The following is a 212,375-nucleotide window of genomic DNA, read 5'->3' on the forward strand; positions in this document are numbered from 1 at the left end:
GCTCAAGGCCGACACCGGGCTCGGCCGCAGCGGCTGCCAGCCCGGCGAGGACTGGGCCGAGCTGGTCGGCGCGGCCCTGGCGGCCGAGGCCGAGGGGCTGGTCCGGATCACCGGGCTCTGGTCGCACTTCGCCTGTGCCGACGAACCCGGGCATCCCTCCATCGCCGCGCAGCTCGGCCTCTTCCGGGAGATGCTGGCGTACGCGGAGGCACGAGGGGTCCGCCCCGAGGTGCGGCACATCGCCAACTCGCCCGCCACGCTGACCCTGCCCGAGAGCCACTTCGACCTCGTGCGGACCGGGATCGCCGTGTACGGCATCTCGCCGAGCCCCGAACTCGGCACCCCCGCCGACCTCGGGCTGCGCCCGGTGATGACGCTGTCGGCGTCCCTCGCGCTGGTGAAGCGGGTCCCGGCCGGTCACGGGGTGAGCTACGGCCATCACTACGTCACCCCCGGTGAGACCACCCTCGGCCTGGTGCCCGTCGGCTACGCGGACGGCATTCCGCGGCACGCCTCCGGCAGCGGACCGGTCCTCGTCGACGGCAAGTGGCGCACGGCCGCCGGCCGGATCGCGATGGACCAGTTCGTCGTCGACCTCGGCGGCGACGAGCCCGAGCCGGGCTCCCGCGCGGTCCTCTTCGGCTCCGGCGACCGGGGCGAGCCCACCGCGGAGGACTGGGCCCAGGCCGCGGGCACCATCGCGTACGAAATCGTCACGCGCATCGGAACGCGCGTTCCTCGCGTCTACGTGAACGAGGAACCGGGGACAAGTACGACGACCACCACGGCCACGGCCGACCCGGCCGGTGCGGCGACGGCGGCCGGTCCGGCCGTCACGGCCGACACGGGGAAGAGGAGCGGTACGTGAGCGAGAGCAGTGCGGAGGCCGTCGCGAGCGCCACAGCGGCCGTCGCCTCCGCCGCGGCGGCGTCCGGCGGCTGGCGCAGGACGACCGGTCTCGCCGGTGCCGCGATAGGCGTGCTGGCCGCGGGCGCGGCCGCCGGCGTCGCCATCGAGCGGATGACCGTCGGACGCGGGATGCGCAGGCGGGCCCGGCTCGCACTGGACTCCACCGGCCCCTACGGCGCGCTGCGGGGCACCCCCGGCAAGGCGTACGCCGACGACGGCACCGAGCTCTACTACGAGGTCGACGACGTCGAGCCCGAGGGCGGCCCGGCACCCCGCAGGCGCCGGCTCTTCGGCCGCAAGGCCCCCCTCCCCGTCACCGTCGTCTTCAGCCACGGCTACTGCCTCAACCAGGACTCCTGGCACTTCCAGCGGGCGGCGCTGCGCGGTGTCGTACGGACCGTGCACTGGGACCAGCGCAGCCACGGCCGGTCCGGGCGCGGGGCGGCGCAGAACGGCGGCGGTGCGCCGGTCACCATCGACCAGCTGGGCCGGGACCTGAAGGCCGTCATCGACGCCGCCGCGCCGGACGGACCGATCGTGCTGGTCGGCCACTCCATGGGCGGGATGACGGTGATGGCGCTGGCGGCCCTGTACCCGGAGCTGATCCGCGACCGGGTGGTCGCCACAGCCCTGGTCGGTACGTCGTCGGGGCGGCTCGGCGAGGTCAACTTCGGGCTGCCCGTCGCCGGCGTCAACGCGGTGCGCCGGGTGCTCCCCGGTGTGCTGAAGGCGCTGGGGCAGCAGGCCGAGCTGGTGGAGAAGGGGCGCAGGGCGACGGCGGAGCTGTTCGCCGGGATCATCAAGCGGTACTCGTTCGCGTCCCGGGACGTCGACCCCGCGGTCGAGCGATTCGCCGAACGGATGATCGAGAGCACGCCGATCGACGTGGTCGCCGAGTTCTATCCGGCGTTCACCGACCACGACAAGACCGAGGCGCTCGGGCTGTTCAAGGACATGCCGGTCCTGGTGCTCGCCGGGGTCCGGGACCTGGTGACGCCCAGCGAGCACAGCGAGGCCATCGCCGGTCTGCTGCCGGACGCCGAACTCGTGCTCGTGCCGGACGCCGGGCACCTGGTGATGCTGGAACACCCGGAGGCGGTGACCGACCGCCTCGCCGACCTGCTCACCCGCGCCGGTGCCGTGCCCGCAGGGGCTACCGTGGGTGGCTATGGAAGCACCAGCAGCACCGCACAGCCCGGCTGACCTCGAACTGACCGTCACCTCGCCCGACCAGATGCGCGAACTGGGCCGCCGTCTGGCCAAGCTGCTGCGCCCGGGCGACCTGGTGATGCTCAGCGGCGAGCTCGGCGCGGGCAAGACCACGCTCACCCGCGGGCTCGGCGAGGGCCTCGGCGTGCGCGGCGCCGTCACGTCGCCGACCTTCGTCATCGCCCGGGTGCACCCCTCGCTCGGCGACGGCCCTCCGCTTGCGCACGTCGATGCCTACCGGCTGGGCGGCGGACTGGACGAGATGGAGGACCTCGACCTCGATGTCTCCCTTCCCGAGTCCGTGATCGTCGTGGAGTGGGGCGAGGGCAAGGTCGAGGAGCTGACCGACGAGCGGCTCCAGGTCCGTATCCACCGGGCCGTGGGCGACACGACCGACGAGGTGCGGCACGTGACCGTGACCGGCCTCGGGGAGCGCTGGAGCACGGTCGACCTGAGCGTTCTTTCGGCCTGAGGCCGTCCGGGACGGGTCCCGCGCCGGCTGGGACGTTCGCATGAACGTTCCGACAATCCGTCGGCAAGATGTTGCGCCGGGTGCTCCGGGCGTGGTCACATGGTATCCAGTTCGTAGTTAGGTCTACCTAACCACGTCCGCCCCCGGCCCCCAGGAGGCGTCCATGCCGGCCACGGAACCCCAGGCGCAGCCCGCGCAGCGCGGGTCGGCCCTGCGCGGCCTGTCCCAGCGCGGACCGTCGACGAGCAGACCGTCGATGCGTGAGCTGCTGGCCTCGTGCGCGGCCGCGGACGCGATCTCCACCCCGCCCCGCGCGCCCGACGAACTGACGGAGGGCCGCCGAGAGGCCGCCTGACCGGCGAACGGGCGGTGGGTCGCCGAGAGGCCGCCTGGCCGGCGAACGGGCGGTGGGCCGCCGAGAGGCCGCGTGGCCGGCGGAGAACCGCCGTTCAGCGGATCACGACGACCTTCTGGCCGATCGTCGCGAACACCCACATCGCGTCGCCGTCCTTGCGGGACTCGCGGATGCCGCCCGTCTTCACGCTCGTGTCGGAGGGGTCCTCCGGGGGTTCCACGGCCGCGCTGAAGCCGATGACCACGTCGCCCGCGTCGGCGAAGCGCACGACGTGCTCGATGGGGGTGCCGTCCGTGCCGGTGACCGCCTTCGAGCGGGAGGTGACGAAGTAGGAACCCGGCTGCGGGTCGACGCTGCCCGGCGTGACCGCGAAGGTGCGCTCGACCCGGCCGCTCCCGCCGACCAGCCACACCCGGTCGTCGTCCACCGAGTACACGACCCGTTCACCCGTACCGGAGTTCTTCGGCAGCGCGGTGGGGTTCCTCTTGTCCCGGGGAGCCTTCGCGGCCGCCTTGGAGGCCGCGCCGGCCGCGGCGCCGACGTCGAAACCGGCCGGGACGGTCGACGAGGCCTGGTAGGCGAGGAAGGCGACCGTCGCCACGGCCGTCGCGGTCAGCCCGGCCACGAATCCCGCGCTGCTGCTTGCCACCGCTGCCACCTCTGCATCCGTACCGAGAGCCGTACGCCGTGCCTCCCGGCGACGTTAGCAGCCGGGTCCCGCCCGGCCCGGGCGTGCGAGCGCGCGGCCGGGTCCCGTGTCGGACCCTCGCGGGCTTCCCGCCGCACCCCGGCCCGGGCATCCCCGTACCCCGGCCCGGGCATCCCCGCACCCGGGCCGCGGTCTTTTCCGTACCCCGGGCCGGGCAACAGCGCGTCCGGCACGGGCCGCGGAGCCGTAGGCTGTTTGCGTGCTCTTGCTCGCTCTGGATACCGCCACCCCCGCCGTCACCGTCGCGCTGCACGACGGCACGGACGTCATCGCCTCGTCGAGCCAGGTCGACGCCCGCCGGCACGGCGAGCTGCTGCTGCCGGCCGTCGACCGTGTGCTCGCCGACGCCGGGCTGAAGCTCGACGCCGTCACCGCGGTCGTCGTCGGCACCGGACCCGGCCCCTACACCGGGCTGCGCGTCGGTCTGATGACCGCCGACACCTTCGGGCTCGCGCTCGGCGTCCCGGTGCACGGCCTGTGCACGCTGGACGGCCTCGCGTACGCCGCCGACATCGAGAAGGGCCCCTTCGTCGTGGCGACCGACGCCCGCCGCAAGGAGGTCTACTGGGCGACGTACGCCGACTCCCGCACCCGGCTGACCGGCCCCGCCGTCGACCGGCCCGCCGACATCGCCGACCAGGTGGCCGGGCTCCCGGCCGTGGGCGCGGGCGCGCTGCTCTACCCCGACACCTTCCCGGTCGCCCGCGAGCCCGAGCACGTCTCCGCTGCGGCCCTCGCCTCGCTGGCCGCCGAGAGGCTGGCCGCGGGCGAGGAACTGCCCGAACCCCGGCCGCTGTACCTGCGCCGGCCCGACGCGCAGGTGCCCAAGAACTACAAGGTGGTCACCCCCAAGTGACCGAGCCCGTGACTCCGCGTCTGCGCGAGATGCGCTGGTGGGACATCGACCCCGTGCTGGAGCTGGAGAAGGGACTCTTCCCCGAGGACGCCTGGTCGCGGGGGATGTTCTGGTCCGAACTGGCCCATGCGCGCGGCCCCGGGGCGACCCGGCGGTACGTCCTGGCCGAGCACGAGGGCCGGGTCGTGGGCTACGCGGGCCTGGCCGCCTCCGGAGACCTGGCGGACGTGCAGACCATCGCCGTCGCCCGTGACCATCAGGGCACCGGCCTCGGCTCCCGGCTGCTGACCGAACTGCTGAGGGCCGCGACCACCTTCGAGTGCGCCGAGGTCATGCTCGAATGCCGGGTCGACAACGTCAGCGCCCAGCGGCTCTACGAGCGTTTCGGCTTCGAGCCCATCGGCTTCCGCCGCGGCTACTACCAGCCGGGCAACGTCGACGCCCTGGTGATGCGCCTGACCATGAAATCCGGCAGCGGCTCCGCCGAGGGCTCCACCCCCGAACAAGGAACAGAGATCAATGGCTGACGAACCCCTGGTCCTGGGGATCGAGACCTCCTGCGACGAGACCGGCGTCGGCGTCGTCCGCGGTACCACCCTGCTGGCCGACGCCATCGCGTCCAGCGTCGACGAGCACGCGCGCTTCGGCGGGGTCGTGCCGGAGGTGGCGTCCCGCGCGCACCTGGAGGCGATGGTGCCGACCATCGACCGCGCGCTGAAGGAGGCCGGGGTCTCCGCGCGCGACCTGGACGGCATCGCGGTCACCGCGGGACCCGGTCTGGCGGGTGCCCTGCTGGTCGGCGTCTCGGCGGCGAAGGCGTACGCCTACGCGCTCGGCAAGCCGCTGTACGGCGTCAACCACCTCGCCTCCCACATCTGCGTCGACCAGCTGGAGCACGGCGCGCTGCCGGAGCCGACGATGGCCCTGCTGGTCTCCGGCGGCCACTCGTCGCTGCTGCTGTCCACGGACATCACCTCCGACGTCCGCCCCATGGGCGCGACCATCGACGACGCGGCGGGCGAGGCCTTCGACAAGATCGCCCGGGTGCTGAACCTCGGCTTCCCCGGCGGCCCGGTCATCGACCGGTACGCCAAGGAGGGCGACCCGAGCGCCATCGCCTTCCCGCGCGGACTGACCGGGCCGCGCGACCCGGCGTACGACTTCTCCTTCTCGGGACTGAAGACGGCCGTGGCCCGCTGGATCGAGGCCAAGCGGGCGGCGGGGGAGGAGGTGCCGGTGCGTGACGTGGCGGCGTCCTTCCAGGAGGCGGTCGTGGACGTGCTGACCCGCAAGGCCGTACGGGCCTGCAAGGACGAGGGCGTCGACCATCTGATGATCGGCGGCGGTGTCGCCGCCAACTCCCGGCTGCGGATCCTCGCCCAGGAGCGCTGCGAGGCGGCCGGGATCCGGCTGCGCGTGCCGCGCCCCAAGCTGTGCACCGACAACGGCGCGATGGTGGCCGCGCTCGGTGCGGAGATGGTCGCCCGGGGCCGGTCCGCGTCCGACTGGGACCTCTCGGCCGACTCCTCGCTGCCGGTGACGGACCCTCATGTACCGGGCCGCGGGCAGGAACACGGCCACGGCGACAGCCACGGTCACAGTCACAGTCACGATCATGTGCACGAGGTCAGCAAGGACAACCTCTACTCATGACCGTCGCGCTGATGTGGGAGGCGCGGGCGGCGAGCGGGCGCGGCGCCGAACTGCTCGCCTGGGCACGGGAACAGGAACTGCCCGGACCGCAGCCGCTGCGCCGGGAGACCTTCCGCGCCCCCCAGGACCGCGTTCTCGTCATCACCTGGTGGGACGCGCCCCACGACGCCGACCTGCCCGAACTCCCCGAACCTGAGCCGGGGTTGGTCACCCGGGCGGTGCACCGCTGGCGGTTCGAGCAGGTGGCGGAGGCACCGGCGCCACCGGAGCCGTCCTGGTACGGCGTGCGGTGCGTCTTCAGACACAGCGACCTCGGGGTCTACGAGGAACGGGTGACCCTGTGGGCCGCCGGGTCACCGCAGGAGGCGATCGAGCGGGCCGAGGCCGAGGCCGTCGAGTACTGCGAGGACCTGGACGACGCCGCGTATGTGGGGTTCGCCGAGGCGTACACGAACGACGGGCCGCCCGAGGAGGGCGCGGAGGTGTTCTCCCTCATGCGGGACAGCGAGCTGCCGCCGGAGGAGTACGTACGGCGGTACTTCGCCACGGGGGCCGAGCGGACCGGGTGAGTGTGCCGGTGTCCCGCGGGACACCGGCACGACCGGCTCAGGGCTGGGGTGCGGACAGCGCCCAGACCGAGGTGAGCAGGGTCGGTACGAACAGGGTGAAGCCCACCACCGCGACCAGTGTGCCGCCGCCCATCAGGAAGCCCCCGAGGACGCCGAGCACGGTGCCCAGCGCGGCGATGCCCGCGCCCGGCCACCACCACGCGCGCGCGGGGCGCAGTTCGGCGTCGGCCGGGCGGACGAAGGCGTCCCGCAGGTCGAGCCGGCCGACCTCGTGGTCGTCGAGAAACACCTTCGTCGGCGGCTTCCGGCGCAGCCGCCCCAGCGGCACCAGACGGGTGCCGTCGGCCAGCCGCACCACGGCGGGCCGGCTGCCGCGGGCGTGCACGGTCACCGGTGCCTGGCCGTCCGTCAGCTCGTCGAGGGCCGGGTGCCACATGACCCGCTGCCAGCGCTCGGTCGGCTTCACCACCTCCGACGGCTCCGGCCGGTCGGCCGGCTCGGGCAGGTCGGCCTCCGACAGCAGCAGCCACGTGCTGTTGGAGTTCTGGAACGTGTTCTGCAGGTTCAGCCGCTCCCCGCGGCGCACCGCGGCCGTCATGGGGCGGCCCGGCCGCCGGGCCGCCAGCCGGAACCGCAGTCCGCGCCAGAGCCAGATCGCGCCCAGCGGGACGAGGACGGCCCCGCCGAGCACGGCGGGCACCCAGCGGTCGTCCTCGGCCGCGGTCTCGTCGGGGTCCACCGGGAAGCCCTGCGGGTCCGCCTCGGCGGGATCGTAGGAGACCTTGAAGTGCTTGCCCTCGGTGTAGCGGTCGGTGTCGTAGACGCCGAAGCGCTGGACGTGCGGGTGGCCGTCCGCGTCGGTCCAGCGCACCCGGATGTCCTCGTCGTCGCCGATGCCGTCCTCGACGATCAGCCCGTCGGTCTTCGCCGTGGCCCGGTCGCGGGCGTGCTCGTAGGCGAAGGCGTGTCCGACGAGCCAGCCGGCGAACAGGGCGTAGCCGACGACCGTGACGGTGAATCCGAGGAGCGCGACGCGCAGGGCGGGTCCCGGGCGCCTCATGCGGCCGTCTCCTCACGGGGCGTGGCCGCGGCCGCCAGCAGGGCTCGTACGGGCTCGGGGTCCCCGTTCTCCAGGGCGGCGTCGATCGGCTCGTACAGGTCCACGACGGTCGTGCCGTCGGGCGCGACCAGGACGCTGTTGATCCAGCGGTTGGCGTGGGTCCAGCCGGCCGCGTGCAGCACGGACTCCAGCCCCTGGACCACCGCGGTGCTCACCACCTGCGGGGCGGCCACCGACCGCACCGTGGCAGGCATCCAGCGCAGCTGCGGTTCGAGACGGCGGGCCAGCCGCGGCCAGCTGCCGTCGGCGACGGTGTCCAGGGCGGCGGCCACCGCCTCCTCGGGCGCCTCGTGACCGGTGGCGTGCTTCAGCAGCGTGAGGCCCGTGCGGTCGCTCAGGGCGTGCAGCCGGTCGTCGGGCAGGTCGAGCAGACGGATGGGGCGCCGGTCGTCCGCCGGTGTGTCCTCCAGCTCGGCCAGCAGGCGCACGCACCAGCGCTCGACGGACTCCGCGGTCCGCAGGGCGAGGGGCGCGCCGGTGTACGACGTGGCCGCCTCGACGTCGGCGGGCAGCGCGGCGATCCGGTGGCCGAGCGGCGGATGGTCCTCGACGGCGTACGGGGAGGCGGCGGCCATTTCTTCCTCCGACGTGACGGAGAGGACGCTGCGGTCGGCCACGAGCGGTTCGGCGAGGGCGCTCTCCAGGGCCTCGTACAGGTCCTCGGGGTAGGTGTCCTCCTCGGCCGCCGAGAACACCCAGTCGGCGCCCAGGCCCTCGAACGCCGCGTGGATGATCCCGGTCCGGCGCAGCGCCTCGGCGGTGGCCGCGGTGCCGGCGACCCGGACGGCGTCGGCGTCGGCGGCCGTCTCCGCCTGCCACATCTGCGGCTGGCTGGCTCGCAGCAGCGGTGCGGCCAGCGGGCCGAGCGGGCGGAAGCGACCGTCCATCCGGTCCGCGAGACAGGCGCGGGCGAACCGCAGCGCGTTCGTGCGCCGGTCGCGCGCGTGGTGGAGGTGCGCCAGCTCATGGGCGACGACCGAGGCCAGCTGGACGTCGGTCAGCATGCGCAGCAGGGGCAGACCGAGCAGCAGGACGTAGGTGCGTACACCGTCGACCTTCGCCGGTCCCATGGACGCGTCCACATCGGGGACGATCCGTACCAGCAGCGGCTCCCGGAAGCCGACCCGCTCGGCCACGTCCTGCACCAGCGCGACCAGTTCCGGTTCGTCCTCGGGCCGCACGGCCCGGCCGGGCAGCCGGTCCCGGCCCATGAAGCCGCGCGTGGCCCCCGTCACGAACATCCCCACCAGCCACACCAGCGCCCACGGGGTGTGGAACACCAGGCTCGCGATGATCAGCGCGATGCCGACGACGACGTGTGGCAGCCAGGCCACGGCCAGCATCGTGCCGATGAGCAGCCACTCGCGGAGCGGCTGCGGTCGTATGTCCATGGGGGTGCGTTCCTGTCACGTGCGTGCGCCTGGGGTGTCGGCGGATTCTGGCACACGCTGTGAACACATCTGTACGAATATCGGCTACGGACGGATCACGTTGTCCGGCCGCTCACGCGCCTTCGCTCACGCGCCTTCGCTCACCTCGCAGCGCAGTCGGCGGTCCGGCCCCAGGACCCGTACCGTGCCCGTGAGGGTCAGCCGGGCCGTGTGCCGGATCTCCGCGCTGGAGACGCCCAGCCGCAGTTCCAGCGCGCCCGGTTCGACGATCCGGCGTCCCGCGCGGTCGGTGAAGGCGGACAGGTCCGGGTGGAAGTGGAACGTCACGCGCCGCGCCTCGCCCGGCGCCAGTTCCAGCCGCCGGTAGCCGATCAGACGGACGTCGGGGCGGGTCACGGACGCCACCGGGTCGTGCAGGTACAGCTGCACCACCTCCGCGCCCGCCCGGCCGCCCGTGTTGCGGACGGTCACCGACACGTCGTACGTGCCGTCCGGGCCCTCCCCGCCCGTGCCGTCGGTGCCGAGCACCGCCTCGGGGCCCTCGAAGTCCTCCCAGGCGAACTCGGTGTAGGAGCGCCCGTGCCCGAAGGCGTACAGCGGGGTCGGGTCCAGGTTGCTGACCTCGCCCGCCAGGCCCAGCGGCGGCTGGAGGTACGTCCACGGCTGGCCGCCCGGCAGCCGCGGCACGCTCACCGGCAGCCGCCCGGAGGGGTTGACGCGGCCCGACAGCACCCCCGTCACCGCCGGGCCGCCCTCCTCCCCGGGGAAGAACGCCTGCACCACCGCGCCCAGCCTGCCCTCCCAGCGGCCGAGCGCGTACGGGCGGCCGGTCAGCAGGACCAGGACCACCGGGACGCCGGTCGCCACCAGCCGGTCCAGCAGCTCGCCCTGGCGGCCCGGCAGGTCCAGGTCCGCCACATCGCAGCCCTCCCCGGACGTGCCGCGGCCGAACAGACCGGCCCGGTCGCCCAGGACGGCCACGCACACATCCGCCTCCGAGGCCCGCGCCACCGCCTCCTCGAAGCCCGAGTCGTCCGGGTCCGAGACTCCGCAGCCCTCGGCGAAGGTGACCTTCGCGTCGGGGAGCTCGGCGCGCAGCGCCTGAAGCACCGTGGGGATGTCGATCCCCATCGGCACCTGCGGGTGGTGCGTCAGCACGTGCGAGGGGAACGAGTAGCAGCCCAGCATCGCGAGCGGGTCCGCCGCCCGCGGGCCGACGACCGCCACACGCGCGTCGGGGGCCAGCGGGAGGATGCCGTCGGGGTTGTCCAGCAGGACCACCGACTCCTCGGCGAGGCGCCGGGCCAGCGCGCGGTTCGCCGCCGAGTCCAGGTCGACGGAGGCCGTCGGCTCCGGGGACCAGTCCTCGTCCAGCAGACCCAGTTCGCACTTCTGGAGCAGGACGCGGCGGGCCGCCCGGTCCACCAGGTCGGCCGGGACCGTGCCCTCCCGCACGGCCGCGACCAGGTCCCGCCCGTAGCACTTCAACGTCGGCAGCTCCACGTCGATGCCGGCCGTGAGCGCCAGCCGGGCGGCCTCGGCGGGCGAACCGGCGACCCGGTGCAGGGTCTGGAGGAAACCGATGCCGAAGTAGTCGGCGACCACCGTGCCCGTGAAACCCCACTCCTCGCGCAGGAGTCCGGTCAGCAGCCAGGGGTCGGCCGAGGCCGGCACGCCGTCCGTCTCGTTGTACGCCGCCATCACGCTGCGCGCCCCGCCCTCGCGCAGCGCCATCTCGAAGGGCGGCAGCGTGATGTCGGCGAGTTCGCGCAGGCCCGCGCGGACCGGCGCCAGGTTGCGGGCGCCCACCGAGGACGCGTACCCGGCGAAGTGCTTGAGCGTGGCGACGATCCCGGCCGACTCCAGGCCGCGCACATAGGCGCTGCCGACCGTGCCGACCAGGTACGGGTCCTCGCCGATCGTCTCCTCGACCCGCCCCCAGCGGGGGTCGCGGACCACGTCCAGGACCGGGGCCAGGCCCTGGTGCACGCCCACCGAGCGCAGGTCGCGGCCGATGTGCCGGGCCATCTCCTCGACCAGCGCCGGGTCGAAGGTCGCTCCCCAGGCCAGCGGTACGGGGTACGCGGTGGCCCGCCAGGCGGTGAAACCGGCCAGGCACTCCTCGTGGGTGACGGCCGGGATGCCGAAGCGGCCCGCCGCGGCGATACGGCGCTGGGCGCGGGCCAGGGCCAGGGCGCCGAGGTCCGGGTCGACGGGGGCGGTGCCGAAGGGGCGGGTGAGCTGGCCCAGGCCGAGGGTGATCAGCTCGGCGAAGTCCTGGTCGGTGAAGCCGTCGGTCATCTCGTGCTGGTGCGGGGCGACCCCGTCGCCGTCCGTGTCGGCTCCCACCCACACTCCGTACAGCTGGGCGGTCTTCTCCTCCAGGGTCATCCGGGCCAGGAGGTCGTCGACGCGGGCGGCGGCGGACCGAGCGGGGTCACGCCAGGGGGAGGTGGTCATGAAGCTCCACTCGGTAGGAGGTGTTCGGGGTGCTGATGACGCCAGTGCCGAGGGTGCAGTTCGAATGTTTCGATATGTAATTCGAATGTTCCGGGAACCTATGGTGCGACAGGGGGTTCGTCAAGAGGTCGCGCAGGGATACGATCGCCGCCATGACAGCCCCGGAGCCTGCCGAAGCCCAGATGACAGGGCGGTCCAGCCGGACCGCGACGCTCGCCGAGATCGCCCGAGAGGCCGGCGTGTCGGCGCCGACTGTTTCGAAGGTCCTCAATGGCCGTGCCGATGTCGCCCCGGCCACCCGCAACCGGGTGGAAGAGCTGCTGCGCGTCCACGGCTACCGGCGCCGCCGGGCCGAGGCCAGCCGCTCGCCGCTGATCGACCTGGTCTTCCACGAGCTGGAGAGCGCCTGGGCGATGGAGGTCATCCGAGGCGTGGAGAACGTGGCCCGGGATGCCGGGCTGAGCGTCGTGCTGAGCGAGAGCGCGGGTCGGCTCACCCCGGGGCGGACCTGGGCCGACCAGGTCGCCGCCCGTCGCCCGTACGGCGTCGTCCTCGTCCTGTCAGGGCTCGACGAGTCCCAGCGTGCCCTGCTGACCAGCAGGTCCATCCCGTTCGTGGTGATGGACCCGGCCGGCGACCCGGGCGCCGACGTGCCGTCCATCGGCGCCACCAACTGGCAGGGCGGCCTCGCCGCCACCCGGCATCTGATCGACCTCGGGCACACCCGCATCGGCGCGATCAGCGGACCGGCCACCATGATGTGCAGCCGTGCCCGGGTGGACGGCTACCGGGCCGCCCTGGAGACGGCCGGTCTGCCCGTCGATCCGGGGCTGATCAGGGCGGGCGACTTCCACCACGACGCCGGTTACCGGCTGGGCCGCGAACTGCTGAGCCGGCCGGACCGGCCCACCGCCGTCTTCGCCGGCAACGACCTCCAGGCGCTCGGGCTCTACGAGGCCGCCCGCGAGCTGGGGCTGCGCATCCCGGACGACCTCAGCGTGGTCGGGTTCGACGATCTGCCGGTGGCGCGCTGGGTGGGGCCGCCGCTGACGACCGTACGGCAGCCGCTGACCGAGATGGCGGAGGCGGCGGCCCGGCTGGTGCTGGAGCTGGCGCGCGGCGAGGGGTCGCCGACGGCGACCCGGGTGGAGCTGGCCACCAGTCTGGTGGTGCGGTCCAGCACCGCGGCTCCCGCGGCTCCCAAGGCTTCTGCGGATGCCGCGGATTCCGCGGCCGCTGCGGCTCCCAAGGCTTCTGCGACCTCTGAGGCTCCTGCGGATCCGGCGGCACCCGCGGGTCCTGTGGCCGGAAGTTGACGTATTGACGGGTGGGGCCGGTGCCTCCACACTCCACCGAAGTCAATCGGCTGGACGACCGAAACTTTCGGAGGCACCCGCAATGAGAACCTCCAGATCGTCATCCTTACGCATCCGGCTCGCCGCCCTGCTCACCGGCGTCACCGCCGTCGGCGCCCTGCTCGCCGCCGGCATGACGTCCGCCCAGGCCGCCGACACCCCCCTGCGCGACCTCGCGGCCGCCAAGGGCAAGGTCGTCGGCACGGCGGTCACCGGCTCCAAGCTCACCGGGAGCTACGGCGACATCGCCGGGGCCCAGTTCGGTTCGCTCACCCCGGGCAACGCCATGAAGTGGGGGTCGGTCGAGCCGACCCAGGGCACCTTCAACTGGGCCGAGGCCGACCAGATCGTCGCCTTCGCGCAGGCGCACGACCAGCAGGTGCGCGGCCACACCCTGGTCTGGCACAGCCAGAACCCGAGCTGGCTGACCAACGGCAGCTGGACAGCCGCCCAGCTGAGCAGTCTGCTCCAGAACCACATCAGCACCGAGGTGGGCCGCTACAAGGGCAGGATCACCGCCTGGGACGTGGTCAACGAGCCCTTCAACGAGGACGGCACCTACCGTTCGACCCTCTGGTACAACGGCCTCGGCGCCGACTACATCGCCAGCGCTCTGACCTGGGCGCGAGCCGCCGACCCGGCCGCCAAGCTGTACATCAACGACTACAACGTCGAGGGCGTCAACGCCAAGAGCACCGCCCTGTACAACCTGGTCAAGTCCCTGAAGGAGCGCGGCGTCCCGATCGACGGCGTGGGCCTCCAGGCCCATCTGATCCTCGGCCAGGTGCCCGCCACGCTCCAGCAGAACATCCAGCGCTTCGCCGACCTCGGCGTCGACGTGGCGATCACCGAGCTGGACATCCGGATGGCGTTGCCGGCCGACAGCACGGAACTGGCCCAGCAGGCCGCCGACTACAAGGCGGTCACCTCCGCCTGCGTGGCCGTGACGCGCTGTGTCAACCTGACCGTCTGGGGCTTCACCGACTCCGACTCCTGGGTCGACAGCACCTTCCCGGGGTACGGGGCGGCGACGTTGTACGACGCGAACTACGCGCCGAAGCCCGCGTACTACGGCGTGGTCGAGGCGCTCGGCGGTACGACGACCACGCCGCCGCCCTCCACCGGCGCCTGCACGGCGACGTACAGCGTGGTCAACCAGTGGAACACCGGCTTCACCGGCCAGGTGAGGATCGCCTGCTCCGGCGCCTCGCTCTCCTCGTGGAAGGCGGTCTGGACGTACGGCGCGGGCCAGCAGATCAGCCAGGCCTGGAACGCGACCTGCACCCAGTCGGGCGCGGCCGTCTCGTGCGTGAACGCCTCCTACAACGGGTCGGTCCCGGACGGCGGTTCGGTGACGTTCGGGTTCAACGCGTCCTGGAGCGGGAGCAATCCGCTGCCCACGGTGACACTGGGTTGAGATCGCACTGAGCTCACCCTGAGAAAAGTGAGATTTTCTGAAGAAAACTGTCCTAGACAAGCCCGTTGTAATAATTCGGACTTACGTTCCTCTGCGTGACCGGACACGACGAGAAACAGGACTGGGACACGGGCGGACGCGGAGGCCGGCGGTCGATCGTCCTGAGGGCCGCCGGCCTCACCCTCGCGGGCGCTCTGGTGCTCGGCGTCGCGGCGACGGGATGGGTCTACTGGCATCTGAACAACAACATCAAGAGCGTCGACATCAACAGCGCGCTCGGCGACGACCGCCCGGCCAGGGCGGTGGCCGCGCCCACGTCCGGCGGGTCGGCGTCCCCCTCGGCCGCCGCCTCCGCGCCGCCGACCGGGGCGCTGAACATCCTGGTGCTGGGCTCGGACTCGCGCAGCGGCGCCGAGAACCGGGAACTGGGCGGCGGCAGCAGTTCCGGCGCCCGCTCCGACACGGCGATGGTCGTGCACCTCGACGCGGGCCGCACCACGGCCACCGTGGTCAGCATCCCGCGTGACACCCTCGTCACCCGTCCGTCCTGCCCGCTGTCGTCGGGGCGCTCGACGGCGGTGGCCTACGGCGCGATGTTCAACAGCGCGTACGCGGTGGGCGGTCCGGTCTGCGCGGTGAAGACCGTCGAGTCGATCACCGGCGTACGGATGGACCACTACATCGAGATCGACTTCTCCGGCTTCGCGAAACTGGTGAACGCGCTCGGCGGGGTCACCGTCACCACCGACGAGGACATCGACGACGACGACAGTCATCTGCACCTCGCGGCGGGCACCCATCACCTGGACGGCAAGCAGGCCCTCGCCCTGGCCCGCACCCGGCACGGCATAGGCGACGGCAGCGACCTCGGCCGCATCGGCCTCCAGCAGAAGCTGGTGAAGGCGCTGCTGACGCAGATCGCCTCGATCGACCTGCTGACCGATCCCACCGAGCTCTACGGGGTCGCCGACGCCGTCACCGGCAGCCTGACCACCGACACCGGACTCGACTCGCTGGGCGAACTCACCAGCCTGGGCGAGAGCCTGAAGGGCCTGGCGGCCGACCGGGTCGAGACGGTGATGATGCCGGTGGTGACCGCCCCGTCGGATCCCAACCGGGTGGTGGCCCGGGAACCGGCGGCGAGCGAGCTGTGGGAGTCCCTGCGGTAGGGCACCTCGTTCAGATCATGCCGATGACCTGCGGAAACACACCCCGGAGAAAATTCTTCGAAGAATTTCGGCGACCGTGTCGATCCGGCCCTCCCTTGTTCGACGCACAGGTGAGAGGCGGGGAAGGACCCCGCCCGGGAGACTCGGCACCGTACGGGTCGCCCATCGCCGTGAGGAGTCACCATGCCCCGCTTCCTTTCGCTCGTGCAGATCGACGAGTCCACCGCGCCCGCCGAGGGACCCAGCCCCGAGCTGATGCAGCGGATGGGTGAACTGATCGAGGAGATCACCAAGGCCGGTGTCATGCTCCAGACGGAGGGCCTGACGCCCAGTGCGCAGGGCAAGCGCGTCCACTACGCGGGCGGGGAGCTGTCCGTGACCGACGGGCCCTTCACCGAGGCCAAGGAGGTCGTCGGCGGCTACGCCATCATGCAGTGCAAGGACATGGCCGAGGCCGTGGAGTGGACCAAGCGCTTCCTGAAGGTGCACGAGGACTTCTGGACGGTGACCTGCGAGGTGCGCCAGATCGCCGAGGGCTGAGCGGTTCCGCACTGGGTGTTGTCAGTGCGGGGGTGTTCGATGGGGGGTTGTGAGCTCGCAACCCCCCGCCGACCCGCGCGGCGTCATCGAGACCGTCTTCCGCCTGGAGTCCCCCCGCGTCATCGCCGCCGCCACCCGGATCGTGCGTGACATCGGCATCGCGGAGGAACTGGCCCAGGACGCCCTGGTCGCGGCCCTGGAGCAGTGGCCGCGGGACGGGGTGCCCGACAACCCGGGCGCCTGGCTCGTCACCACCGCCCGCCGCCGCGCCGTCGACCTGGTCCGCCGCCGGGAGAACTACGCCCGCAAGCTCGCGGAGATCGGCCGCGACCTGGAGACCACGGTGCCGGCGCAGGAGCCCGCCGACCCGGACGACATCGACGACGACCTGCTCCGGCTGGTCTTCACCACCTGCCACCCGGTGCTGTCCGCCGAGGCCCGCACCGCCCTGACCCTGCGCCTGCTCGGCGGCCTGAGCACGTCCGAGATCGCCCGCGCCTTCCTCACCCCGGAGCCGACGCTCGCCCAGCGCATCGTCCGCGCGAAACGGACCCTCGCCACCCGGAACGTCGCCTTCGAGGTGCCCGGCGGCCCCGACCGCGAGGCCCGCCTCGGCTCGGTCCTCGACGTCATCTACCTGATCTTCAACGAGGGGTACGCGGCCACCGCCGGGGACGACTGGCTGCGCCCGGCGCTGTGCGAGGACGCCCTGCGGCTCGCCCGGCAGCTCGCGGCGCTGATGCCCAAGGAGCCCGAGGTGCACGGGCTCGCCTCCCTGCTGGAGTTCCAGGCCTCCCGCACCGCCTCCCGCACCGGCCCCGACGGCGAGCCGATCCTGCTCAAGGACCAGAACCGCCGCCGCTGGAACCGCATGCTCGTCGCCCGTGGCGTCGACGCCCTCGCCCGTGCCGACGCCACTGTCACCGGCGTCCCCGGCCCGTACGTACTCCAGGCCACGATCGCCGCCTGCCACGCCCACGCCCACACCTACGAGGACACCGACTGGCGGGCCATCGCGACCCTGTACGGTCTCCTCGCCGTCCGCGCCCCCTCCCCGGTCGTCGAACTCAACCGCGCGGTGGCCGTGTCGATGGCGGACGGTCCGGCCCCGGCCCTGGAGATCGTCGACGCGCTGGCCGCCGAACCCGCCCTGCGGGACTACCACCTGCTGCCGAGCGTCCGGGGGGACCTGCTGGCACGGCTGGGCCGCACGGCGGAGGCACGGACGGAGTTCGCACGAGCGGCCGCCCTGGCCCGCAACGAACGGGAAAGACGGCTGCTGCGACGACGAGCGGACGAACCCACACCCTGAACAGCGCCAAAAGGGGCGCGGGGAACTGCGCGACCGGCCACGGCGGACCCGCACCCGGCCACAGGCCCGCGCCGCCGGAAGCGCCCCTGGGGCAGGCCCTAGGCCGGACGGCCGATCAGCATCGTCGGCGCCCCCGCCACCCGGGTGAGGAACACCGTCGCCGCGTGCGGCCCCTGCGGCTTGACCTTGCGCCGCAGCTCCTCCGGTTCCACCGCCGACCCGCGCTTCTTGACGGTCAGCACCCCGACCTCCCGCTCCCGCAGCAGCGCCTTCAGCCGCTTGACGCTGAAGTGGAGCTGGTCGGTGATCTCGTACGCCGAGGCGTACACGGTCGGGCGCAGTTCGTCCGACGTCACGTACGCGATCGTCTCGTCGAGGAGGCCGCCGCCGACCTCCTCGGCCACCTCCGCCACCAGATGGGCACGGATGACGGCGCCGTCGGGCTCGTACAAGTAGCGTCCGACGGAACGGACCCCGGGGTCGGGCAGGCCGCGGGAGAGCAGGGTGCGCGGGCCGGGCAGCAGGGTGGAGCGCACCGCCCCCGGGCTCGTCCCGAACCACAGCACCGCCTCCTTCACGTCCCCACCGTCCGAGATCCACTCGGCCTCCGCCTCGGCGGGCACCGCCTCGTGCGGAATGCCGGGCGCGACCTTCAGCGCGGCACGCGGGGCCGCCAGGGCCGTCCGCACCGCCCAGGACAGCGGCGGCGAGTACGCCTCCGGATCGAAGATGCGGCCCCGCCCGCCCCGGCGCGCCGGGTCCACGAAGACGGCGTCGTACGACGACACGTCCACCTCCGTGACGTCCGCCTCCCGCACCTCGATCAGGTCGGCGAGCCCCAGCGCCTCGGCGTTCGCGCGCGCCACGGCCGCCGTCGTCGGGTCGCGGTCCACGGCCAGGACCCGGATGCCGGCGCGGGCCAGCGCGATCGCGTCGCCGCCGATGCCGCAGCACAGGTCCGCGACCGAGGTCACGCCGAGCTCCTCGAACCGCCGCGCGCGGTAGGCGGCCACCGTCGCCCGGGTGGACTGTTCCACCCCGTTGGGCGTGAAGAACATCCGCTCCGCGTCCTCGGCCGCGAACTTCGCCGCCGCCCGCTGCCGCAGCCGGGCCTGGCCGAGCGCCGCCGACACCAGGTCGGCAGGGTGCTCGCGGCGCAGCCGGGTGGCGACGGCGAGTTCGTCGGCCGGGGCGGTGTCGCGGACCTCGTGGAGGAGGGCGCGGCCTTCGGGCGTGAGGAGGGCGTCCAGGTCGTTCACCGGCTCATTGTGGGCCAGTCGGTGGACGGCGCGCCTCCGGTGGCGGTGTCGGGCCCGGCCGGCGGCCCTGGGCTGGGAGGATCCGGCAACATGCGAGTAGTCGTACAAGCTGAAAAAAATGCTTTTGTTGGGACTTTGAGAAGCTCCCGGATCTCCAGGGTTTCCCGCGTCTGCCGGGGCTCCCGGATCCGCGGCGGTATCGCCACGCTCGCCGTCGCCGCCTCGGGCTGTGCGCAGGGCGGCGGGGCCGCCCAGGTGCGCCCGGCCCCCGGACAGCAGGGGCTCCAGGCACCCCCGGCCCGCGCCCTCGACGCCTACGCGGGCCGGCTGCGCGCCGAGTACGCGGCACGGGTGGCCGCGTCCCGGCGCTGGGGCCTGGCCCGGGTCCCGCTGACACCCCCGGCGCCGCCGGCGAGGAAGCCGCGGATCACCGCTCGCGACGGCTTCGAGGTCGACGGCCGGCGGGAGCGGAACCTGCCCCCGGTCTTCACCACGATCCCCACCAAGAAGAGGATCGTCTTCCTCACCATCGACGACGGCGCCGAGAAGGACCCGGCGTTCCTGCGCATGATGAGCGAGCTGAAGATCCCGTACACCGCCTCCCTCAGCGACTACCTGATCAACGACGACTACGGCTACTTCAAGAAGATGCAGCGCAGCGGGGTGGTCCTGAACAACCACACCCTGCACCACCCCTACCTCCCCGGACTGTCCTACGAGGAACAGAAGCGCGAGATCTGCGGCATGCAGGACGTGATCGAGCGTCAGTACGGCAGGCGCCCGACCGTCTTCCGCCCGCCCTACGGCAACTGCAACCGGGACACCCTGGTCGCCGCGAAGGCCTGCGGCATCAAGTACGCCCCGATCTGGGACGAGGAGGTCTTCGTCGACCACTGGGAGTACCGCGAGTGGGACCAGGACCTGCACCCCGGCGACATCGTCCTGACCCACTTCCGGGGCCGATCCGACTGGCGGGGCACCATGCCCGACATGATCCGCCGGTTCCTCCGGAAGGTGACCGACAAGGGCTACGCGGTGGCCCGCCTGGAGGACTACCTGTGAGGCTGCGGGCGCTGACCGCGGGAGTGCTGGCGTCGGCCGTACTGCTGCTCACCGGCTGCGCCCAGTCCGTCGACCCGATCGAACGGCTGGGCAGGAAGGCGGCCCAGGGGGTGCGACCGCACGGCCCTGGCGCCCGACAGGCGTACCGCCACTGGGGTCTGTCGGCCCCGCTGGCCCAGGCCCCCCGGCGGGCGGCCCGGCCGCTCACCGCCACCGCACCGGGCCTGCCGACGGTGGTCGACCGGGTCAGGACCCACGACCGGGTCGTCTTCCTCACCTACGACGACGGCGCCGAACGCGACCCCCGGTTCGTCGACATGGTCCGCGAACTGCGGCTCCCGGTCAGCATGTTCCTCACCGACAGCGTCGCCGGACCGGGGTACGGCCACTTCGCCCGGCTGCGCTCGGTCGGCGCGAGCCTGCAGAACCACACCCTCGACCACCCGTCCCTGCGCGGACTGCCGTACGTCGGCCAGCGCGCGGAGATCTGCGGGCAGCAGGAGAAGCTCAGGACCCGCTTCGGCCTGCGCCCGCGGCTGCTCCGGCCGCCCTACGGGACGTACGACCACGCCACCCTGCGGGCCGCCGCCCGGTGCGGTATCTCGACGCTGGTGCTGTGGCGGGTGTCGATGGGCGCGGCCGGCCTGACGTACACCAGGGGTTCGCACCGGCTGCTCCCCGGCGACATCGTGGCCGTCGGCCCGGACGAGACCCCGGCCCCGACCCTCAGGAAGCGCACCACCCACCTGCTGCGCCGGATCCAGGAACAGGGACTGACGGTGGCTCGGCTGGAGGACTACGTGTAGCGCGGCCGCGCGCGAACCGTCTCGCGCGCGAACCGTCTCGAGTGCGGCGGACGGCATCACCCGCCGAGCCCCGCGCCGCCGCCGGCCGGGCGCGAAAAACCGCGCCGCGCCGTCCGCAATTGGCACTCCGCTTGACCGAGTGCTAATCGCGGTCATAGTCTCGGCTCTGGCACTCCCCCCTGGAGAGTGCCAACACGCGACGGGCAGGTCCGGCACCCGCGACGACGGATCCACCTGGTCGCCACCTCAGACAGTTAACCCCGTGAGATCTCCGAAGGGGGAGGTCGGATCGTGACGACCACCAGCTCCAAGGTTGCCATCAAGCCGCTCGAGGACCGCATTGTGGTCCAGCCGCTGGACGCCGAGCAGACCACGGCCTCTGGCCTGGTCATCCCGGACACCGCCAAGGAGAAGCCCCAGGAGGGCGTCGTCCTGGCCGTGGGCCCGGGCCGCTTCGAGAACGGCGAGCGTCTTCCGCTCGACGTCAAGACCGGCGACATCGTGCTGTACAGCAAGTACGGCGGCACCGAGGTGAAGTACAACGGCGAGGAGTACCTCGTCCTCTCGGCTCGCGACGTCCTCGCGATCATCGAGAAGTAGTCACCTCGCTTCCTCGCGAAGCACTTTGTTTTGAACTGCGCCCCTGGCCCCCGCGACCATTAATCAGCCGGGCGTCGGGGGCGCAGTCGTTCACCCTGATTCACCTCGAGATTTCCGAGAGGGCAAACGCTCCCATGGCGAAGATCCTGAAGTTCGACGAGGACGCCCGTCGCGCCCTCGAGCGCGGCGTCAACAAGCTTGCCGACACGGTCAAGGTGACGATCGGCCCCAAGGGCCGCAACGTCGTCATCGACAAGAAGTTCGGCGCCCCGACCATCACCAACGACGGCGTGACCATCGCCCGTGAGGTGGAGATCGAGGACCCGTACGAGAACCTCGGCGCCCAGCTGGTGAAGGAGGTCGCCACCAAGACGAACGACGTCGCGGGTGACGGCACCACCACCGCCACGGTGCTCGCCCAGGCGCTCGTGCGCGAGGGCCTCAAGAACGTCGCCGCCGGTGCCTCCCCGGCCGCCCTGAAGAAGGGCATCGACGCCGCGGTCAAGGCCGTCTCCGACGAACTGCTCGCCTCGGCCCGCCCGATCGACGAGAAGTCCGACATCGCCGCCGTGGCCGCGCTGTCCGCCCAGGACCAGCAGGTCGGCGAGCTCATCGCCGAGGCCATGGACAAGGTCGGCAAGGACGGTGTCATCACCGTCGAGGAGTCCAACACCTTCGGTCTGGAGCTGGACTTCACCGAGGGCATGGCCTTCGACAAGGGCTACCTGTCGCCGTACTTCGTGACGGACCAGGAGCGCATGGAGGCCGTCCTGGAGGACCCCTACATCCTCATCAACCAGGGCAAGATCGCCTCCATCCAGGACCTGCTGCCGCTGCTGGAGAAGGTCATCCAGACCAACTCCTCCAAGCCGCTGCTGATCATCGCCGAGGACGTCGAGGGCGAGGCCCTGTCGACCCTGGTCGTCAACAAGATCCGCGGCACGTTCAACGCCGTCGCCATCAAGGCCCCCGGCTTCGGCGACCGCCGCAAGGCGATGCTGCAGGACATGGCGATCCTCACCGGCGCCACGGTCATCTCCGAGGAGGTCGGCCTCAAGCTCGACCAGGTCGGCATCGACGTGCTGGGCTCGGCCCGCCGCGTGACCGTCACCAAGGACGACACCACGATCGTGGACGGTGGCGGCGAGACCGCCGACGTGCACGGCCGCGTCGCCCAGATCAAGGCCGAGATCGAGAACACGGACTCCGACTGGGACCGCGAGAAGCTCCAGGAGCGCCTCGCGAAGCTGGCCGGCGGCGTGTGCGTGATCAAGGTCGGCGCCGCCACCGAGGTGGAGCTGAAGGAGAAGAAGCACCGTCTGGAGGACGCCATCTCCGCGACCCGCGCCGCGGTCGAGGAGGGCATCGTCTCCGGTGGTGGCTCCGCGCTGGTCCACGCCGCCAAGGTCCTGGAGGGCAACCTCGACAAGACCGGCGACGAGGCCACCGGTGTCGCCGTGGTCCGCCGCGCGGTCGTCGAGCCGCTGCGCTGGATCGCCGAGAACGCCGGCCTGGAGGGCTACGTCATCACCTCCAAGGTCGCCGACCTCGACAAGGGCCAGGGCTTCAACGCCGCCACCGGCGAGTACGGCGACCTGGTCAAGGCCGGCGTCATCGACCCGGTGAAGGTCACCCGCTCCGCCCTGGAGAACGCCGCGTCCATCGCCTCCCTCCTCCTGACGACCGAGACCCTGGTCGTCGAGAAGAAGGAAGAGGAGGAGCCGGCCGCCGCCGGTCACGGTCACGGCCACTCCCACTGACGCACCCCGTTGACCCCGGCGGGTCCTGACCCGGCACCGGCGGCCCCCGACAGGGACACCGCCGACTGCCCCAGGCCCGCCCACTCCGCCCCGCCCCGCCGCAACTCGCCGCGGCGGGGCGGAGTGCTGTCCGGCGGAACTCGCGACCTCGGCGGCACCCGACCCGTACCGCCACCGAGCAGCGCGGCGCGGCGGAAGCCCCCGTTCCCTGTGACAGGGAACGGGGGCTTCGCCCCTCGCGGGTCCGTACGGAAACCGACGGCTCAGTTCTCCAGTGCGTCCAGCACTCCCAGCTGCGCCATCAGCCCGAGTCTGTCGTACTGCCACCAGCCCTCGACGAGCTTGCCGTCCTCGCCGCACCGGAAGACGGTCGTGCCCGTCATCGACACCCGCCGGCCGGTGGCCGGGATGCCCAGGAAGTCGCCGCGGTGCGTGCCGTGCCAGGTCCAGCGGGTGCACACCCGGTCGTCCTGGCAGATCTGCTCGTCCATGGTGAACGCGAAGTCGAAGGCGCCCCGCCACATCTCGAACTCGCGCCGCATGTTGTCCAGCCCGAGCGTGTCCTGCTCGTTGGCGGGGTCGTGGTCGTGGTACTGCTCCGCCATCACACTGTTCAACGGAGGCAGTTCACCGGCGGTGGCGATCAGCTCGAAGAGCCTGCGCGCGTTGGCCGCGTACAACTGCTCGTCGCGCACCACCTCGAGATCGGTGAAGGTCGGCATCCCGTCGCAGAGGGCGGCCATCTCCTGGAAGATCCGGTCGGTCTCGGGGAGATGCGAGTTGCGCATCGCGTCCTCGTACGAGGGGAACTCCACGATCTGTACGAAGTGCGCGTCGTCCGACCGGTCCTGGCCGATCAGATCGTGTGTCGCGCTCCGTCTGCCCCTGGTCTCCTCGACCCAGGTGTCCAGCAGCCGGTTCATCTCGTCGAACCGGCTCGTCCTGCACTCGATGAGCTGTACGAACGTCATGACGCCGCCTCCGGCCCCCCTCGGTCCGGTTCCCTCCGGCCATTCTCGCACCGGAGCGGCGACGTCACCTGTCCGGCGCCGGCCGGGCCGCGCCGGCGCTCACTGGGGCCCGTACTTGCGCCCCGTCCGCGAGGTGACACCGCCCAGCAGCCCCCGCGGGGTCACCTTCACCAGGCCCATCAGCACCTTGTAGCGCGGATCGGGGACGGACAGGGTCTTCCCGCGCGCCAGATCGCCGAGCGCCGCCGCGACCAGCTTGTCGGCGTCCAGCCACATCCAGTCCGGGATGTTGTCCGTGCCCATCCCGGCCCGCTGGTGGAACTCGGTCCGCACGAATCCCGGGCACAGCGCCATCAGCCGTACGCCGCTGCCCGCCAGGTCCCGCGCGGCTCCCTGCGTGAACTGCACGACCCACGCCTTGGACGCCCCGTACGTGCCCCGGGGCACGAAGGCCGCGACCGAGGCGACGTTGACGACTCCGCCGCGACCGCGCTCGCGCATCCCGCCGGTCGCCGCGGCCGTCAGCCGCAGCACCGCCTCGCAGTGCACCTTGAGCATCTTCAGCTCGTCGGCCATCGACACGTCGAGGAAACGGCCCTTGTTGCCGAAGCCCGCGTTGTTGACCAGCAGGTCGACGGGGTTCCTGCGGTCGGCGAGCCGGTCCGCCACCAGGTCGATGCCGTCGTCCGACGCGAGGTCCGCCGTGAGCACCTCCGCCTCGATGCCGTGCCGGTCGTGCAGTTCGGTCGCCTGCTCCCGAAGCCGCTTGGTGTCGCGTGCCACCAGCACGAGGTTGTGCCCGTCCGCGGCCAGCCGCCGCGCGAACGCGGCACCGATGCCCGCCGTCGATCCCGTAATCAGAGCCGTTGTCATGGCCCAAGGGTAGTTACCCGGACGCTGTTGGTCCGCTCGGTGCGGCGGACATCGGGACGGCCGGGTCCGCCCGGCCTGCGAGGCTCCCGGACGGTCCGGGTCCGCCCGGCCCACGGGGCTTCCGGACGGTCCGGGTCCGCCCGGCCCACGCGGCCTCCCGGGGTGTACGAGGCTTGTCCGGGGGCGCGTGACGACGGTTCAGGACCGCTGTTGTTCCACGTACTTCCGGGCCGCGGCCAGCGACTCCGGGTGCAGTGCCTCGCCGGCCGGGAGCAGTCGCGGCAGCAGTTCCCGTTCCGTCGTGGACGCCCGGAACTGGAGGGCCACGGTCACGTCGTGGTCCGGCCGGTGCACGATCTCGACCGGATCTCCCGCCCTGATCTCACCGGGCTCGATCACCCGGAGATAGGCGCCCGGGGCACCCTTATGCGTGAACCGTTTCACCCACCTCGACTCACCCAGGTGGCCCTGGAAGGTGCGGCACGGGATCCGCCCGCAGGTCACCTCCAGCACCACCCCGCGCCCGACGCGCCAGCGCTCGCCGATCCGCGCGCCGGACACGTCGACCCCGAGGGTCGTGAGGTTCTCGCCGAACATGCCGTTGGCGAGCGTCCGGCCCAGTTCGCGTTCCCAGTCGTCGAGGTCCTCGCGCGCGACCGCGTACACGGCCTGGTCGTCGCCGCCGTGGTGCCGTCTGTCGCACACCGCGTCCCCGGCCAGCCCGCTCCCGCCGGTCCCCTTCGGCCCGGGGGCGGCCACCCGCACGGGTCCGTCGGCCGGCCGCTTGTCGATGCCGGTCAGGCCCTCCGCCTGATCCGTGTAGGGCACGGCCCGCGGGCGGCCGAGGTTCACCGAGAGAAGCTTCATGGATGCACGCTAATGGGCCCAGCCCCAAAGCGTCGACGCATTATTGGGCGCCGCATCCAAGAACCGCTTATGCTCGAAGGGTGATCGAGGCCCGTCATCTCCGCGTTCTGCGCGCCGTCGCCACCACCGGCTCCTTCTCCGCGGCGGGGCGCGAGCTGGGCTGCACCCAGCCCGCCGTCAGTCAGCAGATGAAGGCCCTGGAGGCGTCGGTCGGCACCCCGCTGCTCATCCGCAGCGGCCGTGAGATGCGCCTGACCCAGGCCGGCGAGGCCCTCGTCCGGCACGCGGCCGGCATCCTCGCCGGACTCACCGCCGCCGAGGAGGAGGTCGCCGCCATCGCCGGTCTGCGCGCGGGCCGGGTCCGGCTGGTCTCCTTCCCCAGCGGCAGCTCCGCCCTCGTGCCCGCGGCCCTCGCCGCGCTGCGCGCCGCGCACCCCGGCACCCGCGTCTCCCTGGAGGAGGCCGAGCCGCCCGAGTCGGTCGAGAAGCTCCGCGACGGCGACTGCGACGTGGCGCTCGCCTTCCGCTACGAGAGCGCGGCGGGCGCGGAGGAATGGGACGACCTCGTCGTACGCCCCCTGCTGACCGACCGCCTGGTGGGCCTGGTGCCCGAGAACCACCGGCTGGCCCGCGCGCAGTCCGTGGACATCGGCGAACTCGCCCGGGAGCCGTGGATCGCGGGCTGTCCGCGCTGTCGCGGGCAACTGGTCGAGGCGTGCGAGAGCGCGGGCTTCACCCCGCGCATCGACTTCGCCACCGACGACTACCCCGCGGTGGTCGGCCTGGTGGGTGCCGGTCTCGGCGTCGCCGTGCTGCCCCAGCTCGCGGTCGAGTCCGTACGTCCCAGAGGGGTGCGCACCGTGACGGTGGAGCCGGCGGTGCGGCGGAGGATCGTCGCGCTCACGCTGCCCGATCTGGCTCAGGTGCCGGCGGTGGCGGCGACGCTGGCGGAGCTGGAGCGCGCGGCCGTCCGCTGAGACGCCGGGAGTGTCGGGGGGCGTCCGCTGAGACGTCGGGACTATCGGGGGGCGTCTGCTGAGACGCCGGGAGCGCCGGGGGCCGTTCGCTGAGACGTCGGAAGCGCCGGGGGTGTCCGCTGAGACACCGGAAGCGTCGGGCGTCCGCTGAATTACCGGAAGCGTCGGCCGTTCGCCGGGGCTCCGGAAGTGTCGGGCGTCCCGGGTTGCCGGGGCACCGCTCAACACGTACGCCGGGGGCGCGCACACAGCTCCCCGGTGGTGGCCGCACTGCTGCCAGGCCATGCCCGCATGTCCATGGCGTTCCGGCTATGGCGTCATGACGTCCGTGCGCCGGTCCGTACGTCAGTCCGTACGTCAGTCCGTACGTCAGTTCGTGTGTCAGTCCGTGCGTCGGTTCGTGCGTTACGTCCAGACGTTTGTGAAGAAACGTTCCTTCAGGTGTTCGAGCCGCCGTCCATGCCGGTGGCCGACGCCGATACGAGCCGGTTGCGTGCCCGGCCCATGAGCTCTTCGCGCTCGTCCTCGGTCAATCCGCCCCACACGCCGTACGGCTCGCGCACCGCCAGTGCGTGCGCCGCGCACTGCGCGCGGACCGGACACCTCATGCAGACCTCCTTGGCCGAGTTCTCACGAGCGCTCCGGGCCGCTCCGCGCTCGCCCTCCGGGTGGAAGAACAGCGAGCTGTCCACCCCGCGGCAGGCGGCGAGGAGCTGCCAGTCCCACAGGTCCGCGTTCGGTCCGGGAAGGCGGGAGAAATCTGCCATTGCGTGACCCCTTGCAGCCGTTCTGAGCGGATACGGTGCTCACGACCGTACATCTACGATCTAAGGAGATGAAAATATGACTCATTGCGAATCTAGCCTCGGACACCAACAGATGGGAAGAAATGGGTCTAAATGGGGCATGGCTTGTGATGAAAGACGGTAGGACAGCCGCGCGCGACTGCCCCGTGTCCGTCCCCTCACGTAGAGTGCCGAAGATGGCACAGAGCCCCGTAACTCTTTCGAGTGACCGTCGTTGAGAGTGCGGATGCGGTTGAGAACGCAAACGCTCGGGCAGGCGTCCGAGACGGTCGACCGCACAGGTGACGATTTCGTACCAGCCTGGAGGCACAAGGTGACGCGCATCAGCTGCGGAGGGCGGCCATGACATCCGTCCTCGTCTGCGACGACTCCCCGCTTGCCCGAGAGGCGCTCCGCCGCGCGGTCGCGACCGTGCCCGGCGTCGAGCGCGTGACGACGGCAGCCAACGGCGAGGAAGTCCTCCGCCGCTGGGGGGCCGACCGCTCGGACCTGATTCTGATGGACGTACGCATGCCCGGCCTGGGCGGCGTCGAGACCGTACGGCGGCTGCTGTCCGCCGACCCCGGTGCGCGCATCATCATGCTCACCGTCGCCGAGGACCTGGACGGAGTCGCCCTCGCGGTGGCCGCCGGCGCCCGCGGCTATCTGCACAAGGACGCCTCGCGTGCCGAACTGCGCGCCACCGTCACGCAGGCCCTCGCCGACCCGACCTGGCGGCTCGCCCCGCGCCGGCTGCGCTCGGCCGAGATGGGCGCCGCGCCCACGCTCACCGCGCGTGAGATCCAGGTCCTGGAGGGCATGAGCCACGGCCGCTCCAACGCCGAGATCGGCCGGGAGCTGTTCCTCTCCGAGGACACCGTCAAGACGCACGCCCGACGCCTCTTCAAGAAGCTCGGCGCCTCGGACCGTGCGCACGCGGTGGCGCTCGGGTTCCGCTGGGGCCTGGTGCGCTAGGCGTGCCGGATGGACCGGGTGCGTCGTCGCGGGGGCAGCACAACCCGTAGGAAGTCCCAGGTGGTCCCCGCCTACCTCAAGGTGGGCGGGGATGGCAACCGGGCACGCCGGGTGCCCGCTGCCTGTTTCGCCGCGGATGCCGCATCCTTGAGGTGTGGAGTTCCTCGGGGACGAGTCGGTCGAACGGAAGAGGAGGGCGCAGGAGATGAGTTCCGGCGCACCTGCTCATAACGCTTCGGTGCACAACGATGGACGCGGTGCCGCGGACCAATCGGCCGCAGGGCACCATGGTCCGATGCGTGAGGACGACGTGGCCACTGCCCCGGGGGCGATCGGTGCACTGGTCCACCGTGCCGTCGACGGGGACGATCAAGCCACGCACGACCTGCTCGCCCACGTCCATCCCCTGGCGATCCGGTACTGCCGCACCCGGCTGTCCCGGCTGCCGGGCGACGCGCGCCACTTCGTGGAGGACCTGGCGCAGGAGGTCTGCGTCGCCGTCCTGCTCGCCCTGCCCCGCTACCGGGACACCGGCCGCCCCTTCGAGGCGTTCGTCTTCGCCATCGCCGCGCACAAGGTGGCCGATCTCCAGCGTGCCGCGATGCGCCACCCCGGTTCGACGGCCGTCCCGTCCGACGAGATGCCGGAACGCCCCGACGACTCGCTGGGTCCCGAGGAGCGGGCGCTGCTCAGCAGCGACGCGGAGTGGGCGAAGAAACTGCTGGCCAACCTTCCCGAGAACCAGCGCGAGCTGCTGTTGCTGCGGATCGCGGTGGGGCTGACGGCGGAGGAAACGGGCCAGATGTTGGGAATGTCACCCGGTGCGGTCCGGGTGGCTCAGCACCGGGCGCTCAGCCGACTGCGGGCGCTCGCCGAGCAGTGAGCGGGCCATGTCACCGGGCCGGATCGTCGGCAGGCGGCAGGGGGCCGGTCCGGCCGCCGGAGCCCTCGGTCACGCGCCGGACCTGGCCGTCCGGGCTCTCGGCCGCGTGCCGGACCTGAACGGGCGATCCCTTGTTCCCGTACGCGTTCCCGTACGAACATACGAAGTCCGGAGTCGCTCCGGACAGTGGAAACCGTGGAATGAGCGACCCCTGCTTCCCGTTAGCATGGACATCCGCACCGATCAAGGCCATTTGGGGAAGGTGTCATGACTGCCAACGTCGACGGAGTGCCCGGAAAATTCGCGACACTCGGGCTGACCTACGACGACGTGCTGCTGCTGCCGGGTGCATCGGAAGTGCTCCCCAACGCGGTCGACACCTCGTCCCGCATCTCGCGCAACGTGCGCGTCAACATTCCGCTGCTCTCGGCCGCCATGGACAAGGTGACCGAGTCCCGCATGGCCATCGCGATGGCCCGCCTGGGCGGTGTCGGCGTGCTGCACCGCAACCTCTCCGTCGAGGACCAGGTGAACCAGGTCGACCTGGTCAAGCGGTCCGAGTCCGGCATGGTCACCGACCCCATCACGGTCAGCCCGGAGGCGACGCTCGCCGACGCGGACGCGCTCTGCGCGAAGTTCCGCATCAGCGGCGTGCCCGTGACCGACCCGGCCGGCAAGCTCCTCGGCATCGTCACCAACCGTGACATGGCCTTCGAGTCCGACCGCAGCCGCCAGGTGCGCGAGGTCATGACGCCGATGCCGCTGGTCACCGGCAAGGTCGGCACCACCGGTGTCGAGGCCATGGAGCTGCTGCGCAAGCACAAGATCGAGAAGCTTCCGCTGGTCGACGACGACGGCGTCCTCAAGGGCCTCATCACGGTCAAGGACTTCGTCAAGGCCGAGAAGTACCCCAACGCCGCCAAGGACGCCGAGGGGCGCCTGCTCGTCGGTGCCGCGGTCGGCGCCAGCCCCGAGGCGCTGGAGCGCGCCCAGGCCCTCGCCGAGGCCGGCGTGGACTTCCTGGTCGTCGACACCTCGCACGGCCACAACAGCAACGCCCTCAGCTGGATGTCCAAGATCAAGTCGAGCGTCCCGGTCGACGTGATCGGCGGCAACGTCGCCACCCGCGACGGCGCGCAGGCGCTGATCGACGCCGGTGTCGACGGCATCAAGGTGGGCGTGGGCCCCGGTTCCATCTGCACCACCCGCGTGGTCGCCGGCATCGGCGTCCCGCAGGTCACCGCCATCTACGAGGCGTCCCTCGCCGCCCGCGCGGCCGGCGTCCCGCTGATCGGTGACGGCGGCCTGCAGTACTCCGGCGACATCGGCAAGGCGCTCGCCGCCGGTGCCGACACGGTGATGCTGGGCAGCCTGCTGGCCGGCTGCGAGGAGTCGCCGGGCGAGCTGCTCTTCATCAACGGCAAGCAGTTCAAGTCGTACCGCGGCATGGGCTCGCTCGGTGCCATGCAGTCCCGCGGCCAGGGCCGTTCCTACTCCAAGGACCGCTACTTCCAGGCCGAGGTCGCCTCCGACGACAAGCTCGTGCCCGAGGGCGTCGAGGGCCAGGTGCCCTACCGCGGCCCGCTCGCGAACGTGCTGCACCAGCTCGTCGGCGGCCTGCGCCAGACCATGGGCTACGTGGGCGCCGCCACCATCGAGGAGATGGAGTCCAAGGGCCGCTTCGTGCGGATCACCTCCGCGGGTCTCAAGGAGAGCCACCCGCACGACATCCAGATGACGGTCGAGGCACCCAACTACAGCCGCAGCAAGTGACCCGCACGCGCGCGTGATCCCGTACCGGGGCACGCGCGCGTGAGGTCGTACGAGAACACGCACCAGGTCAGGTACGGCGTTCGTACCTGACGGCACGTCCGAGGCGCGGACGAGGGCGGCTCCGGAGCTCCGGGGCCGCCCTCGGCGTGTCCGTCGGCGATACTGGTAGACGCTGAAACGCAGAGGGAAAGGCCACAGACGTGACTGAGATCGAGATCGGGCGCGGCAAGCGCGGCCGCCGGGCGTACGCCTTCGACGACATCGCCGTCGTCCCCAGCCGCCGTACGCGGGACCCGAAGGAGGTCTCGATCGCCTGGCAGATCGACGCCTACCGCTTCGAGCTGCCCTTCCTGGCCGCCCCCATGGACTCGGTCGTCTCCCCGGCCACCGCGATCCGTATCGGTGAGCTGGGCGGCCTGGGCGTGCTGAACCTCGAGGGCCTGTGGACGCGGTACGAGGACCCGCAGCCGCTGCTCGACGAGATCGTCGGGCTGGACGACGACACCGCCACCCGGCGCCTCCAGGAGATCTACGCGGCTCCCATCAAGGAGGAGCTGATCGGGCAGCGCATCAAGGAGGTGCGCGACTCCGGCGTGGTCACGGCGGCGGCGCTCTCCCCGCAGCGCACGGCCCAGTTCTCCAAGGCGGTCGTCGACGCGGGCGTGGACATCTTCGTCATCCGCGGTACGACCGTGTCGGCGGAGCACGTCTCCGGCTCGCACGAGCCGCTGAACCTGAAGCAGTTCATCTACGAGCTCGACGTCCCGGTGATCGTCGGCGGCTGCGCCACGTACACCGCGGCCCTGCACCTGATGCGCACCGGCGCGGCCGGCGTGCTGGTCGGCTTCGGCGGCGGCGCCGCGCACACCACGCGCAACGTGCTGGGCATCCAGGTCCCGATGGCCACGGCCGTCGCCGACGTGGCGGCCGCCCGCCGCGACTACATGGACGAGTCCGGCGGCCGGTACGTGCACGTGATCGCGGACGGCGGGGTCGGCTGGTCCGGCGACCTGCCCAAGGCGATCGCCTGCGGCGCCGACTCGGTGATGATGGGCTCCCCGCTCGCCCGTGCCACGGACGCGCCCGGCAAGGGCCACCACTGGGGCATGGAGGCCGTCAACGAGGAGCTGCCGCGCGGCAAGAAGGTCGACCTCGGCACGGTCGGCACGCTGGAGGAGGTCCTCACCGGCCCCTCGCACACCCCGGACGGCTCGATGAACCTCTTCGGCGCCCTGCGCCGGGCCATGGCCACCACCGGCTACAGCGAGCTCAAGGAGTTCCAGCGGGTCGAGGTGACGGTGGCGGACTCGCAGCACAAGCGGTAGTCCCCACGGCCGCAGCGGCCGTACGCCCGTACGGGAGAAGGGCCCGCCCCACCACTCGGTGGGGCGGGCCCTTCTCCCGTACAGCGGTCGTCTCTTCCGGACAGCGGTCGCCGTCAGCCAGCCGTCAGCAGCTCGGCGACGCCCCCGAGGAGCAGGGCGACGCCGACCAGGCCGACGAACGCGTGGAACATCCGGAAGCCGAGAACGGTGTCCACCTGGCCGGGGGTGTGAAGTCACCCGTCGCGGCGGCGCGCAGCTCGTGGCTGCGCTGCTGGGAGGCCACCATCGCGGTGGCGGCGCCTCGCACGTCGAAGGCGATCCGGCCCCCGGCCACCGCGGCCGGGAGGCCGAGCAGGAACAGGAACAGCCAGACAGGAATCACCGGACCCCGTTCCTCCGGGTGCTCTGGAACGCCACGTACGCGGCGATCGCGAAGAAGACGAAGGTCAGCGGGTCGGCCGTCTCCTGCCAGGCATCCTGCACCACGCCGAAGTGGTCGAAGAAGACCTCGCTGAAGCCGACACCGATCTCCTTCGCGCCGAGCATGGCCGTGCCGATCAACTGGCCGAGGTAGATCGCGGCCACCGAGACGATCACGGCGGCGACCGGCAGGGACTGGCTGCGACCGCCGGCGCGGCCCGCGGCGATGCCGACCAGGAAGCCGACACCGACGGCGGCGTAGCCGATCTCGTGCTCGGTGAGGCCGACGACGATGCCGTACAGGATCGCGGAGACCAGGCCCGCGCCGACGGCGGCGGCGAGACCGAGCACGAAGTTGTCGCGCACCTGAGCGGCGGGGGCGGCGGGGGCGGTGGGTGCGACCGGGGAGCCCGGCTGCGGCGTGCCCTGCGGGTCACCGGTCTGTTCGAGCCCCCGAGCCGGGTCGGGCCGGGCCGACTGGTCGGACTGCCCCGCGTACGGGTTGTCGGCCGGCGGAACGGGCGGCGGCGTGGTCTGGCTCATGTGGATCCCCCCAGGGATGCGGGCGCACCCGTGGTGTGCGCGAGACGTCGGCGCACACCTGGGGGCGCCCGCGTCGCGGGCGCACTGGTGTGCGAGAGCTTGCGCACGTTAGCAGGGGGGAGTGACAACCCGTCACGGAATTTGCCCCGTCACAACCGGTGCGCGGCCCCCGTCGGAGTCGCGCCCCGGGTGTCGAGCAGGAGCTGGGCCTTCACCGACAGGCCCTGCATGTCGTACGTGCGGTGCTGCTGGAGCAGGATCGTGAGGTCGGCGTGGGCCGCCGCCTCGTAGAGGGAGTCCGCGCGGGGCACCGGGCGGTCCAGGACGCTCCAGGACGGCACGTGCGGGTCGTGGTAGCTGACCGAGGCGCCGAGCTCCATGAGCCGGGTCGCGATCTCGTGCGCGGGGGTGGCCTGCTGGTCGGCCAGGTCGGCCTTGTAGGTGACGCCTAGCAGCAGCACGCGCGCGCCGCGCGCCGACTTCCCGTGCTCGTTGAGGAGGGCCGCGGCGCGCTGCACGACGTACCGGGGCATCCGGCTGTTGACCTGCTGGGCGAGCTCGACCATCCGCAGGGTGCGGCCCGCCTGGCCGGTCAGGTCCTGCGGGACGGCGTGGCCGCCGACGCCGGGGCCGGGGCGGAAGGCCTGGAAGCCGAACGGCTTGGTCTCCGCGCAGCGGATGACGTCCCACAGGTCGACGCCCAGGTCGTGGCAGAGGACGGCCATCTCGTTGACGAGGGCGATGTTGACGTGCCGGTAGTTGGTCTCCAGGAGGTGCACGGTCTCGGCCTCGCGGGGGCCACGCGCGCGTACCACCTTGTCGGTGAGCCGGCCGTAGAAGGCGGCGGCGGACTCGGTGCACGCGGGCGTGAGGCCGCCGATGACCTTGGGGGTGTTGGCCGGGGTGAAGTCGCGGTTGCCGGGGTCCACCCGGCCCGGCGCGTAGGCGAGGTGGAAGTCGCGGCCGGCCCGCAGTCCCGAGACCTCCTCCAGCAGTGGGCGCACGAATTCCTCGGTGGTCCCGGGGTACACGGGGGACTCCAGGATCACGGTGGTGTGCGGCCGCAGACGCTCGGCCAGGGTGCGGGCGGCCGTCTCGACCTGGCTCAGGTCGAATCCGCCGTCGGGGCCGCGCGGGGTCGGCGCGCAGATGACCGCGGTGCGGACCCGGCCCAGCTCGGCCGGCCCGGCGGCGGTCCGGAAGCCCCCCGAGAGCATCCGGCGCAGTTCGGCGGGGCTGAGCGAGCCGGATTCCGGCCCGGTCCGGTAGCCGAGTGTGGCGATACCGGCGGCGACGGCTGCCTGGGCCAGGGGCAGGCCGAGAGGGCCGAGTCCGATGACGGCGAGATCTGCGGGCATGGCGTGGGCCGTCCTTCCCAATAACCGAAGCGGGACAGGTGCGCAAGCCGTGAGGACAAGACGGGCGAAGCGCAATGTAACACTAGGAGTAAATATGACCGTGATGCGGTATTGGTCGGCTGTGTTTCCCGACAGTCCCGCGAAAGTTGTCCACAGGCTGGGGGCGACTGGTGGCTGAAGTCGGGCATCCCGGTCAGGATTGGGGCATGGGGGATGCGGGCCCGGTCCTGCCCCACGGGGTGTGCCCGGCGCGACCGACGAGCGGGAGGCAGCGGTGAGGACAGCGACACTGGGGCCGGCGCAGCGCGCCGAGTCACTGGCATCCATGGCCGAGCGTGAGCTGGACGTGCTCGTCGTCGGCGGTGGTGTCGTCGGCGCGGGTACCGCACTCGACGCCGTGACGCGCGGCCTGTCCACGGGACTGGTCGAGGCGCGTGACTGGGCGTCGGGTACGTCGAGCAGATCGAGCAAGCTGATCCACGGCGGCCTGCGTTATCTGGAGATGCTGGACTTCGCGCTGGTCAGGGAGGCGCTGAAGGAGCGCGGCCTGCTGCTGGAGCGCCTCGCGCCGCATCTGGTGAAGCCGGTGCCGTTCCTGTATCCGCTGCAGCACAAGGGCTGGGAGCGGCTGTACGCCGGTTCGGGCGTGGCGCTCTACGACGCCATGTCGATGGCCCGCGGCCACGGCCGGGGCCTGCCCACGCACCGGCATCTGACCCGGCGTCACGCCCTGCGGGTCGCCCCGTGTCTGAGGAAGGACGCGCTCGTCGGCGCCCTTCAGTACTACGACGCCCAGATGGACGACGCCCGTTACGTGGCCACGCTGGTGCGCACCGCCGCCTGGTACGGCGCGCATGCCGCCAACCGGGCGCGGGTGACCGGCTTTCTGCGCGAGGGCGAGCGCGTGGTCGGCGCCAGGGTCGAGGACGTCGAGGGCGGCGGGGAGTACGAGGTCCGCGCGAAACAGATCGTCAACGCGACCGGGGTGTGGACCGACGACACGCAGGCGATGGTGGGCGAGCGCGGGCAGTTCCACGTCCGTGCCTCCAAGGGCATCCACCTGGTCGTGCCCAAGGACCGGGTCCACTCCTCCACCGGACTGATCCTGCGCACCGAGAAGTCCGTCCTGTTCGTCATCCCCTGGGGCCGGCACTGGATCATCGGGACCACCGACACCGGCTGGAACCTCGACAAGGCCCACCCGGCCGCCTCCAGCGCCGACATCGACTATCTGCTGGAGCACGTGAACTCGGTGCTCTCGGTGCCGCTGACCCGCGACGACGTCGAGGGTGTGTACGCCGGGCTGCGCCCGCTGCTGGCCGGCGAGTCGGACGCCACCAGCAAGCTGTCCCGCGAGCACACCGTGGCCCATCCCGTGCCGGGGCTGGTGGTCGTGGCGGGCGGCAAGTACACCACCTACCGGGTGATGGCCAAGGACGCGGTGGACGAGGCGGTGCACGGGCTCGACATGCGGGTCGCCGACTGCGTCACCGAGAACATCCCGCTGCTGGGCGCGGAGGGCTACCCGGCGCTGTGGAACGCGCGGGCGCGGATCGCGGCGAAGACCGGGCTGCACGTGGCGCGCGTGGAGCATCTGCTGAACCGCTTCGGTTCGGCGACGCAGGAGCTGCTCGACCTGATCGCCGGGGACCCGTCGCTGGGGGAGCCCCTGCGGGCGGCCGACGACTACCTGCGCGCCGAGATCGTCTACGCGGCCTCGCACGAGGGCGCCCGGCACCTGGACGACGTGCTGACCCGGCGCACCCGCATCTCCATCGAGACCTTCGACCGGGGCACGCTGAGCGCCCGTGAGGCCGCGGAGCTGATGGCGCCGGTGCTGGGCTGGGACAAGAGCCAGATCGAGCGGGAGATCGAGCACTACGACAAGCGGGTGGAGGCGGAGCGGGAGTCGCAGCTCCAGCCCGACGACCTGACGGCCGACGCGGCCCGGCTCGGGGCGCCGGACATCGTGCCGCTGTAGGGCGGCCGGCTTGCGGCACTCTGCACCCGAACGAGTGACGGAAGCCGGGATCCCGGGGCGAACGCGGATCGTTCTACGAGATGCCGGGGCAGAACTCGGCGGTGAGGAGGGCCGGTTCCAGGCCGGGGTCCGCGATCTCCGTCGTGTTCACCCGGAAGGTAAGGACATGACGACCGTCCGAGGTGGCCGCGGTGCGCACGTAGCTGCCGGTGATGCGTCCGTTGTGCCCCCACACCGCGGTCCCGCAGGGCAGCTTCACGGGGAACAGCCCCATGCCGTACGAGCCGTGTGCGGCACGGGTGTCGAGCATCTCGCGCAGCTCGCGCGGGGGCAACAACTCCCCACCCAGCAGCGCCGCGTAGAAGCGGTCCAGATCGGCGAGCGTGGTCACCAGCTCGCCCGCGGCCCCGGCCACCCGTGGGTCGAGCGCGGTGACGTCGGACCCGTCGGCGGCGTGGGCGCGGCCGTGCGGAGAGGGGAGGGACGTGCGGGAGCCGGGAAAGGAGGTGCCGGTCAGACCCAGCGGAGCGATGACACGGCGCGTGGTCTCGGTGGCGTACGAGTGGCCGGTGATCTGCTCGACGATCAGGCCGAGCAGGACGTAGTTGGTGTTGGAGTAGGCGAATCGGCCACGGTCGGCCGGAGGGTGGGTGAGCGCGAGCCGCACGGACAGGGTGGCGGTGACGGGGACGGTGCCCCCGGTGTCCCGGGTGAAGTCGTACAGGCCGCTGGTGTGGGTGAGCAGGGAACGCAGGGTCAGCGCGCGCCCGTCGTTGCCTGCCCCGCGCACCAGACCGGGCAGGTGGCTCTCCACGGTGTCGGACAGCGACAGCCGGTGTTCGGCGGCCAGTTGCAGGACGACCGTCGCGATGAAGGTCTTCGTGATGCTGCCTGCGCGGAAGTGGTCGAGGCGGGAGATTCCAGGACCGGCCTGGGCGTACCGGGTGGTTTTCCCGTCCCGGGCCAGCAGGGCTGCCGCAGGCGCCTTGCCCTGCGTCGTCAGCTGCGCGAGGACCCTGTCCACGGGCGGGCCGGAGTGTGCCTGTGAGCCGGCCGGGGCCAGGCCGAGAAGCAGCAGGGAGACGGGTACGGCGAGCAGCCTCCGCAGTGATGGCATCCCGTTTCCCCCCTTGTCACGGCCCATCATGCCGGGTGCCGGGACACCGCTTTCACCGGGTCCGCGGGTATCCGGGACTCGGCCGGACCGGGGTGGGAACCCTGGCCGGGACCGGGCCGGAACCCGCTCGGACCCCTGGCCGGAACCCGCTTGGACGGCCTGGCTGGAACCCGCTCGGACCCTTGGCCGGGACCCCCTCGAACCCTTGGCCGGAAATCGCCGGGAGTCCTGGCCGGGTTCGGCCGACGGGATTGGCGGGCGCGTTCCGGGGGACCCGCGGTCCGGGTTCCGGGCCCCGTCGCGCGGCGATGGGCACCCTGGGCGTCGAGCACTTGTCGGGTGGGGGACAATGGAGGCTCTGTCAGGGCGGGTTGCATGAGGGGACGCATGTCGGAGGCGGAGCGGGCGGGGACATCCCGTCAGGGGAAGAGCGCACGTCTCCTCGCCGGGCGGTACCGGCTGGGAGATGTGCTCGGCCGCGGCGGCATGGGTACGGTGTGGCGCGCCGAGGACGAGACCCTCGGCCGCACGGTCGCCGTCAAGGAGCTGCGGTTCCCGACGAACATCGACGACGAGGAGAAGCGCCGGCTGATCACGCGGACGCTGCGCGAGGCGAAGGCCATCGCCAGGATCCGCAACAACAGCGCGGTGACGGTCTTCGACGTGGTCGACGAGGACGACCGGCCGTGGATCGTGATGGAGCTCGTCGAGGGCAAGTCGCTCGCCGAGGCCATCCGTGAGGACGGGGTGCTGGAGCCCAGGCGTGCGGCGGAAGTCGGCCTGGCCATCCTCGACGTGCTGCGTTCGGCGCACCGCGAGGGCATCCTGCACCGTGACGTGAAGCCGTCGAACGTGCTGATCGCCGAGGACGGCCGGGTCGTGCTCACCGACTTCGGCATCGCCCAGGTCGAGGGCGACCCGTCCATCACCTCCACCGGCATGCTCGTCGGCGCCCCCTCCTACATCTCCCCGGAGCGCGCCCGCGGCCACAAGCCCGGCCCCGCCGCCGACCTGTGGTCGCTCGGCGGACTGCTCTACGCGGCGGTCGAGGGATCCCCGCCGTACGACAAGGGCTCCGCGATAGCGACGCTCACGGCGGTGATGACCGAGCCGCTGGAGGAGCCGAAGAACGCGGGCCCGCTGCGGGACGTCATCTACGGACTGCTCACCAAGGACCCGGCGCTGCGTCTCGACGACGCGGGCGCGCGGGCCATGCTGAAGAAGGTGATCGAGGCTTCCGCGTCCAGGACCGCCGAGCGGGAGCCGGCGGACGCGACGAAGGTCGTGCCGCTGCCCGCGCTGCCGGACTCGCCCGAGGATCGCGGGAGCGCGGCGGGAGCCGGGAACAAGCGCGGCGAGGAGGCGGCGGAGAAGCTGCGCGGGGCCCTGCGCTCCGTGCGCAAGGCCGCCGTGGTGGCCGGTGCGACGACCTCGGCCGCCGCGAACCGCACCAAGTCCGCCGGTGCCGCGGCGGGTACGCCGGCCGCTGCGTCCCCGTCGGCGTCCGCCGGCGCGCCGGTGTCCGCGGGCACGGCGGCCGACTCCGCCGGTGCCGGTGCCGCTTCCGGCCCCGGCGCGGGTGAGCGGGGCGCCCAGGGAAGCGGCAACGCGACCCCGGCCGGGCGCGGTTCGGGCTGGCCCGTGATGACGCCGCCGGACCTGCCGGATCTGCCGCCGAGGTCCGTGCCCAAGGCGCCGCTCACCGACGTGGTGCCGAAGCGGACCCTGCTGATCATCGCCGCGGTGGTGGCGCTGGCGGTGATCGGCACCGTGCTGGCCCTCACCTTCGGCGGGGGCGACGACGGCGGCGACGGGAACGGCGGCGGTGCCAAGACCGGGGCCGGCCAGAGCGCGAGCGTCGGCACCAAGGAGGACACGAGCGGCGGGTCCGGCAAGGACGACGACGCCTCGAAGTCCGGTTCCCAGAACACGAAGCCGGGCTCCACGAAGGGGTCCACGGACGGCTCGGCGTCGCAGGCGTCGTCGGGCGGCTCGTCCGGCTCGGGCGGCGGCACCAGCACCTCCGACGACACCGACGCCGCGGTGGCGTCCACGCACAACGGCGGGCAGGGGTACTCGATCGGACTGCCCGCGGGGTGGAAGTACCAGTCCTCGGACTCCGCGGGGGACCGTTTCACCGGGCCCGACGGACAGAAGCTGCTGGTCGCCTGGACCACCACGCCGAAGGGCGATCCGAAGGCGGACTGGGAGAACCAGGAGCGCTACATGACGCGCTCGCAGTACAAGAAGATCCGGATACAGGCGGTCCAGTACCGCGGCTGGAACACCGCCGACTGGGAGTTCACCTACGTCGACGGCGGCACGCAGTTCCGGACCGTCGACCGCGGGTTCGTCGTCGGCGACCACCTCGGGTACGCCCTGATGTACACGGCGAAGGCGTCGGACTGGGACGGCGAACAGCGCAAGAGCACCTGGCAGACGCTGACGGAGACCTTCCAGCCGAAGAAGTGAGCGAGCCGGTCCCTGGGAGCCGTGGGCCCGAGATCGGTCAACCTCTCTTTGCGGGTTGCCTCCGGCACGTATCGTGAGTGCTTGCGGACCGTACGCATCCCGCTATGCGGTCGGAACGGGACGCGGGACGAACGGAATTGACCGACCGGGCGGCCGGGGGAGGCACAGTGGACGACTACGCGGGCCGGGTGCTCGCCGACCGCTACCGCCTGCCATTGCCGCCCTCCGACGAGTACGAACTCACCGAGAGCCGCGCCTTCGACACCTACAGCGGACAGGAAGTCCTCGTCAGGCAGGTGCCGTTGCCGGAGGTCGTCGAGGCCGAGGTGCTCGACGCGGACGGGCTGCCCGAGGGGTTCACGGCGCGTGACCGCCCGGCCCGGCGGCCGACGGCACGTCCGCGCACCGACGCGAGCACCCGGCGGCCGGCCGATCCCGTGGTGCGGCGGGCGGTCGAGGCCGCCCAGGCAGCCGCGCGGATCCCCGACCATCCGCGGCTCGACCAGGTCTTCGACGTGTTCGCCGAGGGCGGTTCGCTCTGGGTCGTCAGCGAGCTGGTGGCCGCGCGGCCGCTGGCGGCGCTGCTCGCCGAGAAACCGCTGTCGCCGTACCGGGCGGCCGAGGTCGCCTCCGATGTGCTCATGGCGCTGCGGGTGCTGCACGCGCACGGCTGGGTCCACCGCAACATCACCGCGCGCACGGTGCTCGTCTGCGAGGACGGCCGGGTCATGCTGACCGGGCTCGCGGTCGGCACGGCCCAGGAGGCGCTCTGCGGGTACGACCCGGTGCCGCCCGAGGACGGGGCCGAGGACGGCACGGCAGCCGGCCCCGGGCCCGTCGGCGCGCCCGGAGACTCCACGGGCCCCCGAGGCACCCTCGGCGGCCCCGGCGGGGCCGGTGGGGGCAGCGGCGCCGGCGCCGTCGACCCCGAGGCCGCCCGGCGGGCCGCCATCGAGGCACGGGCCGCCGGAGGGCTGCCGCAGACCGGCACCGACCCGGCCGCGGGCCCGGGCGGCGCATCGGCAGCCGTGGCCCGCAGGGCGGCGCTGGAGAGCGGCGGGGACGTCCGGGCCGCACGGGCCGGCGCGATCGCCGCGTACCGCGCGGGAGCCAGGGCGGCGGCCCGGGTCCAGGACCTTCAGCAGAACGGCCGGCCGGCCCTGCCCGGAGCCCGTCCGGCTCCCGACGCCGAGGGCCCCGGCGGCAGGCCGCAGCCGCCGTACGCCCCCGGGACCGGTGGGCAGCCCACGGCCGGCACGGTGCAGACCCCGACGGGCAGCGTGCCGCCGGGACAGATAGCGGACCCCTACGGTGTGCGCGGAGCGCCCTGGCAGGGGACGGAGCCGCGCGCCGTGGCTCCCGTGCCCGGGCCCCGGGGCGCCCTCCTGCCGGCCGATCCGGCCCAGCCCCCGGCCCGCTGGGGCGACGCCGCCCCCGGTGCCCCCGCCCGGCGCGGTCCGGCGACGGCACTGGCCGCCGAGCGGGCCCGGCAGGCGCGGATGGCGCTCGTGGGCCCGGTGACCGAGCGCTGGGCGCCGGAGCAGGCCGGGCCCGTGCACGAGAACTGGCAGCTCGCCGCGCCCATCGGGCCCGCGACCGACCTGTGGGCGCTGGGCGCGCTGCTCTTCAGGGCCGTACAGGGGCATGCCCCGTACCCGGAGGAGTCGACGGCCGAGCTGGTCCAGCTGGTGTGCGCGGAGCCGCCCGCGTTCGCCGAGGAGTGCGGACCGCTGCGCCCGGTGGTGGAGTCGCTGCTGCGTCAGGACCCCACCGAGCGGATCGACTTCGAGGAACTGGGCGGCTGGCTGCGCTCGCTGGTGCGCTCGGCGCCGGAGCCGGACGCCGGGGTTCATGTCGTGGCGGCGCCGCCCGTCGACCCGAGCCGGCTGCCCATCGTGCGGCGGCGCGGCGAACTGGTGCGCAGACGGCGCGCCGGGCTGCCCGCCACCACGGCGCACGGCCGGCACAAGCGGGCCAGGCAGGAGCCGTCCGGCTCGCCGCGCCGCCTGGGCCGCACCCTGCTCCTGCTGATTCTGCTCGTGCTGGCCGGGACGATCGCGTACGCCGTGCTGTTCATGCCGAAGGCCCCGGACACCGGCGCGGCCGGGACCGCCGGTGCGGCGCGCACGACGCCCGCGCAGGGGGACACCGCCCCCGAGGCGAGCAGCGAGCCCCGCCCCGACCAGACCTCGCCCGCGGCCGGCGACGGCCCCTCCGCGTCCGCCGGTCCCACCGGGACGCAGACCGGCGGCCCCGACGTCGCCGACGGCTTCGCCGTGCGCAAGGACGCCGAGGGCTTCCAGGTCGCGGTGGCGAACGGCTGGGACCGCACCCCGAAGAACGGGCTCGGCCAAGTGCTCTACACCCACGGGGACTTCGAGCTGATCGTGGTGCCCGGCCGGGACCGCGCGTCGACGTACGGCAGCGATCCGATGGTCTACCAGCGCGAGAAGGAGTACGAACTGGGGCCCTACCGCTCGTCCAGCTGGGCCACCTCCGGCGGGCTGCGGACGATCGAGGTGGGCGGACGGACCATGGCCGAGGGTCAGTTCACCTGGAGTGATGCCGACGGTCACCAGTTGTTCGTGCGCAACCTGGCGATCCTGATCGACGGGCGCTACCACGTGGTGCAGGTGCGCGGCCCCGAGGCCGAGCGCGACGAGGTGACGAAGCTGTACGAACAGGCCTCTTCCACCTACCAGTTCACCGGCTGATCCGGAAAGCGGCGCACCGCCCGCCGCGCCGCTTCGCGGACCGTGCGGCCGCGGTTCCCGTCGCGGACCAGAAGCGACAACCGTCACAGTGCGGTGTCCTTGCCGCCCCGCGTGTTCCCTGGACGCGGGCCGGTCCTTAGTCTGAGCCTGTCAAGAGCATTGCGGGGCAACGTGAATCAGATGCAGGGCCTGCTCCTCGCGGGTCGCTACCGGCTTGCCGACCCGATCGGCAGCGGCGGCATGGGCCGCGTATGGCGAGCGCACGACGAGTTGCTGCACCGAACCGTCGCGATCAAGGAATTGACCGCGGCGCTGTACGTCTCCGAGGGAGACCGGGGCGTGCTGCTCGCGCGCACCCGGGCGGAGGCGCGGGCCGCCGCGCGGATCAACCACTCGGCAGTCGTCACCGTGCACGACGTCCTCGAGCACGACGGCCGGCCGTGGATCGTGATGGAGCTGGTCGAGGGCCGTTCGCTGGCCGACGAGGTCAAGGAGCAGGGGCGCGTCGAGGCCACCGAGGCCGCGCGGATCGGTCTGTGGGTGCTGCGCGCCCTGACCGCCGCGCACACCGCGGGCGTCCTGCACCGGGACGTCAAGCCCGGCAACGTGCTGCTCGGCAACGACGGCCGCGTCCTCCTCACCGACTTCGGCATCGCCCAGATCGAGGGCGACAGCACCATCACCCGCACCGGCGAGGTCGTGGGCTCCGTCGACTACCTGGCGCCCGAGCGCGTCCGCGGCCACGACCCCGGTCCCTCCTCCGACCTGTGGGCGCTCGGCGCGACGCTGTACACGGCTGTGGAGGGCCGTTCGCCGTTCCGCCGCACCTCGCCGCTGACCACCATGCAGGCGGTCGTAGAGGAAGAGGTCGCCGGGCCGCAGTACGCCGGTCCGCTGGAGCCCGTGATCAGCGCCCTGCTGCGCAAGGACCCCGCCGCCCGTCCGGACGCGGCGCTTGCCGAGCAGATGCTCGCCGAGGCGGCCGAGGGGCGGCGGCCCAGCGCGGCACAGGCGTTCGTGCCCACGCAGCACGGCGGGTCCCTCGCTCCCGGACTGCGGGAGACGGGGACCCCCGCGACGTCGTACGGGCCCGCGTACGCTCCGCCGGTCGCGCAGCACGGCGCCGGGACCGGGGCGACGGTCGTGGGGCCGACGCCGCTGGGGCCGCCGGGCACCGGTGCGGTCCCGGCCGGGACCGGCCCGTCGGCGCGCTCCGGCCGGCGCCGGCTGCGCTCGATCGCCCTGGTGGTCGTGCTCGCCGCCCTGGTCGGCGGAGCCACGGCGGTGGGTCTGCACCAGTGGGACAAGACCCGTCGGAAGCAGGACGGCGCCTCCTCCACCGGGTCGCCGGACCCGACGGCGAGCGCGTCCGGCACGTCGGGTTCCGACCCGGAGGCGGCCCCCGACGACTGGGAGACCGTGCCCGACCCGCTGGGCTTCAGCATCGCCCTGCCCAAGGGCTGGAAGCGGTCGGTCTTCAGCGACGAGGGCGACCTCAAGCAGATCGACTACTCGCCCGACGGCGGCGAGCACTTCGTGCGGATCGCCCTCGACACGTCCCCGGACTTCGCCGATCCCTACCAGCACCAGCTCGACCTCGACCAGCAGCTCACCCGCCTGGTCGACTACAAGAAGCTCCAGCTGGGGGCGAACACCTACCGCGACCGCCGGGCCTCGCTGTGGGAGTACACGTGGACGGCGCAGGCCAAGGACACCAAGTTCCCCGGGCCGCGGCACGCGATCGACGAGGTGTACATCGCCCGCAACGGCGTGGAGTACGCGCTGTACATGTCCTCGCCCGCCGCGGACTGGCCCACCACGCAGGAGCAGTTCAAGAAGCTGCTCCAGAGCTGGCAGCCCGAGGCGTGACGCCCTGACCGGCCGGTCGTTCCGGTTCGCCGTCCCGGTCGGTCGTTCCACCCGGCCGTTCCGGCCGGTCCTTCCTGCCGGGTCTGAACGGCCGTTCGTGACTGGCTCGTTGTGACGGATCGGACCGGTCGTGAATCGGCCCCGAGTGGGTGGATTTGGCCGGTGGGCGGCCCGGAGCGGGGGCGTCCGGTGCGGCATGATGGGACTCATGGGGACCGAGGGGGACGACTCCCGCGTGATCGCGGACCGGTACCGGCTGGAGGCCCGGCTGGGGCGCGGCGGCATGGGCGTCGTCTGGCGTGCCACCGATCAGCTGCTGGGCCGGCAGGTGGCGGTCAAGGAGGTCGCCTTCGACGAGACGCTCTCCCCGGAGGAGACCCGCAGGCAGCACGACCGTACGCTGCGCGAGGCGCGAGCGGTCGCCCAGCTGCGCCACCCGCATGTCATCGTCGTGCACGACGTCGTCGAGCAGGACGAACGCCCGTACATCGTGATGGAGTTGATCGACGGCGGCTCGCTGGCCGACCGGATCGCCCGGGGCGGCCCGGTCGACGTCGGCGAGGCCGCGCGGATCGGCATCGCCCTGCTGAGCGCGCTGCGCGCGGCGCACGCCGCGGGTGTCCTGCACCGCGACATCAAGCCGGCGAACGTCCTGGTCGCCGAGGACGGCCGGGTCGTGCTCACCGACTTCGGCATCGCCCAGGTCGCGGGCGCCACCACGATCACCGACACCGGTGCCTTCGTCGGCTCGCCCGAGTACACCGCGCCCGAGCGGATGTCCGGCGCCGGTACCGGACCGGCCTCCGACCTGTGGTCGCTGGGGGCGTTGCTGTGCACGGCGCTCAGCGGCGCGTCGCCCTTCCGGCGCGACTCCCTGGGCGGCATCCTGCACGCCGTGGTGTCCGACGACATCCGTACGCCCGAACAGGCCGCGCCACTGCTTCCGGTCGTGCGGGGCCTGCTCGAACGCGATCCGGAACGGCGGCTGGAGGCGTCGGAGGCGGAGCGGATGCTGCGGGCCTTCCTGGAGACCGGCCGCACGCCGAAACCGGCGTCCTCCGGCCACACGCCGACACGGCCCGAGCATCAGCGTCGGCCCGAGCAGCAACGTCGGCCCGAGCCGCAGAGCCGGCCGACGCCCGTCCCGGCCGATCCGCCCCCCTCCACGCGCGGGGTGCTGGTGGCCGCGCTGCTGGTCGCCGCGATGGCGGGGGCGGGCGTGTCCGCGGCGGCACTGCTGCTGCACGGCGGCGGCGACGGGGGCGGCACACCGGCGTCCTCCGCCTCGCACGGCTCCGTCAGCTCGCGGCCGGTCTCGCCGTCGCACGGCGCCACGGGCGCCACGGGCGCCACGGGTTCCACCGGCTCCCCGGCCTCCGCCCCCGCCTCCGGTACGGACACCGCGGCCGTCACGCACTCGCCGGCCCCCGCGTCCGAGAACCGCCCCACCGCCCCTTCCGGCTACCGGATCGCCGACGACCCGGCCGGCTTCTCGCTCGCGGTGCCGGACGACTTCACCCGCAAGGCCCAGGGCGAGCGGATCTTCTACATGTCGCCGGGGGAGGTCTTCCGGCTCGGCATCAAGGTGACCGGCACCGAACCGGGCGGCCCGCTCGCGGTGATGCGGCGTGCCGCCGCCGAAGGCCCGGACACCAACCCCGGCTACCACGACGGCCGGGTCGTCGAGAGCGCCCACAACGGACGGCCCGCCGCCCTCTGGGAGTTCAGCTGGCAGGGCTTCAGCACGGCCGAGGGCGCCCGGCACACCTTCGACCTGTGCTGGGAGGAGAACGGGCGGATGTACGACGTGTGGGTGTCCGCGCCGGTGGGGAAGGTGCGGGAGGCCCGGGAGTACTTCGACGTCGCCGTCGACACGTTCGTACAGGCCTGACATCCGGCGTCCGCCGGTATTGCGGCCGGACGCTCAGGGGTGCCGCTCGGGCGGTCGGAGGCGCGGCTCGGACGGTCAGGGGTGCCGCTCGGGGGCCGGGAGCCGGTACTTCCCGGGCGTGACGCCGAACTCCCGGCTGAACGCGTGCGAGAGGGCGTAGGGGCTGCTGTATCCGGTCCGGCGGGCCACCGAGGCCAGCGGCGCGTCCGAGCTCCGCAGCAGCGTCGCCGCCAGGGTCAGCCGCCACCAGGTGAGATACGCCATCGGCGGCCGGCCCACGAGCCCGGTGAACCGGCGGGCCAGGGTGGCGCGGGAGACGCCCGCCTCGGCGGCCAGGCGTTCGTTGCTCCAGGGGGCGGCCGGGTCGGAGTGCAGGGCGCGCAGGGCGGCCGTGGTCACGGGATCGCTCAGCACCGCCGGCCATGCGCCCGCCTCCGCGTCCGCCGTCCAGGCGCGGACCATGTAGACGAGCAGGAGGTCGAGCAGGCTCGGCACGGCGAGACAGGAACCGGGGCGCCGGTCGTCCAGCTCGCGGGCGAGCAGGTCCACGGCGGTGCGGAGTTCGGGGTGGCCGCCGACCCGGTTGGGCAGATGCACCACCTCCGGCAGCTCGGCCATCAAGGGGTGCGCCCGGCTGCGGTCCAGGCGGTACTTCCCGCACAGCAGCTCGGTCGCCCGCCCGGCGCCGCCGGGGCTGCCGATGCCGGGTCCGATGCCGATGCCGATGCCGGGTCCGGTTCCGGTTCCGGTTCCGGTTCCGTGCACCTCCTCGAACGGCACCGCCCGGCCCGCCTCCGCCGAGTCCACCGGTCCGTCGGCCAGCACATGACCCGTCCCGTGCGGCAGCAGCACCGCGTCGCCCGGACCCAGCGCGACCGGTTCGCCTCCGCCGTCCGGCAGCAGCCAGCAGCCGCCCGCCAGCACCACGTGGAAGCCGGCTCCCTCGTACGGGGCGAGCCGGGTGCACCAGCGTCCGCCCACCCGCAGCCGCTGGGAGGAGGGGCGCCCGATGCGCATGGCGGAGATCGCGTCGCTGACCACGTCCATGGGGTCAGCCTAGGCATCCGATGGGTCGATGGTGAGACGTTCACGTATTCACGGGAGCCGATCAGGCATCGTGAGGCTCACCCGGCCCTTCCTAGGCTTGCCGCCATGACCGATGAACACGTGCAGAGTCTCACCCTCGGCGACGTCGAGATCCTCCGTATCGTCGAGTGGCAGGCCCCCTACGCGCCGACCCGCGCCCTCGTCCCGGACTGCGGTCCCGAGGTCTGGGAGGAGCACCGGGAACTGCTGGCCCCCGACCACTGGGAGCCGGACGGCGACCTGGCCGTGGTCGCGCTCCAGACCTGGGTGGTGCGCTCCGGCGGACGGACCGTACTGGTGGACACCGGTGTGGGCAACGACCGTGAACGGCCCGGGAATCCCCTGTTCCACCGGCGCCGAGGGGATTTCCTGGGGCGGCTGGCCCGGGCCGGTGTCCGTCCCGAGGACGTCGACGTCGTCGTCAACACCCACCTGCACGGCGACCACGTCGGCTGGAACACCCGGGACGAGGCGGGGGAGTGGGTGCCCACCTTCCCCCGGGCCCGCTATCTGATCCCGGCCGCCGACGACGCCCACTTCGGCCCCACGGGCGGCTACGGGGGCGGCGTACGGGTGGACGACCGGCTGACCTACGAGGACAGCGTCGCGCCCGTGCACCGCGCCGGGCAGGCCCGGCTCTGGGAGGGCGTCCACCGTGTCGACGCGCACCTCACCCTGGAGTCCGTCCCCGGTCACACCCCCGGCTCCGCCGTCCTGCGGGTCGCCTCCCGGGGTGAGCGGGCGGTGTTCGTCGGCGACGTGCTGCACAGCCCGGTGCAGATCGTGCACCCCGAGTGCAGCAGCTGCTTCTGCCTCGATCCGCGCCGGGCCGCGGCCGGCCGCCGCCGTGTTCTCGAACGGGCCGCGGAACTGGGCGAGCTGGTCATCCCTGCGCACTTCGGCGGAACGGGAGTGATGGAGGTACGGCGCCGGGGCGGCGCGTTCACGCCCGTGCCCTGGGCCGGACAGCCCCGGGCGGGCAGGTCGGCCCCGGGCGGGGCGGATCCTGGGCGGCTCCGGAAGCGGTGATGTTCGCGGACGCCCGTGAACGGCTGGAGATCGAGGGGAACACGCCCTGATCAGCGCCTTTGTTGCCAGTGACCACTGGCGACATGTGTGTACTCGGTGAATCCCGATTACCGACGGGTACCCAAAGCCTCCGCACCGGAATACCCTGCGGCTCATGACGGACTCGCAGGCCCCGGAGAAGACCGGTACGGGCACTCCCGGACAGACCGGCACCAACCCACTCGCCCCCGCTCCCGCGGGCGCCCGTACCGCTGCCGACGTGGTCACCCCCGAGCTGGTCGCCCAGCTGACCAAGGGCGTGGTCGGCTCGGGCCGGACCGCCAACCACACGCCGTTCACCGGCGAGAAGCTGGCCGATCTGCCCGAGTCCACGCCCGAGGACGTCCGCCGGGCCTTCGAGGCGGCGCGTGCCGCCCAGGCCGTCTGGGAGAAGACCCCCGTACGGCAGCGGGCCGCCGTCCTGCTCCGCTTCCACGACCTCGTCCTCGCCCGCCAGGCCGAGGTGCTGGACCTGATCCAGCTGGAGACCGGCAAGGCCCGGCTGCACGCCCACGAGGAGGTGCAGGCCGTCGCCGTCGCCGCCCGCCACTACGGCCGCAAGGCGCCGGCCTATCTGCGGCCCAAGCGGCACGCGGGCGCCATGCCCACCCTCACCAGGGTCACCGAGCTGCGCCACCCGCGTGGTGTCGTCGGCCAGATCGCGCCCTGGAACTACCCGCTCGAACTGTCCGTCGGCGACGCGCTGCCGGCCTTCGTCGCGGGCAACGCCGTCGTGATGAAGCCGGACACCGAGACCTGCCTGACCGCCCTGTGGGCCCGTGACCTGCTCATCGAGGCCGGGCTGCCCGCCGACGTCTTCCAGGTCGTCCTCGGCGACGGACCGGTGGTCGGCCCCGAGGTCGTCAAGCACGCCGACTACGTCTCCTTCACCGGCTCCACCCGCACCGGCCGCGAGGTCGCCCAGGGCGCCGCCGCCCGGCTGGTGGGCGTCTCCCTGGAACTCGGCGGCAAGAACGCCATGCTGGTGCTGGAGGACGCCGACATCGAGAAGGCGGCCGCGGGCGCCGTCCGCGCCTGCTTCTCCTCCGCCGGCCAGCTCTGCATCTCCATCGAGCGGCTGTACGTCCACGAGTCGATCGCGGACGCCTTCCTGGAGCGCTTCGCCGCCCGCACCCGGGCCATGCGCCTGGGCACCTCCCTCGCCTACGGCGCCGACATGGGCTCGCTGGTCGGCGAGCGCCAGCTGGAGACCGTGAAGCGGCATGTGGAGGAGGCCGTCGCCAAGGGCGCCAAGGTCGTCGCGGGCGGGGTCGCCCGCCCGGACATCGGCCCCTTCTTCTTCGAGCCGACCATCCTCGACGGCGTCGAGGCCCCGATGTCGGTGTGCACGGAGGAGACCTTCGGCCCGGTCGTCTCGATCTACCGCTACACGTCCGACGACGAGGCGGTCGAGCACGCCAACTCCACGCCGTACGGCCTGAACTCGTCGGTCTGGACGAAGGACGGCCGGCGCGGCCGGGCGGTCGCCGCGCGCCTGCGCACCGGCACGGTCAACGTCAACGAGGGGTACGCCCCCGCCTACGGCAGCGTCCAGTCGCCCATGGGCGGCATGAAGGACTCCGGCCTCGGCCGCCGCCACGGCTCCGAGGGCATCCTCAAGTACACCGAGGCCCAGACGGTCGCCCAGCAGCGACTGCTGCCGATGGCGCCCGCGCTGGGGATGAGCGACGAGAAGTACGCGGAGTTCATGAGCCGAAGCCTGAAGGTCATGAAGGCGTTCCGCTTCCGCTAGCCCCGCCGCCCGCCGCCCGCCGCCCGCAGCCGGACGTCCGCGCCCGCCGCACACCGGCCGTTCTCAACGAGGAGAGCACGTGTCACAGGAGAGCTCTGTCCCCACCCAGGACGACGACGACTCCGGCCACGACTACGACGTCATCGTCGTCGGCTCCGGCTTCGGCGGCTCCGTCACCGCCCTGCGCCTGACCGAGAAGGGCTACCGCGTCGGCGTCCTGGAGGCCGGCCGCCGCTTCACCCGTGAGTCCCTGCCCAGGAACTCCTGGGACCTGAAGAACTACCTGTGGGCCCCCAGGCTCGGCATGTACGGCATCCAGCGCATCCATCTGCTCGGCAATGTGATGGTGCTGGCGGGCGCGGGGGTCGGCGGCGGCTCCCTCAACTACGCCAACACCCTCTACGTCCCGCCGAAGCCCTTCTTCGACGATCCGCAGTGGCGTGACATCACCGACTGGCAGCAGGAGCTGGAGCCGTACTACGACCAGGCCCGGCGCATGCTCGGCGTACGGCTGAACCCGACGATGACCCCCTCCGACGTGCACCTCAAGGCGGCGGCGCAGCGGATGGGCGTGGGCGACACCTTCCACATGGCGCCGGTCGGGGTGTTCTTCGGGGACGGCCAGGACGCCGACGGCGAGGCCAAGGCCGAGCCCGGCACGCAGGTGGCGGACCCCTACTTCGGCGGCGCGGGCCCGGCGCGCCGCGCCTGCACCGAGTGCGGCGAGTGCATGACGGGCTGCCGGCACGGCGCGAAGAACACCCTCAACGAGAACTACCTGTACCTCGCCGAGAAGGCGGGCGCGGACGTACACCCGATGACCACCGTCATGTCGGTGACGGACGACTCGCGGGGCGGCTACGCGGTCGCCACGCTCCCCACGGGCCGGAGGAAGAAGGGCGAGGGCCGCGTCTTCACGGCCCGCCGGGTCGTCCTCGCCGCCGGTACCTACGGCACCCAGACACTGCTGCACCGGATGAAGGCGGGCCGGCAGCTGCCGTACCTCTCGGACCGGCTCGGCGATCTGACCCGCACCAACTCCGAGGCGTTGGTGGGCGCCCAGACCGACAATCGGCGCTACCGCCGGGTGACCGGCGAGCCGAAGGTCGACTTCACCCGCGGGGTCGCCATCACGTCCTCGGTCCACCCCGACGAGAACACCCACATCGAGCCGGTCCGCTACGGCAAGGGCTCCAACTCGATGGGCAGCCTGTCGATCCTCCAGGTCCCCTACGCGGAGGGCTCCTCCCGGCTGGCGGCCTGGCTGGCGAACGCCGCCCGGCACCCCGTGCTGGTGCTGCGCTCCCTGTCCAACCGGCACTGGTCGGAGCGGACCATCATCGGCCTGGTGATGCAGTCCCTGGACAACTCCCTGACGACGTATCTGAAGCCGGACGGCGTCGGCAAGGGGCTGCTCACCGCACGGCAGGGCCACGGAGCCCCCAATCCCAAGCAGATCAGGGCCGCGTCCGAGGCCGCGTCGGCCGTCGCCGCCGAGATCAACGGCTTCCCGGGCTCGAACGTGGGCGAGCTGATGGGTACCCCGCTCACCGCCCACTTCCTCGGCGGCTGCCCGATCGGCGCCACCCGCGAGACCGGCGTCATCGACCCCTACCACCGCCTCTACGGCCACCCCGGCATCTCGGTCGTCGACGGCGCCGCGGTCTCGGCGAACCTGGGGGTGAACCCGTCCCTGACGATCACCGCGCAGGCCGAGCGGGCGATGTCGTACTGGCCCAACAAGGGCGAGGCTGATCCGCGTCCCGCGCAGGGAGCGGCGTACGAACGTCTGCGTCCGGTCGAGCCGAAGTCGCCGGTGGTCCCGGCGGAGGCGTTCGGCGCGCTGCGGCTGCCGTTCCTGGGGATGCCCTCGATGCCCCCGAAGCCGGCGGAGCGGTCGACGACGGAGAAGTGACCGGCAGCGGCGAGTGACCGGCAGCGGCGAGTGACCGGCAGCGGCGAAGGGCCGGCAGCGGCGAAGGGCCGGAAGCGGCGAAGGGCCGGAAACGGCGAAGGGCCGGAAACGGAGAGGGGCCGGAAACGGAGAGGGACCCGAGCCCCCCTCCGAGCCCAGGTCCCTCTCCGCTGCCGGCAGCCCGCGGTCACGCCCGAGGCGTCACCCGGTCCCGCCGTACGTCTCTTTCGGCGTGTCTCACGCCTGCGCGTCGGCCTTGCGGCGGCGCACCATGAACAGCGCACCCGCACCGGCCACCACGGCGACTCCGCCGACCAGGCCGATCGCCGGCAGGGCGGAGCTGGAGCCGGTCGAGGCGAGCGTGCCCGTGGCCGGGATCTCGGCGGCACCGCCCTGCGGCTGCTTGCCGCCGGCCGGCGGCTTCGTGTCCTTGCCCGGCTTGGCGTCGCCCGGGTTCTCGTTGCTGCTGCCGGGCTTGAGCACGGTGAACTCGTAGACCGAGAAGGCGTTGTGCACACAGTTCTTCTCGGAGTCGAGGTATCCGCCGAAGCCCACGGTGAAGCCGTCACCGGCCGGTGCCTTGGCCGTGATGTTCACGCGCAGCTTGATGTCGACGGTCTGCTTGGGGCCGAGCTCCGTCTCGCCGAAGTAGGCGCCGTCGCCGATCTCGTCGGCGACCGACTCCCAGACCTTCGTCTGCGGGTTGTAGTACTCGATCTTGGCGTAGTCGCTCAGCCAGTCGCCCTCGTCGTCGCTCATCGCGTCGTTGTCGATGTACGTGAACCACTGCACCGTGCCGAGGGACTTGTCGCTGTGGTTGGCGGCGACGAGCTTGAAGTTGTGCCAGCCGCTGCCCGCGACGATCTTGCCGGGCAGGCCGGACACGTCCAGGCTGAGCTGGGAGTCGGCGTCGACGCCGTCCTCGTCGACCGGGCAGGACTCCGGCTCGTCGGTGGGCTCGGACGACTCGGTCGAGCCGCCGCTCGGGGTGGAGCCCTTGCCGTCGGTGGTGTCGCCGGAGTCGGGCGCCTCGTCGGTTCCGGTGCCGGTCCCCGCCTCGGTGCCGGTTCCCGCCTCGCTTCCGGTGCCTGCCTCGGAGCCCGTGCCCGCGCCGTTCTCCGTGCCCGTGCCGTCTTCTGCGCCGGTGCCGCTCGTCTCCGTGGCCGTCGACGTGGCCGTGGAGGTGTCGGCCCCGGCGTCGGGCTGCTGGCCGTCCGCCGGGCTGCTCGCGGAGGTCGGGGGCGTGGCGGGGGTGTTGTCGTCGGCGAACGCCATGGGAGCCGAGAGCAGCGCGAGCGGTGCTATGACCGCGGTCGCTGCCGCGGTGGCCAGAGCCCGGCGAATCTTCATGAAGACCTCGGTAAGTCCGGTGAGCTGCGACATCGTGGCCGCGGGACACGGTGGTGGGAGGCCTCCGCGTAGGGGGAGCGGGTGGCCCGTGAGTCGCATGGTTTGATCACCGGCACCGGTGAATGGTTGTACGTCATTCACAGACTTTTTACAGTTGCGATCTGACCGCTCTGTTTCGGACATGGCGAAGGGGCGCGCGGGACATGGTGAAGGGGTGTCCCGGAGTACGGCGAAGGGTCCCGGAGTACGGCGAAGGGTCCCGGAGTACGGCGAAGGGCCCCGGAGTACGGCGAAGGGCCCCGCGGGACGGAGCCGCGGGGCCCTTCTTCCGTCAGCACCGACGTCAGGGCAGCGCCGGTGCCTGGGAGCGGCGCCGGGGGGTTGCGCCGCTTGTCCTGCGCTGCCCTTGAGTCGCCCCGGGTCGGCGCCTCGGCGCGCGGAGGGCGCGGGGGAGGCGTACGGGTGGTCTCGACCTTTGGCGGTCGGACAGCGCAATGCAATGCGGTTGTGTACGGCGGGATGTGGGGCTTTCTACGAATCGTGCTGGATGGATGCGGCCTCCGCAACCGTTTGACCCAGCATTGTGCATTTTTGCAGTTTCCCGCCGGTCGGCCCCGAGCGTCCCCGGAGCCGACCGTTCCCTTGGGTGACCGGGCTGCTGTCCCCTGCCGTCCGGCCACTTCCCCGGAGCGAGGTCCCACGACGCACGGCACGATCCGCACGCCTCATCGCTCCGGCAAGCCACGCGTGGTCTTTCGGGCCCGCCCCTGGCTGACACGGACATCCTGACCAACGAAGCGGCGCTCGCGCCGGTCACGCGCCGTACGGGTGAGAGCGGGCCCGAACTCAGATGCGACCCCGGCACAGCTCCAGGAGCAGCATCGCGACGGACGTACCGGGCTTGCCCAGTGCCTCCCGGTAGTGGCTGAGCACCTCCATCTCGCGGGCGAGGTTCACGCGGCGGCCGCCGGACGCGATCCGGGCCTCCTGGATGACGGCCGAGACGGCCATCCGTTCCTGGACGAGACCGATGATCCGGTCGTCGAGGGTGTCGATGCGCTCACGGGCGCCGGTGATCACGTCGGCTGCCTCGTCGGTGCGGGCGCCGGTCCTGTCGAGTACGTCGGCCATGGTGGGGCTCCTCATCGGGTCGGTTGCGGCGAGGTGCCCCGGAGCGGCAGGACCCGGAAAAGCGCAGACGCCCCGGGCCTTGTCGGCCCGGGGCGCCTGGGAAGTCGCTTGTCAGTTGCTCAAGCAGCACGACCATGGCAGCCGGTGGGCCGGTTGCCATAGGTAAACAGGTAGGTCGTCTGCGTAAGCATGCGGCCAGTATGCACGTGGCGACGGCGCGCGTCCATGTCGGGTCCGTCACCGCCACGGCCCGCGCCCACGCTGGGTCGGTCACCGCCAGGAGCCCGCATCCACGCCGGGTCCGTCACCGGCACGGGCGGCCGTCCGCGCCCACCCCGGTAGAATCGGTACCACAGACCCCTTGCCCAGCCCGCCGGAAGGCAACCCGTGTCATCAGCGAGTCCCGCCGCCGCCGCTCCCGACACCGTTCTGGTCGTCGACTTCGGCGCGCAGTATGCCCAGCTCATCGCCCGTCGAGTCCGCGAGGCGCGGGTCTACAGCGAGATCGTGCCGAGCACCATGCCGGTCGCGGAGATGCTCGCGAAGAACCCGGCGGCGATCATCCTCTCCGGCGGCCCCTCGTCCGTGTACGAGGAGGGCGCCCCCCGCCTCGACCGCGAGCTGTTCGAGGCCGGCGTCCCCGTCTTCGGCATGTGCTACGGCTTCCAGCTGATGGCCGAGGTCCTCGGCGGCACCGTCGACAACACCGGCGCCCGCGAGTACGGCCGTACCGATCTGCACGTCTCCAAGTCGGGCTCGACCCTCTTCGAGGGCACCCCGGACGAGCAGCACGTATGGATGTCGCACGGCGACGCCTGCTCCGCCGCCCCCGAGGGCTTCACCGTCACGGCGTCCACCGACGTCGTCCCGGTCGCCGCCTTCGAGAACGACGAGAAGAAGCTCTACGGCGTCCAGTACCACCCCGAGGTCATGCACTCCACGCACGGCCAGCTGGTGCTGGAACACTTCCTCTACCGCGGCGCGGGCCTCACCCCCTCCTGGACCACGGGCAACGTGATCGAGGAGCAGGTCGCCCTCATCCGCGAGCAGGTCGGCGACAAGCGCGCCATCTGCGGCCTGTCCGGCGGTGTGGACTCCGCGGTCGCCGCGGCGCTCGTCGCGCGCGCCATCGGTGACCAGCTGACCTGCGTGTACGTCGACCATGGTCTGATGCGCAAGGGCGAGACCGAGCAGGTCGAGAAGGACTTCGTCGCCGCGACCGGCGTCAAGCTGGTCGTCGTCGACGCCGAGGAACGCTTCCTCACCGCGCTGAAGGGCGTCTCCGACCCGGAGGAGAAGCGGAAGATCATCGGCCGCGAGTTCATCCGCGTCTTCGAGCAGGCGCAGGCCGAGATCATCGCGGACGCGGGCCCGGCCGTGGAGTTCCTCGTCCAGGGCACGCTCTACCCGGACGTCGTCGAGTCCGGCGGCGGCACCGGCACGGCGAACATCAAGTCCCACCACAACGTCGGCGGCCTCCCCGAGGACCTGGAGTTCCAGCTCGTCGAGCCGCTGCGCAAGCTCTTCAAGGACGAGGTCCGGATGGTCGGCCAGGAGCTCGGGCTCCCGGAGGAGATCGTCCAGCGCCAGCCGTTCCCCGGCCCCGGCCTCGGTATCCGGATCGTCGGCGAGGTCACCAAGGACCGTCTCGACCTGCTCCGCGAGGCCGACGCCATCGCCCGCGAGGAACTGACGGCGGCCGGCCTCGACCGCGAGATCTGGCAGTGCCCGGTGGTCCTGCTCGCGGACGTCCGCAGCGTCGGCGTCCAGGGCGACGGTCGCACCTACGGTCACCCGATCGTGCTGCGCCCGGTGTCCTCCGAGGACGCGATGACCGCCGACTGGTCGCGCCTGCCGTACGAGGTCCTCGCCAAGATCTCCACCCGTATCACCAACGAGGTCCGCGACGTCAACCGCGTCGTCCTCGACGTGACCTCGAAGCCCCCGGGCACCATCGAGTGGGAGTAGTCCTCCCGTAGGTGAACGTCAGGTCCGCTTGAGCGTCCGCACCGGCGCTCCGGGCCGCCAGACCTGGACGACCAGATACGTGTCGTCCTCGACGTGGGTCCGTACGACCTCCGTCAGCTCGGTGCGGAAGAGGTGGAACGGCTGCGGCGGTTCCACCTCTTTCACGTACGCGCCCTTCGTCACCGGGTCGTCCACCTCGACCGCCCGTCCGCTGATCCGCACGTCGCCGCCGCCCATCCCGGTGCCGTCCCCGGGGTTCGCCTGGAGCGTGAAACGCGGGTCGCGGCGCAGGTCGAGCGCCTTGAGGGAGCCCGGCATCATGCCGAACCACAGTTCGCCGGCCAGGAAGCGCACCTCCAGGCCGCTGGTGCGCGGGGAGCCGTCCCGGCGCAGCGTCGCGAGGACGTGATGGGTGAAGGCGCCGAACCGTTCCTCGACGGTTCTGGCGAGCTCGGGTTCGGTCGTGGAGAAGTCTGCCCAGGTCATACGGACCAGTCTTGCGCCTATACCGGACATCTGCTGTCGGGTATAGGGGGAGTCGGCGGCCGGGGCCGAGGACCGGGTCCGTGCCGGGGCACGCGATTTTCTGTGGCGCGCGTCATCTTTGCATAACATCCCTGTTTTCCTGCGCTGACCGACGGTAACTTCCGCCCGGTAAGAAACTCAGTGCTGGAGGACCTATGCACGGGACCCCGCCCCTGCCCCTGCCCACCGACCAGTTGCGGTTCGCGATGCCGCCGATGCACGACGTGCCCGAGGACGAGCGCAGGCATCGCAAGGAGCGGCTGGCCGGCGCGCTGCGGGTGTTCGGGCGGCTCGGCTTCGAGGACGGCGTCTCCGGGCACATCACCGCGCGCGACCCCGAGTTCAGCGACTGCTTCTGGGTCAACCCGTTCGGCATGCCGTTCAAGCACGTCACGGTCAGCGACCTGGTGCTGGTCAACCGGGACGGGCAGGTGATCGAGGGCCGCTACCACGTGAACCAGGCGGCGTTCACCGTGCACTCCCAGGTCCACGCGGCCCGTCCCGACGTCGTCGCCGTCGCCCACTGCCACTCGGTGCACGGCCGCGCCCTGTCGGCGCTCGGCGACCTCCTGGACCCGATCACCCAGGAGAGCTGCGCCTTTTACGAAGATCATGCCCTTTACGACGCCTACACCGGTGTCGCCGTCGACGCCGAGGAGGGCCGGCGCATCGCTGATGCGCTCGACTCGCGCAAGGCGCTCATCCTGCGCAACCACGGCCTGCTGACCGTCGGCGACTCGGTGGACGCGGCCGCCTGGTGGTTCCTGTCGCTGGAGCGGTCCTGCCAGGTGCAGCTGATGGCGAAGGCGGCGGGCCGTCCGGTGCTCATCGACCACAAGATGGCGGCGGCCACCCGGGAACAGCTCGGCGGCGACCTGGTGGCATGGATCAACTATCAGCCGATGTGGCAGGACATCAGCCGGAGCGAACCCGACCTGCTGAGCTGAGCGCCCACCGGGTTCCGGCCGGGGCGCCGGGGCCGTCGTCGCCCCGCCCGTCCTGCCCGGACCTGCCGAATGCGCGCCATGTGCCGTAGGGCACAATTCGCTGTCGTCGCACCGGAGTTGTCCGGGGGTGCGAAAGCGGTGTCCGGGCGCTGCGCAGAGCCGCCGGTCCGGTTGGTCATGGTCGTGGTTGCGGGAAGGCAGGGCGTCGGGCGTGGCGGTGCAGGAGGCTGGACAGAGCGCGGAAACGGGCGCGCACGCGGGCGGCTGCACCTGCGGCGACTGCCCGCACGGGGCCCGCGAGGGACATCGGCGTGCGGTCGCCGCGTTCCTGCTGAAACGGGACGGGTTCGCCGCCGGGCAGGGGCTGCCGGCGGCAGTGGCGCACTCGGCCTCGGCCTCCCGCCAGTGGGTGTCGGAGGAGCTGGCGCAGTCCGCCGAGGCCGTCGCCGAACGCGGCCGGGCCGAGGGCGGGGCCTGGCTGGCCCGGCTGTGGCGGCACACCGTCGGCACCACGTGGGCCGTGGTCGTCGCCCTGCTGCTGGCCCAGGCGCTGACGGCGATCGGCGCGGGCTGGACGACCGCCCGCACGGCGGGGCTGCTGGCGGCGCTGGTGGTGGCCGGCGCCCTGACCGCGGCGTCGTGGTTCCACCGGACGCGGGGCGGCGCGCTGGCCCCCGTCATCGGCGACGACAACCGCCTGTCGACCTCGCGCGCGGTCGCGGCCGCCTGGGTGCTCTTCGTGGCCTACGCCGTGCTCGTGCTGGTGGGCCGGCTGGCCGCCGCCTCCGACCACGCCGAGCGGGACGCGCTGATCTCCGGCTTCGAACTGGCCCGCGGGGCGGGTGTGGTCACCGTGCTCGCGGTGGTGTGCGGGATCGCCGTCCTGGTGCGGCGGGTGGTCGGGCTGCGGGTGCTGGGGCAGAAGCTCCAGAAGGTGCGCGCCCACCGTCCCCGCGCGGCCGACCTGCTCACCGACGACGACGGACGCGGCACGTTCGCCGACATCCAGTACGTCGTGATCAGCACGGTCGCCCTGCTGTTCGGCGCGGTCCGGCTGGCCCGCCGTCCGGACCAGCTGCCCGACCTGCCGTGGGGGCTGGCCGTGGTGGTCCTGGTGTCGGCGGCGACCTACCTGGCGGGCAAGTACGCCGAGGGCGGCCGCCCGGTGATCCTCTCCGTCGTACGGGCCCGGGAGGCCGGAGACCTCGACGCCCCCATCCGCACGGGCGACGACATCGAGATCCGCGGGGCCGGCTTCGTGCCGCCGGGCGCACAGGGCGCGGACCGGCTGTCCCGGATGGTCGTCCGCATCGGCCCGGTGCACGTCCATGTGCCCCTGGTCCCGGTCACCGGCGGCTTCAGCAACCCCACGGACGTCCTGCTGACCGTGCCGGTCCCGGCGGACGTGGAACCGGGGCGGGTGGCGGTGCAGGTCGTCACCGCGACCGGAGTGGAGACCAACCGCTACGAGATCGACGTGACGGACTGACGCCCCGGCCGGCCGCCGGGCCCGGGGCGGCCGGGGAGACCGCGCCGGCCCTCGGAGTGGCCGGGGGACCGTGCCGGTCACGGTGTGCCGCCGGAGGGAGCGTGCCGGTCACGGTGTGCCGCCGGAGGGAGCGTGCCGGTCACGGTGTGCCGCCGGAGGGAGCGTGCCGGTCACGGTGTGCCGCCGGAGGGACCGTGCCGGTCACGGTGTGCTGCCGGGGGCGGGAATCGGAAAATCGACGCTGCCGGGGGGTGAGCCGCAGGCCCCTTCCGTACGTATGGTCTGTCCAGGGGCCATGTCACCGCGGCGAGAGGCGGCTACGAGCGATGACTCACGGCATGCGTACGGACACGCACTCCTCCTATCTCAACGGCGGCGGTTCCTTGCGGGACACCGCAAGCCGCTACGCCCTGCTTCCACTCCGGATCTTTCTCGGCGTCACCTTCGTCTACGCAGGGCTCGACCACCTCACCGACAGCGCCTTCATGAAGGCCTCCGGCGCGGGGTCGATCGGCGAGACGATGCGTGCCGTCCGCGACTCCTCGGCCATCCCGGCCCTGGTCGACCTGGCCCTGAAGAGCCCGGTCGGCTTCGGCTACGCCATCGCCCTCGGTGAACTCGCCGTCGGTATCGGCACCCTGATCGGGCTGCTGTCACGCCTCGCCGCACTCGGCGGTGCGCTGATCTCCCTCAGTCTCTGGCTGACCGTGAGCTGGTCCACCGACCCCTACTACTTCGGCAACGATCTTCCGTATCTGATGGCCTGGCTGCCCCTGATCCTCGCGGGCGCCCCGGTGTTCTCCCTGGACGCCCTTCTGCGCGCACGGCGACGGCGCGGCAGTTACGCGTAGCCGGTGGCGGGGCGCCGGTCGCTTCCCCCGGCCACCGGCGCCCCACCCCGATCGGAGCCCAATCAGGCCGCAGCCCAATCAGGCCGCAGCCCGGTCAGGCCGCAGCCCGGTCAGGCCGCAGCCCGGTCAGACCGGATCCCGGTCAGACCGGAGTCCGCTGCCGTGCCCCCGCGTCGGGCCCGTGGTCCCGGCGCCTGCGCAGCCGTATCCCCTTGGCCATGATCCCCGCGGCACCCGCCAGACAGAGACCGCCCACCACCATCGGGATCACCGCGAACCACGGGGTGTGCCAGAGCCCGCCCGCGTCACCGGCGAACACCACCCCCGCGAGGCCCAGGAAGAACCCGGCGACCAGCCTCCCCGGCTGGAACTCATGACGCGGCACGAGCCACCTCCACCTGTCCCGCGCCGACCTGGAGATCCAGATCGAGCGTGCCGGCCCGCGTGCCGCCCGAGACGGGCGGCAGGGTCACCTGCTTGTGCTTGCCCGGTTCCACGTCCACGTCCTTCGCCTCGTCGCCCGGCAACTGGATGTCACCCAGCCCGACGTCGATGCTCAGCCGGACCGTCGCCTCCGGCGGCACGACCACCAGCAGCCGGCCCACCCCCACACTGGCCTCGGTGGACACCGTGGTGCCCTGGGCCGGCTCCAGCCGGGACAGGTCCAGCGTCCCGACGCCGTTGCCCAGGTCGTACTTCGGCGCGACGTCCGCCATCTCGGCGGGCCGCCAGGTCGTGTGCGTCCAGTGCGCGTCGATGTCCGCGGGGAGCGCGGCCGCGGCCGCGAGCAGGGCGGCCGTGACGATCGCCAGGAACAGCGACCCCGCCCCGGTGCGGCCCAGCAGCGAACTGACCGCGATGCCCACCCCGAAGACGACGAGCGCGCAGGCGAGCCCCATCTGGAGGCTGGTGCCGAACGGATGGTCCTGCCGGGTCAGACCGCTGCCGAGACCTCCCGCGAGCAGCGCGAGCAGGAAGATCCGGCCGCCGATCCAGCGCGGCCCGCGCGGCCCGGTCCGCGGAGTGCTCGTCCCGTCCTGGCCGCGCACGCCGCTGCCGAGGCCGACGTCGACGGTCACGGCGGACTCGCGACGGCGCGAGTCCGCGGGTCCCCACAGATAGCCCGTGCCGCCGACATGCGTCCCGTCCTTGACGATCGGGTCGCGCCACCAGGAGGGGTAGGACGCGGGCACCGGTGGCGCCTGGGCCTCCGGCGGAGCGTCGGCCACGGCCTGCGCGGCCAGCGGGTCGGGGTCGGGGGCGCCGCGGCGCTGCGACCAGTACCCCGCGCCGGCGAGGAGGAAGGACAGGACGACGGCGAAGGCGAGCACCCCGCCGTTGTTCAGCATCGACAGGAAGATCCCGCAGCCGACCAGCGCGAACAGCACGGCGGTCAGCGCCTGGCCGTCGACCCGGCCGGTCAGGAGCTTGCGGACCTCGTTCTCGTCCTCGTCCTCGTACGGGACGAACAGCCAGGCGAAGCCGTAGAAGATCAGGCCGACGCCGCCGGTCGCGGCGAGCACCGCGAGCGTGATCCGGAAGATCACCGGGTCCATGTCGAAGTGCCGCCCGAGCCCGGAGCACACCCCGGCGAGCGTCTTGTACCGCCGGTCGCGCCGGAATCCGTGCGGAGCCGCGGGCGGCCGGCCGCCCTTGTCCCGGCCGGTCCCGCTCCCGGTCCGGCCGGCTCCCGCGGTCCCGCCGGTCCCGTCGGCCGACGTCCCGTCCTCGGTCCTGCCCGTCGCGTCGGCCATCACCGCCTCCTCCGCCACGCTCGTCCTCTCGCCTGCTCCCGCCCGCCTGGCCGCGCGCGCTTCCTCACCAGCGGCGGCCGGGTCGGCGTGTTGCCCGGCGAGGCGTCCTCGTCGGGCACGGCGTCCGCGGCAGGCGGGTGATCGGTCATGGGTCCATGGTGACGGCCGGGCCACCGTGACGGCAGCCGGGACGACCCTGGCCGGACCCTGATATTTCGGCTTCCCCGGGGTGCACGCCGAACCCGGCGGAGATCAGGGGAGTCTCGGGGCTCCACCCTGATGCCCCGGCCTCGCCGTCCGTGTGACCATCGGTGGCATGCCGGACGTCGTCACAGAGCCTCTCGCCGAACCACGGCCCCCGCGCAAGCTCTACCGCAGCAGCGACGGACGCTGGCTCGGCGGTGTGGCGCGGGGGCTCGCCGGGCATCTCGGGCTGCCCGTGATCTGGGTGCGGCTCGTCTTCGTCGGCCTGTTCATGGCGGACGGCCTCGGCGCCCTGCTGTACGCCGCGTTCTGGTTCTTCGTCCCGCTCGGCGTCGGCGGTGTGGGCGGCCAGAGACCCCCGTCCCTGGTCAGCGCCGAGACCTCGCCCGACGGCCGGCGCAGACTCGTCGCGCGCAAGCCCGACAAGGGGCAGATCGTCGCCCTGCTGCTCATGGTCGTCGTGGCCATGGTCTTCGTCAGCAGTGTGAACCTGGGCAACGGCGCCAAGGCGTACCTCCTGCCGGCCGTCCTGGTCGGCGCGGGCGTCGCCCTCGTCTGGCGCCAGGCGGACAACGCCCGGCGGGCCCGCTGGGTCGAGGTCGGGCGCCGCAAGCGCACCCTGTCCCTGCTGCGCGCGGTGGGCGGTGTCCTGCTGGTCACCGCGGGTGTCTCCGGCATCTTCGTGCTCCAGGGCTCCGCGGCCCATCTCGGCTCGGTGCTCCAGGCGGCCCTCGCGGTCCTCGTCGGCATCACCCTCCTCGCCGGGCCCTATCTGGTCCGGATGACCCAGGACCTCTCCGAGGAGCGCCTGATGCGCATCCGCGCCCAGGAGCGCGCGGAGGTCGCCGCCCACGTCCACGACTCGGTGCTGCACACCCTGACCCTGATCCAGCGCAACGCGGAGAACGCGAACGAGGTGCGCAGGCTCGCCCGCGCCCAGGAACGCGATCTGCGCACCTGGCTGTACAAGCCGGAGGGCACCGGCAAGGACGAGGCCGACGAGCCGGCCACCCTCGCCGACGCGGTGCGGCGCAACGCCGCCGAGGTCGAGGACAAGCACGGCGTCCCCATCGAGGTCGTGGTCGTCGGCGACTGCCCGCTCGACGAGCGGACCGGCGCACAGATGCAGGCCGCGCGGGAAGCAATGGTGAACGCCGCCAAGTACGGTGGCGACGGCGGCGCCGTGCAGGTCTACGCGGAGGTCGAGGGGAGGTCGGTCTTCGTGTCCGTCCGGGACCGCGGTCCCGGTTTCGACCTCGACTCGATACCCGCCGACCGCATGGGCGTCAGGGAATCGATCATCGGCCGCATGGAGCGGCACGGCGGCACGGCCCGGCTGCGGGCGGTGCCGGACGGCGGCACGGAGGTCGAACTGGAGATGGAGAGGGCGGAGAAGACGTCATGAGCGAGCCGACCGAGACGAACGGCACGGCGGGCACGGCGGGCGGGGCCGGGCGTCATGTGCGCGTGGTCCTCGTCGACGACCACCGGATGTTCCGTACCGGGGTGCAGGCCGAGATCGGACGGACCGACGAGACCGGTGTCGAGGTCGTCGGGGAGGCCGCGGACGTCGACCAGGCGGTCACGGTCATCACCGCGACCCGGCCCGAGGTGGTCCTGCTCGACGTCCACCTCCCGGGCGGCGGCGGTGTCGAGGTGCTGCGCCGCTGCGCCCCGCTGATGGCCGACGCCGAGCGGCCGGTGCGCTTTCTCGCGCTGTCCGTCTCGGACGCGGCGGAGGACGTGATCGGTGTCATCCGCGGCGGCGCGCGGGGCTATGTGACGAAGACGATCACCGGCACCGACCTGGTCGACTCCGTCTTCCGGGTCCAGGAAGGCGACGCGGTCTTCTCCCCGCGCCTGGCCGGGTTCGTCCTCGACGCCTTCGCCTCCACCGACGCCCCGCCGGTCGACGAGGACCTCGACCGACTCACCCAGCGCGAGCGGGAGGTGCTGCGGCTGATCGCCCGCGGGTACGCCTACAAGGAGATCGCCAAGCAGCTGTTCATCTCGGTCAAGACCGTCGAGTCGCATGTCTCGGCGGTACTGCGCAAGCTCCAGCTCTCCAACCGGCACGAGCTGACGCGGTGGGCGACGGCGCGCCGACTGGTGTGAGCGCCGGGCGCCGGGCCCGAGAGCATGTGGCCCCCCAGGGGCTCTAGCGGTGCCCCGGCGCCGGTGCCGGGCCCAGCGCCCGAAGCGCCCACCGGTAGTGCCGTACCGCCTTCACCACGCCGATCAGGCCCGTCAGCCACAGGATCGTGCCGATGCCCATGCGCAGGGCGACATCGCCGTAGGCCGAGCGGCCGGGCTCCGCGCCCGCCGCGGTCGCGAGCGACGCCCACAGTCCCGTGGCGCCGATCACCGAGGACGACAGCAGCCAGAACAGGCTGAGGCCGGGGGAGCGCAGCCGGGCGTCCGTCTGCGGGTGGCTGTCCAGGGCCAGCCAGGCGTCGAGGAGCCCGCTCAGCTGGCGGTCCCGGCGGATGGCGAGGAAGACGGCGACGACCGGCGGGGTGAGGGCGGCCAGGCCGAGGAGCACGAAGAGGGGAGCGAGGACAAGGCCCGTCGCGTCCGCCTCCTGCCGCTGCTGGAGTGGCAGCACCAGCAGCGACCAGCCGATGACCGCCGCGAGCGCCAGCAGCCACAGCAGCAGGACCCGGTGCACCCCGAGACTGTGCCCCCGCAGTTCCTCCAGCGCCCGCCACCGGTCGGCCAGCAGCGCCCCGCGGTCCGGCCAGGTCCGGTCGTGGGGCGGCGGTGGGGGAGGCGGCAGCATGGACCCGGGCATCGGGACCCTCTCGGACGGCGCCTGGACGACGGCGCGACGGCGGACGGTGTACGGGCGGCTGCACACTGCCGCTCCGCGCGCCGACGCTACCGTGCGGTGGTGCACTTGATCGTTCAGGCGCCGCCCGGCCCGGTCTCTTTCCGGCCGTCCCCGCGCGGTTCCTGACCGCCTCCGGGCGCGCCGGGCGCTTCGTGTCCGTCCCTCGTGGCCCGTCCGCCGGGGCCCTCACACGACCCGGGTCGCCCCCGCGAACGGCATCTCGTCGATGGGCGCGAGCCGCACCGGCGCCGAGGGGTTGGGGGCGTGGATCATCTGGCCGTCGCCGACGTAGATGCCGACGTGGGTGATGCCCGAGTAGAAGAACACCAGGTCGCCCGGGAGCAGTTCGGAGCGGGAGATCCGTCGGCCCGCACCGATCTGGGTGTACGTCGTGCGGGGCAGCGAGACTCCGGCGGCGCGGTACGCGGCCTGGGCGAGCCCCGAGCAGTCGAAGGCGTCCGGTCCCGTGGCGCCCCACACATAGGGGCTGCCGAGCTTGGAGTAGGCGTAGGCGACGGCGTCCGCCGCCCGGGAGTCCGGGGCCGCGGACGTGGCGGCGCCCGGCGCCTGGAGGCCGACGCGGCCGGCCGCCGTCCCCCGCGAGGCCCGGGCCGTGGTGGCGCCGGCGCCGAGCGCCTGCGCACGCTCGGCGGCCGGCAGCCGGGCCAGCAGCTGCCGTGCCGCGGCCAGCTTCCCGGTGATCGTCCGCTTCTCGCGCCGCAGTTCCGCCTGCCGTGCCTCGAGCGAGGTCAGCTGGAGGCGGGCGGCCCCGCGCAGCTGCTCGATCTCGCGCAGCTCCCCGCGGACCCGGGCGACGGCGCCCGCCTGCCGGTCGCCCGCCCGTTCGGCGAAGGCGGCGCCTTCGAGGTACCGGTCGGGGTCGTCGGAGAGCGCGAGTTGCAGCGCGGGATCCATGCCGCCGGCGCGGTACTGGGCGGCGGCTATCGAACCCAGGGCGTCCCGCGCCGAGTTGAGCCGGTCCTCGCGGCGGGCCGCCTCGTCCCGCAGGGTCTCCAGGCGTTTCTCGGCGGCCTGTGCCTTCTCGTGCGCGCCGTCGTACTTCTGGGTGGCGGCCTCGGCCTCCTGGTACAGCTTGTCCACCTTGGCCCTGACCTGCCCCGGCGTCAGATTCGGCTCGGCGTGACCGGTCCCGTCGAAGACGGTCGCGGTCGCCGCGCCCGCGAGGGCGAGCGTGGCGGCGGTACGGACCGTATTGCCGCTGAGCGAGCGCGGACGGGGTTTTCGGTGCGCTGCCACGTGGCCTTGCACGTCCTTTCGTACGACCGCCTGTCCCGGGCCGGCCGCCGGGCGGACGCACGGCCGCCAGGGGAGCGGAGGTACGGCCGCCCGGGGGCGGTCCACGCGTCCGGCGGCGGCCACACACAGGGGGAGCGGGCCGCCGCCGGACTTTCTCGGCGGTGGTGGCCGACTGCCGCCCCTGGTCCGGACGGCGGTGGGGAGCCGGTCACCTGGGGGAGGACGCTAAGCCCGTTTATGTCGGGTGGATAACGCCATGTACGGAACTGTCGCGATCGGATCGAATGGCGCCCCCTGGTGACCATGATTGGCATCGGGAGTCGTCGACTTCACGCAGTGTGATGACCGATGGCAGGATTTCCGGCCGCGAGCGGGTTACGCGGTGCTATGGCGCGCATATATGCAGCTGTCACCGAGGCGTGCGGGCGGGGCGGGGCGGGGCGGTGTCCGACGGTACGGGCGCCTCTGGTTAGGCTCCGGCCTCATGGACGTACTCATCCATCTCTTCGTCGGCCTGCACATCATCGGCATCGCCGCGCTCCTCGGCGGCTTCCTCACCCAGATGAAGGCGATGGGCCGCGGCACCGCCCGCTTCGTCCCCGCGATGCTGCACGGCGCGGCGACGATGCTGGTCACCGGTGTGATCCTGGTCGGCCTCAACCAGGCCGACGACCACCCGGTCAACAACATCAAGATCGGCGTGAAACTGGCCCTGCTGATCGTGATCCTCGGTCTCGTCTACGTGAAGCGGGACGAGGAGACGGTCGACAAGAACCTGTTCGGCCTGGTGGGCCTGCTGACCACGGCGAACATCTTCATCGCGGTGCTGTGGACCTGACGTCGGCTCGGGCGGCCGCCGAGACCGCCCGCACGGCCGCCACGGCGACGGCGGCCCACACCGCCACCGCGACCCACAGCAGCACCTCACCGAGCCCCTTCAGCCACGGCACACCGAGCGCCGAGGAGACGGCCGACGCCGCTGCCGCCGACATCCCCATCGGGAACACGGTCGACCAGCGCAGGACGTCGTAGCGCAGCCGCGGCCACCGCAGCTCGGCCGTCAGCAGACAGGCGTAACAGCACAGGTCGAGGACGAGCAGGCCGACGGTCATGACGCGCAGGACGCCACGGTCGTCGTCGTTCCACAGATACAGGCGCGCGCTGTCGGCGGCGAGCAACTGCGCCCCGGCCAGCGCGGAGATGGCGAGCGCCCCGCCGGCCACCCAGTGGTCGCCGGCGCCCTCGACCGTCTGGCGCGGGTCGAAGCGGGCCAGCGCCAGGACGTAGAGCACCAGCCCCAGCCAGAACAGCACCAGCGCCGTATGCGCGAGCCAGGCCGTCGACAGGGCCGCGGCGAGGGTCGCCGCCTGCACCGCGAGCCCCTGGGTGGCCACGCACACGAGGAACACCGCCCCCGGCATCCGGTGCCCCCAGTGCCGCAGAACCACGACGAGCAGCCCCGGCCACAGCACGGCGGCCAGCGCCAGCAGCGCCTCGGCCAGGGTCTGCCACCCCAGCAGCGAGAAACGGGTGCCGAGCACGGTGGTCGCGGCGACCGCGGTGAGCGCCGCCGGCGTGCCCGCCCGGCGCACCCATGCCTCCCGCTCCCACAGCAGCTGGACGGCGAAGCCCGCCGCCAGGGCCAGCCAGGCGGCGCAGGCCGGCACCAGGGCGATCCGGGACAGCACCTCGTACCCCGTCTGCTCCAGTCCGACCGACAGGATGCCGGTCGCCAGCACCACGGCTCCGGTGGCCGGCTCACGCAACGCCCACCGGGCGCGGAGCGGTGGGGTACGGGGGGTGGAGGGCATGCGGTCGATGCTAAGGAGCGCCGCGCGCGGCGCGAGCGGGGCACGCGCGCGGGCGCCCGGAATCACCCGTGGTCGCAGGCGGCTCCGCCCGCTCCCCGGCACCCGCGTGGGGGTGCCGGAGGGCGGACGGGTGCCGGGGCCGGGCGTCAGGCCGGGCGGACCACGCTGTGGATCCCGGACTCGCCGTCGTAGTAGATCGACTCCTCGCGGACGTACGCGCCGGGCTTGGGGGCGTGGATCATCATGCCGTCGCCGATGTAGATGCCGACGTGGCTGACGTCGTCGTAGAAGAAGACCAGGTCACCCGGGCGGGCGTCGGCGAGGGAGACGGTGGTGCCGGCGTTCACCTGGTCGTAGGTGGTGCGCGGCAGGGTGACGCCGGCGGCCTTCCAGGCGGCCTGGGTGAGGCCGGAGCAGTCGTAGGAGCCGGGGCCCGTCGCGCCCCAGACGTACGGCTTGCCGATCTGCGCGCGGGCGAAGGCGAGCGCCTTCTCGGCCCGGGTGCCGACCGTGGAGTCCGCGGACGAGGAGGACGAGGTCGAGGAGGACGAGGTCGAGGAGGAAGAGCCGGACGAGGACGACGAGCCCGATGCCGCGCTCTCCTTCGCCGCCGCAGCGGCCGCTGCCGCCTGCTGCTTCGCCAGCTCCGCCGCCTTGCGCGCGGCCGCCTCCTGCTTCTGCTTCTCGATCGCGGCCAGCCGGGCCTTCTCCTCGGCCGTCAGCTGGGACAGCAGCACGCGCGCGGCGGCGAGCTTCTTCTGGACGGTCGCCTTGGCGGTCTGGAGGTCGTTCTGGGCGTCGGTGAGCGTGTCGAGGCTCTCGGTGGCCTCGCGGCGCTCCTTCATCGTCGCGGCCTGCTCGGTGACGTAGTCGTCGACCGCGCCCTTCTGCCGCGAGGTCAGCCGGCCCATGAGCTGGGCCTGGTCGAAGTAGTCCTGGGGCGAGTCCGCGAGCAGGAAGGTCGCGGTGTCCGGCGCGGTGGCACCGGTCCGGTACTGCGCCGCGGCGAAGGAACCGAGTTCCTCGCGCGCCTCGTTGAGCTTCTGGGTGCGCTGGGCGACGTTGTCGAGCAGGGTGTCGACGTGCTTGCGCTGCTTGGTGGTCTTTTCCTTGGCCGCGTTGTAGTTCTCGGTCGCCGACTCGGCCTGGCGGTACAGGTCGTCGACTTTCTTCTCGACCTCTTCCAGGCTCGGCCGGCCGTCGTCGGCCGAGGGGGCGGCGTGGGCCGTCTGGGACAACAGGGCGATCGAGGTGAGGGCCGCCGTGGCCAGGGCGGGGGTCCGTATGCCTGCTGCGCGCGTGCCTGCGGGACGCGACTTGCGGTGCGACGCCAAGAGAGGCGACTCCTTCCACACTCCGCCTACCGGGTTAGCTGTCGGGTTCGGGCGGATGATCGGAAGGTTTGCCCTACGGCCTGCCCCCGACGGGGATGCGGGCCGATTCACCCCGGTTCTCGGTTGGGTCCCCGGCTCCGGTTGCCCTGCGGGCGTTCCGGACTCGGCGGAGGCCGCGCGGCCCGGCGACGATCGCCGGTGGGGGTCGTGCGGCCCGCCCGGCACGCTAGCCAACTCCTGTGGCCCTTGTGAAGGTTGATGGGCGATATGCCCGATACATTTTCGTGACCTGGGCCCCGGCTGTGACGGGGTGCGGTCGATCCGGCATGGATGCTCAGGCTTGTTGGTGTTCGGACACGTTTTCCGGCTTTGTCGCACCGTGGCGCCCGGGTCGCCGAGGGTGAGGGGGACCCTCCCCGGCCCGGCCACGGAATGTGACGTTCCCCTCCCGGCCCCTCGGTCGGGGCCGTCCGGACGCGGGGATGTTCCCGGGACGGCGGCGGGTTGTCGGTGCGGCGCCCTAGACTCGGAGAGCGATGAGCAGCCTCTTTGACGACAGCTTCCTGGCGGATCTCCAGGCCCCCCGGGCCCATGGGGAGGAGCCCCCGCCTCCGCCCGAGGACGAGCACGTGCCGGAGCCGGTCCCGGACGATCTGTTCGGCGGGAAGTTCGACGTGCCGCCGGACCGGGACGATTACTACCGCGACGGCGCCCCGCGCCCGGTGGTCGACCCGGCCGCCCTCCTGGACGGGCTGAACGACAACCAGCGCGCCGCCGTCGTCCACTCCGGCTCCCCGCTGCTCATCGTGGCCGGCGCCGGCTCCGGCAAGACCCGGGTGCTCACGCACCGCATCGCCCACCTGCTCGGCGAGCGGAACGTGCATCCGGGCCAGATCCTCGCGATCACCTTCACCAACAAGGCCGCGGGCGAGATGAAGGAGCGCGTCGAGCAGCTCGTCGGCCCGCGCGCGAACGCGATGTGGGTGATGACCTTCCACAGCGCGTGCGTGCGCATCCTGCGCCGCGAGAGCAAGCGCCTCGGCTTCACGTCGTCGTTCTCGATCTACGACGCCGCCGACTCCAAGCGTCTGATGGCCCTGGTCTGCCGTGACCTGGACCTCGACCCCAAGCGTTTCCCGCCGAAGTCCTTCAGCGCCAAGATCTCCAACCTGAAGAACGAGCTGATCGACGAGGAGGACTTCGCGGCCCAGGCCGGCGACGGCTTCGAGAAGACCCTCGCCCAGGCCTACGCGATGTACCAGTCGCGGCTGCGCGAGGCCAACGCGCTCGACTTCGACGACCTGATCATGACGACGGTCAACCTGCTGCGCGCCTTCCCGGACGTCGCCGAGCACTACCGCCGCCGCTTCCGGCATGTGCTCGTCGACGAGTACCAGGACACCAACCACGCCCAGTACGCGCTGGTCCGTGAGCTCGTCGGCACCTCGGAGCACCCCGTGGACGTGCCGCCCGGTGAGTTCGACCTCCTGCCCGCCGAACTGTGCGTCGTGGGTGACGCCGACCAGTCGATCTACGCCTTCCGCGGCGCCACCATCCGCAACATCCTCCAGTTCGAGGAGGACTACCCGGACGCGACGACGATCCTGCTGGAGCAGAACTACCGCTCCACGCAGACCATCCTCTCCGCGGCCAACGCGGTCATCGAGCGCAACGAGTCCCGCCGTCCCAAGAACCTGTGGACCAACGCGGGCGCGGGCGCGAGCATCACCGGATACGTCGCCGACACCGAGCACGACGAGGCGCAGTTCGTCGCCGACGAGATAGACCGTCTCACCGACGCGGGCCAGGCCAAGGCCGGCGATGTCGCGGTGTTCTACCGCACCAACGCCCAGTCCCGTGTCTTCGAGGAGATCTTCATCCGGGTCGGCCTGCCGTACAAGGTCGTCGGCGGCGTCCGCTTCTACGAGCGCAAGGAGGTCCGGGACGTCCTGGCCTATCTGCGTGTCCTGGCCAACCCCGAGGACTCGGTCCCGCTGCGCCGCATCCTCAACGTGCCCAAGCGCGGTATCGGCGAGCGCGCCGAGGCGATGATCGACGCCCTCTCCCAGCGCGAGAGGATCAGCTTCCCGCAGGCGCTGCGGCGCGTCGACGAGGCGTACGGCATGGCCGCGCGCTCCACCAACGCCGTCCAGCGCTTCAACGTGCTGATGGACGACCTGCGCACGATCGTCGAGTCGGGCGCCGGTCCGGCGACGGTCCTGGAGGCCGTCCTCGAACGGACCGGATACCTCGCCGAGTTGCAGGCCTCCACCGACCCGCAGGACGAGACCCGCATCGAGAACCTCCAGGAACTCGCCGCCGTGGCCCTGGAGTTCGAGCAGGAGACCGGCGAGGGCGAGGCGACGGGCGGGCTCTCCGACTTCCTGGAGCGGGTCGCGCTGGTCGCCGACTCCGACCAGATCCCCGACGAGGAGGACGGCGACGGCGTCATCACGCTGATGACCCTGCACACCGCCAAGGGACTGGAGTTCCCGGTCGTCTTCCTGACCGGCATGGAGGACGGCGTCTTCCCGCACATGCGTGCCCTCGGCCAGGCCAAGGAGCTGGAGGAGGAGCGCCGCCTGGCGTACGTCGGCATCACCCGCGCGCGTGAGCGGCTCTACCTCACCCGGTCGGCGATGCGCAGCGCCTGGGGACAGCCCTCGTACAACCCGCCCTCCCGCTTCCTGGAGGAGATCCCGCCGGCCCACCTGGAGTGGAAGCGGACGGGCGCGACGGCACCGGTGTCGTCGGGGCCGGTCTCGGGGGTGGCGGCCTCGCTGTCGTCCTCGCGCTCGCGTTCGTCGGCGTCCGGCGCGTCCGGCTTCGCCACACGCCGCACCTCGGAGAAGCCGGTGGTGTCCCTGTCCGTCGGCGACCGGGTCACGCACGACCAGTTCGGGCTGGGCACGGTCGTCGGCGTGAAGGGCACGGGCGCGAACGCGGAGGCGACGATCGACTTCGGCGACACCAAGCCGAAGCGGCTGCTGCTGCGGTACGCGCCGGTGGAGAAGCTCTAGGGGTCGTGGAAAGAGCCCTCGGGATCTCCGGGGGCTCGATCGACACTGATTCGGGCGGTGGTGCGCGGTTACGTCGGGTCGAGACCGTGGCTGCGCAGCCAGGGGAGCGGGTCGATGGCCGAGCCACCGCCGGGCCGCACCTCGAAGTGCAGGTGGGGGCCGGTCGAGTTGCCCGAGTTCCCGGAGTACGCGATCGGGTCGCCGGCCTTCACCGTCGTACCGGAGGCGACACGGTAGGTGGAGAGGTGGCAGTACCAGGTCTCCGTGCCGTCCATCGCCGTCACGATCATCATGTTGCCGTACGCGCTGTTCCACTGCGTGCGGACGGTGCCGTCGGTCGCGGCCATCACCGTCGTGCCGTAGGAGACGGGGAAGTCGATGCCGGTGTGCACCGACATCCAGTTCACGCCGGCCTGGCCGAAGTAGGCGCTCAGGCCCTTGCGCTCGACCGGGATGGCGTACTTCGGGCGCAGCCGCTCCTTGCGGGCCGCCTCCGCCGCCGCCTTCTTCTTCTCGGACTCCTGCTGGGTCCTGAGGTCGATGCGTTCCTGCGTACGGCTGGCCCGGTCGGCGAAGTCGTCGGCGCCGGCGGAGAGGCTGCGCAGCTGGCTGTCCAGCTTGTTGTTGGCGGCGGACGGTTTCACCGCCTTCGCGTCCGAGGCGGATGCGGTCGTGTCCCTGCCGTCGTCGTTCAGGTTGCCCACCACCGAGGCGGCGGCGACCCCGGCGACGCCCATCACGCACACCGAGGGCACCGCCACGGTCAGCAGCGCGGAGCGCCTGGCGGGCATACGGCGGCGGGAGCGGGAGGCCGTGCGCGGTGCCGGGAGCGGGGCGAGCTCCTCCTGGTCGTCGAGGAGCGGCGCCACGGCGGGGAGCTCACCGGTGGCGGTCGGATCCTCGTCCTCTTCCGGAGCCGGCTCCTCGGCGGAGGGCTCTTCGGAGGGTTCTTCGGAGTGCTCGTCGGACAGGTCCGGCGCGTTGCCGTCGGCGTTCCACTGCGTGGCGTCGTAGGCGCCGGTGTCGAAGGCCTGCGTGCCCCATTCCCACTGCTGGGTCGGGTCGGCCGGGGCGCCGTCGGTCTGGAGCCAGGTGTGCGCGTCCCACTGCCCGGAGGTGTCGGAGCCCGCCGTCTGCGGCGGGACGGCGGACAGCTGCTGGTGGCCGGCGGCCCAGGCCGTCGTCTCGTACGCCCCCGTGTCGTAGCCGCTCTGCTGGGCCGCGTACGGGTCGTAGCCCGACCACTGGGTCGCGTCGTAGGAACCGGAGTCGTGAGCGGTGTGGTGGCCGGTGTGGTGGTGACCGGTGTGGTGACCGCCGTCGTACGCGCCGGTGTCGTAGGCGGCGCCGTCCTGGTACGAGCCGTAGGCGCCCGCGTCGGTGGCGTTGCCCTGGAGGCCGCCGTCGCCGTAGAAGGGGCCGGTCGTGAAGGTCCCGGAGGCGTGCGCTCCGTTGTCGGGGCCGGTCATGCCGAAACCGCTCGCGTCGTAGCCGACGCCGTACGTGGTGAAGCCGCCGTACTGGGCCTCCTGGGTGCCGTACGGCGCATAGTGCGCCGAGGCGGGCTCGGAAGCCGGAGCCGGGGTGGTCATGGTCCCCGACGGGTGACGGTCGTTCACCAACTTCTCTTTCGCCTCGACAACAGGGGCTGCCAGAGCAGTGCGGCGACTGTACCCGTCGGTATGAGCGCACGACAATCTTCGGCAGGTTTCGTGCTTGCGGGAAACGGGCAATCGGCCGTGTTTCGGGGGACTGCGGGCACGACTTTGGCCTGGCGTTCGAAGATTGTTCGAATGTAAAGGGCTCTTGGGGTCGCGGGAGGCGGTCCCGGCGAACGGCCTCCCAGGGGAAATGTCCCCTATGCCTGTTGTCTCTGATTGTCTCTGTCGAGTGTCTCCGTCGAGCTGGCTGTCGTCCCTGTCGTCCCTGTCGAGCCGTCAGGCCACCGTCGCGTCGCCCGGGCCCCCGGTGGTGCCGGCGACGCGACCCGCGGCGGACTGCCGTGCGGTGTCGAGCGCCTGCCGTATCCCGGTCGCGACGGCCGGGTGCACCGGCAGTGCGAGGTGTCCGATCCCGCTCACCCGCACGTTCTGCGCCAGCAGGTCAGGGTGGTCGATGCAGGCCGTCTCCAGCGGGTCCATCACATGGTCGAGGTCGCTCCAGAAGCTGACGAACCGGGTACGGCAGCCGGGCGCGGGCAGCGAGAGCTCCTCGATGACCTCCGAGCCCGGGCGCATCTGGCGCGCGATGGGATGCGCGTTCGCCAGCCGCGCGACCCGGGTGCCGGAGTGCGGGGTGCCGAGCGTGACCAGGATGCGCACGCGCAGGTCGCCGCCGAGCCGCTGGGCGTAGTACCGCGCGATCAGACCGCCGAGGCTGTGCCCGACGATGTCGACCTGCGTGCTGCCGGTGCGCTCGCAGATCTCCTCGATGTGGCGGCCGAGCAGTTCCGCGGCGGTGCGGATGTCGCAGGTGAGCGGCGAGTAGTTCAGGGAGGCCACCTGGTGCCGGCCGTGCTGCGCGAGACTGCGCCGCAGCAGGACGAACACGGAGCGGTTGTCGATGAAGCCGTGCAGCAGGACGACGGGCGGCTCGGGCCGGGCCGGCAACTGCGGGGTGCCGGGGGTCCCGGGGCCGTCCAGGGCGGCCGACGCGCCACGCTCCTGGATGATCCCGGACGGGTAGAGCAGCAGATGTCCGGCGAGGATCGCGATCTCCAGGGCGGTGGCCTTCAGGAGGGTGAGGGAGAGTCCCGCCAGCCTGACCGGCAGAACCGGCAGCATCCGCTGGCAGAGAGGCAGAAAGGGCGGCAGCGCCCGGGTGACCTTCATGGCCGACCTCCTGTCGGCACGCGGAGGACGGCTCTGTTCCCCGTGTGCTCTCGTGGAAGTCGCGACGGAGCGTGTCGGTGGGGTGCGCCGGGTGCGCGATGGTCTCCTGCTGCTCTCTGTTCCCTCCGCCTTCCGCGCTCCTGGTACTCCGAGCGCTCTGCGGCTCCGATCGGATGCTGTGCCCCGGACGGGTGCTCCGGGTGGGTCGTGCGGTCGGTGTGCCCGGCGTTTCCTGTGTCGACCCGCCGCACCGCACCGGCGCTCGGCCGGTGGTGCGGCGACCTCGTTGCGGCTCCCGTGCGCTGGTTCCCTCCTCGCCCCTCGGCCCCACGGGAGTGTGGCTCGGGAGGCCGCGGAGACTCGGAACTATGCGCGGCTAACGTGTCCCATCGTGTGATTTCCCCCCTGGCCACCTTCGCGAAACTGCCGGTTGCGGGATGCTGGCGATAACGTTCGTTCACCTCCCGGGCGGCGCGATGTGTGCGGTACTCGTCGGTAGGGATGGATGCAGTCGCTTCATGGAGGCAGTGATGGGTGTGGCAGCCGGTCCGATCCGCGTCGTGGTGGCCAAACCGGGGCTCGACGGTCATGACCGTGGGGCCAAGGTGATCGCGCGAGCCCTGCGCGACGCCGGTATGGAGGTCATCTACACCGGGCTCCACCAGACCCCCGGGCAGATCGTCGACACGGCGATCCAGGAGGACGCGGACGCCATCGGGCTGTCCATCCTCTCCGGGGCGCACAACACGCTCTTCGGGGCGGTGATCGACCTGCTCAAGGAGCGGGACGCGGCGGACATCCTGGTCTTCGGCGGCGGGATCATCCCCGAGGCGGACATCCTGCCGCTGAAGGAGAAGGGCGTCGCGGAGATCTTCACACCCGGCGCGACGACGGCGTCGATCGTGGACTGGGTCCGCGCCAACGTACGCCAGCCCGCCGGAGCGTAGCGACACACCCGGACGGCCGCCCCGCCGCGGACGGGCGTGCCGCTGTGGACGCCTGCGTCGCTGTGGGCGCGTCGCTACGGGCGCGGTGCTAAGGGCGCGTCCACAGCGCCTCGGCACGGGGTGGGGCGGGGGCGTCCTAGGCGGTGCGGTCCGAGTCGGGGGTGTTCGGGGTGGCGTGGTCCGGGGCGGGGTCGTTCGAGGCGTTGGGGCCGGGGGCGTCGGGGGCGAGGTTGTCCGGGGTGGCGCGGTCCGGGGCCGGGTCGTCCGGGGCTGAGTCGTGTGCCGTCGGGGGGTGCCCGGTGGTCATCACGCCCAGTTCCCTGATCATGACCGCGCGCAGGCGCAAGGTGGTGACCAGGCGCTGGAACGCCTCCGCCCAGTAACCCCCGGCCCCTGGCGACGCGTCCTCCGGCTCGTCCGGCACCGCCAGCAGCCCGTCCAGCCGGCCCGCCTCCGCCGGGTCGAGACAGCGCTCGGCCAGCCCCATCACCCCGCTGAAGCTCCAGGGATAGCTTCCGGCGTCCCGTGCGATGTTGAGCGCGTCCACCACCGCCCGGCCGAGCGGTTCGGCCCAGGGCACCGCGCACACCCCGAGCAGCTGGAACGCCTCGGACAGGCCGTGCGCGGCGACGAACCCGGCGACCCACGCCGCCCGCTCGCCCGCGGGCAGCGTCCCGAGCAGTCTCGCCCGCTCCGCGAGGGACACCGCCCCCGGTCCGCCCGCCTCGGGGGCCGAGGGGGTGCCGAGCAGCGCCCGCGCCCACCCGGCGTCCCCCTGCCGCGCCGCCGCCCGGCACCAGGCCGCGTGCAGCTCGCCCTGCCAGTCGTCCGCCACGGGCAGCGCCACGATCTCCCCGGGCGTGCGCGCGCCGAGCCGGGCCGGCCAGGTGGCGAGCGGTGCCGCCTCCACCAGCTGGCCGAACCACCAGGACCTTTCCCCACGGCCCGCCGGCGCCTTGGCCACCACCCCGTCGCGTTCCATGTCCGCGTCGCACGCGTGCGGTGCCTCCACGGTCAGCGTCGGCGCGGTCCGCATGTGATCGACGGCCACACACGCCCCGGCCCGCACCGCCATCCGGGCGGCGAGTGCGGAGTGCGGCAGTGCCGACAGCAGCTCCGCCGCCGTCGCCCGCACATTGCGGCTGCGGTCCGCCAGCGCCCGCTCCAGGAAGTCCTCGTCCCCCGGGCCGAGGCCCGTGCGCAGCGAGTCGAGGAACATCAGCCGGTCCTCCGCGCGCTCCGCCGCCCAGGTCGAGTCGAGCAGCTCGCGAGCCGCCCCGGGCTCATGCGCCCTGATCGCCGACAGCAGGGCGACCCGCTCGGCGAACAGACCCTCCTGCCACAGCTGCCGTACCCGGTCGGCCTCCCCCGGACCGGGCAGCGCCGCCCCCGCACCCGGCGTCGCCCGCAGGGCGAACCTCCAGTCCGGGTTCAGCCGCGCCAGCCACACGGCACGCGGACCCACGAACCTCAGCACCGCCGGGCGCAGATCCGTACGGCCGCGGGCCGCGTCCAGCAGCGCGGGCATGGACTGGGGCGGTGCGGCGAAGCCATGGGAGTTCGCCACCTGGAGCCACTGGGGCAGCAGCTCCAACAGGTCCGGCGCCGTACCCCTGCGGCCTCCGCCGCCCGCACCGGGACGGTCGGCCAGCAGCATCGTCAGCCGTCGCGCCGCCGCCAGGGGCAGCGCCGGACGCGGGTCGGCGGGCGCGGGCTGCGGCCGCCCGGCCGCGCGGGCCGGCCGCAGCCCGGCCCGTCTGCGTACGGTCTGGACGGCCGCCGCGTCCAGCAGCGCCGCCGGGGCCGCCCGGCCCGGCACCGAGACGGCGGGTGTACGCCGGTCGGTGCCGAGCAGCGCCGTGGTGACCAGGTCCTCCCAGGAGCCCGGTGCGGGCGTGTCCACCGGCGGGGACGTCCTGTTCATCGGATTCCTTTCCGCTTCATCGGGTTCCTCTCCGCGGACGGGGGCCGTGCGGCAGATCAGGGCTGGGCGACGACCGGCGGGTCAGCACAGGGACACCGCCTCGCCCGCGCCCTCGGGCCAGGCCGTCAGCGGGGTGAACCCCCGGTGGCCGCACTCGCCGAAGACCTTGACGGGGCCGCCGCCCGAGAGGGCGACCAGCCGCCACAGGCCGGGCCGGGAGCGGGCGGCGGGCGTCAGCGGCAGGGCCGTGTCCCCCTCGGCGTCCGCGAGCTGCCAGGAGTCGCCGTCCGGGACGGGTATCACCCGCTCCAGCGTCACCGGGACCGAGTCCAGCCAGGGATCGTCCCGCAGCGCCAGGCCGTAGCGGACGGTCGCGTCGGCCGCCGACCCGCCGGCCGGCCGCAGCCGGGTCGGCACGGGGGCCGCGAACTGCTCGCCCAGCGCCACCCGCGGCTGCCCGGTGCCCGGGTAGGCGGACACCTCGGCCTCCAGGGACAGCCCCACCGGCAGCGCGAGTTCCGGGGACCGGCCGGCGGCTCCGTAGGAGAGGAGCAGTGCCGTGCGCCGGGTCGTGGCACCGTGCAGCCAGATCCGGCGGGTCGTCAGCTTCGTGTCCCCCGTGTCGTACTGGGCGAGGACCAGCCAGTGGTCGCGCAGCGGCGGGCCGTCCGCCGCGCCGGGCAGACCGACGCGGGTACGGACCGCCGCCGCCAGGCCGTCCGGCAGCAGCTCGCGGCGCAGCCAGCCCCGGGCCAGCAGGTGGAGCAGCGCGCACTCCTCGAGCAGCCGCACGGGCCAGCCGGAACCGGACGCCGGTATCGCCCCCAGTTCCCGCACCCGGGAGGCCAGTCCGGGCGCCTGGGCGTCGACCATGCGGGCCGCCGTCTCCTCCCACAGCCCGTACCCCGCCTGCTCCGCCGCTGCCAGACCGCCGCGCAGCAGGTCCGTCAACCGCTCCTCGAGCTCCGTCGCCCCCGCCGTCACCGAGGCGGCCCGGCGCTCCGCCCTGCGCCGCGCCGCCTCGGGATCGGCGCTACCCGGCGCGGAACCCCCGGCGCCCTCCGTCCGTTGTGCCTGCGCCCGGTTCCTTCTCCCCTCCAGCCACTGCCCGGCCCACGCCGGTGGCTCTCCGGGCGGCACCGCGCCGTCCCCGCCCGCCCAGAGCAGCAGCAGCCCGAGCGCGTGCTTGCAGGGGAACTTCCGGCTCGGACAACTGCACCGGTACGCCGGACCGGACGCGTCCGCGACATCGACCACCGTCCGGTACGGATCGCTGCCGCTCCCCTTGCACAGACCCCACACCGCCCCCTCGCCGGAACTGCCCGCCTCGGACCACGGCCCGGCCTCGCCGAGCCTGCTCCCCGCCCTGCCTGAAGCGGCGTCAGGTGCCAGTGCCAGCACCTGGTCCGCCGTCCAGCGCACCCCCTGCTGCGTCATGACATCGAAGGTAGGTCCCCCCACTGACAATCGGCCCCGGGGCCGGGACCTGACTCCTGCGGATCCGACGTCCGAGCAGGTCGGAGCGGATTGTCAGTGGCGTGGTGCACGGTGGACACCAGATCCGAACCGGCCGAGCTGGAGGGGACCTCAGCCATGACTGTGTCCGTGGAACCGACGGTGGTCGATCCGCCCGCGCAAGGTGCGGGGGAGGCGTTGCGACCGCACGCCGAGGACGCCTTCGCCGTCGAACTGGCCGCCCTGGCCGCGCAGGACGACCGTCCGCGCCCGGCCCGCTGGAAACTGTCGCCCTGGGCGGTGGCGACCTACCTGCTCGGTGGCACCCTGCCCGACGGCACCGTCGTCACACCCAAGTACGTCGGCCCGCGCCGCCTCGTCGAGGTCGCCGTCACCACACTCGCCACCGACCGCGCCCTGCTCCTGCTCGGTGTGCCCGGCACCGCGAAGACCTGGGTCTCCGAGCATCTGGCCGCGGCGGTCAGCGGTGACTCCACCCTGCTGGTGCAGGGCACGGCGGGCACTCCGGAGGAGGCGATCCGCTACGGCTGGAACTACGCGCAGCTGCTCGCCCACGGCCCGAGCCGCGACGCCCTCGTGCCCAGCCCCGTCATGCGGGGCATGGCGCAGGGGCTGACCGTGCGCGTCGAGGAGCTGACCCGCATCCCGGCCGATGTGCAGGACACGCTCATCACCATCCTGTCGGAGAAGACGCTGCCCGTACCGGAGCTGGGACAGGAGGTGCAGGCGGTCCGCGGGTTCAATCTGATCGCCACGGCGAACGACCGCGACCGCGGCGTCAACGATCTGTCCAGCGCCCTGCGCCGGCGTTTCAACACGGTCGTGCTGCCGCTGCCGGAGAGCGTCGATGCGGAGGTCGGCATCGTCGCCCGCCGCGTCGACCAGATCGGCCGCTCCCTCGACCTGCCGGCCGCGCCCGACGGCATCGACGAGATCCGCCGCGTGGTGACCGTCTTCCGCGAACTGCGCGACGGGATCACCGCCGACGGCCGTACGAAGGTGAAGTCGCCCAGCGGCACCCTGTCCACCGCGGAGGCGATCTCCGTCGTCACCAACGGCCTCGCGCTGGCCGCCCACTTCGGTGACGGCGTGCTGCGGGCGGGTGACATCGCCGCGGGCATCCTCGGCGCCGTGGTCCGCGACCCGGCCTCCGACCGGGTGGTGTGGCGGGAGTATCTGGAGGCGGTCGTGCGCGAGCGGGACGGCTGGCAGGACTTCTACCGGGCCTGCCGGGAGGTGAGCGGATGAACGCCACCGGGCGCTGCCTGCCGGACCGGCCCCCGGGGCGCCGAGCGGAGCAGCACCGGAAGCGACACCGTCGAGGGCGAGGGGGACGAGGGGGAGGAGCGGGATGACGACCGGGGGCGGGAGGGAACCGGTGCTGCTCGGCGTGCGGCATCACGGGCCGGGGTCGGCGCGGGCCGTGCGGGCCGCCCTGGACGTCGCGCGGCCGGGTGCGGTCCTGGTCGAGGGGCCGGCCGAGGCCGACGACCTGATCCCGCTGGCCGCCGACGACGACATGCGGCCGCCGGTCGCCCTGCTGGCCCATGCCGTCGACGAGCCCGGCCGTTCGGCGTTCTGGCCGCTGGCGGAGTTCTCCCCGGAGTGGGTGGCGATCCGCTGGGCCCTGGAGCACGGCGTGCCGGCCCGCTTCATCGACCTCCCGGCCGCCCACACCCTGGCCTGGGGACCGACGGGGGCCGACAGGGACGGGGACGGGCCGGACGCGGGCGACTCGGGTGACGCGGGCGACTCGGGTGACGCGGGCGGCGCAGGCGACGCGGGCGGTGGGGCGGAGGGGCGCACTCCCGGCGCCGACCTGCGGATCGACCCCCTCGGCGTGCTCGCCGGGATCGCCGGTCACGACGATCCCGAGCGCTGGTGGGAGGACGTCGTCGAGCACCGGGGCGCGGGGGAGGAGGGCGACGCGCTCGCACCGTTCACCGCACTGGAGGAGGCCATGGCGGCGCTGCGCGAGACGTACGGGGGCGGGGGGTACGACCGGGATCCCGTGCGGGAGGCGTACATGCGGATCCAGCTGCGGGCGGCGCGGCGGGAGTTCGGGGACGGTGTCGCCGTGGTGTGCGGCGCCTGGCACGTGCCCGCGCTCCGGCAGCGGACCACCGTGGCCGCCGACCGGGCCCTGCTGAAAGGGCTGCCCAAGGTCAGGGCGGAGGTGACCTGGGTGCCGTGGACCCACCGCCGGCTCTCCAGGGCCGGCGGGTACGGCGCCGGTGTCGACTCGCCGGGCTGGTACGGGCATCTGTTCGCCGCGCCGGACCGGCCGGTCGAGCGCTGGATGACCAGGGTCGCCGGACTGCTGCGCGAGGAGGACCGGCCCGTCTCCTCCGCGCACGTCATCGAGGCGGTGCGGCTCGCCGACACACTGGCGGCGATGCGCGGCCGCCCGCTGCCCGGACTGAGCGAGATGACGGACGCCGTGCGCGCGGTGATGTGCGACGGCTCGGACGTGCCGCTGGCGCTGGTGCAGGACCGGCTGGTGGTGGGGGACGTCCTGGGCGAGGTGCCGCGGACCGCCCCGGCGGTGCCGTTGCAGCGCGACCTCGACCGGTCGCAGCGCCGGCTGCGGCTCAGACCGGAGGCGTCGGCGCGGGACCTGGAGCTCGACCTGCGCAAGGAGACCGACGCGGGCCGCAGCACCCTCCTGCACCGGCTGCGGCTGCTGGGCGTCGACTGGGGCGAGCCGGCCGCCTCGCGGGGCAGCACGGGCACGTTCCGGGAGACCTGGCGGCTGCGCTGGGAGCCCGAGCTGTCCGTGCGGGTCGCCGAGGCCGGGGTGTGGGGGACCACCCTGCTCGCCGCCGCGACCGGCAAGGCCCGGGCGGACGCCGTCGGCGCACGGAGCCTCGCCGATGTCACCGCGCTGGCCGAGCACTGCCTGCTGGCCGGCCTCCCGGCGGCGCTCCCCACGGTGATGCGGGTCCTCGCCGACCGCGCGGCCCTCGACACGGACGTCGGCCATCTCGCCCAGGCGCTGCCGGCCCTGGTCCGCTCCCTGCGCTACGGCGATGTGCGCGGCACGGACACCGGGGCGCTCGCCGAGGTCGCCGTCGGCCTCGCCGAGCGGATCTTCGTCGGCCTGCCCCCGGCCTGCGCCGGACTCGACGCCGACGCGGCCGACGAGATGCGGCACCGGCTGGACGAGGTGCACGGGGCGGTGGCCCTGCTCGGTGACGTGCTCTCACCGCAGCGCGCGGACCTGCGGGGGCGCTGGCACCGGGTGCTCGGGGTGGTGTCGGGGCGGGACACCGTTCCCGGCGTGGTGCGCGGGCGGGCCGTGCGGCTGCTGCTGGACGACGGGGAGCTGGCGCAGGACGAGGCGGCCCGGCTCATGGGGCTCGCGCTGTCACCGGGGACACCGCCCGGGGAGGCGGCCGCGTGGATCGAGGGCTTCGCAGGCGGCGGGGGCGGCATGCTCCTGGTGCACGACGAGCGGCTGCTCGCTCTGGTCGACGGATGGCTCACCGCCGTACCGGCCCGGGCGTTCACGGACGTGCTGCCGCTGCTGCGGCGCACCTTCTCGACGTACGAACCGGGGGTGCGCAGAACGCTCGGGGAACTGGTGCGGCGCGGACCCCGAGCTGCGGGGCGGACGGCGGGCGGGCCGGGCTCCGGTCTCCCCGGCTTCGACCCGCGGCCGGACGCCGAGCGTGCGGACGCCGTGCTGCCGGTGGTGGTGCTGCTGCTCGGCCTCGACACCGGCCCCGCGTCCGCCGCCCACGGCGACGACGTGCCGGACAGCCCGACGGACGACCTGGTGGGGGTGGACAGATGACGACCGGACCGGCGGCAGCGACGGACCCGGATCCGGCGGACGCGGCGGGGGAGCGGCTGCGGCGCTGGCGGCTCGTGCTCGGCGGCGACGCAGCCGACGGCACCGGGTGTGCGCTGTCCGGGCAGGACTCCGCGATGGACGGGGCACTCACCGCGCTCTACGGAAAGGGGGACCGGCCGCAGTCGGGGCGGGACCGCGCGGCGGGGCTCGGGGCGTCGGCGCCGTCCGTGGCCCGCTGGCTGGGCGACATCCGGACCTACTTCCCCTCCTCCGTCGTCCAGGTCATGCAGCGCGACGCCATCGACCGGCTCGGACTGTCCGCGCTGCTGCTGGAGCCGGAGATGCTGGCGGCGGTGGAGGCCGACGTGCATCTGGTCGGCACCCTGCTCTCCCTCAACAAGGTGATGCCCGAGACCACGAAGGAGACCGCACGGGCCGTCGTGCGCAAGGTCGTCGAGGACCTGGAGAAGCGGCTCGCCGCCCGCACCCGGGCCACGCTCACCGGCGCCCTCGACCGCAGCGCCCGGGTCGCCCGGCCGCGCCACCACGACATCGACTGGAACCGCACGATCGCGGCCAACCTCAAGCACTACCTGCCGGAGTACGGGACGGTCGTGCCGGAGCGGCTCATCGGGTACGGGCGTGCCTCGCAGTCGGTGAAGAAGGAGGTCGTCCTCTGCATCGACCAGTCGGGGTCGATGGCGGCGTCCGTCGTCTACGCGGCCGTGTTCGGGGCGGTGCTGGCGTCCATGCGCTCCATCAGCACCCGGCTCGTCGTCTTCGACACGGCGGTCGTCGACCTCACCGACCAGCTCGACGACCCCGTGGACGTCCTCTTCGGGACCCAGCTCGGCGGCGGGACGGACATCAACCGGGCGCTCGCCTACTGCCAGTCCCGGATCACCCGGCCCGCGGAGACGGTGGTCGTGCTGATCAGCGACCTCTACGAAGGCGGGATACGCAACGAGATGCTCAAGCGGGTCGCGGCGATGAAGGCGTCGGGCGTGCAGTTCGTGACGCTGCTCGCGCTGTCGGACGAGGGGGCACCGGCCTACGACCGGGAGCACGCGGCCGCGTTCGCCGCACTGGGGGCCCCGGCGTTCGCCTGCACCCCCGACCTGTTCCCGGAGGTGATGGCGGCGGCGATCGAGAAACGGCCGATCCCGGTGCCGGACACCGAGTGACACGCCCCGCAAGGATCGGCCCCGCAGAACAGGCGGTGAAGGGACGGCCACGGCGGGACGGCCGGGGCATGAAGGTCACGGAGGGAGGGAAGCGGAAAACGGACATGCCTACTCATCGGTAACAGGGGGCTTGCGCGACGCGGGGAGGCGCGTGCGAGGATCGACGCCGCCTCCCGCGTGTCACCCGTTCCGTCGTATCCGAGGATCCCCCCGTCTTGATCTGGCCGGCCGTCCTGTCCGGAGCCGCTCTGCGCGTGGTGCGCACGGCGGCCGGGCGGCGTGCGCTGCAAGGCGTGCTGCTGGCGGGCGGGTTGTTCGCGCTGGGATTCCTCTGCGGGGAGCGTGCGCACGCGGCGCAAGGCACACCTCCCCGAGCCACCGCCTCGGCCCCGCCCGGAGCCGCCGCCTCAGCCTCGCCCCGAGCCGCCGCCCCAGCTCCGCCCCGCGCATCGGCCGCCGCCTTCGCCCCGGCGTCGACCTCCGCTCCTTCCTCCGCCCTGGCCTTCGCCCCTTCCTCCGCTCCGGCCTCCGCCCCGGTTCACGCCCCGGCCGCCGCCGTCCCCGCGGTCGCGGTGGGCGGGGTCCGGGTGCCGGGCGCGTCGTACGAGCCGCGGTCCGGTGATTCCGACCGTGTTCAGGCCGGCCGGCCGGACCTCGACGACGCAACGCCGCGCTGCGGCGACACGCGGGCCGTCCCCCTGGACCGCCGGCTTGCGCTGCGGTTCGTGACCGGCCCCACGGCGGCCGCGGACGCCACCGGGACCGGGGACAGGCACCGGGACATCCCCGTATCCCCCGCCTAGCGGGACGGGGCCTTGCCGCGCCGTCGGTTGCGGGGCGCGCGGGATCGTGCACCGGACGTTCCGTGCACACAGAGCGTGCACGCCCCGCGGGACATGCGACCCGTTGCCCGCGGCGACACCCGCGGCGACACTCGCCGCGGCGTGGCCGACAAGCGACTCCGCGGAACCGAAGGACCCGGACGGCCGAAAGCCGTCGGTCGGTCCGGGGCGGTTCCTGCGGAGGAGGGCGGAAAGATCCCCATTGGGGTGAGGATCGGCCGTCCTGGCCCCTTCCGGGGTCCGTTCCAGGGGCCTCACCGGGTCAACCCCAGCCCGGTGAGGCCCCACCTTCGCGGCACGGCGTGCCAAAGAGTGCCGCATACGCGGCATCATGTGACAGGTATCACCGCTGCGGTGTGACCCTCGATTTAGAGACCCTCCGCAACCGGCGATAACCTGCGAGACGGACATGCCGCGCGCTCGGACACCGTGTGCGCACCCCCTGTGACACAGCGGTCGTCACGTTGCCCTCGCGGCACGCCCACGCATCCAACGAACCGCGAGATCACTGATAGGGACGGAAGCGCGTGGACCTGTTCGAGTACCAGGCGAGGGACCTCTTCGCCAAGCACGATGTACCGGTGCTGGCCGGTGAAGTCATCGACACGCCTGAGGCCGCCCGCGCAGCCACCGAGCGTCTCGGTGGCAAGTCCGTCGTCAAGGCGCAGGTGAAGGTCGGTGGCCGCGGCAAGGCCGGCGGCGTGAAGCTGGCCGCGACCCCGGACGAGGCCGTCGCCCGTGCGACGGACATCCTCGGCATGGACATCAAGGGCCACACGGTCCACAAGGTGATGATCGCCGAGACGGCCCCGGAGATCCTGGAGGAGTACTACGTCTCCTTCCTCCTGGACCGCGCCAACCGCACCTTCCTCTCCATCGCCTCCGTCGAGGGCGGCATGGAGATCGAGGAGGTGGCCGCCACCCGTCCGGAGGCTGTCGCCAAGACCCCGATCGACGCCAACGAGGGTGTGACCCCGGAGAAGGCGCGCGAGATCGTCGAGGCCGCGAACTTCCCGGCCGAGGTCGCCGACAAGGTCGCGAACGTCCTGGTCACCCTGTGGAAGACCTTCATCGCCGAGGACGCGCTCCTCGTCGAGGTCAACCCGCTGGCCAAGGTCGCCTCCGGCGACGTCATCGCCCTGGACGGCAAGGTCTCCCTGGACGAGAACGCCGAGTTCCGCCAGCCGGAGCACGAGGCCCTCCAGGACAAGGAGTCCGCCAACCCGCTCGAGGCCGCCGCCAAGGCGAAGAACCTCAACTACGTCAAGCTCGACGGCGAGGTCGGCATCATCGGCAACGGCGCGGGTCTCGTCATGAGCACCCTGGACGTCGTCGCGTACGCCGGTGAGAACCACGGTGGCGTCAAGCCCGCCAACTTCCTCGACATCGGCGGCGGCGCGTCCGCGGCCGTGATGGCGAACGGCCTGGAGATCATCCTGGGCGACCCGGACGTCAAGTCCGTGTTCGTCAACGTCTTCGGCGGCATCACCGCCTGCGACGAGGTCGCCAACGGCATCGTCCAGGCGCTGAAGCTCCTCGAGGACCGTGGCGAGGACGTCACCAAGCCGCTCGTCGTCCGTCTGGACGGCAACAACGCCGAGCTGGGTCGCCAGATCCTCTCCGACGCCAACCACCCGCTGGTCCAGCGCGTGGACACCATGGACGGCGCGGCCGACAAGGCCGCCGAGCTCGCGGCTGCTGCGAAGTAAGGGACGAGGGACTAAACAGCCATGGCTATCTTCCTCAACAAGGACAGCAAGGTCATCGTCCAGGGCATGACCGGTGCCACGGGCATGAAGCACACCAAGCTCATGCTGGCCGACGGCACGAACATCGTCGGTGGCGTGAACCCCCGCAAGGCCGGCACCTCCGTCGACTTCGACGGCACCGAGATCCCGGTCTTCGGCACGGTCGCCGAGGCGATGGAGAAGACGGGCGCCAACGTGTCCGTACTCTTCGTACCGCCGGCGTTCGCCAAGGCCGCCGTGGTCGAGGCGATCGACGCGGAGATCCCCCTCGCGGTCGTCATCACCGAGGGCATCGCCGTCCACGACTCGGCCGCGTTCTACGCGTACGCCGTGTCGCAGGGCAACAAGACCCGCATCATCGGCCCCAACTGCCCGGGTCTCATCACCCCCGGCCAGTCGAACGCCGGCATCATCCCGGGCGACATCACCAAGCCGGGCCGCATCGGCCTGGTGTCGAAGTCCGGCACGCTGACGTACCAGATGATGTACGAGCTCCGTGACATCGGCTTCTCGTCGGCCGTCGGCATCGGTGGCGACCCGGTCATCGGCACCACGCACATCGACGCGCTCGCCGCGTTCGAGGCCGACCCCGACACCGACCTGATCGTCATGATCGGTGAGATCGGCGGCGACGCCGAGGAGCGGGCCGCGGCCTTCATCAAGGAGAACGTGACCAAGCCGGTCGTCGGCTACGTCGCGGGCTTCACCGCGCCCGAGGGCAAGACCATGGGCCACGCCGGCGCCATCGTCTCCGGCTCCTCCGGCACCGCGCAGGCGAAGAAGGAGGCCCTCGAGGCCGCCGGCGTCAAGGTCGGCAAGACGCCGACCGAGACGGCGAAGCTGGCGCGCGAGATCCTCGCGGGCTGACCGGACACCGCACCACCGGCCGGCGGACGCCCCGCGCGTCGCGGCCGCGGCAGGGCCCGCACCCTCACGGGGTGCGGGCCCTGCCGCATGTCGCCCGCCGCCTCACGCCCGGGCGCACCGGGCGTGTCACCCCGCTGCGCGCCGGGTGGCGGCGGGCACCCTCACGGGTCGCCCATTTACGCCGGGTGGCGGCGGGCACCCTCGCCGGTCGCCCTTCTATGCCGGGTGGCGGCGGGCACCTTCACCGGGTCTCCGGCACCAGCCGCTCCGGCCCGCTTTGCGTCTGCGAGCGCAGCATGTCCCGCAGGATCTCCTGCTGGTACGACAGCGGGCCCGGCGCCGCCTTCGGCGGGACTCCCCGCACCGTCTCCCCGGCGGGCACCGGCGGCTCGTAGCGCGTCGGCGCGGTGCGCAGGGTCAGCGTGGTGGCGCCGATGATGGCGACCGTGAACGCGATCGCGGCCCGGGTCCAGAAGCGCGCCCTGCGTTCCCCGTCCGCCCGTACCGTCGCCGGCTTGGCCGCCGCCGACAGACGTTCGGCGGCGGCCAGTTCGATCAGCCGCCGGTGCAGGCCGGACGGGTCCGCGAGCTCCGGCACCCGCGCCGCGACCGCCTCGCGCGCGTGCAGCAGCCGCTTCGCGGTCGCCCGTCTGCTCGCCTCCGTCTCCGCCGCCGTCTCCGGCAGACCGAGACCGACCCCGTCGTGCAGCAGAAGAGTGCGGCGGTACGACGGCGGGAGCCCCAGGAGTACGTCCATCAGCACGCGGTCGGCCGCGTCGGCGGGCGGGGCTTCGACGCGCCGGTGACCGGGGCGGAACCGGTGCCAGGGGGAGAGCGCGTACTCGTACGTCGACGCCCGCACCCAGCCGGCCGGGTCACAGTCCTGGGCCACCTCGGGCCAGTGCTGCCAGGCGCTCTGGAAGGCGCGCTCGACGGACTCGCGGGCGAGCGCACGGCGGCCGGTGAGCAGATACGCCTGCCGGACGAGGGCGGGGGCGCAGAACGAGTACAGCGCGTCGAAGGCCTGATCCGGTGTCAGGGTCGCGGTCTCCAGGCCGTCCCGTGCCGGTCCGGCGTCCGGTGGCGTCTGCCGCTCCAGCGGCGCGGTCGTCTCGGTCCCGTCCGTCCCCCGGTCGGCCGTCCCGCCGGGGCCGGGCTCCGCGAACGCGGCCAGCAGCCTGGCGTATTCCTCCAGCTTCCGGCCGCGCGGAGCGGCGCGGCCGGCTTCCCACGCACGCACCGTCCGCAGAGGGACGCCGATCCGCGCAGCGACCTGATCCTGCGTCAACGCACCCTTCTCGCGCAGGCGTCGGCGTTCGCCCGGAGAGGGGAGCGGGGGTGCAGGGCTCTGTGTCACAGGACGCCCTTCCGTACGAAAAAGTACATAAATTTATATTGAGTGACACGTCGGAGGTTCGCCTGTTACGACGGTAAAGCGCGTGTCGTTGGGAGCATGGCGACGTGATCCAGATGACCGCTCGCCGATCGTTGCTGTCACCCCTGCTGATGCGGATGCGCGACCGTTCGCCGGGACTGGGCGCCAGTCTCCTGGGCGGTGCCGTCGCCGCGGGGCTCGGGCTCGGCGCGCTCGCCGTGCTCGTGATGATGCTCTGGATCAGTTCGCCGTATCCCGACAGCGGCCCCGGGGGCGCGCTGCATGTCGCCGCCGCCCTGTGGCTGCTGGCGCACGGGGCCGAACTGGTCCGCACCGACACCCTCTCCGGCGTTCCGGCCCCCGTGGGTCTCACCCCGCTGCTGCTGTGCGCGCTGCCGGCCTGGCTGGTGTACCGGGCGGCACGGGACGCGGTGGACGGCGACGGGGACACCGAGGTGGACGCGGACCTGCCACCGGTCGCGGCGCACACGGCCTGGGCGGGTGTCGTCCTCGGCTATCTGGCCGTCGGCGCGGCCGTCGCCCTCTATACGGCGGGCGGTGATCTTCGGCCCTCGTGGAGATCGACGGAGGTGAGCCTGCCGCTGGTCGCCGTGGTGATGGCCGGGGCGGGCGTGTGGACGGCGTACGGGCGGCCCCGCGGCCCGGTCGACCGCGTGCTGGGCCTGCTGCCGGGCGCGCTGCGGCGGCTGCTCCTCGGGGCGGACGCGCGGGCCCGGCTCGGCGCCGTCGTACGGACCGCGGCCGCCGGGACGGCGGTGTACGTCGGGGGCGGCGCGTTGCTGGTGGGGGTGTCGCTGGTGTGGCACGGGGACGCGGCGCGCGCGTCCTTCTGGCAGCTGACGGAGGGCTGGTCGGGGCGGTTCGCCGTGCTGCTGCTGTGCCTCGCGCTGATGCCGAACGCGGTGGTGTGGGCGGCCGCGTACGCCCTCGGTCCGGGCTTCGCGCTGGGCGTCGGCCATGTCGCGGCCCCCGTCGCCTCGGCTCCCGCTCCGCTGTTCCCGCCTTTCCCGCTGCTGGCCGCGGTCCCGGACGCCGGGCCGGGTACGCCGCTGAACTGGGCGTGCGCGGCGGTGCCGGTGGCGGCCGGGGTGACGGTGGGCTGGTTCACGGCGAGGGCGGCGCTGCGCAGGCCGGGGACCCGAGGCTGGTCGCGGGAGCGGACCGTGGCCTCGGCCGGGCTGGCGGCCGTGCTGTGTGCGGGGGCGCTCGCGGTACTGGCCGCGCTGGCGGGCGGCCCGCTCGGCGTCGCCGCGCTCGCCCGGTTCGGGCCGGTGTGGTGGCAGGTGGGCTGTGCGGCGCTGGCCTGGACGGCGGGCGTGGGGGTGCCGCTGGCGGTGGCGGCACGATGGTGGCGGAACCGGGACGCCGTTGCGAAGGCGGGCCCCGAGTCGACGATCGGCAGACAGCGCGCCGAGGCGGCCGAGCCCGCGCCGACCTCGGCACCGACCTCGGCACCGGCATCCGCCTCGGCAGCCGCCTCGGCAGCCGCTCCGGTGTCGGAGCCGACGCCGGGGGCGAGACCGAAGCGGACGTGGAGGCTGGTCCCGAGGACGAAGACGCTGCAGAAGCCGCCCTCGGCCCCGGCATCGGTACCAGCATCGGCATCGGTACCGGCAGCCGCTCCGGTATCGGAGTCCACGCAGGGGTCGAGGCCGAAGCGGACGTGGAAGCTGGGCGCGAGGACGAGGGCGGTGCCGGAGCCGCCCTCGGACCCGGCACCCGGACCGACGGCCGGCCCGACGCCGAAGGCGGTCACCGGGACGATCCCCGGGCAGCCACCGAAGACGCAGGGGACCCAGGGGAAGCCGGGGGAGCAGGCAGGGCCGGCGGAGCAAAGGGTGCGGGTGCGCCGACGTCTGCCGCGCGTCCCGGGGCGTACGCGGGCCGACCGGCCGGCCGGGCCGGGGGAGGCGTCGGCGTCGGTGCCCCGGCCGGTGCCGGAGCGGACGCCCGGGGCGGAACCAGGGCGGACTAGGGAAGGCCGGGACGCGCACGGACGCCGGTTCCGGATGCCGGGGCGCCCGGCGGTCGGCAGGCTGCTGCGGGGTCGGCGTGCGGGCGGGGCCGGGACGAAGCCGGGGAACACCCGGGGCGCGGCCCGGCGCCGCGAGGACGAGAGCCCGTACGACCTCCTCCCGGCCGATCCTCCAGCCGTCGAGCCGCTGCCCGGACCCTGGCACGGCGACGCGGCGCGCGAGGCCCGCTGGGCGGCGCTGCGGGACGCCTCCGGCCCCCCGGGCGACGCCACCGGCCCACACCCCTGACGTCAGCTACGGGAAACCATCGACACCTCAGCCGTCCGGAGTCTCTGCCGGCCGGGTCCCTGGCTGTCGGAACCTCCTACCGGTCGAGCCTCTCTGCCGGTCGGGCCTCTCTGCCGGTCGGCACTCCGCCCGTCGGCACCTCTGCCGGTCCGGTCGGAATCTCTGCGAGCCGGAGTCCCTGCCTGTCGGGACCCCTACCGGTCGGAGCCCTCTGTCGGTCGGCACCGCCCGTCGGCACCTCCGCCCGCCGGAACCCCTCCCCGCCCGAACCCCTCCCCGCCGGAATCCCTCCCCCTCGGGAGGCGGAGGCCCCGGCCGTCAGTTGGTGCCCAGTACCCCGCGCAGTTCCTCCGGCAGCAGCTGCTTGCAGGACTGCTTCGCCGCGTTGGTGAGGGCGTCGTTCGTGCAGGTGTAGTAGTCGCGGTAGACGAACTGGGCGGTGAAGCCCGCCGCGACCAGGGCGATGGCCAGCGAGGCCGTGACCAGACCGCTCACCGCGGCGGTGGTCTGCGGGCGCCCGGTCGTGGTCTGGGCGGGGGTGTTCGGGTCGGGGGTGCGGAGCTTGATCCGCAGGGCGCTGACGCCCCAGTACACGGCCAGGGCGCCGAGCAGCAGGCTCAGGTACGACCAGCCGAAGAGCGCGAAGAAGAAGGCCCACATGCCGCCCAGCAGGGCGTAGCGCGCACGGCGCTGGGCGGGGTCCGTCGGGTCCCAGCGCGTCCCGGAGGCGGGTCCGCCGCCGGAGGGGCCCTCGGGCCCGCCGCCGTTGTTGCCGCCGGGGCGCTCGCCGAAGCCGCCCTGGGAGCGGCCGGGCTGCCGGTCGCTCCAGTGGCCGCCCCAGGGGGAGCCGCCGCCGTCGCCCTCGCCCTCGCCGCCCGCCGGGCGGCGCGGCTGCCACGGCCGGTCGGGCGTGCCCTCCGGCGGCGGCGCGAACGGGTTGTCCTCCTGGGCCGGCCCATCGCCGCCGCCCTGCTCGCCACCGCCGTTGCCCGAGGGCGCGTCGGGCGGCGAGCTGGGGCGCTCGCGCAGCAGTACGCCGCTGCGCACCACGCCCTGCGGCGACTGCGGGGCGAGCGTGAGGAGTCGCTGGCTGCGGTCCGGCATCAAGTGAGCGTCTTCCCCTTGGTGAGTACGACTGATGTCGCGTTGGCGAATACGACGGGTGGCGCGACGGGTCCTGCGTGAGCCGGCCCCGTGAGCCGTCTCCCTGGTGAACGCGTCGCAGACCGACGGCGTTCCCGAGCCCGCTCCTCCCAGACGCTACCTTCCGGCCACGCCCCCGTCCCGTGGGGGCCGCTTCGTGTGCCGGTATCGTTGCTGGCGGTCGGCCGCTTCGTAGACTTCCCCGTATCCGGGGGCGCGAAGCATTCGTGCGACTGTACAAACGCTTCCCCGAGAAAGGGCCCCACCGTGGCCGCCAAGCCCGTGGTCAAGCGCCTGGTCGTGCTGGTCTCCGGATCAGGCACCAACCTTCAGGCGCTCCTCGACGCCATCGAGAGCGTCGGCAGCGAGGCGTACGGAGCCGAGATCGTGGCCGTCGGCGCGGACCGCGACGGTATCGAGGGGCTCGCCCGCGCCGAGCGCGCCGGACTGCCGACCTTCGTGACGAGGGTCAAGGACCACGGCAGCCGGCCGGAGTGGGACGCGGCCCTCGCCGAGGCCGTCTCCGCCCACGAGCCCGACCTCGTGGTGTCGGCCGGGTTCATGAGGATCGTGGGGAAGGAATTCCTCGCCAGGTTCGGCGGGCGGTTCATCAACACCCACCCCGCCCTGCTGCCCAGTTTTCCCGGAGCCCATGGTGTGCGCGACGCGCTCGCGTACGGCGCCAGGGTCACCGGCTGCACCGTCCACTTCGTCGACGACGGCGTCGACACCGGGCCGATCATCGCGCAGGGCGTGGTGGAGGTCCGGGACGAGGACGACGAGAGCGCTCTGCACGAGCGCATCAAGGAAGTCGAGCGAAGGCTGCTCGTCGATGTCGTGGGGCGGCTCGCCCGCAACGGCTATCGCATTGAGGGACGAAAGGTAGTTATCCAGTGACCGCCACCGCCGAGAACAAGCGGGCCATCCGTCGCGCGCTCGTCAGCGTCTACGACAAGACCGGGCTCGAAGAGCTGGCCCGCGGGCTCCACGAGGCCGGAGTCGAGCTGGTCTCCACCGGGTCCACCGCCGCCCGTATCGCCGCCGCCGGCGTCCCCGTCACCAAGGTCGAGGAGCTCACCGGCTTCCCCGAGTGCCTGGACGGCCGGGTCAAGACCCTGCACCCCAAGGTGCACGCCGGCATCCTCGCCGACCTGCGGCTGGACAGCCACCGCGAGCAGCTGGCCGAGCTGGGCGTCGAGCCCTTCGACCTCGTCGTCGTCAACCTCTACCCGTTCCGCGAGACCGTCGCCTCGGGTGCCTCCGCCGACGAGTGCGTGGAGCAGATCGACATCGGCGGCCCGTCGATGGTCCGCGCCGCCGCCAAGAACCACCCGTCGGTCGCCGTGGTCACCAGCCCGGACCGCTACGGCGACGTCCTCGCCGCGGTCGAGGAGGACGGCTTCGACCTCGCCACCCGCAAGCGGCTCGCCGCCGAGGCCTTCCAGCACACGGCGTCGTACGACATGGCGGTCGCGGGCTGGTTCGCGAGCTCCTACGCCCCCGTCGACGACTCGCAGTTCCCCGACTTCCACGGCACCGCTCTGGAGCGCAAGAGCACGCTGCGCTACGGCGAGAACCCGCACCAGCCGGCCGCCCTCTACGTCGACGGCTCGGGCTCCGGCCTCGCCGAGGCCGAGCAGCTGCACGGCAAGGAGATGTCGTACAACAACTACACGGACACGGACGCCGCCCGCCGTGCCGCGTACGACCACGCCGAGCCGGCCGTCGCGATCATCAAGCACGCCAACCCGTGCGGCATCGCGACCGGCGCGGACGTCGCCGAGGCGCACCGCAAGGCGCACGCCTGCGACCCGCTGTCGGCGTTCGGCGGTGTGATCGCCGTCAACCGCCCGGTGTCCAAGGAGATGGCCGAGCAGGTCGCGGAGATCTTCACCGAGGTCATCGTGGCGCCCGACTACGAGGAGGGGGCCCTGGAGGCCCTCGCCAAGAAGAAGAACATCCGGGTGCTGAAGGCGGCCGGCGCCCCCGCGAACCCGGTCGAGGTCAAGGCGATCGACGGCGGTGCGCTGCTCCAGGTGACCGACCGCCTCCAGGCCGACGGTGACGACCCCGCCAACTGGACCCTCGCCACCGGTGAGGCGCTCGACGCGGCCGAGCTGGCCGAGCTGGCCTTCGCCTGGAAGGCGTGCCGGGCCGTGAAGTCCAACGCCATCCTGCTCGCCAAGGACGGCGCCTCGGTCGGCGTGGGCATGGGCCAGGTCAACCGGGTCGACTCCGCGAAGCTGGCCGTGGAGCGGGCCGGCGAGGAGCGGGCGCGCGGTTCGTACGCCGCCTCCGACGCCTTCTTCCCGTTCCCCGACGGTCTGGAGATCCTCACCGCGGCCGGTGTGAAGGCCGTGGTCCAGCCCGGCGGTTCGGTCCGTGACGAGCTGGTCGTGGAGGCCGCGCAGAAGGCGGGCGTCACGATGTACTTCACCGGGACGCGGCACTTCTTCCACTGACCGGAGCTTCCGCCGCGGCGGAAGAGCACCAGGGCCGTGTCCCTCCCCTGCGCGGGGGCGGGACACGGCCCTTGGACGTGCCGGTGGCGTGCCGGTACGGATCTTCCGCTCGCGTCGTCCGGTCAGTACCGCGGACGGTTGAACCAGGCGGCGCCGGACGGGGCGATCATCGCCGCCGCCATGATGCCGCCGAAGCCGATCCACAGCAGCGCCCACACGAAGGCGGCCGAGGACTTGGCGTCGGCCGCGCCGATCAGGATGAGGACGCCGAAGAGGGCGCCCAGGATGCCGTAGATCATGGTGGTGATGCGGATGCCCTGGCCGCCGCGGGAGAACTTCACGCCCAAGGTGATCGACAGTGCCGTCAAGCCCAGGAAGATCACCCCGAAGACGACGATGATGCCCGCCGACGCGTGACCGAGGTCGGAGAACCCGTTCCTGCCGAACGTGTCCTCGCCCGAGTTGGAGGCGTCGTTGACCGCGGCGGCGCCGAGAATCATCAAGAGGCCGCCGATGGCCTGCACCGCCGCCACGATGTAGAGCAGGACCCGCGCGGTCGTCATCAGGCCCGGCATCGTCTGCGGCATCGCGTTCACACCTGCGTAGCCGGGGTACGCCTGCTGCGGGTATCCGTAGCCCTGCTGCGGCGGGATGCCGGGCGGCTGCTGGGGGTAGCCGTAACCGGGTGCGGCCGGCGGCTGCTGGGGCGGCTGCCCGTAGGGGTTGTTCGGGTCGCCGAAACTCATGGCGGTCCTTCCTCCGTGTTGCCCAGGTGCGGGGACGACGCGCGGCACGGTTTCGGAGGAAAGTTCTACAGATGCGGTCCGTCCCCCCGGTACTGCCCGCGACACTGTGCTGCTCATCGTTCTTTAGACGCCTCTTACTTGTCCAGCGGCATTCCGCATGTGTTGTGCAAGTGCAACATCGCCGATCATGGGCGGATACTGCGGATTCGGCTGGTATGGCGGACACGGGCACCGCGTGACGGACCCGGATTGGAACACGGGGGCGGTCATCCGGGAGGATGGGGTCATGACCGCCCAGATTCTCGATGGCAAGGCCACCGCAGCCGAGATCAAGTCCGATCTGACCGTCCGCGTTGCGGCGCTGAAGGAGAAGGGCGTCACGCCCGGCCTCGGCACGATCCTCGTCGGGGACGACCCCGGCAGCCAGAAGTACGTCGCAGGAAAGCACCGCGACTGCGCCGAGGTCGGCATCGCGTCCATCCAGCGCGAACTGCCCGCCACCGCCACGCAGGACGAGATCGAGGCGGTCGTGAGGGAGCTGAACGACGACCCGGCGTGCACCGGCTATATCGTCCAGCTGCCGCTGCCCAAGGGCATCGACGAGAACCGCATCCTCGAACTGATGGACCCGCACAAGGACGCCGACGGCCTGCACCCGACCAACCTCGGCCGCCTGGTGCTCAACGAGCCCGCCCCGCTGCCCTGCACCCCCAACGGCGTGCTGACGCTGCTGCGCCGCTACGGCGTGGAGACCAAGGGTGCCGAGGTGGTGGTCGTCGGGCGTGGCGTCACCATCGGGCGTTCGATGCCGCTGCTGCTGACGCGGCGCAGCGAGAACGCGACGGTGACCCAGTGCCACACCGGCACCCGTGACCTGTCCGCCCACCTCAAGCGGGCCGACATCATCGTCGCCGCGGCCGGCTTCGCGCACCTGATCCGCCCCGAGGACGTCAAGCCGGGTGCCGCCGTCCTCGACGTCGGTGTCTCGCGCAACGCCGAGGGCAAGATCGTCGGGGATGTCCACCCGGGCGTCGCCGAGGTGGCCGGCTTCATCTCCCCGAACCCGGGCGGGGTCGGCCCGATGACCCGTGCCCAGCTGCTCGTCAACGTGGTCGAGGCGGCGGAGCGCAGTGCCGGCTGAGGCGGACGAGACCCGGAAGGAGGCCGCGGGGACCTCCGCGCAGACCTCCGCGCAGACCTCCGTACGGGGGTCCGCGCAGGTCACCGCACCGGACCCCGCGGAGGGCGACGTGCGGAACGGGAGCCGGGACGGCGAGCGGGCCGACGGACAGGCCGACGCCCGCGCCGACGGGCAGGCCGGTGAGCAGGGCGGCGAGCAGGGTGGTGAGCAGGCGGACGCGGAACTCACGGTTCGCGACCCGGTCAGCGCGCCCGACGCGAGCGGGAAGCCGAAGCGCGCCACGCGCCGGTTCCCGTTGTTCACCAAGGACACCGCGCGCCCCGAGGGTGGCGGCCGGGCCGCGCCCGGCGACGCCCCGGCCCCCGCGCGGCAGTGGCCGATCCTCGCCGTGCTGGTCGTGGTCGGGCTGGGCCTGCTGCTGACGGCGCTGGACCAGTTCCGGGTCGGGACGATCCTGATCGGCGCAGCCCTCCTCGCCGGAGCGGTCATGCGCTGGATGCTGCCCGGCGTCGGCATGCTCGCGGTGCGCTCCCGCTTCACGGACATCGCGACCTACGGCGTGCTGGGCCTCGCCATCGTGCTGCTCGCCCTGATGGCGCAGCCGAACCCGTGGCTGGTGATCCCCTTCCTGAAGGGCGCCCTGCACTTCAGCGTCAGCGGCTGATTCCCGCGTACGACGTACGGCGGTCCGTCCTCACCCCCGTCGGAGGACGGCCCGCCGCCGGACACCACCCTCCCCCGCCGCGAACGCGCGGTTCAACCGCTGCCGATGCGCTGTGTCACGGAAGTGACCGTTCCGCTACCGTGTCCGCGCCATGCCACAAGCGTGCTGCCACCGGCGTGCTGCCGACGGCGTGAAGTCACCGGTGTGAAGCCCTCGGCGTGAAGTCGCCGGTGTGAAGCCCTCGGCGTGAAGCCGCCGGTGTGATGCCTCGACCGGGTGATCCGGAGGCATTTGAGGCACGTGAGGTCACGCTTGTGTGCCCACTGTGTCGATGAGTTGACAAGTTCGGAAAGCGACCCGAATCAGGCGTACGCCGCGACTAACGTGTCCAATCAGGACGGTCCGGGACGTCCGCCGATCAGTCGGCCGTGCAGAGGTGCACGCGCGCGGTCCGCACGCTCCCGTGCGCCTTCACCCCGGGAACTGGGACCACGGCCGGGCGCATCCCTGTGGGTAGCCGGAACGGGGATCTGGCGGAGGGCGTCACGCACGGGAACGAGCGGCACCTACCGGGGGGAAGAGGGGGTTCGATGCCTCGTTGGAGAGCCTTGCCGGATGAACTCGATCCGCAGGTGGGGGAGTTCGTCAGCCAGTTACGTCGGCTGGTGGACCGCGGCGGTCTGAGCGTCTCGGCGCTGGCCGACCGCACGGGCTACAGCAAGACGTCCTGGGAGCGCTATCTCAACGGCCGGCTCCTGGCGCCCAAGGGGGCGATCGTGGCCCTGGCCGAGGTCACCGACACCAGTCCGGTCCATCTGACCACCATGTGGGAACTCGCCGAACGCGCCTGGAGCCGTTCGGAGATGCGCCACGACATGACCATGGAAGCCTTCCGGATCTCCCAGGCGCGGGCCGCGCTGGGGGAGTTCGGCGCCCCGTCCGTGGGCACCGGGCCGCCCGGGAAGGCCAGACCGGGCAGAGCGGCCCGCCAGGGCGGCGGCGCCATGGCGACCCCCGGGATCGCGGGCCCCGCGGGTGTCGCCCCGACGGTGCCGCAGCAGTCGGGACGACCCGACGTCGACGCCCGGCAGCACGACCACGCCGCCCGCCGAGGTTCGGGCCCGCGCCCGGGTCCGTACGGCGCCCCGCCGCAGGGGGAGGGACCGGGGACCGGCGGACCGTCGGCCGACGGTCCGGTGGGCTCGCCCGGAAAGCGGCGGGCGACGATGTTCCTCGCGGGTCTCGTCGGTGTCCTCGTCGTCATGGCCGGGGTGTTCTGGTTCGCCGCTGGCGACGGCGACGGCAAGGGCAAGGCGGGGACGGCCGGTTCACCCTCGGCGTCGGCCGGTACCACCGCCGCGCTGCCCGCCGGGGTGAAGTGCAGCGGAGCGGGCTGCACCGGCAAGGACGCGGAGAGCATGGGGTGCAGCGGCGCCCTGGTGGCCACCGCCGAGCGGGCGACCGTCGCCACGACCGTCGTCGAGGTCCGTTACAGCGCGACCTGCAAGGCCGCGTGGGGGCGCATCACGGGCGCCACGCAGGGGGACAAGGTCCAGGTCACCGTCGGTACGGCCCGGCAGTCCGGCAGCATCACGGCCGCCGGGGACACCATCGCGTACACGCCGATGCTGGCCGTACGGGACGCGGGCGAGGCGAAGGCGTGCGCGACCCTGGCGTCCGGGCGCAAGGGGTGCACGCGGTAGCGGTCCGGACCGAAGGGCGCGGCACGTGGCGGCGGTCCGAGCCGTGGTGGTGTCGGCCGTGTCGGCCGTGTCGGCAGTGCGGGCCGTAGTGGAGCGAGCCGTGGGGTGCGACCGGCGTCACGAAACAATTCGGTGCCGGACAGGCATGACCGTCGGCATCCGGGGCAGGCGGACATCACCCCCACGGGAGTCCGGCAATCCGGCACCCCCACGGCGGCCGCCCATGTCCCCCTCTCCCGGACCGGCGGCCGCCGCTTTCACCCTCCGGGCCGTAAGCCCGGCCGTCGTGCTCACCCTCCGGGCCGTAAGTCCGGCCGCCGCGTACGCCGTCCGGGTCGTAAGCCCCGCCGCGGCGCTCATCCTCCGGGCCGTAAGCCCGGCCGTCGCGCTCATCCTCCGGGCCGTAAGTCCGGCCGTCGCGTACGCCGTCCGGGTCGTAGGCCCCGCCGCGGCGCTCATCCTCCGGGCCGTAGGACCCGCCGTCGTGCTCGCCCTTCGGGCGATACGCCAACCGCCGTATTTCCGCCCGGACGTTCGCCCGGTCGGCGTCCCTCTGTGGGGCGGGCCACAGGGGTCCGCGCATCCGGCGTCCCGGAGGCGCGATAGCCTGACCGCTGGATCTCTCTTGACGCCAAGAGATCGATCATTCGTACCAGTGATCGATCATCGCGGCCGGCGCCGGTCACGAGCCGACGGCGGGGATCCCGAACCCCCGGGGCAGGGACGCCCCACCGCCAGCTGTCATACGGAGAACGCCATGACCCGCACTCCCGTGAACGTCACCGTCACCGGCGCGGCCGGCCAGATCGGTTACGCCCTGCTCTTCCGCATCGCCTCCGGTCAGCTGCTCGGCGCGGACGTGCCGGTCAAGCTTCGCCTTCTCGAGATCACCCCGGCGCTCAAGGCCGCCGAGGGCACCGCCATGGAGCTGGACGACTGCGCGTTCCCGCTGCTCCAGGGCATCGACATCAGCGACGACCCGAACGTCGCCTTCGACGGCGCCAACGTCGCCCTCCTCGTGGGCGCCCGCCCGCGCACCAAGGGCATGGAGCGCGGCGACCTGCTCTCCGCCAACGGCGGCATCTTCAAGCCGCAGGGCAAGGCCATCAACGACCACGCCGCGGACGACATCAAGGTCCTCGTCGTCGGCAACCCGGCCAACACCAACGCGCTCATCGCGCAGGCCGCCGCTCCGGACGTACCGGCCGAGCGCTTCACCGCGATGACCCGCCTCGACCACAACCGCGCGCTGACCCAGCTCGCGAAGAAGACGGGCACCACGGTCGCGGACATCAAGCGGCTGACGATCTGGGGCAACCACTCCGCCACCCAGTACCCCGACATCTTCCAGGCCACGGTCGCCGGCAAGAACGCCGCCGAGGTCGTGAACGACGAGAAGTGGCTGGCCGAGGACTTCATCCCGACCGTCGCCAAGCGCGGTGCCGCGATCATCGAGGCCCGTGGCGCGTCCTCCGCGGCCTCCGCCGCCAACGCCGCCATCGATCACGTGCACACGTGGGTCAACGGCACGGCCGACGGCGACTGGACCTCCATGGGCATCCCGTCGGACGGCTCCTACGGCGTCCCGGAGGGTCTGATCTCCTCCTTCCCCGTCACCACCAAGGACGGCAAGTACGAGATCGTCCAGGGCCTGGACATCAACGAGTTCTCGCGTGCCCGCATCGACGCCTCCGTCAAGGAGCTCGAGGAGGAGCGCGAGGCCGTCCGCGCCCTCGGCCTCATCTGAGCAGTCCTCGGCTGATCGCGCCTTCGCGGTTCTGTCACGACCTCGCACAGGCCCCGTTCCGGTTACGACCGGAACGGGGCCTGTGGCCGTTTTCGCCGCTACCGTCGCAAGTGGTGGCCAACAGGGCGTTCGGGGGGTCCGCGATGGACGCATTCGGATGGGACGGCTCCGGTCCGGCACACGAGCCGGGTGCCGGGCGTGAGGCCGGTTTCGGACATGGGCAGAGTTCAGGGCGTGAGCCGAGCCCGGGGCGCGAGCCCGGTTCCGGGCACGAGCCGAGCTCAGGGCACGAGTCGAGCTCGGGGCGTGAGCCCGGCTCCTGGTACGAGTCGGGCGGGGAGGGCTCCGCGCCGCCGTGGGCGTCCGCCGAGACCCGGACCGGCAATGCGCTGCCACCGCCGTGGACGCCCCCGCCGGACCACCCCGTGGCTCCTCTCCCGCCGCCCTGGACGCCCGCCGCCGGTCACCCCCGGGCTCCCGCTCCTGCCCCCGCCCCCGCCCGTGCCCGGGTGGCGCGCCTGCTGCTCGTGATCACCGCCACGGTCGTCCTCGGCGCGGGCGTCGGGACCGGGCTCTGGTACCTCACACGCGACCCCGCCGGCCGGCCCGGGGCGGCCCCGACCGTCGCCGCCCCGGCCGCCGGGGGCACCGCGGCCACCGACGACACGGCCGCCTCCGAGGACACCGCGACCACTCCGGCCACCGACGCCGACGCGACCTCGGCGCCGCCCGCGGACACGGCACCGGCGAAGTCGCCCGCCGCGCCGACCGGGCCGGCCGCCCCGGGCTACGGCACGGTCCGTGACCCGGTCGGTTACGCCGTGACCGTCCCCGAGGGCTGGACCCGCAGGCAGAAGCAGGGCGAGCTGGCCCCGGTCGTCTCCTACGACGCCCCGGACGACGGCCGCCGGCTCCAGATTTTCGCGCTTGCCGAGAGCACCCCGGCCGAGTCGCTGGACCTCGCCGAGCACGACCCCGGTTACGGCTTCGCCCGCCAGCCCGGCTACCGGGTCCTCGACCGCCGGTCCGACACCGCGTGGTCCGAGCTGACCTACCGCTACGACGACGCGGACGGCGGCCCCCGCCAGGTGATCGACCACCGCTTCCGGGCCGCCGACGGCACGCTCTACGCGATCCGCTCCAGCGGCCCCGAGAACCTCGCCGCCGACCTGGTCCGCGCCCCGCTCACCACGGCCGTGGCGTCCTTCTGCCCGGCGGGCGCGCAGTGCGGCTGAGTCGGGCCGCCTGCCGCCGGACACGGTTCACTCCAGGCCGCGCTTGCCCGGCGCCCAGAACGGCTTGGTGAGCACGGAGCGCCGGTCCCAGCCGGCCTCCCGCAGCACCTGCCGCACCCGCTGCACGGTCCGCGCCTCGCCCGCGACATACGCCACCCCGCCCGGTTCGGGCGCCAACTCCCGTACGGCGTCAGGGAGTGCGATGGTGCCCCGGACCAGCCAGCCGATCCGGTCGCCGTGCGCGAGCGGCAGCCGGTCGGCGGCCGACTCGGTCTCCACGCGGCCGGAGACCCGGGCCGTCGCGGGCAGCGCGGCGAGCATCGCGCCGAACGCGACGGCGGCGGTCTCGTCCCCGGCGAACACATGGTGGGTGGCGTCGGGGCGCACCGTGAACGACCCTTCGGGCCTGCTCAGCCGGACCTCGTCGCCCACCGCCACGGCCCGCGCCCACAGCGCCCCCGGCCCGGCGCCGGGATGGTCGAGCACGCACAACTCCAGGGCGCCTTCGGGGTCGTAGCGCCAGACCGAGTACGTACGGCGGGTCAGTCCGCTGGTGACGTGCACCCGTACCTGCTGCCCGGGGCGCACGTCGAGCCCTGCGAGGGCGTGGCCCTCCAGGTGCAGCCGGCGCATCCGGGCCGCGACGGGTTCGGCCTCGGTGACCGTGGCGCGCAGAGTCAGCAGGTCGAGTACCGGATCCAGAAGTGCGGGCATGGCCGCTCCTTGCCGTTCAGTGGTGGCGTGCGTGGGGCGCGCGGGTGGCGAAGTCGGCAGGGGGGCGCGGGAGTTGCACCACGCTACCTGACCGAACGCGATAGTACGCGTTCCGCGCCTGACGCGACAGTACGCGTCTTTCCGCCGCCGTACCCGGCGATCACGAGGGACGTCGCCGCCGGCACCGGCAGCGCGACCGTGCGCAGCGCCGGGGCCGTGCCGTGGGTGAGGCCGGGGTGGGAGGAGAGGATCGTGCCGGTGACCGCGACACCGAGGGCCGCGCCGTCTTCGAGGTCCCGCTCGACCTGCCCCCGCTGCGCCCGGGCATCGCCCGGCACCCCCGGCACGACGCCGACCCGGCCCACGCCTGGCTGCGCGGCGCGGTCAAGGGCATCCTGGCCGACTGGTCGGCAGCAGCCCTTCGGCGATCTCCCGCAGCGCCGCGGCCGCCCGGCGTTGCAGGCCGGGACCGAATGTGATCCGGGTGGCGCCCCGTTCGCCGAGTTCGGCGGGCGAGGGGCCCGTGCCGTCCAGCCGGGCCAGCGCGTTGACCGGGCCCTGGACGTCCGACCGCAGCAGCGGCAGCAGTTCGGCCGGGGCGAAGATCGGGTAGACGCAGTCGGCGCCCGCGGCGACGTACGCCGCGGCCCGCGCGATGGCCTGTTCCGGGTCGCCGTCGCCGTACGCGAAGGTGTCGACGCGGGCGTTGACGAACAGCTCGCCCCTCGCCGCCGCGACGACTTCGGCTAGCCACTGCGCGTGCCGGTGCGGGTCCTTCAGGACACCGCCGGTGGAGTCCTCCAGATTGCAGCCCACCGCGCCGGCCTCCAGCAGCCGTTCGACCAGCTCCTTCGGCGGCAGCCCGTAGCCGCCCTCCACGTCGGCCGACACGGGCACGTCCACGGCCCGGCAGATCCGCGCCACCGCGGCGAACATCTCGTCGGCCGGGGTCTGCCCGTCGGCGTGCCCGAGCGCGGCCGCGACGCCCGCGCTCGGGGTGGCCAGCGCCGGGAACCCGGCGTCGGCGAACACCCGGGCGCTCGCCGCGTCCCACGGGCCGGGCAGCACCAGCGGGTCGCCCGGAGCGGCGCGGTCGTGCAGCGCGCGGAAGGTCTCCGCCCTGCTCACCATCGCGTGCTCCCGGCGGGCGCCGCGGCCGTGGGCGCGGTCACGCGTGCTGCCCCGGCGTGTAGTGCCCGGGCACCATCCGGGTGCTCACCGCGAACCGGTTCCATGCGTTGATGACCGTGATCGCGGCGATGAGCTGCGCCAGCTCGGCCTCGTCGAACTGCTTGGCGGCCCGCTCGTACACCTCGTCCGGTACGAACCCGTCGGTGAGGACGGTGACGGCCTCGGTCAGTTCCAGCGCCGCGAGCTCCTTCTGCGTGTAGAAGTGCCGGGACTCCTCCCAGGCGGCGACCTGGATGATCCGCTCCACGCTCTCGCCCGCCGCGAGCGCGTCCTTGGTGTGCATGTCGAGACAGAACGCGCAGTGGTTGAGCTGCGAGGCGCGGATCTTGACCAGCTCGGCCAGCCGCGGGTCGAGCCCGGTCCGCGCGGCGCGGTCCAGCCGGACCATCGCCTTGTAGACCTCGGGCGCGTGCTGTGCCCAGGCGAGCCGGGGGGTGTGCTCGGGGGCGTACTCGTCGGCCGACGTGGCGCCGGTCGTGTCGGGGGTGTGGTCGTCGTGGCCGGTGTGGTTGTCGTTCGCACTCATGATGTCGACCCTAGGCGCCGGGCAGCCCACGGGTATGGTCCATTTCCATGGCTGAATCCTGGGCCACTTTGGGCATCGACCTGCATCTGGAACCGTCCGGACCAGGCCTGCGCCGAGGGCTGACCGACGCTCTGCGCGAGGCGGTCCGCAGCGGACGGCTGACCGCGGGCACCCGGCTGCCGTCCTCCCGGGCCCTCGCCGCCGACCTGGGCATCGCCCGCAACACCGTCGCCGACGCCTACGCCGACCTGGTCGCCGAGGGCTGGCTGACCGCCCGGCAGGGCTCCGGCACCCGGGTGGCCATGGGGGTACCTCCCACGTCTTTCGGACAGCGGGGGAGCGTGCTGCCCCGGTCGGCCGGGGGCCCCGCACCCCGGCGGCGACCGCCCGGCCGGCCCGCCTACAGCCTCCTCCCGGGCAACCCGGACCTCGCGACCTTCCCGCGCGCCGAGTGGCTCAGGGCCGCCCGCCGCGCCCTGGCCGCCGCCCCGAACGACGCCCTCGGCTACGGCGACCCGCGTGGCAGCGCCCAACTGCGCACCGCGCTCGCCGGCTATCTCTCCCGGACCCGGGGCGTGCGCGCGGACCCCGAGCGCATCCTCGTCTGCGCCGGGTTCATCCACGGTCTGCGGCTGCTCGGCGAACTGCTGCACGCCCGCGGGCTGCGCACCCTGGCCGTGGAGTCGTACAGCCTCGACGCGCACCGCGACCTCGTCGAGCGCACCGGCCTGCGTACCGTCCCGCTGCCCTTCGACGAACGCGGCACCCGCCCGGGGGACCTGACCGGCGTACGGGCGATGCTGCTGACCCCCGCCCACCAGTTCCCGATGGGCGTCGCGCTGCGCCCCGAGCACCGGGCCGCCGTGGTCGACTGGGCCCGTCGCACCGGCGGTCTGATCCTGGAGGACGACTACGACGGCGAGTTCCGCTACGACCGTCAGCCCGTCGGTGCCCTCCAGGACCTGGACCCCGAGCACGTGGTCTACCTCGGCACGGCCAGCAAGTCCCTCGCCCCCGGCCTGCGCCTGGGCTGGCTGGTGCTGCCGCCGTCCCTGGACCCGGCGGAGGTGGCGGGGGCGGGCTCCGCCACCGGCGTGCTGGACCAGCTGACCTTCGCCGAGTTCATCACCTCCGGCGCCCACGACCGTCATGTGCGCGCCGTCCGCCAGCGGTACCGCCGTCGCCGTGACGCCCTGGTCACGGCCCTCGCCGACCGGGCGCCGGGCATCCGCGTCACCGGTATCGCCGCCGGTCTGCACGCCGTCGTACGGCTGCCGCCCGGAACCGAGCAGTCGGTGGTCAGGGCGGCCGCCTGGCAGGGGCTGGCCGTCCAGGGCCTGTCCCGCTTCCGCCATGAACTGGCCACCGTGGAGCCGCTGGACGCCCTGGTGGTCGGCTACGGCACGCCCTCGGACCACGCGTGGGCCGGCACGCTGGAGGCACTGCTCAGGGCGTTGCCGTAGGGGGCGGCACCGTCGGCACCTGCGCCGCCGCCGTCTCCTGCGGCGCCTCCCCGAACCGCGCCAGCGCCAGCGCGCCCGCCACCGCCACCGCGAATCCCAGCGCCGCCAGCCAGGTCAGCCCCTCCTGGGTGCGGTCGCCGAGCCAGATCACGCCCACCGCCGCCGGACCGATCGTCTCGCCGATGACCATGCCGGCCGTCGCCGTCGTCACCGAACCGCGTTGCAGCGCCGAGGTCAGCAGCAGGAACGCGGCACCCCCGCCGAGCAGCAGCGCGTAGGCGGCCGGGTTGGTCAGCAGGTCGACCGGCCGCAACGAGTCGACCAGCCGGACCGACACCTCGACCACCCCGAAGCCGAAGCCCGCGCCCAGTCCGAGCACCAGGGCCCGGGTCCGCCCGTGCAGCCGTCCGCCGAGCAGGCCCAGCAACAGCACCGCCAGGGCCGTGGCCACCATCGCGTACCTCAGCGCCCCCGGCCCGCTCTCGGCCCCTTCCGTCCCGGACGCCAGTCCCAGCATCGCCAGCCCCAGGCACACCACCGCGACCGCGGCCCACTCCACCCCGCTCAGCCGCACCTTCAGCAGACGCGCCGCCACCACCGCCGTCACCGCGAGGCTCGCGGCCAGCGCGGCGCTCACCGCGTAGATCGGCAGCGAACGCAGCGCCGCGATCTGGAACAGGAACCCCAGCCCGTCCAGCGCGAGTCCGGCCAGATACCGCCACTGCCGCAGCGCCCGCAGCAGCAGCGCGGCATCCCCGCCGCCCCCGGCCGCGCCCGCCTCCCGCGCGGCCATCGCCTGGAGAACCGTCGCCGTGCCGAAACACACCGCGGCACCTAATGCGCACACCATCCCGAACAGCACGAAAGCGACCCCAGGGGAGCGGGAGACCGCCGGACCCCCTGCCGGGCCCGGCGCGCCTGTCTCTAGGATGACCGCCGGACATCACGGACCGACGGGGGACACGAACATGGCAGACACACGCAGACAACTACGCTCCGGCACGGTGATCCTCGGCGGCATGGGCCTCCTCGCCACCGCCCTGACCGCCTGCTCCTCCGCCCCGGACCAGCGCTGCGTCGACCGGAACAGCTACCAGCTCGGCAAGGGCTACAAGGTCGTCTCCGACAAGAACTGCAAGTCCACCACGCCTTCCAAGACGTCCAAGACCTCCGTGAACGGCGCCTGGTACTACGGCGGCAACGAGAAGAAGTCCTGGGTCACCGGGGGCTCCTTCACCAAGCCGCGCAAGAGCTCCGGCTCCGGCTCGGGTTCGGGCGGCTCCTCGGACGACGACAGCCACAAGAGCGGGGTCCACCGCGGCGGCTTCGGCGGCGGCCACGGCAGCTCCGGCGGCTGACGGGTATCCGGACCGTGGAACGCCGTACGACCACCCCCCGCCCCGGCTGGCAGCAGACCGTCGAGGGCCAGGGACTCGTCTACCCCCTCACCCGCCATCCCGACGGCTCGCTGCGCCCCTACTGGGACGAGAGCGCCTACTACGTCTTCACCCTGGACGAGGTCGAGACGCTGGAGGAGACGGTCGAGGAACTGCACCGCATGTGCCTCGCCGCGGCCGGGCACATCGTGGCGCAGGACCGTCTCGCCGACCTCGGCATCACCGATCCGCGCGTCGCCGCGGCCGTGACCGAGGCCTGGCACCGGCGCGCCGAACTGCCCTCCCTGTACGGCCGCTTCGACCTCCGGTACGACGGCACCGGCCCGGCCAAACTGCTGGAGTACAACGCCGACACGCCCACCTCCCTGGTCGAGGCCGCCTCACCCCAGTGGTTCTGGATGGAGGAACGTTTTCCCGGCGCCGACCAGTGGAACTCCCTGCACGAACGGCTGGTCGACAGCTGGCGCAAGCAGGCCGGGCTGCTGCCGCCGGGCAGCCCCCTGCACTTCGCGCACTCCTCCGCCGACGAGCTGGGCGAGGACCTGATGACGGTCGCGTACCTGAAGGAGACCGCCGAACAGGCCGGCCTCGCCACCGAGTGGATCTCCATGGAGGAGATCGGCTGGGACAGCCTCTCCGGCCGCTTCGTGGACCAGCAGCTCGGGTTCATCCGCAGCATCTTCAAGCTCTACCCGTGGGAATGGCTCACCACCGACGCCTTCGCCGGCCATGTCCTCGACACCCTGGACAACGGCGGCGGCACCGGTTCCACCCTCTGGATCGAGCCCGCCTGGAAGATGCTGCTCAGCAACAAGGCGCTGCTGGCGATCCTCTGGGAGCTGTACCCGGGGCACCCCAGCCTGCTCCCCGCCTACCTCGACGGCCCCCGCGACCTGGCGGCCACGACCGGCTACGTGGCCAAGCCCCTGCTCGGCCGCGAAGGCGCCGGGGTGACGATCCACGAGCCCGGCTCCACCGCTCCCGGCCCCGCCGCTCCGGCACCCGGCGACGAACCCTGCTGCTATCAGGCGCTGGCGGAGCTGCCCGTCTTCGACGGCAACCACGTCGTCCTCGGCGCCTGGGTGGTCGGGGACGAGTCGGCCGGTCTCGGGATCCGGGAGTCCGCCGGCCCGATCACCGACGAGTACGCCCGCTTCCTGCCCCACGTGATCCTGTAGCGGCCCGCCGGACCGGCCGCGCGGGCAGGCACCCGGGCAGGCACCCGGGCAGGCACCCGGGCGGGCCGCCGCCCGCTCACACCTCCAGCACCGCCCGCAGCTGGTCCAGCCCCCAGTCCAGGTCCTCCTTCGCGATCACCAGCGGGGGTGCGATCCGGATGGTCGCGCCGTGGGTGTCCTTCACCAGCACCCCGCGGTCCATCAGCTTCTCGGAGACCTCCCGGGCCGTCCCGTACGCCGGTGCGATGTCGACGCCCGCCCACAGTCCGCGCCCGCGCACCGCCGTCGCCCGCCCGCCCGCGGTCAGCGCGGCCAGCTCCCGGTGCAGGTGCGCGCCCAGCTCGGCGGCCCTGGCCTGGTACTCGCCCGACCGCAGCATCGCGATCACCTCCAGGGCCACCGCGCAGGCCAGCGGGTTCCCGCCGAACGTCGACCCGTGCTCCCCGGGCCGGAACACCCCCAGCACCGCGGCGCTCGACACCACCGCCGACACCGGCACGATCCCGCCGCCCAGGGCCTTGCCCAGCACATACACGTCGGGCACCACGCCCTCGTGCTCACAGGCGAACGTACGTCCGGTCCGGCCGAGGCCCGACTGGATCTCGTCGGCGACGAACAGCACGTTCCGCTCCCGGGTCAGCTCCCGCACCGCCGGCAGATACCCGGCCGGCGGCACCAGCACCCCAGCCTCGCCCTGGATCGGCTCCAGCAGCACGGCCACCGTGTTCTCGGTCAGCGCCGACCGCAGTGCCGTGAGGTCGCCGTACGGCACGATCTCGAAGCCCGGCGTGTACGGCCCGAAGTCCGCCCGTGCCTCCGGATCGGTCGAGAAGCTGATCACCGTCGTCGTCCGGCCGTGGAAGTTGTTGCCCGCGACCACGATCTTCGCCATCTCCGAGGGCACGCCCTTGACTCGGTACCCCCACTTCCGGGCGGTCTTCACGGCCGTCTCGACCGCCTCCACGCCCGTGTTCATCGGCAGCACCATCTCCATCCCGCACAGCTCGGCGAGCGCGGCGCAGAACGCCGCGAAGCGGTCGTGGTGGAACGCCCGGGACGTCAGCGTCACCCGGTCCAGCTGGGCTTTCGCCGCCTCGATCAGCCGCCGGTTGCCGTGCCCGAAATTGAGCGCGGAATAACCGGCGAGCAGGTCCAGATACCGACGTCCCTCGATGTCGGTCATCCACGCGCCGTCGGCGGTGGCGACGACCACCGGCAGCGGGTGGTAGTTGTGCGCGCTGTGCTCCTCGGCCGCTCGGACCAGGGACTCTGTGGCGGTCACGGGGTCGGTCACTGTGCCCTCCAGAACGTGGGACGGGCCCCCTTCCTATGGTCGCTCGCATGATGGACGCGGGACCATGCGCCACGACACGCCCGGTAGGCTTTCCCGCGGGCCGTGACTGGCGCGCTGGGATGGGACGAACCATCGGGGAGCGGCCCGGTAGTGACCAGTGCCGTGCGCCTGGGCCGTGCCGTGAACCGTGACCGCTTCGATGCCACGCCACCCGGAGGCCGAGATGACAGAGCAGCAACCCCTCTCCACCGAGTCCACCGCCTTCCGCGCCGCCCTCGACGTGATCCGAGCCGTCGAGCCCCGTGTCGCCGACGCCATCGGCCAGGAGGTCGCCGACCAGCGCGAGATGCTCAAGCTGATCGCGTCCGAGAACTACGCCTCCCCGGCCACCCTGCTGGCCATGGGCAACTGGTTCAGCGACAAGTACGCCGAGGGCACCGTCGGCCGCCGCTTCTACGCCGGCTGCCGCAACGTCGACACCGTCGAGTCCCTCGCCGCCGAGCACGCCCGCGAGCTGTTCGGCGCCCGCCACGCCTACGTCCAGCCGCACTCCGGCATCGACGCCAACCTGGTCGCCTTCTGGGCCGTCCTCGCCGACCGCGTCGAGGTCCCCTTCCTGGCGAAGACCGGCGTCCGCCAGGTCAACGACCTCGCCGAGGCCGACTGGGCCGAACTGCGCCAGGCCTTCGGCAACCAGCGCATGCTCGGCATGTCCCTGGACGCGGGCGGCCACCTCACCCACGGTTTCCGGCCGAACATCAGCGGAAAGATGTTCGACCAGCGCTCCTACGGCACCGATCCGGCCACCGGCCTCATCGACTACGACGCCCTGCGCGCCCAGGCCCGCGAGTTCAAGCCGCTGATCATCGTCGCCGGCTACTCCGCGTACCCCCGGCTGGTGAACTTCCGGATCATGCGCGAGATCGCCGACGAGGTCGGTGCCACGCTCATGGTCGACATGGCCCACTTCGCGGGCCTGGTCGCGGGCAAGGTCCTCACCGGCGACTTCGACCCGGTCCCGCACGCCCAGATCGTCACCACCACCACCCACAAGTCGCTGCGCGGCCCGCGCGGCGGCATGGTCCTGTGCGACGACTCCCTCAAGGACCAGGTCGACCGCGGCTGCCCGATGGTCCTCGGCGGCCCGCTCCCGCACGTCATGGCCGCCAAGGCGGTCGCCCTGGCCGAGGCCCGGCAGCCCGCCTTCCAGGACTACGCCCAGCGGATCGTCGACAACTCCCGCGCGCTGGCCGAGGGCCTGATGAAGCGGGGCGCGTCCCTGGTCACCGGCGGCACCGACAACCACCTCAACCTGATCGACGTCGCCTCCTCCTACGGCCTCACCGGCCGCCAGGCCGAGGCCGCCCTGCTCGAGTCCGGCATCGTCACCAACCGCAACGCCATCCCCGCCGACCCCAACGGCGCCTGGTACACCTCCGGCATCCGCATCGGCACCCCCGCCCTGACCACCCGCGGCCTGGGCACCGCCGAGATGGACGAGGTCGCCGGGCTCATCGACCGCGTCCTGACCACCACCGAGGCCGGCACCACCGCCAAGGGCGCCCCCTCCAAGGCGCAGCACGTCCTCGACCCCAAGATCGCGGACGAGATCTCCCGCCGTGCCAGCGACCTGGTCGCGGGCTTCCCGCTGTACCCCGAGATCGACCTCGGCGCCTGACCCACGCGCCCGGACCCCGGCGGCGCGGACCACGGATCGATCAGCTCCCGCCGGGGCCCGGCCGCGCGCCGGGCCGCCGCGCGGCGCGCCGACAGCGTGTCGCCGGCCGGTCCGGTGCGGACGCTCAGGTGACACGGGCTGCGCAACTCGAGTGACAGGTCCGTTCCGCCCTCGGTTCCCCACCAGTTCCGGACCGCACCACGAGACCTGAGAGAATGATGAACATGGCCTCTGACCGACCTCGCGTGCTCTCCGGAATCCAGCCCACCGCAGGCTCGTTCCACCTCGGCAACTACCTCGGCGCCGTCCGCCAGTGGGTGGCCCTCCAGGAGTCCCACGACGCGTTCTACATGGTCGTCGACCTGCACGCGATCACGGTCCCGCAGGACCCCGCGGAGCTGCGCGCGAACACCCGCCTGGCGGCCGCGCAACTCCTCGCGGCCGGCCTCGACCCGGAGCGCTGCACGCTCTTCGTGCAGAGTCACGTGCCCGAGCACGCCCAGCTCGCCTGGATCATGAACTGCCTCACCGGCTTCGGCGAGGCCTCCCGGATGACCCAGTTCAAGGACAAGTCCGCCAAGCAGGGCGCCGACCGGGCGTCCGTGGGCCTGTTCACGTACCCCGTCCTCCAGGTCGCCGACATCCTGCTCTACCAGGCCCACGAGGTCCCGGTCGGCGAGGACCAGCGCCAGCACATCGAGCTGACCCGCGACCTCGCCGAGCGCTTCAACAGCCGCTTCGGCGAGACCTTCACCATCCCGAAGCCGTACATCCTCCGGGAGACGGCGAAGATCTACGACCTCCAGGACCCGTCGATCAAGATGAGCAAGTCGGCGTCCACGCCGAAGGGCCTCATCAACCTCCTCGACGACCCCAAGGCCACGGCGAAGAAGGTCAAGAGCGCGGTCACCGACACGGACACCGTGATCCGCTACGACGCCGAGCACAAGCCGGGCGTCAGCAACCTCCTGACCATCTACTCCACCCTCACCGGCAGGTCGATCGCCGAGCTCGAGCAGGCGTACGAGGGCAAGATGTACGGCGCGCTCAAGACGGACCTCGCCGAGGTCATGGTCGAGTTCGTGACGCCGTTCCGGGAGCGCACCCAGCAGTACCTGGAGGACCCCGAGACGCTCGACTCGGTCCTGGCCAAGGGTGCGGAGAAGGCGCGCGCGGTCGCCGCGGAGACCCTCTCCCAGGCGTACGACAAGGTCGGCTTCCTGCCCGCCAAGCACTGAGGCGCACCACCGCACGCCCGCACGAACGAGCAGAGCGCTGCACATCACTACGGCTGCGCCTGCCCAGACGGCGGTCGTGCCCGTACAGTCGAAGCCGGACGGCTGAGAACAAACCCGGCACACCACCGGCACACGCCGAGCACATCCGACACGACGACAGGAGATGACGTGGGGACCGTAACGATCGGAGTGTCGATCGCGGTCCCGGAGCCTCACGGCAGCGCCCTCCAGGAGCTGCGCGCGGGCTTCGGCGACGCCGCGGCCTACGCCATCCCCACGCACATCACCCTGCTGCCCCCGACCGAGATCGAGGGCGCCCAGGTCCCCGCGGTCGAGGCCCACCTCGTCGAGGTCGCGGGCATCGGCCGGTCCTTCCCGCTGCGGCTGTCCGGCACGGGCACCTTCCGGCCCCTGTCGCCCGTGGTGTACATGCGGATCGTGGCGGGCGCCGAGTCCTGCGCCTGGCTCCAGCAGCAGATCCGTGCCGCCTCGGGGCCGGTGGCCCGCGAGCTCCAGTTCCCGTACCACCCGCATGTCACGGTCGCGCACGGCATCGACGACGCGGCCATGGACCGTGCCTTCGGCGAGCTCGCCGACTACGAGGCCGACTGGCTGTGCACCGGCTTCGCCCTGTACGAGCAGGGTCCCGACGGGGTGTGGCGCAAACTGCGGGAGTTCCCCTTCGGCGGCTCGATGGTGCCGTCGCAGAGCAGCCACGCGGAACAGAACACCCACGTGGAACACGGAACCCTGCCGGCCCGCTAGACCCCGTCCGTCCGTCCGGCCGCCGCGGGAACCCCGCCCGCCGCCGGAACCCCGCCCGCCGCAGGCCGATCGGACGCTCGTCGGCGTGGCGCCGGTCACGATCCCGTGTTTACGGGGTACGAGGACATCGGTGTTTCTTCACGAGGGCCCGCATCGGTGTTCCCTCGCGAGGGCCACGGACACGGGCACGACGGCGGCGCGACGGGCAGGGGCGGATCATGGACTGGCTGAAGAAGCTCCCCTGGATCGGGCCGCCGGCCACGCGCCTGATGGCCACGCACGCGTGGCGCTCGTACGAACGTCTGGACCGGGTGAAGTGGACCAGACTGGCCGCCGCGATGACCTTCATCAGCTTCATCGCGCTCTTCCCGCTGTTGACGGTGGGTGCCGCGATCGCCGCCGCCACCCTCAGCCCCGCACGGCAGAAGGCCATCGAGGACAAGATCTCCGAGCAAGTGCCCGGCATCTCCGACCAGTTGGACCTCGACGCCCTGATCCAGAACGCCGGTACCGTCGGTCTCATCGCCGCCGCCGTGCTGCTGGTCACCGGCATCGGCTGGGTCGGCCAGATGCGCGACTGTCTGCGCGCGGTCTGGGAGCTGCCCGACAGCGACGAGAACCCCTTCCTGCGCAAGGCCAAGGACGCCGGTGTCCTCGTCGGCCTCGGCGGCGCACTGATGATCACGCTCGGCACGTCCACCCTCGCCTCCTCCGCCGTCGGGTGGGGCGCCAGGAGCGTCGGGCTCGACGAGCACGGCTGGGGCAGCGTCCTGCTGCGGGTCGCCGCGTTCGCCGTCTCCGCGCTCGCCGACTTCCTGCTGCTGCTCTATCTCCTCACCCTGCTGCCGGGCGTCGAACCGCAGCGCCGCCGGCTCCTGGTGGCCGCGCTGCTCGGCGCGGTCGGCTTCGAGCTGCTGAAGCTGCTGCTGAGCGGTTACATGCAGGGCGTGGCCACCAAGAGCATGTACGGGGCGTTCGGCGTGCCCGTCGCCCTGCTGCTGTGGATCAACTTCACCGCGAAGCTGCTGCTGTACTGCGCCGCCTGGACGGCGACGCAGGGCAAGGGCGTCGAGGCCGGAGGCGGCGAGGTCAGCGGCGGCGGCGCATCAGATCCGGCAGCGGCCAGCGGCGGTTGACCAGGAACGCGCCGGCCGCCAGGACCACCAGCAGCCCGCCGCTGATCGCGAGCGCGATCCCCATCCCGCCGGAGCCGCCGGAGGGCGCCGAGGCCACCGGCTTCCCGGACCCCGCGACGCCGCCGGGGTTCTCCCCGTCGGGCCCGGTGGCGCCCGGCTGGACGACGGACTGGGCGGCACCCCTCGGTGCCACCAGCTCACCCACCGGCCGTACCTTGCCTGCTGCGTTGAAGCCCCAGTCCAGCAGCTTCGCGGCCTCCTTGTAGACCTCGTTGTGCTCTTCCTTGCCCGGATTCATGACCGTGACGAGCAGTACCCGGCCGCCTCGCTCGGCGACAGCGGTGAAGGTGGCGCCCGCGTTGGTGGTGTTGCCGTTCTTGACGCCCGCGATGCCCTGGTAGACCGAGACGTCGCTGTCGCCGCTCAGCAGCCGGTTGGTGTTCTCGATCTCGAAGGTCTCGCGGACCGACTTGCCCTTGGCGTTCTTCGACGTCTTGCCGGGGAACTCGGCCCGCACGGTCGAGCAGTACTCGCGGAAGTCCTTCTTCTGAAGTCCCGAGCGGGCGAACAGGGTGAGGTCGTAGGCGGAGGAGACCTGCCCCGGGGCGTCGTAGCCGTCCGGTGTCACCACATGCGTGTCGAGGGCCTGGAGTTCCTCGGCATGCGCGTTCATCTCCGCGACGGTCCTGTCCACGCCATGGTTCATGGCCGACAGCACGTGCACCGCGTCGTTCCCGGAGCGCAGGAAGACACCGAGCCACAGGTCGTGGACCGTGTAGGTCTCCTCCTCCTTTATCCCCACCACGCTGGAGCCGGACCCGATGCCCGCCAGGTCGGCGGTGGTGACCTTGTGCTTCTCGCTGCTGGGGAACTTCGGCAGCAGGGTGTCGGCGAACAGCATCTTCAGCGTGCTCGCCGGGGGCAGCCGCCAGTGGGCGTTGGCCGCGGCGAGCACCTGGCCGGACTCGGCGTCGGCGACGATCCAGGAGCGCGCGGTCAGGTCCTTCGGCAGTACGGGTGCACCGGCGCCCAGATCGGCCTGCGCCCCCGCCCGGCCGAGCCGCTCACCGCCCACGCGCGACATGTTCGCCGGGGGCGTGGCCGACGGACTCGCCGACGGACTCGCCGACGGGCTGGTCGACGGACTCGGGCTCGCGAAAGAGGCGGGCGCGGTCAGCGCGAGGGACAGACAGGTCGCGGGAATGACCAACAGGGATCGCCGGACGGTCGTATGAAGTGCGGGCACGATCGAGAACGTACATGTCCCACCCCGCGAAGTCCCAGCAGCCACCCCACCCCGGTCACGGAACCGGACACCGGGCGGCGATACTGAACGCATGAAGCTCAGCCGCCCGGTCTCCTGGTTCCTGCTCGCCTTCGGGGTGTGGAGTCTGGTCATCTGGGTCACTTTCGTAAAGAACCTGTTCAAGGACACAAGCGGGCTCGCGTTCGACAACGGGCATCCCACCGCGTACTTCTGGGTGCATCTGGCGCTCGCCGTCGCCTCCTTCGTATGGGGGACGGTCATCGGGCTCATCGGGTTGCGCGGACTGCGCGCACTGCGCGGCACGTCATAACGGACACAGGGGATACGCACAGTGGTCATCGTCTTCGCGCTGCTCGCCCTGACGGTCCTGGGCGTGCTGGTGGCGGCCAACCGCTACCTGTGGCAACGGCTGTTCCGCGACACGACCCGTGGCCCGGGACGCGCGCGCCGCGCGGGTGCCCTCGTCATCGCGGGCGGCTGGGTGCTGGCGGTCGGCGCCCTCGTCGCCGAGCGCGCCGGGGCCCCCTTCTGGCTCCAGCGGACGCTGGCCTGGCCGGGCTTCCTGTGGCTGGCCCTGTCGATCTACCTGCTGCTCGCGATGCTGGCCGGCGAGGCCGTACGGCCCCTGCTGCGCCGCTTCCCCGACCGGCGGGCGGCCGCCGCCGTGGCCGTACCGCGGCCCGAGACCGCACCGGCGACCGTGCCGCAGACCGGCATGCAGCAGGCCGGTCTCCCGGATTCCCCGCCTCCCGCGACGCCCGCCGACCCCGCGGCCTCCGCCGAATCCGACGGCCCCGCCGACCCCGCGGGATCCCCCGAGTCGGCCCGGCCGTCCGCCGAGCCCTCCCGTCGGCTCTTCGTCTCCCGTGTCGTCGCCGGCGCCGCTGCCGCGGCCGCCGTCGGCACGGTCGGTTACGGCACCTACGGCGTCCTGCGCGGCCCGCGGGTCAAGCGGGTCACCGTCCCGCTGGCCAAACTCCCGCGCGCCGCCCACGGTTACCGGATCGCGGTGGTCAGCGACATCCACCTCGGCCCGGTCCTCGGGCACGGTTTCGCCCAGAAGGTCGTCGACACGATCAACTCGACCCAGCCCGACCTGATCGCGGTCGTCGGCGACCTGGTCGACGGCAGCGTCAAGGACCTGGGTCCGGCCGCGGCACCGCTCGCGCAACTGAGGGCCCGGCACGGGTCCTTCTTCGTCACCGGCAACCACGAGTACTTCTCCGGCGCCGCCCAGTGGGTGGCGGAGGTCCGCCGTCTGGGCCTGCACCCCCTGGAGAACGCCCGTACCGAGATGCCGTACTTCGACCTCGCCGGTGTCAACGACCTGCGCGGCGAGAGCGAGGGCCAGGGGCCCGACTTCGCCAAGGCGCTCGACGACCGCGACCCGGCACGCGCGTGCGTGCTCATGGCTCACCAGCCGGTCCAGATCCACCAGGCGGTCGAGCACGGCGTCGACCTCCAGCTCTCCGGCCACACCCACGGCGGTCAGCTGTGGCCCGGCAACTTCATCGCGGCGGCGGCCAATCCGACGGTGGCGGGCCTGGAGCGCTACGGCGACACCCAGCTGTACGTCTCCCGGGGCGCGGGCGCCTGGGGGCCGCCGACCCGGGTGGGCGCGCCTTCGGACATCACCGTGATCGAATTGGCGTCGAAGCAGACTTGATCGGATCAGACCTGACCGGATCAAGAGGGGTCAGATCGAGAATGACCGGATCAAGAAGGGCCGGATCGAGAATGATCGGAATTCGGTCGGGAACTCTTTGACACTGTGGATTCCGGTTCCTCGTCAGCGCCTTGTGAGATTCCTGTGCAACCGTTCCTGGATAACGGCCTGCATGTTCTTTCTCCGGTCACCGGAATCTCACCTGAATTCCCTTTCCCCACCGGAATCGCCTGTGGTTAGGTGACGGCGCCGCCAGGGCTTGCCGGGCAGGTCCCGAGAGGAGCGGCATTGCGCTGGGGCGCCTGGGGAGGGCACCGTGCGATCCGTTCGCGGGAGAATTCTGGCGACGCTGCTCGTGCTGGCGGCGGTCGCGGCCGGCGGCTGGCAGCTGCTGCCGGCGAAGAGCGGCAAGGACGGCACCATCACGGTCGGTACGACGGACAACGTCACCTCGCTCGATCCGGCCGGTGCCTACGACGCCGGATCCTGGGCGTTGTACAGCAATGTCTTCCAGTCGCTGCTCACCTTCGAGCCCGGCGGCAGCGACCCCGTGCCGGACGCGGCCGAGAGCTGTTCCTTCCCGGACGGCGGCTTACACACCTATCAGTGCAGGCTGCGCAAGGACATCACATTCCCCAGCGGCCGGGTGATGACCGCCGAGGACGTGAAGTTCTCCTTCGACCGGATCAAGAAGATCAATTCACCTGTCGGGCCGGTGTCCTTGTTCTCCACCCTCGCCTCGGTGGACGCCCAGGGCTCGACCGTCACCTTCCATCTGTCGGCGTCCGACGCCACTTTCCCGTTCAAGGTGGCCACCGGCGCCGGCTCGATCGTCGACAGCACGCGCTATCCGGGGGACGCCCTGCGCACCCGCTCCGGCGTCGACGGCAGCGGGCCGTACACCCTGACGTCGTACACGAAGGGCCGTACGGCGGTCCTGGCGCCCAACGAGCGGTACCGGGGCGCCCTGGGCATCGGGCAGCCCGTCGAGCTGCGCTACTACAAGAACGCCGGGGCGCTGGAGAACGCCTGGAACAGCCACCGGGTCCAGGTCGCGGGGCGGCAGCTGCCGCCCCGGTTCCTCGCCGGCCTCTCCGCGAGCGACCCCGACCGGCGGGTCTTCGAGTCGGCCGGTTCGGAGACCCGCAACCTGTACTTCGACACCCGCGCCGGCTCCCCGCTGCACGACGCCCGCGTCCGCCGCGCCCTGGCCTGGCTGGTCGACCGGGACCGGCTGGCCGCGACCGTGTACGCGGACACCGTCGAGTCGCTGTACTCGCTGATCCCGGCCGGTATCACCGGCCACAGCACGCCGTTCTTCGACGCCTACCCCGGGCCGGATCCGGCCCGGGCGGGGCAGCTGCTGGCCGAGGCAGGGGTGAGCGCCCCGGTCCGCTTCACCTACGGCTACGCCCTGGGCAGCGGCGCCGCCGCCGAGGAGGCCGCGGAACTCAAGCGCCAGCTGGAGGCCGGCGGCCTGTTCCAGGTGACGGTCAAGGGATACGAGTGGACCGACTTCCAGAAGCGGTGGGCCGGCGGCAGGCTCGACGCGTACGCCGTCGGCTGGGTCGCCGACTACCCCGACCCGGACACCTTCGCCGCCCCGCTCGTCGGTACCGGCAGCACCATGAACACCGGCTACCGCAACAGCCACGTCGACGAACTGATCCTCGCCACCCGGCAGACCGCCGACCGCGGCCGGGTCAGCGACGACTTCCGGGCGCTCCAGGCGGACGTCGCCGCGGATGTACCGCTGATCCCGTTGTGGCAGCGCAAGGAGTACGTCGTCAGCACCGAGGACGTCGGCGGCGGTCAGTACCTCTCGGACGGCAACGGCATGTTCCGGCTCTGGCGGCTGACCTGGATCTGACCATCGCGCCCGGCCCGGATCCGGGGACCTGGCTTGGACCGGGGTCCCGGCGGGCAGTCACCCCCGGGCGGCACTCTGTGGCGAAGCTGTGTGCGGGACGGGGAGCAGACGTGATGAGACGCAACTCCTTCCGGCTGCCCCGGCACCCGGCGTCCGTCGGGCTGGCCCGGCGCCGGGTGCGGGACCACCTGTCCGACTGGGGGCACTCGCCCGGCGAACCGGCGCTCGACGACGCGGTCCTGCTGGTGTCCGAGCTCGCCACCAACGTCGTACGCCACGGGCCTTTGCAGGAGCGGGAGTTCGAGGTGGCGGTGACCGCGCTGGCCGACGGCTCCTGCCTCATCGAGGTGTCCGACGAGGGCCGTGTGCAGCCTCGGCTGCGGGTGGTCGGGGAGTACGCGGAGGCCGGACGGGGCCTGCACCTCGTGGAGCGGGTCGCCGCGGCCTGGGGAGTGTGGGGCCGGGGCCGGCACGGCAAGACGGTCTGGGCACTGGTCCTGGCCCCCGGCGCCTGACCTCCGCACGGAACCTGGACACACCGCCCCAGCCCCAGCCTCAGCCCCAGTTCCAGCCTCAGCCGGAGCCGGAGCCGGAGCCGGCCCGCACGGCCGTGCCACGGGCCGCGGGCAGCGTCACCGTCACCGCGAGGCCCGCGCCGGGCGCCGTGCGCACCGCGACATCGCCGCCGTGCGCCCGTACGACGCCCTGCACGATCGCCAGGCCCAGACCGCTGCCCGCGCCGCCGCCGGCCCGGAAGAAGCGGTCGAAGACACGCGACGCGTCCTCCGCCGCCAGCCCGGGACCCTCGTCCGCCACACACAGCCGTACGACACCGTCCGAGCGTTCCACCCCGAGCCGCACCGGCACGTCCGGCGGGGTGTGGGTGCGCACGTTGGCCACCAGGTTGCCGAGCACCTGACGCAGCCCCGACTCGTCGGCGTGCACCAGCAGCGCGCCGTCGGCGCCGACCGAGACGGGCCGTCCGGGCTGCTGCGCCCGCAGGTCCTGGGCCGCGTCCCGGACCAGGGCGCTGACGTCGACGTTGTGCAGCCGCAGTTCGGGCTGCTGGTCGAGACGGGCGAGCAGGAGCAGCTCGTCCACCAGATGTCCCATGCGGTCGGCCTCCGCCATCATCCGGTCCCAGGCCCGCTTGCGTTCGGCGGGCTCGCGCAGCATCCCCCGGTCGTACAGCTGGAGGTAGCCGCGGATCGCGGACAGCGGGGTGCGCAGCTCGTGCGAGGCGTCGGCGACGAACCGGCGCAGCTGCGCCGCCGTGCGCTCGCGCGTGCGATAGGCCGACTCCACCTGGTGGAGCATGGCGTTGAGGGCCAGCCGCAGCTGTTCGACCTCGTGCGTCGGCTGGTGCCGGGACGGTATCCGCCGGGTCAGGTCCCCCTCGGCTATCGCCGACGAGGTCTCCACCATGTCCTCCAGCGGCAGCATCCGGCGGCGCACGCTGAACAGGGTGAGACAGGCGAGCAGCGCCAGCAGCAGGGTGCCGACGGCGAGGTCCAGCTTGAGCGCCTTGGCGATGCCCTTGTGCAGGGCGTCCGTCGAGATGGCCAGCAGGATGTCCGTGCCGTCGGACAGCCGGATCGCGGTGGCCCGGTACGGGGTGCCGTCCACCGTCACGTCCCGGGGTTCGGCGTCGTCGACGAGTCCGCGCGGGTCGCCGACCGCGCGGGCCAGTCCGCGCTGCGTGTCGGTCGGGGCGATCCCGAGGACCGAGACGGCCGTGCCGGACTCGCCGTCCACGGCGACGAAGACGGTGTCCGGCGCCGGACGGTCCTCGGCCCGCTCGGAGGTGATGTGCTCGCGGATGAGACCCAGCGCGGCGAACGAGTCGATCTGCCGCAGCGTCAGATGCGAACCGGACAGCGAGTCACGGGTCTTGGTCAGCTGGGAGTCGATCTGGCCGAGCAGGTAGTGCTGCATGCCCATGATGCTGACGGCGGTGGCGGCGATGATGCCCAGGGCGAGCAGCCCCACGTTGGCCAGGGTCAGCTTGACGCGCAGCGAGTGGGTGCCCCGGGCGCGGCGGGGCCGCGCGAGCGCGGGGCGCGGCGGGAGTGCCGGGAGTCTCATGCCAGCCCGTATCCGACGCCCCGCCGGGTGGTGATCACCGGCGCTTCTCCCGGGATGTGCAGCTTGCGGCGCAGATAGCTGATGTAGGTCTCGACGACCGTCGACTCCGGCGGGGTGTGCTCGTACTGCCAGACGTGGCGCAGGAGTTGCTCCTTGGGCACGATCTGTCCGCCGTTGCGCACCAGGAAGCGCAGCAGCGCGTACTCGGTGGGGGTGAGCTCGACCGTGCGCCCGGCGCGGTGCACCGAGTACGTCGTCTCGTCCAGCTCCAGGTCGCCGTGGCGCAGCGGGGGCCGCTGCGGCAGGACGTCGGCGGGCCGGGTGCGGCGCAGCACCGCGGTGATCCGGGCGATCACCTCGTCGATGTTGAACGGCTTGGTGATGTAGTCGTCACCGAAGCCGAGCGCGCCGACGATCTCGGCAGGGGAGTCCCGCGCGGTCAGGAACACCAGTGCCAACTGTGGTTGCAGCAGGCGCAGTTCACGGCCCAGGGCGCGGCCGTCGCCGTCCGGCAGCATGACGTCGAGCAGCGCGACGTCGGGCCGCGTGCGCTCCGCGAGGGCGAGCGCCTCGCGGACCGTGCCCGCGGTCATCACCTCGAAGCGGTGGTAGCGCAGCGCGATGGTGAGGACGTCCGCGATGCTCGGCTCGTCCTCCACGACCAGCACGGTGCCGGGGGCGGTCGACATGCCCCCAGTATCGGTGCGCAGACCCGGCGCCGGGCCGGTTGCCGCTTTGGAGTTCCTTGAGAGTCGTGCGTGAGCCGTGTCCCTGCGCGCCCGGCGCCGCCGATGCTGTTGCCCTGGCCCGGGGGGACCGGTCGACCGGCCGGTCATCGAACAAGGAGATGTGAACGTGGCGGCATTGGCACGGTGGTGCTACCGGCACCGGCTCGTGGTCCTGTTGCTGTGGGTGGGGGCGCTGTTCGGGCTGGGCTTCTCGGCCTCGACGGCGGGCACGGACTACGCGAACGTCTTCGCCCTGCCGAACACGGACTCCACGAAGGCCTACGACCTGATGGAGAAGGCCTTCCCCGAGCGCGCGGGCGACACCGACACGGTGGTGTGGAAGGTCGACGACCTCCACCGGGGAACGGTCCGGGACCAGGACGTACGGGACCTGATCGAGCCCGCGCTGGCGAAGATCGCGAAGATGGACGGCGTCGGGGAGGTCGTCGACCCCTACTCCCCGCGCGGCGCGGCGCAGATCAGCGGCGACGGGCGCATCGCCTACGCCCAGATCACCTTCACCGAGCGGGCCAACGCCGTCCCGAAGGAGCTCGTCCAGGACGTCGTCGACACCGCGCGGAAGGTGGGGGTCCAGGCCAGGGGGCTCCAGGTCGAGCTCGGCGGCCAGGCCATCCAGCGCGCGCAGGAACCGCCCACGGGCCTGGCCGAGATGGTCGGTCTCGCGGCCGCGGCGGTCGTGCTGTTCCTCGCCTTCGGCTCGCTCGCCGCGATGTCCCTGCCGATCGGCGTGGCGATCTTCGGCGTCGGCACGGGCCTGTTCTCGACCCAGCTGCTCAGCCACGTCACCGCCGTCCCCGACCTGGCCCCGCTGCTCTCCTCGCTGATCGGCCTCGGCGTCGGCATCGACTACGCCCTGTTCATCGTCACCCGGCACCGGCGCGGCCTGCTGCGCGGCGTCGACCCGGAGGAGGCGGCGGTCACCGCCCTGAACACCTCGGGCCGGGCGGTGCTGTTCGCGGGCGGCACGGTGTGCATCGCGCTGGCCGGGATGCTGGTGACGAACCTGCGCTTCCTGGACGGCGTGGTCATCGGCACCTCCCTCACCGTGGTGCTGAGCGTGTTCGCGGCCACCACCCTGCTGCCCGCCCTGCTCGGTCTGCTCGGTCCGCGCGTCCTCAGCCGCAGGCAGCGGCGCAGGCTGGCCGCCGAGGGCCCCGAGCCGGAGCGTGCGAGCGGGCTCGCGGCGCGCTGGTCGGCGGGTGTGCAGCGGCGTCCGCGCCTGGTCGCGGTGGTCGCCGTGGCCGTCATGGCCGTACTCGCCGTGCCCGTGCTGTCGTTGCGGCTGGGCGCCACCGACCAGGGCAACGACGACACCACGACGACCACCAGGCAGGCGTACGACCTGCTCGCGGAGGGCTTCGGGCCCGGCTTCAACGGCCCGCTCCAGGTGGTCACGTCCGACGGAGGCACGAGCGCGCTCGTCAAGGGGATCGAGGCGACCGACGGGGTGGCCAGGGTGGCCGCGCTGCCGCCCGCTCAGGGCGTCACCGTCATCCAGGTCGTGCCCACCACCTCGCCCCAGTCCAAGGAGACCGACGACCTCATCGACACCCTGCGCGACGAGGTCATCCCGCGCTCGGGCGTGAGCGCGCACGTCGGCGGGGTCACCGCGGTCTCCAAGGACTTCGCGTCCGTCACCGGCGACCGGCTGCCGCTCTTCGTCGTCACCATCATCGGCCTGAGCTTCCTGCTGCTCCTGGTCGCCTTCCGCTCCCTGATGGTGCCGCTGACGGCCGCGGTGATGAACCTGATCGCCGCGGCGGCCTCCTTCGGCGTGCTGGTCGCGATCTTCCAGTGGGGCTGGGGCCTGGGCCTGCTCGGCCTCGGCAAGGAGGGGCCGATCAACGCCTTCCTGCCGGTCATCATGCTGTCCCTGCTGTTCGGCCTGTCCATGGACTACCAGGTGTTCCTGGTCAGCCGGATGCACGAGGAGTGGGTGCACACCCGCGACAACGCCCGCGCGGTCCGGGTCGGCCTGGCGGAGACCAGCCGGGTCATCAACAGCGCGGCCCTGATCATGGTCTGTGTGTTCCTGGCGTTCGTCCTGAGCGGTGACGCGGGCGCGGCGGTGGCGGGCGTCGGCCTGGCGGCCGCGGTGGCGCTGGACGCGTTCGTCCTGCGTACGGCGCTGGTGCCGGCCGTGATGCACCTGCTGGGCGGCTCCAACTGGTGGCTGCCGGCCTGGCTGGACAAGCGGCTGCCGCATCTCGCGGTGGAGCCGAAGGAGGCCCCGTCGGACCCGCCCCGCCCGGACACCGAGGACGAGGGCCCCGCCACGGTGGTCCACGGCTTCGTCCGTACGGCGGACGATGAGCCGGCCGAGGGTGCGAGCGTGACGCTGCTGTCCGCGGACGGCAGCCGGCTGGACCGGGTGACCTCCCTGGCCGACGGCTCGTACATCGTGTCGGTACCGGGACCGGGCGCCTATCTGCTGACGGTGACGGCGGGACCGTACGGCCCGCAGGTCCGGCAGGTGACGGTGGCGGACGGACCGTTGGTGTACGACGTGGAGCTGGCCGAGGGGGAGGTGGACGCGGTCAACTAGCGTCCGACCGGCCCGCCTCGAGAATCGCGTTGACGTCGAGAGTGACCTCGGCGCCGATGACCGCGGGCAGAGTGACGACTTCGCCGGGGGAGTACGGGCGGTGGTTCTCGTAGTCGTCCCCGGCGGGGTCGGTCAGGACGTGGAGGCGCTGGTGCTTGCGGTCGACGATCACGTAGACCGGGATCTTGGCGCCGGCGTAGGCCTTGACCTTGTGGCGCAGGTCGGTCTTCCAGTTGCTTGAGGTGACCTCCAGGACCAGGCGGAAGCAGACCGGGTCGTAGCAGTTGTTCTCGACGAAGTGGTCCCGGAAGTCGGCGTCTACCAGGGACAGGTCGGGGATCGCGTAGTCCTCGGCGCCGGTCGGCAGCCAGAGGCCGACGCCTTGGACGACCCGGGTGTCGATGCCCTGCAGTCCTGCGGAGATGAAAGGGACCATGAGGTCGGTCAGGGCCACGGCGTGCGGGCCGTCGGGCGGCGGGGACGCGAGGATCTGGCCTCCGATGATCTCGACGCGGTAGCCCGGATTGCGGTCCATGAGCCGATTGGCCTCCGCGATCAGCGGACGGTCTCCGTGGGGCCGTTCGACGGATGCTGCGGACATCGCGTGCCTCTCGTGGGCTGGTGTCGAGAGCATCATCGTAGGCAGCCGGGACCATCGGTGTCCCCTTCGAACCGCTTCATCCGAAAGTGATCACTCCGCCTCGGCTCCCCGCCCCTTGCGCGCCGGGTCCGGCAGCGCCTTCGTCATCCCCGGCAGGAAGTCCGTGAACAGCTCGTGGACCTCCAGCACCAGCGGCCGCAGCACCCGGAAGCGGGCCAGCGCCACGCCGCGTCCGGTGAGGCGGGCGCCGCGCTCGGCGAGGCGGTAGCTGCGCTCGCGCCCCGCCGTCCGGTCGAAGATCCAGTACAGGACGAGCCCCATCTGGGAGAGCCACATCAGCTCCGGCAGCACGTCCCGCAGTTCGGGGGCCACCTTGGTCTTCGCCCCCGCGAGCACCTCCCGGTGGACGCCGATGGCCTCCACGCGCGCGTGCTCCGACTCCGGGGAGAAGGGGCTGAGCGGGCTGTCGGGGTCGGCGGCGTTCTTGAAGAACTGCACCGCGAACTCGTGGTACGGCGTGGCGACGTCCAGCCAGGTCCGCAGCACCCCGGCGAGCCGCGCCTCCAGACTCGTCTCCCGGTCCAGGATCTCCCGGACCGCCTCCCGGTGCTCGGCGGCGAGGCGGTCGTAGAAGCCCTGGATCAGGTGCTCCTTGCCGGAGAAGTAGTAGTACGCGTTGCCGACGGAGACCCCGGCCTCCTGGGCGATGGCCCGCATGGTCGTCTTGTCGTAGCCACGCTCCTGGAACAGCCGCATCGCCGTCTCCAGGATCAGCGCGCGGGTCTGCTCGGACTTGCTGGGCGTGTCGCCGTCGCCGGGGCTCTCGTTGTTCGCAGGCACGGTAGGAGAGCCTAACGAGTGCGACAGGTGCCGTCGTCGCAGCCGGGGGAGCTTGGGCCGTCGTACGTCCACCCGTGGGCGGGATCGTAGGACCAGCCGTCCGTGCGCGGGTAGGCCCGGCCGCCCCACTGGCTCCCGCGCCACCTGGCGGCGGCGAGGACGGCGCCCTTGGCGAGCTTCGCCCCGGACGGGGTGCTCAGCCGGTGGGCGAGCGGCCGGTGTTCGCGCAGTGCCCACAGGGTGACGACCCAGGCGGCCGCGCCCCGGTAGACCTGGCCGCCGTCGCCGACGACCGTCACGTCGTCCAGTGTGGCGTCGTGGTCGAGGCCGGGAAAGCGCCCCCGGGCCTCGGCCGAGGCGGCCGGGACGAACTCCAGCGGCACCAGCTGGCGCTGGCGCACCAGCCAGTCGCGCACGAAGGTGCACAGTGAGCACTGCGCGTCGTACAGCACGGTGAGCCCGCGGACCGGGACGCGCGGGGCGTCCCGGTCCGCGGCGGTGGCCGGCACGCCGCTCACGCCCCGGTGGTGGGGGCGACCCAGCCCTGCGGGGCGACCGGCGGCACCTGCTCCCGCTCCAGCACCCCGCGCCGCCGGATCCGGCTGAGCACGTACACGTTGCCCAGGTGCATCACGCCCAGCACCAGCAGCACCACGCCCAGCTTGGTCGACAGGGCCTCGAAGACCTCGCGGGTGTCGCCGATGGTGTCGTCGCCGCTCAGGTACAGCGCGACGAAGCCGAGGTTGACCAGGTAGAAGCCGACCACCAGCAGATGGTTGACGGCGTCCGCGAGCTTCTCGTTCCCGTGCAGCACGTCCGCCAGGAAGACCCGCCCGTTGCGGCTGAGCGTGCGCGCCACCCAGATCGTCAGCGCGATGCTGACCACCAGATAGATGACGTACGCCACGACCGTGAGATCCATGTCCGTCCCCTCCCCTTCTTGAACACGTCTCCTTGAACGCGCCTTTCTTGAACGCGTTCAAAATGCTGTCGGGGATGAATGTAGACCTCCTTTTGAACATGTTCAAGTCGAATCCCGGCCCTGCCTGACGGCCGGTCTACCGCCTTGCGCTGCGGGCCAGTTCGGGGCGCTTGGTGTAGTCCGTCAGGCCGATGACGTTGCCCCAGGGGTCCGCGAACTCGACGGTCCAGCCGGTGGCGGTGGAGAAGGGCTCCTCCAGGGGCGTGATGCCGGCGGCGGCCAGCGAGCGGGCTGCCGACCGGGCGTCCGGCACCTCCAGCCACAGCCGCGGCGACGCCCACGGCGGCGGCCGGTGGCCCAGCGCCTCGTCCAGCCGCAGCAGTACGCCCGGGGTCTCCTTGCCCACCTTCAGCAGCGCGATCCCGGCGTCGTCGAGCCGGAAGGCCGCCGGGAGTCCGGCGCGCTCGTAGAAGCCCACGGCCTCGCCGAGATCCCCTACGGGCAGCAGTACGTTGTCGAGTCCGAGGAGTTCGTATGACACGTCGTCTGACATTCCGTCAGGTTAGGGGCGGGCCGGATGCGGTGCGGAGGGGCTGACCGCGGGCCGAACATGTGATCACCCGTTGAGGTGAAGCGCCGTCCGCTCCCGCCCGGCCCGCCCCGAACAGCCGCGGTGGGCCCGGGGATCCGGACCCGGCGGCCGGTTGTCAGTGGCGGCTCGTACTGTCTTCGGCATGGGAATGGTGACGTTCGTCGACGAGACGACCAGTGGGGACCGGGGCGCCGGCTGGGGGATCGAGATCGCCGAGGAGCGGCTCGCGTTGCGCGAGCTGATCCGGCGGCGGGTCTTCCAGGAGGTCGCCGAGTACAACGCGCGGCAGCCGGGGGTGTTCCAGGGGCTCGTGCAGCCCGAGGACACCGAGCGCGTGCTGAACGGCTACGCGCTGCGCACCCCCCGCCGGATAGACCCGGAGGCGCAGACCGCTCTGGCGCTCAAGGCGTTCGCGGGCAACGGCTTCCTGGTGCTCGTGGGAGACCGTCAGGTGACGGACCTCGACGAGGAGATCGACCTGCTCCTGGGCACCGAGGTCACCTTCCTCAAGCTCGTCGCGCTGGTGGGGGGATGACGATGGCCCGCTCACATCTGCAGCGGATCCGCGCGTGGGCGGACGAGGGCAACATGGGGGAGCTCGCCACCGAGGCCCTCAAGGTCGCCGTGGCCTACGACGGACACTGGGGCGCCGGCTGGACCGCGGTCCTCGACCTGCTGAAGGAGCTGCCCGCCGAGCAGCGGACCCGGCTCGCCGACGCGCTGGTAAAGCGCTACCCCTCGGTCGGCGAGGAGTCGGACGCCCGGACCAACGCGCTCACCCTGCTCGGCGTCGTCTGCCGGGGCCTGCCCGGAGACCGGCTCGCTGCGGAGCGGCTGAGGCAGCTCGACGAACTCGGCACGCAGTACATCTTCTGGTACGAGCGGCTGGCCGGGCTCGTCGAGGCCGAGCTGGCGACCGGCCGCCCGCTGGCCCCTGCCGTCGTCGCGGTGATCCGCCGCACCGTCATGGACACCTACCGCGTCTCGGACGCGGGAGACCTGGCGAAGAAGCTCACGGAGCCCGCCCTCAACGTCGGCGAGGAATGGGCCGAGCGGGCCCTGCGGGACGGCACCGGCCCCGACTGGCAGGCCCTGCTGACCCACCTGACGACCGCCACCGCCTCCAAGCCCTCCGCCAAGTGGGACCAGCGGGCCCGCGCCCTCGTCGAGGCCCTCGGCGCCGACCGGGTCCGCGTCACCGTGCTGCCCTGGCTCGCCCTCGCCGGCCGCCCCCGGACCTTCCCGCTGTCCGGCCGGATGTACGGGTCGGACCTGAACGACCTCTACGACCCCTACAACGCCAACGCCCTGCGCGGCCTCGCCTGGCTGGTCTCCCTCCTGCCGCCCCACCCGGACACCGCCCGGGCCCTCGGTGCGCTCGTCGAGACCTCCCTGAAGAAGGTCGCCGGAGTCGGCCCGCGCAACCCCAAGGTCGCCAACGCCGGTGTGATCGCGCTGTCCCGCGTCGACAGCGAGGCCGCTCTCGCCGAACTGGCCCGGCTGGCCACCCGGGTGACGTACAAGGCCACGGCGAAGCTCGTCGACGGCGCCCTGGAGGCGCGGGCCGCCGCCCTCGGGCTCAGCCGCGAGGAGATCGAGGAGCTCGCCGTCCCGTCCTACGGGCTCGACGAGGTCGGGCACACCCGGCGCGTCCTCGGCGAGACCACCGCCCTCGTCGAGGTCCAGGGCACCCGTGCCGTACTGAGCTGGCGCAACGCCGCCGGAAAGGCCGTGAAGAGCGTGCCCGCGGCCGTGCGCCGCGACCACGCCGACGAGCTCAAAGAGCTGAAGGCCGCGGTCAAGGACATCGACAAGATGCTGTCGGCGCAGGCCGAGCGCCTGGACCGGCAGCTCCTCGCCCGGCGCACCTGGGCGTACGGCACCTGGCGCGAGCGCTACCTCGACCACCCGCTCGTGGGCACCCTGGCCCGCCGGCTGCTGTGGACCGTCGACGGCACCCCGGTCGGCTTCGCGGACGGCGAACTGCGCACCCTCACCGACGATCCGGTCACCGGCGGCGCGGAGGTCGCCCTGTGGCACCCGGTCGGCCGGGAGCCCGCCGAGGTCGTCGCCTGGCGGGACTGGCTGGAGCGGCACGAGATCACCCAGCCCTTCAAGCAGGCCCACCGCGAGGTGTACCTCCTCACCGACGCCGAGCGCGCCACGGGCACCTACTCCAACCGCTTCGCCGCCCACTTCGTGCGCCAGCACCAGTTCAACTCCCTGGCCGCCGTCAGGGGCTGGCGCAACAAGCTCCGCCTCTGCGTCGACGACGAGGCGCCCCCGGCCACCCGGGAGCTGCCCCAGTGGGGCCTGCGCGCCGAGTACTGGATCGAGGGCGACGGCCAGTACGGCGACGACACCACCGAGTCCGGCAGCTATCTGCGGCTGCGCACCGACCAGGTGCGCTTCTACCCGATCGACGCCCCCGAGAACTCGGCGCACTGCCACGGCGGCGAGTACCGCATGTGGCTGGGCCCCGACGAGAACCCGGTCGAGCCCCTGCCCCTCACCGAGATCCCGCCCCTCGTCCTGTCCGAGGTCCTGCGCGACGTCGATCTGTTCGTGGGGGTCGCGAGCGTCGGCAACGACCCGACCTGGCAGGACGGCGGCCCCGGCGGCCGCTTCCAGGAGTACTGGACGTCGTACGGCTTCGGCGACCTGACGGAGACCGCCCAGACCCGCCGCGCGCTCCTCGACCGGCTGATACCCCGTCTGGCGATAGCCGACCGCTGCACCCTGGAGGGGCGCTTCCTGCATGTGAAGGGCGAGCGCCACACGTACCGGATCCACCTGGGCTCGGGGAACATCCTGATGAGCCCGGACGACCGGTATCTGTGCATCGTGGCGAAGTCCGGGGCGGGCGAACCCCAGACCGGCTACCTGCCGTTCGAGGGCGACCGGATGCTGGCGGTGATCCTCAGCAAGGCGATGCTGCTGGCGGACGATCTGGCGATCACCGATCCCACGATCCTCAGCCAGCTGTGAGAACGCCTCGGGGCCCTGCTTCCGAAGTGACGGAAAACAGGGCCCCGAGGGTATGACCAGAAGATCAGAAGCGGCGCGTGATCAGCGCTCGCTTCACTTCCTGGATCGCCTTGGTGACCTCGATACCGCGCGGGCAGGCGTCCGTGCAGTTGAAGGTCGTACGGCAGCGCCACACGCCGTCGCGGTCGTTGAGGATCTCCAGCCGCTGCTCGCCGGCCTCGTCACGCGAGTCGAAGATGAAGCGGTGGGCGTTGACGATGGCCGCCGGACCGAAGTACTGGCCGTCGTTCCAGAAGACCGGGCACGACGAGGTGCAGGCCGCGCACAGGATGCACTTCGTGGTGTCGTCGAAGCGCTCGCGGTCCTCGGCCGACTGCAGACGCTCGCGGGTCGGCTCGTTCGTGTCCTTCGTGATGAGGAAGGGCATGACGTCGCGGTACGCCTGGAAGAACGGCTCCATGTCGACGACCAGGTCCTTGAGGACCGTCAGGCCCTTGATGGGCTCGACCGTGATCGGCTTCTCGGGGTTGAGGTCCTTGATCAGCGTCTTGCAGGCCAGACGGTTCTTGCCGTTGATCCGCATGGCGTCCGAGCCGCAGATGCCGTGGGCGCAGGAGCGGCGGAAGGTGAGGGTGCCGTCGACGTCCCACTTGATCTTGTGGAGGCCGTCGAGGACCCGCTCCTTGGGGTCGATCTCCAGCTGGAAGTCTTCCCAGGTCGACTCGTCCGAGATCTCCGGGTTGAAGCGGCGGATCCGGAAGGTGACCGTGATGTAGGGGGAGGCGGCGGACTCCGCCTCGACCTTGTCCAGAACGGGGGTTGCCATCAGTACTTACGCTCCATCGGCTGGTAGCGGGTCTGGACGACCGGCTTGTAGTCGAGACGGATCGACTCGGAGCCGTCGTCGCCCACCTCGCGGTACGCCATGGTGTGGCGCATGAAGTTGACGTCGTCGCGGTTCGGGTAGTCCTCGCGGTAGTGACCGCCGCGGGACTCCTTGCGGGCCAGTGCGGAGACGGCCATGACCTCGGCCAGGTCGAGCAGGTTGCCCAGCTCGACGGCCTCCAGCAGGTCGGTGTTGAACCGCTTGCCCTTGTCCTGGATCGACACGTTCCGGTAGCGCTCGCGCAGCTCGGCGATCTTCTCGACCGCCGTCTTGATCGTCTGCTCGGTGCGGAACACCATGACGTTGGCGTCCATGGTCTCCTGGAGCTCGCGGCGCAGCGTCGCCACCCGCTCGGTGCCCGTGGAGGTGCGCAGATGCTCGATCTGCGCGACGACCTGGGACTCCGGGTTCTCCGGGAGCTCGACGAAGTCCGCCTTCTGGCTGTACTCCGCCGCCGCGATGCCCGCCCTGCGGCCGAACACGTTGATGTCGAGCAGGGAGTTCGTGCCGAGGCGGTTCGCGCCGTGCACCGAGACGCAGGCGACCTCGCCGGCCGCGTACAGGCCCGGGACGACGGTGGTGTTGTCCGACAGGACCTCACCCTCGACGTTGGTCGGGATGCCGCCCATGGCGTAGTGCGCGGTGGGCTGGATCGGGATCGGGTCCGTGTAGGGCTCGATGCCGAGGTAGGTGCGCGCGAACTCGGTGATGTCGGGCAGCTTGGCGTCGAGCTGCTCCGGCGGGAGGTGGGTGAGGTCGAGGTAGACGTGGTCGCCCTCGGGACCGCAGCCGCGGCCCTCCCGGATCTCCGTGTAGATGGAGCGCGAGACGACGTCACGGGACGCGAGGTCCTTCATGACCGGCGCGTACTTCTCCATGAAGCGCTCGCCGTCCTTGTTGCGAAGGATGCCGCCCTCACCGCGGGCGCCCTCCGTCAGCAGGATGCCCATGCGCCAGATGCCGGTCGGGTGGAACTGGAAGAACTCCATGTCCTCCAGCGGCAGACCACGGCGGTAGACGGCCGCCTGGCCGTCACCGGTCAGGGTGTGCGCGTTGGAGGTCACCTTGAAGAACTTGCCGGTGCCGCCGGACGCGTAGATCACGGCCTTCGCCTGGAAGATGTGGATCTCGCCGGTGGCCAGCTCGTACGCGACCACACCGGCGGACTTCTTGACGCCGTCGACCTCGGTGATCAGCTGGTCGAGGACGTAGAACTCGTTGAAGAACTCCACGCCCTCCTTCACGCAGTTCTGGTACAGCGTCTGGAGGATCATGTGGCCGGTGCGGTCGGCCGCGTAGCAGGACCGGCGGACCGGGGCCTCGCCGTGGTTGCGGCTGTGACCGCCGAAGCGGCGCTGGTCGATGGTGCCGTCCGGGGTCCGGTTGAACGGCAGGCCCATCTTCTCCAGGTCGAGGACGGAGTCGATGGCCTCCTTCGCCAGGATCTCGGCGGCGTCCTGGTCGACCAGGTAGTCACCGCCCTTGACCGTGTCGAAGGTGTGCCACTCCCAGTTGTCCTCCTCCACGTTGGCCAGCGCGGCGGCCATGCCGCCCTGCGCGGCGCCCGTGTGGGAGCGGGTGGGGTAGAGCTTGGTCAGCACGGCGGTGCGGCTGCGCTTCGTCGACTCGATGGCGGCGCGCATGCCGGCGCCGCCGGCGCCGACGATGACGGTGTCGTACTTGTGGATCTTCATGGTGGTTGCCTCAGCCCCGTGCCTAGCGGATGTTCGGGTCGAAGGTGAAGATCACCAGCGTGCCCAGCAGGATGGTGAACACCGTGGCGGTGTAGAGCAGGCCCTTGAGCCACAGCCGGGTGTTCGCGCGCTCCGCGTAGTCGTTGATGACCGTGCGCAGGCCGTTGGCGCCGTGGAGCATGGCCAGCCACAGCATCAGCAGGTCCCAGACCTGCCAGAACGGCGAGGCCCAGCGGCCGGCCACGAAGGCGAAGCCGATCTTGGAGACGCCGCCGTCCAGCACGAGCTGGATGAGCAGGTGGCCCAGGACCAGGACGACCAGCACGATGCCGGACAGGCGCATGAACAGCCAGCCGTACATCTCGAAGTTGCCACGCGTGGACTTCGGGGTCTTCTTGGTGCGGGCCCGCGGGGCCTCGATGAGGGGCGCCGGGTTGTCGACGTCGAAAAGGGGAGCGCCCTCGACGGGGCCGATCCCGGAAGCGGTGGTTTCAGCAGTGGACATCGACGTCAGCTCCCGAACAGTTCACGAGCGGCGTGGCCGAGGACGGGGTAGATCGCCCCGATCATCAGCACGACCCAGATGCCGACGACGGACCAGAGCATCTGCTTCTGGTAGCGCGGGCCCTTCGACCAGAAGTCGACGGCGATGACGCGCAGGCCGTTGAGCGCGTGGAAGAGGATGGCCGCGACGAGGCCATACTCCAGCAGCCCGACGATCGGGGTCTTGTACGTGGCTACGACCTTGTCGTAGTCCTCGGGGGACACGCGAACGAGAGCGGTGTCCAGCACGTGAACGAACAGGAAGAAGAAGATGAGGACGCCGGTGACTCGATGAGCCACCCAGGACCACATTCCTTCCCGGCCGCGGTACAGCGTTCCAGCCGGCACGGAAGAACCCTCCGGGAGCGGGGATTAGGGCCGCGCCGGCTTGGGTGTCGGTCGGGCCCGGCCGGGTACGGTCCACCGGCCCCCAGCATCGTAGCGACGTGTGCGCGTGGCGCTTACACGGGGCCTGCCGGTGTGATCAAACTGGCACGCAAAGGGGCACGTACGGGCTATTGGCGGGCGCGTCATGACGGGGGATCATGTCTTATTCGCCGGATGAGGGACCATTTGTTCCGAGTGCTGGGTTCCTTGCGCCCCGGAGGCGGGCGGCCAGCCTTCCCTTGGCCAGATTCCGCAGTTCCTCCGCCGTGACGACCCGTTCTTCCTCCGGATCGTTTGTCAATCGTGACCGGATGCCTTCGAGTACACGGTCGGGCGTTTCGTCCCGGGCCACTTCGTCCAGACAGATGACGAACGCATGTCCGAAGCGCGCCTCGTAGGCCGCGTGGGCCGCGCTCAGTGCAGTATGGGCTGCCGAGTAGGTCCCGTACGGCAGGGTCGGCAGGGTCTCGCTCGCCAGTGCCTCCGCGAGATCGCCCGGGGTCAGGTCGTACGCCGCCTCGTCGCAGGCGGCCAGCAGCGACTCCAGGTCGGGATAGGGGCGGTGGTCGGCGACGCGCCTGGCCCAGCGCAGGCTGCGCAGGCAGTCCAGGAGCAGCCGGCGGGCGTCGTCGGCGGGCGCGGTGTTGAACCCCTCCAGCAGATGCGCGGAGGGCGCGGTGCGGGTCTGTGCCGGGACGGTGGGTATGGCCACTCGGCCGGGGAGATGAGGAATGCGGTGCGCAGGCAGCGTGGGTCCTCGCGTCACGTGTGTGTCGGCAGGGGATGCTGAGAGAGATGTGACGACACCGTATCGAGAGTGGTCGGGTTCATGTCCGGCGGATGCCCGGTTTTCACCCGCACGGGAGAGTTTCGGAACGTGTGGTGGACAGCCGCGGCCTGCGAGTGGCCGTAGGTTGGCGTGGTGAGTCAGCACAGGCGCCGGGCGCCGCAGAAAGGCGTGGGCCAGCAGAAAGGCGTGGGCCGGCGCAGGCGCCGGGCGCCGAAGAAGGGGGCGGGCCGGCGGGCGCTGTGGATCGGGGCCGCGGTCACCGCGTTCGGCGCCGGGCTCGGAGTCTGGGCCTTCGGCGACGACGGGGCCCCCGCGGGCCGGGACTCCGGTGCCGCCTCCTCGGCCGGCCAGGCCGCGACCCCCAGCCCGTCGTCCACCCGGGTCTATCCCCTCTCCCAGGCCCCGCAGACCATCCCCGCGGTGCGCGACCACACCCCGGCGCGCGGCCCCGGCTGGCGGCCGCGGTCCGGCTACCGGGTGGTGGTCAGCGACCCCGAGCTGGCCGACGAGGGGCGGCTGATCGCCGGTGAGCTGGGGATGGCGTACGGGGGCGAGAAGGACGACGTGCGCGACGGGGACGTACGGCTGGCGCTGAACGACGACGAGGGCGCGGACCCGGAGTCGTACGCCATGACCGTGCGCGGCGGCCGGGTGACCATCAGCGGGCCCGCCGACGCGGGCGTCTTCTACGGCACCCGCACCCTCAAACAGGAGGTGCACGGCGGCGGTACGGCCCCGGAGGGCGTCGTGCACGACGAGCCGGCCAAGCCGCGGCGCGGGTTCATGCTGGACATCGCGCGCAAGCACTTCACCGCGGCCTGGATCGAGGACCGGGTGCGGGAACTGGGCGACCTGAAGTACAACGAGCTCGGGCTGCACTTCTCCGACGACCAGGGTTTCCGGATCGAGTCGGCGACCCATCCGGAGATCGTGTCCGCGCAGCATCTGACGAAGGCGGAGGTCGCGCGGATCGTCGCGCTCGCACAGAGCCGGCACATCACGGTCGTGCCGGAGATCGACTCGCCCGGCCACCTGGGCGCCGCCATCGCCGCCCACCCCGACCTCCAGCTGCGCAACGCGCAGGGCGTCGCCACCCGCGGCGCGATCGACATCGCGAAGGACGACTCCGCCGGCCTCGTCGACGATCTGCTCGGCGAGTACGCCGGCCTGTTCCCCGGCGGTCAGTGGCACCTCGGCGGCGACGAGTACCAGGCGCTGACGGCGTCGGACCCGGAGGCCGCCTATCCGCAGCTCGCCACCGCGGCCAGGGCGGCGTACGGCTCCTCCGGCACCGTCGCCGACCTCGCCACCGGCTGGCTCGGCGACCGCGCCGACACCGTCCGCCGCCACGACCGCACGATGCGGGTCTGGAACGACGGCTTCTTCCGCCACACGTCCGTGCAGCCCGCCAAGGACCTCCAGGTCGCCTACTGGACCGGCAAGGAGATCGGCGCCCGGCAGCCGGAGGAGTACCTGGACGCGGGCCGCAAGGTGCTCAACTACAACGACGAGTTCCTCTACTACGTGCTCGGCGAGCCGAACACCTTCGTCTACCCCACGGGCAAGCGGATCTACGAGCAGTGGAACCCACGCGTCCTGCGCAAGACGGCGGCCGTGCCGGCCAAGTACGACGACCAGATCCTCGGCGGTTCCTTCGCGGTCTGGTGCGACCTCGCGAACTCCCAGACCCAGGACCAGGTCGCGGCCGGTGTCCGGATGCCGCTGCGGGCGACCGTCCAGAAACTGTGGGACCCGGGCACCCCCGCCCTGACCTGGACGCAGTTCACGGCACTGGCGGCCCGGCTGGGGTGAGCCCGGGGTGCTGGTGCCGCGCTCCGGCCGGTGTTCGCTGCCGCGGGGACCGGCGGCTTCCGAGGTCTTTCCAGGTCCAGTGATTCTCAGTGATCTTTAAGTGACCCCTTGTGTTCCTGTGACTCCTGTGGTCCCTTTGGCTGAAAACCCTCTGCTTTTCGCTGCTCGACCGGATCGGCGGGCCGCCCCGCTGTGACACACCGGGGCGGTCGCACGCAGTAAGGGGAGATGCGGGCTCCGTAAGGAATGGTGCCTCGACAAGGGAGACGTGAATGAGCCTGGTGGACCTCATCGGTCAGGCCGACGACCGTGGGCTGACCGCGAGCGGGCTGGCTTGTTTGGATCGGTGTGTGCCGCTGCTGGGCGGTGACGACGAGGTTCTGCGGCCGCTGTGGGGCAGCCTGACGGAAGGCTCCGGCGGCGACTGGGGCGAGTCGCTGGAACAGGTGCGCGGCAAGCTCGTGGCGCCGGAGGAGTCCGAGGGGAACGAGGCCGCTCTCCTCGCCCACCGGATGCTGACCGCCGCCCCGGCCGGGCGGACCACCGCCGAGGTGCGGCAGTGGGCGGACGCCTGCTCGGTGGCCTCGCTGCAGATCCACCGGATCCTCGATCCGGTCGAGGACGCCTCCCCGGACGACGCTCTCGACCGCATCCGCGCGGGCGAGGCGCCCGCCGAGGGTTGTCTGGTGAGCGTGCCGCCGCTCGTCGCCGCCGAACTGCGCCGCCAGATCAGCGTCCTGGAACTGCTCGCCGAACACGGCGCGGGCGGACTGCGCCCGGCGCTGGACGTGTCCACGGAGGGGCGGCGGGTGCTGCGCGCGGTGGTGTCACGGCGGGCACGCGGCGCGCAGGGGGCCAGGGCCCGTTCCTGAGCGCGTCCTGTGTGCGTTGTGCGGGGAAGGTGGGGCGGTCCTGAGCCGGTTGCGCGATCGCCCCGGAAACCGGTGACGAAAAGGCCGGTGACCTCGCTCTTCTCGATGTGACGAGCTATCTGACGAGCCAGGTGACGACGGACGCCGCACTGCGGGGGACCAGACCCCGTGCGGCGAACCGGCCGGTGCGGTGGGCGGCGGACGTGGTGAGCGCCATGCGCGAGGGGGCGCGGCTGCGCCTCGACTACGGGGCACCGAGCCTGTGGCGGGTCGACCGGACGATCGAGGAGATCGGGCGCGAGGGCACCCCGTACGCCGCCGTGGAGGGGGTGCTGCGGGGCTTCGGCGCGTACGCGGGCGAGGTGATCGTCCGTCAGACCGGCGCGGAGTGGTGGGTGTCGGGCGGCGAGTACCTGATCCGCACCCCGGACGGCCGGCTGTGGGACCCGATCGACGAGGCCCGTCGCTGTTTCGCGGGCCAGGGTTCGCTGCGGCTGCTGTGCCAGGACGCGGCCGGGCGCGGCGCGGGCGGGTGAGCGGGTGAGCGGGTGAGCTGTGTGCGAGCGCGGGCGTGGGCGTGGGCCGGCCCGGCGCCCGGGCCGCCATCCGGTGCGCTGTGACACTTCCGCCAGGACAGACGCAGATGCCCGTGGAGCCACTTCACGCGGCGGCTCCGGCAGACGGGGCGGCCGTGGACCGCGGCCATGGACTCGGCATGGACGAGGACTGTCTTGGGCCAGGGAGGCGAATCCCGGCGCGCGCAGGCGTACGACGGGGAGCTGGGCGCGGCGGTCGCGCTGGCCCAGCAGGGCGACGAGAGCGCGTTCGCGGTGGCGTACCGGATCGTGCAGCCGGGGCTGCTCGGATATCTGCGCGGACTGGTCGGTGACGACGCCGAGGACGTCGCCGCCGACGCGTGGCTGGAGATCGCCCGCGACCTCGGGAGGTTCGCGGGGGACGGGGCGGGGTTCCGCGGCTGGACCGCGACCATCGCCCGGCACCGGGCGCTCGACCATCTGCGGCGGCGCCGGGTACGGCCCGTGGCGGCGGCCCTCGAACCGGACGTACTGGACCTGCCGGGCCCGCACAGCACCCACGACCAGGCCCTGGAGTCCCTCTCCACCGAGCGCGCCCTCGCCCTCATCCGCGCCCTGCCGCCCGACCAGGCCGAGGCCGTGCTGCTGCGGGTCGTCGTCGGTCTCGACGCTCCGGCCGCCGCCCGGATCCTCGGCAAGCGTCCCGGCGCGGTCCGTACCGCCGCACACCGCGGTCTGCGCCGGATCGCCCGTGAACTGGGCGTGGACGGCCCGGCGTCCGCAGGTGTGACGGATGACGGGCCCCGGACGCTGGGGGAGTCGACATGAGGGCATCCTGCGGGCCGCCCCGCGAAGACCCGGACGAGCGCGGGGACTACGGTGCGGTTCGCGGCGGCGACGGCGGCGCGGGCGCGGTGACGAAGGCGTGCGGCGGCGCGGGGCGGCGCGGGAACGGATCCGCGAGCCGGTGCGATCCGGCGCGCGGCGGCGCGGGGCGGGCCCGTGCGGCGTGGTGGCGGATCGACCGGTGAGGGGACGGAATGAGCCAAGTGGGGACGGGCGCCGGTACGGGCGGCGCCCCGGGTGACGACCTCCTGTCCGGCCGGGCCGCCCGCCTGACCGAACTGCTCGCCGCCGCGCTGCGCGAGGAGGAGAGCGACGCCGAGTCGGAGAAACGCGCCGTCGCCGCCTTTCTCGCCGTACGCGACCTGACGGCGCCGCCGGGGCGGACCAGGCGGCGGGACGACTGGCGGCCCCGGCCGCCGCGTTGAGCGGTCACCGCCCTGTACGACTCACGGACTTGGGCCGTCACGGCCCTGAGCGGCCACCGCTGCGGGCAATCGCTTTCCACGCGCACCGGGCGGCCCAGGGGTCCCGGATCTGCCGCCAAGGCAACGGCCGGGGCCGCCACCCCCCACAGGAGAGGCCCCGGCCGTCGCGCGGCACGGGCCGCGCGGCGGCCCGTATCTCCTACAGCGCCGAGAGTGCGTTTTCTGTCACACCCACTGAGTCACGAGTTAGTTGCATGTTCTACCGACGTGGACGAGCAGCGGTTTCACGCCGTAACGTGCCTTTCGCGCCGTACCGCTGACAGCGGCGGACTGCCTGACCATCACGGGGCCTGTGACCGTAACCATCGACGGCCATCGATCGAGCAACCACGACGGCGAGAACCCGGCCCGCGAGAGCGGTGTCGGCCGAGGCGCAAAAGGGGCGCGGTGCTGGGGGACGACGCGGAGCTGACGGCCGCGGTGCTTGCGGCGCAGGACGGGGACGAGACCGCGTTCCGGACTGTGTACCGCACGGTGCACCCCCGGCTGCTCGGATACGTAAGGACACTGGTCGGCGACCTCGACGCCGAGGACGTCGCCTCCGAGGCGTGGCTCCAGATCGCCCGCGACCTGGAGCGGTTCACCGGCGACGCGGACCGCTTCCGCGGCTGGGCCGCCCGGATAGCGCGCAACCGGGCCCTGGACCACATACGGATGCGCGGACGCCGTCCCGCGATAGGCGGCGACGAGACCGAACTGACCGCGAAGGCCGCCGCGTCCGACACCGCGGGCGAGGCCATGGAAGCCCTGGCCACCGGTCGCGCCTTCTCCCTCATCGCCCGGCTGCCGCAGGACCAGGCCGAGGCGGTCGTCCTGCGGGTGGTCGTGGGCCTCGACGCCAAGAGCGCCGCCGAGACGCTGGGCAAGCGGCCGGGGGCCGTCCGTACGGCCGCGCACCGCGGTCTGAAGCGGCTCGCCGAACTCCTCGGCTCCGATCCGGAATCGGCCGGCGGGCTCGACGCCCTGCCGTCCCAGCGAGAACCGCGCGCCCGCGCGGTGACGTCCGCCGGTGTGACGCATCCACGCGTGCGGACGCAGAAGGACATGTGATGGCCGACGAGCAGTACAGGTGGCTGGACCGCGAAACGGCGGAGCGCTTGCTGCGCGGGGAGCCGCCGGCCCCCGCTGTCGACGCCACGGCCCGGGACCGGGCCGAACAGCTCGCCGAGGCCCTCGGCGCACTGTCCACGGCGGCAGCCGCGCCGGACAGCACCGAACTGCCCGGAGAAGACGCCGCGGTGGCCGCTTTCCGGGCCGCGCGCGGCGCCCGCGCGGCCGAGCGGCCGGCCGTGGGCCGCCGTGGCCGCGCCGCTGCCTCCCGCTCCGCGGACACCGCACTCGTCCGCCTCGGCCGCGCGGCTCCGGCGGCCGGCCGTTTCCACTGGGGCCGCCCGGTCCGCCTGGGGCTGTCCGCCGCGCTGGCCGCCGGCATGGTCGGCGGGGTCGCCATGGCGGCCGGAACCGGAGTCCTGCCCGCACCGTTCGGCGGTGCCGAACACGGCCCGGCCGCCTCCGTCTCGGCCGCCCCGAGCCCGAACGGCACGCGCGTCCCGCCCGTGCCGGGCGACATCATGGGCGGCACCAGCGGAGTGGCGACCCCCGGCGGCCGTACGAGCGCTTCGCCCGGCGGTACGACCCGGGGCGCCGGCGACGGCGCCACCGCCGGTGACGGCGGCAAGGACGACCGCGCCGCCGCCGGCTCCCGTTCCGGCCCGGGTTCCGGCTCCGCGTGGAGCGGTGCCGCCGCGGCCTGCCGGGACATGCGCGCCGGCCGGGAGCTGGCCGGCGAGCGCAGACGCGCCCTGGAGAAGGCCGCGGGCGGTTCCCCGCGCGTGTGGAAGTACTGCAGGGCGCTCCTCAGCGACTCCCTGAACAGCGGTCAGGACGGCGACACCGAAGGCGGACAGGGCTCCGCGGACGGCTCGGACGGCACGGCCCGCGACGGCTCCGGTGAGCAGGGCGACAAGGGCGACAAGGGCGACAAGGACGGCCGGGGCGAGGTTGGCGGCAGCCGGGGCACGGTCCGCGGCGGCGGTGACGGCCTTCGCGAGGGCGCCCTCGGCCTGCTGACGCCGTCCCTGTCGCAGACCCTCGCCCACGGCTCGTGGAAGAGCCCGAAGAACGCGAAGAGCCCGAAGAGCCTGAAGAGCCCGCAGAACCTGAAGGGCGTGAAGGGCGCGAAGAACGCCGGCTGCCCGCGCGCCTCCTCGCGCACCCGGGCGCACTTCGCCGTCTGAGCCGGGCCGCGTCCCCGCTCCCGGAACAGCCCGCTGACCTGCGGTTTTGTCTCGCGCTCAAGTTTTTCGGCAACAGGTGTGACATTTTCGGCGGCCCTGACGCAGTGATAAGTGAGCCGACTGGTCATCGGCCGTCGCACGGAGCCGGGGTTCCCCCCGTACCTACGGCACGTGCACCTGGCGCGGGCGGGACACGTTCCCCCGGTCCCGCCCGCGCCCCGAATCCTCTTCTTCCGCGCCCCGCGCCGTCACCAGTACACGACGACCTTGTCGCCATTTCTCACCTGCGCGAACAGCCGGGCGATCGCCGTCTCGTCGCGCACGTTCACACAGCCGTGCGAAGCACCGGCGTACCCGCGGGCCGCGAAGTCGTAGGAGTAGTGCACGGCTTGTCCGCCGCTGAAGAACATGGCGTACGGCATCGGGGAGTCGTAGAGCGTCGACACATGATGGCGGGACTTCCAGTAGACGTGGAACACGCCTTCCCGGGTGGGGGTGTACTGGGAGCCGAACCGGACCGACATCGTCGAGACCGTCCGTCCGTCGATCATCCAGCGCAGGGTGCGGCTCGACTTGCTCACGCACAGCACCCGGCCGGTCAGACAGCGCGGGTCCGGCGCGGCGGCCGGCTGCCCGCCCATCAGGTAGAGCTCCCACCGGCCGGGTTCATGGGTCATGTCCCGCAGCCGCCGCCAGGTGACGGTGTCCACGCGGCCGGTCCGGGGCAGCCCGCGCTTGCCCTGGAAGCCCCGGACGGCCTCCTCGGTGAGATCGTCGTACGTCCCCGTCGGTCCGTCGTAGAGCCAGGCGACCTGGCGCAGCCGCGCCTGGAGTTCACGGACGGCCGGTCCGCTGTCCCCGCGCTCCCAGAGCACCGCGGGGGCGACGGCGGGAGTGCTCGGTCCCGGGGCCGGCCGGCTGCCGGAGCCGGCGGGCGTAGGGGAGGCGCCCGGTGTGCCGGTGGCTCCGCCGGCGCCCGCCGTGCCGGTGACGCTGATGTGGACGGGGGAGCGGTGCTTGCCGTCCCCGTCCGTGGGCTGCACGGTGCAGCCGCACACCGCCGCCAGCGCGGTCAGGGCCGCCGCGGCGACCACGGCGGACCGGACGGCTCCGGTGGACCCGGTGGCGAAACGTCTCTTCCGTTCCGCGGTGCCGCGCCCGCCCATGGTCCTCAAGCTCCCCGAGCTCCTCATACCCGTACAACGCATCACGGCCCCCGTCGTCTCACTGGCCCCCGCGCCGCCCGCCCCGCGCGGCGCGCGGAGGGCGCACGGTGTCACCGAAGATGCTCCCCGCGGATGACGGCACACGAACGGCACGGCATGGTGGATTCCATGGCACGTGACTCGGAGTCCGGACTGCCCATCGAACCCGTCTACGGACCGGAGACGGCGACGGGCCGGGATCCCGCGCGGCAGCTGGGCGATCCGGGGTCGTACCCCTACACCCGCGGCGTCTACCCGTCGATGTACACCGGCCGGCCCTGGACGATGCGCCAGTACGCGGGGTTCGGCACGGCGACCGAGTCCAACGCCCGCTACAAACAGCTGATCGCGAACGGTACGACGGGACTGTCGGTGGCGTTCGACCTGCCCACCCAGATGGGCCACGACTCCGACGCGCCGATCGCGCACGGCGAGGTCGGCAAGGTGGGCGTGGCCATCGACTCGGTGGACGACATGCGGGTGCTGTTCGACGGGATCCCGCTGGACACGGTGTCGACGTCGATGACCATCAACGCGCCCGCGGCGCTGCTGCTGCTCCTGTACGAACTGGTCGCCGAGGAACAGGGCGTCGGCGCGGACCGGCTGACCGGCACGATCCAGAACGACGTGCTGAAGGAGTACATCGCGCGCGGGACGTACATCTTCCCGCCGAAGCCCTCGCTGCGGCTGACCGCGGACATCTTCGCGTACTGCCGGGCCGGGATCCCGAAGTGGAACACGATCTCGATCTCCGGCTACCACATGGCCGAGGCGGGCGCCTCGCCCGCGCAGGAGATCGCGTTCACCCTCGCGGACGGCATCGAGTACGTCCGCACGGCGCTCGCGGCCGGCATGGACGTCGACGACTTCGCGCCCCGGCTGTCCTTCTTCTTCGTGGCCCGTACGACGATCCTGGAGGAGGTGGCGAAGTTCCGCGCCGCCCGCCGCGTCTGGGCCCGGGTCATGCGGGAGGAGTTCGGCGCGAAGGACCCCAGGTCGCTGATGCTGCGTTTCCACACGCAGACCGCGGGGGTGCAGCTGACGGCGCAGCAGCCGGAGGTGAACCTGGTCCGGGTCGCGGTCCAGGGCCTGGCGGCGGTGCTGGGCGGCACCCAGTCCCTGCACACCAACTCCTTCGACGAGGCGATCGCGCTGCCCACGGAGAAGAGCGCGCGCCTCGCCCTGCGCACCCAGCAGGTGCTGGCCCACGAGACGGACGTGACCGCGACGGTGGACCCGTTCGCGGGGTCGTACGCCGTCGAGCGGATGACGGACGACCTGGAGGGGGCGGTGCTGGAGCTGATGCGCAGGGTCGAGGAGCTCGGCGGGGCGGTCGCGGCGATTGAGCACGGCTTCCAGAAGGGCGAGATCGAACGCAACGCCTACCGGATCGCGCAGGAGACGGACGCGGGCGAACGCGTGGTGGTCGGCGTCAACCGTTTCCGGCTCGACGAGGAGGAGCCGTACGAGCCGCTGCGCGTCGACCCGGCCATCGAGGCCCGGCAGACCGAACGCCTCGCCCGGCTCCGCGCCGAGCGCGACCAGGGCGCGGTCGACACCGCCCTGGCCGCCCTGAAGAAGGCCGCCGAGGGCACGGACAACGTCCTGTACCCGATGAAGGACGCTCTGCGCGCCCGCGCGACGGTCGGCGAGGTCTGCAACGCACTGCGCGGGATCTGGGGCACGTACGTACCGTCGGACACCTTCTGAGTGCGCGGCCGGAGCGGCCCGGTGCCCGGGTCCGTCGGGGTCCTGTCCGACCTCCCGGTGGGCACCCTCCTCGACGGTGACTGACCCGCGAGACGCCTGGACACGATGTCGTACCCCCGTGCGACACTCCCTCTCATGCTTGGTGTTATCGACCTTCCCACCTATCTCGCGGGCCTTGTCCTGATCGTCCTGCTGCCGGGGCCGAACTCGCTGTACGTGCTGTCCGTCGCCGCCCGCCGGGGCGTGCGGACCGGGTATACCGCCGCCGCGGGTGTGTGGTGCGGGGACACCGTGCTGATGACCCTGTCGGCCGCCGGTGTGGCGTCGCTGCTCCAGGCGAACGCCGTGCTGTTCAGCATCGTGAAGTACGCCGGTGCGGGCTATCTGACCTGGCTGGCGATCGGGATGCTGCGCGCCGCGCGGGCGATGTGGCGGGCCCGGCGGGACCCGGTCGCCCAGAGCGCGCAGCCCGAGGCGGTGGCGGGGGAGCGGCCGTTCCGACGGGCGTTGGTGATCAGCCTGTTCAACCCGAAGGCGATCCTGTTCTTCGTCGCCTTCTTCGTGCAGTTCGTCGACCCGGGCTATGCCTACCCGGCTCTGTCGTTCGTCGTGCTCGGGGCCTTCGCCCAGCTCGCGAGCGTCCTCTACCTGACCGCGCTGATCTTCAGCGGTACGCGCCTCGCGGAGGCCTTCCGCCGTCGCCGGCGGCTCTCCGCGGGCGCCACGACCGCCGCGGGCGCGCTCTTCCTCGGCTTCGCCGTCAAACTCACGCTCGCCAGCGCGTAGCCGAGCGACGCCGCGCGCGTAGCCGAGCGACGTCCGGCGCGCAGCCGAGCGATGCCCGGCGCGTAGCTAGGCGACGCTCAGGCCCACCTGGGCCGCGTACTCCCGCAGGCCCCTTGTGCCGGTGCCCGCCCAGCCCACGTACCCGTCGGGGCGGACCAGGAAGACCCCGGTCCCGTACCGTTCGTCGGACCCGATCCGCGCGGTGCGGACACCGGGGAGCGCCGGGGGCTCCGCGTCCGTGCCGACGGCCAGCAGTGTCCAGTGCGGTCCCCGGAACACGTCGAAGAGACGTACGCCGTCCACGGCCGCGTCGGGGGCGCGGTCGCCCGCCCGCACCGCCTCCTCCGGCAGGTCGCCACGGGTCTCCACGGCGAGGGCGGAGCCGCGGTAGCCGAGGCCGAGCTGACGGGTCTCCCTGCCGCGGCGGGCCTCGCCCCGGTGGATCTTCGTAGAGAGGCCGAGCATCCCGGCGGCGATGGGCAGGCGTTCCTCCTCGTAGGTGTCGAGGAGGGCCTCGGGTGCCTCGCCGCTCAGCACCGCGCCGAGCTTCCAGCCCAGGTTGTAGGCGTCCTGGACGCTGGTGTTGAGGCCCTGCCCGCCGGCCGGTGAGTGGATGTGCGCCGCGTCCCCGGCGAGGAAGACCCGCCCGGAGCGGAGGCGGTCCGCCAGTGCCGCGCGCGGCCGGAACTCCGAGACCCAGCTCATCCCGGTCACCGCGTCGGCGGCCAGATGCGAACGGGCGGCGAACACCTTGCGTACGCCGTCGGGGGAGCTGTCGACCGTGGTTCCGGCCGGGAACCCGGCGACGATCTGGAAGTACTCCGTGCCCGCGAGCGGGCAGACGGCCATGAAGCCGTCACCGTCCCCGCGCGGCGGGAAGAGATGCCAGTGGTCGCGGTCCAGGCCGCTGATCCGGGCGTCCGCCACCAGGATCGGGTCCGGGTCGACGACGCCCGAGCCGTCGGCCCCGGCCCCGGTCATACCGATGCCCACGGCCCGGCGCACGGCCGAGCGGCCGCCGTCCGCGGCGACCACGTACCGCGCGCGGACGGTCCCCGCCCCCTCGTCCGAGGCGAAGTGCACGGTCAGCCCGTCTTCGTCCTGGTGGAGCGCGGTCACCTCCCGGCCGAAGGCGACCCGCCCGCCGAGCTCCGTCAGCCGGGCGTGCAGGATCTCCTGGGTGCGCCACTGGGGCACCATCCACGGCTCGCTGAACGGGGAGCCCGCCTCGCCGTCCTCGGCCGGGTCGAACATCGCCCGCTCGGCCACCCGCCTGCCGTCCTGCCAGATCAGCCCGACCGGATAGTCGCCGCCCGCCGCGCGGATCCCGTCGAGGACGCCGAGGTCGTCGAGGACCTCCATGGTGCGCGGCTGGATGCCCTTGCCGCGCGATCCCGGTGCGAGCCCCGCGCCCCGCTCCACGACGAGCGCGTCCACGCCGCGCCGGGCGAGGTCGATGCCCAGCGTGAGACCGGTGGGTCCCGCGCCGACGATCAGAACGTCCGTGTCCACTGCCGTCACCGCTCCTTAACGTTGTTAAGTTCCATGTTCGCGAGCATGCCCTTAACGGCGTTAAACTGTCAAGCGTGGTTACCCAGAGATCCCAGCGGTCGCCCAGGCTGGACAAGAAGCAGGTCGTCGAGGCGGCGCTGCGGCTGCTCAACGAGACGGGCCTCGACGGCCTCACCCTGCGGGCCATCGCCAAGGAGCTGGACGTCCAGGCGCCGGCGCTCTACTGGCATTTCAAGAACAAGCAGGAACTGCTCGACGAGATGGCCACGGAGATGTACCGCCGGATGGTCCAGGAGCCCGGGCAGGCGCCGGACACCGACTGGCGGGAGCGGCTGCTCACGGCCAACCGCGGACTGCGCGCCGCCCTGCTGAGCTACCGCGACGGCGCCAAGGTCTTCAGCGGCTCACGCTTCACGGGCACCCTGCACGCCGTCGAGATGGAGCGGACCCTGACGCTCTTCACCGAGGCGGGATTCACCCTCGCCCAGGCGGTCCGCGCGACGTCCACCACGTACCTGTACACCATCGGGTTCGTCACCGAGGAGCAGGGCGTCCAGCCCCTGCCGGGCGAGCGCCGCGAGGGCTACGACGTGACGGAACGCGCCCGCCTGATGGCCGACTTCCCACTGTCGGCACAGGCGGGCGCGCTGATCTTCGAGGACTACGACCGGAACTTCGAGGAAGGCCTGGCCGTGATCGTGGCGGGCATCGGGGCCCGGTTCGGGATCGGGTGAGGCCGGTGGTCGGTGCTGCGGGAAAGGGAGGGCGTGTAGCTACCTTGCGTTCACCTGATAGTGGTCAAGGGGTTGATGTCCGGCATCGAACATCTCTTACGGTCGCTGGGGTCTGCCCCAGAGAGAGCCCAGGTGTCCGCGTGCCTCAGCACCCCCCAAAACTGTCCGTGATCGTCCCTTGTTTCAATATCGAGGCGTACGTTCCGGAGACCGTGGCCAGCCTCGTCAACAACGCTGACGACTCGTTCGAGGTCCTGTTCGTCGAGGACCGGTCGACCAAGGACCAGACCTACGAGGCGCTGCTGGCCCTGACGAAGCGGCTGAAGAACAGCAGGGTGATCCGGCACGAGCAGAACGGCGGACTGGCCACCGCGCGCAATACCGGGATCGACGCCGCCGAGGGCCGCTACCTCACCTTCCTGGACGGCGACGACTGGCTCGCCCCCGGCTATCTGAGCGACCTCGTGCACCAGATCGAACGGCACGACGTCGACTTCGTGCGCACCGACCACGTCCAGGTCTTCGGTGTCGAACGGCAGATCCACCGGGCCCCCGAAGGCCGCCGGCACACCCCGCTCGACCCGCGCAGCTCCATCCTCCCCGTCGACGACACGACGATGGTCGACTACCCGTACGCCTGGGCCGGCGTCTACCACCGCCGGCTGCTGGACAAGGGCCTGCTGCGCTTCCACGACGGGCTGCGCACCGCCGAGGACCGCCCCTGGATCTGGGACCTGCACCGCAGGGCCGAGTCCTACGCCGTCGCCAGCCTGCGCGGGGTCTTCTACCGCCGGGGCATCGCCAGCTCGCTGACCCAGATCGGCGACGTCCGACAGCTGGACTTCTTCCGCTCCTTCGACCTCGTCCTGGCCGAGCTCGCCGACGACCCCGAGGCCGCCCGGCTGCGGAAGAAGGCGCTGCGCAACTACTGCGTCGTCATCGCCCACCAGCTGCTGGACCGGGGCCGGTTCGAGCGCAGCGTGCACGCCAAGCTGCGCCAGCTGGCGGCCGAGGCGCTGGGCCGGATGACGGAGGCGGAACTGAACGAGGCACTCGTCGGAATGGGCGAGGAACGCGTCCACACGCTGCGGCGCATTCGCGGCGGTATGAAGGGAGTCGCGGCATGAGCGGCAGGACACAGATCTTCTTCTCGGCCACGCAGTACGCCGCCGCCACCGTCACCGCGGCCATCCGCGCCGGCCTCTTCGGCCCGCGCGCCGCCCACCGGCGCATCCTGGTCGTCAGCAACACCGCCGCCGTGCCCGAGGTCGGCACCCCGCTGGACCGGATGGCCGGGTTCGAGAAGCTGCGCCCCGAGTTCGACGAGGTGCGCTCCTGGAACGAGTTCATCGCCCCGCACCACCCGGCCGGCTGGTCGCCCCGCGCCCAGGACGCCCAGCTGTGGGAGAAGGCCGTACGCCTGGCCTGGAACCTCGGGGACGAGGAGGTCGAGATCGCCTGCGAGTCCATCCAGGCCAACCCCTCCCGTGCGGTCGCCGACATCTTCGCCGACAGCCCGATCCACGTGTACGCGGACGGCCTGATGAGCTACGGGCCCACCCGCAACCGCATCCCGCACGGCATGAACAGCCGGATCGCCCGGGTGCTCCACCTCGACCTCATACCCGGGCTGCGCCCGATGCTGCTGTCCGAGTACGGCGTCGAGCCCGAGCCGATCCCCAACGAGGCCATCGTCGACGTACTCGCCCAGATAGGCGAGGACGGCGCCGGCATCCTCGCCGAGCGGCTGCCCGCGGGCGAGCGCCCGACGGCCGTGCTGCTCGGCCAGTACCTCTCCGCGATCGACCTGATCAGCCAGGACGAGGAAGAGGCGCTGCACGTCCGGATGCTGCGGGCCGCCGTCCGCGCGGGCCACGAGAACGTCCTGTTCAAGCCGCACCCCAGCGCGCCCGCCGTCTACGGCAGGTCCCTGGAGACGGTGGCGGACGAGCTCGGTGTGCGGCTCTCGGTCCTCGACGAGCCCGTGCTGGCCGAGACCGTCTTCGCCTTCCTGAAGCCGCAGCTCGTCATCGGCTGTTTCTCCACGGCCCTGATGACCGCCGCCGCCTTCTACGGCATCCCCGTCGCCCGGGTCGGCACGGAGCTCCTCCTCGAACGCATCACGCCGTACGAGAACAGCAACCGCGTCCCGCTCACCATCATCGACGCGGCCCTGCCCGACGCGGAGCGTGAGACCCTCGGCGCCCCGCTCGAACTGGCCGCGCTGAGCGAGCGCCTCGCCCCGCTGGTGCACACCGTCGGCTACTGCATGCAGTCCCGCAAGTACCCCGGCCTGCACGAGGAGGCGGCCGCCTGGCTGACCGCCAACCTCGCTGAGCACCAGCGGTACTTCAAGAAGCGCCGGCTGACCACGCTGCGCCTGCCCGGCGGCAGCCCGGTCCGGGCGGAGGCGCTGCGCCGCAACCCGACCGTGCGCAGGGTCGTACGGCGGATCCGGGCGGCCCAGTCGTCCTGACGCACCCGGCGCACCGGACACAGCGAAGGGCCGGGCCCCGTTCCTCCTCAGGAACGGGGCCCGGCCCTTCTCGCGCGGTGCGCCCGGGTCACTTGCCGAGCTGCGGGCGCCGTACCACCAGTGCCCGCTTCAGCCGAGGCCCGAACGGCTTCTCCACGAGCCGGTGGATCAGCCAGGCGATGCACAGCAGGCTCGTCACGCTGATGACGATCGTCGCGTAGGGCGGCAGGCCGAGGTCGCGGTTCAGCACCCGGACGAAGAACCAGCCCAGGTGCTCGTGGATCAGGTAGAAGGGGTAGGTCAGCGCCCCCGCGACGGTCAGCCAGCGCCAGTTCGCCCAGCGGGTCCAGCCCACCGCCACCACCGCCACCGCGGCGAAGGCGAGGAAGACGATCGCCTGGATGACGTACGGGTTGCGGTGGAAGTCGCCCTGCATGCCCGGGTGCCACAGGGCGGTCACCGAGTAGCGCTGGCCGAGCAGGAACGACATGATCACGATGCCCCACAGCAGCAGGTCGCTGCCGTAGCGGTGGATCAGGTAGAGCGCCAGGCCGCCGATGAAGAAGGGGGCGTGGTCGCGCATCACCAGTTCGTCGGTGAGCGGCATGTCGGCGACCCGGGCGAAGACGCCGGCCAGGATCCACAGGGCGCAGAACAGCACCACCCGGCGGTAGGTGACGCCCCGCCAGACCACGAACAGGGCGAACATCGCGTAGAAGCGGACCTCGACCCAGAGCGTCCAGTCGACGCCCAGCACCCGGTTCACACCCATCGGCTGCTGGAGCATCGTGAGGTTGACCAGGATCTCGTCGGACCGCAGCGGGTGGACGACGGCGGGCAGGACGCAGGCCGCCGCGGTGATCAGCACGATCGCCACCCAGTACGCGGGGTAAAGCCGGGCGACCCGGGAGCGGAAGAAGTCGCCCAGGGAGCGGCCCCAGCTGCTCATGCAGATCACGAAGCCGCTGATGACGAAGAAGAACTGCACACCCAGGCTGCCGTAGGTCGCGGCCAGGGACAGGGTCGGGAACTTCAGGCCGGGCGACTGGTGCCAGGACTCGGCGATGGGGCCGTTCTTGCCCGCGAAGTGGTACATGCACACCATCAGCGCGGCCAGCAGCCGCAGCCCGTCCAGTGCGCGCAGCCGGTCGCCGGCGCGCGGGCGGGGTGCGGCGGCGGGGGCCTTCTCGGGGTCCCGCACTCGCACGGTGGGCGCCGGCGCCGGGCTCGTGGGGGCCAGGGCCTGGTCAGCCGCATTCATCCTGGGGCCTTTCTCGGCAGGGTCGTGTCCATCGTCGAAGTGGTCGTCGATGACCGGACGGTACGAAGTACTGACGTATGACAGGGGATTCAGCGCTGACGCCGAGGCATCGGATATATGTCGCACAGATGAATGAACAGGCGTCAGGTTGACGCCCGGGTTAAGGGAAAGCGCGCCGCCCCCGACCCTGTGGAGGAACGGGGGTGACGCGGTGGAACGGTGTGTGGAGTGCTTGCCTCCGGGGCAGTGGACGGGTCCGGCCGGGCGGGGTGACCGGCGCCGGGACGGCGCACCCCGGCCCGGGGTGCGCTCAGCGCCGGGACAGGGCCTTGGCCCGGCGCGCCAGGCGGCGCACGGTCGCGTTGCGCGGGATGAAGGCGAGCTGCGCGGGCACGGCGCCCGGCAGGGCCAGCGCGGTCAGCCGGCGACGCTTGAAGTAGCGCCAGGTGCGCGTGTTCAGGTGCCGGGAGAGATAGTCCTCGGCCGCGCCGCGCAGTCCGGGGTAGATCTTGGGCTGCATGGCGAACCCGACCGCCTTGACCAGCGCCGCCAGCTGTTCCACCCGCTCCGGCGACGGCATCGTCCAGCTCTCCACCGCCGTCCGGTCGGCGAGGTCGGGCAGCAGCGCGTCGACCAGGGTGACCGGCACGCGGTTGCTGTTCTGGTAGGGCGTGAGCCGGGTCAGTACGTTGTCGGTGCCGGCGCGGGCCACCGGGATGCCGTACAGCCCCGCGGCCGTCAGCAGCGCGGTGGAGAAGCAGCCGACGACGAGCGCGGGCCGCATCCGCTGGAACGCCACCTCGGCGAGTACCGGCCGCTCCAGCAGCGTGAGTTCGGCGCCGAGCCGGGCCGCCTCGTCCTGGAGCAGCCGCGACCAGCGCGCGGGCGCGACCGGGTGCGGTTTGAACACCAGGCTGCGGTGCCCGAGCGCGACGGCGCCGCGGACCATGCCCAGGTGCAGCTGCTCCTCCTCGGCGTCGTCGAGGATGCCGAGCGCGCTGAGGTACTGGCCGAGCAGCAGCGCCGGCTGCCCGTCGACGTCCGGCAGCCCGGTCTCGTCCTGCGCCAGCTCGCCCAGCACCTTGAGGAACGCCTCGCCCGGCACCAGCTCGGGTGCGACGCCGAACTCGGTGAGCAGCAGCGGGGTCAGGCCCGGTACGAGATCGAGGTGCAGCAGCCGTTCGATCCGGGTGCCGACCAGCGGATCGATCTTGTCCCGGGTGGGGCCATAGCTTATGAGGCCGTCCGCGTAGACATCGACAGGGGCGCCGGTGAACAGCTGGCACACCGCGAGTGAGGGATTGACCTGCACGGACTCGACGGTCAGCCGGATCTCGTCGTCGCCGAGCCCCCACTGGAGCCGTACGTACCGCTCCCACATGGGGATGTCGTCGCCGCGCGGGCTCCAGCCGCTGGGGTGGAACGGCGCGATCGTCTCGTTCCAGGACAGCACCTGGTCGAAGCGTTCGGCGATCCGCGCGAAGCCCGGCATCTCGTCGACGGCGGGCGTGGTCTCGGGGTTGACCGCGTTGTTGGAGACGAGCAGCAGCCGCCGGTCGGTCGGTTCGAACAGCCCGGCGTCCAGCGCGGCGGCCAGGGTCGCGGCGCCGTACAGCGTGGACGCGCAGAAGATGCGGGTGGTGCGGGGCATCAGGCGGCCACCGTCCGGGCGGACACGGGCCTGCGGCGCAGTCGGCGCAGCCGGCTCGCGCGCTGGGCGTCCATCGTGTCCATCACTTCCGCGAGCACGTCCTGCGGCATTCGCTTCAGGGCGGCGGAGCTCAGGGAGCGCAATTTTCGAGCCACGGCGGGTTCGAACCTCTCGATTGATCCGAGATGATGAGCCATGATCGCGCAATAGGTGCGCACTGCTTTCGGCAGCAGCTTATCCGCCTCGGGATCGAGCGCCGTTTCTTCGATTACCTGATCGAACGCCCGGATGAAATCGAGCTGGCGTACATCGCCGATCTGGGTGAGCGAGGAGGCCACCCCGCGCCGGTAGAACACGCCCATCAGGTTCACCGCGGCGAAGGACTCCGCCTCCCGGTGCAGTTTCCAGATCCAGGGCCGGTCCTCGGCCGTGCGCAGTCCGTGGGTGAAGTGCAGCAGTCCCCGGTCGACGAGCCGGCGGTGGTAGATGCCCGCCCATGCGTACGCGTAGTCGACCGACGTGGACCGGTCCGCGGGCAGGATCGCCGCGCGGGGCTCCATCACCACGCCCCGCCGGCCGTGCGGCACCCGGTTCACGGTGCGTGCCCGGCCGGTGCACTGCACGTGGTCGGTGCGCAGGAAGTCGCAGTTCAGCTCGTCCATGGCGGCCACCAGACGTTCGTAGTAGCCGGGCGCGAGCCAGTCGTCGCCGTCCAGGAACGTCAGGTACTGCCCGCGCGCGCGGTCGATCCCGGTGTTGCGTGCGGTCGCCAGTCCCCCGTTCTGCTCGTGTCTGACGAGCACCGCCCCCGGCAGCTCGCGCTCCGCGCGCGCGAGGATGTCCGGTGTCCCGTCGCGCGAACAGTCGTCGACGAGAATGAATTCGAAGTCGTCACGAGTGTTCGCCCGCAGGCTTTTGAGAGTGTCCGGCGCGTATTGCTGCACGTTGTAGAACGGCACGATGACGGAGAGCTTGACCACGTCACCGACGTTAGAGGGCCGCCCGGCACCCGTCTTTACCGTTGGTTTGATGTCAGGTGAACTACGTGTGGCGAACCCGTGAACCAGACCTTCTCGAGTAGCCGGAGAGCCCGAAAACCCCATTCGTCGACGTGCTGTTAACCCTTTGTTGCTTTCGGGTTGGGCGGATCCTAGGAATGCCTTCCTACGGTCGACGACGTGCCAGCAAGTGCAACGAACACCCTGCGAGTCGCCGTACTCGCGGATTCCGACACCCGGTGGAAATGGGGCGCGCTCACCGCGAAGCGTACCGTTTCTGCCGAAGAGGGTGAAACGGACATCCGCCTGGACGGCTACCTTCTGCGGGGCCGAGCCACCCCCACCGCCCGTCAGCTCCAGGAGGTCGGCGTCCACGCCGACTCGCTCCGCGAGGTGACCGCCGCCGAGTTCCTGCGCGCGATGGGCGAGGAGTCCTACGACGTCCTCGTCCTCGCCCTGGTCGGCGGTGGTGTGCAGGCGATGCTGCACGGCCTGCGCCACGTCTGGGCCGACCGCGCCGAGCGTCCCGTCGTCGTCACCGGCTACGTCGGCGTCGTCTACGAGAAGCTCGCCGACGGCCTGCTGCTGCGCCACGGCGCCGATCTCGTCCTCGCCAACTCCCGGCAGGACGCGGACCGGTTCCGCGCGGTCTACGAGGGGGTCGGCGCCGACGCCACGTCCGTCACGGAGGTCGCGCTGCCGTTCCTCGGCGGAGCGCCGTACACCGGCGAGAACGACCCGTACACGGTCGTCTTCGCCGCACAGCCGTCCGTCCCGGCCAGCCGCAAGGACCGTGCGTACCTGCTGGAGCGGCTGATCCGGCACGCCCGCAAGCACCCCGAGCGCGAGGTGCTGCTGAAGCTGCGCTCCAAGCCGGGCGAGCACACCACGCACATCGAGGAGCTGCCGTACCAGAAGCTGGTGCAGAAGGCCGACCCGCCGTCCAACTTCCGTCTGGTGTACGGGCACATGGGCGAGGTCCTGGACCGCACCGACCTGCTCGTCACGGTCAGCTCGACGGCCGCCCTGGAGGCCCTGCACCGCCGCATCCCGACCGTCGTCCTGACGGACCTCGGCGTGCGCGAGATGCTCGGCAACCACCACTTCGTCGGCTCCGGCCTGCTCGCCTCCTGGGACCAGCTCGACGCCGGGCACCGGCCGGTGCCCGACGAGGACTGGGTCGCCCGCCAGGGCGTCGCGCCGGCGGGCACCCCCGCCGGGGCGGGCTCCTACGCCACCGCCTTCGACGCGGCCCGCGAGCGGATCACCAAGCTCCTCGAACGCCCCGGCGGACTGCCCCCGCTGGCCCCGTACTACACACCCGAGACCGCGCCCGGATACCTGCCCGGCATCCTCGCCCGCCACCACCTCGGCCCCGACGGCGCCCCGCTGCCCGGCGCCCCGGCCGCCGACAAGGAGCCGGGAGCGGTCCGGCAGATCGTGCGCCGGGCGGCGCGCGGCGCCTACCGCCACGGAGTGCAGCGCGTCGCCCCCGTGATCCGGCGGATGGGCGAGCTGTGAGCGCCGCCGAGACAACAGCCCAAGGAGTAGACCCCATGTCCAACCCGGAAGCGGGCCAAGGCGCTTCGGTGCGCCGGGTGCTCGCGGTGATCCCCGCGCGCGGCGGCTCCAAGGGCGTGCCCGCGAAGAACCTCGCGGCCGTCGGCGGGATCCCGCTCGTGGCCCGTGCCGTGCGCGAGTGCCGTGCCTCCCGGCTGGTGACCGACGTCGTCGTCTCCACCGACGACCACGCCATCGCCGCCGCCGCCCGGCAGGCCGGCGCCGAGGTCGTGCTGCGGCCCGCCGCCATCGCCGGCGACACCGCCACCTCCGAGGCCGCCGTCCTGCACGCCATGGACGCCCACGAGGCGCTGCACGGCTCCCCGGTCGACGCGGTGCTCCTCGTGCAGTGCACCAGCCCCTTCATCGTCCGCGAGGACATCGACGGGGTGGCCGGCGCGGTCGTCGAGAACGGCGCCGACACGGCGGTCACCGTGGCCCCCTTCCACGGCTTCATCTGGCGGGACGCGGCCGACGAGCCGGCGGTCGTCGAGACCGGACGCGCCGACGAGGTCGGCGGCAGGACCAAGGTCGCCGACCCGGCCGTCACCGAGGGCGGCTACGGCGTCAACCACGACAAGTCCTTCCGCCCGCGCCGCCAGGACCGCCCCCAGGACCTGCTGGAGACCGGCGCCGCCTACGCGATGGAGGCCACCGGCTTCCGCGAGCACCGGCACCGCTTCTTCGGCCGCACCGAACTGGTGCGCACCGACCCGGCCCGGGTGCTGGAGATCGACGACCCGCACGATCTCGCCCGCGCCCGTGCCCTGGCCCCCCTCTTCGACGCGGACCTCCCCGGTTCGCTGCCGACCGCCGACGACATCGACGCGGTCGTCCTCGACTTCGACGGCACCCAGACCGACGACCGGGTGCTGATCGACTCCGACGGACGGGAGTTCGTCTCCGTGCACCGCGGGGACGGACTCGGCATCGCGGCCCTCCGCAGGAGCGGCCTGAAGATGCTGATCCTGTCCACGGAACAGAACCCGGTCGTCGCCGCCCGGGCCCGGAAGCTCAAGCTCCCGGTGCTGCACGGCATCGACCGCAAGGACCTCGCACTGAAGCAGTGGTGCGAGGAGCAGGGCATCGCGCCTGAGCGCGTGCTCTACGTCGGCAACGACGTCAATGACCTCCCGTGCTTCGCCCTCGTGGGCTGGCCCGTGGCGGTCGCGAGCGCCCACGACGTCGTGCGCGGCGCCGCACGCGCGGTCACCACTCTCCCCGGTGGCGACGGCGCGATCCGAGAGATCGCCAGCTGGATCCTCGGCCCCTCTCTCGACTCCCTCCCCCAGTAAGGACATCTCTGCCATGAGCACCAACTCCCGTCTGCGCACGTTCGGTTCCAAGACCGCCGGCCCCGGTCAGCCCGTCTACGTCGTCGGTGAGATCGGCATCAACCACAACGGCGAGCTGGAGAACGCGTTCAAGCTCATCGACGCCGCCGCCGAGGCCGGCTGCGACGCGGTCAAGTTCCAGAAGCGCACCCCGGAGATCTGCACCCCGCGCGACCAGTGGGACATCGAGCGCGACACCCCCTGGGGCCGGATGACCTACATCGACTACCGCCACCGCGTGGAGTTCGGCGAGGACGAGTACCGCCAGATCGACGAGCACTGCAAGAAGCAGGGCATCGACTGGTTCGCCTCCCCGTGGGACACCGAGGCCGTCGCCTTCCTGGAGAAGTTCGACGTCCCGGCCCACAAGGTGGCCTCCGCCTCCCTGACGGACGACGAGCTGCTGCGCGCCCTGCGTGCCACCGGCCGCACGGTCATCCTCTCCACCGGTATGTCCACCCCGAAGCAGATCCGCCACGCGGTCGAGGTCCTCGGCTCGGACAACATCCTGCTCTGCCACGCCACCTCGACCTACCCGGCGAAGGCCGAGGAGCTCAACCTCCGCGTCATCAACACCCTCCAGGCCGAGTACCCGAACGTTCCGATCGGCTACTCCGGCCACGAGACGGGCCTGCAGACCACGCTCGCCGCGGTCGCCCTCGGCGCCACCTTCGTCGAGCGCCACATCACCCTCGACCGCGCCATGTGGGGCTCGGACCAGGCCGCCTCCGTGGAGCCGCAGGGCCTGCAGCGCCTGGTGCGCGACATCCGCACCATCGAGGCCTCGCTCGGCGACGGTGTCAAGAAGGTCTACGACTCCGAGCTCGGCCCGATGAAGAAGCTGCGCCGCGTCACCGGTGTCGTCGCCGAGGCGGAGATCGCCGCCGCCGCGGGCGAGCCGGTCTCGGTCTGAGTCCGCGCTCGGCCCCCAGTCCGACTCCGAGTGGCTTACGGGACGGTCGTACGTCGATGAACCCTCGCGCCGGGACCACCGGCACCCCCCACACGCTCGCCTTCGTGGAGAGCCCGGTTCAGCTGCTGAACGTGCTCGAATGGGCGCATGCGCACGGGCTGGGCGGTCCGGAGCGGTCCGGCGCGGGGTTCACCCTCGTCGTCCTGTCCCCGATGGACCCGATGACCCGCGGTCAGCTGCGCCGGATGGCGGAGCTGGCCCGCGAGGACGGTCACGAGGTCCGCTGGGAGGAGGCGCGGGGCGGTACGGCCGCGCCCTTCCGCACCATCGGCGGCCTGTCCCGGCTGCTGCGCGCGGCGGAACGCGTGGTGATGGGAGACCCGTTCTCCCGTTACGTACAGCTGCTGCTGACCATCACCCGGGCCCGGGACCTGATCGTGGTGGACGACGGCACGGCGACGATGGAGTTCGTCGCCCAGCTGGCCCGGGGCGAGCGGCTGGTGCGCTGGCACCGCAAGGGGGGCCGCCCCGGCCCGCGCGACGTGGTGTTCGCGCCGGTGTCGTCCTCGGCCCGGCGCCGGCTGACCCCGGGCGACGGCCGCCGGGTGGAGATCTTCTCCTCGATGCCCATAGAGGAGGCGCCCGAGGGCGTGACGATCACTCAGAACGCCTTCGCCTGGACCCGTTCCCGCTTCGGCCCGCCCCGGGTCGCCAAGGGTGCGGACCTGGTCGGCACCTCGCTGGTGGAGACCGGCGTGGTCGACGCGGACCGGTACGTGACCGCGGTGGGCGCCCTGGCCAGGGCGCACGGCGCGACGCGCTACTTCGCGCACCGCCGCGAGAGCACGGACAAGCTGCACCGGCTCGCGCGGGAGACGGGACTGGAGATCGTCCGCCCCGAACTCCCGCTCGAATTGATCGCCCGGCGCGGCCCGATCGGGCGGACGATACTCAGCTTCCCGTCGACGGTCGTCCACACCCTGCCGCTCGCGCTGGCCGGTACGGACGTCCGGGTCGCGGTCTGCGACATCGACCCCGACTGGCTGACGGAGAACGCCTCGCCCCGGGCCCAGGGCTTCCTGTCGGGGGTCACGGGCACGGCGCGGGACGTCACCCGGGTGTCGGCGGCGAGCCCGCAGTAGGCACACGGCAGGAACCCACGGAGCGGAATGCGGCCCGCGCACCCCGGTGCGCGGGCCGCGTCGCTATGCCCCTTCGGGCTTGTGGGCGAGCAGGAACGCCCGCGGGAGCCTCTCCTCGGCGTCGGGTTCGCGCAGCAGGCGGGCCCGGAGCCGGAAACCGGACTTCACGAGGAGGTCGGCCACGGCGTCCGGGGTGTGCCAGTGGTAGTCCAGCGAGATCTCGTGGCCGAAGCGCTCCGCGAGATGCATCCCGCTCTCCCCCTCGTGCCACTGGAACCCCAGCATCACCTGGCCGCCCGGCGCCAGCGCCCGGTGGAACTCCGCGAACACCTTCGGCAGGTGATCGTCCGGGACATGGATGATCGAGTAGAGGGCGAGCACCCCGCCGAGGGTCGCGTCCGGCAGGTCCAGCGAGGTCATCGACCCCACGTGGAAGCGGAGCGCGGGGTGCGCCGCGCGGGCCAGCTCAACCATCCGCGGGGACACGTCGACCCCGAAGACGGGCACGCCCATGGCGTGCAGCCGGGCCGCGACATGGCCGGGCCCGCTGCCCAGGTCGGCCACGGGCGCCGTGCCCCGCTCCCGCACGAGCTCGGCGAAGGCGGCGAGGAGGGAACGTTCGACGGGGTGCACGGCGAGGTGGTCCGCGAAGCTGTCGGCGTAGTCCTGGGCGATGGTGTCGTACGAGGTCCGGGTCGCGGATATGAAGGGTGCGGTGAGTTCACCGCTCTCGGGGTGGGTCACATGCCCGGAGGTTACCGAGCGCACCGGCGGGGCGTCCGCCGGATGGCCGAGCCCGTCCCGCGGCCGTCCGGGGCGGGGCGGGACCCGGCGGGACACCGCCCGGTGCGTGTCCCGGTCGCGTTCCGACGGGTGAACAGAACGGCGTACGTACGGCGGGGCATGGTATGCCTGAAGGGTGGCTGGGTGCGAAGCCCGTCCGGAAAGCGGGCGAGTCTACCCACCTGAATCGACGCCTATGCGTCCGGCGGCCAGGTTTTCTTCCCCTAACGGGCTGAAGTTTTGTTGTTCGAGGGGCAGTTGGCCGCCCCGGAGACCTACCCTTCAGAGGGTGAACCAATTGATGTCCCGAGAGTCCGAGGCCGATATCCCCGCTGATGCCGTGCTCCCCGGTGCGCTGCCCGAGGAGCTGCGTGCCGAGCTCGTCGCCTTCCGGCGCGACCTGCATATGCATCCCGAGCTCGGCAACCAGGAGTTCCGCACCACGGCGGCGATCAAGGAGCGGCTGGAGAAGGCCGGTCTGCGGCCACGGGTGCTCGCCGTCGGGACCGGGCTCGTCTGTGACATCGGCGTGGACGGCGAGGCGCCGGCGGACGGTCGCGGCCTGTTCGCCCTGCGCGCCGACATCGACGCCCTGCCCATCCCGGACGCGAAGATTGAGTGCGCCTACCGCTCCACCGTGCCCGACCGGGCGCACGCCTGCGGGCACGACGTGCACACGACCGTCGTACTGGGCGCCGGGCTCGTCCTCGCCGAGCTGCACGAGCGGGGCCTGCTGCCCCAGCCCGTGCGGCTGATCTTCCAGCCCGCCGAGGAGGTGCTGCCGGGCGGCGCCGTCGACGCCATCGAGGACGGGGCGCTGGAAGGGGTGCGGCAGATCGTCGCCGTGCACTGCGACCCCCGGGTCGACGCCGGGCGGATCGGGCTGCGGCCGGGGCCCATCACCTCGGCCTGCGACCGGCTGGAGATCGCGTTGAACGGCCCCGGCGGGCACACCGCGCGGCCGCACCTGACCACCGACCTCGTCACCGCCGCGGCCCGGGTCGCCACCGACGTGCCCGCGATCGTCGCCCGTCGGGTGGACACCCGCAGCGGGATGGCCGTGACCTGGGGGCGGATCGAGTCCGGCCACGCCCCGAACGTCATCCCGCAGCACGCCGAGCTCTCCGGCACCGTGCGCTGCCTGGACATCGCGGCGTGGCGGCAGGCGCCCGACGTCGTGGTGGCCGCGATCGACGAGGTCGCCAACCTGCACCGGGCCAAGTCGGAGATCACCTATGTGCGCGGGGTCCCGCCCGTGGTGAACGACCCGGTGGTCACCGAGCTGCTGCGGGACGCCATGACCGTGCGCCGGGGAGCGGAGGCGGTGGAGAGCACCGAGCAGAGCCTCGGCGGGGAGGACTTCTCCTGGTACCTCGAGCAGGTGCCGGGGGCCCTCGCGCGCCTCGGTGTGCGCACGCCCGGCGAGCGGACGGTGCGCGACCTGCACCAGGGCGACTTCGACGCCGACGAGTCCGCGATCACGGTCGGGGTGGAGCTGTTCACCGCCGCCGTACTGCTGGACGCGGCGGGCTGAGACGAGGCAGCGGCCGCCGGAGTCCGGGTCGCGGACCGGCCCGGCCGCCGGGAGTACGGGTCGGCGCGAGCCCGGCTCGGCGATCGGCCTGGCCCGTCGGCCGCCCGGGTCGACGGTCGGTCTGGCCTGTCGGACACCCGGGGCGCCGATCGGCCCGGTCCGCCTGGCATCCGGAGCGGCGATCGGCCCGGCCCACAGGGCGCCTGACGCGACGACAGCAAGGGGCGCCCGTCATGTGCCCCTTCGTCCGCTTGAGTTATCCGGCTGTAACCGGCGGCGCCGGAATGCGGCCCGTCGGCGGCACGAATCGATAACGGCCGCGAGGAACCCCGTTCCCCTCCCCTTCTACGCGCGTTACTGTGCGCCGGAATCGCCACCTGTGGCGGCGCAAGGGGTAGCGGGCCGGCGACGGTGCCGTGGGGATGAAGGGTGCTTGCTGTGCGTCTGATCTCTCGGAGGACCAGGTTCTCCCAAGCAGCGGTGGCCGTCGCGGTCGTCGCACTCACGGCGGTCGGCTGTGGCAAGTCCAGCACCGACTCGGCCGGCGGCAGTGACTCCGAGTCCGGCAAGTACTCGGCCAAGGGCATCGGCCTCGCGTACGACATCGGCGGCAAGGGCGACCAGTCCTTCAACGACGCGGCCTTCGCCGGCTTCGAGAAGGCCAAGGCCGAGTTCAAGATCGGCGGCCAGGACGTCGAGCCGCAGGACGGCGAGTCCGACGCGGACAAGACGCAGCGCCTGGTGACCCTCGCCAAGGCGGGCTACAACCCGATCATCGGCGTCGGTTTCGCCTACGCGCCGGCCGTGAAGGAGGCCGCCGCGAAGTACCCGAAGATCACCTTCGGCATCATCGACGACGCCACCATCAAGTCGGCCAACGTCGCCGACATGGTCTTCCACGAGGAGCAGTCCTCGTACCTGGCGGGCGTGGCCGCGGCCAAGGCCACCAAGAAGAACCACATCGGCTTCATCGGCGGCGTGGACATCCCGCTGATCCACAAGTTCGAGGACGGGTTCGACCAGGGCGCCAAGTCCGTCAACCCGAACATCAAGATCGAGTCGCAGTACCTCACCCAGACGCCCGCGGAGGGCGGCTTCTCCAGCCCCGACAAGGGCGAGAACGCGGCCAACGGCCAGATCGAGGCCGGCGCCGACGTCGTCTACCAGGCGGCCGGTCTGTCCGGCCAGGGTGTGATCAAGGCCGCGGCCGAGCACAAGGTGTGGGCGATCGGTGTCGACTCCGACCAGTACGCGCAGGGCGCGCTGGCGAAGTACAAGGACTACATCCTCGGCTCGGCCCTGAAGAACGTCGGTGGCGCGGTCTACGACCTGGCCAAGTCCGTCGTCGAGGGCAAGCCGCTCAGCGGTGAGGTGCGGGGCGACCTGAAGTCCGGCGGTGTCGGCTTCGCCGACTCCAACCCGAAGTACAAGGCGATGGCCGACGTCGCCGCCGCCGTCGACAAGGCCAAGGCGGACATCATCGCCGGCACGGTCACCGTCAAGACGGAGTAGCGGTACGCAGCAGTACGCGACGCGACGGTGACGTGCGTCGTGGCGGAACAGCGAGCTCCGACCTGCGGACGGTGACCCGTCCGCTCCGGAGAGCACCCGCGAAACTCGTGCGCCCCTTGCCTCCCGCAAGGGGCGCGCTGCTGTACGTAGTCTGGGTTACGTCTGTGGCCACAGCTCGGTAACGGACCGGACAGAAGGGGTTTTCTCGTCTGGTCTACGCGCGTTACGCTGCGGCGGAACCAGCGCCTGGTTTGGGCGCTTGCACAAAGGAGTCTCGTTCCATGCGCCGGGTGTCCCGTATCGCGGTTGCAGGCGTTGCAACCGCAGCTCTTGCCGTGACTGTTTCCGCCTGCGGAAGCTCGTCCTCCTCCTCCTCGTCTTCCAGTGACAAGAACCTGGGCCTGGCCCTGGCGTACGACGTCGGCGGCAAGGGCGACCAGTCCTTCAACGACGCCGCCACCGCCGGCCTGGAGAAGGCCGACAAGGAATTCGGCTACAAGAGCGCGGCCGTGGAGCCGCAGGACGGCGAGTCCGACGCGGACAAGGTGCAGCGCCTGGAGACGCTGGCCAAGAAGGGCTACAACCCGGTCATCGGCGTCGGCTTCGCCTACGCGCCGGCCGTCAAGGAGGTCGCGGCGAAGTACCCGAAGACCACCTTCGGCATCGTCGACGACGAGACCATCAAGGCCGACAACGTCGCCGACCTGGTCTTCCACGAGGAGCAGGCCTCCTACCTGGCCGGCGTCGCCGCCGCCAAGGCCACCAAGACCAACACCGTCGGCTTCATCGGCGGCGTGGACGTCCCGCTGATCCACAAGTTCGGTGCCGGCTTCAAGCAGGGCGTCGAGGACACCAAGAAGGGCGTCACGGTCAAGGAGCAGTACCTGACCGAGACCGCGCAGGAGGGTGGCTTCTCCAGCCCCGACAAGGGCGAGAACGCGGCCAACGGCCAGATCGACGCGGGCGCGGACGTCGTCTACGCCGCCGCCGGCCTGTCCGGCCAGGGTGTCATCAAGGCCGCCAACGAGCACAAGGTCTGGGCGATCGGCGTCGACTCCGACCAGTACAAGCAGGACGCGCTGGCGAAGTACAAGGACTCGATCCTCACCTCCGCCATGAAGAACGTCGAGGGCGCGGTCTACGACCTGGCCAAGTCCGTCCACGACGGCAAGCCGGAGACCGGTGTGGTCCGTGGCAGCCTCGAGAACGGTGGCGTGAGCCTGTCGCACTCGAACCCCGCGTTCGAGAGCAACGCCGCCATCCAGGACGCGGTGAAGAAGGCCGAGGAGGCCATCAAGTCCGGCAGCATCACCGTCAAGACCTCCTGAACCTGCGCTGGTAGGCCTGTCGTAGACATGGCCAAAAGGACGCTGTAATGGCAGCGTTACGGTCACGGAACGGGGTGCGGGGAGGATGTCCCCCCGCGCCCCGTTCGCGCGGCAGAATGCTCGGAACGGATCGTGAGTGAATCATGAACGATCAGATCCGGGCACTATTTAAAGCAGGGGCGCTACGCGCGTAGAGCGGCCCTTTTTCCAAGGAGAGTGCGCCATCGACGCGTCCAGCAGCCCTCCGCTCACCGCCCCGTCGACAGTCGCGGTCGAGCTGGCGGGGATCACCAAGCGATTTCCCGGTGTCGTCGCCAACCACGACATCCATCTGACGGTCCGCAAGGGCACCGTGCACGCCCTGGTGGGCGAGAACGGCGCCGGCAAGTCGACCCTGATGAAGATCCTCTACGGCATGCAGAAGCCGGACGAGGGCACCATCGAGATCGACGGCGAGCAGGTCGCCTTCGGCAGCCCCGCCGACGCCATCACCCGCGGCATCGGCATGGTCCACCAGCACTTCATGCTGGCCGACAACCTGACCGTGCTGGAGAACGTGGTGCTGGGCAGCGAGAAGCTGTACGGCATCGGTGGCAACGCCCGTAAGAAGATCAAGGAGATCTCCGACCGGTACGGCCTGGGCGTACGCCCGGACGCCCTGGTCGAGGACCTCGGCGTCGCCGACCGTCAGCGGGTGGAGATCCTCAAGGTCCTCTACCGCGGCGCCACCACCCTGATCCTCGACGAGCCGACCGCCGTGCTCGTCCCGCAGGAGGTCGACGCGCTCTTCGACAACCTGCGCGAACTCAAGTCCGAGGGCCTCTCGGTCATCTTCATCTCGCACAAGCTCGGCGAGGTGCTGTCGGTGGCCGACGACATCACCGTCATCCGGCGCGGTACGACCGTCGGCACGGCCGTCCCCGCCGAGACCACCCCGCGCCAGCTCGCCGAGATGATGGTCGGCAGCGAGCTGCCCACCCCGGAGACGGCCGAGTCGACCGTCACCGACCGGGTCGTCCTGGAAGTGCGCAACCTCACCGTGTACGCGAGCGGCGCCTCCCTCGGTGAGCTCGGCGCGCAGCCCGAGACCGCCACGGTCGGCTCGTCCGGTGCCCCGGAGGGCGCCGACGTCCTCATCGCGGCCACCACCCCCGGCGCTGCCAAGCGCGTCCTAGACGACGTCTCCTTCGCCATCCGCGCCGGCGAGGTCATGGGCATCGCCGGTGTCGAGGGCAACGGCCAGACCGAGCTGATCGACGCCCTGATCGGCCTGAAGAACGCCGACTCCGGCTCCGTCCACTTCCAGGGCGAGGACATCACGCCCTGGCCGACCCGCAAGCGCCGCGAGTCGGGCGTCGGCTACATCCCCGAGGACCGCCACCGCCAGGGCCTGCTCCTGGAGGCCCCGCTCTGGGAGAACCGCATCCTCGGCCATGTCACCGAGCGGCCCAACGCCAAGGGCTTCTGGCTGGACCCGAAGAGCGCCCAGGCCGACACCCGCCGGATCGTCGAGGAGTACGACGTCCGCACCCCCGGCATCGACGTCACCGCCGCCTCCCTCTCCGGCGGCAACCAGCAGAAGCTGATCGTCGGCCGCGAGATGAGCCACAACCCCAAGTTCCTGATCGCCGCCCACCCCACCCGCGGTGTGGACGTCGGCGCCCAGGCGCAGATCTGGGACCGCATCCGCGAGGCCCGCCGCGAAGGCCTGGCCGTGCTGCTGATCTCCGCGGACCTGGACGAACTGATCGGCCTGTCGGACACCCTGCGGGTGATCTACGACGGCAGGCTGGTCGCCGACGCGGATCCCGCCACGATCACGCCGGAGGAACTCGGCTCGGCGATGACCGGTGCCGCGTCCGGCCACCTGGAACACGTGGAGACCACGAAGTCCGTGGAGACCACGAAGTCCGTGGGGACCACGAAGTCCGTGGAAGCCGCGGAGACCGTGGAAACCACCGAGGAAGCTGCCGGTCCGGAGGACGAGGCCCGATGAAGAAGCTCGACAAGGAGCGCGTGCTCCTCGCGGTGGCCGGCCCGGTCATCGCGCTCGTCCTGGCGATCGCGCTGACGTCGGTCGTCCTGCTCGCCTCGGGCAAGAACCCGATCGAGCCGTACACGCTGATGCTCCAGCAGCTGCCGTACTCGGACATCCAGGTCCTGATCATCAACCAGGCGTCCCTGTACTACATCGCCGCCATCGGCGTGGCGCTCGGCTTCCGGATGAACCTGTTCAACATCGGCGTCGACGGCCAGTACCGCCTGGCCGCGGTGATGACCGCCGTCGTCGGCGCGAACATCGCGCTGCCGAGCGTCCTCCAGATTCCGCTGCTGCTGCTGGTCGCCATGTGCACCGGCGCCTTCTGGGCGGGCATCGCGGGCGTCCTGAAGGTCACCCGGGGCGTCAGCGAGGTCGTCGCGACGATCATGCTGAACGCCATCGCCACCAGCCTCATCGTCTACCTCACCCAGAAGGACGTGTGGGGCGTCCAGGTCGGCAACAACATGACGACCGGCGTCATGCACGAGTCCGGCTGGTTCCCGGGCATCGACCTGGGCTCCGACGTCGGTGAGATCTACGGCCTGGTCTTCCTCGCGATCCTGCTGGGCGTCCTGTACTGGCTGGTCCTCAACCGCACCCGCTTCGGCTTCGACCTGCGCGCCACCGGCGCCTCGGAGACGGCCGCCGCCGCCTCGGGCGTCAGCGCCAAGCGCATGGTGCTGGTCTCCATGCTGATCTCCGGCGCGGTGGCGGGCCTGTCCGGTCTGCCGCTGCTGCTCGGCGACACCCACACCTACAGCCTGAGCTTCCCGGCGGGCCTCGGCTTCACCGCCATCGGCATCGCGCTGCTGGGCCGCAACAACCCGGGCGGCATCGCCTTCGCCGCCCTGCTGTGGGCCTTCCTGGACAAGGCCTCGCCCGCCCTGGACTACGCGACTCCGGAGGCGTACCCGAAGGAGATCGCCACGATCATGCAGGGCCTGATCGTCTTCGCGGTCGTCATCTCGTACGAGTTCGTACGCCAGTGGGGTCTGCGCCGTCAGCAGAGCCGGGTCGGCGCCGAGCTGGCCGCCGCCGCCCAGAACACCAACAGGAAGGTGGCGGCCTGATGTCCACCGCGACCGTCGCAAAGAAGTCGCAGGCGAAGCCCGGCAAGACCGGCCGCCGCATGTCGCTGCCCGTACTCCTGCTGGTCATCGCGGGCGTGCTGGTCCTGACCTCGATCGTCCGGCTGATCACCGGCGCGGACGGCATCACCTCCACCGGCCAGATGTCCACCGCCCTGCGGCTGGCCGTGCCGATCGGCCTCGCCGGTCTCGGCGGCCTGTGGGCGGAGCGCTCGGGCGTCGTCAACATCGGCCTCGAGGGCATGATGATCCTCGGCACCTGGTTCGGCGCCTGGGCCGGCTACCAGTGGGGCCCGTGGGTCGGTGTGGCCTTCGGCATCATCGGCGGCGCGCTCGGCGCCGTCCTGCACGCCATCGCCACCGTGACCTTCAACGTCAACCACATCGTCTCCGGTGTGGCCGTCAACATCCTGGCCCTCGGCACCACCCGCTACCTGTCGAAGTTCACCTTCGAGAACGCTCCCGAGGGCTCCGCCAAGCAGTCCCCGCCGATCGACTCGCTGGGCACCTTCGACATCCCCGGCCTGTCCGACTGGCTGAACACGCTCAACGAGAAGCACTGGTTCCTGGTCTCGGACATCGCCGGCCTGGTCGGCGGTCTGATCACCGACCTGTCGCCGCTCACCGTCATCGCCGTCGCGCTCGTACCGATCACCTGGTGGGTGCTGTGGCGCACCGCGTTCGGCCTGCGCCTGCGCTCCTGCGGCGAGAACCCGGTGGCGGCCGAGTCGCTCGGCGTCAACGTCTACAAGTACAAGTACATCGCCGTCATCATCTCCGGCGGCTTCGCCGGTCTCGGCGGCGCCTTCCTGTCGATCGTCGCGTCGAACGTGTACCTGGACGGCCAGACGGCCGGCCGCGGCTACATCGGCCTCGCGGCGATGATCTTCGGCAACTGGATGCCGGGCGGCCTCGCCCTCGGCGCGGGCCTGTTCGGCTACACCGACAGTCTCAACCTGCGCGGCGGCACGACCAACGTCCACGCGCTGATCCTGCTGCTGGCGATCCTGCTGGTGTTCGGCGCGGCCTACCTGGCGTGGAAGAAGAAGTACGTCCCGGCTGTCGTCACGGTCGTGATCGCGGCCCTGATGTTCCTCTGGTACGCCTCCACGAACGAGGTGCCGCGTCAGCTCGTCACGGCGACCCCGTACATCGTCACGCTGCTGGTGCTCTCGCTGTCCGCGCAGAGCCTCAGGATGCCGAAGGCGGACGGCCTGCCGTACCGGAAGGGGCAGGGCAAGTGACCCCGTCCACCGACGTCGACTGGGAGGCGCTGCGCGCGCAGGCCCGGGACGCCATGTCCCACGCCTACGCCCCGTACTCCGGCTACCCGGTCGGCGTCGCCGCCCTGGTCGACGACGGCCGCACGGTCTCCGGCTGCAACGTCGAGAACGCCTCGTACGGGCTCGGGCTGTGCGCCGAGTGCGGACTGGTCTCGGAGCTGCAGCGCACCGGGGGCGGGCGGCTGACGCACTTCACGTGCGTGGACGGCAAGGGCGACATCCTCGTCCCGTGCGGCCGCTGCCGACAGCTGCTGTACGAGTTCGGCGGGGCGGATCTCCTGCTGGAGACCCCGGCGGGGATCCTGCCGCTTGCGGAGATGCTGCCGCAGGCCTTCGGCCCGGACCACCTCACCAAGTAACTCCCGTGCGGCCCCTCTGACCAGTGCAGAGGGGCCGCGCTCTTCGCAATCCCCGGAAGGAAAGCCATGGCCATGGACGCCATCTCCGTCATCCGTACCAAGCGGGACCGCGGCGAGCTCGGCGACGAGCAGATCGACTGGGTCATCGACGCGTACACGCGCGGCGAGGTCGCCGACTACCAGATGGCCGCCCTCAACATGGCGATCCTGCTCAACGGCATGAACCGCCGTGAGATCGCCCGCTGGACCGCGGCGATGATCGCCTCCGGCGAGCGCATGGAGTTCTCCTCCCTCTCCCGGCCGACCGCCGACAAGCACTCCACCGGCGGCGTCGGCGACAAGATCACCCTGCCGCTGGCCCCGCTGGTGGCGGCCTGCGGCGCGGCCGTGCCCCAGCTCTCCGGCCGCGGCCTCGGCCACACCGGCGGCACCCTCGACAAGCTGGAGTCGATCCCCGGCTGGCGGGCGCTGCTCTCCAACGAGGAGATGCTGCACGTCCTGGACACCACCGGCGCGGTGATCTGCGCGGCGGGCGACGGCCTCGCGCCCGCCGACAAGAAGCTCTACGCCCTGCGCGACGTCACCGGCACGGTCGAGGCGATCCCGCTGATCGCCTCCTCGATCATGTCGAAGAAGATCGCCGAGGGCACCGGCTCCCTGGTCCTGGACGTGAAGGTCGGCACCGGCGCCTTCATGAAGACCATCGAGGACGCCCGGGAACTGGCCTCCACCATGGTGGGCCTGGGCACCGACCACGGAGTGAAGACGGTCGCGCTGCTCACCGACATGTCGACCCCGCTCGGCCTGACCGCGGGCAACGCGCTGGAGGTCCGCGAGTCGGTGGAGGTCCTGGCGGGCGGCGGCCCGGCGGACGTCGTCGAGCTCACCCTCGCGCTGGCCCGCGAGATGCTCGACGCGGCGGGCGTGAAGGACGCCGACCCGGCGAAGGCCCTGGCCGACGGCTCGGCGATGGACGTCTGGCGCCGCATGATCGCGGCCCAGGGCGGCGACCCGGACGCCCCGCTGCCCACCTCGAAGGAGCAGCACGTCGTCACGGCCGCCGCCTCGGGCGTGCTGACCCGCCTCGACGCCTACGACATCGGTGTCGCCGCCTGGCGCCTGGGCGCCGGACGCGCCCGCAAGGAGGACCCGGTGCAGGCGGGCGCGGGCGTCGAGCTGCACGCCAAGCCCGGCGACACGGTCACCGCGGGCCAGCCCCTGCTGACCCTGCACACGGACACTCCCGAGCGCTTCGAGTACGCGCTGGAGGCGGTCGAGGGCTCGTACGACGTCGCCCCGGCCGACACGCCATTCACGGCGACGCCGGTCGTGCTGGAGCGCATCGCCTGACCAGGTGATCTCCCTTTCGGGTGAACGGGACCGGTGGACCCTCGCCGGTCCCGTTCGGCATGCTGGACTCGGTGACGCATCGATAGGAGATCGCCATGAGCCCACTCACCGTCGACCACTCGACGGCCGACGGCCGTGAATGGGACGACCTCGTCCGGATCTGGCAGGAGACGGACGCGCCCGAGGGCTGCAAGGTGGAGATCATCGAGGGGATCGTCACCGTGGCACCACCGCCGTCCAACTCCCACAACGACATTGCCGACCTTGTGCAGCGCAGCCTGTACGAGGTGATTCCCAAGACGTGGGGCATCTACCAGACGCTGGGCGCGGCAGTGCCCTCACGCGGTGGGCTCTACATCCCCGACATTGCGGTGGCACCGAAGGAAGTGCTCCGCGCGCATGCGGGCAACTACGTTCCGGCGGTCGCAGCCGAACTCATCGTGGAGATCACCTCGAAGTCGAACGCGAGTAGTGATCGGATCAAGAAGGCTGCGGGGTATGCGCAGGCGGGAGTCCCGTTGTACCTCCTCATCGACAGTTGGGCTCCAGGAGGCCCGACGATCACGTTGTACGGGGAGCCGCAGGGTGCGGTTTACCGTGTCCTGCGCGCCGGCAAGTTCGGCGCCACGATCTCGTTGCCGGAGCCCTTCGACCTTGAACTCGATACCACCGAGTTCCCCGTCGCCTGAATCCCGTCACCCCAGCAGCGCCGCCACGGCCACCAGGACCGGCACCGACAGCATCGTCGACAGCAGGATCGAGTCCCGGGCCAGGCGCTCGCCCACGCCGTAGCTGGAGGCGTAGGTGTAGAGGTTCTGGGCGGCCGGGAGGGCCGAGGTCACCACCACGTCGAGCAGTCGCGCTCCGTGCAGACCGAAGACGCCCGAGGCCAGCGCCCAGGCCGCGGCCGGCTGACCCACCGACTTCAGCGCGACCGACAGCAGCACCGGGAACCGGTCGGGACCCCGGCCCGGCAGGGTGCTGCCGCACAGCGAGATGCCGAAGGCGAGCAGGACCGCGGGCACCGACATGTTGCCGATCAGGGTGAGCGGGTCCATCACCGGGCCGGGGATGCTCAGCCCGGTCGCCGAGACGGTGACCCCGGCGAGCGAGCCGACCGCGATCGGATTGCGCAGCGGGGTGAGCAGCCGTTGCCACAGCGGGCCCTTGGCGCCCCCGCCCGACAGGTCCAGGATCGTCAGCGCGACGGGCGTGACACCGATCAGCTGGAACAGCAGCACCGGTGCCACCAGTGAGGCGTCGCCCAGCACGTACACGGCGATGGGGATGCCCAGGTTGCCGGAGTTGACGTAGCTGGAGCACAGCGCGCCGATCGTCGTCGTGCCGACGCCCCAGCGGCGTACGACGCCCACCGCGACGAAGACACCGGCCACCGCGGCCGTGCTCAGCGCCGTGACCAGGAGCCTGCTGGAGAAGATCACCGACAGGTCGGCGCGGGCGAGCATGGTGAACAGCAGGGCCGGGGACGCCACGTGGAAGGCCAGCTTGGTCAGCACCTCGCGGCCGTGCTCCCCGAGATGACCGCCCCGCCCCAGGACGTAGCCGACGCAGATGACGATCGCGATGACCGCGAAACCGCTCAGCACCCCCTGCACGGGACCCCCTCGACGGACCCTGCCACGGACGACGGCCGGGCGGGCGACGAGGGCGAGAGAGGGGAGTGGGGAACGGGTGGTGCGGGCTGCGTGGACGGTGTGGGCCGAGACGATATGTGGGGCATACAGCGAACTCTCCGGTGGCGGCCTCCACAAGGTCAATGTGATCCGTACGGCGAGGCACGGCCGGGCGCGGTACGACGCGATGAGTTACGGCCCGCCGCCCGGTCTACCGCACGTGGACGCCATGACACCCGCTGTACTCGTGCCGGCCGGCCCCGTCACCCGGGAGGGCGTGGCGGGGCTGTGCGAGGACGTACGGGCGGCTGTGCGGGCCTGTCCGACCCGGGTCGCCGTGGTCGACGTCGGCGGGCTGGATGCACCCGGTCTTGGCGCGGTGGACCTGCTGGCGCGGCTGGAACTGGCCGCCCGGCGGGCCGGGGGCCGCATCAGGCTGCGTGCCCCCGATCCGGAGCTACGCGCCCTCCTGGACCTGGTCGGTCTCCGGTTCGAGGTGGAGGGGAAGGCCGAACAGCGGGAACCACCGCTTCGTGTCGAGGAAGAAGTGGAACCCGGTGAGCCGGCCGTCTGAGATCTCCAGGACCTGGATCGACCAGGGCGTGAACCCGCCGGCCTCGGGGTCCGGCTTGTAGTGGGCGAAGCCCGGCAGGCCGTTCACCTCGACCGGCAGCAGCCGTGAACCCGCGCAGGACGCGCCGAGGGTCGTCATGAAGCCCGTGATGTCGTCGTGCCCGGTCAGCCACAGGTCGAACGGCGGCATCGTCATGATGGCGTCCTCGTGCAGCAGGGCGGTCAGCGCCGTCATGTCGTACCCCTCGAAGGCCGCCACATAGCGCTCCAGGAGTTTCTGCTGCTCCTCGTCCAGCGGGTCGGAGACGGCCGCGTCCGCGCCTGACTGCTCGCGCTCGGCGAGCGTCGCGCGGGCCCTTTGCAACGCGCTGTTGACCGAGGCGACCGTGGTGTCGAGCAGTTCGGCGACCTCGTTCGCCCGCCAGGCCAGCACCTCGCGCAGGATCAGCACCGCCCGCTGCTTCGGCGGGAGGTTCTGCAGGGCCGCCATGAAGGCGAGCCGCACCGACTCCTTCGCCACCGCCGCCTCCGCCGGGTCCTGGACCGCAGGCAGCACCCGGGCGTCCGGCATCGGCTCCAGCCAGGTGTGGTCCGGGCGGGGCGAGAGCGCCGCCCGGGCCAGCGGCGTCGACTGCGTCAGGTCCATGGGGCGGGCGCGCTTGTTGCCCGCGGCCAGCATGTCCAGGCAGACGTTGGTCGCGATGCGGTACAGCCAGGAGCGGAGGCTGGAGCGGCCCTCGAACTTCGCGTAGCTGCGCCAGGCGCGGACCATCGTGTCCTGCACCGCGTCCTCGGCCTCGAAGGCGGAGCCCAGCATGCGGTAGCAGTAGCCCGTCAGCTCGGTGCGGTGCTTCTCCAGCCGGACGTCGAGGTTCTCTGCCGTAGCCGTGCCGTCACTCATGGTCCACCCACCCCTGTGGCCGTTCTGTCGCGCGCCTGCGCGCCCCAGCACTCCGGAAGCTATCGCACCCCACTGACAAAGGTCCCTGGACCGGACAAAAGCCCTGGTCAGGCCAGCCGTGCCCGAAGGGCGGAGGCGCGGGCCGCCCGGGTGCCGAGGAGCGTGATCGTCACGACGCCGAGCACGGCCAGGACGCCGACGCCGACGGTCGCGGCCCAGCCGCCCGCGTGGTAGGCCGCGGCGCCGGCCATGCTGCCCGCGCTGGAGCCGACGTAGTAGGCGGACTGGTAGAGGGCCGAGGCCTGGGCGCGGCCGGTGGTGGCCGTGCTGCTGACCGCCGAGGACGCCACCGCGTGACCGGCGAAGAAGCCCGTCGTGATCAGCACCAGGCCCGCCAGGACCAGCGGGAGCGTGCCGGCCAGGGTCAGCAGCAGACCCGCCGCCGTGGTGCCCGCGGCCAGGTACAGGGCGCCGCGCCGGCCCAGGCGGCCGACCAGACGGCCCGCCGTCGACGCCGACACCGTGCCGACCAGGTAGACCAGGAAGATCGAGCCGACGATGCCCTGCGGGAGCGAGAAGGGGGCCTCGGTCAGGCGGTAGCCGATGACCGTGTACACACCGCCGAAGACCGTCATGAACAGCGCGCCGATCGCGTACAGGCGGCGCAGCAGCGGGTTGGCCAGGTGGTCGCGGACCGTGCCCAGCAGCAGACGCGGGCGCAGCGAGCCCGGCGTGAAGTGCCGCGGGGCGGGCAGCAGCAGCCGGAAGGCCACCGCGCAGCCCACCGCGAGGACGCCGACCGCGCCGACCGCGACCCGCCAGCCCCACTCCTGCGCGACCCAGCCGGTGATCACCCGGCCGCTCATCCCGCCGACGCTGTTGCCCGCGACGAACAGACCGATCGCGGTGACCAGGGCCCGGGGGCGCACCTCCTCCGCCAGGTACGCCGTCGCCGACGCCGGGAGTCCGGCCAGTGCCGCGCCCTGGAGTCCGCGCAGCACCACCAGCCAGCCCAGCGAGGGGGCGAAGGGGACCAGGATCCCGACCGTCACCGCGACCGTGAGCGAGGCCGTCATCACCGTACGGCGGCCGAACCGCTCGGACAGGGCGCTCATCGGCAGCACGAACAGCGCGAGCCCGCCGGTGGCCGCGGCCACCGTCCAGCTCGCCTGGCTCGCCGTGGCGGCGAACTCGCCGGAGATCAGCGGCAGCAGGGCCTGGGTGCAGTACAGGAGAGCGAAGGTGGCGACGCCCGCGAGGAAGAGCGCGAGGCTCATCCGGCGGTAGCCGGGGCTGCCGGGAGCCATGCGCGAGTCGGGGACGGAGACGGGTGCGACGGCGGCCACGGTGGTGGACGCCCCGGTACTGGCGGGAGACATACCTCGAACCTAGGCACCCCTTTTTCATCCGTCCAATGCACGGAATCGCCATAATCGTTCCCATGGTGCATGAGCAGAGGTCACAGGGGCGACTGTCACCGAGCAGTGACACAAAAGACAGGGGAGACAGGGACGCCATCGTCGCGTTGCTCGCCCCGCGCCTGGTCCATTTCGCCGGCGTGGCCCGCACCGAGCACGTCACCCGCGCCGCCCAGGAGATGCAGGTACCGCAGTCCACCCTGTCCCGGGCCATGGTCCGGCTCGAACAGGACCTGGGGGTGGAACTGTTCGCCCGCCGCGGCCGTACGGTCTCCCTCACCCCCGCCGGACGCACCTTCCTCGCCTCCGTGGAACGCGCCCTGGCCGAGGTCGAGCGCGCCGCCGACGAGGTCCGCGCGGATGCCGACCCCGCCACCGGCAAGGTCGCCTTCGGCTTTCTGCACACCATGGGCGCGGAGACGGTGCCGGGACTGCTGCACGCCTTCCGCGCCGATCACCCCCGGGTCCGCTTCAGCCTCGTCCAGAACTACGGCGAGGCGATGCTGGAGAAGCTGCGCGCGGGCGAACTGGACCTGTGTCTGACCTCGCCCGTGCCGGACGCGCCCGACCTGGTGGCCCTTCGCCTCGACGAACAGAAGCTGCGCCTGGTCGTGCCCGCCGACCACCGGCTGGCGTCCCGTCGCCGGATCCGCCTCGCCGAGGCCGCCGAGGACACCTTCGTCACGCTCGAACCCGGCTACGGCCTGCGCCGCATCACCGACGACCTCTGTCAGGAGGCCGGGTTCAAGCCCCGGGTCGCGTTCGAGGGGGAGGAGGCGGAGACGCTGCGGGGTCTGGTCGCGGCGGGTCTGGGGGTCGCGCTGCTGCCGCCGCCCGCCGTCGCGCGCCCGGGGGTGGTGGAGCTGACGGTGACCGCCCCACGCGCGGTCCGCGAGATCGGCGTGGCCTGGCTGGACGGCCATCCGGACACCGCGCCGGTGGCCGCCTTCAAGAAGTTCCTGCTCTCCCGGCGCGGCAACCTGCTCCCCACCTGATCGCATCCCATGCCCGGCGGCCGACGCCCGGCGGCCGCCTCCCGTCGCAGGGCCGGCCCGGGTGCGGCGGTGCCGTCTCAGCGGCGCAGCGACCTGCCGAACCCGGCGGCCAGCGGCATCCGCAGCCCCAGCGGGGGCGGGGCCGCCAGGGCGTCCTCGACCGGCCGGGAGAACGTCCGCCCGAAGAGTGTCCCCATGACGAAGTCCTCCGCCAGCGCGTGCACTTCCTCCCGGTACTGGTGCAACCCGTGCCCGTCCGCGTGCACTTCGAACCGGCACACGTCCCGGTTCGCCTTCTTGGCCCGCGCCGCCAGCCGGAAGGAGAGCTCGGGGTCGGTGCGTTCGTCGTTCGTGCCGTGCACGATCATCACCCGGCGCCCGACGAGCTGTTTCACCGGTTCGGGTGTCGCTGCGGCGTCCTCCTCGGGCAGCCAAGGGGCGATGGCCAGCACGGAGTTGACGGCCTCGTGGCCGCCCGCGTGCAGCGCGGCCCGGCCCCCCATGTCGACGCCGACGAGGCAGACGGAGACGTCCCCGTAGCGCCGTACGGCCTCGTCCGCGGCCCAGGCGGCGTCGCGCGCCAGATGCGCCTCGCTCCCGTTCCAGCCGCGCCAGCGGTAGTGGACGACGTGCGCGGCCAGGCCCTCGTCCCGGCCCGCGCGGGCCAGGCGGCGCCCCAACGCCCTTACGGAGGCGGCCGCGAGCATGGGTGAGGGTCTTCGTGAGGAGGTCTCCTCGCCGCCGGGCAGCAGCAGCACCACCCCGCTCACCGAAGTCGTCTCCTGACCGAGTGAACGCCCCAGCCGGGGCGTGCGGACCGGTGTCGCTTGCTGTGCCATGACAGAACAGTGTCAGAAGGCGCGGTGTACGCCACCGGTCCGTGCGGTCACCGTTGCGTATCGGCGCGGGTGAGCCGCCGTTGATCTACGCGCGTAGGAGTTAAGGTGCGGAAATGACGAGCCAGACTGACCGGATCGGCACCACCCCGAGCTCGGACCAGATCCGCCGGGCGCCCAAGGTTCTGCTGCACGACCACCTCGACGGCGGTCTGCGTCCCGGGACCGTCATCGACCTCGCCCGTGCCGCGGGCTGGTCCCAACTCCCCGAGACCGACCCCGAAAAGCTGGGCATCTGGTTCCGGGAGGCCGCCGACTCCGGTTCCCTGGAGCGGTATCTGGAGACCTTCTCGCACACCGTGGGCGTCATGCAGAGCCGTGAGGCGCTGGTCAGGGTCGCCGCCGAGTGCGCCGAGGACCTGGCCGAGGACGGCGTCGTCTACGCCGAGGTGCGCTACGCCCCCGAGCAGCACCTCGAAGGCGGACTGACCCTCGAACAGGTCGTGGAGGCCGTCAACGAGGGCTTCCGGCAAGGGGAGCGGACCGCCCGGGCCAAGGGCCACCGCATCCGGGTCGGCGCCCTGCTCACCGCCATGCGGCACGCGGCCCGTTCCCTGGAGATCGCCGAACTCGCCAACCGCTACCGTGACCTGGGCGTGGTCGGGTTCGACATCGCGGGTGCCGAGGCCGGCTTCCCGCCCACCCGGCACCTCGACGCCTTCGAGTACCTCAAACGCGAGAACAATCACTTCACCATCCACGCCGGTGAGGCTTTCGGACTGCCCTCCATCTGGCAGGCCCTCCAGTGGTGCGGCGCCGACCGGCTGGGGCACGGGGTGCGCATCATCGACGACATCGAGGTCAAGGACGACGGGAGCGTCAGGCTCGGGCGCCTCGCCTCCTATGTGCGGGACAAGCGCATCCCGCTGGAGCTGTGCCCCAGTTCCAACCTCCAGACCGGGGCGGCGGCCTCGTACGCGGAGCATCCGATCGGGCTGCTGCGCCGGCTGCACTTCCGGGCGACGGTCAACACGGACAACCGGCTGATGTCCCACACGAGCATGAGCCGGGAGTTCGAGCACCTGGTCGAGGCCTTCGGCTACACGCTCGACGACCTCCAGTGGTTCTCCGTCAATGCGATGAAATCAGCGTTCATTCCTTTCGATGAACGACTGGCGATGATCAATGACGTCGTCAAGCCCGGATACGCGGAACTGAAGTCCGAATGGCTGTTCCAGCAGACGGCCTCCACCAGCGATTCTGTGGCCACGGAGGCCTGAGGCAGGGGCGCCGGGGAGAACGGAATGCGGACGGTCTTTCATCGACCGTCCGCATTTCGGTGTTTGCGGCCGGTGGCGGAGCGTGATTACGGTCGTGGACCGCTCACATCGTTGTCCACCCCATTTCGAGGACGCACACACCATGAAGCAGTCTGCTGCCAAGACCCTCGGCGTCGCCGCCCTCGGTGCCGCCTTCGCCGCAGTCGGCGCGGGCGCCGCGAACGCCGCTCCGGCCCTTCCGGACGCCTCCCAGGCCCTGGACACCGTGACGAGGACGCTGCCGACGGAGAACGTGGGCAAGACGCTGCCGGGGGCCGGTGAGGCGCTGACCCAGGCGAAGCCTGCCCTCCAGGCGGGCCTGTCCGCGGCCCAGCCGGCCGTCACGCGGGTGCTCGCCCAGGGCCCGACCGCGCCGGTCGCCGGTCTGCTCGGCGGACTGCCCCTGCAGGGCCTGCCCACCCACGGCCTGCCGGTGAACGGCATTCCGCTCGGCTGAGACCGGCGCACACACGGAACGGGGCGCACCCGGTGGATCCGGGTGCGCCCGACGACGTCCGTGGACGAGTTCCTGCCCGCGCGGCGCCCGGCCGGGCGCACCGGGTCACCAGGCGGTGCGCGCCTTGTCCTCGGCCGGCAGCAGGATCCACAGCGCGAGGTAGAGCAGGAACTGCGGCCCCGGCAGCAGACACGAGACCAGGAAGATCACCCGCATCGTCGTCGCGGAGGTGCCGAAGCGCCGTGCCAGCGCTGCGCACACTCCGCCGAGCACGCGACCGTGGGTGGGGCGGGCAAGGGCGGTCATGTCGGCTCCTTCGTGAGCGTCGGTCCGAGGCTGCCGGACGGCTGCCTCGACTGCCTTCGACGCTACGGGGACGAACTGGAGCGAACGTCGCTCCACGGTGCGATCCCGACCCTGGGAATCGTCGGGGTCCGACCCTGAGCCGCGTCCTGCCTGCGGACGTCCGCCCGCTGCCGGCGCTCCGTCCTGCGGCGGAGCCAGGAGCGTGCCGCGGGTACGACCGCCGCGTGCGCGAGAGCCACGCCCACGGTGTTCAGGATCAGCGAGTCGACGTCCACGACCCGGCCGGGCACACCGGTCTGGAGCAGTTCGATGCCCAGCGACAACAGGGCCGCGGCGGCGACCGTGCGCAGCAGGGACGCCAGCGGGGACACGGCGAGCCGGCCGTGCGCGAGCGGCAGCAGGACCCCGAGCGGGGCGAGCAGAGCCAGTCCCTCGCCGATCCGCCGGGCCGCCACCTGCGGGCCCAGCGACAGGTCGGTGCGGATACCGGCGAACGGCCGCAGATTGGCGGGCATCACCCAGGGGACGTCGAGCGGGCGCAGCGTGAACCAGGCGACGAACGCGAGGTGTGCGGCAAGGAGGACGCCCCCTGCCACCCGTATGCGGAACGCGGCGTTGCCGCCGACCGAGCCTTGACGCTGCACGCCCCCCAAGACGCGTCCCCCGGCACGATCGGTTCCGGGACACCGTCCACCACCCGGAAGAGGGCTGGGCCGATCCGGCATCGCTGCTCTCCTGCGGCTTGATCCGCCGGACGGACCCTAGCCGCCGGTCACCTCGGACGACGGCGGCTCCTTGAGGCCCGGCCGGGCGCGGACCTCGTCCGTGCACGCGTAGCGGCGCAGCGGCTCACCGTCGCGGATCGGTCCGCCGAGGATCACCGAGCCGTCGCCCTCGGCCGCCGCCGAGTCGGAGAACGTGCAGACCAGCTGGGCGAGGGCGTAGGAGGTGAGGTCCCCGGGCGGGGTGCTCAGCCGCAGGGCGTCGTCCGGGTCCTTCGGGGTGGGACCGTGCACCGACATCCCGCCGCGCACGTCCGTGGTGTACCCGGCCGCCTTCTCGGCGGACGACGGCGTCTGGGCGAGCTGGTCCACCAGCCCCTGCGCGACCAGCACCCGGCGCTCGGAGTCCGCCGTGCCCTCCGGGACCTTCACCGAGCGGTCGACGGCCACCAGCGACGACCCGCACAGCAGGAACACCTGGACCGGGACGCCGGGCGAGGACTGTGTCGCGACGTCCGGCTCGGACAGCGCGCAGCGCACCCGGGAGGGCGCGGGGCCGAAGTCGGTCGGCACCTCCGTGGACCGGATCCCGCACCCGGCGAGCGCCAAGGCCAGGGCGGGCAGCGCCAGCAGCCGGCCCACGGCCCGTACGGTCGGGCGTACGGTCATGAGGCGTCCCCCTTCGGGCCCGTGCCGTCCTTCTCGGCCTCCGGCGCCGGCTCGTACGTGTCCCGCGGCAGCCGCAGCGTGAACACCGCTCCGCCCTCCGGGGAGTTGGCGGCGGTGATCCGGCCGCCGTGGATGTGCGCGTTCTCCAGGGCGATGGACAGCCCCAGTCCGCTGCCCTCGGAACGCGGCCGGGAGGCACTGGCCTTGTAGAACCGGTCGAAGACATGCGGCAGGACGTCCTCGGGGATGCCGGGGCCGTGGTCGCGCACGCTGATCACGAGCTCGCCGCCGGCCGTGGCGCCGTCGCCGCCCGCGGGCACGCCCGGCTCGTCCGCGCCGCCGGTCCCCTCCGCGCTCCCGCTCCCGCCGGTCGCCCGCACCGACACCCGCACCGGGGAGCCGCCGTGCTTGAGCGCGTTGCCGATGAGGTTGGCCAGGATCACGTCCAGCCGGCGCGGGTCGATACGGGCGTGGATGCCGCGCTCGGCGTCCAGTTCCACCGCGTCCAGCCAGGCACGGGCGTCGATGCAGGAGGTGATCTGGTCGGCGATGTCGACGTCGTCGAGGACCAGCCGGGCGGTGCCCGCGTCGAAGCGGGTGACCTCCATCAGGTTCTCGACGAGATCGTTCAGGCGCCGGGTCTCGCTCACGACGAGCCGCACGGCCGGCTCGATCATCGGGTCGACGCTTCCGGTCTCCGCGTCGAGCTCCTCCTCCAGCACCTCGGTGATGGTGGTGATGGCGGTCAGCGGCGTCCGCAGTTCGTGGGACATGTCGGCGACGAACCGGCGGGACGCCTCGTCGCGGGCGGCCATGTCGGCGACACGTTTCTCCAGCGCCTGCGCGGTGCTGTTGAACGTCCGGGACAGGTCCGCGAGTTCGTCGGTGCCCGACACCCGCAGCCGGGTGTCCAGACGGCCCTCGCCGAGCCGACGCGCGGCGACCCCGAGCCGGTGCACCGGCTTCAGCACGGTCGTGGCGGCGGCCTGGGCGAGCAGCGCGGCGCCGATCAGCGCGAGACCGGTGGCGATACCCAGCGACCAGGCCAGCGAGTTGAGGTCCTTGGCCTCCGGCTCCAGCGACTTCAGCATGTAGCCGGTCGGGCCGCCGCCGATCACCCGTGTGCCGGCGACGAGATACGGCGTGCCGTCGTCGACGATCCGCTGCCAGTACAGGTGGTACGGCGACGAGTTGGCGGCCGTGATGTCCTGCTCCCGGTTCACGGCGGTGCGCAGCGAGAGCGGCACGTCGCGCAGCGCGAGACCGCTCAGGCCGCCCGAATTGCCGTAGACGGCCGTGCCGTTCGCGTCCTCGCTGACCAGCAGCACACTGAAGCGCTGGCTGCTGTTGGCCATCTGCCGGGCGGTGTACTGGAGTTCGTCCTGGGTCGGGTACTCCGGCAGCGACCCCGCGCGGTTCTGCATCTCCTGCTGGAAGTCGCGCAGCACCGCGTCCTGGGTGCGGGTCAGCACCGCCTCGCGGTTCAGCCAGTAGGCGATCCCGGACGCGGACACGGCGGCGGTCAGCGCCACCAGCCCGAACACCACGACGAGCCGCAGCCGCAGACTGGTGAAGCGCAGCCGGGACCAGGCCCCCTTGCGTGCCGCGACCCAGCCGCGGAAACCCCTTTGCGCGTCGGTCATTACTGGGGCGCGTCCAGGCGGTATCCGACACCACGGACGGTACGGATCAGGGTCGGGGACGACGGCACGTCCTCGACCTTCGCGCGCAGCCGCTGCACACAGGCGTCCACGAGCCGCGAGTCGCCGAGGTAGTCGTGTTCCCAGACCAGCCGCAGCAGCTGCTGCCGGGACAGCGCCTGGCCCGGCCGGCGGCTCAGTTCGAGCAGCAACCGCAGCTCGGTCGGCGTGAGTTGGAGGTCCTCGCCGTTCTTCGTGACGGTCATCGCGGCCCGGTCGATGACGAGCGAGCCGTAGGTCGCCGCGTCGTTCGCCTCGCGCTCGCCGCGCCGCAGCACGGCCCGGATCCGGGCGTCGAGCACCCGGCCCTGGACCGGCTTGACGACATAGTCGTCGGCGCCGGACTCCAGGCCGACCACCACGTCGATGTCGTCGCTGCGCGCGGTCAGCAGGATGATCGGCAGCTGGTCGGTGCGCCGGATGCGACGGCACACCTCGAACCCGTCGATGCCGGGCAGCATCACGTCCAGCACGATCAGGTCCGGCCGCTGCTCGCGCAGCAGCTTCAGACCGTCCTCACCGCTGGCAGCGGTCGCCACCCGATGTCCCTGGCGCGTCAGTGAGAGCTCCAGGGCCGTCCGGATGGCGTCGTCGTCCTCGATCAGCAACAGGGAAGGCACGGGCTCATTCTGGCCCATGTCGGGGTGGCGTTTCGACACTTGGAGCGCTCCCATGCATCTACCGCAAATGATCAATGTGGTATGTACGTCTGGGTAGCCGTACCGCGATTCTCTGTGACGGCGCTGTGCGGCCCCTGCGGACGACCCCTGTGACAGGTCTGTGACAGTCGGCGGACACGTCCATGAAGTGGCCCCGGCAAGCTTTTCGGCAACGGCAAGGAAGTACGTCGAACCGAGCCGAACACCGGAAGTCCACGACGGGGGGCGCGAGATGAACACGCTGCACAGCGTCAGCACCAGCGCAGTGATCACGCGTCTGCACGACGTGACCCGGGGTTCCGAGAAGTCCGGTGCTGTGAGCGGGCGGGGGTGCGCTCGCGGTACCGGGCGTCAGCACACCACATTCATGTCGGTGGTTGACGCGAGCACGGGGGAATCCGCGGCGGCCGCCGCCGCGGTCGGGGGAGCCACGTACGGGGAGGACACGGGGGAGCGTCGTTCGCTGTCGGAGGCGGAGTTCACCGCCTACGTCCAGGAGCGCCGCGCCTCCCTGTACGCCACCGCCTACCACCTGACCGGTGACCGCTTCGAGGCCGAGGACCTGCTCCAGAGCGCGCTGTTCTCGACCTACCGGGCCTGGGAGCGGATCAGTGACAAGGCCGCGGTCGGCGGATACCTCCGCCGCACCATGACCAACCTGCACATCAGCGCGTGGCGCCGCCGCAAGCTGAACGAGTACCCGACCGAGGAGCTGCCGGAGACGCCCGGCGACACGGACGCGATGCGCGGCACCGAGCTGCGCGCGGTCCTGTGGCAGGCGCTCGCCCGGCTGCCCGAACTCCAGCGGACGATGCTGGTCCTGCGCTACTACGAGGGCCGCACCGACCCGGAGATCGCGGAGATCCTCGACATCAGTGTCGGCACGGTGAAGTCCAGCATCTGGCGGTCGCTCCGCCGGCTGCGCGAGGACGAGGTCCTCAGCTTCGGCCGTGACGAGGAGAACGCCTTCGGGGAGCTTGTCGCCTGAGGGTCACGGGGGAGAGCGGTACCGGAAGCCCGCATCGGGGGGTGCGGGAAACGGTACGGGGGGACAACGGGGGAAAGTACGGGGGGTAACGGGAAAAGCGGGGGAAGTACGGGGGAGCTCTGCCGCACACGCAACGGGGGACGCGGGAGAGCGCGAAAAGGGAGCGGGACTGGAGGGCCGGGGGGTCCGTCCAGTCCCGCTTCCGCGTTCTCGTGCGGCCGGTTCAGGCCGCCGCGGGGGTCTGCGTCTGCCGGCCCACCGCCGCGGCCGCCAGCCTGGTCAGCGCCTCGTCCCGGTCGCAGGCGTACGCGCCCAGGGAGGTCTGACGGGCGACGATCGACCGCTCCGAGCGCATCAGCCGCCAGCCGCGGCGCAGCAGGAACGGCACCGACTTGCGGCCCTCCTCGAGGTCGCGCAGGAAGCGGCGGCGGAACGTGGTGAGCGGACCGCGGGTCAGGCACAGGGCGTCCGCCAGGACACCCAGCTCCCGGCAGCGCTCGACGATCTCGGCCGCGAAGATGCCCTCCGCGATGAACAGCGGGGTCCGGCCGATGTGCAGCGTCTCCTCGCCGGTGCGGGCGCTCAGCGAGATGTCGTACACCGGCACGCCCGTCGACCCGGTGGCGCACAGCCGGGCGATGGCCTCGACCGCGATCTCCGCGTCCCACGACTCGGGGTGGTCCCAGTCGATGTCGGAACTGCCCGCCACCAACGGCAGCGTCGGGTCGTTGGCTTCTTTGTAGAAGTCGTCGAGGCGCAGCACCGGCAGTCCGGAGCGGGCCGCGACGAGGGACTTGCCCGAGCCCGAAGGACCGCACAGCAGTACGACACGGGTGGATGACGGGTGATGGATGCTCACGGAACACCAGTTTGCGGCATGGTGACGCCGCTGCCGACCCCGCGGGTCGGCTTTGAAGCACGCATCACATCTCAACTACCCTACGTAACGTCATGATTACCGTACGCAGCGAGAAGGTGGCAGCAGTGATGGCCCGACACGACTCCCCCCAGAACCCGACCGGCCGGCGCGTCCTGGTCGCGCTCGCGACCGCGGGGGTGGCTCTCGGCGCGGGTGCGGGGGCGGCCGCCGCGGACTCCGGACCGGTGCTCGGCGCGCCGCGCACGCACCCCGGATCGGTCGGCCCGGTCGACCCGCAGGCGGGCCTGAACGGGCTTCTCGGCTCGGTGCGGTACGTCACCGGCCCGCTGTCCGACCTCAAGCCCAACCCGCTCGCCGGCACCGGTGTGGACCCGCTCGACAACGGCGTCGGCACCCGGCTCGCGGACTTCAAGCCGCTGTCCTCGAAGGCGCTCACCGGGCCCGTCGCGCAGGCCCGGTCGATCGGCGGCATTCCGGTCGTCGGTCAGGTGACGGGGCTGCTCGGAGGCTGACCCCGGCCCGGCTGCCGACCCCGGCGCGCACACAGCCGCGCCCGCCCCGGACGGAGGGCGGGCGCGGCTGTGTGCGTGCTGCGTGCGCTCGGGTCAGTAGGCGGACCCGGACGCGCCCAGCGAGCCCGTCGGATGCCAGACCGTCTTGGTCTCCAGGAAGGCCGTCATGCGCTCGGTGCCGGGCGTCGCGGAATAATCCACAGGCTGTGGACGAAGGACGCGCTTCAGGTTGTCCGCCGCCGCGATCTCCAGCTCCTTCGCCAGCACGTCGTCCGCGCCCGCGAGGTCGATGGCGTTGACGTCCTGGTGCGCCGCGAGGGACGGCGCGATCTCCGCCGCACGGCCCGAGAGGATGTTGACCACGCCGCCGGGGAGGTCGGAGGTGGCCAGCACCTCGCCCAGCGACAGCGCCGGGAGCGGGGACTTCTCGGAGGTGATCACGACGGCCGTGTTGCCGGTCGCGACGACCGGGGCGACCACCGAGACCAGGCCCAGGAAGGACGACTCCTGGGGTGCCAGGACGGCCACCACGCCCGTCGGCTCGGGCGAGGAGAGGTTGAAGAACGGCCCCGCCACCGGGTTGCCGCCGCCGACCACCTGGGCGATCTTGTCGGTCCAGCCCGCGTACCAGACCCAGCGGTCGATCGCCGCGTCGACGACCGCGGACGCCTTCGCCTTGGACAGGCCCTCCGCCTCGGCGACCTCGCGCACGAACTGCTCGCGGCGGCCCTCCAGCATCTCCGCGATGCGGTAGAGGATCTGGCCGCGGTTGTACGCCGTCGCGCCCGCCCAGCCGCCGAACGCCTTGCGGGCGGCGACGACCGCGTCACGGGCGTCCTTGCGGGACGACTGCGGGGCGTTGGCCAGCCAGTTGCCCTTGGAGTCGCTCACCTCGTACACCCGGCCGCTCTCGGAACGCGGGAACTTCCCGCCGACGTACAGCTTGTAGGTCTTGAAGACGCTCAGCCGCTGCTGCTCGGTCTTCTCGGTCTTCTCAGACATCGAGGTACGCCTCCAGGCCGTGACGACCGCCCTCGCGGCCGAAGCCCGACTCCTTGTAGCCGCCGAAAGGCGAGGTCGGGTCGAACTTGTTGAACGTGTTGGACCAGACGACACCGGCGCGCAGCTTGTTCGCGACCGCGAGGATCCGCGAGCCCTTCTCCGTCCAGATGCCGGCGGAGAGGCCGTACGGCGTGTTGTTGGCCTTGGCCACGGCCTCGTCGGGGGTGCGGAAGCTGAGGACCGACAGCACCGGGCCGAAGATCTCGTCGCGGGCGATGGTGTGCGCCTGGGTGACGTTCGTGAAGAGCGTCGGCGCGAACCAGTAGCCGGCGGCGGGCAGTTCGCAGGCGGGCGACCAGCGCTCCGCGCCCTGCGCCTCGCCCTGCTCGACGAGCGAGGTGATACGGGCCAGCTGCTCGGCGGAGTTGATCGCTCCGATGTCCGTGTTCTTGTCCAGCGGGTCGCCCAGGCGCAGCGTCGACAGCCGGCGCTTGAGGGAGTCCAGCAGCTCGTCCTGGATCGACTCCTGGACCAGCAGCCGGCTGCCCGCGCAGCAGACCTGGCCCTGGTTGAAGAAGATGCCGTTGACGATGCCCTCGACGGCCTGGTCGATCGGGGCGTCGTCGAAGACGATGTTGGCGCCCTTGCCGCCCAGTTCGAGGGTGAGCTTCTTGCGGCTGCCGGCGACCGTGCGGGCGATCTCCTTGCCCACGGCGGTCGAGCCGGTGAAGGCGACCTTGTTCACGTCCGGGTGCGCGACCAGCGCGGCGCCCGCGTCGCCGTACCCCGGAAGGATGTTGACGACACCCTTGGGCAGGCCCGCCTGACGGCAGATGTCCGCGAAGAACAGGGCGGACAGCGGGGTGGTCTCGGCGGGCTTGAGGACGACCGTGTTGCCGGTCGCCAGCGCCGGGGCGATCTTCCACGCCAGCATCAGCAGCGGGAAGTTCCACGGGATGACCTGGCCCGCGACACCGAGCGGACGCGGGTTCGCGCCGAACCCGGCGTGGTCCAGCTTGTCGGCCCAGCCCGCGTAGTAGAAGAAGTGCGCGGCGACCAGCGGGAGGTCGGCGTCGCGGGTCTCCTTGATGGGCTTTCCGTTGTCCAGCGTCTCCAGGACCGCCAGCTCGCGGCTGCGCTCCTGGATGATGCGGGCGATCCGGAACAGGTACTTGGCGCGCTCGGCGCCGGGCAGCGCCGACCACTTGGCGAAGGCCTTGCGGGCGGCGGCGACCGCGCGGTCGACGTCCTCCGCGCCGGCCCGCGCCACCTCGGAGAGGACCTCCTCGGTGGACGGGCTGACCGTCTTGAAGACCTTGCCGTCGGCCGCCTCGGTGAACTCGCCGTCGATGAACAGGCCGTACGAGGGGGCGATGTCGACGACCGAGCGGGACTCGGGGGCCGGTGCGTACTCGAATGCGGATGCCATGGTGATCAGTCCACCGTCACGTAGTCGGGGCCGGAGTAACGGCCGGTGGCCAGCTTCTGACGCTGCATCAGCAGGTCGTTCAGCAGCGAGGAGGCGCCGAAGCGGAACCAGTGGTTGTCCAGCCAGTCCGCGCCGACGGTCTCGTTGACCAGGACCAGGAACTTGATCGCGTCCTTGCTGGTGCGGATGCCGCCGGCCGGCTTCACGCCGACCTGGACGCCGGTCTGGGCGCGGAAGTCGCGCACCGCCTCCAGCATCAGCAGGGTGTTCGCGGGGGTCGCGTTGACGGCGACCTTGCCGGTCGAGGTCTTGATGAAGTCGGCCCCGGCCAGCATGCCGAGCCAGCTGGCGCGGCGGATGTTGTCGTACGTCGACAGCTCGCCGGTCTCGAAGATGACCTTGAGGCGGGCGCTCGTCCCGCAGGCCTCCTTCACGGCGGTGATCTCGTCGTACACCTTCATGTAGTCGCCCGCGAGGAACGCCCCGCGGTCGATGACCATGTCGATCTCGTCGGCGCCCGCGGCGACGGCGTCGGCCACGTCGGCCAGCTTCACGCCGAGGGCGGCACGGCCCGCCGGGAAGGCGGTGGCGACCGAGGCGACCTTCACGCCCGAGCCGGCCACGGCCGCCTTCGCGGCGGCCACCATGTCGGGGTAGACGCAGACGGCCGCGGTCGAGGGCGTCGTGGCGTCGGTCGGGTCGGGATGGACCGCCTTGGCGCCGAGCGCCCGGACCTTGCCGGGGGTGTCCGCGCCTTCCAGCGTCGTCAGGTCGACCATCGAGATGGCGAGGTCGATGGCGTACGCCTTCGCGGTGGTCTTGATGGAACGGGTGCCGAGCGAGGCGGCGCGCGCCTCCAGGCCGACCGCGTCGACGCCGGGCAGTCCGTGGAGGAAGCGGCGCAGCGTGCTGTCGGACGCGGTGACGTCAGCGAGGGCAGCGGGTGCAGAGGTGGGCATGGTCACCAGACGAGCATATCTACGCGCGTAGCGGCTGTACACCCCCGGAACGTCCTCCCGGGGCGCCCGGCCCCTCGTGGGGCGGCCGGGGCGCGCGAGGTGTGACGCATCCCGCGGTACCGCGGAGGAGAGTCTTCCCGGACGTCGTGCAGAATCGGGACCATGACGACCCCGGAGCACCAGTCACCAGCGCCGCAGCCCTCGGCACCCGAGTCCAGGGACCGTGTCTACCGGTCGGCCTCGGGCCTGGCCGGCGGGGTGCTGCTGCTCGGGCTCGGCGGCTGGCTCGGCCTCGACGCGATCTTCACCGGGCACGGCAGCACGCCGTGGCTGGCGCTCGCCGCGATGATCCTCTTCGTACCGCTGGTGGTCGCCTTCACCCTGCGGCCCGCCGTCTTCGCCAACGACGACCGGATGCGCGTCCGCAATCCCTTCCGTGCCGTCGTGGTGCCCTGGGGCCAGGTCGCCTCGCTGCGCTCCGGTTACTCCAACGAGGTGATCACCGAGGCCGGGGCCAAGTACCAGCTCTGGGCGGTGCCCGTGTCACTGCGCGCACGCAAGCGGGCGCTGCGGACGCAGGCGCGGGTGGAGTCCGGCGGACGCCGGGGCGGGCTGTTCGGCGGCAGCGTGGCGGGCGGTCTGGGCGGCATGGACGCCACGGGCGGCGCGGCGCACGGCCCGGCGGCCGACCTCGGGCCGGCCCGGGCCGAGACCGACAAGATCATGGACGAGCTGCGCGAACTGCTGAAGGCGCGGGAGAAGGCCGCGGGCTCGCAGGGCGAGGTGACCGCGCGCTGGGCGTACGAGATCATCGTGCCGCTGCTGACCGGCGCGGTGCTGCTGGCGGTGCTGCTCGCGGTCACGTGAGCCACGGGCGCCCCGCGCCCGCCCCACCTCGCTTCCCCCCTTCACGCACACCTGCCCCGCCCCGCCTCGGTCGCGGCCGCCGTTCCCCCACCCGGAGACGAAGCCGAGAGCTGTCGTACGACCACCCCCGTGGTCCGAGTCTCTGGGAAACGATGAACACCGACGTCCGGCGGACCCTGCCCGCCACCGCGATACCCGACGGCTGCCTGCCCTGGAGCACGGAACAGGCCCGCCGCTGGACGCGGGAACTGCCACCGGCCTGGATACCGGTGCGCTGGGCCGGGCTGCCGGTCTACCAGCTGGTGTGGATGACGGGTGTGCTGGCCGCTCTGGGCCTGATCTGGGCCGGTGTGCCGCCCTACCTCGCGGCACCGGCCGCCCTCCACCTCGTCTGGCTGCCGCTGCGGCCCGAGATCGTACGGGTGTCCGCGCCGGTCCTGGCCCTGGTGGCCGTCGCCGTGCGTCCCGAGCCGGTGCTTCCCGTGCTGGCCGGTGCGCTGCTGCTGACCGTGGTGTCCCTGACCGTCTGCCTGCTGCGGCTGCGGGCCCGGCAGCGGCAGCGGGAGACGGCCCTGACCGCCGCCGGTGGGGTGACCGCGCCCCTGCCGGACACGGAACGGAGCCTCGGGCGCGGCCGGCTGCTGTCCGGGCTCGGGATCGTCCTGGTCCTGGCGGGTCTGGCGGGCTCGGCGCTGCCCGGGGCCACCGGGCTGTGGGAGGCGGAGCTGGACCGCCAGGGGGTGACCACCACGGGGTTCTTCGTGTCCGGGCTCGGCCTCACCGCGCTGCTCTCCGGGGTACTGGGCCGGCGGCGGGCCGTCGCGCTGCGTGCCGCGCCCGCGCCCGTCCTGCGCGTACTGGTGCGCGAGGACCGGCGCGTCGACGCGGAGGTCTACGCGGCGGACGACGTGGCGGGCCTGCGACCGCTGTTCACCGTCGCCACGATCCTGCTGGACGTCGAGGAGGACGGCGGCACGGACGACGGCGAGGCCGAGCTGGACGCCTTCTTCGAGCAGCTCGACGACAAGCGGCGGCCCAAGCCGCTGCGCGAGGCCGTCCTGTACGGGGCGCCGTACGACGGTGCCGAGGTCGTGCTCGTCAGCGCCGCGCAGAAGCCGGGCGACCCGCCGGTGGCGGAACGGTCGACCGGGCCCGTACGACCGGTGTCGGAGGCCGGAGTGCGGTGGCGGCTCCGGGTGGCGAGGCGGCAGGCCGCCTGGACCGCGGCGGACGACGAGCGGCACCGCGGCCTGGTGGCGGCCGCCCGCCTGACGAAGACGGCGCCGGTACGGAGCTGGCGTGCGGGCGTGCTGGACCGGCTGTCCGTGTGCCTGATGGTGCTCGCGGGCGTCATGCTGTGCCTGACGGAGTTCACCGACCGCGACAACGAGCTCTGGCAGCAGATCCTCTGCGCCCTCCTCGGCCTGTACGGCGCGTTCCGCATCCCCGTGAAGCTGTGCTGGCGCATCACCGCCGACCGCACCGGGCTCTGGCTGAACGGTCTGCGCGGGACCACCCACATCCCCTGGGACGACGTCCGCTCGGCCCGCCGGGAGGCCTTCGAGCTGAAGCTGCGCCGGCGTGGCGGCGAGTCCTGGGCGGTCTCCTCGTTCAGCTGGGCCTGGTACCAGCGCAGGCGCGGTCTGACGCACCCGTACGACGCCCCGGCCGCCGAGATCTCCGCCATGCAGGCCGATCCCGCCCTGCGTCCCACCGGCGACAGCGAGGAGCGGGAGCGGGGGCGCCCCCTGTGGCCGCTGGCCGTGCCGTTCGCCGTGCTGTGGGTGACGGCCGTGGTGGCCGCTCTGGTGTGGCTCCAGGGCCGGTGAGCGGCCGGTGAGACCGGGTGCGGCACCCGGGCCCGGAGCATGCGCGGGAGCGGCGCCCCGGGTACCGGACACCGCCCGGCACGCCCGGGCGGCCGCCCTCCCCGGGCGGGCGCGGGAACGTGCCGGACGGGACCGGCCGGACGTCGGCGCAGGTCAGCGCACGTCGACGTAGTCGCCCGCGGAGACCGCGGGCGCGGTGTCGTCCGTACCCGCGTACGACCAGCGGTAGGAGCCGTCGAGGTAGGCCCGGACGGTGGTGGACACCGTGCCGTCGGCGGCGGTGGTGACGGTCTTGAGGGTGCAGTAGGAGCTGCTGCCCGCGGGGCGGAACTGGAGGTCCACGGGCCGGCCGGCCGCGGCGGGGACAGTCGCGCCGGCCGCCCAGCCGGCGTGCTGCACGGTGCCCGCCACGGTGAGGTTCCGGCCGAAGCGGACCGGCTCGGGGGTGGCGTCGACGGTCAGCCGGGTCTCGCGCTGCACCAGGAAGGAGGCCGCGCTGTCCAGGAAGACGGCGTCGCTGTCGGGGGCGATGGCGTAGGCGCTGACGTGCCAGGTGCCGGCCAGCGCGTCGTCGGCCGGGGCGGTGCCGGGCGTGAGGGTGAAGGTCAGGGTGCAGGTGCTGGTGACGGCCGTCGTCGGGCCGCAGGCCGCGGTGGAGGCGACGGTGCTGTCCTGGGCGGCGTACGAGCCGTGGTAGAGGGTGGCGTTGATCTGGTCGAGGCCGGACGGGTCGGTCGCGGTGACGTCGACCGTGACCGTTCTCGCGCCGGTGCCGACGACGACCGGGTTGCCGCCGTTGACCACCACGCCGGTGATGTCGGTGTCGCCGAAGCGCTCGTCCGCGTGCGCGGACGGAACGGCGAGGGCGGACAGGGCCACGACGCCGCACGCAGCGGCGACAGCTGACTTAATGCGCATGCGAATTCCCCAATGTGAATGCCGCGGCCCGTCATTTGTGGCGGACGGGCCGGAAATGACGTGTGCAGCGTACTCATGCCATCCGGATTTAGGAACGTTTCCGGGTGACGGCGAACAGATTCGCCGATTTCCTGGCAATGGAAACTCCGTCGAATATCCGGTGTTTCGATTCCGTGGAAAACCGAAGGGAAAATTCGGTTCGAATTTCAGCGGACCTGGCGGCCACCTACGCGTACCGGAGCCCGCGGCGGCCCGGTCGGAGCACGGTCGTGGCGGGGCTGGTCCCGGCTCCAGACGCTTCCGAAAAAGCCAATCCTTTGCGTGCAAGTCGCCATCTTTTGCGCACACTTGACGTGCTGCGGGGTCGGATGTCGTTCGACGTGGCCGCTCGGCCGACTTTGTGAACGAGGGGCAACTTTCGCATGAAGTGTGCGATGGGCACTTAACTACGGCGATCGCTTATCACTGCCGCCTCACTACCCTGCGTGTGCTGCATGAACGGCGAACCAGAGCCGGCGCGTGCGGCTTCCTGGCATCGGGGAACACAGGGGTGGGGATGGATGGTGGCAAGAAATGGAGGCGCGGCCGTACCCGGCACGCGCTGCCAAATAGACATCGGTGCAGACGGCACTTACTCGTGGCGGCTCACGGCCACGAACGGGCGGGTGATCGCCGTGGCCGCACGGACCTACCGGGACTACGGCGAATGCCGCGCCGCGTTCGAGCGGCTGTGCGCCGATGTCGCGGAATTACCCGGCGCGGTGCACCACACCGCGGAAGGCAGTGGCTGGGTGTGGCGGATGCGTGATCGCGCCGGCGGCGTCGTGGCGGTGTCCTCGCGCGCCTACGAGCGGCACTCGACGTGTCAGGCCGCCTACGAACGGTTCCGGGCGCTGCTGACCGAGCTCGGGTCCGGGGACGTGATCCCGTGGGGCGAGACGGAGTGAGCGCGCGCCGCTGACGGCCCGGCGATCCGGGAGAGGGGGCCGGGGCCCGCCGCACGGCGGACCCCGGCCCCCTCCGTTTCGTATTCCGTGGTCGCTGCGTTCACGTCAAACCCGGAAGTTGCCCCGCGGGGGTGTCTCGTTCATATGCGTGTGCGCGGGTGTCCATCCCTCCTCAGGAGCGTCGGCCGATGTGACGACCCGAATCCATGAGCGACCTGTGGCTCCCGCGGACGACCCGCCCAGACGCCTGCATCTCGACCCGGGTATGCCCGACCGCGTGTTCCGGGGGATCCTGCGCGGTGGCGGCACCCTGGTGCTCGCGATCATGCTGCTGGTCGGCGGCTTCCTGACGTACCGGGCCTGGCAGGCACTGTCGGCCGCGCGCTGGTCCTTCGTCACCACCGAGACCTGGGAGCCGGACGGCGGGCACTTCGGGATCGCGGCCGTGCTCGTCGGCACGGTGCTGATCGCGCTCGTCGCCATCGTCTTCGCCGTACCGCTCGCGCTCGGCACCGCGCTCTACATCTCCGAGTTCGCGCCGCCGCGGCTGCGCCGGACCCTCATCAGCGTGGTGGATCTGATGGCCGCCGTGCCGTCGGTCGTCTACGGCCTGTGGGGGCTGTTCTTCTTCCAGGGACACGTCGTCACCGTCGCGCGCTGGATCTCGACCTACTTCGGCTGGATCCCCCTCTTCGAGGTCGACGGCGCCGATCCGCGGGACCCGCTCGCCACCGCGACCGTCTTCACCTCGTCCACCTTCATCGCGGGCATGATCGTGTCCCTGATGGTCGCGCCGATCATCTGCTCGGTGATGCGCGAGGTGTTCTCACAGGCCCCGGTGGGCGAGCGGGAGGGCGCCTACGCGCTCGGCGCCCACCGCTGGGGCATGATCCGCAGCGTCGTCCTGCCGTTCGGCAAGGGCGGCATGATCGGCGGCACCATGCTGGGCCTGGGCCGGGCGCTCGGCGAGACCATCGCCGTCTACATGATCATCTCGCCGGTCTTCGTGATCCAGCCGCACATCCTCCAGAACGGCACCAGTTCGGTCTCCTCGCTGATCGCCCTGCGCTACGGCGAGGCCTCCGACCTCGGCATGTCGGCGCTGATGGCCGCCGGTCTCGCGCTCTTCCTGATGACCCTCGTCGTCAACTTCGCCGCATCGTCGATCGTCGCCCGCAGCCGTTCCGGCGCGGCGAGCGACTCCTGAGGAGATCTGAGTCCGATGACCGTCACCGCCGCACAGAGCCCGCCCGGCGATCCGGGGCCGGGGACCGGGCCGAGCCCCGCGGGAGCACCGAAACCGCCGGTGCCGGCCACCAGCCTGCCCCGCCGCCGTCCCGGCGGCGACACGGCCAGGCCCGCCCAGCCGCGCCGCAACCTGTCCACCCTGCGCGCCACCGACGTGTACGCCATGGCCGGTGCCGGGGCCGCGTCCCTCGCCCTGACCTGGGTGATGTTCGACCGGCTGCTGCCCTTCAACGGCGCGCTGGGCTTCCTCCTCGTCGCCTACGCGCTCTTCCTCGGCCTCTACGCGCTGCTGGTCTCCTTCGACGAGGACGGCCCCGCGGTCCGCGACCGGGTGGCCGCCGCGGTCGTCCAGAGCCTCGGCCTGGTGATGCTGACCGCGCTGGCCTTCGTGGTCGTCTACACCCTCTACGAGGGCCGCGACGCGCTGCCGCACCTGAACTTCTACACCCAGTCGATGGCCGACGCCGGTCCGGTCGAGCCGCTCAGCGTGGGCGGCATCCTGCACGCGATCGTCGGCACCCTGTGGCAGATCTCCATCGCCCTGACGATCTGCATCCCGGCCGGACTGGTGTGCGCGGTCTTCCTCAACGAGGTGCCCGGCGCCTTCAGCCGGTTCGTGCGCACCATCGTCGAGGCCATGACCGCGCTGCCGTCCATCGTGGCCGGCCTGTTCATCTACGCGACCTTCATCCTGGGGCTCGGCTTCGACCGGTCCGGTCTGGCCGCCGCGCTCGCGATCTCCGTGATGATGCTGCCGATCATCATCAGGGCGGCGGACGTGGTGATCAGGCTGGTGCCCGGCACCCTGCGCGAGGCGTCGTACGCGCTGGGCACCTCGCGCTGGCGCACCGTGTGGCACGTGGTGCTGCCCACCGCCCGCTCCGGGCTGACCACCGCCGTCATCCTGGGCACCGCCCGCGGGGTGGGGGAGACCTCGCCGGTGCTGCTGACCGCCGGTTTCACCGCCGAGCTCAACACCGACCCGTTCAAGGACCCGATGGTGTCGTTGCCGCTGGCGGCCTTCGAACTCGTCAAGTCCCCCGAACCCACCTATGTCGCCCGCGGCTTCGGCACGGCGGCCGTCCTGCTGGTGCTGGTCCTCGTCCTGTTCGTGGTGGCCCGCGTCGTGGGCGGCCGCGGACCGGGCCGGCTGACCCGCCGTCAGGAGCACCGCCGGGTGAAGGCGTCCCGCCGTGACGCGCAGCGCTTCACGGACCGCACGTCCGCCGACCGGCAGCCCGTCAGACCCGCACCGACGAGGAGCACTCCGTGATACCCGCACCTGTCCGTCGTCCGCGCGCCCGGCGTGCGCACCAGGCGCTGGCGCTGCTGACCGCCCTGGTCTGCGCGCTGCTGGCCAGTCACCCGCCAGGTGCCTTCGCCGTCACGTACGTGAAGATCAGCGGCTCCGGCTCGACCTGGAGCGCCAACGCCATCGAGCAGTGGCGGCGCAACGTCCGCCAGCAGGGCATGACCGTCAACTACGCGTCGGTCGGTTCGACGGTCGGCCGTACCCAGTTCGCCAACGGCACCTCCGACTTCGGCGTCTCCGAGATCCCCTACGGCCTCACCGAGTTCGGCACGACGGACACGCCGCCCCGGCGCAAGTACGCCTACATGCCGATCGTCGCCGGTGGCACGTCGTTCATGTACAACCTCCAGATCGGCGGCAGGCGCGTCACCAACCTCCGGCTGTCCGGGGACGTCCTCTCCAAGATCTTCACCGGCAAGCTGACCATGTGGAACGCGGCGGAGATCAAGGCCGACAATCCCAGACTGAACCTCCCCGCCCGCCGGATCGTCCCGGTCGTGCGTTCCGACGGCTCCGGTACGACCGCGCAGTTCACGCTCTGGATGTCCAAGCAGCACAGCTCGCTGTGGAACGACTACTGCCGCCGCGCCGGCAAGCCCACCCCCTGCGGGCTGACCTCGTACTTCCCGAACATCCCCGGCTCCGGCTTCGTCGCCCAGTCCGGCTCGCTCGGCGTCGCGGGTTACACCAAGCAGCCCCAGGCCGAGGGCGCCATCACCTACGTCGAGTACTCCTACGCCAGGAACGCGGGCTTCCCGGTCGTCAAGGTCCTCAACAACGCCGGCTACTACGTCGAGCCGACCGCCTCCAGCGTGGCCGTCGCCCTGACCAAGGCCCGGATCAACAACGACCCGCGCTCCGCGAACTACCTGACGCAGGATCTGGACGGGGTCTACACGTACGCCGACAAGCGCACCTACCCGCTCTCCAGCTACAGCTACATGATCATCCCGACCAAGGAGGAGATGGGCTTCACCAAGGCCAAGGGCGCGACGCTGAGCGCGTTCGACAACTACTTCCTCTGCGAGGGCCAGCAGCAGGCCGACCGGCTCGGCTACTCGCCGCTGCCGATCAACCTCGTCCAGGCCGCCATGGAACAGGTGCGCAAGATCCCCGGCGCCGAGGCGTCGGACATCGACATCAAGAACTGCAACAACCCGACGTTCTCCTCCGACGGCAAGAACCTGCTGGCGAAGAACGCCCCCTACCCGGCGGCCTGCGACAAGAAGGGCTCCGACCAGTGCGCCACCGGCACCGGCGGCGCCAAGCAGCCCACCACACCGAGCGCCGGCGGCAGCGGCGGCGCCACCGGCGGCAGCGGCTCGGGCGGCTCCGGCTCCTCCGGCGGCTCCACCGCGACGGGCGGCTCCGCCGCCACCGGCGGGACGGGCACGACCGGCACGACGGGCGGCACCGGCGGCACCGGCACGGCCGGCACCAGCACGAGCGGCGGCGGGACGACCGGGGGGACCGTCGTCGACCCCGACACCGGCGAGGTGATCGGCGACGGCCGGAGCGGTGGCGGCGACACCACCGTCGCCGCCACCCCGGTCTCCCTCGGCTCGGGCGACGCCCTCGGGCTGCGCACCGCGCTGATGGCGCTGTCGGCCGTACTGCTGGTCGGCGTCGTCGTCGGCCCGCCCGCGCTCGCCCGGCTGATGTCCGGCCGGTCGCGACGCAAGCGGGGTGCGGCATGACGGGCGCCGCGAACCGGCCCCGGCCGCGGCTGCTCCTCGCGCTGGGCGCGCTGCTGGCCGCACTGGTCCTGGCGCTGCTCCCGGTGCCGTCCGCCACGACCGCCGCCGCGGCGGACGGCGGGGCGGCGGACTCCGCGGTGACGGTGACGGGGAAGAAGGGCAAGTACGACGACTTCTCCGGTCTGAAGGTGACCGTCCAACAGACGAAGGACCTACGCTCGCAGGGCGTACGGGTCAGCTGGGAGGGCGGCACGCCGACGTCGGAGGGCGACTTCCGGCGCAACTACCTCCAGATCATGCAGTGCTGGGGGGACGACCCGGCCGGCCCCACCCGGGAGCAGTGCGTGTTCGGCGCCACCGGCGTCCCCGTCGCCCTGGGCACCCTGGCCCAGTCGCGGAGCGTGGTCGCCGGCACGGGCTTCGCGGGCGACCCCGAGGAGACGCAGTACACGGGCGCGAACGCGTTCGTCCCGTTCCGGCCGATCGGCGGTCTCCCGCCGACCACGTCCACCAAGGACCCGACCTACTTCGGTCCGCTGGACACCAACGAGCAGGCGGCCGCCCGGGTCTTCGCGGGCGGCTCGGGCGAGGTGAACTTCGAGGTGCAGGACGCGACCGAGGCACCCCACCTCGGCTGCGGCACGAACACCGCGCCCGCGGGCAGCACCCCCGTGCCCCGGTCGTGTTGGCTGGTCGTCGTGCCGCGCGGCACCCACAACCCGGACGGCACGGACGTCACCCGGGCCGGCGAGGACGGAACGGTCGACGGGTCGCCGCTGAGCGCCACGAACTGGGCCCAGCGGTTGGTCGTCCCGCTGCACTTCCTCCAGGTCGACGAGTTCTGCCCGAAGGGCCAGGCCGAGCGGCCCACCGCCGGCTCCGAACTGGTGACGGACGCCGTCACCTCCTGGCAGCCGAAGCTGTGCTCCGCCACCGACAGCACGTTCGCCTTCACCCAGGGCGGGGAGGAGGAGGCGCGCAACCAGGTGCAGGGCACCACCGCCGAGTCGCCGCTGCTGGGCTTCACCGTCGCCCCGGTCGCCCAGGACGACGGGACGAAGATCGTCCAGGCGCCGGTGGCGGTGTCCGGGGTCGCGGTCGCCTTCTTCGTCGAAGGCCCGGACGGCGTGGTCCAGGACATGAGACTGACCCCGCGGCTGCTCGCCAAGATGCTCACGCACTCGTACCAGAAGGATGTGTCGCTGGCCCAGGGGCATGCTCCGCATCTGGCCGGGAATCCCGCCTTCTTCAACGAGGACCCGGAATTCAAGAAACTGAATCCGGAATTCCCCGCGCTGAGCGGACAGCCGCGGAGCCTTCTGGTCCCGCTGCAGAGTTCCGACACCACCAAGCTGGTCTGGAACTGGCTCCAGGCGGACACCGAGGCCCGGGACTTCCTGTCCGGCAAGGCTGATCCGTGGGGGATGAAAGTGAACCCCTACTTCAAGGATCTGAAACTCGCCGAGAGCACCTCGCTCACCGATTTCCCCAAGGTGGACCCGACGGTGACGGACGCCCTCGCCAACGGCACTCCGCCGCTCACCTACACCCTGACCGACCTGAACCCGTACACCGCCGACCTGCACGACGGCGCGCTGCGCACCCTGCGGGGCAACGACAACCGCACCATCCAGTGGCAGGCGGGCGACAACTCCCCGCCCAAGCTCATCAACGACCCCGCCCTGTGGGGCCGGCGGGCCGTCCTGGCGATCGTCGACACGGCGTCGGCGCAGCGCTACGGGCTGGCGACCGCGGCCCTGCGCAACGCCGACGGCACCTTCGTCCATCCGACCACCGCCACCCTCACGGCCGGCGTCGCGGCCATGAAGCCGACCGCCGCCGACGCCTCCGTGCTCGACCCCGACCCGGCCCGCGCCAAGGGCCAGGCGTACCCGCTGACCGCCGTGGCCTACGCCGCCGCCTCGATGAACCAGGACGCGGCGGCCCGCACGGCGTACGCGCAGTTCATCCGGTACGCCGCCGGGCCGGGCCAGACACCGGGTGTCTCGGCCGGCCAGCTGCCCGCGGGCTACGCGCCGCTGCCGGCTCGCCAGCGCGAGCAGGCCGAGGCCGCCGCGGACGCGCTGGAGCGCGGTGCGACCGGGAGCGAGTCCCCGGGCGGCACGGGCGGCTCCGGGGGTGACACCTCCGGGACGGGCACCGGCGGGACCTCCGGCGGCAACGGCACCGGCGGGACGTCCGGAGACACGAGCGCGGGCGCGGCCGCGGCCGGCGGCACCGGCACCACGCCGCCCGCCTCCGCGCCCCCGAGCGGCTCCGCACCCCCCTCCTCGGGGCCCCAGCAGAACATCGCGAACCCGGCCGCCGGAATCACCCCGAAAGACGTCATGGGGATTATTCGCTGGGTTCTTGTGACCGTATTGATCCTGGGTGGTGCGGCGGGGATATCGGGTCCGCTGATGCTTCGTCTCGCGCAGCGCCGGAATCCCTAGGAGGCACCTAGGAAGCCTCCCCGTAACCTTTCCCTCGTTGGAAATTGGTTGGTCATCGCCCGGAAATACTGGAAGCGTAGGCGATGGCCGATCGGCGGGTCGGCAGCAAGGAAATCGCATTCCGCTTGAGCGTCCAGTCTTCGAAATCCATAAACCAAGGGGTTCAGAAGTGAACGTCAAGTCTCGCGCCAAGGTCGGCGCTGCTTTCGGTGTCGCGGCTCTCGGTCTCGGCATCCTGGCCTCGCCGGCTTCGGCGGACCCGACCCCGGTCACTGACTACCGTCAGCTCGCCGGTGTCGGTTCGGACACCACCCAGTACGTCATGAACGGCCTGGGCGAAGTCGTCACGAACGGCAACGGCAAGATCATCGCCTCCTGGAACGCCCTCGTCCCCGGTTCCACCACGATCAAGACCAAGACCACGGGCTGTGACACCGTCGCCCGTCCGGACGGATCCTCGGCCGGCATCAACGCGCTGAACGCCGACATCGCGGCGGGCACCCACTGCATCGACTTCGCCCGCTCCTCGCGCGGCCCCGCGGACACCAGCACCACGGACCTCACCTTCATCCCGTACGCCAAGGACGGCGTCACCTACGCCACCGCCCTGGGCAGCACGCTGCCGACGAACCTGACGAAGGCGCAGCTCGCCGCGATCTACCAGTGCAACTCCACCGAGTTCCCGAACGCGCAGCCGCTGCTGCCGCAGTCCGGCTCGGGCACCCGCAGCTTCTGGCTGACCGCCATCGGCATCACCGAGTCCCAGGTCGGCACCTGCGTGGACCAGACCATCCAGGAGCACAACGGTCTGGCCCTGGTCAACGGCAACCAGCTCATGCCGTACTCGATCGCCCAGTGGATCTCCCAGGGCAAGGGCTTCTCCGACGTCCCGAACCGTCGTGGCACCTCGCGGCTGCGCAACATCAACGGCACCGCCCCGACCACGGGCTCGGGCAGCGCCCTGGCGCTGAACACCGCGTTCACCTCGGACTTCCTGCGCAACGTCTACAACGTCGTCCCGACCGCCAACCTCACCGACCCCGTCGTCGCCGAGACCTTCGTCGGCGCCACCTCGAAGGTGTGCGCCGCGAGCTCCACGATCACCAACTACGGCTTCGGCACCCTGACCAACTGCGGCAACACCGACCTCAAGGCCGAGCGCTGAACCGTGATCGTCGTCTGATCCTCGCGTGACGGCCGGGCACCCTCGGGTGCCCGGCCCCACGTGCTGTCCCCGTACGTCCGTTCCGCGCGCACTTCGGCGTACGTCCGCTCCACGCGCCGTACGCCTGCTCCACGACCTGTCCCGTACATCCGACAACCGTCCCCCGGGGGGCCCTCGCAATGACCGTGCCACATCCGTTCCGAAGAGCGGCCGCGATCGTGGCCGCCTGCGCCCTGCTCGCCCTGGGCCTGGTGGGCCTGGTGGTGTCCCAGTCCCAGCCCGCCCGGGCGGCGGCCTCCATTGGGGAATTCACCTTCGCCTCCACCAGCGGCAAGCTCAGCGACCCGCAGCCCTTCGGCCCCTCCCTCACCACCCCCGCGGCCTGCCCCGACTTCGAGATCAAGGACGACGCGGGCAACGTCCTGGAGTCGATCCCCATCAACTACACCCTCGCGCTGAGCGTGGTGAAGCCGGGCGGCGGATCGGCCGTCCTGATGGGCTCGATCACGAGCGCGTCGCCGTACGACGCGGCCAAGACCGCCTCGCTGGCCGCCGCGGACAACCCCGACCTGGGGCTCGCCGACCCGTCGCAGATCTTCACCTCCGACGGCACCTACGAGCTGCAGCTCGTCTGCCTCGACGACTTCGGCGGCACCCACCCGGACGGCAACTACTGGACCCAGAAGATCACCGTGACCGGTGACGACTGGGTGGTCGGGGAGGGCGCTCAGGCCACCGGCCTCACCGTGACCGCGAGCCCGTCGGTGATCGAGCCCGGCCAGGAGACGACGTTCACCGCGACGGTCTCGCCCGCCGAGGCGGCCGGCACCGTCACCTTCCTGGAGGGCGCTACCACGCTCGGCCAGGCCGCGGTCTCCGGCGGGAAGGCCGAGTTCAAGACCTCGGCGCTGACCGAGGGCCAGCACGGCGTCACCGCCCGGTTCACCCCGCAGAACCCCGCCCAGTGGGGAGCCTCCGAGGTGGCGTCACCCGCCTCGGTGACCGTGCAGACGGCCCGGTTCGAGATGCGCGACGCCTCGGGGCAACTCCTCGCCGTCAACCCCCAACTGACCCGCGGCCAGACGGTGAAGGTCATCATCCGCGGGTGCTCGGCCGGCGCGACCTACACGATGGCGATGTTCAACAACGACACCGCCTTCCCGAGCGCCGTCGCCGACGCGAACGGCACGGTGACCTGGCCCACGCTGACCGTGCCCGAGGACGCGGTGGCCGGGCAGACCAGCTGGGACTACAGCCCCGACTGCACCGGCGTGGGAAGCGTGGCCGCCGTCTCCTTCACCCTCGCCGAGCCGTCCTCGGCCTCGCCGTCGACCAGCCCCAGTGAGGACCCGAGCGAGAGCCCCTCGGACGAGCCGAGCGACGACCCCACCGGTGACACCTCCGGCACCACGACCGGCGGCGACAGCACCTCCGGCGGGGACTCCGGCTCCGGCGGGAGCAGCGGCTCCGGCGGCGGCTCCGGCTCCGGCGGCACCTCCCCGCAGGGCGGCCTCGCCTCCACCGGCAGCCAGATCGCCCTGTTCTCCGGCGTCGGCGCGGTCGTCCTCGTCACGGCCGGCATCGTCTTCGTACGGTTCGGCCGCCGCAACGGACTGCTGACCTTCGGTGAGCCCGGCGCCTGACCACGGCCACGCGCGCGGCGCGGGCGGCGGGCCCCTCCCGCCGCCCGCGCCCGCGCCCTCCCGCCCCACACCTCTTCACAGGAGCACTGCCGTGACCGTGCTGTCCCCGCCCCCGCCGACCGAGGCGCCCCCGGTGCCGGCGCCCTCGCCCGAGCCCGGGTCCGGCGCGGCCCCGGCGCGGGCCGAGCGGCCCGGCTTCGCGTTCGCCGGGGCCGCGCTGTGCCTGCTCGCCGCCCTGCTGCTCGGCTTCGCCGCCAACCTGACGATCGTCGGCCACCTCCAGCACAGCCGCGACCAGGAGACCGCCTACGACGAGTTCCGGCGCCAGCTCGCCCTGGGCATCGCCCCGGTGGGCCAGCAGACGTACGACGGGAAGATGCTGGAGCCGGGCGCCCCCGTGGCGCTGCTGCGCATCCCCGCCCTGGGCCTCAAGGAGGTCGTCGGCGAGGGCACCGCCTCCGGGGTGCTGATGTCCGGCCCCGGCCACCGCCGCGACACCCCGCTGCCCGGACAGGCCGGCACCAGCGTGGTCATGGGCCGCCAGTGGGGCTACGGCAGCCCGTTCAACGACCTGCACCGGCTTCCCCTCGGCACCGAGATCCGGCTGACCACCGGTCAGGGCACCGCCGTCTACCGGGTGTCGGGCCTACGCCACGAGGGCGACCCGCTGCCGGCCGCGCTCAAGCAGAACGAGGGCCGGCTCACGCTCATCACCGCCGAAGGCGCCCCCTACACCCCCTCCGGCACGGTCCGCGTCGACGCGACCCTGACCAGCCCCGTCCAGCCCAGCCCGGCGCGCCCGCTGGCCCTCGGCTGGATCGACGACTCCGAGCAGGCCCTGGGCACCGAGGACGCCGCCTGGCTCCCGGTCTTCCTGTGGTCGCAGGCCCTGCTGCTCGCGGCCCTGCTCACCATGGCCGCCTACCGCGTCTGGGGGCGCTGGCAGACCTGGATCGTCGGCGCGCCCGTGCTGGCCGCCCTCGGCCTCGCCGTCTCCGGCGCCGCCACCCGCCTGCTGCCCAACCTGCTCTGACCGACGAGGAGTTCCGCCATCATGTCCGACCCGACCGACACGCTCGTCGACGAGATCCTCGATCCGACGCGGAGAATCAACGCCGTCAGGCCCGGCCGCGGCACCGCGCAGAGCGACCCCGCCACCCTGGAGGCCGACTCCATCTCGGCCTGGTTCGGCGACCACAAGGTCCTGGAACACGTCTCGCTCACCATGCCCGCCCGCAAGGTCACCGCGCTCATCGGCCCGTCCGGCTGCGGCAAGTCCACCTTCCTGCGGATCCTCAACCGCATGCACGAACTCGTCGGCTCCGCGTCCCTGGCGGGCCGGGTGCTGCTCGACGGCGAGGACATCTACGACCGCGGTCGCCGTATCACCCACGCCCGCCGCCAGATCGGCATGGTCTTCCAGAAGCCCAACCCCTTCCCGGCGATGTCGATCTACGACAACGTCACCGCCGGCCTGAAACTGGGCGGCATCAAGGCGGGCCGCGACGACAAGGACGCGCTCGTCGAGGAGTGCCTGACCAAGGCGGGCCTGTGGAAGGAGGTCCGCGACCGCCTGAGGCAGCCCGGCGGTGCGCTCTCCGGCGGCCAGCAGCAGCGGCTTTGCATCGCGCGCTCGCTGGCCGTACGGCCCCGGGTGCTGCTCATGGACGAACCGTGCTCGGCCCTGGACCCGACCTCGACGCGGCGCATCGAGGAGACGATCCACGAGCTGTCCGAGGAGGTGACCATCGTGATCGTCACCCACAACATGCAGCAGGCGGCCCGCGTCTCCGACCAGTGCGCGTTCTTCCTCGCCGAGCAGGGCACCCCAGGCGCGATCGTCGAGTACGGCCCCACGGGCGCGATGTTCGACAGCCCGCAGGACCCGCGCACCACGGACTACGTCAACGGCCGCTTCGGCTGAGCCGCCACGCGCGCCACCGCACACCGCCCTGAGCGCCGCCCCGCGCCGGTCGCCGGGGCCCCGGACAGACGACCGGGCACGGGGTCCGGCCCGCCGTCGCGGATCCGGACCCCGTGCCCGGCCCAGGTGCGGTGTCCCGCCGCATGTGACTCCTGGGGCTTGGGACACCCAGGGGGTGGATGCCTCCAAGGGGGGTGAGGAGTGCATCCGTGCTGCGCTTCCAGGATGGGGCGGACGCGCCCGCGGGAGGCAGCCGGGAAGCATGCGACAGCCCAATTCCGGGTGAATCACGGTGCTCCAGGCCGCGCAGCCCTTGCCGCACAAGGCCGTTGCCGCACAGCCCCCCCTCGCAGGACCGGGTCAGATCCCGGCGGCCGCCGACAGGTCGCGCTTGATCGCCGCGAGCAGTTCGGCGGCCCGGGCGCGGGCCGCCGGGAGGCCGGCGTGGCCGCCCACCGGGACGACGACCTCCAGGTAGCACTTCAGTTTGGGCTCGGTGCCGCTGGGCCGGACGATGACGCGTGCGCCGTCGAGGGTGTAGCGCAGACCGTCCGTGGGCGGGAGCCGGTCGGTGCCCCGGGTGAGGTCCTCCGCCGCGGTCACCGCCAGCCCGGCGAGTTCGGCCGGCGGCCGCTCGCGCAGCCGGCGCATCGCGTCGGCGATGACCGAGAGGTCCTCCACCCGCACCGAGAGCTGGTCGGTGGCGTGCAGCCCGTGCTCGACGGCGAGGTCGTCGAGCAGGTCGAGCACGGTGCGGCCCTGCTCCTTGAGCTCGGAGGCCAGCTCCGTGACGAGGAGCGCCGCGGTGATGCCGTCCTTGTCGCGTACGCCCTCGGGGTCGACGCAGTAGCCGAGGGCCTCCTCGTAGCCGTAGCGCAGGCCGTCCACGCGGGCGATCCACTTGAAGCCGGTGAGGGTCTCCTCGTACGGCAGACCCGCCTTCCCCGCGATCCGGCCGAGGAGCGAGGAGGAGACGATGGACTCGGCGAAGGTGCCGGTGACCCCGCGCCGCACCAGGTGGGCGGCGAGCAGCGAGCCGACCTCGTCGCCGCGCAGCATCCGCCAGGCGCCGTCCTCCTCGACGGCGACGGCGCAGCGGTCGGCGTCGGGGTCGTTGGCGATGATCAGGTCGGGGGCGGTCTCGCGGGCCTGCGCGAAGGCCAGGTCCATCGCGCCGGGCTCTTCCGGGTTGGGGAAGGCGACGGTCGGGAAGTCCGGGTCGGGCTCGGCCTGCTCGGCGACCAGGACCGGGGCCGGGAAGCCCGCGCGGGCGAAGGCCGCGAGCAGGACGTCCTTGCCGACGCCGTGCATCGCCGTGTAGACGGTGCGGGCGGTGCGCGGGGAGCCGGGGGACAGGACGGCGTCCGTACGGGCCAGATAGGCCTCCAGGACGCTCTCGTCGAGGGTCTGCCAGCCCTGGTCCGGGCGGGGGACGTCGGCGAGCGCCTCGATCGCGTCGATCTCGGCGGCGATCCGCGCGTCGGCCGGCGGGACGATCTGGGAGCCGTCGCCGAGGTAGACCTTGTAGCCGTTGTCGCGGGGCGGGTTGTGGCTGGCCGTCACCTCGACGCCGGCCACCGCGCCGAGGTGCCTTATGGCGAAGGCGAGGACGGGCGTGGGCAGCGGGCGCGGCAGCACGGCGGCGCGCAGGCCCGCGCCGGTCATCACGGCCGCGGTGTCGCGGGCGAAGTCGGCGGACTTGTGGCGGGCGTCGTAGCCGATCACGACGAGGCCGCCGGAACTGCCGTTCTTGTTCAGGTACGCGGCGAGACCGGCCGCGGCGCGGATGACGACCGAGCGGTTCATGCGCATCGGGCCGGCGCCCAGTTCGCCGCGCAGGCCCGCGGTGCCGAACTGGAGGGTGCCGCCGAAGCGTGCGGCGAGCTCGGCGTGGTCTCCCGCGTCGATGAGCTTGGCGAGTTCCGCGCGGGTGTCCGCGTCGGGGTCCTCGGCCAGCCATGACGTGGCCCGTGCGATGAGATCGTCTTGCACGTTCGGTCCAACCTCTCGTTCGTGTGCCGCGCTGCGCGCGCGTGCGTGCGGTGCGTGCGGTGGTGCGCGCCCACGGGTGGTGCGTAGGGGCGGTGCGTACGGCGGCGTACGGGCGGTGCGGGTACGCGGGGCGCGTACCCGCGGGTGCCGGCACCCCCGGAGCCTCCCGCCCCGCGGTCACGGCCGCCCCGGAGTCACGGGCGTCCCGGAGTCACGGCCGCCCCACGGGCACGGCGGCCCTGCGTTCGCAGCCGTCCCGCGCTCACAGCCGTCCCGCGGTCCACGACGGTTGCGCGGCCCGCGACGGTTGCGCGACCCGCGACGGTTGCGCGGCCACGGTCGTCCCGCGCTCCCTGCGCGTCCCGCGCCCCCTGTGCGTCCGCCGCCCGGATGCGTCCGCCGCCCGGGCGGGTCGCAGTCCGGGCGGGTCGCAGTCCGGGCGGGTCGCGCGTCCGGTGCCGGTGGTGCCCCGGGGTGTCAGGTGTCCCGTGGGCACCACCGGCCCCGTACGTCCCTCCCCGGAGGCTCTGCCCCCGGAGTCCGCTCCTCGAACCCCGCGGGGCGAGGGCGCGGCGCCGGTCGCCTACAGGCGGTCCAGCACCTGCGCCAGCAGGGAGCCCATCCGGGTCGCGCTGTCGCGGCCGGCCTGGAGGACCTCCTCGTGGTTGAGGGGCTCGCCCGTCATGCCCGCCGCGAGGTTGGTGACCAGCGAGATGCCCAGCACCTCGGCACCCGCCTCACGGGCGGCGATCGCCTCCAGGACCGTCGACATGCCGACCAGGTCCGCGCCGATGACGCGGGCCATCCGGATCTCGGCCGGGGTCTCGTAGTGCGGGCCGGGGAACTGCGCGTAGACGCCCTCCTCCAGGCTGGCGTCGATCTCCTTGCACAGGGCGCGCAGACGCGGCGAGTACAGGTCGGTGAGGTCCACGAAGTTCGCGCCGACGATCGGCGAGGTCGCCGTCAGGTTGAGGTGGTCGCTGATCAGGACCGGCTGCCCGGGGCGCATGCCCTCGCGCAGACCGCCGCAGCCGTTGGTCAGCACCACGGTCTTGCAGCCCGCGGCGACCGCGGTGCGCACGCCGTGCGCGACGGAGGCGACGCCACGGCCCTCGTAGTAGTGGGTGCGGCCCAGGAAGACGAGCGCGCGCTTCTCGCCGATGCGGTACGAGCGGATCGTGCCGCCGTGGCCGGCGACCGCCGGCGGCGGGAACCCGGGCAGCTCGGTGACCTGGAGCTCGGCCTCGGGAGCGCCGAGGGCGTCCACGGCCGGTGCCCAGCCGGAGCCCATCACGAGGGCGACGTCGTGGGTCTCGGCGCCCGTCAGCTCGCGCAGGCGCGCGGCGGCGGCGTCGGCGGCCGCATAGGGGTCGCCCTGGATGTCGTCCGGAAGAAGAGATGCGTTCACGCGGACGAGGGTAGCCGGTCTGGGCCTACGCGCGTAGATGACAGTGCTCACGGGATGGCGATCGTTGTCTTGTCGTTTCCAACGAAACGCCGTACGGACCGATCCCACGAGGGCGGTCCGGGGCCGGGCTCAGCAGGGCCGCTTGCGCAGTTCCATCACGTAGTCGTGCGGCGCGCCCGCCGACTCCGCGGCGTCGGCGACCTCGCCCAGATAGCGGGCGGAGGGCAGTCCGCCCTCGTAGCCGTTGAGCACGTACGTCCACGCCGGCTCCTGACCGTCCAGGGTGTGCACGCGGACCCGCAGCCGGCGGTAGATGCCGAGGCCGACGCCCTCCCACCGGTCCAGCGACTCCTCGTCCATGGGGGCGATGTCGTACAGCGCGACGAAGACCTGCGCGTCGGGGTCCTCGACGACCGTGGCCAGCGCGCCGTCCCAGCCGAGCTGCTCGCCGCCGAACGTCAGCCGCCAGCCGTTCAGCCAGCCCGTCGCGCGCAGCGGCGAGTGCGGGGCGCGGCGGGACATCAGCCGCGCGTCGAGGTTGCCGGCGTACGCGGTGTAGAGCGACATGGGTCCGAGAGTACGGCAGCCGTCCCGCGTGTCACGCCCGTCCCGGTCGAGTCCCCCGGGACCTGGTCCGGCCCCGGGGCAATAGCACCTCGACGCGTGCGGGACAATGGAGTACGTGACTCGGATCGTGATCATCGGTGGTGGACCCGGCGGCTACGAAGCTGCGCTGGTGGCGGCGCAGCTCGGCGCGGAGGTGACCGTCGTCGACTGCGACGGTCTGGGCGGAGCGTCGGTGCTGACCGACTGCGTGCCGTCGAAGACCCTTATCGCCACGGCCGAGGTGATGACCACCTTCGACTCGTCGTACGAAGAGCTGGGCATCATCGTCGCCGACGACACCCCGCACGTGGAGCAGGCCGCCCGCGTCGTCGGCGTGGACCTGGGCAAGGTCAACCGACGGGTGAAGCGGCTCGCGCTCGCCCAGTCGCACGACATCACCGCCTCCGTGACCCGGGCCGGCGCCCGCGTCATGCGCGGGCGCGGCCGGCTGGAGGGGATGCAGGCCCTCGACGGCTCGCGCAAGGTCGTCGTGGTGGCCGCCGACGGCACCGAGGAGACCCTCGTCGCCGACGCCGTCCTCATCGCCACCGGCGGTCACCCGCGCGAGGTGCCGGACGCCCTGCCCGACGGCGAGCGCATCCTCAACTGGACCCAGGTGTACGACCTCGACGAACTCCCCGAGGAGCTCATCGTGGTCGGCTCGGGTGTCACCGGCGCCGAGTTCGCCGGTGCCTACCAGGCGCTCGGCTCCAAGGTGACCCTGGTGTCCTCCCGCGACCGTGTGCTGCCCGGCGAGGACCCGGACGCCGCCGCCGTCCTGGAGGACGTCTTCCGCCGCCGTGGCATGAACGTGATGGCCCGCTCCCGCGCCGAGTCCGCCAAGCGGGTCGGCGACCGCGTCGAGGTCACCCTCTCCGACGGCCGGGTCATCACCGGCTCGCACTGCCTGATGGCCGTCGGCGCCATCCCCAACAGCGCCGGGCTCGGCCTGGAGGAGGCGGGCGTCAGGCTGCGCGACTCCGGCCACATCTGGACCGACAAGGTCTCCCGCACCACGGCCCCCGGCGTGTACGCGGCCGGTGACGTGACCGGCGTCTTCGCCCTCGCCTCCGTGGCCGCGATGCAGGGCCGCATCGCCATGTACCACTTCCTCGGCGACGCGGTGGCCCCGCTCAACCTCAAGACGGTCTCCTCGAACGTCTTCACCGACCCCGAGATCGCCACCGTCGGCTACTCCCAGGCGGACGTCGACGCGGGCAAGATCGACGCCCGGGTGGTGAAGCTGCCGCTGCTGCGCAACCCGCGCGCCAAGATGCAGGGCATCCGGGACGGCTTCGTGAAGATCTTCTGCCGTCCGGGCACGGGCATCGTCGTGGGCGGTGTGGTCGTGGCGCCGCGCGCCTCGGAACTGATCCACCCCATCTCGATCGCCGTCGACAACAATCTGACGGTCGAACAGATCGCGAACGCGTTCACCGTGTACCCCTCTCTTTCGGGGTCGATCGCGGAAGTGGCCCGGCAGCTGCACACCCGGAAGGCGACGGGCGAGAGCTGACGGCCGGAAGTGACTCCCCGCTGGTCACGGGGAGTTGTCGACCATTCGTGCGGCATAGTCGGGGCGACTAGGCTCTATACCACTTCGCCCTTCACCGTGCGAACAACTTCTGTTATTCGGCGCAAACAGCTGAAACCAGACGGTCGTTGGGGTTACTGTCAGTTTCGTGTTCGCTGCAGAACGTCGCCAATTGATCCTCGAAATGGTGCGAGCGAACGGGGCCGTGTCGCTCCGTGAGCTCGCCCGTGTCGTCCAGACCTCCGAAGTGACCGTACGGCGGGACGTGCGCGCACTGGAGGCAGAAGGACTCCTCGACCGCCGGCACGGCGGTGCGGTACTGCCGGGCGGGTTCACGCGGGAGTCCGGCTTTCCGCAGAAGTCTCATCTCGCGACCGCCGAGAAGACGGCCATCGCCGACCTCGCCGCCAACTTCGTCGAAGAGGGCGAGGCCATCGTGGTCGGGGCGGGAACCACCACCCAGGAGCTGGCCCGCCGGCTCGCCCGCGTACCCGGGCTGACCGTCGTCACCAACTCCCTCCTGGTCGCCCAGGCGCTGGCCCATGCCAACCGGGTGGAGGTGGTGATGACCGGCGGTACCCTGCGCGGTTCCAACTACGCCCTGGTCGGCAGCGGTGCCGAGCAGTCCCTCCAGGGGCTGCGGGTCTCGCGGGCCTTCCTGTCCGGCAGCGGTCTGACCGCCGAGCGCGGGCTGTCCACGTCCAACATGCTGTCGGCCTCCGTCGACCGGGCGCTGGTCCAGGCCGCCGCGGAGGTCGTCGTCCTCGCCGACCACACCAAACTCGGTACGGACACCATGTTCCAGACCGTACCCACCGACCTGATCACCCGTCTGATCACCGACGAGCCGCCCGCCCACGACGACCGTGCCGCCACCGAACTCCAGGCCCTCGCCGACCAGGGGGTGCAGATCGCCGTGGCCGGGGCGGCGGGGAGCCCGGGGGGTGACGCCGTCCCGGCGCGCCAGCAGCGTCGGGACGTACCCCTCCCCGCCCCTCGCCGCGGCCAGGTCCCGGGCGTGGGCCCCGGCCTGCGGAGCGCCGCGGTCCTGAACGACCAGTCGCCGGGCGCGGAACGGGCACGCGTGGCGGATTTGCGCCGCCGCTGACCGCCGAGGCCCGCTCGACAGCGGGTGGACGCGAGCCCTTGGACCTCTCTGCACGGTACGCGGGGAAACGAAACGCCCCGCGGACCGGCTGCTGCGGTCCACGGGGCGCTCGAAGGTACGCCGGTACAGGTGCCGGTGTCAGTCCTTGATCTCGCAGATGGCCGCGCCGGAGGTGACGGAGGCGCCGACCTCGAAGTTCAGGCCCTTGACGGTGCCCGAGCGGTGG

Annotated in this window: 183 protein-coding genes, 1 pseudogene and 2 riboswitches (1 of these 186 cut by a window edge); of the genes and pseudogenes, 113 read left to right on the forward strand and 71 right to left on the reverse strand. The window is 72.2% G+C overall.

Translation table 11 applies throughout. The annotated features are described in order from the left end of the window. From alr to ACZ7OY_RS18420, 4 genes are all read left to right on the forward strand, one after another. Positions 1-868 carry the 3' portion of an alanine racemase gene (alr, locus tag ACZ7OY_RS18405; RefSeq protein ID WP_471912301.1) on the forward strand. The gene continues 398 nt to the left of window position 1, outside the view, so the window shows 868 of its 1,266 coding nt (coding positions 399-1,266); the start codon falls outside the window, past its left edge; its stop codon occupies positions 866-868. Next, a complete protein-coding gene (locus tag ACZ7OY_RS18410; protein ID WP_384722860.1) occupies positions 865-2,112 on the forward strand; it encodes an alpha/beta fold hydrolase in 1,248 nt (415 codons plus the stop codon). Before alr ends, ACZ7OY_RS18410 begins: the two co-directional genes overlap by 4 nt. Beyond that, a complete protein-coding gene (gene tsaE, locus ACZ7OY_RS18415; protein WP_471912302.1) occupies positions 2,078-2,590 on the forward strand; it encodes a tRNA (adenosine(37)-N6)-threonylcarbamoyltransferase complex ATPase subunit type 1 TsaE in 513 nt (170 codons plus the stop codon). Before ACZ7OY_RS18410 ends, tsaE begins: the two co-directional genes overlap by 35 nt. A gap of 163 nt (positions 2,591-2,753) precedes the next feature. Further along, positions 2,754-2,945 (forward strand): hypothetical protein, encoded by a 192-nt coding sequence (locus ACZ7OY_RS18420; protein ID WP_471912303.1) that lies wholly within the window; start codon positions 2,754-2,756, stop codon positions 2,943-2,945. Between the two features lie 94 nt (positions 2,946-3,039). Here the strand turns inward: ACZ7OY_RS18420 and ACZ7OY_RS18425 are convergent, their stop codons facing one another. After that, positions 3,040-3,594, reverse strand: a complete 555-nt coding sequence (locus ACZ7OY_RS18425) for a hypothetical protein (RefSeq protein ID WP_471912304.1) — start codon at positions 3,592-3,594, stop codon at positions 3,040-3,042. 259 nt (positions 3,595-3,853) lie between these two features. Between ACZ7OY_RS18425 and tsaB the strand changes: the two genes are divergently transcribed. From tsaB to ACZ7OY_RS18445, 4 genes and pseudogenes are all read left to right on the forward strand, one after another. Then, a complete protein-coding gene (gene tsaB, locus ACZ7OY_RS18430) occupies positions 3,854-4,510 on the forward strand; it encodes a tRNA (adenosine(37)-N6)-threonylcarbamoyltransferase complex dimerization subunit type 1 TsaB (RefSeq protein ID WP_351612515.1) in 657 nt (218 codons plus the stop codon). Beyond that, positions 4,507-5,037 (forward strand): ribosomal protein S18-alanine N-acetyltransferase, encoded by a 531-nt coding sequence (rimI, locus tag ACZ7OY_RS18435; protein WP_471912305.1) that lies wholly within the window; start codon positions 4,507-4,509, stop codon positions 5,035-5,037. The genes tsaB and rimI overlap by 4 nt, the downstream gene beginning before the upstream one ends. Further along, on the forward strand, positions 5,030-6,163 hold the full coding sequence (gene tsaD, locus ACZ7OY_RS18440; protein ID WP_471912306.1) for a tRNA (adenosine(37)-N6)-threonylcarbamoyltransferase complex transferase subunit TsaD: 1,134 nt from the start codon (positions 5,030-5,032) through the stop codon (positions 6,161-6,163). The genes rimI and tsaD overlap by 8 nt, the downstream gene beginning before the upstream one ends. Continuing rightward, positions 6,160-6,414: pseudogene (locus ACZ7OY_RS18445) on the forward strand (hypothetical protein); the annotation flags it as partial. The gene tsaD and the pseudogene ACZ7OY_RS18445, both read left to right, overlap by 4 nt. 355 nt (positions 6,415-6,769) lie before the next feature. Here the strand turns inward: ACZ7OY_RS18445 and ACZ7OY_RS18450 are convergent. The 3 genes from ACZ7OY_RS18450 to ACZ7OY_RS18460 all read right to left on the reverse strand — a co-directional run bounded on the left by ACZ7OY_RS18450 (position 6,770) and on the right by ACZ7OY_RS18460 (position 11,703). After that, entirely contained in the window at positions 6,770-7,792 is a 1,023-nt protein-coding gene (locus ACZ7OY_RS18450; protein ID WP_471912307.1) for a hypothetical protein, read from the reverse strand. Then, positions 7,789-9,243: a M48 family metalloprotease gene (locus ACZ7OY_RS18455; RefSeq protein ID WP_471912308.1), complete on the reverse strand. Its 1,455-nt coding sequence runs from the start codon at positions 9,241-9,243 to the stop codon at positions 7,789-7,791. Before ACZ7OY_RS18455 ends, ACZ7OY_RS18450 begins: the two co-directional genes overlap by 4 nt. Before the next feature lie 126 nt (positions 9,244-9,369). Next, positions 9,370-11,703 carry a beta-xylosidase/alpha-l-arabinosidase gene (locus ACZ7OY_RS18460; RefSeq protein ID WP_471912309.1) on the reverse strand — a complete coding sequence of 778 codons (2,334 nt, stop codon included), beginning with the start codon at positions 11,701-11,703 and terminating at the stop codon, positions 9,370-9,372. A 152-nt stretch (positions 11,704-11,855) separates the two neighbouring features. Here ACZ7OY_RS18460 and ACZ7OY_RS18465 point away from each other — a divergent pair, with 152 nt between their 5' ends. The 5 genes from ACZ7OY_RS18465 (at position 11,856) to ACZ7OY_RS18485 (ending at position 17,496) form a co-directional block, all read left to right on the forward strand. Further along, positions 11,856-13,019: a LacI family DNA-binding transcriptional regulator gene (locus ACZ7OY_RS18465; protein ID WP_471912310.1), complete on the forward strand. Its 1,164-nt coding sequence runs from the start codon at positions 11,856-11,858 to the stop codon at positions 13,017-13,019. An 82-nt stretch (positions 13,020-13,101) separates the two neighbouring features. Further along, on the forward strand, positions 13,102-14,475 hold the full coding sequence (locus tag ACZ7OY_RS18470) for a glycoside hydrolase family 10 protein (protein WP_471912311.1): 1,374 nt from the start codon (positions 13,102-13,104) through the stop codon (positions 14,473-14,475). Positions 14,476-14,570: 95 nt separating this feature from the next. After that, positions 14,571-15,644, forward strand: a complete 1,074-nt coding sequence (locus ACZ7OY_RS18475) for an LCP family protein (RefSeq protein WP_471912312.1) — start codon at positions 14,571-14,573, stop codon at positions 15,642-15,644. 183 nt (positions 15,645-15,827) lie between these two features. Continuing rightward, positions 15,828-16,184, forward strand: coding sequence for a YciI family protein (locus ACZ7OY_RS18480; RefSeq protein WP_351609536.1), 357 nt, complete (start codon positions 15,828-15,830; stop codon positions 16,182-16,184). A 49-nt stretch (positions 16,185-16,233) separates the two neighbouring features. Continuing rightward, complete coding sequence (locus ACZ7OY_RS18485; RefSeq protein ID WP_471912313.1) at positions 16,234-17,496, forward strand: RNA polymerase sigma factor; 1,263 nt, start codon at positions 16,234-16,236, stop codon at positions 17,494-17,496. 98 nt (positions 17,497-17,594) lie between these two features. Here the strand turns inward: ACZ7OY_RS18485 and ACZ7OY_RS18490 are convergent, their stop codons facing one another. Then, a complete protein-coding gene (locus ACZ7OY_RS18490) occupies positions 17,595-18,755 on the reverse strand; it encodes a class I SAM-dependent methyltransferase (RefSeq protein WP_471912314.1) in 1,161 nt (386 codons plus the stop codon). Positions 18,756-18,941: 186 nt separating this feature from the next. Between ACZ7OY_RS18490 and ACZ7OY_RS18495 the strand changes: the two genes are divergently transcribed. The 4 genes from ACZ7OY_RS18495 to groL all read left to right on the forward strand — a co-directional run bounded on the left by ACZ7OY_RS18495 (position 18,942) and on the right by groL (position 22,983). Then, positions 18,942-19,817: a polysaccharide deacetylase family protein gene (locus ACZ7OY_RS18495; protein WP_471912447.1), complete on the forward strand. Its 876-nt coding sequence runs from the start codon at positions 18,942-18,944 to the stop codon at positions 19,815-19,817. Continuing rightward, positions 19,814-20,623 carry a polysaccharide deacetylase family protein gene (locus ACZ7OY_RS18500; protein WP_471912315.1) on the forward strand — a complete coding sequence of 270 codons (810 nt, stop codon included), beginning with the start codon at positions 19,814-19,816 and terminating at the stop codon, positions 20,621-20,623. The genes ACZ7OY_RS18495 and ACZ7OY_RS18500 overlap by 4 nt, the downstream gene beginning before the upstream one ends. 291 nt (positions 20,624-20,914) lie before the next feature. Continuing rightward, entirely contained in the window at positions 20,915-21,223 is a 309-nt protein-coding gene (gene groES, locus ACZ7OY_RS18505; RefSeq protein WP_003998759.1) for a co-chaperone GroES, read from the forward strand. Between the two features lie 134 nt (positions 21,224-21,357). Then, complete coding sequence (groL, locus tag ACZ7OY_RS18510; protein ID WP_471912316.1) at positions 21,358-22,983, forward strand: chaperonin GroEL; 1,626 nt, start codon at positions 21,358-21,360, stop codon at positions 22,981-22,983. A 263-nt stretch (positions 22,984-23,246) separates the two neighbouring features. Here the strand turns inward: groL and ACZ7OY_RS18515 are convergent, their stop codons facing one another. The 3 genes from ACZ7OY_RS18515 to ACZ7OY_RS18525 form a co-directional block, all read right to left on the reverse strand. After that, the gene (locus ACZ7OY_RS18515) at positions 23,247-23,954 is read right to left on the reverse strand and encodes an ester cyclase (protein ID WP_471912317.1); all 708 of its coding nucleotides are present in this window, start codon (positions 23,952-23,954) and stop codon (positions 23,247-23,249) included. A 99-nt stretch (positions 23,955-24,053) separates the two neighbouring features. Beyond that, positions 24,054-24,827: an SDR family NAD(P)-dependent oxidoreductase gene (locus ACZ7OY_RS18520; RefSeq protein WP_351609560.1), complete on the reverse strand. Its 774-nt coding sequence runs from the start codon at positions 24,825-24,827 to the stop codon at positions 24,054-24,056. Between the two features lie 198 nt (positions 24,828-25,025). Next, positions 25,026-25,694: an MOSC domain-containing protein gene (locus tag ACZ7OY_RS18525; protein WP_471912318.1), complete on the reverse strand. Its 669-nt coding sequence runs from the start codon at positions 25,692-25,694 to the stop codon at positions 25,026-25,028. A gap of 80 nt (positions 25,695-25,774) precedes the next feature. Between ACZ7OY_RS18525 and ACZ7OY_RS18530 the strand changes: the two genes are divergently transcribed. After that, positions 25,775-26,671, forward strand: coding sequence for a LysR family transcriptional regulator (locus tag ACZ7OY_RS18530; RefSeq protein ID WP_351609566.1), 897 nt, complete (start codon positions 25,775-25,777; stop codon positions 26,669-26,671). A gap of 437 nt (positions 26,672-27,108) precedes the next feature. On the opposite strand, the gene ACZ7OY_RS18535 is transcribed toward ACZ7OY_RS18530, so the two are convergent. Next, positions 27,109-27,438, reverse strand: a complete 330-nt coding sequence (locus tag ACZ7OY_RS18535; protein WP_351609568.1) for a WhiB family transcriptional regulator — start codon at positions 27,436-27,438, stop codon at positions 27,109-27,111. A gap of 381 nt (positions 27,439-27,819) precedes the next feature. On the opposite strand from ACZ7OY_RS18535, the gene ACZ7OY_RS18540 reads away from it, so the two are divergent. The 4 genes from ACZ7OY_RS18540 (at position 27,820) to ACZ7OY_RS18555 (ending at position 32,412) form a co-directional block, all read left to right on the forward strand. Continuing rightward, positions 27,820-28,431 (forward strand): response regulator transcription factor, encoded by a 612-nt coding sequence (locus ACZ7OY_RS18540; RefSeq protein WP_003948568.1) that lies wholly within the window; start codon positions 27,820-27,822, stop codon positions 28,429-28,431. 295 nt (positions 28,432-28,726) lie between these two features. After that, on the forward strand, positions 28,727-29,314 hold the full coding sequence (locus ACZ7OY_RS18545) for a sigma-70 family RNA polymerase sigma factor (protein WP_152887323.1): 588 nt from the start codon (positions 28,727-28,729) through the stop codon (positions 29,312-29,314). A gap of 267 nt (positions 29,315-29,581) precedes the next feature. Continuing rightward, the gene (gene guaB / locus ACZ7OY_RS18550) at positions 29,582-31,087 is read left to right on the forward strand and encodes an IMP dehydrogenase (protein ID WP_471912319.1); all 1,506 of its coding nucleotides are present in this window, start codon (positions 29,582-29,584) and stop codon (positions 31,085-31,087) included. Between the two features lie 200 nt (positions 31,088-31,287). Beyond that, positions 31,288-32,412, forward strand: coding sequence for a GuaB3 family IMP dehydrogenase-related protein (locus ACZ7OY_RS18555; RefSeq protein WP_162468510.1), 1,125 nt, complete (start codon positions 31,288-31,290; stop codon positions 32,410-32,412). 378 nt (positions 32,413-32,790) lie between these two features. Here ACZ7OY_RS18555 and ACZ7OY_RS18560 read toward each other — a convergent pair whose 3' ends face one another. Both ACZ7OY_RS18560 and ACZ7OY_RS18565 read right to left on the reverse strand, forming a co-directional pair. After that, positions 32,791-33,375: a hypothetical protein gene (locus ACZ7OY_RS18560; RefSeq protein WP_471912320.1), complete on the reverse strand. Its 585-nt coding sequence runs from the start codon at positions 33,373-33,375 to the stop codon at positions 32,791-32,793. Positions 33,376-33,524: 149 nt separating this feature from the next. After that, positions 33,525-34,733, reverse strand: a complete 1,209-nt coding sequence (locus ACZ7OY_RS18565; protein ID WP_471912321.1) for a nucleotide sugar dehydrogenase — start codon at positions 34,731-34,733, stop codon at positions 33,525-33,527. Positions 34,734-35,007: 274 nt separating this feature from the next. On the opposite strand from ACZ7OY_RS18565, the gene ACZ7OY_RS18570 reads away from it, so the two are divergent. Further along, positions 35,008-36,714, forward strand: coding sequence for a glycerol-3-phosphate dehydrogenase/oxidase (locus tag ACZ7OY_RS18570; protein ID WP_471912322.1), 1,707 nt, complete (start codon positions 35,008-35,010; stop codon positions 36,712-36,714). Between the two features lie 73 nt (positions 36,715-36,787). Here ACZ7OY_RS18570 and ACZ7OY_RS18575 read toward each other — a convergent pair whose 3' ends face one another. Then, entirely contained in the window at positions 36,788-37,831 is a 1,044-nt protein-coding gene (locus ACZ7OY_RS18575; protein ID WP_471912323.1) for a serine hydrolase domain-containing protein, read from the reverse strand. A gap of 387 nt (positions 37,832-38,218) precedes the next feature. On the opposite strand from ACZ7OY_RS18575, the gene ACZ7OY_RS18580 reads away from it, so the two are divergent. From ACZ7OY_RS18580 to ACZ7OY_RS18595, 4 genes are all read left to right on the forward strand, one after another. Next, positions 38,219-40,303, forward strand: coding sequence for a serine/threonine-protein kinase (locus ACZ7OY_RS18580; RefSeq protein ID WP_471912448.1), 2,085 nt, complete (start codon positions 38,219-38,221; stop codon positions 40,301-40,303). A gap of 167 nt (positions 40,304-40,470) precedes the next feature. Continuing rightward, complete coding sequence (locus ACZ7OY_RS18585; RefSeq protein WP_471912324.1) at positions 40,471-43,017, forward strand: protein kinase; 2,547 nt, start codon at positions 40,471-40,473, stop codon at positions 43,015-43,017. Between the two features lie 180 nt (positions 43,018-43,197). Further along, complete coding sequence (locus tag ACZ7OY_RS18590; RefSeq protein ID WP_471912325.1) at positions 43,198-44,886, forward strand: serine/threonine-protein kinase; 1,689 nt, start codon at positions 43,198-43,200, stop codon at positions 44,884-44,886. A gap of 208 nt (positions 44,887-45,094) precedes the next feature. Then, positions 45,095-46,777, forward strand: a complete 1,683-nt coding sequence (locus ACZ7OY_RS18595; RefSeq protein WP_471912326.1) for a serine/threonine-protein kinase — start codon at positions 45,095-45,097, stop codon at positions 46,775-46,777. Between the two features lie 75 nt (positions 46,778-46,852). Here ACZ7OY_RS18595 and ACZ7OY_RS18600 read toward each other — a convergent pair whose 3' ends face one another. Further along, positions 46,853-47,824, reverse strand: coding sequence for an AraC family transcriptional regulator (locus ACZ7OY_RS18600; protein WP_471912327.1), 972 nt, complete (start codon positions 47,822-47,824; stop codon positions 46,853-46,855). 105 nt (positions 47,825-47,929) lie between these two features. Between ACZ7OY_RS18600 and ACZ7OY_RS18605 the strand changes: the two genes are divergently transcribed. The 3 genes from ACZ7OY_RS18605 to ACZ7OY_RS18615 all read left to right on the forward strand — a co-directional run bounded on the left by ACZ7OY_RS18605 (position 47,930) and on the right by ACZ7OY_RS18615 (position 52,599). Continuing rightward, on the forward strand, positions 47,930-48,892 hold the full coding sequence (locus ACZ7OY_RS18605; protein ID WP_471912328.1) for an MBL fold metallo-hydrolase: 963 nt from the start codon (positions 47,930-47,932) through the stop codon (positions 48,890-48,892). Positions 48,893-49,046: 154 nt separating this feature from the next. Beyond that, positions 49,047-50,684: a succinic semialdehyde dehydrogenase gene (locus ACZ7OY_RS18610; protein ID WP_471912329.1), complete on the forward strand. Its 1,638-nt coding sequence runs from the start codon at positions 49,047-49,049 to the stop codon at positions 50,682-50,684. A 79-nt stretch (positions 50,685-50,763) separates the two neighbouring features. Continuing rightward, a complete protein-coding gene (locus ACZ7OY_RS18615; RefSeq protein ID WP_471912330.1) occupies positions 50,764-52,599 on the forward strand; it encodes a GMC family oxidoreductase N-terminal domain-containing protein in 1,836 nt (611 codons plus the stop codon). A 237-nt stretch (positions 52,600-52,836) separates the two neighbouring features. On the opposite strand, the gene ACZ7OY_RS18620 is transcribed toward ACZ7OY_RS18615, so the two are convergent. Together ACZ7OY_RS18620 and ACZ7OY_RS18625 are read right to left on the reverse strand one after the other, a co-directional pair. Beyond that, positions 52,837-53,949, reverse strand: coding sequence for an LPXTG cell wall anchor domain-containing protein (locus tag ACZ7OY_RS18620; protein ID WP_471912331.1), 1,113 nt, complete (start codon positions 53,947-53,949; stop codon positions 52,837-52,839). A gap of 846 nt (positions 53,950-54,795) precedes the next feature. Further along, a complete protein-coding gene (locus tag ACZ7OY_RS18625; protein WP_351605835.1) occupies positions 54,796-55,095 on the reverse strand; it encodes a chorismate mutase in 300 nt (99 codons plus the stop codon). A 372-nt stretch (positions 55,096-55,467) separates the two neighbouring features. Here ACZ7OY_RS18625 and guaA point away from each other — a divergent pair, with 372 nt between their 5' ends. After that, positions 55,468-57,048, forward strand: a complete 1,581-nt coding sequence (gene guaA / locus ACZ7OY_RS18630) for a glutamine-hydrolyzing GMP synthase (RefSeq protein ID WP_471912332.1) — start codon at positions 55,468-55,470, stop codon at positions 57,046-57,048. Positions 57,049-57,066: 18 nt separating this feature from the next. Here guaA and ACZ7OY_RS18635 read toward each other — a convergent pair whose 3' ends face one another. Beyond that, the gene (locus tag ACZ7OY_RS18635) at positions 57,067-57,534 is read right to left on the reverse strand and encodes a pyridoxamine 5'-phosphate oxidase family protein (protein ID WP_471912333.1); all 468 of its coding nucleotides are present in this window, start codon (positions 57,532-57,534) and stop codon (positions 57,067-57,069) included. 194 nt (positions 57,535-57,728) lie between these two features. Here ACZ7OY_RS18635 and ACZ7OY_RS18640 point away from each other — a divergent pair, with 194 nt between their 5' ends. From ACZ7OY_RS18640 to ACZ7OY_RS18650, 3 genes are all read left to right on the forward strand, one after another. Beyond that, positions 57,729-58,520, forward strand: a complete 792-nt coding sequence (locus ACZ7OY_RS18640; RefSeq protein WP_471912334.1) for a class II aldolase/adducin family protein — start codon at positions 57,729-57,731, stop codon at positions 58,518-58,520. Between the two features lie 211 nt (positions 58,521-58,731). Continuing rightward, a complete protein-coding gene (locus ACZ7OY_RS18645) occupies positions 58,732-60,009 on the forward strand; it encodes a hypothetical protein (RefSeq protein WP_471912335.1) in 1,278 nt (425 codons plus the stop codon). A gap of 326 nt (positions 60,010-60,335) precedes the next feature. Next, positions 60,336-60,860 carry a DoxX family protein gene (locus ACZ7OY_RS18650; RefSeq protein WP_471912336.1) on the forward strand — a complete coding sequence of 175 codons (525 nt, stop codon included), beginning with the start codon at positions 60,336-60,338 and terminating at the stop codon, positions 60,858-60,860. Between the two features lie 142 nt (positions 60,861-61,002). Here ACZ7OY_RS18650 and ACZ7OY_RS18655 read toward each other — a convergent pair whose 3' ends face one another. Then, positions 61,003-61,245, reverse strand: coding sequence for a hypothetical protein (locus ACZ7OY_RS18655; RefSeq protein ID WP_471912337.1), 243 nt, complete (start codon positions 61,243-61,245; stop codon positions 61,003-61,005). Further along, on the reverse strand, positions 61,232-62,614 hold the full coding sequence (locus ACZ7OY_RS18660; RefSeq protein WP_471912338.1) for a PspC domain-containing protein: 1,383 nt from the start codon (positions 62,612-62,614) through the stop codon (positions 61,232-61,234). The genes ACZ7OY_RS18655 and ACZ7OY_RS18660 overlap by 14 nt, the downstream gene beginning before the upstream one ends. Before the next feature lie 316 nt (positions 62,615-62,930). On the opposite strand from ACZ7OY_RS18660, the gene ACZ7OY_RS18665 reads away from it, so the two are divergent. Next, positions 62,931-64,223 carry an ATP-binding protein gene (locus tag ACZ7OY_RS18665; RefSeq protein WP_471912339.1) on the forward strand — a complete coding sequence of 431 codons (1,293 nt, stop codon included), beginning with the start codon at positions 62,931-62,933 and terminating at the stop codon, positions 64,221-64,223. Further along, positions 64,220-64,933 (forward strand): response regulator transcription factor, encoded by a 714-nt coding sequence (locus ACZ7OY_RS18670; protein WP_351605812.1) that lies wholly within the window; start codon positions 64,220-64,222, stop codon positions 64,931-64,933. The genes ACZ7OY_RS18665 and ACZ7OY_RS18670 overlap by 4 nt, the downstream gene beginning before the upstream one ends. Before the next feature lie 43 nt (positions 64,934-64,976). Here the strand turns inward: ACZ7OY_RS18670 and ACZ7OY_RS18675 are convergent, their stop codons facing one another. Further along, the gene (locus ACZ7OY_RS18675; RefSeq protein ID WP_471912340.1) at positions 64,977-65,609 is read right to left on the reverse strand and encodes a hypothetical protein; all 633 of its coding nucleotides are present in this window, start codon (positions 65,607-65,609) and stop codon (positions 64,977-64,979) included. A 225-nt stretch (positions 65,610-65,834) separates the two neighbouring features. Then, entirely contained in the window at positions 65,835-66,905 is a 1,071-nt protein-coding gene (locus ACZ7OY_RS18680) for a C40 family peptidase (RefSeq protein ID WP_471912341.1), read from the reverse strand. A gap of 484 nt (positions 66,906-67,389) precedes the next feature. Here ACZ7OY_RS18680 and ACZ7OY_RS18685 point away from each other — a divergent pair, with 484 nt between their 5' ends. Then, the gene (locus ACZ7OY_RS18685; protein WP_351605804.1) at positions 67,390-67,743 is read left to right on the forward strand and encodes a hypothetical protein; all 354 of its coding nucleotides are present in this window, start codon (positions 67,390-67,392) and stop codon (positions 67,741-67,743) included. Here ACZ7OY_RS18685 and ACZ7OY_RS18690 read toward each other — a convergent pair. Continuing rightward, positions 67,721-68,716, reverse strand: a complete 996-nt coding sequence (locus tag ACZ7OY_RS18690; protein WP_471912342.1) for an SLAC1 family transporter — start codon at positions 68,714-68,716, stop codon at positions 67,721-67,723. The genes ACZ7OY_RS18685 and ACZ7OY_RS18690 overlap by 23 nt on opposite strands. A gap of 146 nt (positions 68,717-68,862) precedes the next feature. Next, positions 68,863-70,050 (reverse strand): C40 family peptidase, encoded by a 1,188-nt coding sequence (locus ACZ7OY_RS18695; protein ID WP_471912343.1) that lies wholly within the window; start codon positions 70,048-70,050, stop codon positions 68,863-68,865. A gap of 8 nt (positions 70,051-70,058) precedes the next feature. Beyond that, positions 70,059-70,229: riboswitch (cyclic di-AMP (ydaO/yuaA leader) on the reverse strand. 357 nt (positions 70,230-70,586) lie between these two features. On the opposite strand from ACZ7OY_RS18695, the gene pcrA reads away from it, so the two are divergent. Further along, positions 70,587-73,070: a DNA helicase PcrA gene (pcrA, locus tag ACZ7OY_RS18700; RefSeq protein WP_471912344.1), complete on the forward strand. Its 2,484-nt coding sequence runs from the start codon at positions 70,587-70,589 to the stop codon at positions 73,068-73,070. A gap of 68 nt (positions 73,071-73,138) precedes the next feature. Here the strand turns inward: pcrA and ACZ7OY_RS18705 are convergent, their stop codons facing one another. Further along, positions 73,139-74,662, reverse strand: coding sequence for a M23 family metallopeptidase (locus ACZ7OY_RS18705; RefSeq protein WP_471912449.1), 1,524 nt, complete (start codon positions 74,660-74,662; stop codon positions 73,139-73,141). Between the two features lie 345 nt (positions 74,663-75,007). Next, the gene (locus ACZ7OY_RS18710; protein ID WP_471912345.1) at positions 75,008-75,901 is read right to left on the reverse strand and encodes an esterase/lipase family protein; all 894 of its coding nucleotides are present in this window, start codon (positions 75,899-75,901) and stop codon (positions 75,008-75,010) included. Between the two features lie 530 nt (positions 75,902-76,431). Between ACZ7OY_RS18710 and ACZ7OY_RS18715 the strand changes: the two genes are divergently transcribed. Further along, positions 76,432-76,848: a cobalamin B12-binding domain-containing protein gene (locus ACZ7OY_RS18715; RefSeq protein ID WP_384734515.1), complete on the forward strand. Its 417-nt coding sequence runs from the start codon at positions 76,432-76,434 to the stop codon at positions 76,846-76,848. Positions 76,849-76,984: 136 nt separating this feature from the next. On the opposite strand, the gene ACZ7OY_RS18720 is transcribed toward ACZ7OY_RS18715, so the two are convergent. Continuing rightward, positions 76,985-78,772, reverse strand: a complete 1,788-nt coding sequence (locus ACZ7OY_RS18720; protein WP_471912346.1) for a DUF5691 domain-containing protein — start codon at positions 78,770-78,772, stop codon at positions 76,985-76,987. 81 nt (positions 78,773-78,853) lie between these two features. Next, on the reverse strand, positions 78,854-80,209 hold the full coding sequence (locus tag ACZ7OY_RS18725) for an SWIM zinc finger family protein (protein ID WP_471912347.1): 1,356 nt from the start codon (positions 80,207-80,209) through the stop codon (positions 78,854-78,856). A 156-nt stretch (positions 80,210-80,365) separates the two neighbouring features. On the opposite strand from ACZ7OY_RS18725, the gene ACZ7OY_RS18730 reads away from it, so the two are divergent. The 6 genes from ACZ7OY_RS18730 to sucD all read left to right on the forward strand — a co-directional run bounded on the left by ACZ7OY_RS18730 (position 80,366) and on the right by sucD (position 88,685). Then, positions 80,366-81,496 carry an ATP-binding protein gene (locus tag ACZ7OY_RS18730; protein WP_471912348.1) on the forward strand — a complete coding sequence of 377 codons (1,131 nt, stop codon included), beginning with the start codon at positions 80,366-80,368 and terminating at the stop codon, positions 81,494-81,496. Between the two features lie 103 nt (positions 81,497-81,599). After that, positions 81,600-84,044, forward strand: coding sequence for a DUF5682 family protein (locus ACZ7OY_RS18735; RefSeq protein ID WP_471912349.1), 2,445 nt, complete (start codon positions 81,600-81,602; stop codon positions 84,042-84,044). Further along, positions 84,041-85,228 (forward strand): VWA domain-containing protein, encoded by a 1,188-nt coding sequence (locus tag ACZ7OY_RS18740; RefSeq protein WP_471912350.1) that lies wholly within the window; start codon positions 84,041-84,043, stop codon positions 85,226-85,228. The genes ACZ7OY_RS18735 and ACZ7OY_RS18740 overlap by 4 nt, the downstream gene beginning before the upstream one ends. 215 nt (positions 85,229-85,443) lie before the next feature. Beyond that, complete coding sequence (locus tag ACZ7OY_RS18745; protein ID WP_471912351.1) at positions 85,444-86,031, forward strand: hypothetical protein; 588 nt, start codon at positions 85,444-85,446, stop codon at positions 86,029-86,031. A 566-nt stretch (positions 86,032-86,597) separates the two neighbouring features. After that, a complete protein-coding gene (sucC, locus tag ACZ7OY_RS18750) occupies positions 86,598-87,779 on the forward strand; it encodes an ADP-forming succinate--CoA ligase subunit beta (protein WP_351618976.1) in 1,182 nt (393 codons plus the stop codon). A gap of 21 nt (positions 87,780-87,800) precedes the next feature. Continuing rightward, positions 87,801-88,685, forward strand: coding sequence for a succinate--CoA ligase subunit alpha (gene sucD / locus ACZ7OY_RS18755; RefSeq protein WP_351618979.1), 885 nt, complete (start codon positions 87,801-87,803; stop codon positions 88,683-88,685). A 241-nt stretch (positions 88,686-88,926) separates the two neighbouring features. Here the strand turns inward: sucD and ACZ7OY_RS18760 are convergent, their stop codons facing one another. Then, positions 88,927-90,042, reverse strand: a complete 1,116-nt coding sequence (locus ACZ7OY_RS18760; RefSeq protein WP_471912352.1) for a helix-turn-helix domain-containing protein — start codon at positions 90,040-90,042, stop codon at positions 88,927-88,929. A 113-nt stretch (positions 90,043-90,155) separates the two neighbouring features. Here ACZ7OY_RS18760 and ACZ7OY_RS18765 point away from each other — a divergent pair, with 113 nt between their 5' ends. Next, positions 90,156-92,345 (forward strand): cell division protein PerM, encoded by a 2,190-nt coding sequence (locus tag ACZ7OY_RS18765; protein ID WP_471912353.1) that lies wholly within the window; start codon positions 90,156-90,158, stop codon positions 92,343-92,345. A 318-nt stretch (positions 92,346-92,663) separates the two neighbouring features. On the opposite strand, the gene ACZ7OY_RS18770 is transcribed toward ACZ7OY_RS18765, so the two are convergent. Then, the gene (locus ACZ7OY_RS18770) at positions 92,664-93,449 is read right to left on the reverse strand and encodes a hypothetical protein (protein WP_471912354.1); all 786 of its coding nucleotides are present in this window, start codon (positions 93,447-93,449) and stop codon (positions 92,664-92,666) included. A 306-nt stretch (positions 93,450-93,755) separates the two neighbouring features. On the opposite strand from ACZ7OY_RS18770, the gene purN reads away from it, so the two are divergent. Both purN and purH read left to right on the forward strand, forming a co-directional pair. Then, positions 93,756-94,385 (forward strand): phosphoribosylglycinamide formyltransferase, encoded by a 630-nt coding sequence (purN, locus tag ACZ7OY_RS18775; RefSeq protein WP_384736537.1) that lies wholly within the window; start codon positions 93,756-93,758, stop codon positions 94,383-94,385. Further along, on the forward strand, positions 94,382-95,950 hold the full coding sequence (gene purH / locus ACZ7OY_RS18780; RefSeq protein WP_471912355.1) for a bifunctional phosphoribosylaminoimidazolecarboxamide formyltransferase/IMP cyclohydrolase: 1,569 nt from the start codon (positions 94,382-94,384) through the stop codon (positions 95,948-95,950). Before purN ends, purH begins: the two co-directional genes overlap by 4 nt. A 122-nt stretch (positions 95,951-96,072) precedes the next feature. On the opposite strand, the gene ACZ7OY_RS18785 is transcribed toward purH, so the two are convergent. After that, positions 96,073-96,696, reverse strand: coding sequence for a hypothetical protein (locus ACZ7OY_RS18785; protein ID WP_471912356.1), 624 nt, complete (start codon positions 96,694-96,696; stop codon positions 96,073-96,075). Between the two features lie 286 nt (positions 96,697-96,982). On the opposite strand from ACZ7OY_RS18785, the gene ACZ7OY_RS18790 reads away from it, so the two are divergent. The 5 genes from ACZ7OY_RS18790 to ACZ7OY_RS18810 all read left to right on the forward strand — a co-directional run bounded on the left by ACZ7OY_RS18790 (position 96,983) and on the right by ACZ7OY_RS18810 (position 103,186). Then, positions 96,983-97,837 (forward strand): bifunctional methylenetetrahydrofolate dehydrogenase/methenyltetrahydrofolate cyclohydrolase, encoded by an 855-nt coding sequence (locus ACZ7OY_RS18790; RefSeq protein WP_351619841.1) that lies wholly within the window; start codon positions 96,983-96,985, stop codon positions 97,835-97,837. A 109-nt stretch (positions 97,838-97,946) separates the two neighbouring features. Beyond that, positions 97,947-98,501 (forward strand): DUF3017 domain-containing protein, encoded by a 555-nt coding sequence (locus ACZ7OY_RS18795; protein ID WP_471912450.1) that lies wholly within the window; start codon positions 97,947-97,949, stop codon positions 98,499-98,501. 608 nt (positions 98,502-99,109) lie between these two features. Continuing rightward, positions 99,110-100,204 (forward strand): helix-turn-helix domain-containing protein, encoded by a 1,095-nt coding sequence (locus ACZ7OY_RS18800; protein WP_471912357.1) that lies wholly within the window; start codon positions 99,110-99,112, stop codon positions 100,202-100,204. Positions 100,205-100,961: 757 nt separating this feature from the next. After that, positions 100,962-101,951: a malate dehydrogenase gene (locus ACZ7OY_RS18805; RefSeq protein WP_351619846.1), complete on the forward strand. Its 990-nt coding sequence runs from the start codon at positions 100,962-100,964 to the stop codon at positions 101,949-101,951. Positions 101,952-102,376: 425 nt separating this feature from the next. Further along, the gene (locus ACZ7OY_RS18810) at positions 102,377-103,186 is read left to right on the forward strand and encodes a hypothetical protein (protein WP_471912358.1); all 810 of its coding nucleotides are present in this window, start codon (positions 102,377-102,379) and stop codon (positions 103,184-103,186) included. A gap of 27 nt (positions 103,187-103,213) precedes the next feature. On the opposite strand, the gene ACZ7OY_RS18815 is transcribed toward ACZ7OY_RS18810, so the two are convergent. The 4 genes from ACZ7OY_RS18815 to ACZ7OY_RS18830 form a co-directional block, all read right to left on the reverse strand. Next, a complete protein-coding gene (locus ACZ7OY_RS18815) occupies positions 103,214-103,900 on the reverse strand; it encodes a siderophore-interacting protein (RefSeq protein WP_471912359.1) in 687 nt (228 codons plus the stop codon). An 83-nt stretch (positions 103,901-103,983) separates the two neighbouring features. Further along, positions 103,984-104,265, reverse strand: a complete 282-nt coding sequence (locus ACZ7OY_RS18820; protein WP_471912360.1) for a hypothetical protein — start codon at positions 104,263-104,265, stop codon at positions 103,984-103,986. 19 nt (positions 104,266-104,284) lie between these two features. Next, positions 104,285-105,031, reverse strand: a complete 747-nt coding sequence (locus tag ACZ7OY_RS18825; RefSeq protein ID WP_471912361.1) for an isocitrate lyase/PEP mutase family protein — start codon at positions 105,029-105,031, stop codon at positions 104,285-104,287. 37 nt (positions 105,032-105,068) lie between these two features. After that, positions 105,069-105,617, reverse strand: a complete 549-nt coding sequence (locus ACZ7OY_RS18830) for a carboxymuconolactone decarboxylase family protein (RefSeq protein WP_471912362.1) — start codon at positions 105,615-105,617, stop codon at positions 105,069-105,071. 47 nt (positions 105,618-105,664) lie between these two features. Between ACZ7OY_RS18830 and pdxR the strand changes: the two genes are divergently transcribed. Beyond that, positions 105,665-107,080, forward strand: a complete 1,416-nt coding sequence (gene pdxR, locus ACZ7OY_RS18835; protein ID WP_471912363.1) for a MocR-like pyridoxine biosynthesis transcription factor PdxR — start codon at positions 105,665-105,667, stop codon at positions 107,078-107,080. Here pdxR and ACZ7OY_RS18840 read toward each other — a convergent pair. Further along, a complete protein-coding gene (locus ACZ7OY_RS18840; RefSeq protein ID WP_471912451.1) occupies positions 107,064-107,930 on the reverse strand; it encodes a hypothetical protein in 867 nt (288 codons plus the stop codon). The two genes, pdxR and ACZ7OY_RS18840, sit on opposite strands and share 17 nt — an antisense overlap. Positions 107,931-108,048: 118 nt before the next feature. Here ACZ7OY_RS18840 and ACZ7OY_RS18845 point away from each other — a divergent pair, with 118 nt between their 5' ends. Both ACZ7OY_RS18845 and ACZ7OY_RS18850 read left to right on the forward strand, forming a co-directional pair. Continuing rightward, complete coding sequence (locus ACZ7OY_RS18845; RefSeq protein WP_471912364.1) at positions 108,049-108,438, forward strand: hypothetical protein; 390 nt, start codon at positions 108,049-108,051, stop codon at positions 108,436-108,438. Between the two features lie 14 nt (positions 108,439-108,452). Beyond that, positions 108,453-109,655 (forward strand): glutathionylspermidine synthase family protein, encoded by a 1,203-nt coding sequence (locus tag ACZ7OY_RS18850; RefSeq protein ID WP_471912365.1) that lies wholly within the window; start codon positions 108,453-108,455, stop codon positions 109,653-109,655. 76 nt (positions 109,656-109,731) lie between these two features. Here the strand turns inward: ACZ7OY_RS18850 and rocD are convergent, their stop codons facing one another. Further along, positions 109,732-110,937 (reverse strand): ornithine--oxo-acid transaminase, encoded by a 1,206-nt coding sequence (gene rocD, locus ACZ7OY_RS18855; RefSeq protein WP_471912366.1) that lies wholly within the window; start codon positions 110,935-110,937, stop codon positions 109,732-109,734. Positions 110,938-111,041: 104 nt separating this feature from the next. Further along, a riboswitch (ZMP/ZTP riboswitch) is annotated at positions 111,042-111,130 on the forward strand. Between the two features lie 42 nt (positions 111,131-111,172). Between rocD and ACZ7OY_RS18860 the strand changes: the two genes are divergently transcribed. The 4 genes from ACZ7OY_RS18860 to ACZ7OY_RS18875 all read left to right on the forward strand — a co-directional run bounded on the left by ACZ7OY_RS18860 (position 111,173) and on the right by ACZ7OY_RS18875 (position 115,766). After that, positions 111,173-112,627, forward strand: a complete 1,455-nt coding sequence (locus ACZ7OY_RS18860; RefSeq protein WP_471912367.1) for a glycine hydroxymethyltransferase — start codon at positions 111,173-111,175, stop codon at positions 112,625-112,627. Positions 112,628-112,851: 224 nt separating this feature from the next. After that, the gene (trpS, locus tag ACZ7OY_RS18865) at positions 112,852-113,865 is read left to right on the forward strand and encodes a tryptophan--tRNA ligase (protein WP_471912368.1); all 1,014 of its coding nucleotides are present in this window, start codon (positions 112,852-112,854) and stop codon (positions 113,863-113,865) included. 168 nt (positions 113,866-114,033) lie between these two features. After that, positions 114,034-114,630 carry a 2'-5' RNA ligase family protein gene (locus ACZ7OY_RS18870; RefSeq protein ID WP_471912369.1) on the forward strand — a complete coding sequence of 199 codons (597 nt, stop codon included), beginning with the start codon at positions 114,034-114,036 and terminating at the stop codon, positions 114,628-114,630. A gap of 218 nt (positions 114,631-114,848) precedes the next feature. Beyond that, positions 114,849-115,766: a YihY/virulence factor BrkB family protein gene (locus ACZ7OY_RS18875; RefSeq protein ID WP_471912370.1), complete on the forward strand. Its 918-nt coding sequence runs from the start codon at positions 114,849-114,851 to the stop codon at positions 115,764-115,766. Here the strand turns inward: ACZ7OY_RS18875 and ACZ7OY_RS18880 are convergent. Then, positions 115,720-116,841 carry a D-alanyl-D-alanine carboxypeptidase family protein gene (locus ACZ7OY_RS18880; RefSeq protein ID WP_471912371.1) on the reverse strand — a complete coding sequence of 374 codons (1,122 nt, stop codon included), beginning with the start codon at positions 116,839-116,841 and terminating at the stop codon, positions 115,720-115,722. The two genes, ACZ7OY_RS18875 and ACZ7OY_RS18880, sit on opposite strands and share 47 nt — an antisense overlap. A 22-nt stretch (positions 116,842-116,863) precedes the next feature. On the opposite strand from ACZ7OY_RS18880, the gene ACZ7OY_RS18885 reads away from it, so the two are divergent. The 5 genes from ACZ7OY_RS18885 (at position 116,864) to ACZ7OY_RS18905 (ending at position 121,084) form a co-directional block, all read left to right on the forward strand. Continuing rightward, the gene (locus tag ACZ7OY_RS18885) at positions 116,864-117,001 is read left to right on the forward strand and encodes a hypothetical protein (protein ID WP_471912372.1); all 138 of its coding nucleotides are present in this window, start codon (positions 116,864-116,866) and stop codon (positions 116,999-117,001) included. Positions 117,002-117,103: 102 nt separating this feature from the next. Further along, a complete protein-coding gene (locus tag ACZ7OY_RS18890) occupies positions 117,104-117,343 on the forward strand; it encodes an SCO4848 family membrane protein (RefSeq protein ID WP_471912373.1) in 240 nt (79 codons plus the stop codon). A gap of 21 nt (positions 117,344-117,364) precedes the next feature. Continuing rightward, positions 117,365-118,699 (forward strand): metallophosphoesterase, encoded by a 1,335-nt coding sequence (locus tag ACZ7OY_RS18895; RefSeq protein WP_471912374.1) that lies wholly within the window; start codon positions 117,365-117,367, stop codon positions 118,697-118,699. Between the two features lie 316 nt (positions 118,700-119,015). Beyond that, positions 119,016-120,569, forward strand: coding sequence for an ABC transporter substrate-binding protein (locus ACZ7OY_RS18900; RefSeq protein WP_471912375.1), 1,554 nt, complete (start codon positions 119,016-119,018; stop codon positions 120,567-120,569). A gap of 110 nt (positions 120,570-120,679) precedes the next feature. Next, a complete protein-coding gene (locus ACZ7OY_RS18905) occupies positions 120,680-121,084 on the forward strand; it encodes an ATP-binding protein (RefSeq protein ID WP_375980851.1) in 405 nt (134 codons plus the stop codon). A gap of 58 nt (positions 121,085-121,142) precedes the next feature. Here the strand turns inward: ACZ7OY_RS18905 and ACZ7OY_RS18910 are convergent, their stop codons facing one another. Then, positions 121,143-122,654 carry a sensor histidine kinase gene (locus tag ACZ7OY_RS18910; RefSeq protein ID WP_471912376.1) on the reverse strand — a complete coding sequence of 504 codons (1,512 nt, stop codon included), beginning with the start codon at positions 122,652-122,654 and terminating at the stop codon, positions 121,143-121,145. Continuing rightward, the gene (locus ACZ7OY_RS18915) at positions 122,651-123,343 is read right to left on the reverse strand and encodes a response regulator transcription factor (RefSeq protein WP_351610512.1); all 693 of its coding nucleotides are present in this window, start codon (positions 123,341-123,343) and stop codon (positions 122,651-122,653) included. Before ACZ7OY_RS18915 ends, ACZ7OY_RS18910 begins: the two co-directional genes overlap by 4 nt. Before the next feature lie 175 nt (positions 123,344-123,518). Between ACZ7OY_RS18915 and ACZ7OY_RS18920 the strand changes: the two genes are divergently transcribed. Beyond that, positions 123,519-125,948, forward strand: coding sequence for an MMPL family transporter (locus tag ACZ7OY_RS18920; RefSeq protein ID WP_471912452.1), 2,430 nt, complete (start codon positions 123,519-123,521; stop codon positions 125,946-125,948). Here ACZ7OY_RS18920 and ACZ7OY_RS18925 read toward each other — a convergent pair. From ACZ7OY_RS18925 to ACZ7OY_RS18945, 5 genes are all read right to left on the reverse strand, one after another. Continuing rightward, positions 125,941-126,549: a Uma2 family endonuclease gene (locus ACZ7OY_RS18925; protein WP_471912377.1), complete on the reverse strand. Its 609-nt coding sequence runs from the start codon at positions 126,547-126,549 to the stop codon at positions 125,941-125,943. The two genes, ACZ7OY_RS18920 and ACZ7OY_RS18925, sit on opposite strands and share 8 nt — an antisense overlap. 90 nt (positions 126,550-126,639) lie before the next feature. Next, on the reverse strand, positions 126,640-127,389 hold the full coding sequence (locus ACZ7OY_RS18930; RefSeq protein WP_471912378.1) for a TetR/AcrR family transcriptional regulator: 750 nt from the start codon (positions 127,387-127,389) through the stop codon (positions 126,640-126,642). Between the two features lie 11 nt (positions 127,390-127,400). Then, on the reverse strand, positions 127,401-127,907 hold the full coding sequence (locus tag ACZ7OY_RS18935) for a thiol-disulfide oxidoreductase DCC family protein (RefSeq protein ID WP_471912379.1): 507 nt from the start codon (positions 127,905-127,907) through the stop codon (positions 127,401-127,403). After that, positions 127,904-128,311, reverse strand: a complete 408-nt coding sequence (locus ACZ7OY_RS18940) for a hypothetical protein (RefSeq protein WP_471912380.1) — start codon at positions 128,309-128,311, stop codon at positions 127,904-127,906. The genes ACZ7OY_RS18935 and ACZ7OY_RS18940 overlap by 4 nt, the downstream gene beginning before the upstream one ends. Before the next feature lie 136 nt (positions 128,312-128,447). Further along, positions 128,448-128,864 (reverse strand): VOC family protein, encoded by a 417-nt coding sequence (locus tag ACZ7OY_RS18945; protein ID WP_471912381.1) that lies wholly within the window; start codon positions 128,862-128,864, stop codon positions 128,448-128,450. A 181-nt stretch (positions 128,865-129,045) separates the two neighbouring features. On the opposite strand from ACZ7OY_RS18945, the gene ACZ7OY_RS18950 reads away from it, so the two are divergent. Together ACZ7OY_RS18950 and ACZ7OY_RS18955 are read left to right on the forward strand one after the other, a co-directional pair. Next, on the forward strand, positions 129,046-129,438 hold the full coding sequence (locus ACZ7OY_RS18950; protein ID WP_471912382.1) for a hypothetical protein: 393 nt from the start codon (positions 129,046-129,048) through the stop codon (positions 129,436-129,438). Between the two features lie 2 nt (positions 129,439-129,440). Beyond that, the gene (locus tag ACZ7OY_RS18955; RefSeq protein ID WP_471912383.1) at positions 129,441-131,891 is read left to right on the forward strand and encodes a DUF4132 domain-containing protein; all 2,451 of its coding nucleotides are present in this window, start codon (positions 129,441-129,443) and stop codon (positions 131,889-131,891) included. A gap of 64 nt (positions 131,892-131,955) precedes the next feature. Here the strand turns inward: ACZ7OY_RS18955 and ACZ7OY_RS18960 are convergent, their stop codons facing one another. From ACZ7OY_RS18960 to ACZ7OY_RS18980, 5 genes are all read right to left on the reverse strand, one after another. Then, positions 131,956-132,717 carry a succinate dehydrogenase iron-sulfur subunit gene (locus ACZ7OY_RS18960; protein WP_471912384.1) on the reverse strand — a complete coding sequence of 254 codons (762 nt, stop codon included), beginning with the start codon at positions 132,715-132,717 and terminating at the stop codon, positions 131,956-131,958. Then, positions 132,717-134,471, reverse strand: coding sequence for a succinate dehydrogenase flavoprotein subunit (sdhA, locus tag ACZ7OY_RS18965; RefSeq protein WP_375973435.1), 1,755 nt, complete (start codon positions 134,469-134,471; stop codon positions 132,717-132,719). The genes ACZ7OY_RS18960 and sdhA overlap by 1 nt, the downstream gene beginning before the upstream one ends. A 22-nt stretch (positions 134,472-134,493) precedes the next feature. Then, positions 134,494-134,976, reverse strand: a complete 483-nt coding sequence (locus ACZ7OY_RS18970; protein WP_152893480.1) for a succinate dehydrogenase hydrophobic membrane anchor subunit — start codon at positions 134,974-134,976, stop codon at positions 134,494-134,496. A gap of 5 nt (positions 134,977-134,981) precedes the next feature. Continuing rightward, complete coding sequence (gene sdhC, locus ACZ7OY_RS18975) at positions 134,982-135,362, reverse strand: succinate dehydrogenase, cytochrome b556 subunit (RefSeq protein ID WP_133043130.1); 381 nt, start codon at positions 135,360-135,362, stop codon at positions 134,982-134,984. Positions 135,363-135,564: 202 nt separating this feature from the next. Beyond that, the gene (locus tag ACZ7OY_RS18980) at positions 135,565-136,167 is read right to left on the reverse strand and encodes a 2-oxo-4-hydroxy-4-carboxy-5-ureidoimidazoline decarboxylase (protein ID WP_471912385.1); all 603 of its coding nucleotides are present in this window, start codon (positions 136,165-136,167) and stop codon (positions 135,565-135,567) included. Positions 136,168-136,428: 261 nt separating this feature from the next. Between ACZ7OY_RS18980 and ACZ7OY_RS18985 the strand changes: the two genes are divergently transcribed. The 8 genes from ACZ7OY_RS18985 to ACZ7OY_RS19020 all read left to right on the forward strand — a co-directional run bounded on the left by ACZ7OY_RS18985 (position 136,429) and on the right by ACZ7OY_RS19020 (position 142,979). Then, positions 136,429-138,003, forward strand: a complete 1,575-nt coding sequence (locus tag ACZ7OY_RS18985) for a beta-N-acetylhexosaminidase (RefSeq protein WP_471912453.1) — start codon at positions 136,429-136,431, stop codon at positions 138,001-138,003. A gap of 272 nt (positions 138,004-138,275) precedes the next feature. After that, complete coding sequence (locus ACZ7OY_RS18990; protein ID WP_471912386.1) at positions 138,276-138,875, forward strand: hypothetical protein; 600 nt, start codon at positions 138,276-138,278, stop codon at positions 138,873-138,875. 107 nt (positions 138,876-138,982) lie between these two features. Next, positions 138,983-139,411 (forward strand): hypothetical protein, encoded by a 429-nt coding sequence (locus tag ACZ7OY_RS18995; protein WP_471912387.1) that lies wholly within the window; start codon positions 138,983-138,985, stop codon positions 139,409-139,411. 195 nt (positions 139,412-139,606) lie between these two features. Beyond that, a complete protein-coding gene (locus tag ACZ7OY_RS19000; RefSeq protein ID WP_384724972.1) occupies positions 139,607-140,239 on the forward strand; it encodes an RNA polymerase sigma factor in 633 nt (210 codons plus the stop codon). Beyond that, a complete protein-coding gene (locus ACZ7OY_RS19005; protein WP_471912388.1) occupies positions 140,236-140,442 on the forward strand; it encodes a hypothetical protein in 207 nt (68 codons plus the stop codon). The genes ACZ7OY_RS19000 and ACZ7OY_RS19005 overlap by 4 nt, the downstream gene beginning before the upstream one ends. A gap of 9 nt (positions 140,443-140,451) precedes the next feature. After that, positions 140,452-140,682, forward strand: coding sequence for a hypothetical protein (locus ACZ7OY_RS19010; protein WP_471912389.1), 231 nt, complete (start codon positions 140,452-140,454; stop codon positions 140,680-140,682). A gap of 447 nt (positions 140,683-141,129) precedes the next feature. Then, positions 141,130-141,792, forward strand: coding sequence for an RNA polymerase sigma factor (locus ACZ7OY_RS19015; protein ID WP_471912390.1), 663 nt, complete (start codon positions 141,130-141,132; stop codon positions 141,790-141,792). Next, positions 141,792-142,979 (forward strand): hypothetical protein, encoded by a 1,188-nt coding sequence (locus tag ACZ7OY_RS19020; RefSeq protein ID WP_471912391.1) that lies wholly within the window; start codon positions 141,792-141,794, stop codon positions 142,977-142,979. The genes ACZ7OY_RS19015 and ACZ7OY_RS19020 overlap by 1 nt, the downstream gene beginning before the upstream one ends. A 248-nt stretch (positions 142,980-143,227) precedes the next feature. Here ACZ7OY_RS19020 and ACZ7OY_RS19025 read toward each other — a convergent pair whose 3' ends face one another. Continuing rightward, positions 143,228-144,145 carry a L,D-transpeptidase family protein gene (locus ACZ7OY_RS19025; protein WP_471912454.1) on the reverse strand — a complete coding sequence of 306 codons (918 nt, stop codon included), beginning with the start codon at positions 144,143-144,145 and terminating at the stop codon, positions 143,228-143,230. Between the two features lie 168 nt (positions 144,146-144,313). On the opposite strand from ACZ7OY_RS19025, the gene ACZ7OY_RS19030 reads away from it, so the two are divergent. Both ACZ7OY_RS19030 and leuE read left to right on the forward strand, forming a co-directional pair. Then, positions 144,314-145,894, forward strand: a complete 1,581-nt coding sequence (locus tag ACZ7OY_RS19030; protein ID WP_471912392.1) for an acyl-CoA mutase large subunit family protein — start codon at positions 144,314-144,316, stop codon at positions 145,892-145,894. Between the two features lie 135 nt (positions 145,895-146,029). Beyond that, positions 146,030-146,680, forward strand: coding sequence for a leucine efflux protein LeuE (leuE, locus tag ACZ7OY_RS19035; RefSeq protein WP_471912393.1), 651 nt, complete (start codon positions 146,030-146,032; stop codon positions 146,678-146,680). A gap of 66 nt (positions 146,681-146,746) precedes the next feature. Here leuE and ACZ7OY_RS19040 read toward each other — a convergent pair whose 3' ends face one another. Then, the gene (locus ACZ7OY_RS19040) at positions 146,747-148,192 is read right to left on the reverse strand and encodes an FAD-dependent monooxygenase (protein WP_471912394.1); all 1,446 of its coding nucleotides are present in this window, start codon (positions 148,190-148,192) and stop codon (positions 146,747-146,749) included. A 74-nt stretch (positions 148,193-148,266) separates the two neighbouring features. On the opposite strand from ACZ7OY_RS19040, the gene ACZ7OY_RS19045 reads away from it, so the two are divergent. From ACZ7OY_RS19045 to ACZ7OY_RS19055, 3 genes are all read left to right on the forward strand, one after another. Beyond that, on the forward strand, positions 148,267-148,926 hold the full coding sequence (locus tag ACZ7OY_RS19045; protein WP_471912395.1) for a TetR/AcrR family transcriptional regulator: 660 nt from the start codon (positions 148,267-148,269) through the stop codon (positions 148,924-148,926). Positions 148,927-149,066: 140 nt separating this feature from the next. Next, positions 149,067-150,053, forward strand: coding sequence for a glycosyltransferase family 2 protein (locus ACZ7OY_RS19050; protein WP_471912396.1), 987 nt, complete (start codon positions 149,067-149,069; stop codon positions 150,051-150,053). Next, positions 150,050-151,402: a polysialyltransferase family glycosyltransferase gene (locus ACZ7OY_RS19055; RefSeq protein ID WP_471912397.1), complete on the forward strand. Its 1,353-nt coding sequence runs from the start codon at positions 150,050-150,052 to the stop codon at positions 151,400-151,402. The genes ACZ7OY_RS19050 and ACZ7OY_RS19055 overlap by 4 nt, the downstream gene beginning before the upstream one ends. Before the next feature lie 88 nt (positions 151,403-151,490). On the opposite strand, the gene ACZ7OY_RS19060 is transcribed toward ACZ7OY_RS19055, so the two are convergent. The 3 genes from ACZ7OY_RS19060 to ACZ7OY_RS19070 form a co-directional block, all read right to left on the reverse strand. Continuing rightward, positions 151,491-152,663 carry an acyltransferase family protein gene (locus ACZ7OY_RS19060; protein ID WP_471912398.1) on the reverse strand — a complete coding sequence of 391 codons (1,173 nt, stop codon included), beginning with the start codon at positions 152,661-152,663 and terminating at the stop codon, positions 151,491-151,493. A gap of 310 nt (positions 152,664-152,973) precedes the next feature. After that, positions 152,974-154,314, reverse strand: a complete 1,341-nt coding sequence (locus ACZ7OY_RS19065; RefSeq protein ID WP_471912399.1) for a polysialyltransferase family glycosyltransferase — start codon at positions 154,312-154,314, stop codon at positions 152,974-152,976. Further along, the gene (locus ACZ7OY_RS19070; protein ID WP_351621911.1) at positions 154,314-155,294 is read right to left on the reverse strand and encodes a glycosyltransferase family 2 protein; all 981 of its coding nucleotides are present in this window, start codon (positions 155,292-155,294) and stop codon (positions 154,314-154,316) included. Before ACZ7OY_RS19070 ends, ACZ7OY_RS19065 begins: the two co-directional genes overlap by 1 nt. Before the next feature lie 198 nt (positions 155,295-155,492). Here ACZ7OY_RS19070 and ACZ7OY_RS19075 point away from each other — a divergent pair, with 198 nt between their 5' ends. The 4 genes from ACZ7OY_RS19075 to ACZ7OY_RS19090 are packed head-to-tail and all read left to right on the forward strand — an operon-like array spanning position 155,493 to position 160,261. Beyond that, complete coding sequence (locus ACZ7OY_RS19075; protein WP_471912400.1) at positions 155,493-156,833, forward strand: DUF6716 putative glycosyltransferase; 1,341 nt, start codon at positions 155,493-155,495, stop codon at positions 156,831-156,833. Positions 156,834-156,868: 35 nt separating this feature from the next. Continuing rightward, on the forward strand, positions 156,869-158,167 hold the full coding sequence (locus ACZ7OY_RS19080) for a cytidylyltransferase domain-containing protein (protein WP_471912401.1): 1,299 nt from the start codon (positions 156,869-156,871) through the stop codon (positions 158,165-158,167). A gap of 13 nt (positions 158,168-158,180) precedes the next feature. After that, on the forward strand, positions 158,181-159,119 hold the full coding sequence (locus tag ACZ7OY_RS19085) for an N-acetylneuraminate synthase family protein (protein WP_471912402.1): 939 nt from the start codon (positions 158,181-158,183) through the stop codon (positions 159,117-159,119). Positions 159,120-159,175: 56 nt separating this feature from the next. Continuing rightward, positions 159,176-160,261 (forward strand): hypothetical protein, encoded by a 1,086-nt coding sequence (locus tag ACZ7OY_RS19090; RefSeq protein ID WP_471912403.1) that lies wholly within the window; start codon positions 159,176-159,178, stop codon positions 160,259-160,261. 63 nt (positions 160,262-160,324) lie between these two features. Here the strand turns inward: ACZ7OY_RS19090 and ACZ7OY_RS19095 are convergent, their stop codons facing one another. Further along, positions 160,325-161,005 (reverse strand): class I SAM-dependent DNA methyltransferase, encoded by a 681-nt coding sequence (locus ACZ7OY_RS19095; RefSeq protein ID WP_471912404.1) that lies wholly within the window; start codon positions 161,003-161,005, stop codon positions 160,325-160,327. 340 nt (positions 161,006-161,345) lie between these two features. Between ACZ7OY_RS19095 and ACZ7OY_RS19100 the strand changes: the two genes are divergently transcribed. From ACZ7OY_RS19100 to ACZ7OY_RS19140, 9 genes are all read left to right on the forward strand, one after another. After that, positions 161,346-162,578 (forward strand): amidohydrolase, encoded by a 1,233-nt coding sequence (locus ACZ7OY_RS19100; RefSeq protein ID WP_471912405.1) that lies wholly within the window; start codon positions 161,346-161,348, stop codon positions 162,576-162,578. Between the two features lie 447 nt (positions 162,579-163,025). Further along, a complete protein-coding gene (locus ACZ7OY_RS19105; protein WP_471912455.1) occupies positions 163,026-164,090 on the forward strand; it encodes a BMP family lipoprotein in 1,065 nt (354 codons plus the stop codon). A 281-nt stretch (positions 164,091-164,371) separates the two neighbouring features. Beyond that, complete coding sequence (locus ACZ7OY_RS19110; RefSeq protein WP_471912406.1) at positions 164,372-165,418, forward strand: BMP family lipoprotein; 1,047 nt, start codon at positions 164,372-164,374, stop codon at positions 165,416-165,418. A gap of 223 nt (positions 165,419-165,641) precedes the next feature. Further along, positions 165,642-167,414, forward strand: coding sequence for an ABC transporter ATP-binding protein (locus ACZ7OY_RS19115; protein ID WP_471912456.1), 1,773 nt, complete (start codon positions 165,642-165,644; stop codon positions 167,412-167,414). Next, a complete protein-coding gene (locus ACZ7OY_RS19120; protein WP_471912407.1) occupies positions 167,411-168,529 on the forward strand; it encodes an ABC transporter permease in 1,119 nt (372 codons plus the stop codon). Before ACZ7OY_RS19115 ends, ACZ7OY_RS19120 begins: the two co-directional genes overlap by 4 nt. After that, positions 168,529-169,791, forward strand: coding sequence for an ABC transporter permease (locus ACZ7OY_RS19125; protein WP_471912408.1), 1,263 nt, complete (start codon positions 168,529-168,531; stop codon positions 169,789-169,791). Before ACZ7OY_RS19120 ends, ACZ7OY_RS19125 begins: the two co-directional genes overlap by 1 nt. Continuing rightward, a complete protein-coding gene (locus ACZ7OY_RS19130; protein ID WP_351612571.1) occupies positions 169,788-170,189 on the forward strand; it encodes a cytidine deaminase in 402 nt (133 codons plus the stop codon). The genes ACZ7OY_RS19125 and ACZ7OY_RS19130 overlap by 4 nt, the downstream gene beginning before the upstream one ends. A 66-nt stretch (positions 170,190-170,255) precedes the next feature. Next, positions 170,256-171,539, forward strand: a complete 1,284-nt coding sequence (locus ACZ7OY_RS19135; RefSeq protein WP_471912409.1) for a thymidine phosphorylase — start codon at positions 170,256-170,258, stop codon at positions 171,537-171,539. A 95-nt stretch (positions 171,540-171,634) separates the two neighbouring features. After that, positions 171,635-172,228: a Uma2 family endonuclease gene (locus tag ACZ7OY_RS19140; RefSeq protein ID WP_471912410.1), complete on the forward strand. Its 594-nt coding sequence runs from the start codon at positions 171,635-171,637 to the stop codon at positions 172,226-172,228. 6 nt (positions 172,229-172,234) lie between these two features. Here ACZ7OY_RS19140 and ACZ7OY_RS19145 read toward each other — a convergent pair whose 3' ends face one another. Further along, on the reverse strand, positions 172,235-173,155 hold the full coding sequence (locus ACZ7OY_RS19145; protein ID WP_471912411.1) for an AEC family transporter: 921 nt from the start codon (positions 173,153-173,155) through the stop codon (positions 172,235-172,237). Positions 173,156-173,360: 205 nt separating this feature from the next. On the opposite strand from ACZ7OY_RS19145, the gene ACZ7OY_RS19150 reads away from it, so the two are divergent. Then, positions 173,361-173,747: an STAS domain-containing protein gene (locus tag ACZ7OY_RS19150; protein WP_471912457.1), complete on the forward strand. Its 387-nt coding sequence runs from the start codon at positions 173,361-173,363 to the stop codon at positions 173,745-173,747. On the opposite strand, the gene ACZ7OY_RS19155 is transcribed toward ACZ7OY_RS19150, so the two are convergent. Next, positions 173,631-174,647 (reverse strand): sigma-70 family RNA polymerase sigma factor, encoded by a 1,017-nt coding sequence (locus ACZ7OY_RS19155; RefSeq protein ID WP_471912412.1) that lies wholly within the window; start codon positions 174,645-174,647, stop codon positions 173,631-173,633. The two genes, ACZ7OY_RS19150 and ACZ7OY_RS19155, sit on opposite strands and share 117 nt — an antisense overlap. A gap of 107 nt (positions 174,648-174,754) precedes the next feature. Continuing rightward, on the reverse strand, positions 174,755-176,026 hold the full coding sequence (locus ACZ7OY_RS19160) for an MFS transporter (RefSeq protein ID WP_384732676.1): 1,272 nt from the start codon (positions 176,024-176,026) through the stop codon (positions 174,755-174,757). A 62-nt stretch (positions 176,027-176,088) separates the two neighbouring features. Between ACZ7OY_RS19160 and ACZ7OY_RS19165 the strand changes: the two genes are divergently transcribed. Beyond that, positions 176,089-177,060, forward strand: coding sequence for a LysR family transcriptional regulator (locus ACZ7OY_RS19165; protein ID WP_471912413.1), 972 nt, complete (start codon positions 176,089-176,091; stop codon positions 177,058-177,060). A gap of 77 nt (positions 177,061-177,137) precedes the next feature. Here the strand turns inward: ACZ7OY_RS19165 and ACZ7OY_RS19170 are convergent, their stop codons facing one another. Beyond that, the gene (locus tag ACZ7OY_RS19170) at positions 177,138-177,899 is read right to left on the reverse strand and encodes a prolyl oligopeptidase family serine peptidase (RefSeq protein WP_471912414.1); all 762 of its coding nucleotides are present in this window, start codon (positions 177,897-177,899) and stop codon (positions 177,138-177,140) included. A 113-nt stretch (positions 177,900-178,012) separates the two neighbouring features. Here ACZ7OY_RS19170 and ACZ7OY_RS19175 point away from each other — a divergent pair, with 113 nt between their 5' ends. Then, complete coding sequence (locus ACZ7OY_RS19175) at positions 178,013-179,176, forward strand: adenosine deaminase (protein WP_471912415.1); 1,164 nt, start codon at positions 178,013-178,015, stop codon at positions 179,174-179,176. Between the two features lie 142 nt (positions 179,177-179,318). Further along, positions 179,319-179,672, forward strand: a complete 354-nt coding sequence (locus tag ACZ7OY_RS19180; RefSeq protein WP_385529486.1) for an ATP-binding protein — start codon at positions 179,319-179,321, stop codon at positions 179,670-179,672. A 105-nt stretch (positions 179,673-179,777) separates the two neighbouring features. On the opposite strand, the gene ACZ7OY_RS19185 is transcribed toward ACZ7OY_RS19180, so the two are convergent. The 5 genes from ACZ7OY_RS19185 to afsQ1 form a co-directional block, all read right to left on the reverse strand. Then, entirely contained in the window at positions 179,778-179,978 is a 201-nt protein-coding gene (locus tag ACZ7OY_RS19185) for a PspC domain-containing protein (protein ID WP_152895507.1), read from the reverse strand. A gap of 62 nt (positions 179,979-180,040) precedes the next feature. After that, positions 180,041-180,622: a VanZ family protein gene (locus ACZ7OY_RS19190; protein ID WP_471912416.1), complete on the reverse strand. Its 582-nt coding sequence runs from the start codon at positions 180,620-180,622 to the stop codon at positions 180,041-180,043. 117 nt (positions 180,623-180,739) lie between these two features. After that, positions 180,740-181,369 (reverse strand): hypothetical protein, encoded by a 630-nt coding sequence (locus tag ACZ7OY_RS19195; RefSeq protein WP_471912417.1) that lies wholly within the window; start codon positions 181,367-181,369, stop codon positions 180,740-180,742. Next, on the reverse strand, positions 181,366-183,012 hold the full coding sequence (locus tag ACZ7OY_RS19200; protein ID WP_471912418.1) for an ATP-binding protein: 1,647 nt from the start codon (positions 183,010-183,012) through the stop codon (positions 181,366-181,368). Before ACZ7OY_RS19200 ends, ACZ7OY_RS19195 begins: the two co-directional genes overlap by 4 nt. Next, positions 183,012-183,689 carry a two-component system response regulator AfsQ1 gene (afsQ1, locus tag ACZ7OY_RS19205; protein WP_338017866.1) on the reverse strand — a complete coding sequence of 226 codons (678 nt, stop codon included), beginning with the start codon at positions 183,687-183,689 and terminating at the stop codon, positions 183,012-183,014. The genes ACZ7OY_RS19200 and afsQ1 overlap by 1 nt, the downstream gene beginning before the upstream one ends. A gap of 271 nt (positions 183,690-183,960) precedes the next feature. On the opposite strand from afsQ1, the gene ACZ7OY_RS19210 reads away from it, so the two are divergent. Further along, complete coding sequence (locus ACZ7OY_RS19210; RefSeq protein ID WP_471912419.1) at positions 183,961-184,716, forward strand: SigE family RNA polymerase sigma factor; 756 nt, start codon at positions 183,961-183,963, stop codon at positions 184,714-184,716. Between the two features lie 223 nt (positions 184,717-184,939). Here ACZ7OY_RS19210 and ACZ7OY_RS19215 read toward each other — a convergent pair whose 3' ends face one another. Beyond that, positions 184,940-185,575: a uridine kinase family protein gene (locus tag ACZ7OY_RS19215; protein WP_471912420.1), complete on the reverse strand. Its 636-nt coding sequence runs from the start codon at positions 185,573-185,575 to the stop codon at positions 184,940-184,942. A gap of 128 nt (positions 185,576-185,703) precedes the next feature. Here ACZ7OY_RS19215 and ACZ7OY_RS19220 point away from each other — a divergent pair, with 128 nt between their 5' ends. Next, complete coding sequence (locus tag ACZ7OY_RS19220; RefSeq protein WP_471912458.1) at positions 185,704-186,108, forward strand: hypothetical protein; 405 nt, start codon at positions 185,704-185,706, stop codon at positions 186,106-186,108. 93 nt (positions 186,109-186,201) lie between these two features. Here ACZ7OY_RS19220 and ACZ7OY_RS19225 read toward each other — a convergent pair whose 3' ends face one another. The 3 genes from ACZ7OY_RS19225 to deoC are packed head-to-tail and all read right to left on the reverse strand — an operon-like array spanning position 186,202 to position 189,498. Then, the gene (locus ACZ7OY_RS19225; protein WP_471912421.1) at positions 186,202-187,110 is read right to left on the reverse strand and encodes an aldehyde dehydrogenase family protein; all 909 of its coding nucleotides are present in this window, start codon (positions 187,108-187,110) and stop codon (positions 186,202-186,204) included. After that, on the reverse strand, positions 187,103-188,539 hold the full coding sequence (locus tag ACZ7OY_RS19230; RefSeq protein WP_471912422.1) for an aldehyde dehydrogenase family protein: 1,437 nt from the start codon (positions 188,537-188,539) through the stop codon (positions 187,103-187,105). Before ACZ7OY_RS19230 ends, ACZ7OY_RS19225 begins: the two co-directional genes overlap by 8 nt. Before the next feature lie 5 nt (positions 188,540-188,544). After that, positions 188,545-189,498: a deoxyribose-phosphate aldolase gene (gene deoC / locus ACZ7OY_RS19235; protein WP_351615093.1), complete on the reverse strand. Its 954-nt coding sequence runs from the start codon at positions 189,496-189,498 to the stop codon at positions 188,545-188,547. A gap of 162 nt (positions 189,499-189,660) precedes the next feature. Here deoC and ACZ7OY_RS19240 point away from each other — a divergent pair, with 162 nt between their 5' ends. Both ACZ7OY_RS19240 and ACZ7OY_RS19245 read left to right on the forward strand, forming a co-directional pair. Continuing rightward, positions 189,661-190,365 (forward strand): PH domain-containing protein, encoded by a 705-nt coding sequence (locus ACZ7OY_RS19240; protein ID WP_471912423.1) that lies wholly within the window; start codon positions 189,661-189,663, stop codon positions 190,363-190,365. 152 nt (positions 190,366-190,517) lie between these two features. Then, a complete protein-coding gene (locus ACZ7OY_RS19245; protein ID WP_471912424.1) occupies positions 190,518-192,194 on the forward strand; it encodes a hypothetical protein in 1,677 nt (558 codons plus the stop codon). Between the two features lie 153 nt (positions 192,195-192,347). Here the strand turns inward: ACZ7OY_RS19245 and ACZ7OY_RS19250 are convergent, their stop codons facing one another. Continuing rightward, positions 192,348-193,112 (reverse strand): DUF5707 domain-containing protein, encoded by a 765-nt coding sequence (locus ACZ7OY_RS19250; protein WP_471912425.1) that lies wholly within the window; start codon positions 193,110-193,112, stop codon positions 192,348-192,350. 674 nt (positions 193,113-193,786) lie between these two features. Here ACZ7OY_RS19250 and ACZ7OY_RS19255 point away from each other — a divergent pair. From ACZ7OY_RS19255 to ACZ7OY_RS19295, 9 genes are all read left to right on the forward strand, one after another. Continuing rightward, complete coding sequence (locus tag ACZ7OY_RS19255; RefSeq protein WP_384736694.1) at positions 193,787-194,059, forward strand: hypothetical protein; 273 nt, start codon at positions 193,787-193,789, stop codon at positions 194,057-194,059. 217 nt (positions 194,060-194,276) lie between these two features. Continuing rightward, complete coding sequence (gene pstC, locus ACZ7OY_RS19260; RefSeq protein WP_471912426.1) at positions 194,277-195,266, forward strand: phosphate ABC transporter permease subunit PstC; 990 nt, start codon at positions 194,277-194,279, stop codon at positions 195,264-195,266. Positions 195,267-195,281: 15 nt separating this feature from the next. Further along, positions 195,282-196,580, forward strand: a complete 1,299-nt coding sequence (gene pstA / locus ACZ7OY_RS19265) for a phosphate ABC transporter permease PstA (RefSeq protein ID WP_471912427.1) — start codon at positions 195,282-195,284, stop codon at positions 196,578-196,580. Continuing rightward, a complete protein-coding gene (pstS, locus tag ACZ7OY_RS19270; RefSeq protein WP_471912428.1) occupies positions 196,577-198,316 on the forward strand; it encodes a phosphate ABC transporter substrate-binding protein PstS in 1,740 nt (579 codons plus the stop codon). The genes pstA and pstS overlap by 4 nt, the downstream gene beginning before the upstream one ends. After that, the gene (locus ACZ7OY_RS19275) at positions 198,313-200,769 is read left to right on the forward strand and encodes a hypothetical protein (RefSeq protein WP_471912429.1); all 2,457 of its coding nucleotides are present in this window, start codon (positions 198,313-198,315) and stop codon (positions 200,767-200,769) included. The genes pstS and ACZ7OY_RS19275 overlap by 4 nt, the downstream gene beginning before the upstream one ends. A 169-nt stretch (positions 200,770-200,938) precedes the next feature. Then, complete coding sequence (locus tag ACZ7OY_RS19280) at positions 200,939-201,934, forward strand: substrate-binding domain-containing protein (RefSeq protein ID WP_471912430.1); 996 nt, start codon at positions 200,939-200,941, stop codon at positions 201,932-201,934. A gap of 179 nt (positions 201,935-202,113) precedes the next feature. Next, entirely contained in the window at positions 202,114-203,577 is a 1,464-nt protein-coding gene (locus tag ACZ7OY_RS19285) for an Ig-like domain-containing protein (RefSeq protein ID WP_471912431.1), read from the forward strand. Between the two features lie 91 nt (positions 203,578-203,668). Then, on the forward strand, positions 203,669-204,610 hold the full coding sequence (locus ACZ7OY_RS19290; protein ID WP_471912432.1) for a sortase: 942 nt from the start codon (positions 203,669-203,671) through the stop codon (positions 204,608-204,610). A 21-nt stretch (positions 204,611-204,631) separates the two neighbouring features. Next, the gene (locus ACZ7OY_RS19295) at positions 204,632-205,501 is read left to right on the forward strand and encodes a phosphate ABC transporter ATP-binding protein (protein WP_471912433.1); all 870 of its coding nucleotides are present in this window, start codon (positions 204,632-204,634) and stop codon (positions 205,499-205,501) included. Between the two features lie 360 nt (positions 205,502-205,861). Here the strand turns inward: ACZ7OY_RS19295 and ACZ7OY_RS19300 are convergent, their stop codons facing one another. The 3 genes from ACZ7OY_RS19300 to ACZ7OY_RS19310 all read right to left on the reverse strand — a co-directional run bounded on the left by ACZ7OY_RS19300 (position 205,862) and on the right by ACZ7OY_RS19310 (position 209,468). Next, a complete protein-coding gene (locus tag ACZ7OY_RS19300) occupies positions 205,862-207,493 on the reverse strand; it encodes a phospho-sugar mutase (protein ID WP_471912434.1) in 1,632 nt (543 codons plus the stop codon). Between the two features lie 583 nt (positions 207,494-208,076). Beyond that, a complete protein-coding gene (locus tag ACZ7OY_RS19305) occupies positions 208,077-208,901 on the reverse strand; it encodes a purine-nucleoside phosphorylase (RefSeq protein WP_471912435.1) in 825 nt (274 codons plus the stop codon). Between the two features lie 129 nt (positions 208,902-209,030). Further along, positions 209,031-209,468, reverse strand: a complete 438-nt coding sequence (locus tag ACZ7OY_RS19310) for a gamma-glutamylcyclotransferase family protein (protein WP_471912436.1) — start codon at positions 209,466-209,468, stop codon at positions 209,031-209,033. A 106-nt stretch (positions 209,469-209,574) separates the two neighbouring features. On the opposite strand from ACZ7OY_RS19310, the gene ACZ7OY_RS19315 reads away from it, so the two are divergent. Both ACZ7OY_RS19315 and ACZ7OY_RS19320 read left to right on the forward strand, forming a co-directional pair. After that, positions 209,575-211,023 (forward strand): NAD(P)H-quinone dehydrogenase, encoded by a 1,449-nt coding sequence (locus tag ACZ7OY_RS19315; RefSeq protein ID WP_471912437.1) that lies wholly within the window; start codon positions 209,575-209,577, stop codon positions 211,021-211,023. Between the two features lie 166 nt (positions 211,024-211,189). Then, positions 211,190-212,149, forward strand: coding sequence for a DeoR/GlpR family DNA-binding transcription regulator (locus ACZ7OY_RS19320; RefSeq protein ID WP_471912438.1), 960 nt, complete (start codon positions 211,190-211,192; stop codon positions 212,147-212,149). Positions 212,150-212,375: the final 226 nt, after the last annotated feature.

It is taken from the genome of Streptomyces sp. NPDC107559, from assembly GCF_055657365.1.

Excerpts from the sequence above, each read along its gene's own strand:
- ACZ7OY_RS19180 (WP_385529486.1), top strand. The coding sequence starts at position 179,319 with ATGAAGCAGTCTGCTGCCAAGACCCTCGGCGTCGCCGCCCTCGGTGCC.
- ACZ7OY_RS18525 (WP_471912318.1), bottom strand. The coding sequence starts at position 25,694 with ATGAAGCTTCTCTCGGTGAACCTCGGCCGCCCGCGGGCCGTGCCCTAC.
- ACZ7OY_RS18605 (WP_471912328.1), top strand. The coding sequence starts at position 47,930 with ATGACCGATGAACACGTGCAGAGTCTCACCCTCGGCGACGTCGAGATC.
- ACZ7OY_RS18845 (WP_471912364.1), top strand. The coding sequence starts at position 108,049 with ATGGCAGACACACGCAGACAACTACGCTCCGGCACGGTGATCCTCGGC.
- ACZ7OY_RS19195 (WP_471912417.1), bottom strand. The coding sequence starts at position 181,369 with ATGACCGTACGCCCGACCGTACGGGCCGTGGGCCGGCTGCTGGCGCTG.
- ACZ7OY_RS18740 (WP_471912350.1), top strand. The coding sequence starts at position 84,041 with ATGACGACCGGACCGGCGGCAGCGACGGACCCGGATCCGGCGGACGCG.
- leuE (WP_471912393.1), top strand. The coding sequence starts at position 146,030 with ATGCTTGGTGTTATCGACCTTCCCACCTATCTCGCGGGCCTTGTCCTG.
- ACZ7OY_RS18590 (WP_471912325.1), top strand. The coding sequence starts at position 43,198 with ATGCAGGGCCTGCTCCTCGCGGGTCGCTACCGGCTTGCCGACCCGATC.
- ACZ7OY_RS18535 (WP_351609568.1), bottom strand. The coding sequence starts at position 27,438 with ATGGCAGATTTCTCCCGCCTTCCCGGACCGAACGCGGACCTGTGGGAC.
- ACZ7OY_RS19200 (WP_471912418.1), bottom strand. The coding sequence starts at position 183,012 with ATGACCGACGCGCAAAGGGGTTTCCGCGGCTGGGTCGCGGCACGCAAG.
- ACZ7OY_RS18620 (WP_471912331.1), bottom strand. The coding sequence starts at position 53,949 with ATGAAGATTCGCCGGGCTCTGGCCACCGCGGCAGCGACCGCGGTCATA.
- ACZ7OY_RS18790 (WP_351619841.1), top strand. The coding sequence starts at position 96,983 with ATGACCGCCCAGATTCTCGATGGCAAGGCCACCGCAGCCGAGATCAAG.
- ACZ7OY_RS18420 (WP_471912303.1), top strand. The coding sequence starts at position 2,754 with ATGCCGGCCACGGAACCCCAGGCGCAGCCCGCGCAGCGCGGGTCGGCC.
- ACZ7OY_RS18710 (WP_471912345.1), bottom strand. The coding sequence starts at position 75,901 with ATGAAGGTCACCCGGGCGCTGCCGCCCTTTCTGCCTCTCTGCCAGCGG.
- ACZ7OY_RS18460 (WP_471912309.1), bottom strand. The coding sequence starts at position 11,703 with ATGACCACCTCCCCCTGGCGTGACCCCGCTCGGTCCGCCGCCGCCCGC.
- ACZ7OY_RS19010 (WP_471912389.1), top strand. The coding sequence starts at position 140,452 with ATGAGCCAAGTGGGGACGGGCGCCGGTACGGGCGGCGCCCCGGGTGAC.
- pdxR (WP_471912363.1), top strand. The coding sequence starts at position 105,665 with ATGGCTGAATCCTGGGCCACTTTGGGCATCGACCTGCATCTGGAACCG.
- ACZ7OY_RS18560 (WP_471912320.1), bottom strand. The coding sequence starts at position 33,375 with ATGAGCCAGACCACGCCGCCGCCCGTTCCGCCGGCCGACAACCCGTAC.
- ACZ7OY_RS18945 (WP_471912381.1), bottom strand. The coding sequence starts at position 128,864 with ATGTCAGACGACGTGTCATACGAACTCCTCGGACTCGACAACGTACTG.
- ACZ7OY_RS18890 (WP_471912373.1), top strand. The coding sequence starts at position 117,104 with ATGAAGCTCAGCCGCCCGGTCTCCTGGTTCCTGCTCGCCTTCGGGGTG.
- ACZ7OY_RS19055 (WP_471912397.1), top strand. The coding sequence starts at position 150,050 with ATGAGCGGCAGGACACAGATCTTCTTCTCGGCCACGCAGTACGCCGCC.
- ACZ7OY_RS19285 (WP_471912431.1), top strand. The coding sequence starts at position 202,114 with ATGACCGTGCCACATCCGTTCCGAAGAGCGGCCGCGATCGTGGCCGCC.
- ACZ7OY_RS18910 (WP_471912376.1), bottom strand. The coding sequence starts at position 122,654 with ATGAGACTCCCGGCACTCCCGCCGCGCCCCGCGCTCGCGCGGCCCCGC.
- ACZ7OY_RS19310 (WP_471912436.1), bottom strand. The coding sequence starts at position 209,468 with ATGTCGCTCTACACCGCGTACGCCGGCAACCTCGACGCGCGGCTGATG.
- ACZ7OY_RS19090 (WP_471912403.1), top strand. The coding sequence starts at position 159,176 with ATGAACCCTCGCGCCGGGACCACCGGCACCCCCCACACGCTCGCCTTC.
- ACZ7OY_RS18650 (WP_471912336.1), top strand. The coding sequence starts at position 60,336 with ATGACTCACGGCATGCGTACGGACACGCACTCCTCCTATCTCAACGGC.
- ACZ7OY_RS19020 (WP_471912391.1), top strand. The coding sequence starts at position 141,792 with ATGGCCGACGAGCAGTACAGGTGGCTGGACCGCGAAACGGCGGAGCGC.
- ACZ7OY_RS19155 (WP_471912412.1), bottom strand. The coding sequence starts at position 174,647 with ATGAGTGACGGCACGGCTACGGCAGAGAACCTCGACGTCCGGCTGGAG.
- tsaD (WP_471912306.1), top strand. The coding sequence starts at position 5,030 with ATGGCTGACGAACCCCTGGTCCTGGGGATCGAGACCTCCTGCGACGAG.
- ACZ7OY_RS18715 (WP_384734515.1), top strand. The coding sequence starts at position 76,432 with ATGGGTGTGGCAGCCGGTCCGATCCGCGTCGTGGTGGCCAAACCGGGG.
- ACZ7OY_RS19025 (WP_471912454.1), bottom strand. The coding sequence starts at position 144,145 with ATGGGCGGGCGCGGCACCGCGGAACGGAAGAGACGTTTCGCCACCGGG.
- ACZ7OY_RS18830 (WP_471912362.1), bottom strand. The coding sequence starts at position 105,617 with ATGAGTGCGAACGACAACCACACCGGCCACGACGACCACACCCCCGAC.
- ACZ7OY_RS19165 (WP_471912413.1), top strand. The coding sequence starts at position 176,089 with ATGGTGCATGAGCAGAGGTCACAGGGGCGACTGTCACCGAGCAGTGAC.
- ACZ7OY_RS18970 (WP_152893480.1), bottom strand. The coding sequence starts at position 134,976 with ATGTCCACTGCTGAAACCACCGCTTCCGGGATCGGCCCCGTCGAGGGC.
- ACZ7OY_RS18545 (WP_152887323.1), top strand. The coding sequence starts at position 28,727 with ATGCGTGAGGACGACGTGGCCACTGCCCCGGGGGCGATCGGTGCACTG.
- ACZ7OY_RS18450 (WP_471912307.1), bottom strand. The coding sequence starts at position 7,792 with ATGAGGCGCCCGGGACCCGCCCTGCGCGTCGCGCTCCTCGGATTCACC.
- ACZ7OY_RS19240 (WP_471912423.1), top strand. The coding sequence starts at position 189,661 with ATGACGACCCCGGAGCACCAGTCACCAGCGCCGCAGCCCTCGGCACCC.
- ACZ7OY_RS18465 (WP_471912310.1), top strand. The coding sequence starts at position 11,856 with ATGACAGCCCCGGAGCCTGCCGAAGCCCAGATGACAGGGCGGTCCAGC.
- ACZ7OY_RS19245 (WP_471912424.1), top strand. The coding sequence starts at position 190,518 with ATGAACACCGACGTCCGGCGGACCCTGCCCGCCACCGCGATACCCGAC.
- ACZ7OY_RS18770 (WP_471912354.1), bottom strand. The coding sequence starts at position 93,449 with ATGCCGGACCGCAGCCAGCGACTCCTCACGCTCGCCCCGCAGTCGCCG.
- sdhA (WP_375973435.1), bottom strand. The coding sequence starts at position 134,471 with ATGAAGATCCACAAGTACGACACCGTCATCGTCGGCGCCGGCGGCGCC.
- trpS (WP_471912368.1), top strand. The coding sequence starts at position 112,852 with ATGGCCTCTGACCGACCTCGCGTGCTCTCCGGAATCCAGCCCACCGCA.
- sucD (WP_351618979.1), top strand. The coding sequence starts at position 87,801 with ATGGCTATCTTCCTCAACAAGGACAGCAAGGTCATCGTCCAGGGCATG.
- ACZ7OY_RS19160 (WP_384732676.1), bottom strand. The coding sequence starts at position 176,026 with ATGTCTCCCGCCAGTACCGGGGCGTCCACCACCGTGGCCGCCGTCGCA.
- ACZ7OY_RS19065 (WP_471912399.1), bottom strand. The coding sequence starts at position 154,314 with ATGCCCCGCACCACCCGCATCTTCTGCGCGTCCACGCTGTACGGCGCC.
- ACZ7OY_RS18860 (WP_471912367.1), top strand. The coding sequence starts at position 111,173 with ATGACAGAGCAGCAACCCCTCTCCACCGAGTCCACCGCCTTCCGCGCC.
- ACZ7OY_RS19230 (WP_471912422.1), bottom strand. The coding sequence starts at position 188,539 with ATGGCATCCGCATTCGAGTACGCACCGGCCCCCGAGTCCCGCTCGGTC.
- ACZ7OY_RS18925 (WP_471912377.1), bottom strand. The coding sequence starts at position 126,549 with ATGTCCGCAGCATCCGTCGAACGGCCCCACGGAGACCGTCCGCTGATC.
- ACZ7OY_RS19100 (WP_471912405.1), top strand. The coding sequence starts at position 161,346 with ATGTCCCGAGAGTCCGAGGCCGATATCCCCGCTGATGCCGTGCTCCCC.
- ACZ7OY_RS19170 (WP_471912414.1), bottom strand. The coding sequence starts at position 177,899 with ATGGCACAGCAAGCGACACCGGTCCGCACGCCCCGGCTGGGGCGTTCA.
- ACZ7OY_RS18515 (WP_471912317.1), bottom strand. The coding sequence starts at position 23,954 with ATGACGTTCGTACAGCTCATCGAGTGCAGGACGAGCCGGTTCGACGAG.
- ACZ7OY_RS18940 (WP_471912380.1), bottom strand. The coding sequence starts at position 128,311 with ATGGATCTCACGGTCGTGGCGTACGTCATCTATCTGGTGGTCAGCATC.
- ACZ7OY_RS18960 (WP_471912384.1), bottom strand. The coding sequence starts at position 132,717 with ATGGCAACCCCCGTTCTGGACAAGGTCGAGGCGGAGTCCGCCGCCTCC.
- ACZ7OY_RS18735 (WP_471912349.1), top strand. The coding sequence starts at position 81,600 with ATGACGACCGGGGGCGGGAGGGAACCGGTGCTGCTCGGCGTGCGGCAT.
- ACZ7OY_RS18660 (WP_471912338.1), bottom strand. The coding sequence starts at position 62,614 with ATGGCCGACGCGACGGGCAGGACCGAGGACGGGACGTCGGCCGACGGG.
- guaB (WP_471912319.1), top strand. The coding sequence starts at position 29,582 with ATGACTGCCAACGTCGACGGAGTGCCCGGAAAATTCGCGACACTCGGG.
- ACZ7OY_RS19250 (WP_471912425.1), bottom strand. The coding sequence starts at position 193,112 with ATGCGCATTAAGTCAGCTGTCGCCGCTGCGTGCGGCGTCGTGGCCCTG.
- ACZ7OY_RS18665 (WP_471912339.1), top strand. The coding sequence starts at position 62,931 with ATGCCGGACGTCGTCACAGAGCCTCTCGCCGAACCACGGCCCCCGCGC.
- ACZ7OY_RS18625 (WP_351605835.1), bottom strand. The coding sequence starts at position 55,095 with ATGAGGAGCCCCACCATGGCCGACGTACTCGACAGGACCGGCGCCCGC.
- ACZ7OY_RS18815 (WP_471912359.1), bottom strand. The coding sequence starts at position 103,900 with ATGCCCGCACTTCTGGATCCGGTACTCGACCTGCTGACTCTGCGCGCC.
- ACZ7OY_RS19060 (WP_471912398.1), bottom strand. The coding sequence starts at position 152,663 with ATGAATGCGGCTGACCAGGCCCTGGCCCCCACGAGCCCGGCGCCGGCG.
- ACZ7OY_RS18990 (WP_471912386.1), top strand. The coding sequence starts at position 138,276 with ATGAGCCTGGTGGACCTCATCGGTCAGGCCGACGACCGTGGGCTGACC.
- ACZ7OY_RS18730 (WP_471912348.1), top strand. The coding sequence starts at position 80,366 with ATGACTGTGTCCGTGGAACCGACGGTGGTCGATCCGCCCGCGCAAGGT.
- ACZ7OY_RS19030 (WP_471912392.1), top strand. The coding sequence starts at position 144,314 with ATGGCACGTGACTCGGAGTCCGGACTGCCCATCGAACCCGTCTACGGA.
- tsaE (WP_471912302.1), top strand. The coding sequence starts at position 2,078 with ATGGAAGCACCAGCAGCACCGCACAGCCCGGCTGACCTCGAACTGACC.
- ACZ7OY_RS19005 (WP_471912388.1), top strand. The coding sequence starts at position 140,236 with ATGAGGGCATCCTGCGGGCCGCCCCGCGAAGACCCGGACGAGCGCGGG.
- ACZ7OY_RS19315 (WP_471912437.1), top strand. The coding sequence starts at position 209,575 with ATGGAGTACGTGACTCGGATCGTGATCATCGGTGGTGGACCCGGCGGC.
- ACZ7OY_RS19210 (WP_471912419.1), top strand. The coding sequence starts at position 183,961 with ATGAACACGCTGCACAGCGTCAGCACCAGCGCAGTGATCACGCGTCTG.
- ACZ7OY_RS19085 (WP_471912402.1), top strand. The coding sequence starts at position 158,181 with ATGAGCACCAACTCCCGTCTGCGCACGTTCGGTTCCAAGACCGCCGGC.
- ACZ7OY_RS18455 (WP_471912308.1), bottom strand. The coding sequence starts at position 9,243 with ATGGACATACGACCGCAGCCGCTCCGCGAGTGGCTGCTCATCGGCACG.
- ACZ7OY_RS18685 (WP_351605804.1), top strand. The coding sequence starts at position 67,390 with ATGGACGTACTCATCCATCTCTTCGTCGGCCTGCACATCATCGGCATC.
- pstA (WP_471912427.1), top strand. The coding sequence starts at position 195,282 with ATGACCGTCACCGCCGCACAGAGCCCGCCCGGCGATCCGGGGCCGGGG.
- ACZ7OY_RS19080 (WP_471912401.1), top strand. The coding sequence starts at position 156,869 with ATGTCCAACCCGGAAGCGGGCCAAGGCGCTTCGGTGCGCCGGGTGCTC.
- ACZ7OY_RS18610 (WP_471912329.1), top strand. The coding sequence starts at position 49,047 with ATGACGGACTCGCAGGCCCCGGAGAAGACCGGTACGGGCACTCCCGGA.
- ACZ7OY_RS18805 (WP_351619846.1), top strand. The coding sequence starts at position 100,962 with ATGACCCGCACTCCCGTGAACGTCACCGTCACCGGCGCGGCCGGCCAG.
- ACZ7OY_RS18540 (WP_003948568.1), top strand. The coding sequence starts at position 27,820 with ATGACATCCGTCCTCGTCTGCGACGACTCCCCGCTTGCCCGAGAGGCG.
- ACZ7OY_RS19125 (WP_471912408.1), top strand. The coding sequence starts at position 168,529 with ATGTCCACCGCGACCGTCGCAAAGAAGTCGCAGGCGAAGCCCGGCAAG.
- ACZ7OY_RS19175 (WP_471912415.1), top strand. The coding sequence starts at position 178,013 with ATGACGAGCCAGACTGACCGGATCGGCACCACCCCGAGCTCGGACCAG.
- ACZ7OY_RS18825 (WP_471912361.1), bottom strand. The coding sequence starts at position 105,031 with ATGGTGAGCAGGGCGGAGACCTTCCGCGCGCTGCACGACCGCGCCGCT.
- ACZ7OY_RS18720 (WP_471912346.1), bottom strand. The coding sequence starts at position 78,772 with ATGAACAGGACGTCCCCGCCGGTGGACACGCCCGCACCGGGCTCCTGG.
- ACZ7OY_RS18915 (WP_351610512.1), bottom strand. The coding sequence starts at position 123,343 with ATGTCGACCGCCCCCGGCACCGTGCTGGTCGTGGAGGACGAGCCGAGC.
- ACZ7OY_RS18565 (WP_471912321.1), bottom strand. The coding sequence starts at position 34,733 with ATGCCCGCAGATCTCGCCGTCATCGGACTCGGCCCTCTCGGCCTGCCC.
- ACZ7OY_RS18955 (WP_471912383.1), top strand. The coding sequence starts at position 129,441 with ATGGCCCGCTCACATCTGCAGCGGATCCGCGCGTGGGCGGACGAGGGC.
- ACZ7OY_RS19135 (WP_471912409.1), top strand. The coding sequence starts at position 170,256 with ATGGCCATGGACGCCATCTCCGTCATCCGTACCAAGCGGGACCGCGGC.
- ACZ7OY_RS18950 (WP_471912382.1), top strand. The coding sequence starts at position 129,046 with ATGGGAATGGTGACGTTCGTCGACGAGACGACCAGTGGGGACCGGGGC.
- ACZ7OY_RS18725 (WP_471912347.1), bottom strand. The coding sequence starts at position 80,209 with ATGACGCAGCAGGGGGTGCGCTGGACGGCGGACCAGGTGCTGGCACTG.
- ACZ7OY_RS18595 (WP_471912326.1), top strand. The coding sequence starts at position 45,095 with ATGGGGACCGAGGGGGACGACTCCCGCGTGATCGCGGACCGGTACCGG.
- ACZ7OY_RS19295 (WP_471912433.1), top strand. The coding sequence starts at position 204,632 with ATGTCCGACCCGACCGACACGCTCGTCGACGAGATCCTCGATCCGACG.
- ACZ7OY_RS19120 (WP_471912407.1), top strand. The coding sequence starts at position 167,411 with ATGAAGAAGCTCGACAAGGAGCGCGTGCTCCTCGCGGTGGCCGGCCCG.
- ACZ7OY_RS18470 (WP_471912311.1), top strand. The coding sequence starts at position 13,102 with ATGAGAACCTCCAGATCGTCATCCTTACGCATCCGGCTCGCCGCCCTG.
- groL (WP_471912316.1), top strand. The coding sequence starts at position 21,358 with ATGGCGAAGATCCTGAAGTTCGACGAGGACGCCCGTCGCGCCCTCGAG.
- ACZ7OY_RS18785 (WP_471912356.1), bottom strand. The coding sequence starts at position 96,696 with ATGAGTTTCGGCGACCCGAACAACCCCTACGGGCAGCCGCCCCAGCAG.
- ACZ7OY_RS18575 (WP_471912323.1), bottom strand. The coding sequence starts at position 37,831 with ATGCCATCACTGCGGAGGCTGCTCGCCGTACCCGTCTCCCTGCTGCTT.
- ACZ7OY_RS19185 (WP_152895507.1), bottom strand. The coding sequence starts at position 179,978 with ATGACCGCCCTTGCCCGCCCCACCCACGGTCGCGTGCTCGGCGGAGTG.
- ACZ7OY_RS19150 (WP_471912457.1), top strand. The coding sequence starts at position 173,361 with ATGAGTTACGGCCCGCCGCCCGGTCTACCGCACGTGGACGCCATGACA.
- ACZ7OY_RS18765 (WP_471912353.1), top strand. The coding sequence starts at position 90,156 with ATGACCGCTCGCCGATCGTTGCTGTCACCCCTGCTGATGCGGATGCGC.
- ACZ7OY_RS19110 (WP_471912406.1), top strand. The coding sequence starts at position 164,372 with ATGCGCCGGGTGTCCCGTATCGCGGTTGCAGGCGTTGCAACCGCAGCT.
- ACZ7OY_RS19220 (WP_471912458.1), top strand. The coding sequence starts at position 185,704 with ATGGCCCGACACGACTCCCCCCAGAACCCGACCGGCCGGCGCGTCCTG.
- ACZ7OY_RS18705 (WP_471912449.1), bottom strand. The coding sequence starts at position 74,662 with ATGACCACCCCGGCTCCGGCTTCCGAGCCCGCCTCGGCGCACTATGCG.
- ACZ7OY_RS18875 (WP_471912370.1), top strand. The coding sequence starts at position 114,849 with ATGGACTGGCTGAAGAAGCTCCCCTGGATCGGGCCGCCGGCCACGCGC.
- pcrA (WP_471912344.1), top strand. The coding sequence starts at position 70,587 with ATGAGCAGCCTCTTTGACGACAGCTTCCTGGCGGATCTCCAGGCCCCC.
- ACZ7OY_RS19140 (WP_471912410.1), top strand. The coding sequence starts at position 171,635 with ATGAGCCCACTCACCGTCGACCACTCGACGGCCGACGGCCGTGAATGG.
- ACZ7OY_RS18640 (WP_471912334.1), top strand. The coding sequence starts at position 57,729 with ATGCACGGGACCCCGCCCCTGCCCCTGCCCACCGACCAGTTGCGGTTC.
- ACZ7OY_RS19275 (WP_471912429.1), top strand. The coding sequence starts at position 198,313 with ATGACGGGCGCCGCGAACCGGCCCCGGCCGCGGCTGCTCCTCGCGCTG.
- deoC (WP_351615093.1), bottom strand. The coding sequence starts at position 189,498 with ATGCCCACCTCTGCACCCGCTGCCCTCGCTGACGTCACCGCGTCCGAC.
- ACZ7OY_RS18840 (WP_471912451.1), bottom strand. The coding sequence starts at position 107,930 with ATGGTGTGCGCATTAGGTGCCGCGGTGTGTTTCGGCACGGCGACGGTT.
- ACZ7OY_RS18670 (WP_351605812.1), top strand. The coding sequence starts at position 64,220 with ATGAGCGAGCCGACCGAGACGAACGGCACGGCGGGCACGGCGGGCGGG.
- ACZ7OY_RS18580 (WP_471912448.1), top strand. The coding sequence starts at position 38,219 with ATGTCGGAGGCGGAGCGGGCGGGGACATCCCGTCAGGGGAAGAGCGCA.
- ACZ7OY_RS18520 (WP_351609560.1), bottom strand. The coding sequence starts at position 24,827 with ATGACAACGGCTCTGATTACGGGATCGACGGCGGGCATCGGTGCCGCG.
- ACZ7OY_RS18635 (WP_471912333.1), bottom strand. The coding sequence starts at position 57,534 with ATGACCTGGGCAGACTTCTCCACGACCGAACCCGAGCTCGCCAGAACC.
- ACZ7OY_RS18675 (WP_471912340.1), bottom strand. The coding sequence starts at position 65,609 with ATGCCCGGGTCCATGCTGCCGCCTCCCCCACCGCCGCCCCACGACCGG.
- ACZ7OY_RS19225 (WP_471912421.1), bottom strand. The coding sequence starts at position 187,110 with ATGTCTGAGAAGACCGAGAAGACCGAGCAGCAGCGGCTGAGCGTCTTC.
- ACZ7OY_RS18600 (WP_471912327.1), bottom strand. The coding sequence starts at position 47,824 with ATGGACGTGGTCAGCGACGCGATCTCCGCCATGCGCATCGGGCGCCCC.
- ACZ7OY_RS18690 (WP_471912342.1), bottom strand. The coding sequence starts at position 68,716 with ATGCCCTCCACCCCCCGTACCCCACCGCTCCGCGCCCGGTGGGCGTTG.
- ACZ7OY_RS18480 (WP_351609536.1), top strand. The coding sequence starts at position 15,828 with ATGCCCCGCTTCCTTTCGCTCGTGCAGATCGACGAGTCCACCGCGCCC.